This is a genomic window from Pseudomonas sp. M5A4_2d (assembly GCF_053345295.1).
In genome coordinates, this window is the sequence record NZ_JBKEZW010000003.1 from 229,245 (window position 1) to 459,930 (window position 230,686).

The 230,686-nt window shown below is 60.7% G+C and carries 190 protein-coding genes, 2 tRNA genes and 7 pseudogenes (2 of these 199 only partly in view); 97 read left to right on the plus strand and 102 right to left on the minus strand.

Annotation, left to right across the window (positions count from 1 at the left end; all coding sequences use genetic code 11):
- From ACLBW8_RS11585 to ACLBW8_RS11620, 8 genes are all read right to left on the minus strand, one after another.
- Positions 1 to 1,010, minus strand: the 5' portion of a protein-coding gene (locus ACLBW8_RS11585; RefSeq protein WP_447805400.1) for a glycosyltransferase family 4 protein. The gene continues 145 nt to the left of window position 1, outside the view; only the first 1,010 of its 1,155 coding nucleotides appear in the window; the start codon lies at positions 1,008 to 1,010; its stop codon lies beyond the left edge, outside the window.
- Complete coding sequence (locus ACLBW8_RS11590; protein WP_447805401.1) at positions 1,007 to 1,891, minus strand: DUF6625 family protein; 885 nt, start codon at positions 1,889 to 1,891, stop codon at positions 1,007 to 1,009. Before ACLBW8_RS11590 ends, ACLBW8_RS11585 begins: the two co-directional genes overlap by 4 nt.
- Positions 1,892 to 1,951: 60 nt before the next feature.
- Positions 1,952 to 3,367, minus strand: coding sequence for a PIG-L deacetylase family protein (locus ACLBW8_RS11595; RefSeq protein ID WP_447805402.1), 1,416 nt, complete (start codon positions 3,365 to 3,367; stop codon positions 1,952 to 1,954).
- Positions 3,364 to 4,260 (minus strand): antimicrobial resistance protein Mig-14, encoded by an 897-nt coding sequence (locus tag ACLBW8_RS11600; RefSeq protein WP_447805403.1) that lies wholly within the window; start codon positions 4,258 to 4,260, stop codon positions 3,364 to 3,366. The genes ACLBW8_RS11595 and ACLBW8_RS11600 overlap by 4 nt, the downstream gene beginning before the upstream one ends.
- Entirely contained in the window at positions 4,260 to 5,390 is a 1,131-nt protein-coding gene (locus ACLBW8_RS11605; RefSeq protein ID WP_447805404.1) for a glycosyltransferase, read from the minus strand. The genes ACLBW8_RS11600 and ACLBW8_RS11605 overlap by 1 nt, the downstream gene beginning before the upstream one ends.
- Entirely contained in the window at positions 5,374 to 7,131 is a 1,758-nt protein-coding gene (locus ACLBW8_RS11610) for a carbamoyltransferase family protein (protein ID WP_017138507.1), read from the minus strand. Before ACLBW8_RS11610 ends, ACLBW8_RS11605 begins: the two co-directional genes overlap by 17 nt.
- Positions 7,132 to 7,272: 141 nt before the next feature.
- Complete coding sequence (locus ACLBW8_RS11615) at positions 7,273 to 7,629, minus strand: YceK/YidQ family lipoprotein (protein ID WP_407015890.1); 357 nt, start codon at positions 7,627 to 7,629, stop codon at positions 7,273 to 7,275.
- A 65-nt stretch (positions 7,630 to 7,694) separates the two neighbouring features.
- Positions 7,695 to 8,030 (minus strand): YceK/YidQ family lipoprotein, encoded by a 336-nt coding sequence (locus ACLBW8_RS11620; protein WP_064454844.1) that lies wholly within the window; start codon positions 8,028 to 8,030, stop codon positions 7,695 to 7,697.
- A gap of 172 nt (positions 8,031 to 8,202) precedes the next feature.
- Between ACLBW8_RS11620 and ACLBW8_RS11625 the strand changes: the two genes are divergently transcribed.
- Positions 8,203 to 10,305, plus strand: a complete 2,103-nt coding sequence (locus ACLBW8_RS11625; protein WP_447805405.1) for a TonB-dependent receptor family protein — start codon at positions 8,203 to 8,205, stop codon at positions 10,303 to 10,305.
- Between the two features lie 96 nt (positions 10,306 to 10,401).
- Here ACLBW8_RS11625 and ACLBW8_RS11630 read toward each other — a convergent pair whose 3' ends face one another.
- The 8 genes from ACLBW8_RS11630 to glnE form a co-directional block, all read right to left on the minus strand.
- Positions 10,402 to 11,853, minus strand: coding sequence for a lipopolysaccharide kinase InaA family protein (locus ACLBW8_RS11630; RefSeq protein WP_447805406.1), 1,452 nt, complete (start codon positions 11,851 to 11,853; stop codon positions 10,402 to 10,404).
- Entirely contained in the window at positions 11,853 to 12,605 is a 753-nt protein-coding gene (locus ACLBW8_RS11635) for a lipopolysaccharide kinase InaA family protein (protein ID WP_064450362.1), read from the minus strand. The genes ACLBW8_RS11630 and ACLBW8_RS11635 overlap by 1 nt, the downstream gene beginning before the upstream one ends.
- A complete protein-coding gene (locus tag ACLBW8_RS11640) occupies positions 12,602 to 13,336 on the minus strand; it encodes a lipopolysaccharide kinase InaA family protein (protein ID WP_064450361.1) in 735 nt (244 codons plus the stop codon). The genes ACLBW8_RS11635 and ACLBW8_RS11640 overlap by 4 nt, the downstream gene beginning before the upstream one ends.
- A complete protein-coding gene (gene rfaP / locus ACLBW8_RS11645) occupies positions 13,336 to 14,142 on the minus strand; it encodes a lipopolysaccharide core heptose(I) kinase RfaP (RefSeq protein ID WP_447805407.1) in 807 nt (268 codons plus the stop codon). Before rfaP ends, ACLBW8_RS11640 begins: the two co-directional genes overlap by 1 nt.
- Positions 14,139 to 15,263, minus strand: a complete 1,125-nt coding sequence (locus ACLBW8_RS11650; protein ID WP_221293760.1) for a glycosyltransferase family 4 protein — start codon at positions 15,261 to 15,263, stop codon at positions 14,139 to 14,141. Before ACLBW8_RS11650 ends, rfaP begins: the two co-directional genes overlap by 4 nt.
- The gene (waaC, locus tag ACLBW8_RS11655) at positions 15,263 to 16,324 is read right to left on the minus strand and encodes a lipopolysaccharide heptosyltransferase I (protein WP_407015895.1); all 1,062 of its coding nucleotides are present in this window, start codon (positions 16,322 to 16,324) and stop codon (positions 15,263 to 15,265) included. The genes ACLBW8_RS11650 and waaC overlap by 1 nt, the downstream gene beginning before the upstream one ends.
- Before the next feature lies 1 nt (position 16,325).
- Positions 16,326 to 17,360 (minus strand): lipopolysaccharide heptosyltransferase II, encoded by a 1,035-nt coding sequence (waaF, locus tag ACLBW8_RS11660; protein ID WP_447805408.1) that lies wholly within the window; start codon positions 17,358 to 17,360, stop codon positions 16,326 to 16,328.
- Positions 17,361 to 17,546: 186 nt separating this feature from the next.
- Positions 17,547 to 20,486, minus strand: coding sequence for a bifunctional [glutamate--ammonia ligase]-adenylyl-L-tyrosine phosphorylase/[glutamate--ammonia-ligase] adenylyltransferase (gene glnE / locus ACLBW8_RS11665; RefSeq protein ID WP_407015897.1), 2,940 nt, complete (start codon positions 20,484 to 20,486; stop codon positions 17,547 to 17,549).
- 383 nt (positions 20,487 to 20,869) lie between these two features.
- Here glnE and aceE point away from each other — a divergent pair, with 383 nt between their 5' ends.
- From aceE to msrA, 4 genes are all read left to right on the plus strand, one after another.
- Positions 20,870 to 23,515 carry a pyruvate dehydrogenase (acetyl-transferring), homodimeric type gene (aceE, locus tag ACLBW8_RS11670; protein ID WP_064450355.1) on the plus strand — a complete coding sequence of 882 codons (2,646 nt, stop codon included), beginning with the start codon at positions 20,870 to 20,872 and terminating at the stop codon, positions 23,513 to 23,515.
- Positions 23,516 to 23,526: 11 nt separating this feature from the next.
- Positions 23,527 to 25,173: a dihydrolipoyllysine-residue acetyltransferase gene (gene aceF / locus ACLBW8_RS11675; RefSeq protein ID WP_064450354.1), complete on the plus strand. Its 1,647-nt coding sequence runs from the start codon at positions 23,527 to 23,529 to the stop codon at positions 25,171 to 25,173.
- 317 nt (positions 25,174 to 25,490) lie between these two features.
- Complete coding sequence (locus tag ACLBW8_RS11680) at positions 25,491 to 28,184, plus strand: putative bifunctional diguanylate cyclase/phosphodiesterase (protein WP_447805409.1); 2,694 nt, start codon at positions 25,491 to 25,493, stop codon at positions 28,182 to 28,184.
- Positions 28,185 to 28,256: 72 nt separating this feature from the next.
- Complete coding sequence (msrA, locus tag ACLBW8_RS11685) at positions 28,257 to 28,904, plus strand: peptide-methionine (S)-S-oxide reductase MsrA (RefSeq protein WP_069550869.1); 648 nt, start codon at positions 28,257 to 28,259, stop codon at positions 28,902 to 28,904.
- Positions 28,905 to 29,041: 137 nt separating this feature from the next.
- Here the strand turns inward: msrA and ACLBW8_RS11690 are convergent, their stop codons facing one another.
- Positions 29,042 to 29,878: a 23S rRNA (adenine(2030)-N(6))-methyltransferase RlmJ gene (locus tag ACLBW8_RS11690; RefSeq protein ID WP_017138523.1), complete on the minus strand. Its 837-nt coding sequence runs from the start codon at positions 29,876 to 29,878 to the stop codon at positions 29,042 to 29,044.
- 250 nt (positions 29,879 to 30,128) lie between these two features.
- Here ACLBW8_RS11690 and ACLBW8_RS11695 point away from each other — a divergent pair, with 250 nt between their 5' ends.
- Entirely contained in the window at positions 30,129 to 31,406 is a 1,278-nt protein-coding gene (locus ACLBW8_RS11695; protein ID WP_221293757.1) for an O-acetylhomoserine aminocarboxypropyltransferase/cysteine synthase family protein, read from the plus strand.
- Here the strand turns inward: ACLBW8_RS11695 and ACLBW8_RS11700 are convergent.
- The 3 genes from ACLBW8_RS11700 to putP all read right to left on the minus strand — a co-directional run bounded on the left by ACLBW8_RS11700 (position 31,392) and on the right by putP (position 35,840).
- On the minus strand, positions 31,392 to 32,117 hold the full coding sequence (locus ACLBW8_RS11700; RefSeq protein WP_447805410.1) for a DUF4123 domain-containing protein: 726 nt from the start codon (positions 32,115 to 32,117) through the stop codon (positions 31,392 to 31,394). The genes ACLBW8_RS11695 and ACLBW8_RS11700 overlap by 15 nt on opposite strands.
- Before the next feature lie 25 nt (positions 32,118 to 32,142).
- Entirely contained in the window at positions 32,143 to 34,152 is a 2,010-nt protein-coding gene (locus tag ACLBW8_RS11705; protein ID WP_447805411.1) for a type VI secretion system Vgr family protein, read from the minus strand.
- A 203-nt stretch (positions 34,153 to 34,355) separates the two neighbouring features.
- The gene (gene putP, locus ACLBW8_RS11710) at positions 34,356 to 35,840 is read right to left on the minus strand and encodes a sodium/proline symporter PutP (protein WP_262666845.1); all 1,485 of its coding nucleotides are present in this window, start codon (positions 35,838 to 35,840) and stop codon (positions 34,356 to 34,358) included.
- A 460-nt stretch (positions 35,841 to 36,300) separates the two neighbouring features.
- Between putP and putA the strand changes: the two genes are divergently transcribed.
- Both putA and ACLBW8_RS11720 read left to right on the plus strand, forming a co-directional pair.
- Positions 36,301 to 40,254 carry a trifunctional transcriptional regulator/proline dehydrogenase/L-glutamate gamma-semialdehyde dehydrogenase gene (gene putA / locus ACLBW8_RS11715; RefSeq protein WP_447805412.1) on the plus strand — a complete coding sequence of 1,318 codons (3,954 nt, stop codon included), beginning with the start codon at positions 36,301 to 36,303 and terminating at the stop codon, positions 40,252 to 40,254.
- Positions 40,255 to 40,467: 213 nt separating this feature from the next.
- Positions 40,468 to 42,270: an acyl-CoA dehydrogenase gene (locus ACLBW8_RS11720; protein WP_447805413.1), complete on the plus strand. Its 1,803-nt coding sequence runs from the start codon at positions 40,468 to 40,470 to the stop codon at positions 42,268 to 42,270.
- On the opposite strand, the gene ACLBW8_RS11725 is transcribed toward ACLBW8_RS11720, so the two are convergent.
- Both ACLBW8_RS11725 and ACLBW8_RS11730 read right to left on the minus strand, forming a co-directional pair.
- Positions 42,267 to 42,560, minus strand: a complete 294-nt coding sequence (locus ACLBW8_RS11725) for a cell division protein ZapA (RefSeq protein WP_447805414.1) — start codon at positions 42,558 to 42,560, stop codon at positions 42,267 to 42,269. The genes ACLBW8_RS11720 and ACLBW8_RS11725 overlap by 4 nt on opposite strands.
- On the minus strand, positions 42,557 to 42,787 hold the full coding sequence (locus tag ACLBW8_RS11730) for a hypothetical protein (protein ID WP_447805520.1): 231 nt from the start codon (positions 42,785 to 42,787) through the stop codon (positions 42,557 to 42,559). The genes ACLBW8_RS11725 and ACLBW8_RS11730 overlap by 4 nt, the downstream gene beginning before the upstream one ends.
- Positions 42,788 to 43,130: 343 nt before the next feature.
- Here ACLBW8_RS11730 and ACLBW8_RS11735 point away from each other — a divergent pair.
- The 5 genes and pseudogenes from ACLBW8_RS11735 to selO form a co-directional block, all read left to right on the plus strand.
- Positions 43,131 to 43,787 (plus strand): annotated as a pseudogene (locus ACLBW8_RS11735) (MCP four helix bundle domain-containing protein); the annotation flags it as partial.
- A gap of 303 nt (positions 43,788 to 44,090) precedes the next feature.
- Positions 44,091 to 44,690 (plus strand): annotated as a pseudogene (locus ACLBW8_RS11740) (methyl-accepting chemotaxis protein); the annotation flags it as partial.
- Positions 44,691 to 44,927: 237 nt separating this feature from the next.
- Positions 44,928 to 46,670: a potassium/proton antiporter gene (locus tag ACLBW8_RS11745; RefSeq protein ID WP_064450342.1), complete on the plus strand. Its 1,743-nt coding sequence runs from the start codon at positions 44,928 to 44,930 to the stop codon at positions 46,668 to 46,670.
- A 56-nt stretch (positions 46,671 to 46,726) separates the two neighbouring features.
- On the plus strand, positions 46,727 to 50,065 hold the full coding sequence (mscK, locus tag ACLBW8_RS11750; RefSeq protein WP_064450341.1) for a mechanosensitive channel MscK: 3,339 nt from the start codon (positions 46,727 to 46,729) through the stop codon (positions 50,063 to 50,065).
- Positions 50,066 to 50,113: 48 nt separating this feature from the next.
- Positions 50,114 to 51,577, plus strand: a complete 1,464-nt coding sequence (gene selO / locus ACLBW8_RS11755; RefSeq protein ID WP_447805415.1) for a protein adenylyltransferase SelO — start codon at positions 50,114 to 50,116, stop codon at positions 51,575 to 51,577.
- 5 nt (positions 51,578 to 51,582) lie between these two features.
- Here the strand turns inward: selO and ACLBW8_RS11760 are convergent, their stop codons facing one another.
- Both ACLBW8_RS11760 and ACLBW8_RS11765 read right to left on the minus strand, forming a co-directional pair.
- Positions 51,583 to 51,984 carry a helix-turn-helix domain-containing protein gene (locus tag ACLBW8_RS11760; protein ID WP_447805416.1) on the minus strand — a complete coding sequence of 134 codons (402 nt, stop codon included), beginning with the start codon at positions 51,982 to 51,984 and terminating at the stop codon, positions 51,583 to 51,585.
- Positions 51,981 to 52,277 (minus strand): type II toxin-antitoxin system HigB family toxin, encoded by a 297-nt coding sequence (locus ACLBW8_RS11765; RefSeq protein ID WP_221293749.1) that lies wholly within the window; start codon positions 52,275 to 52,277, stop codon positions 51,981 to 51,983. Before ACLBW8_RS11765 ends, ACLBW8_RS11760 begins: the two co-directional genes overlap by 4 nt.
- Before the next feature lie 235 nt (positions 52,278 to 52,512).
- Between ACLBW8_RS11765 and trxC the strand changes: the two genes are divergently transcribed.
- Positions 52,513 to 52,947, plus strand: a complete 435-nt coding sequence (gene trxC / locus ACLBW8_RS11770) for a thioredoxin TrxC (protein ID WP_447805417.1) — start codon at positions 52,513 to 52,515, stop codon at positions 52,945 to 52,947.
- Between the two features lie 131 nt (positions 52,948 to 53,078).
- On the opposite strand, the gene ACLBW8_RS11775 is transcribed toward trxC, so the two are convergent.
- Complete coding sequence (locus ACLBW8_RS11775; protein ID WP_447805418.1) at positions 53,079 to 53,306, minus strand: DUF6124 family protein; 228 nt, start codon at positions 53,304 to 53,306, stop codon at positions 53,079 to 53,081.
- Between the two features lie 476 nt (positions 53,307 to 53,782).
- Positions 53,783 to 54,553 carry a ParA family protein gene (locus ACLBW8_RS11780; RefSeq protein ID WP_012721840.1) on the minus strand — a complete coding sequence of 257 codons (771 nt, stop codon included), beginning with the start codon at positions 54,551 to 54,553 and terminating at the stop codon, positions 53,783 to 53,785.
- Positions 54,554 to 54,891: 338 nt separating this feature from the next.
- Between ACLBW8_RS11780 and ACLBW8_RS11785 the strand changes: the two genes are divergently transcribed.
- From ACLBW8_RS11785 to ACLBW8_RS11880, 20 genes are read left to right on the plus strand one after another with little or no spacing between them, the layout of a single operon-like run.
- Complete coding sequence (locus tag ACLBW8_RS11785) at positions 54,892 to 55,611, plus strand: beta-ketoacyl synthase chain length factor (RefSeq protein WP_447805419.1); 720 nt, start codon at positions 54,892 to 54,894, stop codon at positions 55,609 to 55,611.
- Positions 55,587 to 56,399, plus strand: a complete 813-nt coding sequence (locus tag ACLBW8_RS11790; protein WP_447805420.1) for a lysophospholipid acyltransferase family protein — start codon at positions 55,587 to 55,589, stop codon at positions 56,397 to 56,399. The genes ACLBW8_RS11785 and ACLBW8_RS11790 overlap by 25 nt, the downstream gene beginning before the upstream one ends.
- On the plus strand, positions 56,377 to 56,646 hold the full coding sequence (locus ACLBW8_RS11795) for a phosphopantetheine-binding protein (RefSeq protein WP_064450333.1): 270 nt from the start codon (positions 56,377 to 56,379) through the stop codon (positions 56,644 to 56,646). The genes ACLBW8_RS11790 and ACLBW8_RS11795 overlap by 23 nt, the downstream gene beginning before the upstream one ends.
- A 9-nt stretch (positions 56,647 to 56,655) precedes the next feature.
- Complete coding sequence (locus ACLBW8_RS11800) at positions 56,656 to 56,910, plus strand: acyl carrier protein (protein WP_064450332.1); 255 nt, start codon at positions 56,656 to 56,658, stop codon at positions 56,908 to 56,910.
- The gene (locus ACLBW8_RS11805) at positions 56,907 to 57,452 is read left to right on the plus strand and encodes a COG4648 family protein (RefSeq protein ID WP_407015907.1); all 546 of its coding nucleotides are present in this window, start codon (positions 56,907 to 56,909) and stop codon (positions 57,450 to 57,452) included. The genes ACLBW8_RS11800 and ACLBW8_RS11805 overlap by 4 nt, the downstream gene beginning before the upstream one ends.
- On the plus strand, positions 57,449 to 59,119 hold the full coding sequence (locus tag ACLBW8_RS11810; protein ID WP_447805421.1) for an ApeI family dehydratase: 1,671 nt from the start codon (positions 57,449 to 57,451) through the stop codon (positions 59,117 to 59,119). The genes ACLBW8_RS11805 and ACLBW8_RS11810 overlap by 4 nt, the downstream gene beginning before the upstream one ends.
- On the plus strand, positions 59,112 to 59,846 hold the full coding sequence (locus tag ACLBW8_RS11815) for a glycosyltransferase family 2 protein (RefSeq protein WP_447805422.1): 735 nt from the start codon (positions 59,112 to 59,114) through the stop codon (positions 59,844 to 59,846). The genes ACLBW8_RS11810 and ACLBW8_RS11815 overlap by 8 nt, the downstream gene beginning before the upstream one ends.
- Positions 59,843 to 60,778: an LpxL/LpxP family acyltransferase gene (locus tag ACLBW8_RS11820; RefSeq protein ID WP_447805423.1), complete on the plus strand. Its 936-nt coding sequence runs from the start codon at positions 59,843 to 59,845 to the stop codon at positions 60,776 to 60,778. The genes ACLBW8_RS11815 and ACLBW8_RS11820 overlap by 4 nt, the downstream gene beginning before the upstream one ends.
- The gene (locus tag ACLBW8_RS11825) at positions 60,762 to 62,303 is read left to right on the plus strand and encodes an HAL/PAL/TAL family ammonia-lyase (protein WP_447805424.1); all 1,542 of its coding nucleotides are present in this window, start codon (positions 60,762 to 60,764) and stop codon (positions 62,301 to 62,303) included. Before ACLBW8_RS11820 ends, ACLBW8_RS11825 begins: the two co-directional genes overlap by 17 nt.
- Positions 62,296 to 62,721, plus strand: a complete 426-nt coding sequence (locus tag ACLBW8_RS11830) for an acyl-CoA thioesterase (RefSeq protein ID WP_064450326.1) — start codon at positions 62,296 to 62,298, stop codon at positions 62,719 to 62,721. Before ACLBW8_RS11825 ends, ACLBW8_RS11830 begins: the two co-directional genes overlap by 8 nt.
- A 29-nt stretch (positions 62,722 to 62,750) precedes the next feature.
- Positions 62,751 to 63,401 (plus strand): outer membrane lipoprotein carrier protein LolA, encoded by a 651-nt coding sequence (locus ACLBW8_RS11835; protein ID WP_447805425.1) that lies wholly within the window; start codon positions 62,751 to 62,753, stop codon positions 63,399 to 63,401.
- The gene (locus tag ACLBW8_RS11840) at positions 63,391 to 65,703 is read left to right on the plus strand and encodes an MMPL family transporter (RefSeq protein ID WP_407015909.1); all 2,313 of its coding nucleotides are present in this window, start codon (positions 63,391 to 63,393) and stop codon (positions 65,701 to 65,703) included. The genes ACLBW8_RS11835 and ACLBW8_RS11840 overlap by 11 nt, the downstream gene beginning before the upstream one ends.
- A 33-nt stretch (positions 65,704 to 65,736) precedes the next feature.
- Positions 65,737 to 66,984: an NAD(P)/FAD-dependent oxidoreductase gene (locus tag ACLBW8_RS11845; RefSeq protein ID WP_447805426.1), complete on the plus strand. Its 1,248-nt coding sequence runs from the start codon at positions 65,737 to 65,739 to the stop codon at positions 66,982 to 66,984.
- On the plus strand, positions 66,981 to 67,715 hold the full coding sequence (locus tag ACLBW8_RS11850; RefSeq protein WP_447805427.1) for a class I SAM-dependent methyltransferase: 735 nt from the start codon (positions 66,981 to 66,983) through the stop codon (positions 67,713 to 67,715). Before ACLBW8_RS11845 ends, ACLBW8_RS11850 begins: the two co-directional genes overlap by 4 nt.
- A complete protein-coding gene (locus ACLBW8_RS11855) occupies positions 67,712 to 68,194 on the plus strand; it encodes a hypothetical protein (protein ID WP_064450321.1) in 483 nt (160 codons plus the stop codon). The genes ACLBW8_RS11850 and ACLBW8_RS11855 overlap by 4 nt, the downstream gene beginning before the upstream one ends.
- Positions 68,191 to 69,357: a beta-ketoacyl-[acyl-carrier-protein] synthase family protein gene (locus ACLBW8_RS11860; RefSeq protein WP_447805428.1), complete on the plus strand. Its 1,167-nt coding sequence runs from the start codon at positions 68,191 to 68,193 to the stop codon at positions 69,355 to 69,357. The genes ACLBW8_RS11855 and ACLBW8_RS11860 overlap by 4 nt, the downstream gene beginning before the upstream one ends.
- Positions 69,354 to 69,815, plus strand: coding sequence for an ApeP family dehydratase (locus tag ACLBW8_RS11865; protein WP_064450319.1), 462 nt, complete (start codon positions 69,354 to 69,356; stop codon positions 69,813 to 69,815). The genes ACLBW8_RS11860 and ACLBW8_RS11865 overlap by 4 nt, the downstream gene beginning before the upstream one ends.
- On the plus strand, positions 69,812 to 70,540 hold the full coding sequence (fabG, locus tag ACLBW8_RS11870) for a 3-oxoacyl-ACP reductase FabG (protein ID WP_447805429.1): 729 nt from the start codon (positions 69,812 to 69,814) through the stop codon (positions 70,538 to 70,540). Before ACLBW8_RS11865 ends, fabG begins: the two co-directional genes overlap by 4 nt.
- Positions 70,540 to 71,766 (plus strand): beta-ketoacyl-ACP synthase, encoded by a 1,227-nt coding sequence (locus ACLBW8_RS11875; protein WP_447805430.1) that lies wholly within the window; start codon positions 70,540 to 70,542, stop codon positions 71,764 to 71,766. Before fabG ends, ACLBW8_RS11875 begins: the two co-directional genes overlap by 1 nt.
- 27 nt (positions 71,767 to 71,793) lie before the next feature.
- Positions 71,794 to 72,243 (plus strand): hypothetical protein, encoded by a 450-nt coding sequence (locus ACLBW8_RS11880; protein WP_447805431.1) that lies wholly within the window; start codon positions 71,794 to 71,796, stop codon positions 72,241 to 72,243.
- 299 nt (positions 72,244 to 72,542) lie between these two features.
- Here the strand turns inward: ACLBW8_RS11880 and ACLBW8_RS11885 are convergent, their stop codons facing one another.
- Positions 72,543 to 73,436, minus strand: coding sequence for a LysR substrate-binding domain-containing protein (locus tag ACLBW8_RS11885; protein WP_447805432.1), 894 nt, complete (start codon positions 73,434 to 73,436; stop codon positions 72,543 to 72,545).
- A gap of 172 nt (positions 73,437 to 73,608) precedes the next feature.
- Here ACLBW8_RS11885 and ACLBW8_RS11890 point away from each other — a divergent pair, with 172 nt between their 5' ends.
- Entirely contained in the window at positions 73,609 to 74,835 is a 1,227-nt protein-coding gene (locus ACLBW8_RS11890) for an MFS transporter (protein WP_432751485.1), read from the plus strand.
- Between the two features lie 116 nt (positions 74,836 to 74,951).
- On the opposite strand, the gene hemE is transcribed toward ACLBW8_RS11890, so the two are convergent.
- From hemE to pilM, 10 genes are all read right to left on the minus strand, one after another.
- The gene (gene hemE / locus ACLBW8_RS11895; RefSeq protein WP_447805433.1) at positions 74,952 to 76,019 is read right to left on the minus strand and encodes a uroporphyrinogen decarboxylase; all 1,068 of its coding nucleotides are present in this window, start codon (positions 76,017 to 76,019) and stop codon (positions 74,952 to 74,954) included.
- Between the two features lie 242 nt (positions 76,020 to 76,261).
- Positions 76,262 to 77,680, minus strand: coding sequence for an FAD-dependent oxidoreductase (locus ACLBW8_RS11900; protein ID WP_003171228.1), 1,419 nt, complete (start codon positions 77,678 to 77,680; stop codon positions 76,262 to 76,264).
- A 32-nt stretch (positions 77,681 to 77,712) separates the two neighbouring features.
- Positions 77,713 to 82,158: a glutamate synthase large subunit gene (gene gltB, locus ACLBW8_RS11905; protein WP_447805434.1), complete on the minus strand. Its 4,446-nt coding sequence runs from the start codon at positions 82,156 to 82,158 to the stop codon at positions 77,713 to 77,715.
- A gap of 352 nt (positions 82,159 to 82,510) precedes the next feature.
- Entirely contained in the window at positions 82,511 to 84,079 is a 1,569-nt protein-coding gene (locus ACLBW8_RS11910) for an SPOR domain-containing protein (protein WP_053253956.1), read from the minus strand.
- A 10-nt stretch (positions 84,080 to 84,089) separates the two neighbouring features.
- Complete coding sequence (gene aroB, locus ACLBW8_RS11915) at positions 84,090 to 85,190, minus strand: 3-dehydroquinate synthase (RefSeq protein ID WP_053253955.1); 1,101 nt, start codon at positions 85,188 to 85,190, stop codon at positions 84,090 to 84,092.
- A 124-nt stretch (positions 85,191 to 85,314) separates the two neighbouring features.
- A complete protein-coding gene (gene aroK, locus ACLBW8_RS11920; protein WP_017138567.1) occupies positions 85,315 to 85,833 on the minus strand; it encodes a shikimate kinase AroK in 519 nt (172 codons plus the stop codon).
- A 4-nt stretch (positions 85,834 to 85,837) separates the two neighbouring features.
- On the minus strand, positions 85,838 to 87,166 hold the full coding sequence (locus ACLBW8_RS11925) for a type IV pilus secretin PilQ (protein WP_447805521.1): 1,329 nt from the start codon (positions 87,164 to 87,166) through the stop codon (positions 85,838 to 85,840).
- Between the two features lie 69 nt (positions 87,167 to 87,235).
- Entirely contained in the window at positions 87,236 to 88,207 is a 972-nt protein-coding gene (locus ACLBW8_RS11930; protein WP_447805435.1) for a pilus assembly protein PilP, read from the minus strand.
- Positions 88,204 to 88,755 carry a PilN domain-containing protein gene (locus tag ACLBW8_RS11935; RefSeq protein ID WP_064450306.1) on the minus strand — a complete coding sequence of 184 codons (552 nt, stop codon included), beginning with the start codon at positions 88,753 to 88,755 and terminating at the stop codon, positions 88,204 to 88,206. The genes ACLBW8_RS11930 and ACLBW8_RS11935 overlap by 4 nt, the downstream gene beginning before the upstream one ends.
- Positions 88,752 to 89,408, minus strand: coding sequence for a type IV pilus assembly protein PilM (gene pilM / locus ACLBW8_RS11940; protein ID WP_447805522.1), 657 nt, complete (start codon positions 89,406 to 89,408; stop codon positions 88,752 to 88,754). The genes ACLBW8_RS11935 and pilM overlap by 4 nt, the downstream gene beginning before the upstream one ends.
- A gap of 220 nt (positions 89,409 to 89,628) precedes the next feature.
- Between pilM and ACLBW8_RS11945 the strand changes: the two genes are divergently transcribed.
- The gene (locus ACLBW8_RS11945; protein WP_447805523.1) at positions 89,629 to 92,091 is read left to right on the plus strand and encodes a penicillin-binding protein 1A; all 2,463 of its coding nucleotides are present in this window, start codon (positions 89,629 to 89,631) and stop codon (positions 92,089 to 92,091) included.
- A 206-nt stretch (positions 92,092 to 92,297) separates the two neighbouring features.
- Here the strand turns inward: ACLBW8_RS11945 and ACLBW8_RS11950 are convergent, their stop codons facing one another.
- Positions 92,298 to 93,566 carry a malic enzyme-like NAD(P)-binding protein gene (locus tag ACLBW8_RS11950; RefSeq protein WP_064450304.1) on the minus strand — a complete coding sequence of 423 codons (1,269 nt, stop codon included), beginning with the start codon at positions 93,564 to 93,566 and terminating at the stop codon, positions 92,298 to 92,300.
- A gap of 288 nt (positions 93,567 to 93,854) precedes the next feature.
- Positions 93,855 to 94,088, minus strand: coding sequence for a 50S ribosomal protein L31 (gene rpmE / locus ACLBW8_RS11955; protein WP_064450303.1), 234 nt, complete (start codon positions 94,086 to 94,088; stop codon positions 93,855 to 93,857).
- A gap of 358 nt (positions 94,089 to 94,446) precedes the next feature.
- Here rpmE and ACLBW8_RS11960 point away from each other — a divergent pair, with 358 nt between their 5' ends.
- From ACLBW8_RS11960 to ACLBW8_RS12005, 10 genes are all read left to right on the plus strand, one after another.
- The gene (locus tag ACLBW8_RS11960; protein WP_447805436.1) at positions 94,447 to 96,666 is read left to right on the plus strand and encodes a primosomal protein N'; all 2,220 of its coding nucleotides are present in this window, start codon (positions 94,447 to 94,449) and stop codon (positions 96,664 to 96,666) included.
- Positions 96,667 to 96,870: 204 nt separating this feature from the next.
- Positions 96,871 to 98,607 carry an arginine--tRNA ligase gene (gene argS / locus ACLBW8_RS11965; RefSeq protein ID WP_221293736.1) on the plus strand — a complete coding sequence of 579 codons (1,737 nt, stop codon included), beginning with the start codon at positions 96,871 to 96,873 and terminating at the stop codon, positions 98,605 to 98,607.
- A gap of 1 nt (position 98,608) precedes the next feature.
- Complete coding sequence (locus tag ACLBW8_RS11970; protein WP_053253947.1) at positions 98,609 to 99,310, plus strand: SPOR domain-containing protein; 702 nt, start codon at positions 98,609 to 98,611, stop codon at positions 99,308 to 99,310.
- A gap of 257 nt (positions 99,311 to 99,567) precedes the next feature.
- Complete coding sequence (gene hslV / locus ACLBW8_RS11975) at positions 99,568 to 100,098, plus strand: ATP-dependent protease subunit HslV (protein ID WP_064450299.1); 531 nt, start codon at positions 99,568 to 99,570, stop codon at positions 100,096 to 100,098.
- A 37-nt stretch (positions 100,099 to 100,135) separates the two neighbouring features.
- Positions 100,136 to 101,473, plus strand: coding sequence for an ATP-dependent protease ATPase subunit HslU (gene hslU, locus ACLBW8_RS11980; protein WP_064450298.1), 1,338 nt, complete (start codon positions 100,136 to 100,138; stop codon positions 101,471 to 101,473).
- A gap of 147 nt (positions 101,474 to 101,620) precedes the next feature.
- Positions 101,621 to 101,998, plus strand: a complete 378-nt coding sequence (locus ACLBW8_RS11985) for a gamma-butyrobetaine hydroxylase-like domain-containing protein (protein ID WP_159953777.1) — start codon at positions 101,621 to 101,623, stop codon at positions 101,996 to 101,998.
- A gap of 249 nt (positions 101,999 to 102,247) precedes the next feature.
- The gene (gene phaC / locus ACLBW8_RS11990; protein WP_447805437.1) at positions 102,248 to 103,927 is read left to right on the plus strand and encodes a class II poly(R)-hydroxyalkanoic acid synthase; all 1,680 of its coding nucleotides are present in this window, start codon (positions 102,248 to 102,250) and stop codon (positions 103,925 to 103,927) included.
- A 163-nt stretch (positions 103,928 to 104,090) separates the two neighbouring features.
- Positions 104,091 to 104,936: a poly(3-hydroxyalkanoate) depolymerase gene (gene phaZ, locus ACLBW8_RS11995; RefSeq protein WP_053253943.1), complete on the plus strand. Its 846-nt coding sequence runs from the start codon at positions 104,091 to 104,093 to the stop codon at positions 104,934 to 104,936.
- Between the two features lie 88 nt (positions 104,937 to 105,024).
- Positions 105,025 to 106,707: a class II poly(R)-hydroxyalkanoic acid synthase gene (phaC, locus tag ACLBW8_RS12000; protein WP_447805438.1), complete on the plus strand. Its 1,683-nt coding sequence runs from the start codon at positions 105,025 to 105,027 to the stop codon at positions 106,705 to 106,707.
- Positions 106,708 to 106,734: 27 nt separating this feature from the next.
- On the plus strand, positions 106,735 to 107,355 hold the full coding sequence (locus ACLBW8_RS12005) for a TetR/AcrR family transcriptional regulator (RefSeq protein ID WP_064450294.1): 621 nt from the start codon (positions 106,735 to 106,737) through the stop codon (positions 107,353 to 107,355).
- 171 nt (positions 107,356 to 107,526) lie between these two features.
- On the opposite strand, the gene ACLBW8_RS12010 is transcribed toward ACLBW8_RS12005, so the two are convergent.
- From ACLBW8_RS12010 to ACLBW8_RS12020, 3 genes are all read right to left on the minus strand, one after another.
- Complete coding sequence (locus ACLBW8_RS12010; RefSeq protein ID WP_447805439.1) at positions 107,527 to 108,477, minus strand: phasin family protein; 951 nt, start codon at positions 108,475 to 108,477, stop codon at positions 107,527 to 107,529.
- 12 nt (positions 108,478 to 108,489) lie between these two features.
- Positions 108,490 to 108,912 (minus strand): phasin family protein, encoded by a 423-nt coding sequence (locus tag ACLBW8_RS12015; RefSeq protein ID WP_064450292.1) that lies wholly within the window; start codon positions 108,910 to 108,912, stop codon positions 108,490 to 108,492.
- Positions 108,913 to 109,017: 105 nt separating this feature from the next.
- Positions 109,018 to 109,293, minus strand: a complete 276-nt coding sequence (locus ACLBW8_RS12020; RefSeq protein ID WP_447805440.1) for a polyhydroxyalkanoic acid system family protein — start codon at positions 109,291 to 109,293, stop codon at positions 109,018 to 109,020.
- A 144-nt stretch (positions 109,294 to 109,437) separates the two neighbouring features.
- On the opposite strand from ACLBW8_RS12020, the gene ubiE reads away from it, so the two are divergent.
- The 12 genes and pseudogenes from ubiE (at position 109,438) to ACLBW8_RS12080 (ending at position 119,610) form a co-directional block, all read left to right on the plus strand.
- Positions 109,438 to 110,208 (plus strand): bifunctional demethylmenaquinone methyltransferase/2-methoxy-6-polyprenyl-1,4-benzoquinol methylase UbiE, encoded by a 771-nt coding sequence (gene ubiE, locus ACLBW8_RS12025; RefSeq protein WP_003171186.1) that lies wholly within the window; start codon positions 109,438 to 109,440, stop codon positions 110,206 to 110,208.
- A complete protein-coding gene (locus ACLBW8_RS12030) occupies positions 110,208 to 110,831 on the plus strand; it encodes a ubiquinone biosynthesis accessory factor UbiJ (protein WP_447805441.1) in 624 nt (207 codons plus the stop codon). The genes ubiE and ACLBW8_RS12030 overlap by 1 nt, the downstream gene beginning before the upstream one ends.
- Positions 110,828 to 112,432 carry a ubiquinone biosynthesis regulatory protein kinase UbiB gene (ubiB, locus tag ACLBW8_RS12035; protein ID WP_064450290.1) on the plus strand — a complete coding sequence of 535 codons (1,605 nt, stop codon included), beginning with the start codon at positions 110,828 to 110,830 and terminating at the stop codon, positions 112,430 to 112,432. Before ACLBW8_RS12030 ends, ubiB begins: the two co-directional genes overlap by 4 nt.
- A gap of 41 nt (positions 112,433 to 112,473) precedes the next feature.
- Positions 112,474 to 112,866: a phosphoribosyl-AMP cyclohydrolase gene (hisI, locus tag ACLBW8_RS12040; RefSeq protein WP_012721796.1), complete on the plus strand. Its 393-nt coding sequence runs from the start codon at positions 112,474 to 112,476 to the stop codon at positions 112,864 to 112,866.
- A gap of 2 nt (positions 112,867 to 112,868) precedes the next feature.
- Positions 112,869 to 113,201: a phosphoribosyl-ATP diphosphatase gene (locus tag ACLBW8_RS12045; protein ID WP_053253935.1), complete on the plus strand. Its 333-nt coding sequence runs from the start codon at positions 112,869 to 112,871 to the stop codon at positions 113,199 to 113,201.
- 25 nt (positions 113,202 to 113,226) lie between these two features.
- The gene (locus ACLBW8_RS12050) at positions 113,227 to 113,505 is read left to right on the plus strand and encodes a twin-arginine translocase TatA/TatE family subunit (protein WP_064450289.1); all 279 of its coding nucleotides are present in this window, start codon (positions 113,227 to 113,229) and stop codon (positions 113,503 to 113,505) included.
- A 10-nt stretch (positions 113,506 to 113,515) separates the two neighbouring features.
- Entirely contained in the window at positions 113,516 to 113,935 is a 420-nt protein-coding gene (gene tatB, locus ACLBW8_RS12055; protein WP_064450288.1) for a Sec-independent protein translocase protein TatB, read from the plus strand.
- Positions 113,932 to 114,723, plus strand: a complete 792-nt coding sequence (gene tatC / locus ACLBW8_RS12060) for a twin-arginine translocase subunit TatC (protein ID WP_064450287.1) — start codon at positions 113,932 to 113,934, stop codon at positions 114,721 to 114,723. The genes tatB and tatC overlap by 4 nt, the downstream gene beginning before the upstream one ends.
- Positions 114,720 to 115,427: a 16S rRNA (uracil(1498)-N(3))-methyltransferase gene (locus ACLBW8_RS12065; protein ID WP_447805442.1), complete on the plus strand. Its 708-nt coding sequence runs from the start codon at positions 114,720 to 114,722 to the stop codon at positions 115,425 to 115,427. The genes tatC and ACLBW8_RS12065 overlap by 4 nt, the downstream gene beginning before the upstream one ends.
- A 186-nt stretch (positions 115,428 to 115,613) precedes the next feature.
- Positions 115,614 to 116,672, plus strand: a pseudogene (locus ACLBW8_RS12070) (methyl-accepting chemotaxis protein); the annotation flags it as partial.
- A gap of 144 nt (positions 116,673 to 116,816) precedes the next feature.
- Positions 116,817 to 117,530: a methyl-accepting chemotaxis protein gene (locus ACLBW8_RS12075; protein WP_447805524.1), complete on the plus strand. Its 714-nt coding sequence runs from the start codon at positions 116,817 to 116,819 to the stop codon at positions 117,528 to 117,530.
- Between the two features lie 172 nt (positions 117,531 to 117,702).
- Positions 117,703 to 119,610 carry a methyl-accepting chemotaxis protein gene (locus ACLBW8_RS12080; RefSeq protein ID WP_447805443.1) on the plus strand — a complete coding sequence of 636 codons (1,908 nt, stop codon included), beginning with the start codon at positions 117,703 to 117,705 and terminating at the stop codon, positions 119,608 to 119,610.
- Between the two features lie 5 nt (positions 119,611 to 119,615).
- Here ACLBW8_RS12080 and ACLBW8_RS12085 read toward each other — a convergent pair whose 3' ends face one another.
- The 22 genes and pseudogenes from ACLBW8_RS12085 to hutC all read right to left on the minus strand — a co-directional run bounded on the left by ACLBW8_RS12085 (position 119,616) and on the right by hutC (position 146,565).
- Positions 119,616 to 120,350, minus strand: coding sequence for an amino acid ABC transporter ATP-binding protein (locus ACLBW8_RS12085; protein WP_064450283.1), 735 nt, complete (start codon positions 120,348 to 120,350; stop codon positions 119,616 to 119,618).
- Positions 120,343 to 121,302 (minus strand): amino acid ABC transporter permease, encoded by a 960-nt coding sequence (locus ACLBW8_RS12090; protein WP_064450282.1) that lies wholly within the window; start codon positions 121,300 to 121,302, stop codon positions 120,343 to 120,345. Before ACLBW8_RS12090 ends, ACLBW8_RS12085 begins: the two co-directional genes overlap by 8 nt.
- Before the next feature lie 146 nt (positions 121,303 to 121,448).
- On the minus strand, positions 121,449 to 122,246 hold the full coding sequence (locus ACLBW8_RS12095) for a transporter substrate-binding domain-containing protein (protein WP_064450281.1): 798 nt from the start codon (positions 122,244 to 122,246) through the stop codon (positions 121,449 to 121,451).
- 221 nt (positions 122,247 to 122,467) lie between these two features.
- A complete protein-coding gene (locus ACLBW8_RS12100; protein WP_447805525.1) occupies positions 122,468 to 123,268 on the minus strand; it encodes a transporter substrate-binding domain-containing protein in 801 nt (266 codons plus the stop codon).
- Between the two features lie 169 nt (positions 123,269 to 123,437).
- A pseudogene (gene mdoH, locus ACLBW8_RS12105) lies at positions 123,438 to 126,025 on the minus strand (glucans biosynthesis glucosyltransferase MdoH); the annotation flags it as partial.
- Positions 126,018 to 127,784 (minus strand): glucan biosynthesis protein, encoded by a 1,767-nt coding sequence (locus ACLBW8_RS12110; RefSeq protein ID WP_316963677.1) that lies wholly within the window; start codon positions 127,782 to 127,784, stop codon positions 126,018 to 126,020. The gene ACLBW8_RS12110 and the pseudogene mdoH, both read right to left, overlap by 8 nt.
- 266 nt (positions 127,785 to 128,050) lie before the next feature.
- Positions 128,051 to 128,488, minus strand: coding sequence for a D-aminoacyl-tRNA deacylase (gene dtd / locus ACLBW8_RS12115; RefSeq protein WP_043047266.1), 438 nt, complete (start codon positions 128,486 to 128,488; stop codon positions 128,051 to 128,053).
- Positions 128,485 to 129,456: a prolyl aminopeptidase gene (pip, locus tag ACLBW8_RS12120; RefSeq protein WP_447805444.1), complete on the minus strand. Its 972-nt coding sequence runs from the start codon at positions 129,454 to 129,456 to the stop codon at positions 128,485 to 128,487. The genes dtd and pip overlap by 4 nt, the downstream gene beginning before the upstream one ends.
- Positions 129,457 to 129,561: 105 nt before the next feature.
- Positions 129,562 to 130,491 carry an alpha/beta hydrolase gene (locus ACLBW8_RS12125; RefSeq protein WP_447805445.1) on the minus strand — a complete coding sequence of 310 codons (930 nt, stop codon included), beginning with the start codon at positions 130,489 to 130,491 and terminating at the stop codon, positions 129,562 to 129,564.
- Positions 130,492 to 130,735: 244 nt separating this feature from the next.
- Positions 130,736 to 131,683, minus strand: coding sequence for a choline ABC transporter substrate-binding protein (locus ACLBW8_RS12130; protein ID WP_447805446.1), 948 nt, complete (start codon positions 131,681 to 131,683; stop codon positions 130,736 to 130,738).
- A 258-nt stretch (positions 131,684 to 131,941) separates the two neighbouring features.
- Positions 131,942 to 132,742, minus strand: coding sequence for an N-formylglutamate deformylase (gene hutG, locus ACLBW8_RS12135; protein WP_447805447.1), 801 nt, complete (start codon positions 132,740 to 132,742; stop codon positions 131,942 to 131,944).
- Positions 132,743 to 132,771: 29 nt separating this feature from the next.
- Positions 132,772 to 133,977 carry an imidazolonepropionase gene (hutI, locus tag ACLBW8_RS12140; protein WP_447805448.1) on the minus strand — a complete coding sequence of 402 codons (1,206 nt, stop codon included), beginning with the start codon at positions 133,975 to 133,977 and terminating at the stop codon, positions 132,772 to 132,774.
- Positions 133,978 to 133,992: 15 nt separating this feature from the next.
- Complete coding sequence (locus ACLBW8_RS12145) at positions 133,993 to 135,402, minus strand: amino acid permease (protein ID WP_128589509.1); 1,410 nt, start codon at positions 135,400 to 135,402, stop codon at positions 133,993 to 133,995.
- A 181-nt stretch (positions 135,403 to 135,583) separates the two neighbouring features.
- Positions 135,584 to 137,122, minus strand: a complete 1,539-nt coding sequence (hutH, locus tag ACLBW8_RS12150; protein ID WP_221293726.1) for a histidine ammonia-lyase — start codon at positions 137,120 to 137,122, stop codon at positions 135,584 to 135,586.
- Between the two features lie 58 nt (positions 137,123 to 137,180).
- Positions 137,181 to 138,704, minus strand: coding sequence for an HAL/PAL/TAL family ammonia-lyase (locus ACLBW8_RS12155; protein ID WP_447805449.1), 1,524 nt, complete (start codon positions 138,702 to 138,704; stop codon positions 137,181 to 137,183).
- 136 nt (positions 138,705 to 138,840) lie between these two features.
- On the minus strand, positions 138,841 to 139,665 hold the full coding sequence (locus tag ACLBW8_RS12160; protein ID WP_046034013.1) for a quaternary amine ABC transporter ATP-binding protein: 825 nt from the start codon (positions 139,663 to 139,665) through the stop codon (positions 138,841 to 138,843).
- Entirely contained in the window at positions 139,662 to 140,513 is an 852-nt protein-coding gene (locus ACLBW8_RS12165) for an ABC transporter permease (protein WP_064450271.1), read from the minus strand. Before ACLBW8_RS12165 ends, ACLBW8_RS12160 begins: the two co-directional genes overlap by 4 nt.
- A 71-nt stretch (positions 140,514 to 140,584) precedes the next feature.
- A complete protein-coding gene (locus ACLBW8_RS12170; protein ID WP_064450270.1) occupies positions 140,585 to 141,550 on the minus strand; it encodes an ABC transporter substrate-binding protein in 966 nt (321 codons plus the stop codon).
- A 69-nt stretch (positions 141,551 to 141,619) separates the two neighbouring features.
- A complete protein-coding gene (locus ACLBW8_RS12175; protein ID WP_447805450.1) occupies positions 141,620 to 143,077 on the minus strand; it encodes a purine-cytosine permease family protein in 1,458 nt (485 codons plus the stop codon).
- Between the two features lie 143 nt (positions 143,078 to 143,220).
- Positions 143,221 to 144,891, minus strand: coding sequence for a urocanate hydratase (hutU, locus tag ACLBW8_RS12180; protein WP_447805451.1), 1,671 nt, complete (start codon positions 144,889 to 144,891; stop codon positions 143,221 to 143,223).
- Between the two features lie 406 nt (positions 144,892 to 145,297).
- Positions 145,298 to 145,858: a HutD/Ves family protein gene (locus ACLBW8_RS12185; RefSeq protein WP_447805452.1), complete on the minus strand. Its 561-nt coding sequence runs from the start codon at positions 145,856 to 145,858 to the stop codon at positions 145,298 to 145,300.
- Positions 145,855 to 146,565: a histidine utilization repressor gene (gene hutC, locus ACLBW8_RS12190; RefSeq protein WP_232000148.1), complete on the minus strand. Its 711-nt coding sequence runs from the start codon at positions 146,563 to 146,565 to the stop codon at positions 145,855 to 145,857. The genes ACLBW8_RS12185 and hutC overlap by 4 nt, the downstream gene beginning before the upstream one ends.
- Positions 146,566 to 146,712: 147 nt before the next feature.
- On the opposite strand from hutC, the gene ACLBW8_RS12195 reads away from it, so the two are divergent.
- A complete protein-coding gene (locus ACLBW8_RS12195; protein ID WP_447805453.1) occupies positions 146,713 to 148,077 on the plus strand; it encodes a formimidoylglutamate deiminase in 1,365 nt (454 codons plus the stop codon).
- 131 nt (positions 148,078 to 148,208) lie between these two features.
- Here the strand turns inward: ACLBW8_RS12195 and ACLBW8_RS12200 are convergent, their stop codons facing one another.
- From ACLBW8_RS12200 to ACLBW8_RS12225, 6 genes are all read right to left on the minus strand, one after another.
- Positions 148,209 to 148,778 carry a lipocalin family protein gene (locus ACLBW8_RS12200; RefSeq protein WP_221293722.1) on the minus strand — a complete coding sequence of 190 codons (570 nt, stop codon included), beginning with the start codon at positions 148,776 to 148,778 and terminating at the stop codon, positions 148,209 to 148,211.
- A 30-nt stretch (positions 148,779 to 148,808) separates the two neighbouring features.
- Positions 148,809 to 149,063 carry a hypothetical protein gene (locus ACLBW8_RS12205; protein ID WP_017849914.1) on the minus strand — a complete coding sequence of 85 codons (255 nt, stop codon included), beginning with the start codon at positions 149,061 to 149,063 and terminating at the stop codon, positions 148,809 to 148,811.
- A 144-nt stretch (positions 149,064 to 149,207) separates the two neighbouring features.
- The gene (locus ACLBW8_RS12210; protein ID WP_053253909.1) at positions 149,208 to 150,218 is read right to left on the minus strand and encodes a class 1 fructose-bisphosphatase; all 1,011 of its coding nucleotides are present in this window, start codon (positions 150,216 to 150,218) and stop codon (positions 149,208 to 149,210) included.
- Between the two features lie 96 nt (positions 150,219 to 150,314).
- Positions 150,315 to 151,658, minus strand: coding sequence for a DUF3999 domain-containing protein (locus tag ACLBW8_RS12215; RefSeq protein ID WP_447805526.1), 1,344 nt, complete (start codon positions 151,656 to 151,658; stop codon positions 150,315 to 150,317).
- Positions 151,658 to 155,200 (minus strand): DUF2339 domain-containing protein, encoded by a 3,543-nt coding sequence (locus tag ACLBW8_RS12220; RefSeq protein ID WP_447805454.1) that lies wholly within the window; start codon positions 155,198 to 155,200, stop codon positions 151,658 to 151,660. The genes ACLBW8_RS12215 and ACLBW8_RS12220 overlap by 1 nt, the downstream gene beginning before the upstream one ends.
- A 170-nt stretch (positions 155,201 to 155,370) precedes the next feature.
- Complete coding sequence (locus tag ACLBW8_RS12225; RefSeq protein WP_447805455.1) at positions 155,371 to 157,821, minus strand: glycogen/starch/alpha-glucan phosphorylase; 2,451 nt, start codon at positions 157,819 to 157,821, stop codon at positions 155,371 to 155,373.
- 236 nt (positions 157,822 to 158,057) lie between these two features.
- Between ACLBW8_RS12225 and ACLBW8_RS12230 the strand changes: the two genes are divergently transcribed.
- A complete protein-coding gene (locus tag ACLBW8_RS12230; RefSeq protein WP_064450261.1) occupies positions 158,058 to 158,492 on the plus strand; it encodes a YkgJ family cysteine cluster protein in 435 nt (144 codons plus the stop codon).
- Between the two features lie 204 nt (positions 158,493 to 158,696).
- On the opposite strand, the gene typA is transcribed toward ACLBW8_RS12230, so the two are convergent.
- On the minus strand, positions 158,697 to 160,517 hold the full coding sequence (typA, locus tag ACLBW8_RS12235) for a translational GTPase TypA (RefSeq protein ID WP_053140412.1): 1,821 nt from the start codon (positions 160,515 to 160,517) through the stop codon (positions 158,697 to 158,699).
- Positions 160,518 to 160,656: 139 nt separating this feature from the next.
- A complete protein-coding gene (gene thiI, locus ACLBW8_RS12240) occupies positions 160,657 to 162,111 on the minus strand; it encodes a tRNA uracil 4-sulfurtransferase ThiI (protein WP_447805456.1) in 1,455 nt (484 codons plus the stop codon).
- A 333-nt stretch (positions 162,112 to 162,444) separates the two neighbouring features.
- Here thiI and glnA point away from each other — a divergent pair, with 333 nt between their 5' ends.
- The gene (glnA, locus tag ACLBW8_RS12245) at positions 162,445 to 163,851 is read left to right on the plus strand and encodes a glutamate--ammonia ligase (protein WP_017138628.1); all 1,407 of its coding nucleotides are present in this window, start codon (positions 162,445 to 162,447) and stop codon (positions 163,849 to 163,851) included.
- Positions 163,852 to 163,920: 69 nt separating this feature from the next.
- On the opposite strand, the gene ACLBW8_RS12250 is transcribed toward glnA, so the two are convergent.
- A complete protein-coding gene (locus tag ACLBW8_RS12250; protein WP_128589494.1) occupies positions 163,921 to 164,160 on the minus strand; it encodes a DUF6124 family protein in 240 nt (79 codons plus the stop codon).
- Positions 164,161 to 164,610: 450 nt separating this feature from the next.
- Between ACLBW8_RS12250 and ACLBW8_RS12255 the strand changes: the two genes are divergently transcribed.
- The 3 genes from ACLBW8_RS12255 to ntrC all read left to right on the plus strand — a co-directional run bounded on the left by ACLBW8_RS12255 (position 164,611) and on the right by ntrC (position 168,052).
- The gene (locus tag ACLBW8_RS12255; protein WP_447805457.1) at positions 164,611 to 165,147 is read left to right on the plus strand and encodes a chorismate mutase; all 537 of its coding nucleotides are present in this window, start codon (positions 164,611 to 164,613) and stop codon (positions 165,145 to 165,147) included.
- A 386-nt stretch (positions 165,148 to 165,533) separates the two neighbouring features.
- Entirely contained in the window at positions 165,534 to 166,619 is a 1,086-nt protein-coding gene (gene glnL, locus ACLBW8_RS12260; RefSeq protein WP_056860661.1) for a nitrogen regulation protein NR(II), read from the plus strand.
- On the plus strand, positions 166,616 to 168,052 hold the full coding sequence (gene ntrC / locus ACLBW8_RS12265) for a nitrogen regulation protein NR(I) (RefSeq protein WP_003218003.1): 1,437 nt from the start codon (positions 166,616 to 166,618) through the stop codon (positions 168,050 to 168,052). Before glnL ends, ntrC begins: the two co-directional genes overlap by 4 nt.
- A gap of 621 nt (positions 168,053 to 168,673) precedes the next feature.
- Here ntrC and ACLBW8_RS12270 read toward each other — a convergent pair.
- Entirely contained in the window at positions 168,674 to 169,114 is a 441-nt protein-coding gene (locus ACLBW8_RS12270; protein ID WP_447805458.1) for a hypothetical protein, read from the minus strand.
- On the opposite strand from ACLBW8_RS12270, the gene ACLBW8_RS12275 reads away from it, so the two are divergent.
- A complete protein-coding gene (locus ACLBW8_RS12275) occupies positions 169,113 to 169,568 on the plus strand; it encodes a tRNA (cytidine(34)-2'-O)-methyltransferase (RefSeq protein ID WP_065930799.1) in 456 nt (151 codons plus the stop codon). The two genes, ACLBW8_RS12270 and ACLBW8_RS12275, sit on opposite strands and share 2 nt — an antisense overlap.
- Positions 169,569 to 169,687: 119 nt before the next feature.
- Here ACLBW8_RS12275 and secB read toward each other — a convergent pair whose 3' ends face one another.
- From secB to ACLBW8_RS12290, 3 genes are read right to left on the minus strand one after another with little or no spacing between them, the layout of a single operon-like run.
- Positions 169,688 to 170,167, minus strand: coding sequence for a protein-export chaperone SecB (secB, locus tag ACLBW8_RS12280; protein WP_064450254.1), 480 nt, complete (start codon positions 170,165 to 170,167; stop codon positions 169,688 to 169,690).
- 42 nt (positions 170,168 to 170,209) lie between these two features.
- The gene (grxC, locus tag ACLBW8_RS12285; RefSeq protein ID WP_447805459.1) at positions 170,210 to 170,464 is read right to left on the minus strand and encodes a glutaredoxin 3; all 255 of its coding nucleotides are present in this window, start codon (positions 170,462 to 170,464) and stop codon (positions 170,210 to 170,212) included.
- Between the two features lies 1 nt (position 170,465).
- Complete coding sequence (locus tag ACLBW8_RS12290) at positions 170,466 to 170,879, minus strand: rhodanese-like domain-containing protein (RefSeq protein WP_064450252.1); 414 nt, start codon at positions 170,877 to 170,879, stop codon at positions 170,466 to 170,468.
- Positions 170,880 to 171,030: 151 nt separating this feature from the next.
- Between ACLBW8_RS12290 and gpmI the strand changes: the two genes are divergently transcribed.
- The 4 genes from gpmI (at position 171,031) to ACLBW8_RS12310 (ending at position 176,234) form a co-directional block, all read left to right on the plus strand.
- On the plus strand, positions 171,031 to 172,557 hold the full coding sequence (gene gpmI / locus ACLBW8_RS12295; protein WP_221293719.1) for a 2,3-bisphosphoglycerate-independent phosphoglycerate mutase: 1,527 nt from the start codon (positions 171,031 to 171,033) through the stop codon (positions 172,555 to 172,557).
- A 259-nt stretch (positions 172,558 to 172,816) separates the two neighbouring features.
- Positions 172,817 to 174,112: a murein hydrolase activator EnvC family protein gene (locus ACLBW8_RS12300; protein WP_064450250.1), complete on the plus strand. Its 1,296-nt coding sequence runs from the start codon at positions 172,817 to 172,819 to the stop codon at positions 174,110 to 174,112.
- Between the two features lie 30 nt (positions 174,113 to 174,142).
- The gene (locus tag ACLBW8_RS12305; RefSeq protein WP_064450249.1) at positions 174,143 to 175,459 is read left to right on the plus strand and encodes a S41 family peptidase; all 1,317 of its coding nucleotides are present in this window, start codon (positions 174,143 to 174,145) and stop codon (positions 175,457 to 175,459) included.
- Position 175,460: 1 nt separating this feature from the next.
- Entirely contained in the window at positions 175,461 to 176,234 is a 774-nt protein-coding gene (locus ACLBW8_RS12310) for a divergent polysaccharide deacetylase family protein (RefSeq protein ID WP_064450248.1), read from the plus strand.
- Between the two features lie 1,050 nt (positions 176,235 to 177,284).
- Here the strand turns inward: ACLBW8_RS12310 and ACLBW8_RS12315 are convergent.
- The 6 genes from ACLBW8_RS12315 to hisB all read right to left on the minus strand — a co-directional run bounded on the left by ACLBW8_RS12315 (position 177,285) and on the right by hisB (position 181,153).
- Positions 177,285 to 178,040 (minus strand): substrate-binding periplasmic protein, encoded by a 756-nt coding sequence (locus ACLBW8_RS12315; RefSeq protein WP_064450247.1) that lies wholly within the window; start codon positions 178,038 to 178,040, stop codon positions 177,285 to 177,287.
- A gap of 66 nt (positions 178,041 to 178,106) precedes the next feature.
- Positions 178,107 to 178,877, minus strand: coding sequence for an imidazole glycerol phosphate synthase subunit HisF (gene hisF / locus ACLBW8_RS12320; RefSeq protein ID WP_447805460.1), 771 nt, complete (start codon positions 178,875 to 178,877; stop codon positions 178,107 to 178,109).
- A 9-nt stretch (positions 178,878 to 178,886) separates the two neighbouring features.
- Positions 178,887 to 179,624 (minus strand): 1-(5-phosphoribosyl)-5-[(5-phosphoribosylamino)methylideneamino]imidazole-4-carboxamide isomerase, encoded by a 738-nt coding sequence (gene hisA, locus ACLBW8_RS12325; protein ID WP_008435688.1) that lies wholly within the window; start codon positions 179,622 to 179,624, stop codon positions 178,887 to 178,889.
- Positions 179,625 to 179,663: 39 nt separating this feature from the next.
- Complete coding sequence (locus ACLBW8_RS12330; RefSeq protein WP_262666796.1) at positions 179,664 to 179,921, minus strand: DUF2164 domain-containing protein; 258 nt, start codon at positions 179,919 to 179,921, stop codon at positions 179,664 to 179,666.
- On the minus strand, positions 179,922 to 180,560 hold the full coding sequence (hisH, locus tag ACLBW8_RS12335) for an imidazole glycerol phosphate synthase subunit HisH (protein ID WP_064450244.1): 639 nt from the start codon (positions 180,558 to 180,560) through the stop codon (positions 179,922 to 179,924). It abuts the gene before it with no gap.
- On the minus strand, positions 180,560 to 181,153 hold the full coding sequence (hisB, locus tag ACLBW8_RS12340; RefSeq protein ID WP_003218037.1) for an imidazoleglycerol-phosphate dehydratase HisB: 594 nt from the start codon (positions 181,151 to 181,153) through the stop codon (positions 180,560 to 180,562). Before hisB ends, hisH begins: the two co-directional genes overlap by 1 nt.
- Positions 181,154 to 181,373: 220 nt before the next feature.
- On the opposite strand from hisB, the gene ACLBW8_RS12345 reads away from it, so the two are divergent.
- Both ACLBW8_RS12345 and ACLBW8_RS12350 read left to right on the plus strand, forming a co-directional pair.
- Positions 181,374 to 182,630, plus strand: coding sequence for an MASE1 domain-containing protein (locus tag ACLBW8_RS12345; RefSeq protein WP_447805461.1), 1,257 nt, complete (start codon positions 181,374 to 181,376; stop codon positions 182,628 to 182,630).
- Positions 182,631 to 182,673: 43 nt separating this feature from the next.
- Positions 182,674 to 184,014 (plus strand): HdeD family acid-resistance protein, encoded by a 1,341-nt coding sequence (locus ACLBW8_RS12350; RefSeq protein WP_447805462.1) that lies wholly within the window; start codon positions 182,674 to 182,676, stop codon positions 184,012 to 184,014.
- Positions 184,015 to 184,064: 50 nt separating this feature from the next.
- Here the strand turns inward: ACLBW8_RS12350 and ACLBW8_RS12355 are convergent, their stop codons facing one another.
- A complete protein-coding gene (locus ACLBW8_RS12355; protein ID WP_064450241.1) occupies positions 184,065 to 185,726 on the minus strand; it encodes an OFA family MFS transporter in 1,662 nt (553 codons plus the stop codon).
- Positions 185,727 to 186,052: 326 nt separating this feature from the next.
- Here ACLBW8_RS12355 and ACLBW8_RS12360 point away from each other — a divergent pair, with 326 nt between their 5' ends.
- The 5 genes from ACLBW8_RS12360 (at position 186,053) to ACLBW8_RS12380 (ending at position 190,622) form a co-directional block, all read left to right on the plus strand.
- Positions 186,053 to 188,269: an AsmA family protein gene (locus ACLBW8_RS12360; RefSeq protein ID WP_447805463.1), complete on the plus strand. Its 2,217-nt coding sequence runs from the start codon at positions 186,053 to 186,055 to the stop codon at positions 188,267 to 188,269.
- On the plus strand, positions 188,266 to 189,333 hold the full coding sequence (gene mutY, locus ACLBW8_RS12365; RefSeq protein ID WP_064450239.1) for an A/G-specific adenine glycosylase: 1,068 nt from the start codon (positions 188,266 to 188,268) through the stop codon (positions 189,331 to 189,333). The genes ACLBW8_RS12360 and mutY overlap by 4 nt, the downstream gene beginning before the upstream one ends.
- A complete protein-coding gene (locus ACLBW8_RS12370) occupies positions 189,330 to 189,602 on the plus strand; it encodes an oxidative damage protection protein (RefSeq protein ID WP_447805464.1) in 273 nt (90 codons plus the stop codon). The genes mutY and ACLBW8_RS12370 overlap by 4 nt, the downstream gene beginning before the upstream one ends.
- 103 nt (positions 189,603 to 189,705) lie before the next feature.
- Positions 189,706 to 189,781, plus strand: a tRNA-Phe gene (locus tag ACLBW8_RS12375).
- Between the two features lie 166 nt (positions 189,782 to 189,947).
- On the plus strand, positions 189,948 to 190,622 hold the full coding sequence (locus ACLBW8_RS12380) for a hypothetical protein (RefSeq protein ID WP_064450238.1): 675 nt from the start codon (positions 189,948 to 189,950) through the stop codon (positions 190,620 to 190,622).
- 20 nt (positions 190,623 to 190,642) lie between these two features.
- On the opposite strand, the gene ACLBW8_RS12385 is transcribed toward ACLBW8_RS12380, so the two are convergent.
- Together ACLBW8_RS12385 and ACLBW8_RS12390 are read right to left on the minus strand one after the other, a co-directional pair.
- On the minus strand, positions 190,643 to 192,250 hold the full coding sequence (locus ACLBW8_RS12385; protein ID WP_447805465.1) for an ArnT family glycosyltransferase: 1,608 nt from the start codon (positions 192,248 to 192,250) through the stop codon (positions 190,643 to 190,645).
- An 88-nt stretch (positions 192,251 to 192,338) separates the two neighbouring features.
- A complete protein-coding gene (locus ACLBW8_RS12390) occupies positions 192,339 to 193,304 on the minus strand; it encodes an arsenic resistance protein (RefSeq protein WP_447805466.1) in 966 nt (321 codons plus the stop codon).
- A 170-nt stretch (positions 193,305 to 193,474) separates the two neighbouring features.
- Here ACLBW8_RS12390 and ACLBW8_RS12395 point away from each other — a divergent pair, with 170 nt between their 5' ends.
- Both ACLBW8_RS12395 and ACLBW8_RS12400 read left to right on the plus strand, forming a co-directional pair.
- Complete coding sequence (locus ACLBW8_RS12395) at positions 193,475 to 194,383, plus strand: alpha/beta hydrolase family protein (protein ID WP_447805467.1); 909 nt, start codon at positions 193,475 to 193,477, stop codon at positions 194,381 to 194,383.
- Between the two features lie 72 nt (positions 194,384 to 194,455).
- On the plus strand, positions 194,456 to 194,869 hold the full coding sequence (locus ACLBW8_RS12400) for a hypothetical protein (RefSeq protein ID WP_053253871.1): 414 nt from the start codon (positions 194,456 to 194,458) through the stop codon (positions 194,867 to 194,869).
- Between the two features lie 141 nt (positions 194,870 to 195,010).
- On the opposite strand, the gene gabP is transcribed toward ACLBW8_RS12400, so the two are convergent.
- Positions 195,011 to 196,402: a GABA permease gene (gene gabP / locus ACLBW8_RS12405; protein WP_064450234.1), complete on the minus strand. Its 1,392-nt coding sequence runs from the start codon at positions 196,400 to 196,402 to the stop codon at positions 195,011 to 195,013.
- 555 nt (positions 196,403 to 196,957) lie between these two features.
- On the opposite strand from gabP, the gene ACLBW8_RS12410 reads away from it, so the two are divergent.
- The 5 genes from ACLBW8_RS12410 to ACLBW8_RS12430 all read left to right on the plus strand — a co-directional run bounded on the left by ACLBW8_RS12410 (position 196,958) and on the right by ACLBW8_RS12430 (position 201,163).
- Entirely contained in the window at positions 196,958 to 197,731 is a 774-nt protein-coding gene (locus tag ACLBW8_RS12410; RefSeq protein WP_053253869.1) for an ABC transporter ATP-binding protein, read from the plus strand.
- 13 nt (positions 197,732 to 197,744) lie between these two features.
- On the plus strand, positions 197,745 to 198,497 hold the full coding sequence (locus tag ACLBW8_RS12415; RefSeq protein ID WP_064450233.1) for an ABC transporter substrate-binding protein: 753 nt from the start codon (positions 197,745 to 197,747) through the stop codon (positions 198,495 to 198,497).
- 74 nt (positions 198,498 to 198,571) lie between these two features.
- Entirely contained in the window at positions 198,572 to 199,267 is a 696-nt protein-coding gene (locus tag ACLBW8_RS12420; RefSeq protein WP_053253867.1) for an ABC transporter permease, read from the plus strand.
- Between the two features lie 38 nt (positions 199,268 to 199,305).
- Positions 199,306 to 199,995, plus strand: coding sequence for an ABC transporter permease (locus tag ACLBW8_RS12425; protein WP_026013808.1), 690 nt, complete (start codon positions 199,306 to 199,308; stop codon positions 199,993 to 199,995).
- Positions 199,976 to 201,163: a methyltransferase gene (locus ACLBW8_RS12430; protein WP_447805468.1), complete on the plus strand. Its 1,188-nt coding sequence runs from the start codon at positions 199,976 to 199,978 to the stop codon at positions 201,161 to 201,163. Before ACLBW8_RS12425 ends, ACLBW8_RS12430 begins: the two co-directional genes overlap by 20 nt.
- A gap of 241 nt (positions 201,164 to 201,404) precedes the next feature.
- Here the strand turns inward: ACLBW8_RS12430 and bcsQ are convergent, their stop codons facing one another.
- Positions 201,405 to 202,310 carry a cellulose biosynthesis protein BcsQ gene (gene bcsQ, locus ACLBW8_RS12435; protein WP_447805469.1) on the minus strand — a complete coding sequence of 302 codons (906 nt, stop codon included), beginning with the start codon at positions 202,308 to 202,310 and terminating at the stop codon, positions 201,405 to 201,407.
- Positions 202,311 to 202,479: 169 nt separating this feature from the next.
- The gene (locus ACLBW8_RS12440) at positions 202,480 to 203,232 is read right to left on the minus strand and encodes a cellulose synthase operon protein YhjQ/BcsQ (protein ID WP_447805470.1); all 753 of its coding nucleotides are present in this window, start codon (positions 203,230 to 203,232) and stop codon (positions 202,480 to 202,482) included.
- A 654-nt stretch (positions 203,233 to 203,886) separates the two neighbouring features.
- On the opposite strand from ACLBW8_RS12440, the gene ACLBW8_RS12445 reads away from it, so the two are divergent.
- The 3 genes and pseudogenes from ACLBW8_RS12445 to ACLBW8_RS12455 all read left to right on the plus strand — a co-directional run.
- Positions 203,887 to 204,033, plus strand: coding sequence for a hypothetical protein (locus tag ACLBW8_RS12445; protein ID WP_447805471.1), 147 nt, complete (start codon positions 203,887 to 203,889; stop codon positions 204,031 to 204,033).
- Positions 204,034 to 204,048: 15 nt separating this feature from the next.
- Positions 204,049 to 204,124 (plus strand) — tRNA-Thr (locus ACLBW8_RS12450).
- Between the two features lie 187 nt (positions 204,125 to 204,311).
- Positions 204,312 to 204,518 (plus strand): annotated as a pseudogene (locus ACLBW8_RS12455) (IS66 family transposase); the annotation flags it as partial.
- Between the two features lie 102 nt (positions 204,519 to 204,620).
- On the opposite strand, the gene ACLBW8_RS12460 reads toward ACLBW8_RS12455, so the two are convergent.
- The 5 genes and pseudogenes from ACLBW8_RS12460 to ACLBW8_RS12480 all read right to left on the minus strand — a co-directional run bounded on the left by ACLBW8_RS12460 (position 204,621) and on the right by ACLBW8_RS12480 (position 209,050).
- Positions 204,621 to 205,310, minus strand: coding sequence for a potassium channel family protein (locus tag ACLBW8_RS12460; RefSeq protein ID WP_221293665.1), 690 nt, complete (start codon positions 205,308 to 205,310; stop codon positions 204,621 to 204,623).
- Positions 205,300 to 206,628 carry a TrkH family potassium uptake protein gene (locus ACLBW8_RS12465; protein ID WP_447805472.1) on the minus strand — a complete coding sequence of 443 codons (1,329 nt, stop codon included), beginning with the start codon at positions 206,626 to 206,628 and terminating at the stop codon, positions 205,300 to 205,302. Before ACLBW8_RS12465 ends, ACLBW8_RS12460 begins: the two co-directional genes overlap by 11 nt.
- Positions 206,629 to 206,832: 204 nt before the next feature.
- Positions 206,833 to 206,931: pseudogene (locus ACLBW8_RS12470) on the minus strand (IS5/IS1182 family transposase); the annotation flags it as partial.
- Positions 206,932 to 207,471: 540 nt separating this feature from the next.
- Positions 207,472 to 207,558 (minus strand): annotated as a pseudogene (locus ACLBW8_RS12475) (4-oxalocrotonate tautomerase); the annotation flags it as partial.
- Positions 207,559 to 207,763: 205 nt separating this feature from the next.
- Positions 207,764 to 209,050: an OprD family porin gene (locus tag ACLBW8_RS12480; RefSeq protein ID WP_447805473.1), complete on the minus strand. Its 1,287-nt coding sequence runs from the start codon at positions 209,048 to 209,050 to the stop codon at positions 207,764 to 207,766.
- Between the two features lie 409 nt (positions 209,051 to 209,459).
- Between ACLBW8_RS12480 and ACLBW8_RS12485 the strand changes: the two genes are divergently transcribed.
- The gene (locus ACLBW8_RS12485; RefSeq protein WP_447805474.1) at positions 209,460 to 211,547 is read left to right on the plus strand and encodes a TonB-dependent receptor; all 2,088 of its coding nucleotides are present in this window, start codon (positions 209,460 to 209,462) and stop codon (positions 211,545 to 211,547) included.
- A 122-nt stretch (positions 211,548 to 211,669) separates the two neighbouring features.
- On the opposite strand, the gene ACLBW8_RS12490 is transcribed toward ACLBW8_RS12485, so the two are convergent.
- The 3 genes from ACLBW8_RS12490 to ACLBW8_RS12500 form a co-directional block, all read right to left on the minus strand.
- Positions 211,670 to 211,882 (minus strand): hypothetical protein, encoded by a 213-nt coding sequence (locus ACLBW8_RS12490; protein ID WP_064450221.1) that lies wholly within the window; start codon positions 211,880 to 211,882, stop codon positions 211,670 to 211,672.
- A gap of 234 nt (positions 211,883 to 212,116) precedes the next feature.
- Positions 212,117 to 213,223, minus strand: a complete 1,107-nt coding sequence (aguA, locus tag ACLBW8_RS12495) for an agmatine deiminase (protein WP_447805475.1) — start codon at positions 213,221 to 213,223, stop codon at positions 212,117 to 212,119.
- Positions 213,224 to 213,344: 121 nt separating this feature from the next.
- Entirely contained in the window at positions 213,345 to 216,254 is a 2,910-nt protein-coding gene (locus tag ACLBW8_RS12500; protein ID WP_447805476.1) for an aminotransferase, read from the minus strand.
- 148 nt (positions 216,255 to 216,402) lie between these two features.
- Here ACLBW8_RS12500 and rfbB point away from each other — a divergent pair, with 148 nt between their 5' ends.
- The 5 genes from rfbB to ACLBW8_RS12525 all read left to right on the plus strand — a co-directional run bounded on the left by rfbB (position 216,403) and on the right by ACLBW8_RS12525 (position 221,812).
- On the plus strand, positions 216,403 to 217,485 hold the full coding sequence (gene rfbB / locus ACLBW8_RS12505; RefSeq protein ID WP_262666784.1) for a dTDP-glucose 4,6-dehydratase: 1,083 nt from the start codon (positions 216,403 to 216,405) through the stop codon (positions 217,483 to 217,485).
- A gap of 43 nt (positions 217,486 to 217,528) precedes the next feature.
- The gene (rfbC, locus tag ACLBW8_RS12510) at positions 217,529 to 218,074 is read left to right on the plus strand and encodes a dTDP-4-dehydrorhamnose 3,5-epimerase (RefSeq protein WP_447805477.1); all 546 of its coding nucleotides are present in this window, start codon (positions 217,529 to 217,531) and stop codon (positions 218,072 to 218,074) included.
- 65 nt (positions 218,075 to 218,139) lie between these two features.
- A complete protein-coding gene (locus ACLBW8_RS12515; RefSeq protein WP_064450216.1) occupies positions 218,140 to 219,948 on the plus strand; it encodes a sensor histidine kinase in 1,809 nt (602 codons plus the stop codon).
- Complete coding sequence (locus ACLBW8_RS12520; RefSeq protein ID WP_064450215.1) at positions 219,945 to 221,330, plus strand: sigma-54-dependent transcriptional regulator; 1,386 nt, start codon at positions 219,945 to 219,947, stop codon at positions 221,328 to 221,330. Before ACLBW8_RS12515 ends, ACLBW8_RS12520 begins: the two co-directional genes overlap by 4 nt.
- 26 nt (positions 221,331 to 221,356) lie before the next feature.
- Positions 221,357 to 221,812 carry a thioesterase domain-containing protein gene (locus tag ACLBW8_RS12525; protein WP_262666781.1) on the plus strand — a complete coding sequence of 152 codons (456 nt, stop codon included), beginning with the start codon at positions 221,357 to 221,359 and terminating at the stop codon, positions 221,810 to 221,812.
- A 127-nt stretch (positions 221,813 to 221,939) separates the two neighbouring features.
- Here the strand turns inward: ACLBW8_RS12525 and cysQ are convergent, their stop codons facing one another.
- Both cysQ and nudE read right to left on the minus strand, forming a co-directional pair.
- The gene (gene cysQ / locus ACLBW8_RS12530; RefSeq protein ID WP_053253812.1) at positions 221,940 to 222,776 is read right to left on the minus strand and encodes a 3'(2'),5'-bisphosphate nucleotidase CysQ; all 837 of its coding nucleotides are present in this window, start codon (positions 222,774 to 222,776) and stop codon (positions 221,940 to 221,942) included.
- Positions 222,773 to 223,339 carry an ADP compounds hydrolase NudE gene (gene nudE / locus ACLBW8_RS12535; protein ID WP_064450212.1) on the minus strand — a complete coding sequence of 189 codons (567 nt, stop codon included), beginning with the start codon at positions 223,337 to 223,339 and terminating at the stop codon, positions 222,773 to 222,775. The genes cysQ and nudE overlap by 4 nt, the downstream gene beginning before the upstream one ends.
- An 87-nt stretch (positions 223,340 to 223,426) precedes the next feature.
- Between nudE and yrfG the strand changes: the two genes are divergently transcribed.
- A complete protein-coding gene (gene yrfG, locus ACLBW8_RS12540) occupies positions 223,427 to 224,089 on the plus strand; it encodes a GMP/IMP nucleotidase (protein ID WP_128589447.1) in 663 nt (220 codons plus the stop codon).
- Positions 224,090 to 224,198: 109 nt separating this feature from the next.
- Here yrfG and lysM read toward each other — a convergent pair whose 3' ends face one another.
- Positions 224,199 to 224,639: a peptidoglycan-binding protein LysM gene (lysM, locus tag ACLBW8_RS12545; protein WP_053253809.1), complete on the minus strand. Its 441-nt coding sequence runs from the start codon at positions 224,637 to 224,639 to the stop codon at positions 224,199 to 224,201.
- A gap of 128 nt (positions 224,640 to 224,767) precedes the next feature.
- Between lysM and ACLBW8_RS12550 the strand changes: the two genes are divergently transcribed.
- From ACLBW8_RS12550 to ACLBW8_RS12565, 4 genes are all read left to right on the plus strand, one after another.
- Positions 224,768 to 225,655, plus strand: coding sequence for a LysR family transcriptional regulator (locus ACLBW8_RS12550; protein WP_432751249.1), 888 nt, complete (start codon positions 224,768 to 224,770; stop codon positions 225,653 to 225,655).
- 97 nt (positions 225,656 to 225,752) lie between these two features.
- Positions 225,753 to 226,592 carry a formate dehydrogenase accessory sulfurtransferase FdhD gene (gene fdhD, locus ACLBW8_RS12555; protein ID WP_447805478.1) on the plus strand — a complete coding sequence of 280 codons (840 nt, stop codon included), beginning with the start codon at positions 225,753 to 225,755 and terminating at the stop codon, positions 226,590 to 226,592.
- Positions 226,589 to 228,937: an FdhF/YdeP family oxidoreductase gene (locus ACLBW8_RS12560; protein ID WP_221293656.1), complete on the plus strand. Its 2,349-nt coding sequence runs from the start codon at positions 226,589 to 226,591 to the stop codon at positions 228,935 to 228,937. Before fdhD ends, ACLBW8_RS12560 begins: the two co-directional genes overlap by 4 nt.
- Before the next feature lie 274 nt (positions 228,938 to 229,211).
- Positions 229,212 to 229,691, plus strand: coding sequence for a glycine zipper domain-containing protein (locus ACLBW8_RS12565; RefSeq protein ID WP_064450207.1), 480 nt, complete (start codon positions 229,212 to 229,214; stop codon positions 229,689 to 229,691).
- Positions 229,692 to 229,839: 148 nt separating this feature from the next.
- Here ACLBW8_RS12565 and ACLBW8_RS12570 read toward each other — a convergent pair whose 3' ends face one another.
- Positions 229,840 to 230,271 (minus strand): acyl-CoA thioesterase, encoded by a 432-nt coding sequence (locus ACLBW8_RS12570; protein WP_447805479.1) that lies wholly within the window; start codon positions 230,269 to 230,271, stop codon positions 229,840 to 229,842.
- 59 nt (positions 230,272 to 230,330) lie between these two features.
- Positions 230,331 to 230,686 carry the final stretch of a M15 family metallopeptidase gene (locus tag ACLBW8_RS12575; protein WP_447805480.1) on the minus strand. Its footprint extends 448 nt past the window's final position, so only the last 356 of its 804 coding nucleotides appear in the window; its start codon lies beyond the right edge, outside the window — the gene reads right to left on this strand; the stop codon is at positions 230,331 to 230,333.

Sequence of the window (230,686 nt, forward strand, 5' to 3'; positions counted from 1 at the left end):
AGGTAGGTGTCCAGCGCCTGGGTCAGCTCGGGCACGTTGGCCGGCTCCACCGCCAGGCCACCCGCGCCTTGAATCAGCGGCAGCATGGCCGGTACGCTTGAGGCGATCACCGGCAGGCGACCGCTCATGCCTTCCAGCAGTGCCAGGCCCAAGCCTTCTGCCAGCGACGGCATCGCCCAGATATCAAAGGCGCGTACGTATTGCAGGGCATTTTCCTTGAAGCCCAGCAAATGCACACGACCCGCCAGACCGAGGCTGTTGATTTGCGCGGCCAGGTTGGACTCTTCGCGCCCGGCACCAATGATGGCGAGCTGCGCAGAAGGGTATCGGTCTTTAAGCGCCGCAAATGCCTGCAACAAATAGGTGTGGCCCTTCACCGGCACCAGGCGCCCCAAGGCGCCGATCAACCGCACCGAAGGGTCGATGCCCAGCAACTCGCGCGCGCGTTCACGCGAATGCTGCAAGCCTTCGGCCTGCTCGATGTCGATGGCATTGGTAATGGCGTAGGTATTGCGGTCGGTAAACCCGCACTTGCAGTCCAGCAGGTACTGCTTGACCGCTGGCGACACGCCGACAAAACGCCAGTGCTCGTCGATCCAGCGCTGGGCCTGCTTGCGTCGGTAAAGGCGGTCGTACTCGCCAAAGCCGTGGGAGATGCCGATGCACAACGGGATCTTCAACCAACGGTTCAGCTGCAACATCATGTTGACCGGCTTGAAGCGGTTGCACACCACGACGTCAAACTTTTCCTTGCGGCAAAACTGATACAGCCGCCACATGGCGCGCAGCCTCAAGCCCTTGAGCGACTTGTCGGAAAACTCGAAGTAAACGGACGTTGCAGCGCGACTGACCGGGTCCGCAGGCCCAGGCCGGCCACGCAAAAAGGCGGCGGTGACTTCATAGCGGTCCGCAGGCAATGCCTTGACGATCTGTTCGGCCAGGTCGGCAAAATCATGGGATTTAATATTGTAGTCAGGCTGCAATTGCAGGACCTTGAGACGCCGACTCATAACTCTCCTCGATGGAAACCTGTGGCATCAACAACCCAGGATTTTTCAGCGGCCAGCGTCGCGATGTACTCGGCGTCTGGCGCCGGCAGCAACGGCCACTGATTGCGTTTCCAGCAGACAAAATGGAAATACGGAAACTCGCGGTCGCCATCCCTGTCGTTGGTCAGGCGACCATTATTCCAGAACCATTGATGCGGAAAGCGATCAGTGCCGTCGTGCCATTTGATCGCACCACCCGGTGTACTGAACGCCTCGGTGAATTCACTGCGCCGACGCCACGGGTTGAGCTTGCCTACCAGCTCGAACAGTGGCTTCGGGAAATTCTTGCGCCATAGGAAGATCCTGCTGAACGCGCCTTCATCCAGCGCATGATGCTCCTGATCAGTGAAGCGCGCTTCCCAATCCTTGATCTGCATGAACACTTGGCGCTTTTTGGCGGTATTGCGCATCAGGCACAAATGGCCGGCCACCCGCCGCTCATGGGTCGAGAACAGGTCATAGCCGGCCAACCGATCGGCAGTGAAGTATTCGCGCAGGTTGCCATAGATCAGGTCGAGGTCGCCAAACGCCCAGAAATCGTAGCCTTTGAGGCGGTCAGCATGAATGTGCCCCAGCGCTGGCTTGATATCACACAGCTTATACGGCGCTTGAGGCGCAAAGTTGATGTACAACCGCTGTGACACCAAAGCGCAGTAATCGGCAAAGCTAATGCTTTCAATCCGGACGTTGTCCGGCACGTTGGCCGGTATCGGACAGTCGCTGAACAACAACCAGTCGATGTCCGCGTTGCGTCGGCAGCTTTCGAGAAAAAACGGCATCCAGAATGGCCAGTGACCAAAGTACGGGATAAGAAAAAGGATGCGGGGGCATGGATTAATCACTGGGGACTCACTGTCATTTTTTTTACTGGGACGTGCTGCACGCCACTTCGTTGCTTAACGTTACTTGTACTTGATGAACCAAAAAAGTTCATGCCGCCGCACGGCCTTGCGGAAAAACTCATTCTCACCCCACGGCGAAACGGCTCTTCCAGCCAGCAGGTGTTGTATGACACGCCGCACCCGCCGCTTGAACGGCATCCTAGGTTGCAGGTCATGCATCATGCCCAACGACATCGCCTTGTCACATTGCCGGTCTTTGGATAACGGCAGGCAATAAGGCGACAAAGTGTAAGTGGAATCAAAGGCTGGCGGCAAAGCAACACCGTTGCCCGAATCCCCCATAGGCCAGCGGTCGTTGTCATGCAGATGGTTGGCGTAGCCGAGCAAAGTGGTCGGCTGCCACTCCAGGCCCTGCAAGGCTTCCAATACCGCCTGCTGAGCGCAGATATGGTCAGGGTGTGGGTCAAGCACCGGATGGGGCAACACGATGACTTCAGGGCGTGCCATCAACAGCACGGCCCGCAGGTCAGCCAACAGATTGTTCCAGGTTGGCTGGCCGTCGGTGTCGGCAGGCAAGGGGAAAGGGTTGAATTGGCGAAACACACGAATATCGCTCAGCTCGGCCTCTCGAGAAGCCACTGCGCGATCCGGCTCGGCCTTCATCGCCGCCAACTGCAGGCAAAAATACCCAAGCTGAACGGAGTGTTCTTGCGGCACACCCGCCCAACGCGGCACGGCGATGCTGTCCCAGGCGCGCAAACGGCCCTTGAGCCTTGCCGCCTCAGGCTTGCCCAAGCCCATTTGCTGATAGCGCTCGGCTTCAATCTCGCCGGCCGTCAGCGTCACGATCCAGGGTTGCGCCGCCTGACTGTACAGGCCAAAAGCTGCAAGCTCGGCATCATCGGCATGGGGCGCAATCACCATCACCCGCTGCTGGCGCACATCAGGCTGGCGGAATACCGACAACACAGGCGCGCCCTGCACACGACAGAACCGACCACGCAGCTGCAACTGCCCATCGAGCAGCGCTTGCGTTTGGCCGGTCAGGTTCAGATAACGCAGGCCATTGACGCCGCGCTCGAATACTTGACGGTCACCGTCCGGCAGGGCGATGAACGGGTCGACAAAGCGGCCCAGCACACTGCTCTTGAGCCGCAGCGCGAGGATCAACGTCTCGTCGCCCGACAACTCAACGGTTTCGCCCAGCAGCAGCCGGCCCTCGCTCAGCACCACCTTGGGCTGCTCGGTATCCGCTGCAAACTGATACTGGTAGTCGTCCTTGGGCGAGTAAAACAGATGGTCGGCAAACCAGGCTTCATGGGCGACCCAAGCCAGCACTGCCAACAGCAGCGGCAGCCACCAGGCCACCAGCACACCCACGCCGACCAACACCAGCAAACTGACCAACAGACCCATGCGTTTATTGCGGCGATGGCGCTTGAGCAGCGCCTGCTTGCGGCTCGTAGACTCACTCATACCGTGAACACCGGCACGGGGTTGCACCAACGGTCCTTGTACTCGCGGTCCGCACGGCCAAACGAAAACCGCAATGGCTTACCGGCTTCGCGTGCTTGCTCCCAGGCACTTTGGGTATTGAGGAAGCTCAATACGCTGCCCGGGCTGAATGCGCGGGTTTCGGGGTCCACGCCGCCATTGATGTACTCGACACTGATCCACTGCGGCGCTTCGACGCGGTAGACCAACTGAATGGCGATCGGCGCATCGTTGAGGAAAATCACCGAACCGATCAGCCACTCACGCAGCAGCTCGATCACCTGTGCCATGCGTTCGGCGCCCGTGGCGGGAAAGCCCCAGCGGCGCTGAAACAGGTCGCAGTAGATCGCCGACAGCTCTGCGCTGGAGAACTCATGCACCGGCCGCACCACACCGCCCGCCTCTTCCAGCAGGCGCAACTCGCGGCGTTGGTTATAACGAAACTTCTTCGACAATTCTTCCGGCGTACGCGCCATGGCCAGTTGCTCGGCCTGCGGCTTGAGGCCCGCAAAGCGGCCCTCATTCAGGGCCGACAGGTAACGCGCGCGATGGCGCAGCGCGGCTTGGGCATCCTCGGCGGCGGGCAGGATCAACTCGGCGTTACCCAGGTCGAACAAGCCTTTCTTGCCATGCCGTTTGAGAACATCCTTGGACAACGCCAGGTCGCGTCCCCAGGTCGCAATGCAGGCCTTGAGCTCGCCGCCCTGCTCCCATGCCAGATAGCGCACGGGAATGTCAGCCAAGCCGGCGAGACGCTCGACCACCTGCGGATGCGTGGCGACACTGCCACCAAAACGCTGCCAGGCTTCGCTGTAGGTCGGCGCGTCAACGACGGACCAGCCGCGCTCGCGCCAGCCTTGGAATCGATTGAGCATCAAGCCCTCGCGGTCAATTCAAGTACGGGGGGCAACTGCCAGAAAGTATCGCGCACCGCCTGGTCAGAAAACCGTTGGTGCAGGCGTTCCAGCATCATCTCGGCACACAGCTGGTGCTGTTGACGATCCATCGCCGCCAGGTGCCGAAGGCCCTGGCCCAAGTGCTCGGCATCACCCAACGGAAACAGAATGCCCACACCCTCGACCACTTCCCGGGCGCCGCCGCAGGACGTTGCGAGCAACGGCACACCGGCGACCATGGCTTCCAGCAACACCATGCCGAACGGCTCATGATCGGAGCTCAGGGCAAAGGCGTCGAACGCGCGAAAATACCGGCGTGCGTCCGGCACCTGGCCGAGGAACAGCACTTGGTCGGCAATGCCCAGCTCGCGCGCCAGAGCCTTGAGGTCTTTCTCCAGGCGCCCGGTGCCGAGGATCGCCAGGCGACTCTGCGCCGGCAAATGTGGCAACGCCAAGGCAAAGCCCTTGAGCAAGGTAGCCTGGTCCTTGTCCGGATGCAGGCGACCGACGTTGCCGACCACCCATTCATCCGGTGACAGCCCCAGGGCATCCCGCGCCTCATCGGCCGGCACCTGCAGCGCTTGCATGGTCTCGACATCGATGCGGTTATACAACGTCTGAATACGCGCCGCAGGCCAGCCCGGCAGGCAGCGACGCATATCATCGCGCACCGCATCGGACACACCGAGCAGGCTCAGGCGCTTGCTGAAAATCGACGCGAAGAGCTTGCGGCTACGGCGCTGATAGTCACCAAACGCATGATGCACGCCGATCACCGGCAAGCGCGTGCCGAGCAAGGCGATATAGATCGGCTTGAACCGGTGGGCGATGCAGAAACTGAAGTTGCGCGACGCGGCGATCTTGCGCAACTCACGGATGGCGCCCAGCTTCAGGCCACGAATGGCCTTGGAACTGAACTCCATGAACAACACTTCATCGGATGCGCAACCTGCGGCTACCGCAGGGTCGGCGGCCCCGGTAAGAAACACCGTGGTCACCTTGTAGCCGGTGCCTGCGAACAAACTGGCGTACTGCCGCGCGCAGTCCAGAAACGGCCCGTCATAGCCGTGGCAGAACTGCAGGACGTGGCGCTCAGCCGACCGAGTCATAAGGGTCCACGCCGTCTTTGACGACCAGGATGTCTTCCATGATCAGGTATTGCAGGTCGGAGCCGAAGAACATGTTCAGCGCGTCGGTCGGCGAGCAGATCATCGCTTCGCCACGGCGGTTGAGCGAGGTGTTCAGCGACACGCCGTTACCGGTCAGCACTTCCAGCTCTTTCATCATGTCGTAGTAGCGCGGGTTGTATTCGCGCTTGAGCACCTGGGCGCGGGAGGTGCCATCTTCATGGACCACTTCCGGTACGCGGGTTTTCCACTCTTCCGACACTTCAAACGTGAAGGTCATGAACGGCGCCGGGTGATCGACCTTGATCATCTGCGGGGCCACGGTGTCGAGCATCGACGGGCAGAAAGGCCTCCAGCGCTCGCGGAACTTGATCTGGTGGTTGATGCGGTCGGCCACGCCGGTGGCGCTCGGGCAACCGATGATCGAACGACCGCCCAATGCACGCGGGCCAAACTCCATGCGGCCCTGGAACCAGGCCACCGGGTTACCGTCGACCATGATCTTGGCGATGCGCTTGGGCATGTTTTCGATCTTGCGCCACACCGGCTTGCTTTCGTGTTTGGCGCACGCAGCGATCACGTCTTCGTTGCTGTAGGACGGGCCGAGATAGACGTGTTCCATCTTCTCTACCGGTACACCACGGGCGTGGGACACATAGGCCGCCGCGCCAACCGCGGTGCCGGCATCGCCGGACGCCGGCTGCACGAACAGCTCTTTGACGTCGTCACGGGCAATGATTTTCTGGTTCAGCTTGACGTTCAGCGCGCAGCCGCCGGCGAACGCCAGCTTGCCGGTGTCCTTGAGGATGTCGCCCAGGTAGTGGTCGATCATCTGCAGGGCCAGCTTTTCGAACAGTGCTTGCATACTGGCCGCGTAGTGGATGTAAGGCTCGTCGGCGATGTCGCCTTCGCGCTTGGGACCCAGCCACTCAATCAGTTTTGGCGAGAAGTAGAAACCCTTGCCCTTCTCTTTATAACGGCGCAGACCGATGACGTTGGCGTAATCGGTGTTGATCACCAGCTCGCCGTTTTCAAACGAGGCCAGGCGCGAGAAATCATACTTGCTGGCATCGCCATATGGCGCCATGCCCATGACCTTGAACTCGCCGTCGAGCATCTCGAAACCGAGGAACTCGGTAATCGCGCCATACAGGCCACCCAGGGAGTCCGGGTCGTAGAATTCCTTGATCTTGTGGATCTTGCCGTTTTCGCCGTAGCCGAAGAACGTGGTGGCGTACTCACCCTTGCCGTCGATGCCCAGGATCGCGGTTTTTTCCTGGAAGCCCGAGCAGTGGTAGGCGCTGGAAGCGTGGGCCAGGTGGTGTTCAACCGGCTCGATCTTGATTTTTTTCGGATCGAAGCCCAGTTGCTCCAGGCACCAGACGATCTTGTTGCGATAGCGCTTGTAGCGACGGTTGCCCATCAGGATCGCGTCGAGCGCGCGGTCCGGGGCGTACCAGTAACGCTTGGCATAGTGCCAGCGCGCCTCGCCGAACAGGCTGATCGGCGCGAAGGGAATCGCCACCACGTCAACGTCGGAAGGCTTGATGCCGGCTTGTTCCAGGCAGAACTTCGCCGATTCGTAAGGCATGCGGTTCTTTGCATGTTTGTCGCGTACGAAGCGCTCTTCTTCGGCGGCCGCGATCAGCTTGCCGTCGATATACAACGCTGCGGAAGGATCATGGCTAAGGGCGCCGGACAGGCCAAGAATCGTCAATGCCACAGGGGTCTAGCCTCTTTTAGTCTGCATACAGGCGGGTTGCGCCTGAAAAAAGTGTGCCTCCCGCCTGGGCGAGAAACAGCTAAAGGGCGGGATTATAACTTAAAAGCAGTAGGAAGCTGTTAGCGGCAACCGGCAAGCGGGCTACTGGTAGATCTCGATGCTGCCGTCCTTGCTCTGGCGGTAGATCGTGTAGGGCAACACCAGCGTGTCCGCCACGCCGGAGGCGAGCGCCTCGATGGCAATGATCGGGAAGGCATTGCCCGCACGGTCCGAGAAGCTTTGGTCGTTCAGGCTTTTGTCAGGCTTGGGCTCGCCGTTGAGTGTGCAAAAGCCGTAGATAACTCCGCTGTATATACGCGGCACGTTTTCGCAGTGACTGCGTGATTCCTTGAGGTTCTGGCTGGCAACCGCGTCCGGGCGGAAGACGGTATTGATCGTTCCGCAGCCAGTGAGCAGTACGAGCGTTAGCGCCAATAGAATATTAGAAACACGGTTCACGGATGACTCCTTGTGTCTTGAACGGGCGAATGCGGACAACGCCGACGTGCTTATACCTCCCCCGCTCAAGAGCCGCCGGGGCGCCAATAGATACTGATATTGCCGTCACTCGCCTGTCGATAAATCGTATAGGGCAACACAACGGTGTCGGCAACGCCGGACACGGCAATGTCCAGCAACACGAAGGGTATCAATATACCGGTCGGGTCAGGTGCCGCATGCAGCGAGCAAAAATCAAAGGCCACCCCACTGTAAACGCGGGGTATGGATTGGCAATAGGTTTTTATGAGCCTGAGTTCACGCGCGGTGTCACCGTCTTTGCGAATAACGCTGTTCACGGTTCCACAACCGCTCAACAGCAGTGCAGCAACGCCCAGTGCAACCGTAATGTTTACTGTCATAGTGCGGCCCTCACAAACGGTCAGCCACACTATCACCGGGGTATCGGCCCACCCACCCCGGCGCGCCGACAACTTACGTGAGAAAAATCCGAAATGGTAAAAATTGACCAAGTCACTAAACTCGCGCCCTTTTGCGCGTTTATGTCCTATGCGCCACAGATATCGGCTGACCATGAAAACCTTTGCCCGCCTCACCTCGTTGCTGCCCTGCCTGCTTGCCCTGAGCGATACCACCCTGGCCGATGATGCACCACTGATCCTCGACCCCAGCGTCGTCACCGGCTCGCGCAGCGCCAACCCGACCTTTGACCTGCCCTACTCGGTCGACAGCATCAGCCGCGAACAGATCAGCGACGGTCAACTCGGCATCAACGCCTCCGAAGTCCTGTCCCGCGTGCCCGGGCTGGTGGTACAGAACCGTCAGAACTATGCGCAGGACCTGCAGATTTCCTCACGCGGCTTCGGCGCGCGCTCGGCGTTTGGCGTACGCGGCATCAAGCTGATTGCCGACGGCATCCCCGCCAGCACCCCGGACGGCCAGGGCCAGGCGGCCACGTTCAATCTCGATACCGCCGAGCGCATCGAAGTCCTGCGCGGCCCGGCAGCCACCTTGTATGGCAGCAATGCCGGCGGGGTCATCCAGATGTTTTCCCGCGACGGCGAAGGCCCGCCACGCATCGGCGCTGAAACCCTGGTGGGCAGCGACGGCCTGAACAAAAACCACCTGACCGCAGAAGGCGCGGCGAACGGCGCCGGTTTCGTGCTCGATGCCTCGCGCATGGACACCGACGGCTACCGCGACCACGGCAGCGCCCGCCGTGACCAGACGTTTGCCAAGCTTAACTTCCAGCCGGATGACGACAGCAAGCTGGCGCTGATCTACAGCAGCCTGGAGCAGAACGGCACGCAGGATCCGCTGGGGCAAACCTGGGCGGCGTACAAGGCCGACCCGCGTTCGGTAGCGCCGGCCGCGTTGCAATACAACACGCGAAAAAGCATCGACCATCAGCAATTAGGCATGAATTACGAGCGCTACATCGGTGATGCGACGCTGCAGGTGAATGCCTATACCGGGCAGCGCAGTGTGATTCAGTACTTGTCGATTCCGGACAAATTCGCTAGTGGCGCACTCAACCCGGCAAACGCTCGCGGCGGCGTAGTGGCTTTCGACCGCAAATTCTACGGCGGCTCGGTCCACTGGCTGCAACCCATCACCAGCGCCCCCGGCGACCTGACCCTGATCGCCGGCCTTGATTACGACCGCAGCCAGGATGATCGCCAAGGCTATTCCAACACCCTCGACGGCGTGCACGGCGTCAAAGGCGCGTTGGGCCGCGATGAAATCGACACCGCCACCAGCCTTGACCCGTTTGTGCAAGCCAACTGGCTGCTGGGCGACTGGACCCTGCAGGCAGGTCTGCGTCACAGCACCATGAAGATGGATGTGGACGACCGCTTCCTGAGTGACGGCAATGACAGCGGCAGCAAGACTTATCAGAAGAACACGCCATCGGTCAGCGTGATGTATGCCTTCACGCCCGACCTGCACGGTTACGTAAGCGCGGGCAAAGGTTTCGAAACTCCGACTCAGGCGGAGTCCGCGTATTCCAGCACTTCAAACGGCTTCAACTTCGCGCTCAGGCCGTCGGTCAGCAAGCAAATTGAAGTCGGCCTGAAGGCACGCATTGGCCAGGACACACGCCTGAATGCTGCCGTATTCCAGATCACGACTGACGACGAGTTGGTCGTGCAACAATCCAGCGGCGGTCGTACCACCTATCAAAACGCTGGCCGCACCCTGCGCCGCGGTTTCGAACTGGGCATCGAAAGCCAGCTGTCGGATCAGTGGAGCACGCACCTCGCCTACACCCGCCTGCAAGCCACTTACGACAGCGACTTCGTCAGCGGCGGCAACACGGCCATCAACAAAGGCAACTACCTCCCCGGCGTGCCGCAAACCACGCTGTTTGCCGAGCTGAACTGGAAACCCCGCGACTGGGTCAGCACCGCCCTTGAAGGCATGTACCGCAGCAAGGTCTACGTCGAAGACACCAACCAGCAACACGCCGCGCCGGGCTACAGCGTGTTCAATTGGCGCGCACGCTTCGAGCAGAAGGTGGAGCACTGGACCTTCCACCAGACGCTGCGCCTGGATAACTTGCTGGATCGCCAGTACGTCGGCTCGGTGATTGTCGGTGACGGCAACTTCCGTTATTACGAAGCGGCGCCGGGGCGGTCGTGGTATGCGGGCGCGGGGGCTGAATACCAGTTTTGATCAGGTCATGTAGCGCCTGAGCGGCCGCCTTCGCAGGCAAGCCCGCTCCCACACTTGACCGCGTTTACACATCAAAATGTGGGGGGCAGGCCGGCTTTAACCGGCGACGCCGATCTCTCGGGGCAAACGCTGGTCGATCAGCTGGTACAGGGCGCTGCTCTCAGGCCAGTTGCGCATAAACCGCGCGCGGTCCTTGGCAAATGCCGGGGCGAAGCTGGCGTTGCTGCGGTGCTGGCACATGGCATCGAGATCAATCAGCGCCCAGCGATCCTCGGCCCAGAACAGGTTATGGCCTTTGAAATCGCCATGGCTGATGCGCTCACGAATCAGCTCGGCAAACAGATGATCCAGGGCCAGCAGTTCGTTTTCGGGCGCATCACCGTTCTCAACATACGGGGCGAAGCGCTCGATGATGTCCGGCCCCGGCAAGTATTCGGTGACCAGATAAGCCCGGCTGCGCAGCCAGAAAAAACGCTTTTCCAGCACGGCCAGCGGCTTGGGTGTGGCGATCCCCAGAAAGGCCAGGCGGTTGCCTTCGCGCCAGGAGTGCCAGGCACGACTGGGGCGCCAGAAACGCTTGAGCCAATGGGCGAATCCCTTGATGTTGTAGCGCTTGATCACCAGCGGCCGACCGGCCACTTCAACCTTGGCGACAGTGGCCGCACCACCGGTTTTGTACAGGTGGCCCTGGTCAAGCAAGGCATCGGCCTGTTCCAGCACCGGCAGCATCGCAGGCTCTTCCTCGCGCCGAATCGCACGCAAGGCAAAGGCGCCACGCACCACGCTGAACAACGTGCATTCACGGCCGACCTTGTTCAGAAAGTCCTTCAAGCGCCAGGCACTGACCTTGCGCACCTGTTTCTCCAGGGCTTGCAGCGGCAACGCGTGCTCGCCGTTGCTCAGCAGGTAGTACACCAGCAACTCTTCGGTGAACGGCTCAAGGTTTTTCGGCAACTGGGCGAAAAACACCCCGAGGTTTTCCAGCACCCGAGTGCGCGACAGCGGCTTGCCCGCTTCTTCGACGCGAATCCCGGCACCGTCAATCAGGTACAGCTTGCCGTCCTGGCGCAGCAGGTTGTCCAGGTGCAGGTCTTCCTGCCACAAGCCTTTGCTGTGCATCTGCGCGATCGCCGCCAACGCCTCGGCGAGCACGGCGGTCTGTGCGTCCGCCAACGGCGGCAAACCTTCGACCGCCTGCCAGGCATCGGCCAGGCTTTCGGCGCCTTCAATAAAGTCGAACAAAAGCCAGCCGCCCTCACCTTCCTGCAAACCATCGGCCAGCAGCTGCGGCGTGGTCAGGCCTTGCTCAGCCAGCAGGCGGACGCCGCCGAGTTCGCGCTGAAAATGCCGTGCCGCCTTGTTGCCCACCAATAATTTGGCCAGCACCGTGCGACCGCGCCACACGCCTGCGCCCACATAGCGCTCGCCTGGCAATACGCGCAGCAGGCTGAGCAGTTGCAGTTGCCCGGGGCCGGCAGCATCCGCCAGCTCGATGGTCAGCGGAAGGTCAGGCGTGCGACCGGCTTTTTTCAGCTCGGACAAACGCATCAGCGCTTCTCCTTGTGACTGCGACGGGCCGTCAGGCGCTCGAACCAGGCGGTGGTCAGCGAGCTGTCTTCAGGTTGATCAAGATAGGCCGCCAGCAATTGCCGCACGTGGGCATCCGACCACTGCGGCGCGCGCCGCAACAGCGGTTCCAGGTCCTTGACCCGGTCGCGCCTGCCGAACAGCAACGGGCGGGTTTTTTCCAGGTCGATCAACTGCGCGGCATACCCTGTGCCTGTGGCCTGCAGGAAAATATGCTTGGGGTAAAAACAGCCATGCACCTGACCCACGCTGTGCAGGTGTCGCGCCAGCTGACCGCACGCCAGCAAGATCGCACGGTGCTGGGCGTCCGTCAGTTGCGGCCACTGTTCCAGCAATGAATCCAGGTCGTTCCAACCGTCCAGGGCACGGGTCAGCAACATCGCACGGTGCTCGCCATTGACCTTGCGCTCACCGAAAAACGCCGCCTGCAACGCCGGAATACCGCGCTCGCGATAACGGCTGATGTTACGGAATTCGCGGGCGAACGTCGGCTCGCCCAACGGCTTGCTGAGCGTGCGTGTCAGGTAATTGCTCTGGCGCTTGAGGTAGTAGCCCTGACCTTCAAGCTCCAGGCGAAACACGCTGCTCCATCCTCCGTCGCTGGTATTGGGCTCATCCACCGCGTCCAGTTGCCTGGCCCACAGGGCATCGAAGTCAGCCAGGCCGTTGCGCTCAAGCAGAGCGCGATCTTCGGCCGCCAGGAAATCACTCATTCGCGCCCCTCGAAAAACTTCACCACGTGGCGAATCCGCTGTTTGTCCGACGCCGTCAGGTGCGGGCGTTGGCGGTATTGCAGGTAGAAGCGCAGGCGCTGGGTAGCCGACAAGTGATACTTGGCGACTTTGTCCAGGCAGGCCAGGTCTTTGGTAATACGGTACTTGAGCCAGAACCCGCGCCAGAAATCACCGTTGGGGCAATCGATCAGGTACAGGGTCTGATGATCGTCGACCAACAGGTTGCGCCACTTCAAATCGTTATGGGTGAAGCGATGCTCGTGCATGGTGCGGGTGTATTCGGCAAGCTGGCGACTGACCACGCTGACCCACTTGGGGTCTTTCAAACAGGCATCGTTGCGATCAGCCAGCACCGACAAGTCTGCGGTTCTCGGCAGCTCGCGGGTGATCATCGCACCCCGGGCATAGGCCAGGCCCTTGCGCTCCAGGCCCCAGGCCACCACGTCGGCGGTAGGAATCCCCCACCTGGCGAAGCGCTTGAGGTTCTGCCATTCGGACTTCACTCGCGGCTTGCCGAGGTAGCGGCGCAGGCCTTTACCGGCACCGACGTAACGCTTGACGTAGAAATTCACCCCGCCGCGCTCTACACGGATCACTTCCGACAACGGGTCGCGTGTCAGCTGCTCGCCCTGCAGCGCAAACACCGCCTCAAGGCTGCCGAAATCATCCGCCAGTGCGGCGTAAGCAGGTTCCAGGTTCCAACCCGCCATCAGAGCGCGTCCCCGTAGCGTTGTTTTCGTGCATAAAGCTTGTCGGCCTTGGTTTGCAGCCACTGCAGCAAGGGGCTTTCTTCGGCCAGGATCTGGCGCAGCGGCTGCTGGAAGTAGCCCTTGAGGAAGCGCAACTTGTCGCGACGCGTGAGGCCGATGTCCAGCGCCGAAAAATACAGCGCGGCCAAGTCTTTGTCGCGCCAGCGATGGCTGATTTTGTCGCGGGTCTGGGCGCGGTGCAGGTCGATCACCGACAGTTTGAAGTGATCGAAGGTGACCGGCGTATCCGTGTGCAGCAGGAAGTGGCAGATGTAGCAGTCGCGATGGTTGACCCCACCGCGATGCATCATGCCGGTCATGCGCGCCACTTCAGCGATCAGCGCGCGCTTGAGGCGCGGCTCGGGCGGCTGTTTGGCCCAGTTGATGCTGAAATCTTCGAGGCTGACCGTAGGCGCCAACTCTTCGGTGATGATGAACGAGTGCTGGTCGGCCGGGTTGTTGCCGCGCTCGCCGTAGGCCACAGCGGTCATGGTGGGCACGCCGATTTCCTGCAGGCGCGCGATGGCCTGCCACTCCTGGCCCGCGCCCAGCACCGGCAGCTTGGCGGTGACCAGGTTCTTGACGATCTCGCCCCAGCCGATGCCACGGTGGATCTTCACAAAATAACCACGGCCATCTACTTCGGTACGCAAGGTGCGACGCGCTTCGAGCTCACGGTACACCTCGCCTTGCAGCCGCTCGACTTCGGCGAAGGCATCGCGCCCGGCCCAGAGGGTCTTGAACGGCTCGGCAAGCATCAACTTCATCGTTTTGGCTCCGCCAGAATCACATCCGCCGCGTGCTGCGGCATGCTGTAGAGGTCGGCCGTCTCGGCGAAGGCCAACCCATTGCGGCCCCAGGCCGCGCGCTGTGCAGTGTCGGTGAGCATTCGCGCCAGATACTGGTTGAGCTGCGCCTGTTCAAAAGGTTCATCCAGCACCAGGCCGCTGTCGGCTTCGGCGATGTAATGGGCATAACCACACACGGCCGAGACCAGCACCGGCAACCCGGCCACCAGGGCTTCGAGCAACACAGTGCCGGTGTTTTCGTTGTACGCCGGGTGGATCAACAGGTCGGCACCCAGCAGGAAACGCGGAATATCGCTGCGGCCCTTGAGGAACTGCACGTTGTCGCCCAGCCCCAATGTGGCGCTCTGCAGTTGGAATACTTTGGGGTCGTCCTGGCCAATTACAAACAGGCGCGTGCGTTTTTTTAGTTCTGCCGGCAAGGCGGCTACGGCCTTGAGGCTACGATCGACGCCCTTGGTCTTGAAGCCGGAGCCGATTTGCACCAACAGCAGGTCGTCCTCGCGCAGGTTGAATTCCTTGCGGAAACCTTCGCGAATCTCGGCGGCGTTCGGCGGTGCCCGGCGATCCTGGGCAATGCCCGGTGGCAACAGGTGGAAGCGCTCCAGCGGGGTGTCGTAATGCTTGATGAACAGCGGCTGCTGCACTTCGGAGATCATCAAGACTTCGGTCTTGGCATCCTTGGCGAACACCGCACGCTCGTACTCGGCAAAGTGCTTATAGCGGCCAAAGCTGCGGTACAGCGAGTGGCGCAGGTTTTGCGCCTTGTCTTCAAAACAGCCATCGGCGGCGTAGTAAACGTCCAGGCCAGGCATTTTGTTGAAACCGATCAGGCGATCCACCGGGCGCTTGGCCAGGTCGGCTTCCATCCAGGCGCTGAGTTTCTCATTGCGCCGATGATTGAAGATCGCCTTGACCGGCGCCACCAGCACTTCGAAACCCGGCGGAATGTCGCCTTCCCAGATCAGCGTGTAGACACGAATCTGGTGGCCGCGCTGCTGGCACTCCAGGGCGATACGCATGAAGTCGCGCTGCAGGCCACCGAAGGGGAAATATTTGTACAGAACAAAAGCCAGTTGCATCAGTGCAGCTCCTCAGCCAGTAACAACGTGCTCAGTCGGCTTGCCACACGCTCAGGGTTCAAGCGCGTGAAGCACAGGGGCGACTCACGCTTGATGTCGAACCGACGCAAATCGTCGGCCGTTGGTTGATAGGTACAGTGCTTTTGCAGGCATGGCGCACAGGGGAAGTCGCTGGCCAGATGAATCTGGCCCTTGCCATAAGCGCCGGTCAGGCCGGGGTTGGTGGGGCCGAACAGGGAAATGGTCGGCACGTCCAACGCGGCGGCCAAGTGGCCGAGCCCAGTGTCCACCGCCACGCAGGCGCGGGCGCCGGCGAGCACACGGGCGACGCCGGCCAGGTTCAGCTTGGGCAACACTTCGGCGTTTTGCAGGCCTTGCGCCAGGCGCTCGGCACGGGCTTTTTCGTCGGCATTGCCCCACGGCAACTTCACGTCCACACCCAAGCGACCCATGCGTTCGGCCAGTTCGCGCCAATAGGCTTCGGGCCAGTGCTTGGTGTCCCAGGTGGTGCCGTGCAGCAGCAGCACAAACGGTTTTTTCGGCGGCAGGCCGAGCAGCTTGTCGACGCTCAGGCCGTAATCGCCCAGACCTTTGGGCAAGTCATAGCCCAGCGCCACAGCGAACAACTGGCGCAAACGCTCCACCGCATGTTGCCCACGGGCCACGGCCAGGCGCCGCGAGTAGAAACGCGCGGCGATTGGCTCGCGGGCGGAGTGTTTATCGAAGCCCGCCACCGGGGCACGCACGTAGCGTGTCAGCCAGGCGCTTTTGAACAGGCCCTGGGCGTCGATCACCAAGTCGTATTTAGTCGACTGGACGCTCTGTTTGAAGCGTCGCCACTCACCGCTCTTGATGGTTTGCCAGATGTTTTTGCGCCAGCGGCGAATCGCCACCGGGATCACCTTGTCCACCGCCGGGTGCCAGGTAGGGATCTCGGCAAAGCCTTCTTCCACCACCCAATCAAAGCGAATGCCAGGGATTGCCCGCGCCGCGTCGGTCAGTGCCGGCAAGGCGTGGATCACGTCGCCCAGGGATGAGGTCTTGATTACCAGTACGCGCAAACTAACGGACCTCGACCACAGAGCCCTGCAACCGCTGCAAGGCATCGCTGACCGGTTGCGGCAGCAACTGGCGCAGGCAATTGTAGTGGCCGAAACGGCAGGTGCGGTCGAAACACGGGCTGCACTCCAGGCCCAGGCGCACCACTTCGACCTTATCGGCCAATGGTGGGGTGAAGCCTGGAGAGGTCGAGCCGTAAACGGCCACCAACGGGCGGTTCAACGCCGCCGCCACATGCATCAGGCCCGAGTCGTTGGACACCACCGCGTCGGCGCAGGACAACAGGTCGATGGCCTCGGCCAACGAGGTGTCGCCACTAAGGTTCACGGCTTCTTCGCGCAGACCGGGAATCAGGCGTTGGCGGATGTCTTCACCCACCGAGTGATCGTTTTTCGAACCAAACAACCACACCTGCCAGCCTTCACGAATCTTCATTTCGGCGACTTTGGCGTAATGCTCCGACGGCCAGCGCTTGGACTCGCCAAACTCGGCGCCAGGGCAAAGCGCCAGCACCGGACGGTCGAGCATCAAGCCGAACTTGGCCAGTGCCGCGTCGCGTGTAACCGGGTCGATCTGCAGGCTCGGGCGCGGGTAAGGTGTCAGCAACTCGGCACCGGGCTCGTAGGCCAGGGCCATGAAACGCTCGATCATCAGCGGGTAACGCGCCTTGTCGAGGGTGCGCACGTCATTGAGCAGCACGTAGCGAAACTCGCCGCGCCAGCCGGTACGTTTAGGGATGCCGGCAAAGTACGGCACCAGCGCCGATTTCAGCGAGTTGGGCAGCAGGATCGCTTGCTCGTACTGGCCGAGCATGGATTTGCCGATGCGCCGGCGCGTCGCCAGTTCGAGTGCGCCGTGACCGAGCGGGAAGCTCAAGGCCTTGCGCACCTCGGGCATGCGCTCGAGGATCGGCCGGCTCCACTCAGGGGCGAGCACGTCGATTTGGCAGTCGGGATGACGCTGTTTCAGGCACTGGAACAGTGTCTGCGCCATCACCATGTCACCGACCCAACTGGGCCCAACGATCAGAATATTCATGTAGTTTCCACAAACGATGCGGGGAGGCTTATGCCTCCCCGCCTCAATAATTACTGCCAGTCGCGGTGGGCCTGGGAACCGCTTTGTGCGGGAGCTGGCTTGCCTGCGATGGCATCGCCTCGGTAGGCCTGCTACACCGAGTCGCTTGCATCGCAGGCAAGCCAGCTCCCACATATCAGTCGAGTATCAGCTTAACCCCAGCGCTTGCCAGATTCGCATCACCTGGCGCCGTTCGTCGGCGAACTGATCCCCGGCCACTGTGCCCGCCTCGTTTTGCAAGGCCTGGCGGTGCGCGGCGGAACGGTAGGCCTTATACACCTCGCGCAGCAGATGGGCATCGGCGGCGGGCATCAGCCCAACCTGCTCCAGGCCTTCCAGAATGCGGATATTGTCGGTGTAGCGCAGCAACGATGGATGTTGCGCAGACCACGCCAAAGCGGCGTATTGCACCATAAATTCAATATCGACGATACCTCCGGCGTCCTGCTTGAGGTCGAACGCCGCCGTGGGCTCGAAGGCATTGGCACCGGTACCGGCCGCCGTGGTCCGGGTGCCCAGGTTATCGCGCATCTTGGCGCGCATCTCGCTGACCTCCTGGCGCAGCTTCGCCAAGTCCCGTTCACGCCCCAGCACTTTGGCGCGTACTTGTTCGAACGCATGGCCCACATCCTGGCTGCCCACCAGCACTCGAGCGCGGATCAGGGCCTGATGTTCCCAGGTCCAGGCTTCATTTTCCTGATAGCGCTCAAACGCCCCCAGCGAACTCACCAGCAAACCGGACGCGCCCGAAGGCCGCAGGCGCATGTCCACTTCATACAACTGGCCCGAGTTGGTCTGGGTGGTCAACAGGTGAATGATGCGCTGGCCTAAACGCGTAAAAAACTGCGCACCGTCAATCGGCTTGGCACCGTCGGTTTCCGCCTGCGGGTCACCGTCGTGGATAAACACCAGGTCCAGGTCCGAACCATGCCCCAATTCGATCCCGCCGACCTTGCCATAACCGACAATGATAAACCCAGGATTGCACAGGCTGCCGTCCACCCGCTGCGGCGAGCCGTGGCGCGCCACGGTCTGGCGCCAGGCCAGGGCCAGCACTTGTTCGAGGATGGCCTCGGCGAGCCAGGTCAGGTAATCGCTGACTTTCATCAGCGGCAGGCTGCCCGCGATTTCCGAAGCCGCGACACGCAGGCGGTGGGCCAGTTTGAAGTGGCGCAGGGCTTCCATTTGCTGCTCAAGGTCATCCTCGGGAATGCGCGTGAGGCGCTCGCGCAGCTCTGCGGCGAGTTCCGGCGCCAACGGCGGCTTGAACAGGCGGCCTTCGTTGAGCAGTTCGTCGAGCAGGAGCGGGAAGCGGGTGATTTGTTCGGCGATCCACGGGCTGGCGGCGCACAGGGTCAACAGCCGGCGCAGGGCGTCGGGGTTTTCGGTCAGCAGCACGAGGTAGGCCGAACGGCGGGCGACGGCCTCCACCAGCGGCAATACGCGCTCCAGTACCAAGTCCGGGTTGGCGTGCTCGACCGCCTGGGCCAGCAGGCGCGGAATAAAAGCATCCAGCCGTTCGCGGCCCAGGCGCTGCATGGCGCGCAATTGCGGGCTGCCACGCAGGCTGGCCAAGGCCTTAAGCGCTTTGGTCGCATCCGTAAAGCCACCTTCGGCTAATTGCCGGCACGCGGCCTCTTCGTCCTGGGACTCTTCCCACAGCGGCAACCACTCACCGCCCACAACCAATTCACTTTCTTCGCCCTCTTCCTCGTCGGGATCAGCGATCACCTGGCGGAAATGCCAGTCCACACGGCTACGCCAGTACATCAGGCGCTCATGGAATGCCGCCCAGTCGGCAAAGCCCAGCATAAAGGCAATACGCGCCTGGTCTTCCGGGCCGTCCGGGAGCATTTGCGTCTGCCGGTCGGCAATCGCCTGGATGGCGTGTTCGGTGTAACGCAAAAACTCGTAGCCATTGCGCAACTCGGCGATCACGGCTTGTGGCAGGTAGCCCTGGCCTTCCAGGGTTCCCAACACGTTGAGCAACGGCCTCTGTTGCAGGCTCAGGTCGCGGCCACCATGGATCAGTTGGAACGCCTGCGCGATAAACTCCACCTCGCGGATGCCGCCCGAGCCCAGCTTGATGTTGTCGGCCATGCCTTTGCGCCGCACTTCCTGCTGGATCAACTGCTTCATGGTGCGCAGCGCTTCAATGGCGGAAAAATCCAGGTAACGCCGATAGACGAAAGGTCGCAGCATGTCGAGCAACTGCGCACCGGCAACCTGGTCACCGGCCACTACCCGCGCCTTGATCATGGCGTAGCGCTCCCAGTCGCGGCCCTGATCCTGATAGTACTGTTCCAGCGCATTGAAACTGAGCACCAACGCGCCGGCCGAGCCGTATGGCCGCAGGCGCATGTCGACACGGAATACAAAACCGTCGACGGTCATCGGGTCAAGGGCCTTGATCAACTTTTGACCAAGGCGAATGAAAAACTCCTGGTTATCCAGCGCGCGCTTCACGCCCACCGTCTCGCCGCCTTCGGGGTAGGCGAAGATCAGGTCGATATCGGAAGACAGGTTCAGCTCCACCGCACCGAGCTTGCCCATGCCGAGGATGACCATGTGCTGAGCTTCGCCGCTGCGCCGGCCGGTAGGTGTGCCGAACTGTACGCAGTGGCGCTGATACAGCCACTGGTAGGCCTGGTCGATGCAAGCGTCAGCCATGTCGGAGAGGTCGCGACAGGTTTGCACCAAGTCCGCTTGTCGGGTCAGGTCGCGCCAGATGATGCGCACTTGTTGGCGCGTACGCTGGCGGCGCAATACACGGCCCAGTTCATCTTCTGTTTCGGCCTGTTGCGCAGCGCCAGCGATCTGGCCGCACAGCTCGCCGGGCGCGAAACCCCGGTCCAACTCGCCCCAGGCCACCAGCTCGAGCAACATCAAAGGGTCACGAACGCTCTGTTCAATGACGAAATCACTGGCGGCGCACACCCGGGCAAAGTCGGCCCACCGTTGCGGCGTCCACGCAGAAAGGCCATGATCGTCGTCCAGCGCGGCCACTGCGTCACGAAATGACTGCTCGGCCCGGCTGGCGTAAGGCAAGAGAATGGCCGGTAATTCGGCGAGTGTTGGAAGGCTCATGGTCTATCCTTGATCGGCGCGTAAATGGCTTGTTGCTGTGAACGCAAGAACCACGCTCGGTGAAGGACTGTCGAACAAAGGTTATAAATAGCTGAAATTAAATTAATCTTGGCAGGCAACATCAAACTTTCACCTTTTCTTGTTCGCAAAAGATCAACAATAACGATTATGCTCACCAGCCAGACCGAGCAATCCGCTCAGTCTTGTGTAGTTTTACTACTCGTATATACATTCGAAAGGCTGAAATGGCCGACGATTTGTAGTAAAACTACAGGACGCCGAAGCAACCTTCGGCCATCCAAGAATTTATGTCGTCTGCCCACAAGGCCAGTCGCAAACTTCAGGCAACCGATTCTGGTAGCCTTTCCGCCCTGGAGCAAGCCATGCAAGACCTCGATCCCGTCGAAACCCAGGAATGGCTGGACGCCCTGGAATCGGTTCTCGACAAAGAAGGCGAAGACCGTGCTCACTATTTGATGACCCGTATGGGCGAACTCGCGACCCGCAGCGGCTCGCAACTGCCTTACGCCATCACTACGCCATACCGCAACACCATCCCCGTTACCCACGAAGCACGCATGCCTGGCGACCTGTTCATGGAACGCCGCATTCGCTCGCTGGTACGTTGGAACGCCATGGCGATGGTAATGCGCACGAACTTGAAAGATTCTGACCTGGGCGGTCACATCTCCAGCTTCGCTTCCAGCGCAACCCTGTATGACATTGGCTTCAACTACTTCTTCCAGGCCCCGACCGACGAACACGGCGGCGACCTGATCTACTTCCAGGGCCACACCTCGCCAGGCGTTTACGCCCGTGCGTTCATGGAAGGCCGCATCACCGAAGAACACATGAACAACTTCCGCCAGGAAGTGGACGGTAACGGCCTGTCGTCGTACCCGCACCCTTGGCTGATGCCTGATTTCTGGCAGTTCCCGACCGTTTCCATGGGCCTTGGCCCGATCCAGGCGATCTACCAGGCACGCTTCATGAAGTACCTGGAAGCCCGTGGCTTCATCCCTGAAGGCAAGCAGAAAGTCTGGTGCTTCCTGGGCGACGGCGAGTGTGACGAGCCGGAATCCCTGGGCGCCATCTCCCTGGCCGGCCGCGAGAAGCTGGACAACCTGATCTTCGTCATCAACTGCAACCTGCAGCGCCTCGACGGCCCGGTTCGCGGCAACGGCAAGATCATCCAGGAACTCGAAGGCGTGTTCCGCGGTGCTCAGTGGAACGTGACCAAAGTCATCTGGGGCCGTTTCTGGGACCCACTGCTGGCCAAAGACGTCGACGGTATCCTGCAACGTCGCATGGACGAAGTCATCGACGGCGAGTACCAGAACTACAAAGCCAAAGACGGCGCGTTCGTGCGTGAACACTTCTTCAACACGCCTGAACTCAAGGCGATGGTTGCAGACCTGTCAGACGACGAGATCTGGAAACTCAACCGTGGCGGCCACGACCCGTACAAGGTCTACGCGGCGTACCACGAAGCGGTCAACCACAAAGAACAACCGACCGTCATCCTGGCCAAGACCATCAAGGGTTATGGCACCGGTGCCGGCGAAGCGAAAAACACTGCGCACAACACCAAGAAAGTTGATGTTGAAAGCCTGAAGCTGTTCCGCGACCGTTTCGACATCCCGGTCAAGGACGAAGAGCTGGAGAACCTGCCGTTCTTCAAGCCGGAGCCAAACAGCGCCGAAGCCCGCTACCTCAGCGAGCGTCGCACTGCACTGGGCGGTTTCGTGCCACAGCGCCGCGCCAAGAGTTTCGACATTCCTACACCGCCGCTGGATACCCTCAAGGCTATCCTGGACGGCTCGGGCGACCGTGAAATCTCCACCACCATGGCCTTCGTGCGAATCCTCGCGCAACTGGTCAAGGACAAGGAAATCGGCTCGCGTATCGTCCCGATCATCCCGGACGAAGCCCGTACCTTCGGTATGGAAGGCATGTTCCGTCAGTTGGGCATCTACTCCTCCGTCGGCCAGCTCTACGAGCCAGTCGATAAAGACCAGGTGATGTTCTACAAGGAAGACAAGAAGGGCCAGATCCTCGAAGAAGGCATCAACGAAGCGGGCGCCATGAGCTCCTTCATCGCTGCCGGTACTTCGTACTCCAGCCACAACCAGCCGATGCTGCCGTTCTACATCTTCTACTCGATGTTCGGTTTCCAGCGTATCGGCGACCTGGCATGGGCAGCAGGCGACAGCCGTACCCGTGGCTTCCTGATCGGCGGTACTGCCGGGCGGACCACGCTGAACGGCGAAGGCCTGCAACACGAAGACGGTCACAGCCACATCCTGGCTGCCACCATCCCGAACTGCCGCACCTTTGATCCAACCTACGGCTATGAGCTGGCGGTGATCATCCAGGACGGCATGAAGAAGATGACCGAACAGCAGCAGGACGTTTTCTACTACATCACCGTGATGAACGAGTCCTACCAACAGCCAGCCATGCCGGCCGGTGTCGAGGAAGGCATCATCAAGGGCATGTACCTGCTCGAAGAAGACACCAAGGAAGCGGCGCACCACGTGCAGCTGATGGGCTCCGGCACCATCCTGCGTGAAGTCCGTGAAGCGGCGAAGATCCTGCGTGAAGAGTTCAACGTCGGCGCTGACGTGTGGAGCGTTACCAGCTTCAACGAACTGCGTCGCGATGGCCTGGCGGTCGAGCGTAACAACCGCCTGCACCCAGGTCAGAAGCCTGCGAAGAGCTATGTCGAAGAGTGCCTGACTGGCCGTAAAGGTCCGGTGATCGCCTCTACCGACTACATGAAACTGTTTGCTGAACAAATTCGCCAGTGGGTCCCGTCCAAGGAATTCAAAGTCCTGGGCACCGACGGTTTCGGCCGCAGTGACAGCCGCAAGAAGCTGCGTCACTTCTTCGAAGTCGACCGTCATTTCGTGGTGTTGGCAGCCCTGGAAGCCTTGGCTGACCGTGGTGAGATCGAACCTAAGGTGGTGGCTGACGCTATCGTCAAGTTCGGGATCAACCCGGAAAAACGCAACCCACTGGACTGCTGAGGAGATTTTTTGTGAGCGAACTCATTCGCGTACCTGACATCGGCAGCGGTGAAGGTGAAGTAATCGAGCTGTTTGTGAAGGTCGGCGACACCGTCGAAGCCGACCAGAGCATCCTGACCCTCGAATCGGACAAGGCGAGCATGGAAATCCCTGCTCCCAAGGCCGGCGTGGTCAAGAGCCTGAAAGTGAAGCTGGGCGATCGCCTGAAAGAAGGCGACGAACTGCTGGAGCTGGAAATCGAAGGTGCCGCTGATGCGGCCCCTGCGGCAGCGCCTGCTGCCGCTGCTGCACCTGCACCGGCTGCTGAAAAGCCTGCCGCCGCCGAGGCTCCAGCCGCACCGGCTGCTGCACCGGCCGCTGCCACTGTTCAGGACATTCACGTGCCGGACATCGGTTCGTCGGGCAAGGCCAAGATCATCGAGCTGCTGGTCAAGGTCGGCGACACCGTCGAAGCCGACCAGTCGCTGATCACCCTGGAGTCCGACAAGGCCTCCATGGAAATCCCTTCGCCGGCTGCCGGCGTGGTGGAAAGCATTGCGGTCAAGCTGGAAGACGAAGTCGGCACTGGCGACTTCATCCTCAAGCTGAAAGTACAAGGCGCTGCTGCCCCGGCTGCTCCGGCACCGGCTGCCGCACCTGCGGCCAAAGCTGAAGCGGCTCCGGCCGCTGCCGCCCCTGCACCGGCTGCAAAAGCCGAGGCCGCACCGGCCCCTGCGGCTGCCGCACCTGCGCCAAGCGGTGCCAAAGTTCACGCCGGCCCTGCCGTGCGTCAACTGGCCCGTGAATTCGGCGTTGAGCTGAATGCCGTATCGGCCACTGGCCCTCACGGTCGTGTGCTGAAGGAAGACGTGCAGGTTTACGTCAAAGCCATGATGCAGAAGGCCAAGGAAGCTCCGGCTGCCGGCGGCGCTACTGGCGGTGCTGGCATTCCACCGATCCCGGTCGTGGACTTCAGCCGCTTCGGCGAAACCGAAGAAGTGCCGATGACCCGCCTGATGCAAATCGGCGCGTCGAGCCTGCACCGCAGCTGGCTGAACATTCCGCACGTGACCCAGTTCGACCAGGCCGACATCACCGACCTGGAAGCTTTCCGCGTTGCGCAGAAAGCCGTGGCCGAAAAAGCCGGCGTGAAACTGACCGTGCTGCCACTGCTGCTCAAGGCCTGTGCGCACCTGCTCAAGGAGCTGCCGGACTTCAACAGTTCGCTGGCGCCAAGCGGCAAGGCGATCATTCGCAAGAAATACGTGAACATTGGCTTTGCCGTCGACACCCCGGATGGCCTGCTGGTACCGGTCATCAAGAACGTCGACCAGAAGAGCCTGCTGCAACTCGCTGCCGAAGCGGCTGCGCTGGCAGCCAAGGCCCGCGACAAGAAGCTCACCGCAGACGACATGCAGGGCGCGTGCTTCACCATCTCCAGCCTCGGTCACATTGGCGGCACTGGCTTCACGCCAATCGTCAACGCGCCGGAAGTGGCGATCCTGGGTGTTTCCAAGGCCACTATCCAGCCTGTATGGGACGGTAAAGCGTTCCAGCCGAAGCTGATGTTGCCGCTGTCGTTGTCCTACGATCACCGTGTGATCAACGGCGCTGCCGCTGCACGTTTCACGCAGCGTTTGAGCCAACTGCTGAACGACATCCGCACCATCCTGCTGTAAGCATCAACGGGCCTCACTTTCACCGGGGAGGCCTGGCTGCACCGATTTCCGAGCGCCACGCTCGTACCTCAACCCCGCCAATTGGCGGGGCTTTTTTTCGCCTGCTTTTTTGTCGGCGCGAGAGGCGTCGCGCCTGCGTCAATACGCCACCCATCACCCCGATTGCAGAAACCGCCCTCGCGGCCGATAACAGCCTTATAGCACTTAGCCTTCATCCTCTCTTGTCAGTGCGTGCTGCATGATGCAACCTTGCCGCAGGCGACAGTAAAGAGGGCGTGAGCCCGGCGCAGTGCGCATTTTTCCAAGCGAGTTCCCCCATGAAAAGCCAACCCGATGTCGCCCGTATGGCGGCCGAGGTAGTGACGCAGTTACCGGTGCCTTCGCGCCTCGGTATGCTGCGTTTCGAGCGGCTTAATGAGGCAAGCTGGGCCTTGCTGTACCTCGACCCCAATTGCGAGCGCCAATTCGGCCTGCCGGCAGTCGAACTGTGCGCGCTGGTCGGCACCCCCTACGCCAGCCTGATGGAACCTCAGGCGCGCTATCAACTGCACGACGCGATCCAGCAGCAACTGACCCAGAGTCCGCATTACCTGGTGCGCTACACCCTGCACACCAGCGACGGCCCCCTGAGCCTGTTGGAGATGGGCGAGGCTTACAAACAACACAATCGTCACCTGGTGCGCGGCTACCTGATGGTGGTCGACGGGCTGTTCAGCGAAATCCCCGCCCCCGCGCCAACCGCCGACCTGGAAAACCAGAACAGCCGCCTGCAGATCGCACTGGAGCTCAATCAGCGCGCCCAACAGGAACAGTTGCAGCACCTGGAACGGGTGCGCGCTCAACAGGAGCTGATCCTGCTGCTGGCACGCCAGCGCTACACCACACCCAACTCGCTGCAAGAAGCCGCCGAGCTGATCACCCGCAGTGCGTGCGACATCTACCAGATCGACTGCGCGAGTATCTGGAACCTTGAGGGCCAGCGCCTGGTGCCGATCTCGGCCTACCACCGCGCCGACCAACAGCATCATCTGCCCGAAGCGATCGACGCCAGTGGTTTCCCGGACTATCTGGAAGCCCTGCATTCGAGCCGCGCGATCGACGCCACCCATGCGATGCGTGACCCACGCACCCGGGAAATGGCCGAGAGCCTGCGCGCCAAGGATATACACGCGATGCTCGACGCGAGCATCCGCGTTGATGGCCAAGTCATCGGCGTGCTGTGCCTGGAACAGAGCGGCAGCTCACGCGCCTGGCAAACCGATGAGATCGCCTTTGCCGGCGAGCTGGCAGACCAGTTCGCGCAAGTGATCAACAACCACAACCGCCGCACCGCCACCAGCGCGCTGCACCTGTTCCAGCGTGCGGTTGAGCAAAGCGCCAACGCCTTTTTGCTGGTCAACTGTGACGGCGTGGTGGAGTACGTCAACCCGAGCTTTACCGCAATCACCCAGTACAGCGCCGAAGAAGTCCATGGCCACCGCCTGGCGCAATTGCCGGCCCTGGAAAATCTCAGCGAACTGCTCTTCGACGCGCCGTCGAGCCTGGCCAAGAGCAACAGCTGGCAGGGTGAATTCAAGAGCCGGCGCAAAAACCTGGAACCCTACTGGGGCCAGCTGTCGATCTCCAAGGTGTATGGGGACAACCGTGAGCTGACCCACTACATCGGCATCTACGAAGACATCACCCAGACCAAGCTGGCCCAGCAACGCATCGAACGCCTGGCGTACACCGACAACCTGACCAACCTGGGCAACCGCCCGGCGTTTATCCGCAACCTTGATGAACGCTTTGCCCGCGACAGCGACAGCCCGATCAGCCTGCTGCTGGTGGACATCGATAACTTCAAGCGGATCAACGACAGCCTCGGCCACCAGACCGGCGACAAGCTGCTGATCAGCCTGGCCCGCCGCCTGCGCAACAGCCTGAGTGCCGGTGGCAGCCTGGCGCGGTTTGCCAGTAACGAGTTTGCGGTGTTGCTTGACGACGCTGATCTGGAGAGTGGCCAACTGGTCGCCAGCCAGTTGTTGGCAACCCTCGACAAGCCGATGTTCGTCGACAACCAGTTGATCAGTGTCACCGGCTCCGTGGGCCTGGCTTGCGCGCCATTACACGGCCGTGACCCGCAAACCCTGATGCGTAACGCCGGGCTCGCCCTGCACAAGGCCAAGGCCAACGGCAAGCACCAGGTGCAGGTGTTTACCGAGGCCCTGAATGCCGAGGCCAGTTACAAGCTGTTCGTCGAAAACAACCTGCGCCGCGCCCTGACCCAGAACGAGCTGGACGTGTTCTACCAGCCCAAGCTGTGCCTGCGCAGCGGCCGCTTGCTGGGCATGGAAGCGCTGTTACGCTGGAACCATCCGGAAAAGGGCATGATCCGCCCCGATCAATTTATCAGCGTGGCGGAAGAGACCGGCCTGATCATTCCTATCGGCAAATGGATCGCGCGCCAGGCCTGCCGTATGAGCAAGCAGTTGAGCGCCGCCGGCATGGGTAATTTGCAGGTGGCGATCAACTTGTCGCCCAAGCAATTCTCCGACCCGGACCTTGTGGCGTCGATCGCCACGATCCTCAAGGAGGAACAGCTGCCGGCCAATCTGCTGGAACTGGAGCTGACCGAAGGCTTGCTGCTGGAAGCCACCGAAGACACGCGCCTGCAGCTGGATCAATTGAAGAGCTTTGGCCTGACCCTGGCCATGGACGACTTCGGCACCGGCTACTCGTCGCTGAGTTATTTGAAAAAATTCCCCATCGACATCATCAAGATCGATCGCAGCTTTATCCACGAAATCCCGGACAACCAGGACGACATGGAAATCACCTCGGCGGTGATCGCCATGGCCCACAACCTCAAGCTCAAGGTGGTGGCCGAAGGCATCGAAACCAGCGAGCAACTGGCGTTCCTGCGCCGGCATCGCTGCGATGTGGGCCAGGGCTACCTGTTCGACCGGCCAATCCCCGGTGCAGAGCTGCTTGAGAAGCTTAAACGCTATCCTCGCGGGCCTATCGCCTGACAGCGCTGTAACACTCGGGCACACTGGCTGTCTGTCTTATTACATAACTCAATCTGACTGAGAGGACTGATCATGGTCTTGCGCTCGGAAATTCTGGTGAACAAAAACGTGCTGCCTACTCAAGAACAAGCTTTGCCTGGCCGTGAAACCCCGATGAAGCTGCCGGAAACGCATTTCGTCAACGGCAACCCGCTGCTGGGGCCATTTGTCGACAACGTAGAGTTCGCGATTTTCGGCCTCGGTTGCTTCTGGGGTGCGGAGCGCAAATTCTGGCAGCGCGACGGCGTGGTCAGCACCGTCGTCGGGTACGCCGGCGGCTACACGCCGAACCCGACGTACGAAGAAGTCTGCTCGGGCCTGACCGGCCACAGCGAAGTGGTACTGGTGGTGTTTGACCAAGACAAGATCAGCTATGAAGAACTGCTGAAAATGTTCTGGGAACTGCACAACCCCACCCAAGGGATGCGCCAGGGAAATGACATCGGCAGCCAATACCGTTCGGTGATCTACGCGGTCAAACCTGAACATCTGGAGGCGGCGAAAGCCAGTGCCCAGGCGTATCAGAGTGAACTGACCAAGGCCGGGCTGGGCACCATCACCACAGAAATCGACGAAGCGCCGACGGTGTATTTCGCCGAGGCGTATCACCAGCAGTACCTGGCGAAGAATCCGCAGGGCTATTGCGGCATCGGTGGCACGGGCGTGACCTGCCCGATCTAAGACTTGCGCAGTTCAAATGTGGGAGCGGGCTTGCTCGCGAATGCGGTGTATCAGTCGACATATCTGTTAACTGACGCTCCGTCTTCGCGAGCAAGCCCGCTCCCACATTTAGCTTTGTGTTTTGGCTTGAGATCTGATTACTCAGCAATGAGCCAATCCATCTGCCACCCACCCTGGGTCTGGCCAAGCTTCTTGGACAGCCACGGCAGCAACTCACGCAATTCCTCCTCCAACCCCCACGGCGGATTGGCAATCGCCAGGCCCGAACCGGTCAGGGTATTGGGCGTGTCCAGCGGATGCACCAGCAACTCCACCCGCAGCAACTTCGGCGCCCCGGTGCCGGCCAGGTCCTGATAGAAGCGGCGCAACATGCGCTGGTCCTTGACCGGATACCAGATCGCCGCAACGGTCTGGCGCATGCGGCTGACCGCCTCCTTGAGGGACGCCGCGCAGCGCTGCATTTCATCGAGTTGCTCAAACGGCGGGTCAATCAGCATCAGTGCGCGTTTCTCCGGCACCGGTAACAGCGCACGCGGTACATGCCAGCCCTCGCCCAGGTGCACTTTGACCCGGCGATCACCTTTCATGTTGTCCTTGAGCAGCACGCCGTCTTCCGGGTGCTTCTCATTGAGCAACACACGGTCCTGGGGCCGCGTGAGGCGGCGCGCCAGCTCCGGCGAGCCCGGGTAGTAACGCAACTGGCCATCCGGGTTCATTTCGTGCAGCACGCGCATGTAGTCGGCGGTCAGCGGCGGCAGATCGCTTTCGCCCCACAGACGCGCGATGCCTTCCAGGTATTCACCGGTGCGGTTGGCCTGGTCGCCCTGCAAGTCGTACAGACCTATCCCGGCGTGGGTGTCGAGGTAGGCGAACGGCTGTTCCTTGCGCGACATCAGGGCGATGAGGCGGGTCAAGGTCAGGTGTTTGAAGACATCGGCGTGGTTGCCGGCGTGAAAGGCGTGACGATAATTCATGGTTGCTCCTGCGCAGGGGGCGAAGTTTACCTTCAACAGGGGCAAAGGTGCAGGGCTGCGTGTCGGGCAGTGCTTATGTCACGAACACAGGCACACCGCAGAAAACAGTCTAATCCCACCTATGGCAGCGGGCTTGCCCGCAATGCAAGTGACGCGGTATTACCCGTACACCGCGGTGATGCTATCGCCAGCAAGCCAGTTCCCACAGTGTTCGGGGGCACCCATGAATCCAAGGAGGTCTATAACAATCATGAAAGACGCCACTATTGCACTGCATCACGGCTTCAAATCGGACCCGACCACCAAGGCTGTCGCTGTGCCGATCTACCAGAACGTCGCCTTCGAATTCGATAACGCCCAACATGGCGCCGACCTCTTTAACCTGGACGTACCCGGCAACATCTACACGCGCATCATGAACCCTACCAACGATGTGCTGGAACAGCGTCTCGCCGCGCTTGAAGGCGGCATTGCGGCCCTGGCCGTTTCGGCCGGCAGCGCGGCGATCCACTACGCGATCCAGACCCTGACCCGCGCCGGTGACAATATCGTCACCACCCCGCAACTCTATGGCGGCACCTACACCCTGTTCGCCCACCTGCTGCCGAGTTTTGGCGTCGATGTGCGTTTCGCCCGCAACGACTCTGCCGAAGCCATCGCCGAACTGATCGACGACAACACCAAGCTGGTGTACTGCGAAAGCATCGGTAACCCGGCCGGCAATATCATCGACATTGAAGCCCTGGCGGAAGTCGCCCACGCCCGGGGCGTCCCGTTGATGGTGGACAACACCGTGGCCACGCCAATCCTGTGCAAGCCGATCCAGTTCGGTGCCGACATCGTGGTGCACTCAGTGACGAAATACGTCGGCGGCCATGGCAACTCATTGGGCGGCGTAATCGTCGACAGCGGCACCTTCCCATGGTCCCAATACCCGGAGAAATTTCCCGGCCTCAACCAGCCCGAGCCGGCCTACCACGGCGTGGTCTACACCGAAAAATTCGGCCCTGCCGCCTTCATCGCCCGCGCCCGTACCGTGCCGTTGCGCAATACCGGCGCAGCCCTCGCACCGATGAACGCGTTCCTTTTGCTGCAAGGTCTGGAAACCCTGGCCCTGCGCATGGAGCGCCATACCGAGAACGCGCTGAAAGTCGCGCAATTCCTGCAAGGCCACACCGAGGTGGAATGGGTCAGCTACGCCGGGTTGCCGGAGCACCCGCACCACGCACTGGCGCAAAAATACATGCAGGGCAAACCCTCGGCGATCCTGTCATTTGGCTTAAAGGGCGGCTATGACGCTGGCGTGCGCTTCTACGACGCCCTGCAAATCTTCAAACGCCTGGTGAATATCGGCGACGCCAAATCACTGGCCTGCCACCCCGCGTCCACGACTCACCGACAGATGAACGAGCAGGAACAGGCCAAGGCAGGCGTGAAGCCGGAGATGATTCGCCTGTCAGTGGGCATCGAGGCGATTGAGGACCTGATCGAAGACCTGCAGCAGGCATTGGGTTCAACTCAACGCTGAGGCGAGGTCATCGGCCAGCGCTTCATGGCTGATGTCCGGCCTGCGCGCGAAGTAGGCGACCTTGTGCCGCAAGGTCGCCGGCTTAAAGGCGGTGTACAGGTCAGGGCGCTGTTCCTCGAGCCATTGCAGCAGGTTATCGATCAGCACGTGGGGCAATCGCGCTGCCAGTTGTTCCAGCAACGATTCCGGCACTCGCCACCAAGGGCTGGCTTTGGCGGCGGTGACGGGCCCAGTCGCAACGGTCAGCGGTTGGCCATTGATCAGATACCGCTGGAACACCGGCAATACGCTCCCCGTCTCGTTACCCAGGTTGCGCACAATCGGTAGAAACTGCGCAGCATCCCAGAAGCGCAAAAACACTGCCTGGTCATTGTGCGCAAACACCTTGGTCAAGCTTTGCAGGTGCGCGAGCACTGTTTCCGGCGGGCTGGATGAAACCGCCAGCCAGCCCCAATCCATTGATTCGGTGGTTGCGACCCAGTCGAGGAAGGGACTGCGGGGCTCGATGAGCCCAACATAAGGCATTACCTCGCTCCACTGCGCGTAGGCTGTGCCTGCCCAGATCGCCCGGGGCGGCACGCCGGCAGCCATGGTTTGCCAAGCGGCAAAGGGCTTGGCGTCGCTGGCTCCGCTCAGCACCACAAACATCTGCTCATTGGGTAGCAAAGGGCATTGAGCCAGCCAAGCGCGTGGCGCCAAAGCGTGACGCATAAGGGCAATTCCTTATAATTAAAGCTTAAAGGTGTCGGGTGATATCACACTGACCGTTCTTGCAGCGCTCACACTCTTCGCAAAACGGTGCGCTGCGTTTCAGACTGGCCACTTGCACGCGGCTCAACGGTGCGGGAATAACCGCCAGCAGTTTTTCTTTTATTCCCGCCATTAACGGCGCAGCGGCAGGACCGGGCGCACCGCCAATCTGAATCGGCACACTGCTGAAAATGCCGGCCGCCGACACCGTGATCGACTGCCCTCCGGCCTGGATCGTAACGGCGGCACCCGCGTCGATCACGATGCTTTGCCCTGCGCCTATCTGAATGCTGCGACCGGCCCGCACCTGCTGGGACCCGCCGACTACCAGGTGATCATCCTGCTTGAGCTCGGTCAGGCGGTTGCCATGGGTGATGCGTTGCTCTTCGCCTTGAAGCTCATGATGGGACTCGCCACCGACCCTCACACGGCGCAGGTTATCAACCTGTACCTGCTGGTCATGCAACACATGCTGGGTCCAATCACGCTGGGCACGCAGGTAGATTTCCTCGGCACCCTTGCGGTCCTCAATCCGCAGTTCGTTGTAGCCCCCACCACCCGGGCTGCTGTGACTGCGCAAAATGCTGCGGGTCTTGTCCGCCGGCAAGTCCAGAGGCACTGGTGTCGCAGCGTTGGGCAGACAACCCATCACCAGGGGCATATCCATGTCGCCATTGACGAAGCCCACCAGGACTTCCATGCCAACCCTGGGGATCAGCACCGAGCCATAACGGTCATGGGCCCAGGCACTGGCGACGCGCAGCCAGCAACTGGAATGGTCGTTGTGCGCCCCGTCGCGATCCCAGGCCATCTGCACTTTGACCCGACCGTATTCATCGCAATGGATTTCGCTGTCGGCAGGGCCGGTGACCACCGCGTTCTGATAACCCGCAAGGGTCGGACGCTGCTGCTCAGGCATGGGCGGACGAAAGATCACATCCCACGGCGCAGCGATAAACTCGTTGCGATAGCCCTGGCGAAAATCCCCGCCTTCGACCTCAGTCACGGCCTCCTCGAGCACTTGGGGTTGTTTACCTTCGTGGGTTACTTGCGTCACCAGCCACAAGTTGTTCCATTCTTCACGTGGGTGCCCGCTCAGCATGAGGAAACGCCCGCAGACCAACGCCGGCTCATCGCCTTCGCCGTGGGCGACGCGAGCGTCTCGGCGGTGGCGCTCCAAACCACGTTGCGCGAGGTATTTGCCATGGAGCCGGTCAGAAAATTGACCGGGGTAGGTTTGCTCCTCCAGCGTGGGAAACGCCTCGCCGGCGACTTCGCTCTCCAACGCCAGGCGTGGCTTGCGGAAATCGTAATCGCGCAGGCTCACTGACGTCGTGCGGGTTTCCAATTGCACCGCAAACCGTTTGATCGCCGGGGCGCCCGCCACCATTCCGGAACCGGGTGTATACGGGGTGGGCTGGTCAGCCTGGGCAAACACTGTCTGGTCATCGCCGAACACCAGCACGTGCCCCTCGGGCGAATGCTGGAAGTGATAGTGAATCCCCAGCTCGGCACACAGGCGCTGAATGAACGCCAGATCGGTCTCACCGAACTGCACACAATACTCACGCTCCGGGTAGTGACCGCTCAGCCGAAACTCGAAGCGGTCGCCCTGAATCCCCTGCCCCACCAGCACCAGCGCAACAATCTGCGGCACCGTCTTGTGCTGGAAAATACGCTGATGGCTGCTGTGCATCAGGTACGCCAATTGCGGCACAAGACTGATCTGGTAGCGCGTAAGACGTCGTCCGGAATCGCCCTGGGCCACCCGATAAACCAGGCCGTGAACGCCATGGCCCTGTTCATCAAAACCCAGATATATCTGGCGATGCAGCATGCTTTCCAGGTCGATATCGGGTTGCTCGCTGACCAACTCAAGCTCAAAACGATAGGGCTGGCTGAGCGCCTCCTGACCTTTGAAGCTAAAGACTTTAAGGTCGCACGCAACCCCACTCAGGGTTAGGTTAAAGGCACTTTGATTGGCAGGAGCGAACATCCGGTGTTTCTCTGCGAAGGGTAGGCGCCAGATTCTGCACCACTGCTGCGCCCGGCTGAGCACGTCCTGGGAAAATCAGTAAAGCCCTACACGCACACGTCCGAATGTTCTTGCGGCGGACGTAAATCGCACGCAAAAAAAGGCCCGCATCCTACGGATGGCGGGCCTTTTTTCAGCTCATCTGGCGCTAAACGCCCGAAAAATTACTTGTTGAGGTTGTAGTCTTTTTCCGCAGCATCAAAACGCTCAACCATACCCGCAGTCGGTGCGCCCAGCTTGCTCACGACGTAGATCGCCAAGCTGGCGAAGATAAAGCCCGGGATGATTTCGTACAGGCCCAGCAGGTTGAAATGCTTCCACACGATCACAGTGATCGCGCCCACCAGAATGCCCGCCAATGCGCCGTTGCGGGTCATGCCTTTCCAGATCACCGAAATCAGTACCACAGGACCAAACGCAGCGCCGAAACCGGCCCAGGCGTAGCTCACCAGACCCAGTACACGGTTGTCCGGGTTGGCGGCCATAACGATAGCAATCAGGGCAACCAACAGCACCATGGCACGGCCGACCCACACCAGTTCAACCTGGGAAGCGTTTTTGCGCAGGAAGGTTTTGTAGAAGTCTTCGGTCAAGGCGCTGGAGCACACCAGCAACTGGCAGCTCAGGGTACTCATGACGGCCGCCAGAATGGCCGACAACAGCACGCCAGCGATCCACGGGTTGAACAGCAGCTTGGCCAGTTCAATGAACACACGTTCGTGGTTCTCGTTGACCGGCCCCGCCACTTCAGGGTGCGCCGAGAAGTAAGCGATGCCGAAGAAGCCCACCGCCACGGTGCCGCCCAGGCACAGGATCATCCAGGTCATGGAAATACGGCGCGCCTTGGCAATCGACTTCACCGAATCCGCCGCCATGAAGCGCGCGAGGATGTGCGGCTGGCCGAAGTAACCCAAGCCCCAGCCCATCAGCGAGATGATGCCGATGAACGAGGTGTTTTTCAGCATGTTGAAGTTGTCCGGATTCTTGGCTTCGATCGCCAGGAACGTGGTGTCGATGCCGCCGGTAGCCAGCAGCACGATGATCGGCGTCAGGATCAGGGCGAAGATCATCAGCGTGGCTTGGACGGTATCGGTCCAGCTGACGGCAAGGAAACCACCCACGAAGGTGTAGGCAATCGTCGCCGCAGCGCCGGCCCACAGCGCCGTCTCGTAGGACATGCCGAACGTGCTTTCAAACAGGCGGGCACCGGCCACGATGCCGGAGGCACAATAGATGGTGAAGAACACCAGAATCACCACCGCAGAGATGATCCGCAGCAGGCCGCTTTTGTCTTCGAAGCGGCTGGAGAAGTAATCAGGCAGCGTCAGGGCGTCACCGTTGTGCTCGGTCTGCACTCGCAGGCGGCCGGCCACGAACAACCAGTTCAGGTAGGCACCAACGATCAGGCCGATGGCGATCCAGCTTTCCGACAGGCCGGACATGTAGATCGCGCCCGGCAGGCCCATCAACAACCAGCCGCTCATATCGGAAGCACCGGCCGACAAGGCTGTGACCACGCTACCGAGGCTGCGACCGCCGAGGATGTAATCGGAAAGGTTGTTGGTGGAGCGATAGGCCATGAAGCCGATCAGCACCATTGCTGCGATGTAGATCACGAACGTGATCAGGGTAGGATTACTAACGCTCATAAGAGTGACGCCCTGGCTTTGTTTTTATGTAGCGACGGTCTGTCAGACGCCACCCACTGGCTCAGTGAGTAAACGTAACTGGTTGCCGCGCATTTATGACTGACGTTTCCCCAGGAAAGCCGCCAGCCGATGAACCGAACCTTGAAGGTGGTTGCACCTTGGCCGCGAATGCTATTCAACAAAGCAAATAAGGTGCAACCAGTTTCTTGAGAATAAGTTGCACCTTAGCGTGATTCGTCGAAAACCCTCCTTTTTTGCTCCTTTTCGGAGCAAGAACAGCCGATCTCAGAAGCAAATGCACCAAGGTGAAGCCGATTCGGTTGAAGGCCGGATTTTTTCCTGTGAACCGTCGAAAATTTCCTGAACAAAAGGGTTGCACCCGGTTGCACCTCTTGTTGGGCAAAGCTAATCTTGCCGCCAGCAGATGCCACTCGGTAGTGGCACCCATGAGGATAAAAAGATGGCAACGACCACCCTTGGGGTCAAACTCGACGACCCGACCCGCGAACGCCTGAAGGCGGCCGCGACCTCCATTGATCGCACGCCGCACTGGCTGATCAAGCAGGCGATTTTCAATTACCTGGAGAAACTCGAGGGTGGTGCAACCCTGAACGAACTCAATGGTTTGGGCAGTAAGGACGCTGATGATGCTGGTGAAATCCAGCCCGACCACGCCCACCAGTGCTTCCTGGAGTTCGCCGAGAGCATCCTGCCGCAATCGGTACTACGCGCCTCGATCACCGCCGCTTACCGCCGCCCTGAGCCGGAAGTGGTGCCGATGCTGATCGAGCAGGCACGCCTGCCGCAGGCAATGGCCGAAGCCACCAACAAGCTGGCCGCCTCGATTGCCGAAAAACTGCGCAATCAGAAGAGTGCCGGCGGCCGTGCCGGTATTGTTCAGGGTCTGCTGCAAGAATTTTCCCTGTCGTCCCAGGAAGGCGTGGCCCTGATGTGCCTGGCCGAAGCGCTGCTGCGTATCCCGGACAAAGGCACCCGCGATGCGCTGATCCGCGACAAAATCAGCACCGGCAACTGGCAGCCGCACCTGGGCAACAGCCCGTCGCTGTTCGTCAATGCCGCCACCTGGGGCCTGCTGCTGACCGGTAAACTGGTCGCCACCCACAATGAAGCGGGTTTGACCTCGTCCCTGAGCCGTATTATCGGCAAGAGCGGCGAGCCGATGATCCGCAAGGGCGTCGACATGGCCATGCGCCTGATGGGCGAGCAGTTCGTCACCGGCGAAACCATCGCCGAAGCCCTGGCCAATGCGAGCAAGTTCGAAGCCAAGGGTTTTCGCTACTCCTACGACATGCTCGGTGAAGCCGCGCTGACCGAACACGATGCCCAGAAGTACCTGGCCTCGTACGAGCAAGCCATTCATTCCATCGGCAAAGCCTCACACGGCCGTGGGATTTATGAAGGCCCGGGCATCTCTATCAAGCTATCGGCACTGCACCCGCGTTACAGCCGTGCGCAATACGAGCGCGTGATGGATGAGCTGTACCCGCGCCTGCTGTCACTGACCTTGCTGGCCAAGCAATATGACATCGGCCTGAACATCGACGCCGAAGAAGCCGACCGCCTTGAGCTGTCGCTGGACCTGCTGGAACGCCTGTGCTTCGAGCCGCAACTGACCGGCTGGAACGGCATCGGTTTCGTGATCCAGGCTTACCAGAAGCGATGCCCGTATGTGATCGACTACGTCATCGACCTGGCGCGCCGCAGCCGCCATCGCCTGATGATCCGCCTGGTGAAAGGCGCGTACTGGGACAGCGAAATCAAGCGCGCCCAGGTTGAAGGCCTGGAGGGCTACCCGGTCTATACCCGCAAGGTGTACACCGACGTTTCCTACATCGCCTGTGCACGCAAACTGCTGTCGGTACCGGAAGTCATCTACCCGCAATTCGCTACGCACAACGCCCACACGCTGTCGGCCATCTACCATATCGCCGGTCAGAACTATTACCCCGGCCAGTACGAGTTCCAGTGCCTGCACGGCATGGGTGAACCGCTGTACGAGCAGGTTGTAGGCAAGGTTTCCGATGGCAAGCTGAACCGTCCGTGCCGCGTGTACGCACCGGTCGGCACCCACGAAACACTGCTGGCCTACCTGGTGCGGCGCCTGCTGGAAAACGGCGCCAACACCTCGTTCGTCAACCGGATTGCCGACCACACCATCTCGATTCAGGAGCTGGTGGCCGATCCAGTGGCCAACATCGAGCAAATGGCGACGCTGGAAGGCGGCTTCGGCCTGCCGCACCCGCGTATTCCATTGCCGCGCGACCTGTATGGCAGCGACCGCGCCAACTCGGCCGGTATCGACCTGGCCAACGAACACCGCTTGGCGTCGCTGTCTTGCGCCTTGCTGGCCACGGCCCACAACGACTGGAAGGCCGCGCCGATGCTCGGTTGCGCGTCCAGCAATGAAGCCGCCGCCCCTGTGCTGAACCCATCCGACTTGCGCGATGTGGTCGGCCATGTACAGGAAGCCACCGTCGAAGACGTCGACAACGCCATCCAGTGCGCCATCAACGCCGGTCCGATCTGGCAGGCCACCCCGCCCGCCGAACGCGCCGCGATCCTGGAGCGCGCCGCCGACTTGATGGAAGGCGAGATACAGCCGCTGATGGGCCTGCTGGCTCGCGAAGCCGGTAAGACCTTTGCCAACGCCATTGCCGAAGTGCGTGAAGCCGTGGACTTCCTGCGCTACTACGCGGTGCAGGCCCGTAACGATTTCACCAACGACGCCCACCGCCCATTGGGCCCGGTGGTCTGCATCAGTCCGTGGAACTTCCCGCTGGCGATTTTCAGTGGCCAAGTCGCTGCAGCACTGGCGGCCGGTAACCCGGTATTGGCCAAGCCTGCCGAGCAAACACCACTGGTGGCCGCCCAGGCCGTGCGTATTTTGCTCGAAGCCGGCATTCCGGAAGGCGTGCTGCAACTGCTGCCGGGCCAGGGCGAAACCGTCGGCGCGCGCCTGGTGGGTGATGATCGCGTCAAAGGCGTGATGTTCACCGGCTCCACCGAAGTGGCGCGCCTGCTGCAACGCAGCGTCGCCGGTCGCCTGGATACCCAGGGCCGTCCGATTCCGCTGATCGCCGAAACCGGTGGCCAGAACGCGATGATCGTCGACTCTTCGGCACTGACCGAACAAGTGGTGATCGACGTCGTGTCCTCGGCCTTCGACAGCGCCGGCCAGCGTTGCTCGGCCCTGCGTGTACTGTGTTTGCAGGAAGATTCGGCAGACCGTGTCATCGAAATGCTCAAGGGCGCCATGGCTGAATGCCGCCTGGGCAACCCGGAACGCCTGTCGGTGGACATCGGCCCGGTGATCGACGCCGAAGCCAAGGCCGGCATCGAGAAACACATCCAGGCCATGCGTGACAAAGGCCGCGCCGTGTACCAAGTGGCGATTGCCGACGGCGAAGAGATCAAGCGCGGCACTTTCGTGATGCCGACCCTGATCGAGCTGGAAAGCTTCGACGAACTGCAACGGGAGATCTTCGGCCCGGTGCTGCACGTGGTGCGTTACAAGCGCAAAGAGATCGACCAGCTCATCGCGCAGATCAACGCGTCCGGCTACGGCCTGACCCTGGGCGTGCACACTCGCATCGACGAGACCATCGCCAAGGTGATCGACAACGTACATGCCGGTAACGTCTACGTGAACCGCAACATTGTCGGCGCCGTGGTCGGCGTGCAGCCATTCGGCGGCGAAGGCCTGTCGGGCACTGGCCCGAAAGCCGGTGGGCCGTTGTACCTGTACCGCCTGCTGTCGACACGTCCTACCGATGCGATCGAGCAATCCTTCGTGCGTGGCGACAAGCTGGCCGCACCGGACGTGCGTCTGCGCGATGCCATGAGCCAACCGCTGACCGCCCTGAAAACCTGGGCCGACAGCAACCAGTTCAGCGACCTGAGCGCCCTGTGCAGCCAGTTCGCCGCGCAATCGCAAAGCGGTATCACCCGCCAACTGGCCGGCCCGACCGGCGAGCGCAACAGCTACGCCATCCTGCCCCGCGAGCACGTGTTGTGCCTGGCGGAAGTGGAAGGTGACCTGCTGACGCAACTGGCGGCGGTATTGGCCGTCGGCGGTTCGGCGGTATGGCCGGAAACCGACCTGACCAAGGCCTTGTTCACACGCCTGCCAAGGGAGATTCAGGCGAAGATCAAGCGCGTTGCTGATTGGACCAAGGACGAGGTGGTGTTCGATGCCGTCTTGCACCACGGCGATTCCGACCAACTGCGCGCTGTTTGCCAGCAAGTGGCCCAGCGTGGCGGGGCGATTGTCGGGGTGCATGGTTTGTCGCAGGGTGAAACCACGATAGGCCTTGAGCGCCTGGTGATCGAGCGCGCGTTGAGCGTTAACACCGCTGCAGCGGGTGGTAACGCCAGCCTGATGACCATCGGCTAACTAATGTGGGAGCGGGCTTGCTCGCGGATACGGTAAATCAGTCAGTACATTGGGTGACTGACACTCCGCATTCGCGAGCAAGCCCGCTCCCACATTGACCGCGCTCGCAATGCCCTTCTCTCGTTCTGCCCTTCCATCACGCAAATCAATCTTGCTATCCAGCCTCCATTCGCACACTTAGACTCAGGCCTATTCCCCTACAGGTAAGCCGCCATGTCCGAGACGCTGCTCAGTTCCCGCAATCTGGCTTTCGAGCTGTACGAAGTCCTCGATGCCGAGGGCCTGACTCAGCGCGAGCGGTTTGCCGAACACAACCGTGAAACCTTTGATGCCGCCATCAGCACCGCGCGCAGCATTGCCGAGAAGTTTTTCGCGCCGCACAACCGCAAGAACGACGAAAACGAGCCGCGCTATGAAGACGGCAAGGCGATCCTGATCCCGGAAGTGAAACCCGCCGTGGACGCGTTCCTTGAAGCCGGATTTCTGAACGCCGCCCGCAGTTTTGAAGCCGGTGGCATGCAACTGCCAACGTTGCTGTCCCAGGCCTGTTTCGCGCACTTCCAGTCTGCCAACGCCGCCTCCACGTCCTACCCGTTCCTGACCATGGGCGCCGCCAACCTGATCGAAAGCTTCGGCACCGAGGAACAGCATCAGCGCTTCCTGCAACCGATGATCGACGGCCGTTTCTTCGGCACCATGGCCCTCACCGAGCCGCATGCCGGCTCGTCGCTGTCGGATATTCGTACACGCGCCGAGCCCGCTGCTGACGGCAGTTATCGGCTCAAGGGCAATAAAATTTTCATCTCCGGTGGCGATCACCCGCTGTCGGAAAACATCGTGCACATGGTGCTGGCCAAGTTGCCGGATGCACCGGCCGGAGTGAAGGGCATTTCGCTGTTTATCGTGCCCAAATTCCTGGTCAACGACGATGGCAGTCTGGGCGCACGCAACGACGTGCTGCTGGCCGGGCTGTTCCACAAGATGGGCTGGCGCGGTACAACGTCCACGGCACTGAACTTCGGCGATAACGGCAACTGTGTCGGCTATCTGGTGGGCAAACCGCATCAGGGCCTGAGCTGTATGTTCCAAATGATGAACGAGGCGCGCATCGGCGTAGGCATGGGCGCGGTGATGCTGGGTTACGCCGGCTACCTCTACTCGCTGGAGTACGCTCGCGAACGTCCGCAAGGGCGCCTGCCCGACAGCAAAGACCCCAGCACCGCGCCGGTCTCGATCATTCAGCACGCCGATATCAAGCGCATGCTGCTGACCCAGAAGGCCTATGTGGAAGGCGCCTTCGACCTCGGCTTGTATGCAGCGCGCCTGTTCGACGATACCACCACGCTGGCCACCGATGCCGAGCGCAAGCACGCCCACGAATTGCTCGATTTGCTCACGCCCATCGTCAAGTCCTGGCCGTCGGAGTTCTGCCTCAAGGCCAATGAACTGGCGATCCAGATTCTCGGCGGCCATGGCTACACCCGCGAATACCCGGTGGAGCAATACTACCGCGACAACCGCCTGAACCCGATCCATGAAGGTACCCACGGCATTCAGTCGCTGGATTTGCTTGGGCGTAAACTCGCGCAAAACGGCGGTGCGGGGTTGAAACAACTGATCCGCCTGATCGCCGAAACCGCCGCGCGCGCTCAGGAACACTCATCACTGACGGCATTGCGAGAACCCCTGGAACACCTGGTGGCACGCCTGCAAAGCGTGACGATTGGCCTGCTGACCGATCTGGCCCAAGGCAAGGTCAACAGCAGCCTGGCGAATTCGGCGTTGTACTTGAAGGTATTCGGGCACACGGTGATTGGCTGGCGCTGGCTGGAGCAGGCGATTCGCGCCGAGGAAGGGTTGGCCAGGGGCAATGCGGCCGATGTCGCCTTCTATAAAGGCAAGCTCCAGGCCGCTCGGTACTTCCTGACCTGGGAAGTGCCGAGCTGCCATCATGAACTGGCGATTCTGGAGGCACGCGATGACACGTGCCTGGGGATGCAGGATGAGTGGTTCTAAGGCGTTCCGATCGCCTTGGAAATCACATCGACCGTGGCGCTGACTTGCTCTTGGTAACGGTCGAGTTCCTGCTGGTGGTGCTTTTTCATTTCGATCTGCTCGGCGCACAGGTTCAGTGCGGCCAGTACCAATAATTTGTCACCGATCAGGGTCGGGTACTTTTTCTTGGTGGTGGCCAGGGACGCCTTGAGCATGGTCACGGCGTGCATCAGGGTTTGATCTTCCCCGTCCGGCGCCTTGATCGAGTAATCCTCTCCGAGAATCGAAACGACCTTTATCCCTTCATTCATGCGCCGACAGGCCCTGCGCTAACACGCTCAACCAACGCTTGGATGCGAGCGGCGGTGGCGCCGTGCTTTTCTTCCTGCTCCATCAGGTTCAGTTGCAGGCTGTCATTTTCATCCTTGGCGCGGGCCAGTTCCGCTTTGAGGAATTCGTTGCTGCCCAGTAGGTCCTGATTCTGCTGTACTAGGTCGCTGACCAGTTGTTCCAATTGGCTGAGGGATGCTTCTAACATTTTGATTTCTCGGGCATTTTCAAAGGGCGGTGACGATAAAGAAAATTCACCTCGGATGCCAGGGTTATCCCCGGCGCGCAGCCCGTTTTTTAAGGGCCGGGCCGCACTTTCGAGCCTTAGTGACTGCATTTACCCGATCTGGTTCCTGAATCCGCGCAACTGCTCGTCAGATGCGACAAAAGCGCGCGCCCCCTTAAGACTTTAGTCGCATGGCCGATAGCTCATACACACCCCGTCTCACGGCCGCACGGATCGCGCTTCTCCCCAGGATTCCAGCATGTCTCTTCGTAATATGAATATCGCGCCGAGGGCCTTTCTTGGCTTCGCGTTTATTGGCGCACTCATGTTGTTTCTCGGTGTGTTCGCCCTGAACCAAATGAGCAAGATTCGCGCAGCCACCGAAGACATCACCCTGTCCAGCGTGCCAAGCATTCGCGCCCTCGACGAGTTCACCCAGCTGACTCTGCGCCTGCGGGTGTTGTCGTATCGCCTGCTGACCAACCGCGAGCCGGACGTGCAGCAAAAGACCCTTGAGGCGTTTGAACTGCGCAACCAGCAGATCCGCAGCGCCCAGGGCGTCTACGAAAAACTCATCGAAAGCGGCGAAGAGCGGGCCGCCTATGACGAATACGTGCGCTTGCTCAGCCAGTACCATCAGATCGAGGAGCGCATGAAGAGCTTGTCTCGCGCCAACCAGATCGACGAGCTGCGGGCCTTGCTCAACACCGAGTTGCTGAGCAACTCCGAGCAGGTCAACACGGTGCTGACGCGCCTGCTCGACATCAACAACAAGATGGCCAACGCCACCAACCAGCAAGCCAAAGACCAGTACGACATGGCCTTTGAGCTGGTGGTGGGACTGTTGATCATTGCCACGGCGCTGACCCTGTTGTTCGCGTGGCTGCTCACCCGCAGCATCACCCTGCCAATCGCCCAGGCCCTGGAAGCCGCCGAAGAAGTGGCCGAAGGCAACCTGACGCGCCCGATCAAGGTCGACGGCAACGACGAAGCCGGCCGCCTGCTGGCCGCCATGGCCAAGATGCAAGACAAGCTGCGCGACACCCTGCAACGCATCGCCGGTTCCGCCACCCAGCTTGCGTCGGCAGCGGAAGAGCTGAACGCCGTCACCGACGAAAGTGCACGCGGCCTGACCCAGCAAAACAATGAAATCGAACAAGCCGCCACCGCCGTCAACGAGATGACCAGCGCCGTCGAAGAAGTCGCACGCAATGCGGTGAGCACTTCCGAAGCGTCGCGCAATGCGACCACTTCTGCCGGTGATGGCCGTGATCTGGTGCAGGAAACTGTCAGCGCCATCGAGCGCATGAGCGGCGACGTGCAAGCCACGGCCACCTTGATTGGCGACCTGGCCAATGAATCGCGGGATATCGGCAAGGTGCTGGACGTGATTCGCGGCCTGGCTGACCAGACCAACCTGCTGGCGCTGAACGCTGCGATTGAAGCCGCGCGTGCCGGTGAAGCCGGCCGTGGGTTTGCCGTGGTGGCGGATGAGGTGCGGGCCTTGGCCCATCGCACCCAGCAGTCCACCAGCGAGATCGAGCGGATGATCGGCAGCATTCAAGCCGGCACCGAGCATGCGGTGGATTCGATGCGTAACAGCACCGAGCGCGCGGAATCGACGTTGAATATCGCCAAAGGCGCCGGGATGTCGCTGGACACCATCAACACCGCGATCGTCGAAATCAACGAGCGCAACCTGGTCATCGCCAGCGCGGCGGAAGAGCAGGCACAGGTAGCGCGGGAAGTGGACCGTAATCTGGTGAATATCCGCGATCTGTCGGTGCAGTCAGCGACCGGCGCCAGCCAGACGAGTGCGGCGAGCAGTGAGCTGTCGCGATTGGCGGTGGATTTGAATGGGATGGTGGGACGCTTCAGGCTGTAACCCATAACCTGCCTGGCGAAGTCGATTCCTGTGGGAGCTGGCTTGCCTGCGATAGCATCGGCTCGGTGAACCTGGCTTACCGGGTTGCCCGCATCGCAGGCAAGCCAGCTCCCACATTGGATGGGTGCAGGCCCGCGAAAGCTTTTTGACAGCACTGCAATTCAACAGGTTAGAATCGCTGGCACGCAGACTGCATGGTCAGTTCGCGCCCGTCTTCCCAGTTCTGGAGTACTGCCTTTGAATGCGACGACCATCAACAGCCTGTTCTTGATCGGCGCGTTGCTGGTGGGTGCGAGCATTCTGGTAAGTTCTCTTTCGTCACGCCTGGGCATCCCGATTCTGGTGATCATCCTGGCCGTAGGCATGGCCGCCGGCGTCGACGGCGGCGGCATCATTTTCGATAACTACCCGACCGCCTACCTGGTGGGCAACCTTGCGCTGGCAGTGATCCTGCTCGACGGCGGCTTGCGCACACGGGTGGCGAGTTTCCGCGTGGCACTCTGGCCGGCATTATCGCTGGCCACGGTGGGGGTGTTGATTACCACCGGCCTCACCGGGATGGCTGCGGCCTGGCTGTTCAACCTTAATATCATTCAAGGCTTGTTGATCGGCGCCATCGTCGGCTCGACGGACGCCGCGGCAGTGTTCTCGCTGCTGGGCGGCAAGGGCCTGAACGAACGGGTCAGCGCCAGCCTGGAAATCGAATCCGGCAGCAACGACCCAATGGCCGTGTTCCTCACCGTTACCCTGATCGACATGCTGGCCAGCGGCCAAACCGGCCTGCACTGGAGCCTGTTGGGCCACCTGATCCGTGAATTCGGCATCGGCGGTATTGTTGGCCTGGGCGGCGGCTGGCTGATGCTGCAAATGGTCAACCGCATCAACCTGGCCACCGGCCTGTACCCGATTCTGGTGATCGCCGGTGGCCTGCTGGTGTTTGCCTTGACCAACGCCCTGCACGGCAGCGGTTTCCTCGCCGTGTACCTGTGCGGCTTGGTCATCGGCAACCGCCCGGTGCGTAGCCGTCACGGCATTTTGCACATGCTCGACGGCATGGCCTGGCTGGCACAGATCGGCATGTTTTTGGTGCTGGGCCTGCTGGTCACGCCCCATGACTTGCTGCCGATTGCCCTGCCAGCATTGGGCCTGGCGCTGTGGATGATCCTGTTTGCGCGGCCGCTGTCGGTGATGGTCGGCCTGCTGCCGTTCAAAGCGTTCCACGGTCGCGAAAAAGCCTTTATCGCCTGGGTCGGCCTGCGCGGCGCGGTACCGATCATCCTGGCGGTGTTTCCGTTGATGGCCGGCCTGCCTCACGCGCAGCTGTATTTCAACCTGGCGTTCTTTATCGTGCTGGTGTCGTTGCTGGTGCAGGGCACAAGCCTGCCCTGGGTGGCCAAGCTGCTGAAAGTCACCGTGCCGCCGGAACCTGCGCCGATTTCCCGCGCGGCCCTCGAAGTGCACGTTACCAGCGAGTGGGAGCTGTTCGTCTACCGCCTGGGCGCGGAGAAGTGGTGCATCGGCGCGGCCCTGCGCGAGCTGAAAATGCCCGAGGGCACACGCATCGCCGCCCTGTTCCGCGGCCAGCAACTGCTCCACCCGTCGGGTAGTACGGTGCTGGAAGTCGACGATTTGCTCTGTGTGATCGGCCACGAACACAACCTCCCGGCCCTGGGCAAGTTGTTCAGCCAGGCACCGCAACGCGGCCTCGACCTGCGTTTCTTCGGCGATTTTGTGCTCGAAGGCGACGCCCAGTTGGGCGCGGTCTCCGCCCTGTACGGCCTCAAGCTCGAGGGCATCGACCCGGATATGCCATTGAGCCGCTTCATCACTCAGAAAGTCGGCGGCGCGCCGGTTGTGGGCGACCAAGTGGAATGGAACAACACCCTGTGGACCGTCGCAGTCATGGACGGGAACAAGATTGGAAAAGTCGGCGTCAAATTCCCCGAAGGAAGTCGTCCAGGCCCTGGACTCTTCCTCTAAACTGCGGGGCTATGGCGCCACGCCACCACCTTCTTTACCTTGCTCGACCGGTATCCATGACAACTCTGCGCACCTTTATAGCCACTGCCCTGCTGGGCCTGACCCTTTGTGTCGGCAGCGTTTACGCCGCCGACCCGCCCAGCGCCGACGCCATCCAGCAAACCCTGGACAAGCTGCCCGACCGCAAGCTGCCCGATGCCGACATGAAGGCGCTGCAAACAATCCTGCAACAGACCTTGACCTACCTGGGCAACAAGCAGGATTACGAGCAGCGCCTCGCCGACCTCAAACGCCAGCTGGAAGCCGCCCCGCGCCAGACCACCGACAACCAGCGTGAATTGGTGCGGCTCAAGGCCACCAAAATCATCCCGGTGGCCCAACGCTACGCCACCCTGCCGGTGCCGCAGCTCGAGCAATTGCTGGTGCAGCGCACCACCCAGCAAGGCGACCTGCAAAAAGAGCTGGCCGAGGCCAACAGCCTGACCATCGCCGCCCAGACCCGGCCCGAGCGCGCCCAGACTGAAATCAGCAGCAGCCAGACGCGCATCCAGCAGATCAACTCGATCCTCAAGGCCGGCAAAGACAACGGCAAGACGCTCAGCGGCGACCAGCGCAACCAGCTGAACGCCGAACTCGCGGCCCTCAATGCCCTGATCCCGCTGCGCCGCCAGGAACTGGCCGGCAACAGCCAACTGCAAGACCTGGGTAACAGCCAGCACGATCTGGTGGTGGAAAAAACCGCGCGCCTGGAACAAGAGATCCAGGACCTGCAAACCCTGATCAACCAGAAACGCCTGGCCCAGTCCCAGCAGACCGTTACCCAACAATCCATCGAAGCGCAGAAAGCCGGCGGCAGCAGCCTGTTGGCCACGGAGAGCGCAGCCAACCTGAAGCTCTCCGACTACCTGCTCAAAAGCACCGACCGCCTCAACGACCTGACCCAGAAAAACCTGCAGACCAAGCAGCAACTGGACACCGTGACCCAAAGCGACTCGGCGCTGGACGAACAGATCAACGTGCTCAAGGGCAGCCTGCTGCTCTCCAAGATTCTCTATAAACAAAAACAGGCGCTACCACGCCTCACCGTGGATCGCAACCTGGCAGACGATATCGCCAACATTCGCCTGTACCAGTTCGAGGTCAACCAGCAGCGCGAGCTGATCAGCACCCCCAGCACGTATGTGGATAACCTGCTCGCCAACCAGCCACCCGACGACGTAACGCCGCAACTGCGACGTACCCTGCTGGAGCTGGCAATCACCCGCAGCGACCTGCTGGAGCGCCTGAGCCGTGAGCTGAGCGCGCTGCTGAACGAATCGATCACCCTGCAACTGAACCAGAAACAACTGCTCAGCACCGCCACTAACCTGCGTGCGACCCTCGACGAGCAAATGTTCTGGATCCCCAGCAACAAGCCGCTGGACACCGAGTGGCTGGAAACCGTACCGGACCACCTGAGCAAGCAAGTCACCACCCTGCCCTGGGCTTCCAGCGTCAGCGAACTGTATGACGGCCTGACCCAGCGCCCACTGCTGTTCCTGCCGTTACTGCTATTGATCGGCGCGCTGTTGTGGCGGCGCAAAGCCTTGTACCAGCGCCTGAACAAGGTGCACCTGGACATCGGCCACTTCAAACGCGACAGCCAGTGGCACACACCGCAGGCGATTTTGATCAATATCCTGCTGGCGATGCCGGTGTCCCTGGGCCTGGCGCTGTGCGGCTACGCATTGCAAATTGACGCCCGTGGGCAAAACGCCAACCTGGGCGCTGCCTTGTTGCAGATCGCCCAGGCATGGCTGGTGTTCTACACCGCTTACCGAATCCTCGCCCCGGGCGGCGTGGCAGAGTTGCACTTCCGTTGGGAACGGCCTCAGGTCCACTTTCTGCAGGGATGGGTACGCAAGCTCGGGCTGGTGGTGCTGGCCCTGGTGGCGGTGGTGGCGATCGCCGAGCACCAGCCGGCAGCGCTGGCCGACGACGTGCTGGGCATCGGCGTGGTGCTGACCTGCTACGCGCTGATGGCCTGGCTGCTGGGCCGCCTGCTGTTGAACAGCCCGACCCACGAAAAAGCCTCGCTGTTTCGTAAAGCCGTAGGCTTGATGTTTACCGCCCTGCCCATCGCCCTGTTTATCGCGGTGTGCTTTGGCTACTACTACACCGCGCTCAAGCTCAGCGACCGCTTGATCAACACCTTGTACCTGCTGATGTTCTGGCTGGTCATAGAGGCCACCTTCGTGCGCGGCCTGGGAGTGGCCGCACGGCGCCTGGCCTATGCGCGCGCCCTGGCCAAACGCCAGGCCGCCAAGGAAGCCGGTGACGGCGAAGCGGTGATAGAAGAACCTACCCTGGACATCGAGCAAGTCAACGAACAGTCCATGCGCCTGATTCGCCTGGCCCTGCTCGGCGGTTTTATCGCTGCGCTGTATTGGGTGTGGAAAGACCTGATCACCGTGTTCTCCTACCTGGACAACGTCACCCTCTACGAATACACCAGCGGCACCGGCGCCAATATCAGCATGGTGCCGATCAGCATCGGCGACTTGCTCGGGGCGTCGATCATCATCAGCATCACCTTTGCCCTGGCGCGCAACCTGCCCGGTTTGCTCGAGGTGCTGGTGCTGTCCAAGCTGGATCTGGCCCAAGGCAGCGCCTACGCCACAACCACCTTGCTGTCGTATGTGATTGCAGGCGTGGGTTTCGTCTCCACGCTGTCTACCCTCGGCGTGAGCTGGGACAAGTTGCAATGGCTGGTGGCGGCACTGTCGGTGGGGTTGGGCTTCGGGATGCAGGAGATCTTCGCCAACTTTATCTCCGGCATCATGATCCTGTTCGAACGCCCAGTGCGCATCGGCGACACCATCACCATCGGCAACCTGTCGGGCACGGTCAGCAAGATCCGCATCCGTGCCACTACCATCACCGACTTCGACCGCAAAGACATCATTGTCCCGAACAAAACCTTCATCACCGGGCAACTGATCAACTGGTCGCTGACCGACACCATCACCCGCGTCACGCTGAAACTGGGCGTGGACTACGGTTCAGACCTGGATCTGGTGAAGGATCTGTTGCTCAAGGCCGCCAGGGAAAACCCCCGCGTGCTGAAAGAGCCGGAACCCCACGTGTACTTCCTCAACTTCGGCGAAAGCACCCTCGACCACGAACTGCGCATGCACGTGCGCGACCTGGGTGACCGCAACCCGGTAATCGACGAGGTAAACCGCTTTATCAACCGTGAGTTCAAGAACCACCACATCAACATCTCGTTCCGTCAGATGGAGGTCTACCTCAAAAATCTCCACGGCCAGGAATACAAACTGGTAGAAGTCGACACCCCGGCCAAGCCCGCCAACGACGGCGGTGCGCAAGAGCCGCCGCCGAGCAAACTCGACTAACGCGTCTATCCCCAGCAGAATGCTCGGACATTCTGCTGGAGATGGCCGGTGAAAGCCCTCGACGAACTGACCTTCGACAACCGCTTCGCACGCCTGGGCGACGCGTTCTCAACCCACGTACTGCCCGAACCCCTCGACGAGCCGCGCCTTGTCGTGGCGAGCAGTGCCGCCATGGCACTGCTTGACCTCGACCCGGCGGTGGCCGAAACGCCGGTGTTCGCTGAGCTTTTCAGCGGGCACAAGCTGTGGGCCGAAGCGGAACCACGGGCGATGGTCTATTCCGGGCATCAGTTCGGCGGCTACACACCGCAACTGGGTGATGGCCGTGGGTTGTTGCTGGGTGAGGTGTACAACGCGGCTGGCGAGCATTGGGACTTGCACCTCAAAGGCGCCGGGATGACGCCTTACTCGCGCATGGGCGATGGTCGCGCGGTGCTGCGTTCTTCGATTCGTGAATTTCTCGCTTCCGAAGCCCTGCACGCACTGGGCATCCCCAGCAGCCGCGCGTTGTGCGTGGTCGGCTCCAGCACCCCGGTATGGCGCGAGAAACAGGAACGTGGCGCCATGGTGTTGCGCCTGGCTCACAGCCATATTCGCTTCGGGCATTTCGAATATTTCTACTACACCAAAAAGCCCGAACAGCAGGCAGAACTGGCCGAACACGTGTTGAACCTGCACTACCCCGAGTGCCGCGAACAGCCCGAGCCCTACCTGGCAATGTTCCGCGAAATCGTCGAGCGCAATGCAGAGATGATCGCCAAATGGCAAGCCTATGGCTTCTGCCACGGCGTGATGAACACCGACAACATGTCGATCCTGGGCATCACCTTCGACTTCGGGCCGTTTGCGTTTCTCGACGACTTTGATGCGCACTTCATCTGCAACCATTCCGATCATGAAGGGCGTTACTCCTTCAGCAACCAGGTGCCGATCGGGCAGTGGAACCTGAGTGCGCTGGCCCAGGCACTCACGCCGTTTATCAGCGTCGACGCCTTGAAGGAAGCGCTTGGCCTGTACCTGCCGCTGTATCAGGCGCACTACCTGGACTTGATGCGCCGCCGGTTGGGGCTCACCACTGCCGAAGAGGATGACCAGAAGCTGGTGGAGCGCTTGCTGAAACTGATGCAGAACAGCGGCGTGGACTACACGCTGTTCTTCCGGCGCCTGGGCGATGAGTCGGCGGCGTTGGCTGTGGCGCGGCTGCGTGATGACTTTGTCGATTTGGCCGGGTTTGATGCGTGGGCAGAGCTGTACATGGCCCGTGTTGCACGCGACGGCGATGACAGTGAGGAGCGGCGCCGCGAGCGGATGCATGCAGTCAACCCGCTGTACATCCTGCGCAACTATCTGGCGCAGAACGCCATCACCGCCGCCGAGTCAGGCGATTACAGCGAAGTCAGGCGGCTGCATGAAGTGCTGAGCAAACCGTTCGAAGAACAGCCGGGGATGGAGCAATACGCCCAGCGGCCGCCGGATTGGGGCAAGCATTTGGAGATTAGTTGTTCGTCATAAAACCCCTAGATAAAGGTTTCCACTGACACCCCAAATCGGTCGGCCAGCCATCTAATCTGCCGCAGATTGAGCTTGCGCTTACCGCTCAGGACTTCCGAAACGACCGACTGCGTGCCTACACCTGGCAAATCACTCTGTTTCAAACCGTGCTCGCGCATCATTGCGCGCAGCACGTCCACACCACTGGCGACGGGCATCGGGCGATGCTCAAGGTCGTAGGCTTCAATCCAATCACCGAGAATATCCACCAAGCTCATCAGAGGATTTGATTCATCCTCACCGATCAGGTCCAGCAGTTCGTCGAGAGCAGTCACCAGTACGTCGTAATCCGCCTCATTTTTAGGCTTGCGCAGCAATGGTGAAACAAATTGCCAATGTTCAGCAGCGAGCCGAATGAGTGCGCTCATCTGATTTTCTCCTTCCAGTTGTCCTGTTCATAGGCGCGGTGATCTAGCAGATACTTGATGTAAATTCGTTGCTTTTGGTACCGCACGAAAGCGATTAGCCTCAGCTTGTTTCCCCCAATGTCGAACACATGGAGCTGCCCAACTTTATCTGTTGCGGGAAAAATGCCTTTCATAGAAGCGAAGTCAGCCGGGCTGTTGCGTTTAATCCGGCGGTACCACTCATCTAAAGCACTTGCTGAACGCGGCCATTTTTCCTTTGCCTCCCAAATCCTTTTCTCGCTGATCACTCGCATGCAACATCCTTATCGCATCGTGCCATGAAGGTTAAACCCGAATCCGAACTATCGCAATTTGCTATATTCGCAAACAGACAGATGGCGCAAAACAGAACAAGCTCCGACAGCGTAGACAGGCGGCCTCACATCAGCATCGGCAAACTGTGAGGGGATAAGTCATTTGCTCCACGCCTTGATAAACCCGGGCGCTGACTCCAAATTCACTCCATTGGCCATATCCAAGGAGCCCACCATGTCCGAACCTCTTGTCATCCCCTGCCCGCATTGCAACGGCCTCAACCGTATCCCCAGCGAACGCCTGAGCGATTCCCCTAAATGCGGGCGCTGTAAGCAACCCGTTTTGCTCAACAAGCCTTTTGAGCTGAAACAAGGTGACTACGCCAGCCAGATCAAGGGCGACCTGCCGCTGCTGGTGGACGTGTGGGCCGAGTGGTGTGGGCCGTGTAAGTCTTTTGCGCCGGTGTTTGAACAGGCAGCCGCTCAGTTGGAAGGTAAATGTCGCTTGGCCAAGCTGGACAGCGAAGCCAATCAGCAGCTCTCGGCGCAGTTGGGGATTCGTTCGATCCCCAGTTTGATTCTGTTCAAGAACGGCCGCGAAGTGGCGCGCCAGAGTGGGGCTTTTCCGTTGCCGCAGTTGATGAGCTGGTTGCGTAGCCAGGGCGTGTAATTCGGATTTTGCGAGCACCGCGACCAATGTGGGAGGGGGCTTGCTCCCGATGGCAGTGGGTCAGTCAATGTATGCAGTGACTGGCACACCGCTATCGGGAGCAAGCCCCCTCCCACATTTTTGTCCGCGTTTTACCTTAAGGCTACGGGGGATTCGCGGTCCATCATCTGGCCTACGAGTTGTACGCCGAGTTCGCTTAATTGATGGATAGCCAGGGCGACGTCGCGGTGTTCGCCGGTGAGATCGTTGGACAGGTTGAGCAATAGGGTTCGAACGGAAGAGAAGGTCTCGTAGCTGTTGAGCACGAGGGCTTCTGTGGAGAGGTTGGGGGTAATGCTGTAAAGATGACTGGTTTTCATCGTTATTCCCGGAGTGGGCCGCCCTTACCTCGCTACTAAACGAGGGTGGCAGCTGTGCGCAGGTTAGTAGACCGGGGAACAACGCAAAGCCGGCGCACCCGAAGATGCCCTACGCACAGCCACCATCAAACACAGACAAAAGTCTGCTAGATGAAGCTCGTGCACTTTACGCCGTTCTTCGGGCTACTAAACCCGACCACTGAACATTCAGCGGTCCGAGAACCTTAGAGACGCCCATCCAGACGCACAAGCCGGCGGATTCTGGCTTACCTGTAGGCAACGATACAAGGCACAACCCCGTTTGCCAGACCCTTCCTACAGCCTCTGTGGGCCCCATCCAAATCCCCTACAGGAATGCAAAAACAAATGTGGGAGCTGGCTTGCCTGCGATGGCATCGCCTCGGTGTGCCTGACAGACCGGGTCGCCTGTATCGCGGGCAAGCCAGCTCCCACAGGTTATGCGGTGACGGCAAGGATCAGGCGTTTTCCAGCAAGTTATGCAACTCCACAAACTGTTGCGTCAACTTGTGCCGTGGGTCGAGGTGGATCAGCGGCTTGTTCTCCTGGTGCGACTCGCGCATGCGCACGGAGCTGGCCAGGTACACCGGCAGCACCGGCAGGCCTTCGGCAATCAGCTCATCGAGCATCTGCTGCGGCAGGCTCGCACGGGCCTGGAACTGGTTGACCACGATGCCTTCCACTTCCAGGCCTTCATTGTGGTCTTCCTTCAATTCTTCGATTTCCGCCAGCAAGCCGTACAGCGCCTGGCGCGAGAAGCTGTCGCAATCAAAGGGGATTAGCACTCGATCAGCGGCAATCAGCGCCGAAACCGCATAAAAATTCAGGGCTGGCGGCGTATCGAGGTAAATCCGGTCGTAATCCTCGCTCAGCTCATCCAGCAGCTTTCGCAACTTATTGATCTTGTGCTTGGCCTCAAGCTTGGGCTGCAGGTCCGCCAGCTCGGCGGTCGCGGTGATGACATGCAGGTTATCGAACGGCGTTTCGTAGATATCCACCCGATTTTTCTTCGAAAACGGCCCGGAAGACAGGGTTTGCTTGAAGAATTCGGCAATGCCCATCGGGATATCGTCGCCGGTCAGCCCAGTGAGGTACTGGGTTGAGTTGGCCTGTGCATCGAGGTCCACCAACAGGGTTCGATAGCCTTCACTGGCGCTCACCGCCGCCAGGTTGCAGGCGATGCTGGACTTGCCAACGCCACCTTTCTGATTGAACACCACACGCCGCATGGAAAAACCTCCGTGTATCAATGAATGTCCGAGTGTAGAGGGCAAAAGCGCCTGTTAGCTACCTCGTTCATCCATGCACTGCCGCATCACGGCGGTCAGATTCTCCCGCCCCCCGACACATTAAAAGGAATAGTCCGACAATCCTGTTGGCCTGAGGTAAAGGACAATGTGTAAATCCTTTCCAGAAAATTGTAATAAGCCGTGAACAATTATTTACCAAAGTTTGCTAGAACCCCGCAGCACCGGGATAATGCGCGCCATTCGGTCATTGTTCCCTGTCCCGGTATTCGGGGCCAACGGCCGCACATGGAAGCCCGCAGGGGCGGGATAACTTCTCAGTGATCACTTTCAATATCGCCCAATGGCGCGCCTGGGCTCCTGGCCTGGAGACTGCGCACGACTGGCACGCCTGGTGCCAGGCGCCCGTGATGCTGCCCGCAAGCGATGCGTCCCCCGATGTGTCATTCCTGCCCGCCATGCAGCGCCGCCGCCTGAGCCGACTGGCGCGCATGGCGTTCAGCGTGGGCTGGCCGCTGGCCGAGGGCCTGCAAGACCTGCCGCTGGTGTTTATCTCCCGGCACGGCGAAACCCCGCGCACCCTCGACATCCTCAGCGACCTGGCCAACGAGCAGCCGCTGTCGCCCACCCAGTTCAGCCTGTCGGTGCATAACGCGGTGATTGGCCTGTGGTCGATCCTGCGCAATGAAACCAGCGAAATGACCGCCCTCGCCGCTGCCGGCGATGGACTGGAACACGGCATGCTCGAAGCGGCCGCGCTGCTCAACGAAGGCGCCCCCGCAGTATTGCTGGTGATTACCGAAGAACAACCGCCCGAGGCCTACGCCAGCTGGATCGTTGACGTGCCCTTCCCCTATGCACTCGGCCTGCTGCTGACACCGGGCGACGAGTGGCGATTGGAACTAAACAGCGGCGCTGTCCAACTCACTCAAAACCAGTGGCCTCATGCCCTGAACCTGCTGCGCACCCTGCTCACTGAACGGGCCGCCTGCCAACATGCCTGGAAGAACCGCGTATGGAACTGGCAACGCCAGCCATGACCGACAAGCCACGGGACGCCTATTACTGGCGCCTGTTCGCCACCGCCGCCAGCTTCTTCCTGTTCGGCGTCGGCGGGCTGTGCCTGCGTCTGCTGGTTTTTCCTTTGCTCGGCTGCCTGCCGGGCAGCGCTGAAAAACACCAGCGCCGTGCCCGTCACACCATCAGCAAGCTGTTCTGGTTCTTTATTCGCCTGATGCAACGCGCCGGCGTGCTGACGTACAGCGTCGAAGGCGCGGAAAAACTCGGGCGCCCCGGCCAGATGATCATTGCCAACCACCCGTCGCTGATCGACGTGGTGTTTTTGATCGGCCTGGTGCGCCAGGCCAACTGCGTGGTCAAGCAGAGCCTGTGGCAAAACCCCTTTACCCGTGGGCCGGTGCGTGATGCCAGCTATATCAGCAACGACGGCAGCGCCGAAATGCTTGATGCCGCCGCCGATGCCCTGCGCGAAGGCCAGACACTGATCATCTTTCCCGAAGGCACCCGCACTTCACCCGGCGCGGTGCCCGCCTTTCATCGCGGGGGCGCCGCCATTGCGCTGCGCGGTGCGACAATCATCACCCCCGTGGTGATCAAGGTCAGCCCCAGCACCCTGACCAAGGCCGAACCCTGGTATCGCATCCCCAAATGCCGCGTGCACTTCAGTTTGCGGGTGGGTGCCGATATAGAACCACAAGCGTTTGCCGCACTTGGGCCTGCGCCCCAGGCTTCACGCAAGCTCAACGATTACCTGCATGACTATTTCATTAAGGAGCTCGCCGAAGATGAGCGACCAACACAGCCTTGAGCACGACATAAAGACACTGATCATCGAGGCCCTGGGCCTGGAAGACATCAGCGTCGACGACATCGGCAGCGAACAAACCCTGTTCGGCGAAGGCCTGGGCCTGGATTCAGTCGACGCCCTGGAATTGGGCCTGGCGATTCAGAAAAAGTACGGCATCAAGATCGATGCCGACGCCAAGGACACCCGCAATCACTTCACCAACGTGGCCAGCCTTGCGGCGTTCGTCACGGCCAGACAGGCAGCTTGAGACCGGACCATGCAAACTCGTGACGATATTTTCAACACCCTGCGCAACGCCATGGTGGAACTGTTTGAATTGCCGCCGGAACGCGTCACCCTCGACGCGAACCTCTACCAGGACCTGGAAATCGACAGCATCGATGCCGTGGACCTGATCGACCATATCAAGCGCCAGACCGGCAAGAAGATCGCCGCCGAAGAATTCAAGGCGGTGCGCACCGTCGATGACGTGGTTGAGGCGGTGTACCGTCTGGTCAGTCCAGCCGCATGAGACGCCTGATCGGCCTTGGCCTGTTGCTGGCGGGGCTGCTGTACCCCTTTGCGGTGTATTACGGCACCGAACACTTTGCGCCGTGGCAATTCGGCCTGCTGCTGGGCAGCCTGTGGCTGTTGCGTGCGCTGACCGGAGCGCGCCGCCCCGGCAGCCGCTGGATGGCCGTGGCGGTGATCCTGTTCTGCCTGCTGCTGGCCTGGTTCGACAACCCGCGCCTGCTGCGCTGGTACCCGAGCCTGGTCAGCGCGTTCATGCTGGCGCTGTTTGGCCTGAGCCTGAAATATGGCCCGCCGATGGTCGAACGCCTGGCGCGCATGACCGAGCCGCAGCTGCCGCCTGAAGCGGTTGTGTATACCCGCCGGGTCACCGTGGTATGGAGTGTGTTTTTTCTGTGTAATGGCCTGCTCGCCGCCGCCCTCACCCTGTGGGCGCCGCTGAGCTGGTGGACGTTGTACAACGGGCTGATCGCCTACGGGCTGATGGGGCTGTTGTTTGCCGTGGAATGGCTGGTACGACAAAGGGTTCGAGGCCGCGTATGAATGGGTTGAAACTTGAGCACTTGCTGCTTGAGCCGCTGGAACAACGGTCGGTCACCACCGAACCTGCGATGAATCACGCCCAACTGTGGGCCCAATCCCTGAGCCTGGCGGCGGGCCTGCAAGCGCGGGGTATCCAGCGTTTGGCGGTGCACCTTGAAGATGCCGGCCATCTGGCGATTGCCCTGCTGGGCGCGTGGCGAGCCGGGGTCAGCGTGCTGCTGCCCGCCGACCTGCAACCCCAGACCCGCCAACGCTGGGACGGTGCCGTAGACGCCTGGCTGGTTGACGCCGCCGATCTCGATGCGTTGTATCAAGTGCCATTGAGCCCTGCCGCGCTCGACCTGGATACTTGCCAGCTCAGCCTGTGCACCTCTGGCTCAAGCGGCGAGCCCAAGCGTATCGACAAGACCCTGCGCCAGCTGGCCAATGAAGTCGAGGCCCTGGAAGACCTGTGGGGCGCGGACCTCAAAGACGCCTGCATCATCGGCAGCGTCGCCACCCAGCACATTTACGGCTTGCTGTTCCGCGTGCTGTGGCCGCTGTGCGCCGGTCGCACCTTTGTGCGCAAACAACTGGCCTTCCCCGAAGACATGCAGCGCGCCAGCCGTGAGCACCCACAGTTCGCCTGGGTCGCCAGCCCGGCGTTGCTCAAGCGCATGGGCGATAACCTCGACTGGCCCGCGCTGAGCCAGGTGTCGCGTGTCTTCTCTTCTGGCGGCGCGTTGCCCGTGGAGGCTGCCGGCAGTCTGTACGACCGCTTGCAGCAATGGCCGACGGAAATCCTCGGCAGCTCCGAAACCGGCGGCATCGCCTGGCGCCAGGGTGCACAACCCTGGCAGCCGTTTGCCGACGTGCAACTGAGCCAGGACGCCGACGGCGCCCTGCGCATCGCCTCACCGTACCTGCCCGCCGGGCATATCGAACAAACTGCCGACGCTGCGCGCATCCATTCCGATGGCCGTTTCGAGCTGCTGGGGCGTCTGGACCGTATCGTCAAACTGGAAGAAAAACGCATCTCGCTGCCCATGCTGGAACAGGCGCTGATGGCCCATGACTGGGTCGCCGACACCCGGCTGGGCGTGGTGCAGGAAAACCGCGCATCACTCGGCGCGCTGGTGGTGCTCAGTGCCGAAGGCTTGCATGCCCTGCGCAACCAGGGCCGCCGCACCGTCACTCAAACCTTGCGCCAGCACCTGAGCCAACATTGCGAAGCGCTGGCCCTGCCCCGCCGCTGGCGTTTGCTGCGCCAGTTGCCGCTCAATGCCCAAGGCAAACTGCCCCAGGCCGACGTCGCCGCGCTGCTGCTGGCGCCACGGCCAAAAGCGCCGGAAGTGCTGGAGCAAGTCCAAGCCAATGGCGAATGGACCGTGCATCTGAACATTCCGCCGGACCTGGCCTACTTCAGCGGCCACTTCCCCGTCACACCGGTGCTGCCAGGCGTGGTGCAAGTGGAGTGGGCGTTCAACCTCGGCCAGCAACTGCTCGACCTGCCCGCCACCTTTGCCGGCATGGAAGTGCTCAAGTTCCAGCAACTGGTGCGCCCCGGCGATCAAGTTGAGTTACACCTGCGCTTCGACCCGGAACGCGGCAAGCTGTACTTCGCCTACCGCAACGGCGTCGCAGCCTGCTCCAGCGGCCGGATTCAACTGGTGACCGCGCATGCATAACCCCTGCGCCCTGATCCCGGTCTACAACCATGAAGCCGCCGTACCCGCCGTGGTTCACAGCCTGTTGAACAGCGGCCTGCCGTGCCTGCTGATCGACGACGGCAGCAGCCCGGCCTGCGCAGCGGTATTGGCGCAATTGGCGACGCTTGAAAACGTCACCTTGCTGACCCTGCCGAACAATCAAGGCAAGGGCGGCGCGGTCATGGCCGGTTTCCGCGAAGCTGCGCGCCTGGGCTTCACGCACGCCCTGCAAGTGGATGCCGACGGCCAGCACGACCTGCGCGAAGTCGAGTGCTTCCTCGACACCTCCCGCATGCACCCGGACGCCGTGATCTGCGGCTATCCGGAATACGACGAGAGCGTGCCCAAGGGCCGCCTGTACGCACGTTACCTGACCCACGTATGGGTGTGGATCAATACCTTGTCGCTGCAGATTCGCGACTCGATGTGCGGCTTTCGCGTGTACCCGCTGGCGCCCACCCTGGCGTTGATGGACTCGGCCTACATCGGTACGCGCATGGATTTCGACTCGGACATCCTGGTGCGCCTGGCCTGGCGCAACCAGCCGATGCGCTGGCTGCCGACCAAAGTGCATTACCCCGCCGACGGCTTGTCGCACTTTCGCCTGTTCCGCGACAACGTACGTATCTCAGCCATGCACACGCGGCTGTTCTTCGGCATGCTGGTGCGCGCGCCGATGATCCTGTGGCGACGGTGGCAGGCATGAGCGACAGCAGCAAACACTGGGCCGACCGTGAAGAGCGTGGCAGCTTCTGGCTGATGAAACTCACCGCCGTCGCCGCCAAGGTGCTCGGCCGCCGCCTGTTAAGCCCGGTGCTGTACGGCATCGTGCTGTACTTCTTCCTGTTCGGCCGCACGGCACGTCAGAGTGCCTGGGAATACCAGCAGCGCCTGGCCGACTGGAGCGGGCGCGATGCGTTGCGGCCCACCCACAAACGTGTATTCGGGCAGTTCATGGCGTTCGCCGACTCCTTGCTCGACAAGCTCGACTTGTGGAATGGCAAGCTGCGCATCGAACAGATTGAAATCAACGACCCCGCGCAATTGCGTGGGCAACTGCGCGGCGAGCGCGGGCAGATGCTCGTGGGCGCGCACCTGGGCAACCTCGAAGTGTGCCGTGCGCTGGCCGAGATCGGTGAACAAGTCACCATGAACGTGCTGGTGCACACCAAGCACGCAGAACGCTTCAACCGTCTGCTGGGCGAAGCCGGGGCAACCCATTTGCGCCTGATCCAGGTCAGCGAGCTGGACCCCGCGACCATGCTGCTGCTCAGCCAGCGCCTGGACGACGGCGAGTGGCTGGCGATTGCCGGCGACCGCGTGCCGCTGCACGGTGGGCGCAAGGTCCGCGTGGATTTTCTCGGCCATGACGCCGCGTTCCCCCAAGGCCCGTGGCTGCTGGCCGGCCTGTTGAAATGCCCGGTCAACCTGCTGATGTGCCTGAAACACAACGGCCGCTATCGCCTGACCATCGAGCCGTTCACCCTATTGATCGAATGGAAGCGCAGCACCCGCGAGCAGGTGATTGCCCTGTGGACCGCGCGCTACGCCGCGCGCCTGGGCCAGTTCTGCCTGGAAGCGCCCCAACAGTGGTTCAACTTTTACCCTTTCTGGAAGACCGATGACGACGCATCTTGAGCCGGTAACCTTTGGCGAACACGCTTTGCGCATTGAAGACGTATTGGCCCTGGCTAACCGTCAGGTGCCCACGCAATTGCAGGATGATGCCGCCTATCGCCAGCGCATTGCCAAGGGCGCGCAGTTTCTCGACTCGTTGCTGGACAAGGAAGGCGTGATCTACGGCGTGACCACCGGCTACGGCGACTCCTGCGTGGTGGCGGTGCCGTTGCAGCATGTCGAGGCTTTGCCGCGTCACCTCTACACATTCCACGGTTGCGGGCTGGGCAAGTTACTGGACGCCCAAGCCACGCGAGCCGTGCTGGCGGCACGTTTACAGTCGTTATGCCACGGTGTTTCCGGTGTGCGTGTGGAGTTGCTGGAGCGTCTGCACGCATTCCTTGAACACGACGTACTGCCGCTGATCCCGGAAGAAGGCTCGGTGGGCGCCAGCGGTGATCTGACCCCGCTGTCCTACGTCGCCGCGACCCTGTCCGGCGAGCGCGAAGTGATGTTCCGAGGTGAACGTCGCCAGGCCGCTGACGTACACCGCGAATTGGGCTGGGAGCCGCTGGTATTGCGCCCCAAGGAAGCCCTGGCATTGATGAACGGCACCGCCGTAATGACCGGCCTCGCCTGCCTGGCCTTCGCCCGTGCCGACTACCTGCTGCAACTGGCCACACGCATCACCGCGTTGAACGTGGTGGCGCTGCAAGGCAACCCGGAACACTTCGACGAGCGCCTGTTCGCCGCCAAGCCGCACCCGGGGCAGATGCAAGTCGCCGCCTGGTTGCGCAAGGACCTGGCGATTGATGCGCCGACCGCGCCGCTGCACCGCCTGCAGGATCGTTATTCGTTGCGCTGCGCGCCCCACGTGCTTGGCGTGCTGGCCGACAGCCTGAACTGGCTGCGCTCGTTTATCGAAATCGAACTGAACAGCGCCAACGACAACCCGATCATCGACGCCGAAGAAGAACGCGTGCTGCACGGCGGGCACTTCTACGGCGGGCATATCGCCTTCGCCATGGACAGCCTCAAGACCCTGGTGGCCAACGTTGCCGACCTGCTCGACCGCCAGCTCGCACTGCTGGTGGACGTGCGTTACAACCACGGCCTGCCGAGCAACCTGTCCGGTGCCACGGCCGACCGCGCGATGATCAATCACGGTTTCAAGGCTGTGCAGATCGGCACCAGCGCCTGGACCGCCGAAGCGCTGAAAAACACTATGCCGGCCAGCGTGTTCTCGCGCTCTACCGAGTGCCATAACCAGGACAAGGTGAGCATGGGCACCATCGCCGCCCGCGATGCAATCCGCGTGCTGGAGCTGACCGAGCAGGTCGCCGCCGCGACGCTGCTTGCCGCCAATCAGGGCGTGTGGCTGCGCGCCCAGGCTGACGATGCACGCGCGCTGCCGCCTGCCTTGGCCGCCATGCATGAAGAACTGGCCAAGGACTTCCCGCCGGTCATCGAAGACCGTGCACTGGAAGGCGAACTGCGCCTGTGCCTTAAACGTATTGCCGAGCAACACTGGAGGCTGCATGCGTAGCCAGGGCGTGTTGCATTGCGACACCGAGATCCTCGTGCCGTTTTTCGATATCGACACCATGAATGTGGTGTGGCACGGGCATTACGTGAAGTACCTGGAAGTGGCGCGCTGCGCGCTGCTGGACATGATCGGCCACAACTACACGGCGATGCTCGAGTCGGGTTACGCCTGGCCGGTGATCGACATGCAGCTGCGCTACGTGCGCGGCGCCACCTTTGGCCAGACGATCAATGTGCGCGCCAGCCTGGTGGAATGGGAGAACCGTTTGAAGGTCAACTACCTGATCACCGACCTCGCCAGCGGCGAACGCCTGACCCGTGCAAGCACCGTGCAAGTCGCGGTGGAAATTGCCAGCCGCGAGATGCAATTGGCCTCGCCCAAACCATTCACCGACGCCGTCGAAAGGGCCCTGAAATGAGACCTCCTGTGGGAGCGGGCTTGCCCGCGATGGACGTTAACGATAACGCCGGGCGCCTGACACTGCGCAGCGCCCTCAGGTTCTTCGCGAGCAAGCTCGCTCCCACAGGGGCCGGATTGTTGCTCAGTCTCAGCGCCCACGCCTTCGACCTGCAGCAGCTAAGCGATCAGTTGGCAAAACCGTCCGTGATCCACGGCAGCTTTATCCAGGAAAAACACCTGCGCGCCCTGCCCCAGCCACTGGTCAGCAAGGGCTCCTTCGTGCTCGCCAAAGACCACGGCCTGCTCTGGTTGCTGAAAACCCCGCTGCAACAGGATTACCGCATCAGCGCCCAGGGCATTGCCCGACGTGACGCCAACGGCTGGCAACTGCTGCCGAACAAGAGCGCCGGCGCCGAGCAGAATCGCCTGTTCCTCGCCGTGCTCCAGGGCGACAGCAGCGGCTTGCAGCGCGACTTCGAACTGCAACTGCAAGGCGCAGCCAACCAGTGGAAGCTGACGCTGACCCCACGTTCACTGCTGCTCAAGCAGGTCTTCACCCAGATCAATATCGACGGTGGCGAGCTGGTTAACACCATCGAATTGCTGGAAACCCAAGGCGACAGCACCGTGCTGCGCATGCAGGACAGCTCAGCCAGCCAGCCGTTGAGCGAATCGGAGCAACACGACTTTGCCCAGTGAGCGCCTGCTGCCGCGCCTGTTCCTGATCCTGCTGGTGGCCGTGCTGGCCCTGGCCGGCTGGCAATGGCGGCATGGCGCGCCGCTGTCGGCCAACTTGATGGAGCTGGTGCCCGGCAACACGCCGGACGCCCTCGAGCTGAAAGCCGAGCAGCGCATGCAAGAGCCCTTGAACCGCGAAATGCTGGTGCTGGTGGGGCATACCGACCGCCAGCAAGCGGTGGCCGTGGCACAACAACTGGGCGAGCGTTGGCAAGCCAGCGGCCTGTTTGAAAAGGTGCAGTGGAACCTGCAAGCCGACTTGCCGGCGCTGCGTGAGCAATTGCTGCGCGGGCGACTGGCGATGCTCTCGGCCAAAGACCGCGAACAACTGATCGAGCACCCCGACGCGTTTATCCAGCAACGCGTGCAAGCGCTGTTCGACCCTTTCACCGGGTTCAGCCTGGTGCCGAGCCAGGACGACTGGCTTGGCCTCACCGGGCGCATCCAGAACAGCCAGCCGCAACACGGTTCGGTACAACTGGATATCGGCAGCGGCGCGTTGATTGCCGACGCCGATGGCAAAAGCTGGGTGCTGCTGCGTGCGCGCACCACCGGCAATGCCTTTGATATGAAACTGCCGCTGCAAGTGGCGGATTTGCTCAAGGCCAGCCGCGCGCAGGCCAGCGAGCAAGGCGCGCAATTGCTCGCCGCCAGCGGCTTGCTCTATGCGGCCAACGGGCAGCAGCAGGCCACCCGCGAAATTACCTGGGTCGGCGGTGGCGCGACCCTTGGCATTCTGCTGCTGTTGCTCTTGGCGTTCCGCCGCTGGCGCGTGCTGCTGGCCTTTGTGCCGGTGCTGGTCGGCATGCTGTTTGGCGCGGTGGCCTGTGTGGCGCTGTTCGGCCATATGCATGTAATGACACTGGTACTCGGCTCCAGCTTGATCGGCGTGGCGGTGGATTACCCGCTGCACTACCTGTCGAAAAGCTGGAGCCTGCAGCCGTGGCGCAGTTGGCCGGCCTTGCGCCTGACCCTGCCGGGGCTGAGCCTGAGCCTGGCGACCAGTTGCATCGGCTACCTGGCGCTGGCCTGGACGCCCTTTCCGGCGCTGACGCAAATCGCGGTGTTCTCGGCTGCCGGCTTAGTCGGTGCCTACCTCTCGGCCGTGTGCCTGTTGCCCGCGCTGCTCAAGGGCCTCGAACTGCGCCCGGCGCAATGGCCGCTGCGCATTGCCGAATGCCTGTGGCTGTTGCGCGCGTCCTTGATCAAGCGCATACCGAGCCCGTTTTTGCTGGCGTGGGTGCTGGTGTTTTGTGCCGGTGGCCTGTGGCAACTGAACAGCAAAAACGACATCCGCCAATGGATCGGTGCCCCGCCGCAACTGCTGCAAGAGGCCCAGGCCGTGGCGCGCATCACCGGGTTCCAGCCCACCAGCCAGTTCTTCCTGGTGCGTGCAGACAACCAGCAACAGTTGCTGGAACGCCAGGCCGGCTTGGGCAAACGCCTGGACCAACTGGTGAACATGAACAAGCTGCAAGGCTACCTGGCGCTCAACCAACTGGTCAGCCAGCCTGCCGAGCAGCAACAACTGCGTGATGCGCTGGACCAACTCCCGCAACACTGGCAGCCGCTGCTGGACCTCGGCGTTCCCGCCAGCGCCCTGCACGCTGAAGTCGCGCAACTGAAAGCACTGCCCACCGAAGACATCGACGCTGCGCTGGTGGGGCCGTTGGCAGAACCGTGGCGCACGCTGTGGCTCGGCCCGGTAGACGGCGGCGTGGCCGCGATGGTCAGCTTGCAAGGCTTGAACAACCCGGCGCTGCTGCGGGTGCAGGCGCTGGACTTGCCCGGCGTGCAACTGGTGGATCGCCTGGGGGATTTGAACCGGGTGTTCGCCGACACGCAGATCAGCGCGGCTGAACTGAAATTGATGTCATGCGTGCTGATCGTAGTGTTGCTGATCCTGCCGTTCGGCTTTGGTGGTGCCTTGCGCATCGTCGCCCTGCCACTGCTCGCGGCGCTGTGCAGCCTGGCGAGCCTGGGCTGGCTGGGCCAGCCGTTGACGCTGTTCAGCCTGTTCGGCCTGCTATTGGTCACCGCCATCAGTGTCGACTACGCGATCTTGATGCGTGAGCAGATCGGCGGCGCCGCCGTGAGTCTTTTAGGTACGCTGCTGGCGGCGCTGACGACCTGGTTGTCGTTTGGCCTGTTGGCCGTGTCGAGTACACCGGCCGTGAGTAATTTCGGCCTGTCGGTCAGCCTGGGCCTGGCTTTCAGCTTTATGCTGGCGCCTTGGGCCGGCCATCAGAAGCACGCCTTATGAATGTGATTATCGCCAAAGTGGCAAGGAGCCCTCGTGCCCACAGTTGAAATGGAACGTCGCCAGGTGGTGGTGATCGGTGCCGGCCCGTCCGGTGCTATCGCCGCTGCGCTGTTAAAGCGCAACGGGCATGATGTATTGATTATCGAGCGCCAGCATTTCCCACGCTTCTCGATTGGCGAAAGCCTGTTGTCGCACTGCATCGACTTTATCGAAGAAGCCGGCATGCTCGACGCCGTGCAGGCCGCGGGTTTCCAGGTAAAAACCGGGGCCGCATTCGCCTGGGGCGAGCGCTACAGCGCGTTTGATTTCGGTGACACGTTCAGCAACGGCAAGCCCACCACCTTCCAGGTGCAGCGGGGCGAATTCGACAAATTGCTGGCTGACCAGGCCGCCTTGCAAGGCGTGGAAATTCGCTACGGCGAAACCATCGTCGGCGTGGATTTCGCCGGCGAAAGCCGCTACCTGCATGTGCGCCGCGAGAACGGCAGCGAATACCACCTCAAGGCCAAGTTCGTGCTCGACGCCAGCGGTTACGGCCGTGTGCTGCCGCGCCTGCTGGACCTTGAAGCACCGTCGAATTTCCCGGTGCGCCAGGCGGTGTTCACCCACGTTGAAGACCACATCGCCCACCCTGGCTTCGACCGCAGCAAAATTCTTGTCACCACCCACCCAACCCAGCGTGATATCTGGTTCTGGACCATCCCGTTCAGCAACGGCCGTTGCTCGGTGGGTGTGGTCGCGGCCAAAACGCATTTCGACGGCCGCGACGGCGACCTCGACGCCTGCCTGCGCGGGTTTATCGACGAAACCCCAAGCCTGTCCGGCGTGCTGCAAAACGCCGTCTGGGACACGCCTGCGCGCACCATCGGCGGCTACTCGGCCAACGTCAAAACCCTGCACGGCCCGGGCTTTGCGCTGCTGGGCAATGCGGCGGAATTCCTCGACCCGGTGTTCTCCTCTGGCGTGACCATCGCCATGCGTTCGGCGAGCTTGGCCGCCGGGCTGCTGCATCGCCAACTCAAGGGCGAAACAGTGGACTGGCAAACCGAGTTTGCCGAACCGCTGAAACGCGGTGTCGACACCTTCCGCTGCTACGTCGAAGGCTGGTACGCCGGGACCTTCCAGGACGTCATTTTCCACCCGGGCAGTTCGCCGGAGATTCGCCGGATGATCAGCGCAATCCTCGCCGGTTACGCGTGGGATGAGCGCAACCCGTTTGTCAGCGAGCCCAAGCGGCGGTTGCGGATGCTGTCGGAGATTTGTGCGAGTGAGCCGGTATGAGCAGCCAGTATTTAAGTAAGAACTACGTCGAAGAAACCAAATTCGGCTTCTGGTTCCTGCGCAGCCATACGTGGCAGCACCACGTATTGCGCGTAGCGATCAACGACCTGCGCGGCCTGTTCAGCGAGCCGCTCCCCGTGGCGCCAGTGTTGCTGGACGCCGGGTGTGGCCAGGGCAAATCCTTCAAGCTGTTGCAGCACGCATTTGCGCCCAAGCGCCTGATCGGCCTGGATGCCGACCTCCACAGCCTGGAGCTGAGCAAGGCCGAAGCCGCACGCCAAGGCCTGGCCATCGAGTTGATCGGCAGCGACTGCGCCACCCTGGAGGTACCGGACGAAAGCGTCGATATCCTGTTCTGCCACCAGACGTTCCACCATCTGGTCGAACAGCATCGCGCGCTGAAGGAGTTCTACCGCGTGCTCAAGCCGGGCGGCTATTTGCTGTTTGCCGAATCCACCGAAGCGTATATCGACACCTGGGTAATTCGCTGGTTGTTCCGCCACCCGATGCACGTACAGAAAAGCGCCGAAGAATACCTGGAGATGCTCCGCGAGCAGGGCTTTGAATTTAGCCCGCAGAACGTTTCCTACCCGTATTTGTGGTGGAGCCGTTCGAGCGATTTTGGCCTGCTCGAGCGCTGGGGCCTGCGTAACCCGCCGCCGGTGGGCCAGCGCGAAGAAACCCTGGTCAACTGCGTCGCACGCAAACCTTTAGTGAGCGCCACAGCATGATCCGCATGCTGTTGATCGGTTGCCTGTTGCTGCTGAGCGCCTGCGCCAGCCAGCCCCCGCTTCCGGAGAGAACGCCGGTGTTGAGCTTGCCCATGCAATTGCACGTGCAGCGCCGGGCGGGCGGCCAGAGCCAGGACTGGCTGCTGGTGATCCAGCGCGAAGGCGCTGCCCTTCGCTGGTCGATGATGGACCCGCTGGGCATTCCCCAGGCCCGGCAAAAGCTGATCAATGGCGAGTGGCAGGCCGATGGCTTGCTGCCGCCCAATCCCCAGGCGCGCGAGCTGTTTGCCGCCTTGCTGTTTGCCCTGACCTCGGCGGATGACGTGCACACGCTTTACCCGAGTGCCCAGGCGAGGGACCTCACACGCACGCTGCCGGGCCACTGGCAAATCGTGTACCAGTCTTCCGAGGTGTTTAGCGTGAACATGACGGGCCAACCCTTGAGCTACCGCATCACGCCGCTTGGGGTCGCCCGATGACGGCTTATCTCAACGCGCTCGGCGTAATCTGCGCCCTGGGCCGCGACCCGTCCGAGGTCAGCCGCAGCTTGTTTGCCGGCGACTGTTCCGGCATGCGCGCCGAAAGTGGTTGGGTGCCGGAGCGTGTGGTGCCGGTGGCGGGTGTGCATGGCGAACTGGCGAGTATCCCGGCTGAGTTGAACCAGCAAAGCAGCCGCAATAACCAGTTGCTGCTGGAAGCGGCGTTGCAGATCGAGGTTGAGATCCGCCAGGCGATCCACACCTACGGTGCCTCCCGCGTCGGCGTGGTGCTTGGCACCAGCACCTCGGGCATCGACGAAGCCAGCCGTGGCATCGCGCACTACCTGCGCGACCAGCAGTTCCCCGGCGACTACGACTACCAGCAACAGGAACTCAGCGCCCCGGCGAACTTCCTGGCCGACTGGCTGCAATTGAGCGGCCCGGCTTATGTGATTTCCACCGCCTGCACTTCCAGCGCCCGCGCGCTGATGAGTGCCCAGCGCCTGCTGGACCTGGGCGCGTGCGACGCGGTGATCTGCGGCGGTGTCGACAGCCTGTGCAAGCTGACGCTTAACGGTTTTAGCTCACTTGAAGCCGTCTCCAGTGAACGCTGCAATCCATTTTCGGTGAACCGCAATGGCATCAATATCGGCGAAGCAGCGGTGCTGTTTCTGATGACCAAAGCGCCCGCGCCCATTGCCTTGCTGGGCAGCGGTGCCAGTTGCGACGCGCACCATATCTCCGCCCCCGAGCCCACCGGCAAAGGCGCACTGCTGGCCATGCGCAAGGCCTTGGCCAGCGCGAAACTGGCGCCCGAGCAGATCGGTTACCTGAACCTGCATGGCACCGCGACCCATCATAACGACGCTATGGAAAGCCTCGCTGTCGCCAGCCTGTTCCCCGATGGTGTTGCCTGCTCATCGACCAAACCCATGAGCGGCCACACCCTCGGTGCGGCCGGCGCGCTGGAAGCGGCGTTCTGCTGGCTGAGCCTGACCCATGGCCGGGTGCCGCCGCACGTGTGGGACGGCCAGGCCGACCCGGCGTTGCCCGCGTTGCAATGGGCGCACACTGGCGACACCTTGAAAAAACGCTGCCTGATGAGCAACTCGTTTGCCTTCGGTGGCAACAACGTCAGCCTGATTATCGGAGAGGCCCCATGATCGATTGGCCACTCGCCGAACTGCTGCCTCACGCGGGCGACATGATCCTGATCGACCAGGTGCTGTCGTTCGATGAAGAGCAAGTTCACACCCGCACCACCGTCAAGCCCGGTGGCCTGTTCAACCGCCCGGACGGCAGCCTGCCGGCCTGGGTCGGTATCGAGCTGATGGCGCAAAGTGTCGCCGCCTATGCCGGTTGCCGCGCCCGCCAAAAAGGCGAAGCCGTGGAACTGGGTTTCCTGTTGGGCACACGTAAGTTCGAGTGCAACGTGGAATGCTTCCCAGCCGGCGCCGAACTGCGCATCCATGGCCTGCGCTCCCTGGAAGACGACAACGGCATGGGTGTGTTCGAATGCCACCTCACCGGCGACGGTATCCAGGCCAGCGCGCGCTTGAACGTATTTCGACCGCCCCAGGCGGCCAACTATTTAGATGAATCGAAGGACGAAACGCCATGACTGAATCCGTACTGGTCACCGGCTCCAGCCGTGGCATCGGTCGCGCCATTGCCCTGCGCCTGGCCCAGGCCGGGCATGACATCGTGCTGCATTGCCGCAGTGGTCGCGTTGAAGCCGACGCGGTGAAGGTCGAGATCGAAGCCCTGGGCCGCAACGCGCGGGTGCTGCAATTTGATGTGGCGGACCGCGCCAGTTGCAAAGCCATCCTTGAAGCCGATGTGGAACAACAGGGCGCCTATTACGGCGTGGTGCTCAATGCCGGCCTGACCCGCGACGGCGCGTTCCCGGCCTTGTCCGAAGACGATTGGGACGTGGTGATGCGTACCAACCTGGATGGCTTCTATAACGTTTTGCACCCGGTGATGATGCCGATGATTCGTCGTCGCGCGGCGGGCCGTATCGTCTGCATTACCTCGGTTTCCGGGCTCATCGGCAACCGTGGCCAGGTCAACTACAGCGCCTCGAAAGCCGGCTTGATTGGTGCGGCCAAAGCCCTGGCCATCGAGCTGGGCAAGCGCAAGATCACCGTCAACTGTGTGGCTCCCGGCTTGATCGACACCGCTATGCTCGATGAAAACGTGCCGGTGGAAGAACTGATGAAGATGATCCCTGCGCAGCGCATGGGCACCCCGGAAGAAGTCGCCGGCGCAGTGAATTTCCTGATGTCGGCCGAAGCCGGCTATATCACCCGCCAGGTCCTGGCCGTGAATGGAGGCCTGTGCTGATGAAACGCGTCGTCGTCACCGGCATGGCCGGCATGACCTCCCTGGGCAGCGACTGGGACACCATCGCCGCCAACTTTCGCGCCAACCGCAGCGGCATTCGGCGCATGGACGAGTGGGACCGTTTCACCGAATTGAACACGCGCCTGGCCGGGCCGATCGACGATTTCGTGGTGCCCGCCCACTGGACACGCAAGCAACTGCGCAGCATGGGCCGTGTGTCGCGCCTGGCGGTGTGGGCGGCGGAGCAGGCATTGCAGGACGCCGGTTTGCTCGGCGACGAGTCGATCAAGGACGGGCGCATGGGCGTGGCCTGCGGCTCGTCCACCGGCAGCACCGACGAGATCAAGGCGTTCGGCAATATGCTGCTGAATTCGGTGGCCGAAGGGCTGAACGCCAACTCTTATGTGCGCATGATGCCGCACACTACGGCGGCGAATATCAGCATCTTTTTTGGCCTCACCGGGCGCTTGATTCCCACGTCCAGCGCCTGCACCAGCGGCAGCCAGGGCATCGGCTATGCCTATGAGGCCATCAAGTTCGGCCGCTTGCCGTTGATGCTCGCGGGCGGCGCCGAAGAGTTGTGCCCCACCGAAGCCATGGTGTTCGACGCGCTCTACGCTACCAGCCTGAAAAACGATGCCCCACAAACCAGCCCGCGCCCTTATGACAGCGGCCGTGATGGCCTGGTGATAGGCGAAGGCGGCGGCATGCTGGTGCTGGAAGAACTGGAACACGCCCTCGCGCGTGGCGCGCATATCCATGCCGAGATTGTCGGTTTCGGCAGCAACGCCGACGGCCAGCACACCACCCGCCCGGAGCAGAAAACCATGCGCCGCGCGATGGAGCTGGCCCTGGAAGATGCCGGGCTGGAGCCGTCCGCCATCGGCTACGTCAACGGCCATGGCACCGCGACCGATCAAGGCGATATCGCCGAGACGTTGGCAACAAGCAGCTTGTTCGGCAGCCGTATGCCGATCAGTTCGCAGAAAAGCTTCCTCGGCCACACCTTGGGCGCGTGCGGGGCGCTGGAGTCCTGGTTCAGCATCGAAATGATGAACCGCGACCAGTACGTACACACCTTCAACCTGGATACCGTCGACCCGCAATGCGGCCAGCTGGATTACCTGCAAGGTGGTTTTCGCGAGATGCACCACGACTACGTGATGAACAACAACTTTGCGTTTGGCGGCGTCAACACCTCGCTGATCTTCCGCCGCTGGTCCTGAATTTTTTAATCGATTGGAGAAAACGGAATGTCTTCCTTGCTACGCGCCACCCTGATCACCCTGGCCCTGCTGAGCACCGCCGGCTGCACCAGCAAGCCGGTACTGAACACACAGCACGACCTGCCAGCCGCGACCCAGGTCAGCGAAGAAACCATGAAACAGGTGATCGTCGCAGCCCTGCAAAAACGCGAGTGGACCGTGCAACGTTTCGGCCCGCAACTGGTGCAGGCCGAAATCACTGTGCGTAACCAGTATTACGCGGCCATCGACATTCGCTACACCCGCAACAGCTACGCCATCACCTACCGCGACAGCCGCGACCTGGGCTACAAGGACGGCAAGATCCATCGCAACTACAACCGCTGGGTGAGCATGCTCGACCGCGACATCATGGCGGGCTTGCAGAGCCGTGGTGCGAATGTGCCGGGGTCGGCGCCGCAAGTGCTTGAGCAGCCGGGGGCTTCGAAGCAGAACTGAAGTTTTCCGATTCTGCAGAAACGACAAAGGGCGCCTTTCGGCGCCCTCTTCACAAACAGGTTGGCTTGTCATCGCCGCGTCCTGCCTGGCTCTGCGATGGGTGGATGCCCAGGATCCTCAGAGTCTCACAAGCCCCTTTCGGGAACTCGGCCAGTCTGCCTGAAAACAGCTCGCCTGCAATCGGTGGCAAAGCGCCGCTCATCTCTGATCCACTTCATCGCAACCCCAGCGCACTGCGCACCGCCGCTTTATTCTTGCGAATGACTAAGCCGGTTGCGTTACCTGATAGGTGACAGTCCCTACATCGCCGCCTTGCGCGTCAGAAGTTCCACAAACGCCCTGGCCATAGGGGTTTGCGCGCCTTTGCGTTGCACCAGCCACACGGCCGTCACCGCTTCCTGATCGAGCAAGGTGCGATACACCACGCCATCAATGCGTATGCGCTGGTACGACGCCGGCAGCACCGACACCCCCAACCCCGCCGCCACCAGCCCAATGATGGTCATCGCCTCCCCCGCTTCCTGGGCGAAGTGCGGGCTGAAGCCAGCATCACGCGCCAGGTTGAGCAATTGTGCGTAGAGGCCGCTGCCGTAGCTGCGAGGGAAAAACACGAACGGTTCTTCAGCCAGCTGCGCCAGGTACAAGCCGCGCTCGCTGCCTTCCACCAAGGGATGGCCGGCGTTCAGTACGGCGACCAGGGGCTCACGCATCAGCTCGATGACACTCAACGAGTCCGGCAACGGCAACGGGCGCATCAGCCCCACCTGAATCGACTCATCCACCAGCGACTCGGCCACTTCGGTGCTGCTCATTTCCTGCAAACTCAGGTGCACCGCCGGGAAGGCCTGGCGAAATGCAAAAATCGCCTGCGGGATGCTGGCGTTGAACGGCGCCGACGAAGTGAAGCCGATCTTCAACTCCCCAAGCTCGCCCAACTGCGCGCGGCGCGCCACATCGGCGGCTTTATCGACCTGCGCCAGCACCAATCGCGCCTCGTGCAGGAACAACCGCCCCGCCTCGCTCAGCTCGACACGACGATTGGTCCGCTCAAACAAGCGCGCGCCCACCTCTTGTTCCAGCGCCTGAATCTGCTGGCTCAGCGGCGGTTGCGAGATGCCCAGCACCTGCGCGGCACGGCCGAAATGCAGTTCTTCGGCGACGGCGATGAAGTACCGCAGGTGACGCAATTCCATGCAAGCCTCATTAGGTCGTAAAAGCTATCAAACAGGTCGAACAATATATTGGAAAGAATCATTAGGCAGCTATATTCTTTTTCGCATTGCCAGTCCTGGCAGGCTTTCCCTCGCCGAGGTCCCCGTGAAATCTGCTGTCGCTCCCTTTGCTCAAGAAGTCCCGCCTACCGCCCTGGATGAGGTGGTGGCCCAGCTCAACGAGACGTTCATCGAAAAAGGCACGCCGATGTTCATGCGCACGGTGCTGGCGCTGTTCTCCGGCGGGTTTGCGACCTTTGCCCTGCTGTATTGCGTGCAGCCGATGATGCCGGCGCTGTCTCACGAGTTCTCCATCAATGCCGCGCAAAGCAGCCTGATTCTCTCTGTAGCAACGGCGATGCTCGCCTTGGGCTTACTGATCACCGGCCCGATTTCCGACACCTTGGGGCGCAAACCGGTGATGGTCGCCGCGCTGTTCTGCGCGGCACTGGCCACCATTGCCAGCGGCTTGATGCCAACGTGGGAAGGGATTCTGCTGATGCGTGCGCTGGTGGGCCTGTCATTGAGCGGCCTGGCCGCCGTGGCGATGACCTACCTGAGCGAAGAGATCCACCCGCAACACATCGGCCTCGCGATGGGCTTGTATATCGGCGGCAACGCGATTGGCGGCATGAGTGGGCGCTTGATCATCGGCGTGTTGATCGACTTCGTCAGCTGGCACACTGCAATGCTGATCATCGGCGCCCTGGCGCTGATCGCGGCCACCGTGTTCTGGAAAATCCTCCCCGAATCGCGCAACTTCCGCGCCAGCAGTCTCAAGCCGCGCAGCCTGGTCGACGGCTTCGTCATGCACTTCAAGGACGCGGGCCTGCCGTGGTTGTTCCTCGAAGCCTTCCTGCTGATGGGCGCGTTCGTGACGATGTTCAACTACATCGGCTATCGCCTGCTGGCCTCGCCCTATGAATTGAGCCAGGCCGTGGTTGGCCTGCTGTCGCTGGTGTATTTGTCGGGCATCTACAGCTCGGCGAAAATCGGCTCCCTGGCGGATCGCCTCGGCCGTCGCCGCGTGCTGTGGGGCACCATCGTGCTGATGCTCGCCGGCATGGCCCTGACCCTGTTCACCCCGCTGTGGCTGGTGGTGCCGGGCATGCTGATCTTCACCTTCGGCTTCTTCGGCGCCCACTCGGTGGCCAGCAGCTGGATCGGCCGGCGTGCAGTGAAAGCCAAGGGGCAGGCGTCGTCGTTGTACCTGTTCTGCTACTACGCAGGCTCGAGTATTGCCGGTACGGCGGGCGGGTTCTTCTGGCACTTTGCCGGGTGGAATGGGATTGGTGGCTTTATCGTGGCGCTGCTGGTTGGCGCGCTGTTGGTGGCGCTGAAGCTGGCGAAGTTGCCGCCGCTGGGGAATGTAAAGGCCTGACGCGGTCCTGCTTTATGTGGGAGCGGGCTTGCTCGCGAAGGCGGTGCTTCAGTGACGAATTTATCGACTGACACTCCGCATTCGCGAGCAAGCCCGCTCCCACATTTGTTTTGCGTTTACTCGTGGTACTGCGCCGACAGCTCATGCACCGCGCGCAGGAACGCGCCGGCGTGTTCCGGGTTCACTTCCGGCGTGATGCCATGGCCGAGGTTGAACACGTGCCCGCTGCCCTTGCCGTAGCTGGACAGGATGCGGCCGACTTCAGTGCGGATCGCTTCCGGCTTGGCGTACAGCACGGTGGGGTCCATGTTGCCTTGCAGCGCAACGCGGTTGCCCACGCGCTGACGGGCTTCGCCAATGTCGCAGGTCCAGTCCAGGCCCAGGGCATCGGCACCGGCCTCGGCGATGCTTTCCAGCCACAGGCCGCCACCTTTGGTGAACAGGATGACCGGCACTTTGCGGCCTTCGTGCTCGCGGATCAGGCCGCTGACGATCTTGCGCATGTAGGCCAGGGAGAATTCCTGGTACGCCGCCGCCGACAAGTTGCCGCCCCACGTGTCGAAGATCTGCACCGCTTGCGCACCGGCCATGATCTGGCCGTTGAGGTAGCTGGTGACCGACTGCGCCAGCTTGTCGAGCAGCAGGTGCATGGCTTGCGGGTTGTCGTAGAGCATGGCCTTGGTCTTGCGGAAGTCTTTCGACGAGCCGCCTTCGACCATGTAGGTGGCCAGGGTCCATGGGCTGCCGGAGAAGCCGATCAGCGGCACGCGGCCGTTGAGCTCACGGCGGATGGTGCTGACAGCATCCATCACATAGCCGAGGTCTTTGTGCGGATCAGGGATCGGCAGGGCTTCGATATCGGCCAGGGTGCTGACGACTTTCTTGAAACGCGGGCCTTCGCCGGTTTCGAAGTACAGGCCTTGGCCCATGGCGTCAGGGATGGTGAGGATATCGGAGAAGAGGATGGCCGCATCCAGTTGTGGGTAGCGGTCCAGCGGCTGCATCGTGACTTCGCAAGCGAACTCCGGGTTCATGCACAGGCTCATGAAGTCGCCGGCGTGGGCGCGACTGGCGCGGTATTCCGGCAGGTAGCGACCGGCTTGACGCATCATCCATACGGGCGTGACGTCTACGGGTTGCTTGAGCAGGGCACGAAGGAAACGGTCGTTCTTGAGGGCAGTCATGTCGGCATCCGCAAAAAAAGTGCGGGCATTTTCTCAGAGCGCGACGCAAAAGGCACGGAGTGAGCCGTGCCTTTTGTCTATCGGGTCAATTTGTCGCGGACATAAGAGCGCCGCAAAACAAATGTGGGAGCGGGCTTGCTCGCGAAAACGGTGGGTCAGCCAACACATCTGGTGACTGATACACCGCATTCGCGAGCAAGCCCGCTCCCACATTTTGATCCCATTTCAACTGGGGATCGGAGTCAGACTTGCAGGTAGTCCAGGATCCCTTCAGCGGCATTGCGGCCTTCGAAGATCGCCGTCACCACCAGGTCAGACCCGCGCACCATATCGCCACCGGCGAAGATTTTCGGGTTGCTGGTCTGGTGTTTGTACTGACCTTGTTCCGGGGCTACAACGCGGCCCTGGCTGTCGGTCTGGATCTCGAACTGCTCGAACCACGGCGCCGGGCTCGGGCGAAAGCCGAAAGCGATGACCACGGCGTCGGCCGGGATGATCTCTTCGGAACCCGGGATCGGCTCGGGGCTGCGACGGCCACGGGCATCCGGCTCGCCGAGACGGGTCTCGACCACCTTCACGCCTTCGACGCGGTCTTCACCGACGATAGCGATCGGCTGGCGGTTGTAGAGGAATTTCACGCCTTCTTCCTTAGCGTTCTTCACCTCTTTACGCGAGCCCGGCATGTTGGCTTCATCACGACGATACGCACAGGTCACCGATTTGGCGCCCTGGCGGATCGAGGTGCGGTTGCAGTCCATCGCGGTGTCGCCACCGCCGAGCACCACAACCTTCTTGCCTTTCATGTCGACGAAATCTTCCGGCGACTTTTCAAAGCCCAGGTTGCGATTGACGTTGGCGATCAGGAAATCCAAAGCATCGTAAACGCCCGGCAAGTCTTCACCGGCAAAGCCGCCCTTCATGTAGGTGTAGGTGCCCATGCCCATGAACACGGCATCGTATTCGGCGAGCAGTTGCTCCATGGTGATGTCTTTGCCGATCTCGGTGTTCAGGCGGAACTCGATGCCCATGCCGGTGAACACTTCACGACGGTTGCTCAGTACGGTTTTTTCCAGCTTGAACTCGGGGATGCCGAAGGTCAGCAGGCCGCCGATTTCCGGGTTCTTGTCGAACACCACCGGGGTCACGCCGCCACGCACCAGCACGTCGGCACAGCCCAGGCCCGCCGGGCCTGCGCCGATGATCGCGACGCGCTTGCCGGTCGGCTTGACCTTGGACATGTCCGGGCGCCAGCCCATGGCGAACGCGGTGTCGGTGATGTACTTCTCCACCGAACCGATGGTCACCGCGCCGAAGCCGTCGTTAAGGGTGCACGCACCCTCGCACAGACGGTCTTGCGGGCACACCCGGCCGCAGACTTCCGGCAAGGTGTTGGTCTGGTGCGACAGCTCGGCGGCGGCGAGGATGTTGCCCTCGGCCACCAACTTGAGCCAGTTGGGAATGAAGTTGTGCACCGGGCACTTCCATTCGCAATACGGGTTACCGCACCCCAGGCAGCGGTGGGCCTGGTCGGCCGAGTGCTGGGGTTTGAAGGGTTCGTAGATTTCCACGAACTCTTTCTTGCGTTGACGCAACAGTTTCTTCTTCGGATCTTTGCGCCCGACATCGATGAACTGGAAGTCGTTATTCAGACGTTCAGCCATGTTAAAACCTCATCAAACTCTTCAGGCGCATATCACTGCGGGTTGGCACGGATGCTGGAAAGCAACGATTTCAGGTTGGCAGCCTTGGGCTTGACCAGCCAGAAACGACGCAGGTAATCATCGAGGTTTTCGGCGAGGTTGCGGCCCCATTCGCTGCCGGTCTCCTCGACGTACTCGTCCAGCACGTGCTGCAAGTGGTTCCGGTAGGACTCCATGGCTTCGCCGCTGATCCGCTGGATCTCGACCAACTCGTGGTTGACCTTGTCGACGAAGGTGTTGTCCTGGTCCAGCACGTAGGCGAAACCGCCGGTCATGCCCGAACCGAAGTTGTAACCGGTCTTGCCCAATACCGCGACAAAACCACCGGTCATGTACTCACAGCAGTGATCGCCCGTGCCTTCCACCACGGTGTGGGCACCGGAGTTACGCACGGCGAAACGCTCACCGGCAGTACCCGCGGCGAACAGCTTGCCGCCGGTAGCGCCGTACAAGCAGGTGTTGCCGATGATGGCACTGTCCTGGGTCTTGTAGATGCTGCCTTTAGGCGGAACGATCACCAGCTTGCCGCCGGTCATGCCCTTACCCACGTAGTCGTTGGCGTCACCTTCCAGGTACATGTGCAGGCCACCGGCGTTCCACACGCCGAAGCTCTGGCCCGCAGTACCGTTGAAACGGAAGGTGATAGGCGCCTTGGCCATGCCCTGGTTGCCGTGCTTGCGCGCGATTTCACCGGAGATGCGTGCGCCGATGGAACGGTCGCAGTTGCAGATATCCAGGGCGAAGTCGCCACCGCTGGCGTCGTTGATCGAGGAGCTGGCCATTTCGACCATCTTCTCGGCCAGCAGGCCTTTGTCGAACGGCGGGTTGCGCTCCACCTGGCAGAATTGTGGCTTGTCTGCCGGGATATGGTCGCTGCCCAACAGCGGCGTCAGGTCCAGGTGTCGTTGCTTGGCGGTCTGGCCTTCGAGGATGTCGAGCAAATCGGTACGCCCGATCAACTCTTCCAGCGAACGCACACCCAGCTTGGCCAGCCACTCACGGGTTTCTTCGGCGACGTAGGTGAAGAAATTCACCACCATGTCGACGGTGCCGATGTAGTGGTCTTTGCGCAGCTTCTCGTTCTGGGTCGCGACGCCGGTGGCGCAGTTGTTCAGGTGGCAGATGCGCAGGTATTTGCAGCCCAGGGCGATCATTGGCGCAGTACCGAAGCCGAAGCTTTCGGCGCCGAGGATCGCGGCCTTGATCACGTCGAGGCCGGTTTTCAGGCCACCGTCGGTCTGCACCCGCACTTTGCCGCGCAGGTCGTTGCCGCGCAGGGTCTGGTGAGTTTCAGCCAGGCCCAGTTCCCACGGCGCGCCGGCGTACTTGATGGAGGTCAGCGGCGATGCGCCGGTGCCGCCGTCGTAGCCGGAGATAGTGATCAGGTCGGCATAAGCCTTGGCCACACCGGCGGCGATAGTGCCGACGCCAGCTTCTGCGACCAGCTTCACCGAGACCAGGGCCTGTGGGTTGACTTGTTTCAAGTCGAAAATCAGCTGCGACAAATCCTCGATGGAGTAGATGTCGTGGTGCGGCGGCGGCGAAATCAGCGTCACACCCGGCACTGCATAACGCAGCTTGGCGATCAGGCCGTTGACCTTGCCGCCTGGCAGCTGGCCGCCCTCACCGGGCTTGGCACCCTGGGCGACTTTGATCTGCAGCACTTCGGCGTTGACCAGGTATTCCGGGGTTACACCGAAACGGCCAGTCGCCACCTGCTTGATTTTCGAGCTCTTGATGGTGCCGTAGCGCGCCGGGTCTTCACCGCCTTCGCCGGAGTTGGAACGCGCACCCAGGCGGTTCATGGCTTCGGCCAGGGCTTCGTGGGCCTCAGGCGACAAGGCGCCCAGGGAGATACCGGCGGAGTCGAAACGCTTGAGGATCGATTCCAGTGGTTCGATTTCGCTGATTGCGAGCGGCGTGTCCAGGGTTTTCACCTTGAACATATCGCGGATCATCGACACCGGGCGGTTATCCACCAGCGCGGTGTATTGCTTGAACTTGGCGTAGTCGCCCTGCTGCACAGCAGCTTGCAGGGTGCTGACCACGTCGGGGTTGTACGCATGGTATTCGCCACCGTGGACGAACTTGAGCAGGCCGCCTTGCTGGATCGGCTTGCGCGCGCTCCAGGCTTCGGCCGCCAGGGCTTTCTGTTCGGCTTCGATGTCGACGAAACGCGCGCCCTTGATGCGGCTCGGCACACCCCGGAAACTCAGGTCGCAGACTTCTTCGGACAAGCCGATGGCTTCGAACAATTGAGCGCCACGGTACGAGGTGACGGTAGAGATGCCCATCTTCGACAGGATCTTCAACAGGCCCTTGGTGATGCCCTTGCGGTAGTTCTTGAAGACCTCATAGAGGTCGCCCAGCACTTCACCGGTGCGGATCAGGTCGCCCAACACTTCGTACGCAAGGAACGGGTACACCGCCGAGGCGCCGAAACCGATCAACACCGCAAAGTGATGCGGGTCGCGGGCAGTGGCGGTTTCGACGAGGATGTTGGAGTCGCAGCGCAGGCCTTTTTCGGTCAAGCGGTGGTGCACCGCGCCAGTGGCCAGCGACGCGTGGATCGGCAGTTTGCCTGGCGCGATGTGGCGGTCGGTCAGCACGATCTGGGTACGACCGGCGCGCACAGCTTCTTCGGCCTGATCGGCGACGTTGCGCACAGCGGCTTCAAGGCCGAGGCTCTCGTCGTAGTTCAGGTCGATGATCTGGCGGTCGAAGCCTGGGCGCTCCAGGGTCATCAACGAGCGCCATTTAGCCGGGGAAACAACCGGCGAACTGAGAATCACGCGGGAAGCGTGCTCAGGCGATTCCTGGAAGATGTTGCGCTCGGCACCGAGGCACACTTCCAGCGACATCACGATGGCTTCGCGCAGCGGGTCGATCGGTGGGTTGGTCACCTGGGCGAACTGCTGGCGGAAATAGTCGTACGGAGTGCGCACGCGCTGGGACAGCACGGCCATTGGCGTGTCATCGCCCATGGAGCCGACGGCCTCGTAGCCTTGCTCGCCGAGCGGACGCAGCACCTGGTCACGCTCCTCGAACGTGACCTGATACATCTTCATGTACTGCTTGAGCTGGTCGACGTCATAGAAAGCCGAACCGTGGTCGTTGTCTTCCATGGTCGCCTGGATGCGCAGGGCGTTCTTGCGCAGCCATTGCTTGTACGGGTGACGCGACTTCAAGCGGTTGTCGATGGCATCGGTGTCGAGGATCTGCCCGGTTTCGGTGTCCACGGCCAGGATCTGGCCAGGGCCGACACGGCCTTTGGCGATGACATCTTCAGGCTTGTAGTCCCATACGCCGATTTCCGACGCGAGGGTGATGAAACCGTTGGTCGTGGTGACCCAACGCGCCGGGCGCAGACCGTTACGGTCGAGCAGGCACACCGCGTAGCGGCCGTCGGTCATGACCACGCCGGCCGGGCCGTCCCACGGCTCCATGTGCATCGAGTTGTACTCGTAGAACGCACGCAGATCCGGGTCCATGGTTTCGACGTTCTGCCACGCTGGCGGAATGATCATGCGCACGCCACGGAACAGGTCGATGCCGCCGGTGACCATCAGCTCGAGCATGTTGTCCATGCTGGAGGAGTCGGAACCCACGCGGTTGACCAGCGGGCCGAGCTCTTCGAGGTCCATCAAGTCGTTGGCGAACTTGGTGCGACGGGCCACAGCCCAGTTGCGGTTGCCGGTGATGGTGTTGATCTCGCCGTTGTGGGCGAGGAAGCGGAATGGCTGAGCCAGCGGCCATTTCGGCAGGGTGTTGGTGGAGAAGCGCTGGTGGAACACGCAGATTGCGGTTTGCAGGCGCTCATCGCTCAGGTCTGGATAGAAGGCGGTCAAATCCGCCGGCATCATCAGGCCTTTATAAATGATGGTCTTGTGCGAAAAGCTGCAGATGTAGTGGTCAGTATCGGCGGCGTTGGACACCGACGAGCGACGACGCGAGGTGAACAGCTTGATCGCCATGTCCTGATCGCTCAGGCCATCGCCGGCGATGAACACTTGCTCGATCTGAGGCAGGCGCTCCAGGGCCAGGCGGCCGAGCACACTGGTGTCGATCGGCACTTTGCGCCAGCCGACCAGCTGCAGGCCGGCAGCGACGATCTCGCGGTTCATGTTCTCGCGCGCGGCTTCGGCTTTGACCGGGTCCTGGTTGAAGAACACCATGCCCACGGCGTACTGCTTGGGCAGGTCGACAGCAAATTGTTCTTTTGCGACAGCGCGCAGGAACTGGTCGGGCTTTTGAATCAGCAAGCCGCAACCGTCACCGGTTTTGCCGTCGGCGTTGATCCCACCGCGGTGGGTCATGCAGGTCAGGGCCTCGATGGCCGTTTGCAAAAGGGTATGACTGGGCTCGCCCTGCATGTGGGCTATCAGGCCGAAACCGCAGTTATCCTTGAATTCATCGGGTTGGTACAGACCTGCTTTCATAGACACTTTCTCACCAGGCTGCCTCTGTTACCGAGGCAAATTTCTTTTCAATTCAACCCGTTACCTTCCACGCCGAACGTACGCCAGCTTTGCGGGGGCAAAAGGGAGGTCATTGTACACACCGACACGAACGCTCACAAATTTAGCGACGAAATGTCGCAAATCTATGTCGCATTTATGAAAGGTTTAAAGCGATATGCTGTGCTAGTCAAAACTTTTTTAATTCTGACCGCTACGACTCAAAAGCCACTGTGACGCAGACACCACAAAGCGCGCGGCCTTGAGGGCAGCACGCACTTGCGGATTTTTTTGAGGTGCCGGGAGAGGCGGCCTGGGTAAGGCCGCCGAATCTTCAGCGAGTTGTTGCGAGTTCTTGTTGAACGCTGGCAACAGTGCGAGGCCAAGGTTTACCAGCCTGAACCTTCGCTGGCAAGGCTTTGATAGCGGAATCAGCTGCTGCACGGCTTGGGAAGCTGCCGTAAGTGATCACGTAGAGAGGCTTGCCGTTGAGCACTTTCTTGAAATAACGGTACTCGCCGCCCTGCTCCTTCACGAAGGCCTGAGCATTGGCTTCGGAACTGGTGCCGAGGATCTGCACCACGAAGTGGCCGGCCGGCTGACTGGTGTACCAACTGCTACCGGCGGCGGCAGGGGCAGCTGCTTTGGCAACGGCGGCAGGTTTTTCCGCAGGTTTGGCGGCGGGTGCCGGTTTAGCCACTGGCGCAGGCGCGACAGGCTTGGCAACCGGAGCTGGCTTGGCAGTGGCGACGGTCGGTGCCGGGGTCGGCTTGGCCGCTGGAGTGGCTGCCGGGCCGGCGGGTACGCCCGCAGGCGGCGCGGTAGTGGTCACGGTTGGCGGCGTGGCGCTGGAGCCTTCCACCGGCACACCGTCGTCGCCTTCGGAGATGCCACCGGCTGCTTCGGCCAGCGGGCCGCGCATTACCGGCTGACCCACCATCGGCAGGTTGGTCGGCTGGCCGGAGTTGGCGAATTCAACATTTGGCGTGGGTTTGCCCAGTGGCAACTGCGCCTGTTCGGTTGGCGCACCGGCGGTGGCGGGTGCCTTGCTGCGGCCCGGAATCAACCAGGCGGCGGCAACAGCGACCACGACAACGGCGGAAATAGCCAATACGTGCTTCTTAGGCATAGTAAACCCCATCTTTGGACGCTTAACCGCAGAGCGGCTTGCAATCATGGCTTCGATCAAGGCATCCCGGGCAACCTGGTTGATGGTGCCAGGCCAGCCGTCGGAGCTTTCGTGAATATCAGAGATCTGCGAAGCGGAGAAAAGTTCGATACCGGCCCCGGCGCCTTCGAGGCGTTGAGCCAGGTATTCGCGGGTTTCTTCCTCTTCGTACGGTTGCAATTCGATGACGTGAAACAGCTCCTGGTCGCCACTGATCTGCTCCAGATCGGCGATCAACGACGACTCGCCAAACAGGAATACGTGCGGGCGACCTTCGGGCGTGCCCGCCGCCAGCGCCAACAGCGCTTCCAGGGCGGACTCGTCGAGTTGCTCGGCGTCATCCACCAGCAGGTAGACTTCTTGCCCGGTGAGGCCCAGTTGCACCACTTGCTTGAGAATCGCGTTTGGCTCGGCATTGGAAACGTTCAGCGCCTGGGCCACCTGGCGCAGCACGCCAGCCGCATCACCGGCACCACGGGCCGATACCACCACGCTCTGTACCGACTGCTTGTTGGTACTGGCAACCAGCGCCTGGCGCAGCAGGGTCTTGCCACTGCCCAACGGGCCGGTCACAACCAGCAGCAATTGGCTGTAGCGCGCCAGATGGTGCAACTGACCGAGCACCGGCTTGCGCTGGGCAGGGAAAAATTTGAAACCAGGCACCCGCGGAGCAAAAGGGTCATGGCTTAACTGGTAATGGCCGAGGAACGCCTCGTCGGCATGCAAACTAGTCATCGGGATCTTATTAACCTTTAAGCTGGGCCAGGGCGCGGTAATCCGCTCCCAGCGTGGCCTGTAAAATCTCTTTCGGATAATCGTCGGTCACTACCGCTTCGCCCATGTGGCGCAGCAACACCAGTCGCAGGCGACCGTCGATCACTTTCTTGTCTATTGCCATATGTTCGAGGAAATCCGCCTCGGTCATCTCCAACGGTGGAACGACCGGCAAGCCGGCGCGCTGGAACAGGCGTATACCCCGATCCCGCTCCTGAGCACTGATCCAGCCCAGGCGTTGCGACATCTCCAATGCCATCACTGTGCCAGCCGCGACGGCTTCCCCATGCAACCACACACCATAGCCCATGTGCGTTTCGATCGCATGGCCGAAGGTGTGGCCCAGGTTCAAAGTGGCCCGCACACCGGACTCCCGTTCGTCGGCATTCACCACCAGCGCCTTGGCCGCGCAGGAGCGGGAAATAGCTTCCGTCAGCGCCACTTGGTCCAGCGCGCGCAGGGCATCCATATGTTCTTCGAGCCAGGTCAGGAACGGTTCGTCGCAGATCAGCCCGTACTTGATGACTTCCGCCAACCCCGCCGACAACTCGCGCGGCGGCAGGGTGTTGAGGGTCGCGGTGTCGATCAGCACCACGTTGGGCTGATAGAACGCGCCGACCATGTTCTTGCCCAGCGGGTGGTTGATGCCGGTCTTGCCGCCCACCGACGAATCGACCTGGGAAAGCAGGGTGGTCGGCACCTGGATAAAGTCCACGCCGCGCTGGTAACAGGCTGCCGCAAAACCGGCCATGTCGCCAATCACACCGCCGCCCAAGGCGACCACGGTGGTACGACGGTCATGGCGCGCAGTCAGCAGGCCATCAAAGATCAGTTGCAGGGTTTCCCAGTTCTTGTGGGCTTCGCCGTCAGGCAAGATCACTGAGATCACCGAATACGCCGCGAGGCTGCGGCTCAGACGCTCAAGATACAGCGGCGCGACCGTTTCGTTGGAGATGATCGCCACTTGCCGCCCGGCAATATGCGGAGCGAGCAATTCGGGCAGGTCCAACAAACCTTCGCCAATATGGATTGGGTAGCTGCGCTCGCCTAGATCGACCTTAAGTGTCTGCATGTGTCCCCGCGTGAAGATATATGTACGATCGGCAACGCTCAGATCTGACGTCGCCCGATGGCTCTACGCCACACCTGGAAGGGTAATGACGTGCCGCCGAGAATAGCGCATTTCGGACCTGCCTTTAACGGGGCGGCAACTGCTGCAAGCGCTCAAGAATGTCGAGAACGACCATTCGTGGCGGCCGCTCATCGGTTTCCACCACCAGATCGGCGATTTCCCGATAAAGCGGATCGCGCAACGTCAGCAAATCCCGCAACGTTTTTGCCGGGTCGGCCGTGCGCAACAATGGGCGGTTGCGATCGCGAGCGGTGCGGCCCACCTGCTGCTCGACCGATGCATGCAGATAGACCACGCGACCACCGGCATGCAGTGCCCGGCGGTTTTCATCGCGCATGACGGCGCCGCCGCCGGTGGCCAATACCACGCCATCGCAGCCGCACAGTTCGGCAATCATCGCCTGCTCGCGGTCGCGAAAGCCCAGCTCGCCTTCCTTATCGAAGATCCATGGGATATTGGCACCCGTGCGCAATTCAATTTCCTTGTCGGAATCTTTGAACGGCAGGCGCAGCTCTTTGGCCAGCAAACGGCCGATGGTGCTTTTTCCAGCCCCCATCGGTCCTACAAGAATCAAATTTCGCACAGAATCAACGACTCACAGCAATCGCCTGGTTATTCATAATACGCGGAGTCAGGAATACCAGCAGCTCGGATTTTCTTTCCGCCAGCACATCGCGCCGGAAAAGGCGGCCAAGATACGGCACATCGCCCAAAAATGGCACTTTATCTACCACTTTGCTTTGGGTATTGGAGAAAACGCCACCGATGACGATGGTCTCGCCATCCTTGACCAGCACCTTGGCATTGACTTCGTTTTTCTTGATCGGCGGTACGTCATTGAGCTTGTTCAGATAGTCGGGCTCGTCCTTGGTGACCTTGACCTCCATGACCACCCAGCCATCCGGGGTGATTTGCGGCGTCACCTCCAGCGACAGCGAGGCTTCCTTGAACGACACCGATGTAGCACCGCGCGAGGTGGATTCCTGATAGGGGATCTCGGTGCCCTTGAGGATGCGCGCGGTTTCCTTGTCGGAGGTGACCACCTTGGGCTGCGAGACGATTTCACCGTTGCCGGTTTTCTCCATGGCCGTCAGCTCAAGATCCAGCAACAGGTTGTCGGTGATATAAGCGATCCCCAGGCCTGAAGTACCCGTGAGCGAACCCATGTCGACAAACGGCGAGCTGGGTGGGTTTTCCGGCGGTTCAGCACCCTCGGCCGAAGGTTTGTTGATACCGCCCGCCCCCCACTTGCCACGGTTCAGGCGCCCACCCCAGCGCACGCCAAGGCTTTTGTCGTAATCGACATTGGCTTCAACGATCCGCGCCTCGATCATCACCTGGCGCACCGGGACATCCAGCTGCGCCACGATCCGCCGCAGCTCTTCGAGCCGTTCGCCGGTCTGGTAGGCAATAATGTTATTGGTGCGATCATCCACGGCTACCGAACCGCGTTCATCGGGGATGCCTTCAAGGCTGGTGACCGATTGGAACAATTTGGCCAGGTCCGCCGCCTTGGCGTAATTGACCTGCAACAGTTCCCGGCGCAGGGGCGCCAACTCGGCCATTTGCTTGCGCGACTCCAGGGTCAGCAGTTCGCGGGCGGCCAACTCTTCGGCCGGCGCCACCAGTAACACACCGGCCTTCACCCGCTTGTCCAACCCCTTGGCTTGCAACACCAGGTCCAGTGCCTGATCCCAGGGCACCTCCTTGAGCCGCAGGGTGATGGAGCCTTGCACATCGTCGCTGGCCACCAGATTAAGCCCGGCGACATCCGCAATCTGCTGCAATACAGCGCGCAAATCGATGTTCTGGAAGTTGAGGTTCAGCTTGTCACCGGAATAGGGGGTACTCACCGCAGAGCTGCCGGGAGGTGGCAGCTGGATCAGGTCCAGGCGATTGGGCACAGCAAATGCCATCGGTGCCGTGAACGCTATCCATAGCGCCACACCGAAGGACGAGAAAGTCCTTTTCATTGTTGGATTCCGTTATGAGTTGATAGTTAACACGAGGGTTCGGGAGCGCTCCAGCCATGCGCCCTGCTCATCCGGGAACAGCTCGGCCAGTTCAATGTGACCTGCATGAATGGCCGTGACCCGGCCGTGGTTGGGCCCCAGGTAATCGCCAACCGCCAGCCGGTGCACTGCCGATGCTGCGCGCAGCAGGACGAAGGTTTGCATGCCGCGGGACAAGGTGCCGACCATTTCGACTTGATCGAGGGCCAGACCTTCCAACACTCCACGTTTACGGGCCAAGTCCGGGGCACGTGCCGGCTGGCCTGCCGCGTGATAGGCCTGCGAGGTGGGCGGCTGGAACGGATCACGCAGAGAGGTCGCATCGTAGACAAATCGCGCCACCGGCTCGACAACGCGCTCAGGCTTGCCGCCAGGCAACCTGCCGCGATAAGCCTTGGCCAGCAGCTCAAGGCGCAGTAACGGCCCATCAGACCGAAGCGCAACATCGTGCACCGTGACCATCTGCGACAGCCCGCCCAAGGCACTCACGAACATCGCCAGGTCGTGATAGGCGCCAAACACCCCAACCTGCACAGGCTCCTCGATGTAGAGCGGCAGAGACAGTTCGTCCAAGACCGTGACGCCCTCGACCACCACACCGTTGGCCGCCGCCAGCCGAGCAATGGCTTCGAGTAGACCAGGCATATCCGACTCGCCGGGCAATTGGCGTAAAAGCCCGCCAACCGCCTCCTGCATCACCTGCCCCTGACGGGCACGTTCCTCAAGACTGTCTGCCAAGCCAGCCTTTTGCGTGAGCTCCTGTTGCAGCGCCACTGCCTGCGCTTCCAACGTGTGCAGCCGCTCGCTTGCCGGGGCCAGCAGCCAACCATTGCCCACCACCCACACCAGACCTGCCAGCGCGCAGCCCAGCAGAACCTTGCCCGGCAGGGGCCATTTAGCAGCGTTGTAAGCGAGCGTGGAAAAGTCGAGCCTGGGCAGGCTCATGGCTGGGCCTCGGTGGATTCCCCCTGGCGCACCATCAATTGAAAGGCGTTGCCACCACCTTGCGCCTCCGCACGCACATGTTGCAGGCGAGTGGCGTGAGCACCTTCAGACGCCTCCAGGCGGCGCATCAGTTGGGCGATATCCTGGCTGGATTCGGCACTGCCGCTGACACTCACGGTGTTGCCCTTGGCTACAACCTCGTGAAGATGCACCCCATCCGGCACCGCACGGGCCAACTGGTCCAATAGCTGGGCGCTGGCCGAGCGGGATTCGTGCAGGTCCTGCACGACCTTCATGCGCGCAGCCAGTTGCTGGCTTTGCTCCTGTAAGTCGTCGATGGTCTTGATGCGGGAGTCCTGAACGGCGACTTCTTTGGTCAGGTGATTGTTGCGCGTCACCTGACGGTCTATAGCCTGATCGATGACCTGGTCCGCCAGCCAAACCGCCGCGAGCGCCACACCGGCGAACGCCAGCAGAAATATCAGGAAGTATTTGCGCCGCCGCTCCGCCAGCGCCTGGCGCCAAGGCAAAAGATTGATTCGTGTCATCCAGCGAAACTCCTCAGGGCCAACCCGCAAGCAACTCCCATCCCATGCGCATCCACGGCCCACTGTGCGCCATCAACGCGATAGCCCGGCGTGAAGCTGGCGAAATCCTGACTGCAAGCGCGCTCCAATGCAAACCCTTCGACATCCACCACCCGTGCCGCCAACCCGGCCAGGGCCAAAACCGCTTTGCGGGCCTCGACCTGCTCCTTGAGGCAGGCTGCCAGAAACACTTCGACCCGCGCCGAGCCCTGGGGCGAAGGGCCACGGACCTGAAAATCAATGGCGACATCGTCCAACGGGTAAGGAATGTACTGGTCGGCCTCCATTTGGATCTTCCAGACCATTTCCTCGTCACTGAGCCCCGCGTCCATTTCAATCACCCGTGTGATGACCGATGGGCCCGAGACTGCCACAGCTGCCTGCCGGGCGGACGTATGCAACCGAGATAACGCCTGCTGCAACGTCCGCGCTATCGCCTCGAGGTCCAACAACGTGCCATCGACTACGGCATTGGCAGGCAGCCCCTGCGTAACATAAGACTGAACACTGTAACCACCGACTGAATAGCCCAGCTCAATCAGCTTGATGCCTGTGTCATTGATGTCGACGCCCAGCAGGGTGCTGGCTTTTCGCCTGAAAAATCCCTTTCTCATAAAACTCCCCAAAACTTTGCCTGTCATACCGCCTGATTGCGGCCGGGTATCATGCATTCGGTCGACTTGTTTAACGGGTACGAATGACGCCCCAAGCCGAAAATGCTTTAATGCCCAGCGTTTTTTCCCGCTTTTTATTTGCAGCTCGGGTCGATCCATCGTTTGCCATGCATGCCCCGACGCCTAACTCATTCTTTTCTCTGGAAATCCAAAAGCCTTGATTCGTCTGCTGAAGTTTTTCGGGTACTCCATTGTCGCGATCGTCTGCGGGCTGCTGCTCGTACTCAGCGGTGCCTACCTCTACCTTAGTCCGGGTTTGCCTTCCGTAGAGGCGCTCAGAAGTATCCAGTTGCAGATTCCTTTGCGGGTTTACAGCAGCGATGAAAAACTGATCGCGGAGTTCGGCGAAATGCGCCGCACACCGATCCGTTTCGCCGACATTCCACCCAATTTCATCAACGCGCTGCTGTCGGCTGAAGACGATAATTTCGCCAATCACTACGGCGTCGACCCCAGCAGCCTGGTGCGTGCAGCCACACAACTGGTAAAAAGCGGACACATTCAGTCCGGCGGCAGCACCATCACCATGCAGGTGGCGAAGAACTTCTTCCTCACCAGCGAGCGCAGCTTTTCGCGTAAAGCCACTGAAATCCTGCTGGCATTGCAGATCGAACGTCAGCTGACCAAGGACGAAATCCTTGAGCTGTACGTCAACAAGATCTACCTGGGCAACCGCGCCTACGGGATCGAGGCGGCGTCCCAGGTTTACTATGGCAAGTCGATTCGTGACGCCAGCCTGGCGCAGATGGCAATGATTGCCGGCCTGCCCAAGGCCCCGTCACGCTTTAACCCACTGGCCAACCCTGCGCGCAGCAAAGAGCGTCGCGACTGGATCCTGGGGCGTATGTACAAGCTGGGCAAGATCGACCAGGCCGCCTATGAAAGCGCCGTAGCCGAGCCGTTGAATGCCAGCTACCACGTGCCGACACCGGAAGTGAATGCACCGTACATTGCTGAAATGGCGCGCGCCGAAATGGTCGGTCGTTATGGCAGCGAGGCCTACACCGAAGGCTTCCGCGTGACCACGACCGTTCCGAGCAACCTGCAGGACATCGCCAACAACTCAGTCCATGACGGCCTCGTCACCTATGACCAGCGCCACGGCTATCGCGGCCCCGAATCACGCCTGCCCGGCAAAACCCTGAGCGCCTGGACCACCGAACTGAGCAAACAGCGCCCAATCAGCGGCCTGGAACCGGCCATCGTCACCCAAGTGACGAAAGATGGCGTGCAAGTACTGACCCGCACCGGTGAAGGCCATGTGTCGTGGGACAGCATGAAGTGGGCGCGCCCCTTCCTGAACACCAACAGCATGGGCCCGATGCCCAAGCAGCCGGCGGATGTCGCGCAGGTGGGTGACCTGATCCGCGTAAAACGCCAGAAAGACGACAGCCTGAAATTCAGCCAAGTCCCTGTGGCTCAAGGCGCCCTGGTGTCTCTTGACCCACAGAACGGTGCGATCCGCGCCCTGGTCGGTGGCTTTGCCTTCGAACAAAGCAACTACAACCGCGCCACCCAGGCCAAGCGCCAGCCGGGCTCGAGTTTCAAGCCGTTCGTCTACAGCGCCGCACTGGACAATGGCTACACCGCCGCCAGCCTGGTCAACGACGCGCCGATCGTGTTTGTCGACGAGTACCTGGACAAGGTCTGGCGCCCGAAGAACGACACCAACACGTTCCTCGGCCCTATCCGTATTCGCGAGGCGCTGTACAAGTCGCGTAACCTGGTGTCGATCCGCCTGCTGCAGGCGATGGGCGTTGGCAAGACTATCGACTACATGACGCGCTTCGGCTTCAACAAGTCGGACCTGCCACCCAACCTGTCCCTGGCCCTCGGCACCGCGACCCTCACGCCGATGGAAATCGCCACAGGCTGGAGCACGTTTGCCAACGGCGGCTACAAGATCACGCCGTACCTGATCGACAAGATCGAGAGTCGCAATGGCGACACACTGTTCACCGCCAACCCGCCACGCGTGCCAGGTGATGTGGTCAACGGTGTTGCAGCACCCGATGGCATCGCCGCACCCAGCAACGGCGGCATCACCATTGAGCCAACACCCGGTGCAGCGCCAGCCGCAAACGCCCCTGCGCCAACCGAGCCACAAACACCTGCGGTTGCTGAACGTGTCGTGGATGGCCGTACCACCTATATCCTCAACAGCATCCTGGAAGACGTCATCAAGAAGGGTACCGGCCGTCGCGCCCTGGCCTTGGGCCGTGCAGACATCGCCGGCAAGACCGGTACCACCAACGAGTCCAAGGACGCCTGGTTCTCCGGCTACAACGGTGATTACGTGACCACCGTATGGACTGGTTATGACCAACCGGAAAGCCTCGGTCGTCGCGAGTTTGGCGGCACCGTCGCCCTGCCGATCTGGATGAGTTACATGGGCGCGGCCTTGAAAGACAAGCCGCTGCACACCCAGCCTGAGCCGGAAGGCATTCTCAGCCTGCGGATTGATCCGGTGAGTGGCCGTGCGGCTTCGCCAAGCACGCCAAATGCGTACTTCGAGTTGTTCAAGAGTGAAGACACGCCGCCGTCGGTCAACGAGCTGGGTAACGGCACCGCACCGGGCAGCCCGCTGCCGGCGGATGAGGCGGCGCCGATCGATCTCTTCTAACTCGGTCTGCGCCTGAACGCAGATCCAATGCAGGAGCGGGCTTACTCGAGAAAGCGGAGTGTCAGTCAATGAACCTGGCGACTGACCCACCGCGTTCGCGAGCAAGCCCGCTCCCACCCTTGGAGCGCCACTAGGCCCAAGCGAATCGCCACAAAAAAGCCCCGACTCGTGAGAGCCGGGGCTTTTTGTTGTAGCGTTACAACAGCTTAGCCGTTGAACACATCATCCACGCTTTGCAGTGGGTAGTGCTTCGGATACGGCAGGGTGGCCACACCAGTCTCGATGGCAGCTTTAGCCACGGCATCGGAGATCAGGGTGATCAGGCGCTTATCCATTGGTTTCGGAATGATGTACTCACGGCCGAACGCCAGCGGGGCACCACCGTAGGCATCGCATACGTCCTGAGGTACCGGCAGCTTGGCCAGTTCACGCAGGGCGTTGGCGGCAGCTACTTTCATCTCTTCGTTGATGCGCTTGGCGCGAACGTCCAGGGCACCACGGAAGATGAACGGGAAACCCAGTACGTTATTGACCTGGTTCGGGTAGTCCGAACGGCCGGTGGCCATGATCACGTCGTTACGGGTAGCGTGCGCCAGTTCCGGGGAGATTTCCGGGTCTGGGTTGGAGCAGGCGAACACGATCGGGTTGGCCGCCATGGACTTCAGGCCTTCAGCGCTCAGCAGGTTCGGGCCGGACAGGCCAACGAACACGTCTGCACCGTTCAAGGCGTCAGCCAGGGTGCGCTTGTCAGTGGCGTGGGCAAACATCGCCTTGTACTGGTTCAGGTCGGTACGCTCGGACTGAACAACGCCCTTGCTGTCGACCATGAAGATGTTTTCCAGCTTGGCGCCCATGCTCACCAGCAACTTCATGCAGGAGATGGCCGCAGCACCAGCGCCCAGGCAGACGATCTGAGCGTCAGCCAGAGTTTTGCCAGCGATTTCCAGGGCGTTGATCATGCCGGCCGCAGTAACGATCGCGGTGCCGTGCTGGTCATCGTGGAATACCGGAATGTCGCACTGTTCGATCAGGGCCTTTTCGATCTCGAAGCACTCAGGTGCCTTGATGTCTTCCAGGTTGATGCCACCGAAGGTGATGGAAATGCGCTTAACGGTGTCGATGAAAGCCTGCGGGCTCTCGGAATCGACTTCGATGTCGAAAACGTCGATGCCGGCAAAGCGCTTGAACAGCACGCCCTTACCTTCCATGACTGGCTTGGAAGCCAATGGGCCGAGGTTACCCAGGCCGAGAATCGCGGTGCCATCGGAAATCACTGCAACCAGGTTGCCTTTGCCGGTGTACTTGTACGCCAGTTCGGGGTCGCGGGCGATTTCACGTACGGGCTCGGCAACGCCAGGGCTGTAGGCCAGCGACAGGTCGCGGGCGGTGGCAGTGGCTTTGGTGAGCTCTACACTCAGCTTTCCTGGACGAGGATGGGCATGATATTCGAGAGCGGCAGTTTTCAAATCAGACATATCGGCATTCCGCTTTTACTGTTGGTCGACGGACCGCCGAGGATACGCGTGTCGCAAAGTCCCTACAAGACTGGGCAGTCACAGGTGTCAAGGGCCCTGCGCTACGACTTTCGGCCAAGAGCCACGGGATACAAGGGCTCAACTGTTCACAATTGACATAAAAAATGTCTACAATTTTTTATTCGAGCGTCGTTTTTTAGCGGCACTGTCAAATCACAGGCACAAAAAAGGCGTCCACAAGGGACGCCTTTTTCAACAGCTGGCAAAAACCCAGAGGGCTTTTGAGCCTTACTCTGCTGGAGTAGCAGCAGGCTTCTTGCCGAAAGTACCAAAGCGATCTGCGAAGCGCTGTACACGGCCGCCGGTGTCCAGAGTTTTCTGCTTACCGGTGTAGAACGGGTGGCACTCGTTGCATACGTCAGTACCCAGTGGCTTGCACAGGTTCGAACGCGTTTCGAACTTGTTGCCGCAGCTGCAGGTTACTTCGATGGTTTCGTACGCTGGATGGATATCGGCTTTCATGGTGACTTCCTCGGGCTAGCGTGCCGCCACTCGACACTATTGTCGAATACCGCACGTAATTAGGCCGCGGATTCTACCAGACCTTTTTAAACGCGCAAGCAGCGCTTCCCGTGGTTTACCCACATAAAAGCCCCTTTCATCAGAAAAACCCAACACACCAGCGTCCATGTGGGAGCTGGGCTTGCCCGCGATAGCGATATCTCAGGCACCCCATCTAGCGACTGACAAGCCACCATCGCGGGCAAGCCCGGCCCCCACAGTTGAGCTGCCGTATTCCGAACAACGCGGGACACCCCCACAGCAGGTCTGCTAGGCTCCCGCCCCTGCGCCACCGCCTGCCTTTATATGAGACCCCCGCGTGCCCGACGCCATTTTGCGCCTAGCCCTGCCCTCGCCCCTGCGCCGCCTGTTCGACTACCGGGCCCCGGCTGGCGTGCTGCGGGCACAGTTGCAGCCAGGCATGCGCGTGCGCGTGCCGTTTGGTCGTCGGGAAATGATCGGCATCCTGATCGAAGTCGCCGATCACAGCGAAGTGCCCGCCGACAAGCTCAAGCCGGCACTGGCTATTCTCGACGCCACACCACCGCTGCCGCCCGCCTTGTTCAAACTGTGCTTGTGGACAGCCCAGTATTACCAGCACAGCCTGGGCGACACGCTGAGCTGGGCGCTGCCGGTGCTGTTGCGCCAGGGCGAACTGGCCGAAGCGCGCCAGGAACGCTTTTGGTCGATGGTGCCCGGTGCGCGCCTCGATGACCCACGCATCGCCCGCGCGCCGCGCCAACGTGAGGCCCTGGCGACCCTCGCCCAACACCCACACGGCGTGGCCCATCAGCTGTTAAGCAAACTGATGCTGAGCAAGGACAGCCTCGACCTGCTGTTGGCCAAGGGTCTGGTGCAGGTGGAAATCCGCAAGCACGCGCCGGACCCGCGCCACGAACACTGGCTGGCCCAGCCCGAACTGCCGCTGAACCCCGAGCAGCGCGCGGCGTATGAAGCCATTCGCGCCGGTTTCGACTGCTTTCATGCGTTTCTGTTGGCCGGCGTCACCGGCAGCGGCAAGACCGAAGTGTATTTGCAACTGATCCGCGAAACCCTGCAGGCCGGTAAACAGGCGTTGGTGTTGATCCCCGAGATCAACCTGGGCCCGCAAACCCTGGCGCGCTTCGAACAACGCTTTAACGCACGCATCGCCCTGGTGCACTCGGCGGTCAACGACCGTGAGCGTTTGGAGTCATGGCTGGCGGCGCGGGACGGCGAGGCCGACATTATTATCGGCACCCGCTCGGCCCTGTTCACGCCCATGAAAAACCCCGGGCTGATCATCATCGACGAGGAGCACGACGGCTCCTATAAACAGCAGGAAGGCCTGCGCTACCACGCCCGTGACCTGGCGCTGGTGCGCGCACGCCAGGAAAACATCCCGATTGTGCTGGGCTCCGCCACGCCCTCGCTGGAAAGCCTGCACAACGCCTACACCGGCCGCTATGGGCTCCTGCGCTTGAATGAGCGGGCAGGTGGCGCCAAGCAACCACGCTTCCTGCGCCTGGATGTAAAAAGTCGCCCGCTGGACAGTGGGATTTCCGGGCCGATGCAACAAGCCATCGGCCAGACCCTTGCCGCCGGCCAGCAAGTGCTGGTGTTTCTCAACCGCCGGGGTTTTGCGCCGACGCTGTTGTGCCACGACTGCGGCTGGATGTCAGAGTGCGAGCGCTGCGATGCGCGCATGACCGTGCACCAACGCTACGGCGAGTTGCGCTGCCACCACTGCGGCCATGTAGAGCGTGTGCCGCGCCACTGCCCGCAATGCGGCAAAGTCGACCTGCGCCCGGTAGGCGCGGGCACCGAGCGCGCCGAAGAGCGCTTGGGCATCCTGTTCCCGGATTACCCGGTGCTGCGGGTCGACCGCGACAGCACCTCGCGCAAAGACGCGATGAACCAGCTGTTTGCCACCATCCAGAAAGGCCAGCCGTGCATTCTGGTCGGCACGCAGATGCTTGCCAAAGGGCATCACTTTCCACGCGTCACGCTGGTGTCGATCCTGGATGCCGACGGTGGCTTGTTCTCCGGGGACTTCCGCGCCAGCGAGCGCATGGCGCAGTTGATCGTGCAGGTCGCAGGCCGTGCCGGGCGCGCCGAAGAGCCGGGCAAAGTCATTATCCAAACTCACCTGGCCGACCACCCGCTACTGATACAGCTGACCGAACAAGGCTACTTTGCCTTTGCCGAACAAGCGCTGAGCGAACGCCGCTCCGCCGGCCTGCCGCCCTTCTCTCATCTGGCCCTGCTGCGGGCTGAAGCACATAAACCGGGGCAGGCGGAAAGTTTTCTGGATGAGGCGTGCAGTGCCGCCGAACGTTTGCTGGGCGAACTGGGTCTGACCGGCATCGAATTGCTCGGCCCGGTGCCCGCCCCCATGGAACGTCGTGCCGGGCGCTACCGTGCTCAGCTACTCTTGCAGGCATCGTCCCGCGCACCGCTGCATCGGTTGTTAAGTAGCTGGTTGCTTGCCCTGGAGCAAATGCCCAGTGGCCGCCAAGTGCGATGGTCGTTGGATGTGGACCCGGTAGATTTGTATTGACTGCAAAATCGCTATCGCAGGCAAGCCAGCTCCCACATTTTGAAATGTGAATACCCTTAAATGTGGGCGCGGGCTTGCCCGCGATGAGGCCCGCAGGTCTACCAACCCGTCTGAACGGTTGGCAAGCCCGCCCTCGCCACGGATAATGCCCAGTTTTTCCACCTGCGCATCGCGCGCCGCCGCTTGCGGTCGAAAGAGAACACCATGAAAGACACCATTCGCCAGCTGATCCAACAAGCCCTCACCCAACTCGTCAACGAAGGTGTGTTGCCTGAAGGCCTGACGCCGGCGATCCAGGTGGAAAACACCCGCGACAAGACCCACGGCGACTTCGCCAGCAACATCGCGATGATGCTGTCCAAGCCTGCCGGCATGAAGCCACGCGACCTGGCGGAAAAAATCATCGCCGCGCTGCCGGTTGACGAGAGTGTCACCAAGGCTGAAATCGCCGGCCCTGGCTTCATCAACTTCTTCCAGAACACCCAGGCCCTGGCTTCGCGCCTGGACGCGGCCCTGGCCGACGCCAGCATTGGCGTGCGCAAGGCCGGCCCGTTGCAGCGCGTGGCCATCGACCTGTCGGCACCGAACCTGGCCAAAGAGATGCACGTCGGCCATTTGCGCTCGACCATCATTGGCGACGGCGTGGCGCGCGTGCTGGAGTTCCTGGGCGACGACGTGATCCGCCAGAACCACGTGGGCGACTGGGGCACGCAGTTCGGCATGCTGATGGCGTACCTGCAGGAAAACCCGATTACCAGCAACGAGCTGTCGGACCTGGAAAACTTCTACCGCGCCGCAAAGAAGCGCTTCGACGAATCCGAAGAGTTCGCCGACCGCGCCCGTGGCCTGGTGGTCAAGCTGCAAGCCGGTGACAAGGAATGCCTGGAACTGTGGGGCCGCTTCCGTGAGATCTCGCTGTCGCACTGCCAGGAAATCTACGAACTGCTCAACGTGAAACTGACCATGGCCGACGTGATGGGCGAAAGCGCCTACAACGATGACCTGATCAACGTGGTCAACGACCTCAAGGCCAAGGGCCTGCTGGTTGAGAGCAACGGCGCGCAGTGCGTGTTCCTCGAAGAATTCAAGACGGCCGACGGCGAGCCGCTGCCGGTGATCATCGTCAAGGCCGATGGCGGCTACCTCTACGCCACCACTGACCTGGCGGCCGTGCGCTACCGCAGCGGCGTGCTGAAAGCCGACCGCGCCCTGTATTTTGTCGACCAGCGCCAGGCCCTGCACTTCCAGCAGGTGTTTGAAGTGGCACGTCGCGCGGGCTTCGTCACCCACCCGATGCACATGGAGCATATGGGTTTCGGCACCATGAACGGCGCCGACGGCCGCCCGTTCAAGACCCGTGACGGCGGCACCGTGAAGCTGATCGACCTGCTGAACGAAGCCCAGGAGCGTGCCTACAACCTGGTGAAAGAAAAGAACCCGGAGCTGGCCGAAGCCGAGTTGCGCAACATCGCCCGTGTGGTGGGCATTGGCGCGGTGAAATACGCCGACCTGTCCAAGCACCGCACCAGCGACTACAGCTTCAACTTCGAGCTGATGCTGAACTTCGAAGGCAATACCGCGCCGTACCTGCTGTATGCCTACACCCGCGTGGCCGGTGTGTTCCGCAAGTTGGGCAAGGACTTCAGCGAAGTTGAAGGCCAGATCAATCTTGAAGCGCCGCATGAACAGGAACTGGCTGCCAAACTGGCGCAATTCGGCGAAGTGCTGAACAGCGTCGGCGAGAAAGGCACGCCGCATATCCTCTGCACCTATTTGTACGAAGTCGCCGGCCTGTTCTCCAGCTTCTACGAGAACTGCCCGATTCTCACTGCCGACGACGAAGCCCAAAAGCAAAGTCGCCTGCGCCTCGCCGCATTGGCTGGACGGACCCTCAAGCAAGGCCTGGAACTGTTAGGCCTGGAAACTCTGGAGCGTATGTAAGTTGGCTGCCAAGAAAAAACCTGCACCCAAGCGCGGCGCCAGCCGCTATCAGGCACCGGCGAAGAAACCTATTCCGGGCTGGCTATGGATGGCTATCGGCCTGGCGGTCGGCGCGTTTGTGGTGATTCTGATGAAGCTGGAGCCCGGCAAGGGCGACGACGTCAAACGCGTCAAGCAAGAGCAGCAGAAGGCCACAAAAATGGCCGAAGCCAACAAAACTGCGCCTAGCCCTACAGCACCGGTGAAGCCGAAATACGACTTCTATACGCTGCTGCCGGAATCGGAAGTGATCGTGCCGCCCGACGCCGTGCCGGAGAAAACCCTGCCGACGCCGCAAGTGCCGACCACGCCGGTGACCCCAGCGGAAGCCGCGAAAATCGACACGGCGCGTGCCCAGGCCGCGCTGGCCGGCATCACCCCGCCACCGCCGCCGCCCGTCGCGACCACCAAGGCTGCGCCGGTGACCAAGTTCTTCCTGCAAGCGGGCTCGTTCCCGAAACAGGCGGATGCGGATCGCGTGCGGGCTCAGATCATTCTGTTGGGCCAAGCGGTGACGGTGGAGTCCGGCACAGTGAAGGACGCGACCTGGTATCGCGTACTGGTCGGGCCGTTCAGCAACCGCGAACAGCTGACCGTGGCGCAGAAACAATTGGCGGGAGCCGGCTTTAGTAACCTGTTGTTACAACAACGCCAGAGCCGCTGATTCTGAGAACACAGTAGGCCCCATGTGGGAGCGGGCTTGCTCGCGAATGCGGTAGATCAGTCACTATTTCCGGCGACTGACATACCGTATTCGCGAGCAAGCCCGCTCCCACATTTGGTTTTTGGGCGCGCTCAAACGTGTGTCGGACCCATAAACACCACTCGTCCGCCATAACCCCCTACGGTTGAAATCCCTCCCTCCACCCCCATATGAGTTTCCATCAGGGCATTTTCGCCCCGCTGCGTGGAGACTCCCCCTTGACCACCATCGTTTCAGTACGTCGCCACGGCAAAGTCGTCATGGGCGGCGACGGCCAGGTTTCCCTTGGCAACACCGTGATGAAAGGCAACGCCAAAAAAGTGCGTCGCCTGTACCACGGCCAAGTGCTCGCAGGCTTTGCCGGCGCCACCGCCGACGCCTTCACCCTTTTCGAGCGTTTTGAAGGGCAACTGGAAAAACACCAGGGCCACCTCGTTCGCGCCGCTGTCGAACTCGCCAAAGAATGGCGCACCGACCGTACCCTCAGCCGCCTGGAAGCCATGCTGGCAGTCGCCAACAAAGACGCGTCCTTGATCATCACCGGTAACGGCGATGTGGTTGAGCCTGAACATGGCCTGATCGCCATGGGTTCCGGCGGTGGCTACGCCCAAGCGGCAGCCAGCGCCTTGCTGAAGAAAACCGACCTGTCGGCCCGTGAAATCGTCGAGACCGCCTTGGGCATCGCCGGCGATATCTGCGTGTTCACCAACCACAACTTCACCATTGAGGAGCAGGACCTCGCCGAATAAGCCGTAGGCTTATTCCCGCTTGAGGCCGCCAAACACTATGTCCATGACTCCCCGCGAAATCGTCCATGAACTTAATCGCCATATCATCGGCCAGGACGATGCCAAGCGCGCCGTTGCCATTGCGCTGCGTAACCGCTGGCGCCGGATGCAACTGCCCGAAGAACTGCGCGTTGAAGTAACGCCGAAGAACATCCTGATGATCGGGCCGACCGGCGTCGGTAAAACCGAAATCGCCCGGCGCCTGGCCAAACTGGCCAACGCCCCGTTCATCAAGGTCGAAGCCACCAAGTTCACCGAAGTGGGCTATGTGGGCCGCGACGTTGAGTCGATCATTCGTGACCTGGCCGACGCCGCGCTGAAATTGCTGCGCGAACAGGAAATGACCAAGGTCAGCCATCGCGCCGAAGACGCCGCCGAAGAACGCATCCTCGATGCCTTGCTGCCGCCGGCACGCATGGGTTTCAACGAAGACGCCGCACCGGCCTCGGATTCCAATACCCGCCAGCTGTTCCGCAAGCGCCTGCGTGAAGGCCAACTGGACGACAAGGAAATCGAGATCGAAGTCGCCGAAGTGTCCGGCGTCGATATCTCCGCACCGCCTGGCATGGAAGAAATGACCAGCCAGTTGCAGAACCTTTTCGCCAACATGGGCAAGGGCAAGAAGAAAAGCCGCAAGCTCAAGGTGAAGGAAGCGCTGAAGCTGGTGCGCGACGAAGAAGCCGGGCGCCTGGTCAATGAGGAAGAACTCAAGGCCAAGGCCCTGGAAGCGGTCGAGCAACACGGCATCGTGTTTATCGACGAGATCGACAAAGTGGCCAAGCGCGGCAACTCCGGTGGCGTCGATGTCTCGCGCGAAGGCGTACAACGCGACCTGTTGCCGCTGATCGAAGGCTGCACCGTGAACACCAAGCTGGGCATGGTCAAGACCGACCACATCCTGTTCATCGCCTCGGGTGCATTCCACCTGAGCAAGCCAAGCGACCTGGTGCCGGAGCTGCAAGGCCGCCTGCCGATTCGCGTGGAACTCAAGGCGCTGACCCCGGGCGACTTCGAACGTATCCTCAGCGAGCCACACGCTTCGCTCACCGAGCAATACCGTGAGCTGCTGAAAACCGAAGGCCTGGCCATCGAGTTCCTGCCGGACGGCATCAAGCGCCTGGCGGAGATCGCCTGGCAGGTCAACGAGAAGACCGAGAACATCGGTGCCCGTCGCCTGCATACCCTGCTTGAGCGCTTGCTGGAGGAAGTGTCCTTCAGCGCCGGCGACATGGCAGGCTTGCAGAATGGCGAAGCGATCAAGATCGACGCTGAGTACGTCAACAGCCACCTGGGCGAATTGGCGCAGAACGAAGACCTGTCTCGTTATATCCTGTAAGCCTCACTCAGGACCGCTTTGCTTTACTGTGGGAGCGGGCCTGCTCGCGAATACGGTGTCTCAGTATCAGATCTGCTGACTGACACTCCGTATTCGCGAGCAAGCCCGCTCCCACATTTTGAGCCGGTTCCTTCAGGATCATCGCTAATGTCGAAATTCCCTACCGCTGTAAACCTGCACAAAACCTCCAACACCCTCGGCCTCACCTACGGGCCCGACGAGGTCTACCAGCTCCCCGCCGAACTGCTGCGCACCCACTCGCCTTCCGCCGAGGTCCAGGGCCACGGCAAACCCATCCTGCAATTCGGCAAACTCAACGTCCGGTTGATCAAGATAGAACCGGCCGGTCAGTACGCACTGAAATTGACCTTCGACGACGGACATGACAGCGGACTGTTCACCTGGGACTACCTCTACCAACTGGCCGTACGCCAGGAAGCGCTGTGGGCCGACTATCTTGCTGAACTCAAAGCCGCCGGTAAAACCCGCGATCCGAGTGAGTCGGTCGTGCGGCTGATGCTCTAGCCCAGGCTTCTTGCTCTTTAGAGGGCATTTTCTAATTTCATCTGCTTGAATGCCCTGTCGCGTGGCCAACGATTGGCCCGCTTGCGAAAAAAATTAAACTCGGGTAACCAATGGAACTGGCAAGTTCCCTGCATTTAACGATGCGGTATTTACGGTCACCCGAGTCGCAGTACCAGGCTGGTGTCGTGTATCGAAATTGGGTGCGCAGCAATCGCCGGTACTCGTCTTTCGGACAATGGAGCGTCGTAGATGAGTAACAAGAATAACGATGACTTGAAACGCCAGGCCTCGGAAAACACCCTGGGGCTGAACCCGATCATCGCGTTACGCAAAAAGGACTTATTAGCCTCGGCGAAGATGGTGCTGACCCAAGCCATCAAGCAACCGCTGCACAGCGTCAAGCACGTCGCCCACTTTGGCATCGAATTGAAGAATGTGATGTTCGGCAAATCCGCGCTGGTGCCCGAAAGCGACGACCGCCGCTTCCACGACCCGGCCTGGAGCCAGAACCCGCTCTATAAACGTTACCTGCAAACCTACCTGGCGTGGCGCAAGGAACTGCACGACTGGATCGGCGACAGCAACCTGTCGGAACAGGACATCAGCCGCGGCCACTTCGTGATCAACCTGATGACCGAAGCCATGGCCCCCACCAACAGTGCGGCCAACCCGGCGGCGGTCAAACGCTTCTTTGAAACCGGCGGTAAAAGCCTGCTCGATGGCCTGTCCCATCTGGCCAAGGACATGGTGCACAACGGCGGCATGCCGAGCCAGGTCAACATGGGTGCCTTTGAAGTGGGCAAGACCCTGGGCACCACCGAAGGCGCGGTAGTCTTTCGCAACGATGTACTGGAGCTGATCCAGTACAAGCCCATCACCGAACAGGTACACGAGCGCCCACTGCTGGTGGTGCCGCCGCAGATCAACAAATTCTATGTGTTCGACCTGAGCCCGGAGAAGAGCCTGGCGCGCTTCTGCCTGCGTAATGGCCTGCAGACGTTTATCGTCAGTTGGCGCAACCCGACCAAGGCCCAGCGCGAGTGGGGCCTGTCGACCTATATCGAGGCGCTCAAGGAAGCGGTCGATGTGGTCACGGCGATTACCGGCAGCAAAGACATCAACATGCTCGGCGCCTGCTCCGGCGGCATCACCTGCACTGCGCTGCTGGGCCACTACGCCGCGCTGGGAGAAAAGAAGGTCAACGCCCTCACCCTGCTGGTGAGCGTGCTGGACACGACCCTCGACACCCAGGTGGCGCTGTTCGTCGACGAACAGACCCTGGAGGCGGCCAAGCGCCACTCCTACCAGGCCGGAGTGCTGGAAGGCCGCGACATGGCCAAAGTGTTTGCCTGGATGCGCCCCAACGACCTGATCTGGAACTACTGGGTCAATAACTACCTGCTGGGCAACGAGCCGCCGGTGTTCGATATCCTGTTCTGGAACAACGACACCACGCGCTTGCCGGCTGCCTTCCATGGCGACTTGATCGAGCTGTTCAAGAACAACCCGCTGGTGCGCGCCAACGCCCTGGAAGTGTGCGGCACGCCGATCGACCTCAAGCAGGTCACCGCCGACATCTACTCCCTGGCCGGCACCAACGACCACATCACGCCATGGCAGTCCTGCTACAAGTCGGCGCAACTGTTTGGTGGCAAGGTCGAGTTTGTGTTGTCCAGCAGCGGGCATATCCAGAGCATCCTCAACCCGCCTGGCAACCCCAAGGCGCGTTATCAGACCAGCGATGGGCTGGCGGGCAAGGCGCTGGAGTGGCAGGAAAATGCGACCAAGCACACCGATTCCTGGTGGCTGCACTGGCAGGCATGGCAGGCAGAGCGGGCGGGAAAAATGAAGAAAGCACCTGCAAGTTTGGGTAACAAAGCCTATGCCGCAGCTGAGGCTGCGCCGGGTACTTATGTGCATGAAAGATAACAACACACATATTTGGGATTGAAATGGGATCAAACGTGGGAGCGGGCTTGCTCGCGAATGCGGTGTGCCAGCCAGCACATCTGATACTGATACACCGCTTTCGCGAGCAAGCCCGCTCCCACAATGACTGCATTCCAGCTGTAACACTCCACAGGGCTTGAGCATGCCGCAACCGTTCATCTTCCGTACCATCGACCTGGATGGCCAGACCATCCGCACGGCGGTGCGCCCGGGCAAGCCTCACTTGACGCCGCTGCTGATCTTCAACGGCATCGGCGCCAACCTTGAGCTGGTGTTTCCATTTGTCCAGGCGCTGGACCCGGACCTGGAAGTGATCGCCTTCGATGTGCCGGGCGTGGGCGGCTCCTCGACGCCCAAACGGCCCTATCGATTTCCCGGATTAGCCAAACTTACCGCGCGCATGCTCGATTACCTGGACTATGGCCAGGTGAATGCGGTGGGTGTTTCCTGGGGCGGGGCACTGGCGCAACAGTTTGCGTATGACTACCCGGAGCGCTGCAAAAAACTGATCCTCGCGGCCACCGCTGCCGGTGCATTCATGGTGCCGGGCAAGCCGAAGGTACTGTGGCTCATGGCCAGCCCCCGGCGTTATATCCAGCCGTCCCATGTGGTGCGCATTGCGCCAATGATTTATGGCGGTTCGTTCCGCCGCGATTCAAAACTGGCCGCCGAGCACGCCAGCAAAGTGCGCTCGGCCGGCAAGCTGGGTTACTACTGGCAGCTGTTCGCGGGGCTGGGCTGGACCAGCATTCACTGGCTGCACAAAATCCGCCAACCCACCCTGGTACTGGCGGGGGACGACGACCCGCTGATCCCGCTGATCAACATGCGCATGCTCGCCTGGCGCATTCCCAACGCACAGTTGCACATCATCGATGACGGCCACTTGTTCCTGATCACCCGGGCCGAAGCCGTGGCGCCGATCATCATGAAGTTTCTCGAGGAGGAGCGCCTGCGGGCTGTGATTCACCCGCGACCGGCGGTGTAAGGACTGCACCGCCGCGCAACTTGCCGAGAACCGACTATGGTTCTGAATTGGCGTGCCTGTTGTTGCCTTGACGAAGGAGTGTTGGCTCATGCGAGAAAGACCCGTGACGAACCCGGCGCCCATCCCTGCCGCGTTCATCAATGCGCAAAATGCGATTACCGGCCTCAGGGGACGGGATCTGCTGGCGACTCTGCGCAGCGTTGCAGCTCACGGCTTGCGCAACCCGGTGCATACCGCGCGTCATGCGCTGGCACTGGGCGGTCAGCTGGGCCGCGTCTTACTGGGCGAAACCGTGCACGAGCCCAACCCTAACGACGCGCGCTTTATCGACCCCACCTGGAAGCTCAACCCGCTGTATCGACGCAGCCTGCAAGCCTATTTGAGCTGGCAGAAACAGACCCGCCACTGGATCGATGACAGCGCCTTGAGCGCGGATGACCGAGCCCGCGCGCACTTCGCCTTCGCCTTGCTCAACGATGCTGTCTCGCCCTCCAATACGCTGCTCAACCCACTGGCCATCAAGGAGTTGCTCAACTCAGGCGGCAACAGTGTGGTGCGCGGCGCGAGCAATCTGTTTAACGACTTGCTGCACAACAATGGCCTGCCAAGTCAGGTCAGCAAACACGCGTTTGAAGTGGGCAAGACCGTCGCCACCACCCCGGGCTCAGTGGTGTTTCGCAACGAGCTCTTGGAGCTGATCCAATACAAGCCGATGAGCGAAAAACAGTACGCCAAGCCCCTGCTGATCGTGCCGCCGCAAATCAACAAGTACTACATTTTCGACCTCAGCCCGGCCAACAGCTTTGTGCAGTACGCCCTGAAAAACGGCCTGCAGACCTTTATGGTCAGCTGGCGCAACCCGGATGTGCGTCACCGCGAATGGGGCCTGTCCACCTACGTAGCGGCGCTGGAAGAAGCATTGAATGTGTGCCGGGCGATCACTGGCGCCCGCGAGGTCAACCTGATGGGGGCTTGCGCCGGCGGCCTGACCATCGCCGCGCTGCAGGGCCACCTGCAAGCCAAGCGCCAGCTGCGGCGCATTTCCAGCGCCAGTTACCTGGTGAGCCTGCTGGACAGCCAGATCGACAGCCCCGCCACGCTGTTCGCCGATGAACAAACCCTGGAAGCCGCCAAGCGCCGCTCCTACCAGCAAGGTGTGCTGGACGGTCGCGACATGGCCAAGGTGTTTGCCTGGATGCGCCCCAACGACTTGATCTGGAACTACTGGATCAACAACTACCTGCTGGGCAAGGAACCGCCAGCGTTCGACATCCTGTACTGGAACAACGACAACACGCGGCTGCCCGCCGCGCTGCATGGCGATTTGCTGGACTTCTTCAAGCACAACCCGTTAAGCCATCCAGGCGGCCTGGAAGTGTGCGGCACACCTATCGATTTGCAGAAGGTCACGGTGGACAGCTTCAGCGTGGCCGGGATCAACGACCACATCACACCGTGGGACGCGGTGTATCGCTCCACACAATTGCTGGGCGGCGAGCGACGCTTCGTACTGTCCAACAGCGGGCATATCCAGAGCATCCTCAACCCACCGGGCAACCCCAAGGCCAACTACGTCGAAAACCCCAAGCTGAGCAGCGACCCACGCGCCTGGTACTACGACGCCAACCACGTCGAAGGCAGCTGGTGGCCGCAGTGGCTGGAGTGGATTCAACAACGCTCCGGCGTACAACGCGAAACCCTGACCGCCCTGGGCAACCAGAATTACCCACCGATGGAAGCGGCGCCCGGCACTTATGTGCGAGTGCGCTGAGCTCAACGATCACATTAAGAAGACTGGATGAAGACCCGCGACCGTATCCTTGAATGTGCCCTGCTGTTGTTCAACCACAAGGGCGAACCGAACGTGTCGACCATGGAGGTGGCCAATGAAATGGGGATCAGCCCCGGCAACCTCTACTACCATTTCCATGGCAAGGAACCGTTGGTGCTCGGGCTGTTCGAGCGTTTTCAGAACGAACTGGCACCGCTGCTCGACCCACCGGCAGATGCGCAGTTGAGGGCCGAGGACTATTGGTTATTCCTGCACCTGATCGTCGAGCGCATGGCCCATTACCGGTTTCTGTTTCAGGACCTGTCGAACCTTGCAGGGCGCCTGCCGAAGCTGGCCAAGGGCATTCGTAATTTGCTGACGGCGCTCAAGCGAACATTGGCTTCATTACTGGCGCGACTCAAGGCGGCGGGGCAGTTGGTCAGTGATACCCAGGCGCTGGGGCAACTGGTGGAGCAAATCACCATGACCTTGCTGTTTTCGCTGGATTACCAGCGGATTCTGGACCGTGAGGGCGAGGTGCGGGTGGTGGTGTACCAGATCATGATGCTGGTGGCGCCGCATCTGTTGTTGCCGGCGCGACAGGCGACCGAGAAGTTCGCACTGAAATACTTGGATGATCTGGATTGAACATGTGGGAGCGGGCTTGCCCGCGATAGCGGTGGATCAGCCAATTTCAATGTGACTGACACTGCGCCATCGCGGGCAAGCCCGCTCCCACACTGGATTTGAGGTGTTCATAAAGTCGCAAAAAAACGCCCGACCTTCGCAGGCCGGGCGTTTTTTTGTGCCCTGAAAAAATCAGGACTGACTGGATGGCGTCGGGGTTGCCGGCGTTACAGTCGGGGCAGTAGCAGCGTGCGTCGGCGCGGAGACCGAGTTGGCTGTCGAAGCGGTTGGTGCTGGCGTTGCAGGCTTGGCCGCGACGGCAGGCTTTGGCGCTGCTGGCTTTTTCGCTACAGCGGGCTTCTTGGCGGCGGCTGGTTTTGCCGCTGGCTTGGCAGCCACAGGCTTTGCCGTTGCAGCTTTTGCTGCAGCAGGCTTGGCAGCTGGTTTTGCCGCTGCGGTTTTAGCTGCTGGCTTCGCGGCGGGTTTTGCGACCGCCTTGGCTGCAGGATTAGCCGCTGGCTTGGCAGCTGCTTTAGCGGCCACTGGCTTAGCCGCAGACTTGGCGGCCGGTTTGGCAGCAGCGGTTTTCGCCGCGGGCTTGGCAGCCGCTTTAGCCGCAGGTTTGGCAGCCGGCTTGGCAGCCGCTTTAACCAGAGGCTTGGCCGCTGTTTTCACAGCCGGTTTGGCGGCGGCGGTTTTGGCGGCAGGCTTGGCAGCGGGTTTAGCCGCGGCGGTTTTAGCCGGGGCTACTTTAGCGCCGGTGAGCTTTTCGATTTGCTTGGTCAGGGTATCGACCTTGCCGTGCAGCGTTTTCAACTCCGCTTTGCTGGGCACGCCCAATCGCGAAATAGCACTGTTGAGACGCTTGTCGAAAGTCTCTTCCAACTTGCCCCATGTATCCGAAATACTTGATTTGGCAGAACCGGCGCTCGCTTTTGCCGCCTCTACTTTTTTACCGACTGTGCTCTTGGTCAACTTCTCGGCCTTCTCGCCGTCCTTGACCAAAGTCTCGAAGTATTTGCCGCCGTCACTGCTAACCTTCGAGTACACGCCTAAACCAGCAAGCCAGATTTTACGGGAATATTTTTCAACTTCCCCGATCCACGAGCTGCCTTCTTTCTGAGTCGTCTTTTTAACAGCCATCCCGATGTCTCCTTAGTGTTTACGCGCGACACGTTCTAGCAATGCCGTCAGCTCTTCGAGCTTAGCAGAGAGTGTCTCAACGTCATGTTTAGACGCAATGCCGATCCGATTCAAGGCACTTGCAACACGCGTGTCAAAAGCTTTTTCAACTTTATCCAGTTGAACTTCAACCAGGCCTTTGACGCTTGAGACATTACTCTTTACTTGGTCAATCTGACTGTTGGCGGCATCAAGTTGTTCAACCACAACTTTTTTGCCTTTGCTTTCAACATGTTGACCGGTCTTAACCAGCTCTTTGAAGTACTCGGTACCCTCGCTGCCGACCTTGGCATAGGCACCAAGGCCCGCCAGCCAGATCTTGCGGGCATAGCTTTTAACGTCACTCAGGGCGGTAGACTGAACGTCGATTTTTTTCTTCAAAATAACTTTGGCCATGGTGCACCTCACGCAGATTAGGGTCGAGGAACGGCCCGCAGGAGTTGAGGGCTTGGGCACAAAGTAGGGTGAAAAATTAGAATCGGCACCCTAAGAACGCAGCGCTCAGGCCAATGCCTTATCCAGGGCTTTCTCGATTTCAGACTTGATAGTGCCACTCATGGCCGACATCAACAGTCCCAGTTCCACATCAATGCGCAACGAATCCTCCGCAACCAGCACGGTGCCTTTAACCCCCGAACGCTTGAGGTTCAAGGTATCGCCGGACCACGACGGCTCCAGGCCGTATTGCTCCTTGAGTTTGTTCGCCAACTTCTCGGCCTTCGCGCGCGCGCCGTCCTTACCCAGGGTGTGTGCACGTTCAACGGTAATACGGGCCATTGCTATGACTCCTCTTTATAGCGACTGGAACACCTGCCATGCGGCAAAAGGTCTCGGTGACCGTCTATCTTACCTTCAGCCTTGCCAAGACAAAGCAGGCCTTGGGGATTATCATGTCCCGCATTCTCTTTTGGTGACAGCGATATGACTGATCAGCGCAAAGGCAGCGATGCCGAACCCACCACTCACTTCGGCTTCAAGAACGTCCCGGAAAGCCAGAAAGCGGAAAAAGTCGCTGAGGTGTTCCACTCTGTAGCCGCCAAGTACGACCTGATGAACGACGTGCTGTCGGGCGGCATGCACCGCCTGTGGAAACGCTTCACCATCGAACTGTCGGGCGTACGCACCGGCAACCGCGTGCTGGATATCGCCGGCGGTACGGGTGACCTGGCGGCCAAGTTCTCCAAGCTCGTCGGCCCTACCGGCCAGGTCGTGCTGGCGGACATCAATGGCTCGATGCTCAAGGTTGGCCGTGATCGCCTGCTGGATAAAGGTGTGGCCGGCAATATCGAGTTCGTCCAGGCCGATGCGGAAAAACTGCCGTTCCCGGACAACCATTTCGACTGCGTGACCATCGCCTTCGGCCTGCGCAACGTGACCCATAAAGAGGACGCGATCCGCTCGATGCTGCGCGTACTCAAGCCGGGCGGCCGCCTGCTGGTGCTGGAGTTCTCCAAGCCGACCAACGCGCTGATGTCCAAGGTCTACGACACTTACTCGTTCGCCTTCATGCCGCTGATGGGTAAGCTGATCACCAATGACGCCGAAAGCTACCGCTACCTGGCCGAATCGATCCGCATGCACCCCGACCAGGAAACCCTGAAGTCGATGATGGTGGAGGCCGGTTTCGACCGCGTGACTTACCACAACATGACCTCGGGTATCGTCGCCCTGCACCGCGGTATCAAGCCCTGATGCTGTTCGCCGGTCTTCTCGCCAGCGTTGAACACGGCCTTAACCGTGTACTGCGCCTGGACAGCACCGCCCTGGCGCGGCTCGCGCACTTGAACGGCAAAATCATTGCCGTAGATTGCCGCAGCCCTGCCGTGCAGCTGTTTATCCTGCCCAGCGATGAAGGCCTGCTGCTCGCCAGTGATTGGGCCGCCGAAGCCGACTGCACCCTGCGTGCGCCGGCGTCGAGCCTGTTGCACCTGGTGCTGAGCCGCAATAAAACCGCCATCCTGCACAGCCCTGAAGTGGAGCTGGAAGGCGACAGCGCGGTGCTGATGGACCTGGCCGCCGTACTGCAAGACCTGGAACTGGATTGGGAATACGAGCTGTCGCGCTGGATCGGCCCCGTCGCCACCCAACTGATCAGCGGGCACCTGCGCAGCCGCGCGCGCTGGTACCAGCAGGGGTTCGCCAGCCTCAACCAGAACCTCGCCGAATACCTGAGCGAAGAATCGCGCACCCTGGTCGGAGAACGCGAAGCGCAAGCGCGCTTTCGCGAACTCGACAAGGCCAAAATCGACCTGGAACGCCTTGAGGCGCGCTTCGAGCGCCTGAGCCGGTCCCTTGATCCAAGCGATAACGCATGAAGCTGCTCGCCGTCCGCCGTTTGTTTCGTATCCAGCGCGTCGTAATCCGCTACCGCCTCGATGACCTGCTGTTCGCCCTGCCATTGCCATGGTTTCTGCTGGCGGTGCGCTACGTACTGCCGTGGCGCTGGTTCCCGCGCAAACCGCTGGAGCTGAGCCGTGGCGCGCGCCTGCGCCTGGCGTTGCAGGACCTGGGGCCGATCTTTATCAAATTCGGGCAGATCCTCTCCACCCGGCGCGACCTGCTACCGGAAGATATCGCCGACGAACTGATGCTGTTGCAGGACCGCGTACCGCCCTTCGACTCCCAGCAATCGATGAAGCTGATCGAAGAACAGCTGGGCAAGAAAATCAGCGAAGTGTTCAGCCGCTTCGACGTCGAGCCGCTGGCCTCGGCCTCGGTCGCACAAGTGCACGCAGCGCAGCTCAAGACCGGCGAAGAAGTGGTGGTGAAGGTGATTCGCCCAGGCCTCAAGCCGATCATCGGTCAGGACCTGGCGTGGCTGTTCATCTTGGCCCGGGCCGCCGAACGCTTCTCTGCCGATGCGCGCCTGCTGCACCCGGTGGACGTGGTCGCCGACTACGAAAAAACCATCTACGACGAACTCGACCTGCTACGCGAAGCCGCCAACGCCAGCCAGCTCAAGCGCAACTTCGAAGGCTCATCGCTGCTGTACGTGCCTCAGGTGTATTGGGACTGGTGCCGCCCTAAAGTGCTGGTGATGGAGCGCATCTACGGCGTGCAGGTCACCGACCTCGCCACCCTGGCCGACCAGCGCACCGACATGAAGATGCTCGCCGAACGCGGTGTAGAGATCTTCTTCACCCAGGTGTTCCGCGACAGTTTCTTCCACGCCGACATGCACCCGGGCAACATCTTCGTCAGCACCGTGAACCCGTGGAGCCCGCAGTACATTGCGATCGACTGCGGCATCGTCGGCAGCCTAACCCCGGAAGACCAGGATTACCTGGCGCGTAACCTGTTCGCCTTCTTCAAGCGTGACTATCGCCGCGTGGCGCAATTGCACATTGATTCGGGCTGGGTGCCGGCGGAAACCAAGCTCAACGAATTCGAAGCAGCGATCCGCACGGTGTGCGAGCCAATCTTTGAAAAACCGTTAAAAGATATTTCATTCGGCCAGGTGCTGATGCGCCTGTTCCAGACCGCGCGCCGCTTCAATATGGAAGTGCAGCCGCAGCTGGTCTTGCTGCAAAAAACCCTGCTCAACATCGAAGGCCTGGGCCGTCAGTTGTACCCGGACCTCGACCTGTGGAATACCGCGCAGCCGTTCCTCGAACGCTGGATGCGCGAGCGCGTCAGCCCGAAAACCCTGCTGGGCAACCTGCAAAGCCAAGTGGAGCAACTGCCGCACCTGGCCAACATGACCCGCGACCTGCTGGAACGGATGTCTCAGCCCCATGCCAAAGACCCCGCACCGCCATGGCAAACGCGCAAGGACGACTGGTTCCTGCGCCTGCTGGGTGCCGCGCACCTGGTCGGCGGCGTGATGCTGGCCATTGGCGGGCCGCTGAACCAACTGGGGCATTGGCCGGCGGGCATCATGGTCGCCGTGGGTGTTTATCTGATCGTGCGTCGATAACCCATCCGGTTATACACTGTCGCAAATTGCCGGAGCCGAACATGAAAGACTGGCTGGACGAGATCAAGTGGGACAGTGACGGCCTGGTGCCGGCCATTGCCCAGGACTACAAGACCGGGCGCGTACTGATGATGGCCTGGATGAACCGCGAGGCCCTGAGCCTCACCGCCACTGAGCAGCGCGCCATTTACTGGTCACGTTCGCGTGGCAAACTGTGGCGCAAGGGCGAAGAGTCCGGGCACGTGCAGACCCTGCACGAGATGCGCATCGACTGCGACGCCGACGTGGTGATCCTCAAGGTCGAGCAAATCGGCGACATCGCCTGCCACACCGGCCGGCACAGCTGCTTCTATCGCGTGTTCGAGAATGGCGAATGGAAGGTTGTGGAACCGGTGCTCAAAGACCCGCACGCCATTTACTCGGCAGGACACTGAACATGAGCGATACCCTGAACCGTGTGGCCCAGGTGCTGGAAGACCGCAAAGGCGCGGATGCCGACAGCTCCTATGTCGCCAGCCTGTACCACAAGGGCCTGAACAAGATTCTGGAAAAACTTGGCGAAGAATCCATCGAGACGATCATCGCCGCCAAAGACGCGCAGATCAGCGGTGATTGCAGCGATGTGATCTACGAAACCGCTGACTTATGGTTCCACAGTCTGGTCATGCTCGCCCAACTGGGGCAGCATCCGCAGGCCGTGCTGGATGAACTGGACCGTCGCTTCGGCTTGTCCGGGCACGTCGAAAAGGCCTCGCGCCCGTCCGCCTGAATAACTTTTACAGAGGAATTGCAGCATGGGCATTTTTGACTGGAAACACTGGATCGTCATTCTCGTGGTGGTCGTTCTGGTATTCGGCACCAAGAAACTCAAGAACCTGGGCACCGACGTGGGCGAGTCGATCAAGGGCTTTCGCAAAGCCATGAACGATGATGAAAAGCCCGTCGACCCGGTGGTCAACCCGGTACCTCCGGCCCAGCCTGTGCACCCGCAGGCGACCCAGCCGATCACCGAGCGTCGTACCTTCGACGTGCAGGCTGAAAAAGTCGAAGAGCCGACCCGCAAAGACTCGTGAGCACTGACTAATGTTTGGTATCAGCTTCTCTGAACTGCTCCTCGTCGGCCTCGTGGCCCTGCTGGTACTGGGGCCGGAACGCCTGCCCGGTGCCGCACGCACGGCCGGCCTTTGGATCGGGCGCCTGAAACGCAGTTTCAACGCCATCAAACAGGAAGTTGAACGGGAAATCGGCGCCGACGAGATCCGCCGCCAACTGCACAACGAACATATTCTGTCGTTGGAGCAGGAAGCGCGGAAGATTTTGTCGCCGGTGCAAGAGCCGCCCAAACCGGCCGAGCACAGCATCGCACCACCGCCCGTGGCCGACGTTGCACCGGTGGTGGAACACACCCCCGCGCCGCCCGCTCACACCCCGACCGAGCCAGCGCCGACGCCCGTTGCGTCGCCCGCTCCCCATGACCCTACATTGCCGCCGCGAGCCCCATGAGCGCTGATAAACCGGAAGACGACCATCACATGCCGCTGGTCTCGCACCTCACCGAGCTGCGTACCCGCCTGCTGCGTTGCGTAGCGGCCATCTTCATCATCTTTGCCGGGCTGTTCGCCTTCACCCAGCAAATCTATACCTTCGTCTCCACGCCGCTGCGCCAGTACCTGCCGGCCGGCGCGACGATGATCGCCACCGACGTGTCGTCGCCGTTCCTGACGCCGTTGAAGCTGACCATGATGGTCTCGCTGTTCCTGGCGATCCCGGTGATCCTGCATCAGATCTGGGGCTTTATCGCACCGGGCCTGTACAAGCACGAGAAGCGCATCGCGGTGCCGTTGCTGGTGTCGAGCATCCTGCTGTTCTACACCGGCATGGCCTTCGCCTACTTCCTGGTGTTCCCGCTGATCTTCAAATTCTTCGCCGCCGCCACCCCGGCCGGCGTGGAGATGATGACCGACATCACCAGCTACCTCGACTTTGTGATGACGCTGTTCTTCGCCTTCGGCGTGGCCTTCGAAATCCCGGTGGCCGTGGTGCTGCTGGTGTGGATTGGTGTGGTCGACGTCAAATACCTGAAGAAAGTCCGCCCGTACGTCATCATCGGCTGCTTCGTGGTCGGCATGATCCTCACGCCGCCGGACATCTTCTCGCAGACCCTGCTGGCTGTGCCGATGTGGATGTTGTTCGAAATCGGCATCCTGTTTGGCAGCCTGATCAGCAAGCGTGGCGACCACCCGGATGACCAACCCGCCGACGACGACCAGCCGCCAGCGACGCAGCCGTGAACCTGCTGCTGCTTGAAGAGGCCGACTTTATAGCGGCCGACCGGGTGATATTGCGTGATCGGCGCCTGGTGCACATGCAGGAAGTCCACCGCGCTGCGGTGGGCGACAACCTGCGCGTGGGCCGTATCGGCGGGCTGATGGGCAATGCGCAACTGCTGCGCCTGGAAGCCCTGGAAGCAGAGCTGCAAGTCAGCTTCGACCAACCGCCGCCGACCAAACTGCCCCTGACCCTGCTGCTCGCCCTGCCACGCCCCAAGATGCTGCGCCGGGTGCTGCAAACCGTGGCGGCGATGGGCGTACCGAAGGTGGTATTGGTCAACAGTTACCGGGTTGAAAAGAGCTTCTGGCAAACCCCGTTTCTGGAGCCTGAGGCGATTCGCGAGCAACTGATCCTCGGCCTGGAACAGGCACGGGACACCGTCCTGCCCGAAATCGTTATCGAAAAACGCTTCAAACCGTTTGTCGAAGATCGCCTGCCGGCCATGACCGAAGGCACCCTCGGCCTGATCGGCCATCCCGGCGATTACCCGGCCTGCCCCCGTGGGCTGAATACGCCTGTGACCCTGGCCATCGGCCCGGAAGGTGGCTGGATTCCTTACGAAGTGGACCTGCTGGCCAAGGCTGGCTTGCAACCGGTGCAACTAGGCGCACGAATCCTGCGCGTAGAAACCGCCGTCACCGCCCTGCTCGCCCGCCTGTTCTAACAACGCCAAACCCTGTGGGCGCGGGCTTGCCCGCGATAACGGTGGATCAGTCAGCCTATCTGCCACTGGTACACCGCTATCGCGAGCAAGCCCGCTCCCACAGTGGATTGGCGTCGCTACAGAATCTTCCTACACGGCCGATAGCCTCTGAATAAGTCCAAGCCTTGTTCAAAGGGAGTTCGCCGTATGTATCGTTGGTTAGCCGAAAAACTGGGGAATGTGAGCGTCAATCGCAAGCTGAGCATTGGCTTTGGCCTGGTGTTGGTCCTGACGCTGTTGACCACCTTCACCGGTTGGACCGGCCTGGGTGATGTGATCAGTCGCGGCGACAAACTGGGCTTCATTTCCAGCCTCAACGGCCTGACCAAAGACCTGCGCCTGGCGCGCCTGGACTTTGAAATGCGTCGCGGCGAACAGGGCACGGATGCGGTCAACGGCCTGCTCACACAGCTGGACAACGGCCTGAAAACCGCGCAAGCCCTGATCGAGCAACCCGATGACAAGGCCCTGGTAGAACAACAGCTGGACGCCTTGAACCAATACAAAAAGGCCTTCACCACCATGGTGCAGGCGGGACTGAAGCGTGAAGGCGCCCGCAGCAAGCTCGGCGACACCGCCGACAACGCCGTGGCCAAGATCAACGAGATCGAAGCCGCCTTGCTGCAAGGCGATAGCGTCACGCAGTTCAACAGCGTGGTCGACCTGAGCAAGCTGATCCAGCAATCACGCTTCCAGGTTCGCGGCTACACCTACAGCGGTAAGACGGAGGCCGAACAGCCTGCCCTGGACGCTATCGACAACGCCCTGAAGAAAATCACCGAACTCCAAGGCCAATTGCCGGCCCAGTTTCAGGCCAATCTGCAAGAGGCCGGCGTCTCGCTGCAAGCCTACCGCGCCGCCGTCAGCCAATACCGCGACTCCCAGGTCGCCAGCGCTGCTGCCCTGAAAATCATGACCGCCCAAGGCGATATTCTGCTGGGCCACAGTGAGAAACTCACCACCTCGCAAACCGCCGTGCGCGATGCCGACGCCGCACACGCCAAACAACTGCTGCTGCTGGCCACCGTGCTGGCGCTGATCTTCGGCATGGTCGCCGCCTGGGCCATCACCCGTCAGATCGTCATTCCGCTGAACCAGACCCTCAATGTCGCTGAACGCGTAGCCTCCGGCGACCTGAGCCACAACCTGAACTCCGCGCGTCAGGACGAACTGGGCCAACTGCAACGCGCCATGCAAAGCATGACGGTCGGCCTGCGCGAATTGATCGGCGGCATCAGCGACGGCGTCACCCAGATCGCCAGCGCCGCCGAGCAACTGTCCGCCGTGACCGAGCAGACCAGCGCCGGGGTCAACAGCCAGAAGATCGAGACCGACCAGGTCGCCACCGCCATGAATGAAATGGCTGCGACCGTGCAGGAAGTGGCGCGCAACGCCGAGGAAGCCTCGGAAGCCGCTGTCGCCGCTGATCAGCAGGCCCGCGAGGGTGACAAGGTGGTCGGTGAAGCCATCGCCCAGATCGAGCGTTTGGCCACCGAGGTCGGCAATTCCACCGAGGCCATGGGCCATCTGAAACGCGAAAGCGACAAGATCGGCAGCGTGCTCGACGTGATCAAATCGGTGGCCCAGCAAACCAACTTGTTGGCACTCAACGCCGCGATTGAAGCGGCGCGTGCCGGTGAAGCCGGCCGCGGCTTCGCGGTGGTGGCCGATGAGGTGCGCAGCCTGGCCCAGCGCACCCAGAAGTCCACCGAAGAGATCGAAGAGCTGATCGTCGGCCTGCAAAGCGGCACCCAGCAGGTAGCCACCATCATGGACAACAGCCGTGGCCTCACCGACAGCAGCGTCGAACTGACTCGTCGAGCCGGCAACGCACTGGGCAATATCACCCGCACGGTCTCGACCATTCAGGCGATGAACTCGCAGATTGCCACCGCCGCCGAGCAACAAAGCGCCGTGGCCGAAGAGATCAACCGCAGCGTGCTGAATGTGCGTGATGTCTCTGAACAAACCTCTTCGGCCAGTGAGGAAACAGCTGCATCCAGTGCGGAACTGGCGCGCCTGGGGATTTACCTGCAAACCCTGGTCGGCCGCTTCAAGGTTTGATCCCGTCGCGACGGCCATCATGGCCGTCGCCCTCACAGCTTGTGAAATTTCCTACGCGTTTTTCAGGTCGTGGATTACACACCTGGCGCCGAATAAAAGTAGCGTTTCAACTTCCCTGGCCCATGTCAGCCGGACCGTCGAAACGCTCCTTTTGATTCGTTGGAGGTTTACCATGATTCGTCCACTGATCCGCCTGTTAGGCAATCTCGGCATCACACTCAAACTTGCCCTGGGCTTTGGCCTGGTGCTCTGTCTTAGCCTGGTTATCGCGTCCACGGGCTGGCAGGCGTTGAACGCCTCGCTCGCACGCTCTCAGAAGCTGACCATCCTCTCGCAACTGGCTGTCGTCGGCGAAGAGCTGCGCGCCGATCGTATCGTTTACCGAACCCTCAGCGACCCGGCGAGCCTGGTCAAGATTGGTTTTCACATCGAAAAAATCGACGGTCTGCTGACGACGGTGTCACCGCTTTTTTCCGATCCGGTCAATCAACAGCAGGTGCAACAAAGCCGCCGCTTTGCGACCAGTTTCAAAACAGCCTTGGGTGGCCTGGAAAACTTGATCAAGCTGCGCGAAACCGCGCTGGAACAGCTCAAACTTGGCGCAGTACAGGCCAGCGATGCCCTGGCGCAGTTGTCCAGTGACCTGCCCAATCAGGACGACGAAAAAGCCCTCGATGCCGTAGAACAACTGCGTCAAGCCATGGAGCAAGCCGAAGATCGCGCGCGCAATCCTGCCTGGGCTTCGGCTTCGTTGGACAGTTACGCCAAAGGCGTCGATGAATCGATCCAGGCGCTTGACCGTGCAGAGGCCGCCGTGATGACACTGCCCGTTAACAACGTCGCGCTAAAGAGCACGTTGCTCGACTATCGCACGCAACTGGCGCGGCTCAAGGACGCACAGCTCAACACCGAGACCACCCAGAACCAGCTTGAGCAATGGCTGGATCAGTTGCTCTCGGAAAGCGACCAGTTGAGCCAGGACCAAACCGCCAAACGCGACCAAGAAGCTGGTATCGCTCGCACCTTACTGCTCAATGTCACCGTAGCGGCGCTGTTAGTGGGTGCACTGGCCGCTTGGCTGATCGCCGTGCAGATCGTCAAACCGTTGCAACACGCGCTGTTGGCGGCCAATCGAGTCGCCCAGGGCGATCTGAGCCAGGACATCACAACCACTCGCCGGGATGAACTGGGGCAGCTGCAACGCAGCATCGGACAAATGACGGTCAACCTGCGCGGCTTGGTCGGCGGCATCGGCGATAGCGCGCGACAGATCGCCAGCGCTGCCGAGCAGTTGTCCAGCGTGACCGAACACTCGCGCGTCGGCGTCGAAGAGCAGAAACAGGAAACCGAACAGGTGGCCACGGCCATGAATGAAATGCTCGCCACCTCCCAGGAAGTTGCACGCCACGCCGAGCAAGCCTCGAACGCCGCCATCGAAGCCGATCAACAGGCAAGCGCGGGCGACCAGGTGGTGGCCGAGGCGATTGCTCAGATCGAGCACCTGGCCCAAGAGATGGCTCACTCAAGCCAGGCCATGCAAGGGCTGCGGCAGGAAAGCCAGAAGATCGGCAGTGTGCTGGAGGTGATCAAGTCGGTCTCGGAACAAACCAACTTGCTGGCCCTCAACGCCGCCATCGAAGCCGCTCGCGCCGGTGAAGCCGGTAGAGGTTTTGCGGTAGTTGCCGATGAGGTACGCAGCCTGGCGCAACGCACCCAGCAGTCGGCCGAGGAAATTGAAGAGCTGATCGGCAGCCTGCAACGGGGCACACAGCGGGTCGCCGACATCATGGACAACAGTCGCAGCCTCACCGATAACAGCGTGCAACTAACCCGCCGCGCGGGGGACGCCCTGGCCAATATCACCCGCACGGTCTCCGTGATCCAGGAGATGAACCCCCAGATTGCCGCCGCTGCCGAGGAGCAAACGGCGGTTGCGGAAGAGATCAATCGCAGCGTGCTGAAGGTCAAGGATGTGTCGGAACAGACCTCGACCGCCAGTCAGGAGACCGCAGCGGCCAGTGTCGAACTGGCGCGCCTGGGCTCGGATTTGCAAGGCTGGGTGGGCAAGTTCACGGTGTAGAACCGTTATAGCACCTGACGCAGGAAGGCCTGGGCCCGTGGGTCTTTCGGCGCATCGAAGAACTCGGCCGGGGCCGCATCTTCCAGCAACTTGCCGTGGTCGAAGAACAGCACCCGGTCCGCCACTTCGCGGGCAAAACCCATCTCGTGGGTGACGCAGACCATGGTCATGCCTTCCAGCGCCAGAGTCTTCATCACGTCCAGCACTTCGCCGACCATTTCCGGGTCCAGCGCCGAGGTGGGTTCATCAAACAGCATCACCTTGGGCTCCATGGCCAACGCGCGGGCGATCGCCACCCGCTGTTGCTGGCCACCGGACAACCGTGAGGGGAACTCGTTGGCCTTTTGCGCAATGCCGACTTTTTCCAGCAGCGCCAACGCCTTGGCTTCACGCTCTTGCTTGCCGCGCTTGCGCACGACTTTTTGCGCCAGGCACAGGTTTTCCAGCACGGTCATGTGGGGGAACAGGTTGAAGTGCTGGAACACCATGCCGACTTCGCGGCGATAGGCGTTCACGTCAGTCTTCGGGTCGGCCAGTTGCAGGCCGTCGATGCTCACCGAGCCTGCGTCAAACTCCTCCAACCCGTTAAGACAGCGCAGAAAGGTGGATTTGCCCGAACCCGAAGGGCCGATCACCACCAGCACTTCACCCTTGGCGACTTGGGTGGTGACGTGGTCCACCGCGCGCACCACCTGACCACGGGTGTCGAAGACTTTTACCAGATCGCGGACTTCAATCACTTTGCGCGAGCCTCCGCTCAAGCCGGCTGGCCATTTTCGACAGCGGCAGGTTGATCAGCAGGTACAGGCCTGCCACACAGAACAGGATTTCAAACGGCGAAAACGACGTGGTGATGACTTCACGACCACTTTTGAGCAACTCGGTAATCGCGATCACCGACACCAGGGACGTGTCTTTCACCAGGCTGATAAATTGCCCGGCCAGCGGCGGCAACACGCGCTTGAACGCTTGCGGCAACACCACGTGGCGCATCGACTGGCTGGCACTCAACCCCAGGGACCGTGCGGCTTCGTTCTGGCCACGGGTGATGGACTGCACGCCGGCGCGGACAATTTCCGCCACATACGCGCCGGTGAACAGCGACAACGCGGCGATCCCGGCGAATTCCCGGGACAGGTTGAGCACCGTTCCGATGAAGAAATAGAAAATAAAGATTTGCACCAATAGCGGCGTGCCGCGCACCAGTTCGACGTAGATCGTCGATAGATCGCGCAAGGTCGGGTTGCTGGACAGACGGCACAAGCCGGTTGCCAGGCCAATCACCAGCCCCAGAATTCCGGAGATGACCGACAGCCACAAGGTGGTCCACAAGCCCCACATCAGCGGGCCAAGCGCCCAATGCCGGGTTACGCCGATAACATCGCCTTCGGCCACGTCGTCGCCGCGCGCCACTTGCAGGCTATTGTCGGCAACCGTCAGCTTTTGTTCGGCACCGGCATCATTGCGCAGGGTCACTTCGGCTACGTCGCCTTTGCGCACCAGTTCAATGACGGTGGAGATGTCGGCTGCACGCTGGGAGGTTTCGGCCTGATAGGCGAAGTACTGCGGTACGCGGTTCCAGCGCCATTCGTAGGACATCAGCGAGGTGGCGTAGTACAACGCGCCAGCCAGGCCAACCAGCACGACCACGGTCAGCAGGTGCCAGGGCCATTGGGCTTTTTTCTGTTTCATTTCAGCTTCCGGGATTGATGTCGCCTGTCAGGCCGCTTTCGCGAGCAAGCCCGCTTCCACATTTTGACCGCATTCTCATGTTGGAACTCGGTCAAGTGTGGGAGCGGGCTTGCTCGCGAAAGGCGCGACTCGGTATTCAGACTGGCTTATTCCATGTCCTTGAGCCACTCGGAGCTCTTGAACCACTTGTCATGGATACGATCGTAGGTGCCATCGTTACGGATCTGGTGCAGGAAGTTGTTGATGTAGTTGAGGCTGTCGTAATCGCCTTTTTTCAGGCCGAATGCCAACGGTTCGAAGGTGAAGGGCTCGTCCAGGAACACCAGCTTGCCGTTGCCGACTTTTTTCTCGGCAACCACGTTGTACGGAGCGTCATACACGAAGGCATCGGCCTTGCCGTTGACGACGTCCAGCACGCCTTCCTGCTCATTGTCATAGCCGTGGTACTTGGCTTTGGAAATCATCTTTTTGGCGATCATCTCACCCGTGGTGCCGAGCTTGGAGGTCAGGCGGTATTTCTCGTCGTTCAGGTCTTTGTAGGACTTGATGGTGCCTTCCAGGTCTTTGCGAATCAGCAACGTCTGGCCAACCACGATGAAGGGTTCGCTGAAGTTCAGGCGCAGGTTACGTTCCTGGGTCAGGGTCATGCCGCTGCCGATCATGTCGAACTTGCCGGTCAGGAACGCAGGGATGATGCCGTCATAACCGGTGGACACCAGCTCCAGTTTGACGCCCATGGACTTGGCCATGGCCTTGAGGATGTCGACTTCGAAACCGATGATTTCACCGCGCTTGTCTGTCATTTCGAACGGCATGTAGGTCGGGTCCATGCCGACCTTCAGCGTGCCGCGCTTGACCGCATCGTCGATGGCGCCAGCGTGCGCTGCAGTGACGGCGACCAGCGCGGTGACGCCGAGCATCAGCCTCGAAAGATACTTTTTCATCATCAAGTCCCCTGAACGATTTCTTGTAAGGTCGGCGCGCAAAAGGGCTGCACCATTTCGGGGTGCGATCCTAACCCACTCGCTCCCCGTCACAAAGGTTTCACGGGTAAATGTTATCGGCGTATGTCGGAAAAGCCCCACAACGGTGCAGCGAAACACGGGGGATAGACACGTCTGCAGAGAGGATCGGCAACTGATTGATGTGTAAGCAGTTATGACGATCAGTCCATCTCCCCGACCCAGGCGGTGTCCTTGAACCACTTGTCATGGAGCCGATCGTAGGTGCCATCCTGCGCTATTTGATTGAGGAAATGATTGATCCAGTTAAGGCTGTCGTAATCACCTTTCTTCAGGCCGAATGCCAGGGGCTCAAAGGTAAACGGCTGCTCAAGTGCAAAAAGTGTGTGGTTTTCCGGCCTGGCCATCGCAATCAGGTTGTAGGGTGCGTCATGAATGAAAGCATCGGCCTTGCCCTCCACCACCTGCCGCACGCCTTCTTCCGGGGTGGCGAAACTGCGCAGGCGAGCGGCGCCCAGAAAACGTTGCGCCGCGGCTTCCCCCGTGGTTCCTTCAATGGCGACGATCCGATAACCCGCCTCATCCAGGTCTTCTATGCTGGAAACCTTGCCGGCAAGGCTCGGATGCAGCAGTACGGTCTGGCCCACCACGATAAAGGAGTCGCTGAAATTCAGCTTGAGGTTGCGCTCCTGGGTCACCGTCATACCGCTGCCAATCAGATCAAACTTTTTCGCCATCAGCCCCGGCAACAACTCGGTATAGGGCACCGCCACCAGTTCCAGCTCGACGCCCAAGGCATGGCTCATCGCCTGGAGCAGGTCGATCTCAAAGCCTACGATGCGCCCCTGCTTGTCCATCATTTGAAAGGGCACGTAGGTGGGCGTGGTGCCGACTTTAAGCACTCCACGCCGAACGGCATCATCTAGGATGCCGGCATTCACCCAGCCGGCATAAGCCAATGCGACAACGCCGATCAGCCACGCCGAACAATACCTTTTGATCATGAATCCCCCTGCGGCCTCGTCAATGTGGGGGGCGATGCTACCCCAGCAAAAGGCACGACAATACGTCTCGAACAAAGGTCTTTTGTTTCGAAATAACAAGGGGTTAGGGCTAAGAGGAAGAAGCGTGAAACGCTGTAGGACCAGCGCTTCGAACACCCCCGAGGTGAGCCCTCGGGGGCGTCTGAATCAGGCCAGTTGGGCCTGGGACGACAGCGGTTGCAGCGGCAGCAATGGCGCGTGCGGATCAGCCTTGATCGATTCACGCCAAGCGCCGAGCCACTCGGCGTGGCCTTCGCTCCACACCTGCTGGTGCAGACGAGCCAGGGCCACCGGGTCACTGAGCAGCGCCAGGCGCTCGCCGTTGTTGAGGCCGGCAGGGCCGACTTTCAACGCGTGGCGGACACGCTCCTGACGCAGGTGCTCGATCGGCTCCGCCTCACGGTGACGCGAGGTCGCCAGGGCGCAGGCCAAGGCGTTTTGCTGCGGGTCGACCACCGAACGCACAAACCCGTCATTGAGGGCGTGCCAACGGTTTTCGTGGGTGTACTTCTCGGTCGACAACAGGGCTTGCGGCGGATTGTATTCCTCGGGGATCAGGAACAGGCTCTCGTCGCGGGACTTGAGGCCCAGCTTGACCCGGCTGGAAATCACCGACACTGGAATCGACAGCATCAGCGAACCCACGATCGGGATCAGCCACCACAAGAAGCTTGGGTTCAACCACACCACCAACAGCGCCCACAGGAAGCCGAGCAGGGTTTGTGGACCGTGGCGCTTGACGGCCTCGCTCCATGGCGTGGAATCGTCGTCACGCTGCGGCGAGTTCCAGGTTGCAGCCCAGCCGAGGAACGCGGCGAGCACGAAACGGGTGTGGAAGATCATCCGCACCGGCGCCAGCAGCATGGAGAACAGCATCTCCAGAAGCATCGACAAGGTCACCTTGAACTTGCCACCGAACTCTTTCGCGCCCTTGGCCCAGATCAGGATGATGCTCAGCAATTTAGGCAGGAACAGCAGCACAATGGTGGTGGAGAACAGCGCCACCGCCTTGTCCGGATGCCATTGCGGCCACAGCGGGTACAACTGGCGTGGCGCCATGAAGTACTGCGGCTCCATCAGGGTGTTCACCGCCAGCAACGCCGTCGACAACACCAGGAAGAAGAACCACAGCGGCGCCGACAGGTAGGACATCACGCCGGTCAGGAACACCGCGCGGTGCACCGGGTGCATGCCTTTTACCAGGAACAGGCGGAAGTTCATCAGGTTACCGTGGCACCAGCGACGGTCACGCTTGAGTTCATCCAGCAGGTTCGGCGGCAGCTCTTCATAGCTGCCCGGCAGGTCGTAGGCAATCCACACGCCCCAACCGGCACGGCGCATCAGCGCTGCTTCAACGAAGTCGTGGGAAAGAATCGCACCGGCAAACGCACCTTTACCAGGCAACGGCGCGAGGGCGCAGTGCTCGATAAAGGGTTTCATGCGGATAATGGCGTTGTGGCCCCAGTAGTGCGACTCACCCAACTGCCAGAAGTGCAGGCCTGCCGTAAACAGCGGGCCGTACACGCGAGTGGCGAATTGCTGCATGCGCGCATACAGGGTGTCCATGCCCGACGCACGTGGCGCGGTCTGGATAATCCCGGCATCCGGCGTGGCTTCCATCAGCCGCACCAGGCTGGTCAGGCATTCTCCGCTCATCACGCTGTCGGCGTCGAGCACCACCATGTATTTATAGTCACCGCCCCAGCGACGGCAGAAGTCGTCGAGGTTGCCGCTCTTGCGCTTTACGCGACGGCGACGACGGCGATAGAAGATCTTGCCGAAACCACCCGCTTCGCGGCACACGTCGAGCCAGGCTTGCTGTTCGGCGATGCAGATGTCGGCTTCGTTACTGTCACTGAGGACGAAGAAATCGAAGCGATCCAGGTCGCCCGTGGCGGCTACCGATTCAAACGTCGCGCGCAGACCGGCAAATACCCGGGGCACGTCTTCGTTGCAGATCGGCATCACCAACGCTGTACGGGCATCTTTCGGAATCGGCTCGTCCCCGGCACTTTTACCGGAGATCCGGTATTTATCGTGACCGGTGAGCAATTCGAGAAAGCCCATCAGCGCGGTCCAGAAACCGGCCGAAACCCAGCAGAACAAAATCCCGAACATGATCAGGATGCTGGTTTGCAGGGCGTAAGGCAGGACCTGGGTGGCGGTTTGCAGCAGGGTCTGATTGCGAACCTCGTCGAAGTCGACCAGCGACCAGCCCTGGTACGGCATGATGCCTTTCATGTACCAGCCGGCGACGATGGTCTGGCCGAGCATCAGCACCAGCAAGATATAGCGACGGATCGAACCCACGGTACGCCAGCGAGCCGCTGGCAATACACGCTCGTCCTTCGGCGGGGCCGGAGGGTTGGTGCGACCGGTCATCCGGCGCCAACCGCGCACCAGGATGTTGGTACGCCAAGGCTCGGGCACCACTTTGGTCCGACGGATCGGCGGCGTGGCTTTCAGGCAAACACGGCCACTGGCGTCGAGCGCCAGCATTTCCGCATCTTGCAGCTCTTCAGCGGTGTTGAGGGTCAGCCGACGGCCAACCGACGCTTGGGCAGCGTCGGAAGGTGCGTCAAAAGTTGCGGACGACAAACGTTGGTGCAGCTCGCTGAAGGAAGTGCAGCCCGCCAGTTCGGCGCGCTGCTCTGCGGTCATCGGGAGGTGCGCCAGGTACTCGGACAGAGTCTCGGGCGTAACTTGAGAATTACTCATCGGCAGGCAACTGATAGCTCCAGGTCTCGGTCAGGACATGTTCTGTCTTGGCCTGATCTGGGTTAGAGAGTGGAGTGGCTGAGGCAGCGTCTGGCTGCTTAGCTTCCTTGTCTTTCGCGTCTTTAGCTTCTTTAGCTTCTTTCTTGGCCTGTTTCTCGTGTTGCTTGGCCAAAAGCTTGTCGGCTTTGAGCACTTGGGTCGAGACCTTCTCAGGCTCAGGTTTCACGATGTCCTCAACCAGTGCGGCACGCATTTCGGTCGGCTTGCCTGCGTCCTTGATCTTCATGCGCAGGGTCAGGCGCCAGCCTTTGGTGTGCTCGTTGTAGCGCACACTGTTTTCAACGATTTCGGCGTTGTCGCCAACACTCACCTGGCTGCGAACCGGGGCATCCGCAGGCAGGTTCTTCAGGGCCGGGCCCTCGAAGTCCACCAGGTAAGCCACGCTGCCGTCAGGCTGACGGATCAGGTTGGATTGCTTCACGTCACCCGTGGAACGCAGGGTTTGCTTGACCCAGGCGCTGTCGGCCGGGTGCAGGGCTTTTTCGTCCATGGTCCAGTGCAGGCGGTAGCTGACGTCCAGCGGCTCGCCGACTTTCGGCAGCTCGGCCGGGCTCCAGAACGCAACGATGTTGTCGTTGGTTTCGTCGGCGGTCGGAATCTCTACCAGGTCGACGGAACCCTTGCCCCAGTCGCCTTCAGGCTCGATCCAGGCGCTTGGGCGCTTGTCGTAGTTGTCGTCCAGGTCTTCGTAGTGGCTGAAGTCGCGGCCACGTTGCAGCAAGCCGAAGCCGCGCGGGTTCTCGACGCTGAAGTTACTGACAGACAGGTGTTTAGGGTTGTTCAGTGGGCGCCAGATCCACTCGCCGTTGCCGGCATGGATCGACAGACCGCTGGAGTCGTGCAGTTCACGACGGTAATTAAGCACTTTCGACGGCTGGTTGGCGCCGAACAGGTACATGCTGGTCAACGGGGCAATGCCCAGTTTGGTGACCTTGTCGCGCAGGAACATCTGCGATTTGACGTCGACAACAGTGTCGGTGCCAGGGCGCAGGGTCAGGCGATAGGCGCCGGTCGCGCGTGGCGAATCCAGCAGGGCGAAGATCACCAGCTGTTTTTCACCCGGTTTTGGACGCTCGATCCAGAACTCGGTGAAACGCGGGAACTCTTCACCGGACGGCAACGCAGTGTCGATCGCCATGCCACGGGCGGAAAGGCCATAGGACTGGCCTTTGCCGACGACGCGGAAGTAGCTGGCGCCGAGCATGGTCATGATTTCGTCTTGCTTGTCGTCTTTGTTGATCGGGTAAAGCACACGGAAACCGGCGTAACCCAGTTGTTCGGTGGACTTTGGATCATATTTCACGTCGCCGAAATCGAAACGAGTCGGGTCGTATTTGATTTCATGAACGCTGTCGGTGGTCACTTCGTTGATTTTCACCGGCGTGTCGAAGTGCATGCCCTGGTGATAGAAGGACAGTTTGAACGGCGTGTTCTGGTCGGCCCATTCGGCTTTTTCGTTACGGAAACGAATCTTCTGATAGTCGGCGAATTTCATTTCGCGAAATTCGTTCGGCAGATTGCTGCGCGGAGCTTCGTATTTCTGCCCGGCCAGCTCTTTTGCCTTGGCCGACACATCATCCAGACTGAATGCCCACAGTTGACCCGCGCCGAACAGGCAAAACAGGGCAGAGCCCGTTACCAGTGCGTTTCGTAACCGTTTGGCAGACAATTTTGGTGCATTACAGGGACTAACAATCACGAGCAACCCTCGCCGAAAACAGATCAAAAAACCAACGGCCAGCTATCTATATGCCAGGTTGGCGAGCATTGTTCCGACTCCCCTGGGTCAAAATGATTCCCCAATGGTCGCCGGACAAGTCTCTACCTAAGTCAAAAATGGACCAAACAACGCTGATCCCCGTAGCGCGCGATTATCTAGTAGCCCGCGAAACAACGCATCAGGGACAACGAAGTATTTGTAGCGAAACCCTGCGTTTTTAGGCATTAAAGTCGTTTTTAATACATTCATGTCTGTAAGAGGAAGGTCACAGGGCCATCATTGACCAAATGCACCTGCATATCCGCACCAAAACGCCCTGACGCCACCTTGCCATGCAATTGTTGCGCTTGTAACAACAAGTGTTCAAAAAGCGCTGCTCCGAGTGCCGGAGGGGCCGCCGTGGAGAAGCTCGGCCGCAGCCCGCTTTTGGTATCCGCCGCCAGGGTGAACTGCGACACCAGCAACAAACCGCCACCGATATCCTTCAAGGACAAGTTCATTTTGCCCTCGTCATCGCTGAATACCCGGTAGTTAAGCAGCTTGTGCAACAGTTTGTCGGCGCTCTCGGGCGTATCTGAAGGTTCGACGGCTACCAGCACCAACAAACCCTGGTCAATTGCCCCTACGACTTCGCCCGCAACCTCGACCCGGGCGCCACGCACCCGCTGCAACAGGCCCTTCATGCTTCTTCTGGCGGCAGATCAAGCAGGCGACGTGCCATCTCGCCGGTCGCGCGCACCAACGCATCGGTAATGCCGGGTTCGGACGCGGCATGGCCCGCTTCGCGGATCACTTGCAGCTCACTGTTGGGCCACGCCTGATGCAGCTCCCAGGCATTGTCCAGCGGGCAGATCATATCGTAGCGGCCATGAATGATTACGCCAGGCAGATGGGCGATCTTGTGCATGTCGCGAATCAGCTGGTTCGGCTCCAGGAAGGAGTCGTTAGTGAAGTAGTGGCACTCGATACGCGCAATGGACAGCGCGCGCTGCGGCTCGGAAAAACGCTCGACATGCTGCGGGCTCGGGCACAGGCCCAGCATACGGCCTTCCCAGCCGGACCAGGCTTTGGCGGCGTGCATCTGGGCGATCTGGTCGTTGCCGGTCAGACGCTTATGGTAGGCCGCAACCATGTTGTGGCGCTCATCCGCCGGGATCGGTGCAAGGTAGTCCTGCCAGTAATCGGGGAACATGCGGCTCGCACCTTCCTGGTAGAACCAGTGGATGTCTTGCGGGCGAGCCAGGAAGATGCCGCGCAGGATCAAGCCATGCACACGCTCAGGATGGGTTTGTGCGTAGGCCAGGGAAAGGGTCGAACCCCAGGAGCCGCCGAACAGCACCCATTTTTCGATGCCCAGGTGCTCGCGGATGCGCTCAAGGTCGGCGACCAAGTCCCAGGTGGTGTTGTTTTCCAGGCTCGCGCGAGGGGTGGAGCGCCCGCAGCCACGCTGGTCAAAGGTAACGATGCGGTAAAGGTTCGGATCAAAGTAGCAGCGGCTCTGGGCGTCGCAACCGGAGCCAGGACCTCCATGAATGAAGACGACGGGCAAGCCTTCGGGGGAGCCACTTTCATCGACATACAGCGTGTGGGTGTCATCGACTGCCAGATCGTGCCGGGCGTAGGGTTTGATCTGCGGGTACCAAGTCTGCATTGCGCGCTCCGTAGGGTGTCGGGTTCATCCCTGGGGGGACGTCTATTATTTTTTGCCGTCTGGCATCATAAACCCGAATTGTGCAATGAGCATGTCCTTGAGCGCTTAGACCTGTGTCAGCCCTTCGCTCCTCAGGTAATGCAGCAGATAGTCGTACAGTTGATCCACCTCCGGCACTTGGCCGCGCGCGCGCAAGCAGCCGTGGACCAGACCCTTGCCCGGATACAGCACGGCGGACACGCCCGCCGCTTGCAGGCGTTCGGCGTAGAGCACGCCGTCATCGCGCAGCGGGTCGAACTGGGCCACGGCGATCAATGCCTTGGGCAAACCGCTGAAATTCTCGGCCAGCAGTGGCATGGCATAGGCCGACAGATTGCCGGCGCCCAGCAGGTAGAGCGCCAGGTAGCAGTCGGTGTCGGCGGTGCTGAGCAAAGGCGCGTCCATGCAATCACGGCGCGACGGCAAATCAGACGCGCCGCCCAACCCCGGATAAATCAGCACTTGAGCCAGAGGCAGCGGCTGGCCGTCATCGCGCAAGCCCAGGCACAACGCCGCAGCCAGGTTGCCACCCGCGCTGTCGCCCACCACTACCAGGCGCTGCAGGTTAATGGCGTGCGGCCCCTCGCCTGCCTGGATCGCCTGCCACACCGCGCGGCAATCCTCGTAAGCCGCCGGGAACGGGTGTTCGGGGGCCAGGCGATAATCGATGGCGATCACCAGCACCTGCAACGCATCTGCCAGCTCGAAGCTAATGAAGTCATGGGAATCCAGCCCACCGACCACCCAGCCGCCGCCGTGCATATAGAGCAGGCACGGCCAGCCCTCTGGCGGGGTGGGTGTGGTGGGAAGATAGCTGCGCACGCTCACACCGCCGAGAGAATAGTCCCAGACTTGCAGCCCTTCCGGCTTCGGCGGGGTGAATGCCTGGCACATCCGGTCGTAATTCCGGCGCAACCCCACCAGCGATGAGTCGTCGCTGCTGAAGGATTCGGTCTGTGTGACGAAGGCTGCAAGCTGCGGAGAAATCGGATACATGCGCAAATATCCCAAACGATGGTGATCCAAATGTGGGAGCGGGCTTGCTCGCGAAAGCGGTGGGTCAGTCGCCAGGTAAGCTGCCTGGCGCACGCAAATATCCCTGGCGATGAAATCAAATGTGGGAGCTGGCTTACCTGCGATAGCGGTGTGTCAGCCACCCGTTCACTGCCTGAGACTCCGCCATCGCGGGCAAGCCCGGCTCCCACATTTGCGCTCTATTATTAGGTCTGGCGCGTAAGGTTCAGGGTTTGAGGCTGTCGTGTACGGCCGCCACGCCATCGCTGCCATCAAACGCCGTAACCCCGGCCAACCAGCGCTGCAAATCCTCGGGGTGATCACGCAGCCATTGCCTGGCCACATCCTGCGGCGACTGGCGCTCCATGATCGGCACCATCAACTGGCTTTCCTGGGCCGCGGTGAAGGTCAAGTTCCCCAACAAGCGGTTGGCGTTGGGGCAGCGCTCGGCGAAGTCCGGCGCGGTGACGGTAGAGACGGTCGCGCGACCTTCATCAGCGCCAAACACATCTTCACTGCCGGTGAGGTAGGCCATTTTCATATTGATGTTCATCGGGTGCGGGGTCCAGCCGACGAACACCACGAACTCCTTGCGATTCACCGCACGCTGCACCGCCGCCAGCATGCCCGCCTCACCAGAGGCGACCAGCTTGAAGTCGCCGAGGCCGAAGTGGTTGGTGTCGATCATTTTCTGGATATCGGTATTGGCACCGCTGCCGGGCTCGATACCGTAGATCTTGCCGCCCAATTTATCCTTGAAGCGGGCAATGTCGGCAAAGGTTTTCAACCCGGCATCGGCCACGTATTGCGGCACGGCCAGGGTGGCCTGGGCGTCAGAGAGGCTGGGCGTGTCGAAGACCTTGACCTGCTTGGCGGCCAGGAACGGCGCGATATTGTTGTCCATCGCCGGTTTCCAGTAGCCGAGGAAGATATCCAGGCGCTTGTCGCGGATGCCGGCAAAGATGATCTGCTGCACTGCACTGGTCTGCTTGCTGTCGTAGCCCAGGCCGTTGAGCAGCACGTCGGCCATGCCCGAGGTCGCGATCACGTCGGTCCAACTGACCACGCCCATGCGCACGGCTTTGCAGGAGGCCGGTTCAGCGGCCATGGCTTGTGCACTCAGGAGTGCGGCGCCGATGAGGGTCAACAGGTAACGGTTGAACGGTCTTTTCATGAAAGAGGTCTCACTCGGCAGGTTTTATTGTAGGGAGTGGCGTCTGGCGCGCCCTACTCACAACCTTACCCAGCGGGACCTCTGTTAACACGACCTGTGGCGACCGGCAGTTGCACTGAGGCGACCGTGAGGCCGCCATCGCGGGCAAGCCCGCTCCCACACTTGATTGAGTTCCAACATGAGAATGCGATCAAAATGTGGGAGCGGCGGTGCGACGGTTCGACTTGCTCGCGAACGCTATTTCAGCAGCACCGAAAATTACCGGTAGTGCTTTTGCCCCCAGTTCAGGAACCCTTCCAGCAATTGCTTCAACACCACCCGCGTCGGCTCGGCCAGATCAGGCCGATAACGAAACGGCTCGAACTCTTCCATATACGCGCTCTGGCACAACTCCAATTGCACAGCATGGATATCCTGCGCCGGGTCGCCGTAGTGCCGGGTGATATGCCCACCCTTGAAGCGCCCGTTCAGCACGTGGGTGTACTGCGGATGATCGGCACAGATGGCTTCCAACTGGCTCGCCAGTTCAGGGTCACAGGCAGCGCCATTGAAGGTGCCAAGGTTGAAGTCCGGCAGCTTGCCGTCGAACAGGTGCGGGATCACCGAACGAATCGAGTGCGCATCAAACAGCAATGCATAGCCAAACTCAGCCTTGAGCCGCGCCAGTTCTTCTTGCAGGGCGCGGTGGTACGGGCCCCAGATCTTTTGCAGGTAGGTGGCGCGTTCCTCTGGGGACGGCTCCAGGCCTTCGCGGAACAACGGCACCCCGTCGAACAACGTCGCCGGGTACAGCCCGGTGGTGGCACCGGCGTACAACGGCTTGTCGTCCGAAGGCCGGTTCAGGTCGATGACAAACCGCGAGTACTCGGCCGACAAGGTGCTGGCGCCCAGCTCCTCGGCAAAGTCATACAACGTGGGGATGTGCCAGTCAGTGTCCGGCAGGCTTTGCGCCTCGGGGATCAACCCGGCCTCCACCGCGGGCGTCAGGCGCAGGCCGGCGTGAGGCATGCTGATCAGCAGCGGCACGCGGCCTTGTTTGAAGTTCAGAACCTTATCCACAGCGGTACTCCTCGTTCACAAAGGCAGCCTTAAACAGTGACATCGACGCCGTGGCGCACGACGCGTTTATCCAGCTCCCCGCCCAGCCAATAGGCCAGGTCGGCGGGACGATCAATCTGCCAGGCGACAAAGTCGGCGACCTTGCCCACCTCCAGCGAACCATGGGTCTCGCCCATGCCCAGCGCGGTGGCCGCATGTTGCGTGGCGCCTGCCAGGGCTTCTTCCGGGGTCATACGGAACAGGGTGCAGGCCATGTTCAGCATCAGGCGCACCGACAACGCCGGTGAGGTGCCGGGGTTGAGGTCGCTGGCGATGGCGATCTTCACGCCGTGTTTGCGCAAGGCCTCCATCGGCGGCAACTGGGTTTCGCGCAGGAAGTAGAACGCGCCCGGCAACAGCACCGCGACGGTGCCGGAAGCGGCCATGGCGATGGCATCTTCTTCGGTCATGAATTCCAGATGGTCCGCCGACAACGCGTGGTAACGCGCGGCCAGGCTGGAGCCGTGCAGCGACGACAGTTGTTCGGCGTGCAGCTTCACCGGCAGGCCAAGTTGCTGGGCGACTTTAAACACCCGCTCCACCTGTTCCGGGGAAAACGCCAGGTATTCGCAGAACGCATCCACCGCGTCCACCAGTCCCTCCGCTGCCAGGGCCGGCAGCATCTCGGTGCAGATGTGGTCGATGTAATCATCCGCGCGATCCTTGTACTCCGGCGGCATCGCATGGGCCGCCAGGCACGTGGCACGCACGCTGACCGGCAGCGCTTCGCCGAGGCGACGAATCACCCGCAGCAATTTGCGCTCGCTGGCCAGGTCCAGGCCGTAGCCGGATTTGATCTCCACCGTGGTCACGCCGTCGCGCAGCAGACTGCGCAGGCGCTTATGAGCGCTGGTGAACAGTTCATCTTCAGTGGCGGCACGGGTGGCGCGCACGGTGCTGGCAATACCGCCACCCTTGGCGGCGATTTCGGCGTAGCTCACGCCTTCCAGGCGCTGCTCGAATTCGCCGCTGCGATTGCCACCGAACACCGTGTGGGTGTGGCAGTCGATCAGCCCGGGGGTGACCCACGCGCCTTGCAGGTCATGCACCTGGGCGTAATCCGCCGCTGGCGCCTGGCTGCGGGGGCCGATCCACTCAATGAGCGAACCCGCTGTGACCATGGCGGCATCCTCGATGATCGAGTATTTGCCATGGGCCATGGTTGCGACGTGGCAGTGTTGCCAAAGCGTTTTCATCAACGCCTCCCTAAGTTATCGATGAGACAAAGCCGAGTCGTAATGGACCTTGGCCGCTTGCCCTGCGGCGGGCTTGACCCACAGCAGGTAGGCGAGCACCAGCAGCACGATCCAGACGGCGCCGACCAGCAAAGCGGCCTGGGTGTCCGGGAAGTAACCCAGCACGCCAAACACGAACAGCATGAACACAATGGCGGCCGCTGGCGCGTAGGGCCAGAACGGTACCGGGAATTTCAGCTCGGCGACCTGCGCCTTGGTCATCGAACGGCGCATCGCGACCTGAGTGAACAAAATCATCAACCACACCCACACCGTGGCGAAGGTGGCAATCGAGGCGATCAGCAGGAACACGTTTTCCGGGATCAGATAGTTGAGCACTACGCCGCCAAGCAGCGCCGCGCCCATCACCACCACGGTCATCCAGGGCACGCCTTGCTTGGACAACTGAGCAAAGCCCTTGGGCGCGTGGCCTTGCTGGGCCAGGCCGTACATCATGCGGCCGGCGCCGAAGATGTCACTGTTGATGGCCGAGACCGCCGCCGAGATCACCACGATGTTGAGGATGGTCGCTGCCGAGCCTATCCCTAAGTTGCTGAAGATCTGTACGAACGGGCTGCCCTGGCTGCCGATCTGCGGCCACGGGTAAATCGCCATCAGCACAAACAGGGTCAGCACGTAGAACAACAGGATGCGCAGCGGCACCGCGTTGATCGCCTTGGGGATAACGCGTTGCGGGTCCTTGGCTTCACCGGCGGTGATGCCGATGATTTCGATGCCGCCGAAGGCAAACATCACCACCGCAAACGAGGCGATCAAGCCGCCGATGCCATTAGGCATGAAGCCGCCGTGGGCCCAAAGGTTGCTGAGGCCACTGGCTTGAGTCTCACCCGCCGAGTGGATGCCGAACAGCATGATGCCGAAGCCGCCGAGAATCATCGCCACGATGGCGCCAACCTTGAGCAGCGACAGCCAGAACTCCATCTCGCCAAACACTTTGACGCTGCACAGGTTCAGGCCGCCGATCAAAAACACGATGCCGAGCACCCACACCCAACGCGCGACTTCAGGAAACCAGAAGCCCATGTAAATGCCGAAGGCGGTGACGTCGGCGAGGCAGACGATGATCATTTCAAACGCGTAGGTCCAGCCGAGGATAAACCCGGCCATGGGACCCAGGTAGGTACTGGCGTATTGGCCGAAAGAGCCGGACACCGGATTATGCACGGCCATTTCGCCGAGGGCGCGCATCACCATGAAGACGGCGGCACCGCCAATCAGGTAGGCCAGCAGGACGGCGGGGCCCGCCATCTGGATGGCCGAGGCGGAGCCATAGAACAACCCGGTGCCGATCGCAGAACCGAGTGCCATGAAGCGAATATGTCGGGCGCTGAGCCCGCGTTTCAAACCCTTTTCTTGCTGGTGCATTTCTCTTCCCTAGTTATTTTTATCCCGAGAAAATTCAAAGCTATCGCAAATTAAATGTGGGAGCTGTCGAGCTTTAGCGAGGCTGCGAAGGCGGTGTGTCAGGCAACAAAAATGTTGCCTGTGCCGACGCCTTCGCAGCCTCGCTGGGGCTCGACAGCTCCCACATTGGACAGCGGCGAGCTTAGAGGCTTGGCAGCAACTTGACCGGCACCAGCTCATTCAGGCAGCGGCTGGCGAGCAGCTCCGTGGCGGCGATGATGTCCGGGGCAAAGAAGCGGTCCTTGTCATAGAACCCGACTTTGGCGCGCAGGATGTCACGGGCTTTTTCCAGCTTCGGCGAAGTCTTCAGGCCGTCGCGCAGGTCCAGGCCCTGGCAGGCAGCCAGCCATTCAACGGCGAGGATGCCACGGGTGTTCTCAGCCATTTCCCACAGACGCTTGCCCGCAGCCGGGGCCATGGACACGTGGTCTTCCTGGTTGGCCGATGTCGGCAAGCTGTCGACGCTATGCGGATGGGACAGCGCCTTGTTCTCGCTGGCCAGTGCTGCCGCCGTCACCTGGGCGATCATGAAGCCGGAGTTCACCCCGCCATTGCCCACCAGGAACGGCGGCAGTTGCGACATGTGCTTGTCCATCATCAGCGAGATACGACGCTCGCTCAGGGAGCCGATTTCAGCGATGGCCAGCGCCATGTTATCCGCGGCCATGGCCACCGGTTCGGCGTGGAAGTTACCGCCGGAGATCACGTCGCCTTCGGCTGCGAACACCAGCGGGTTATCCGACACGGCGTTGGCTTCCACCACCAGCACTTCGGCGGCCTGGCGGAATTGAGTCAGACAGGCGCCCATCACTTGCGGCTGGCAGCGCAGGGAGTACGGGTCTTGCACCTTGTCGCAGTTCTGGTGCGACTGGGAGACCTGGCTGCTTTCGCCCAGCAGGTCGCGATAGGCCGCAGCCGAATCGATCTGCCCACGTTGGCCACGCGCCGCGTGAATACGTGCGTCGAACGGCGAGCGCGAGCCCAGCACGGCTTCCACGGTCAGGCCACCACACGCGAGTGCGCCGGCGAACAAATCTTCGCCTTCGAACAGGCCACGCAGGGCGTACGCGGTGGACACCTGGGTGCCATTGAGCAGCGCCAGGCCTTCCTTGGCGGCAAGGGTCAGCGGCGCCAGGCCGGCGACTTTCAGCGCTTCGGTAGCTTCCAGCCATTCGCCTTTGTAGCGCGCCTTGCCTTCGCCCAGCAGCACCAGCGACATGTGCGCCAATGGCGCCAGGTCACCGGATGCACCGACCGAACCTTTGAGCGGGATATGTGGGTACACCTCGGCGTTGATCAACGCGATCAGCGCGTCGATCACCTGGCGGCGAATCCCGGAGAAGCCACGGCTCAGGCTGTTGACCTTGAGCACCATGACCAGCCGCACCAGCGCATCGCTGATCGGCTCACCGACGCCGGCGGCGTGGGACAGCACCAGCGAACGCTGGAGGTTTTCCAGGTCTTCGCTGGCGATGCGGGTCGAGGCCAGCAGGCCGAAACCGGTGTTGATGCCGTAGGCGGTGCGATTCTCGGCGAGAATCTGCTCCACGCAGGCAACACTCGCTTCGATCTGCGCCGTGGCGCTGTCATCCAGACTGAGGGTTACCGGCTGCTGGTAGATGGCCCGCAGTTGGGCGAGACTCAGTTGGCCTGGAATCAGATTTAGCGCAGTCACATTCATACTCCTTGTGAATTGTTCTTGTGAATACTTCTGTTGAATACTTCTTTTAAATAAGTGTTCAGTGCAAATTCGGTAATACGTGGTGCAGCAAAGCGGTGTCGTTGAGCAGCGCGGCGGCGCTCGCGATGTCCGGCGCCAGCCAGCGGTCCTGTTCGTACGGCGGGACCTTTTCACGCAGCAGGCGCCAGGCGCTGTCAGTGCCTGCGCCGAAACGCTGGTCCTTGAGAAACTCGAACGCCTGGGCCGCCAGCAGGTACTCGATAGCGAGGATCTGGGTGACGTTGGCCAACAGCTGATGCAGCTTGAGCGCGGCATTGGTGCCCATGCTCAGATGGTCTTCCTGCAGGCCCGAGGTAACGAAGTTGTCGAGCACCGCCGGTTGCGCCAGTTGGCGGTTTTGCCCACACAAGGACGCCGCGACGTACTGCACGATCATCATCCCGGAGTTGACCCCGGGGTTGCTGACCAGGAACGCCGGCAAGCCGCTGACATGCGGGTTGATCAGGCGGTCCAGGCGGCGTTCGGCCACGGAGCCGATTTCGGCCATGGCGATGGCGAGCATGTCGGCCGCCAACGCCACGGACTGCCCATGCGGGTTGGCCTGGGACACCACGCGGTAGTTGTCCGGGGTGCCGAGCACCAGCGGGTTGTCGGTGGCGCTGTTGAGTTCGGTCTCGATCTGGCGCGTGGCGTGTTCAACCTGGTCACGCGCCGCGCCGTGAATCTGAGGGATCGAGCGGATGCTCAAGGCATCCTGAGTGCGAATACCCTTGCTGCTGGCGATCACTTCACTGCCGTCGAGCAAGGCGCGCAGGTTGATACCCACGTGTTGCATGCCCGGGTGCGGCTTGAGGGCGATGATGGCTTCGTCAAACGCGTCGATCTGGCCACGCTGGGCCTCGAAGCTCATGGCGCCGATTACGTCGGCCCATTGCAGCAAATGATGCGCATCGGCCAGGGCCAGGCAGCTGAGGCCGGTCATGCACGGCGTGCCGTTGACCAGGCACAGGCCGTCCTTGGCGCCGAGTACCACCGGCTGCAAACCTTCTGCGCTCAGGGCCTGTTGCGCCGGGACGACGCGGCCCTGGTAGCTCACATTACCAACGCCGAGCAAGGCCACGCCGACGTGGGCCATGTGGGTCAGGTAACCCACCGAACCCTGGGACGGCACTTGCGGTGTGATGCCGTGGTTAAGCAGTGCCAGCAACGAATGCACCACCTGCGGATGCAGGCCGGATTTGCCGTGGCTGTAGTTGATGATGGCCGCGCAAATAATCGCGCGGGTCTGCTCGTCGCTGAGCACCGGGCCAACGCCACAAGCGTGGCTCAGCAAGGTATTGCGCGACAGCTGGCTGAGTTGCTCGCCCTTGAGCGACACATTGCACAGCGCGCCCAGGCCGGTGTTCACGCCATAGGCGCGTTCACCGCTGGTGACGATGCGCTGCACGATGGCCTGGGCATTGTCGATGCGCGCCCAGGCGTGGCCCGAGAGTTCGAGCACTGCGCCGTGACGAGCCACGGCGACCACGTCCTGCCAGCGCATCGGGGCGTCGGCGATGATGATTTTTGCTGCCTGGGACATCTTCATACCTTCTTCAATTCTTGTGCAGCCTTACCGGCCTCTTCGCGGGCAAGCCCGCTCCCACAGGGGAACGCATTCCAAATGTGGGAGCGGGCTTGCTCGCGAAGAGGCCAGCCGGCTCACCTCAAAATCCGGATCAGACCACCGCCGCCCGCCGCTGAACAAACCGGTCCACATACTCATCCGCCGGCGAATGCAGAATCTCGCGCGGCGTGCCGACCTGGATCAGCTTGCCGTCCTTGAGGATCGCAATGCGGTTGCCGATACGCACGGCTTCGTCGAGGTCGTGGGTAATGAACACGATGGTCTTGTGCAAAGTCTTTTGCAGCTCCAGCAACTGGTCCTGCATCTCGGCGCGGATCAGCGGGTCGAGCGCACTGAAGGCTTCGTCCATCAGGATGATGTCGGTGTCAGCCGCCAAGGCGCGGGCCAGGCCCACACGCTGGCGCATGCCGCCGGAAAGCTGGTGCGGGTATTTGTTTTCGTAGCCTTTGAGGCCCACGGTTTCGATCCAGTGCAGCGCGCGTTCGGCGCAGACCTGCTTGGTTTCGCCACGCACTTTCAAGCCGTAGGCGACGTTGTCGAGCACACTCTTGTGGGGCAGCAGGCCGAAGCTCTGGAACACCATGCTGATCTTGTGCCGACGGAATTGGCGCAGGGCTTCCATGTCCAGTTGCAGGATGTCTTCGCCGTCCACCAGGATCGCGCCGCTGGTGGGGTCGATCAGGCGGTTGAAGTGGCGCACCAGTGTGGATTTGCCGGAGCCCGACAAGCCCATGATCACAAAGATCTCGCCGGTGCCGATGCTCAGGGACAGGTCGTTCACGCCGACCACGCAGCCGGTCTCGGCCAGCACCTGGTCCTTGGTCTTGCCCTGGCCAACCAGCGCCAGTGCTTCCTTGGAGCGGTTGCCGAAGATCTTGAAGACGTTCTTGACTTCAATTTTGCTGACAGTAGTCATTTGTTCGCCTCATGCCGTGGACGACCATAGGCCTGGGTAATGCGGTCGATGACCACTGCAAGAATCACGATAGCCAGCCCGGCTTCGAGGCCACGGCCAACGTTAAGGGTCTGGATGCCGACGAGGACGTCTTCACCCAGGCCACGGGCACCGATCATCGAGGCGATCACCACCATCGACAGCGCCATCATGGTGGTCTGGTTGATCCCGGCCATGATGCTCGGCAGCGCCAGCGGCAGTTGCACGCCGAACAGTTGCTGCCAGCGGTTGGCACCGAAGGCATTGATGGCTTCCATGACTTCGCCATCGACTTGGCGAATGCCCAAATCCGTCAGGCGAATCAGCGGTGGCGCGGCGTAGATCACCGTGGCGAAAATCGCCGGCACCTTGCCGAGGCCGAACAGCATCAGCACCGGAATCAGGTACACGAAGCTGGGCATGGTTTGCATGATGTCGAGCAGCGGCATCAGCACCGAACGCAGGCGATTGCTGCGTGCCGACAAAATGCCCAGCGGAATGCCGATCAGCACCGAGATCACCGTGGCGACCATCATCAGTGCGAGCGTTTGCATCAGCTTGTCCCACAGGCCCACCGCGCCCACCAGGAACAGCAACCCGACGATGACCGCCGTGGTCACCACCTTGCGAGTGGCGTGCCAGGCGATCCCGCCGACGATGGCCAGCATCAGCCACCAGGGCGCAGCGCGCAGCAACCCTTCCAGGTTGACGATGGCCCACAGCAGGGTATCGGAGATGTGCCGGAACACATCGCCGTAGTTGGTGACCAGCGAGTCCACCCAACCGTTGACCCAGTCGGCGATGGAAAACGTAAAACTCTCAGGAAACATAGCGTGCTCTCGATCCAGTGGGTTGTGGCCGGGCGCCCGGTTGCCTGTGAGGGCAACCGGGAACGCTCAACCTACAAGGCCGCGTCGATTTTCTTGGCTGCGTCGTCGCTCACCCATGCGTGCCAGACTTCAGGATGTTCCTTGAGGAAAATTTTCGCCAGTTTTGGCGACTCAATTCGCTCTTTGGCCATGCGGCCCAGGTTCTGGTTCAGCAGCTCGATGGGCAGGTTGACCTTCTCCAGCACGGCCACCAGCTCCGGCGCTTGCTCGTGGAAGGTCTTGGACAAGCCCACCTTGATGCTCACGGTTTTATCCACACCGGGTTTTTCTTCCAGCTTGACCAGATCAACCTGGCCCATCAGCGGGGTGGGTGACCAGTAGTAGAACAGGATCGGCTCGCCACGCTTGTAGCTCGACAGCACCGCCGCATCCAGCGCCGGGCCGGTGCCTGGGCGGAAGTTGGTGTAGGTGCTTTCCAGGCCATAGCTCTTGAGCATTTCGCTGTTGTCCAGCTCACAGGTCCAGCCGGCCGGGCAGTTGTAGAAGCGGCCCTTGGATGGCTCTTCCTGGTCCTTGAACACCGAGGCGTATTTGGCCAGGTCGGCGATGTTTTTCAGGTCCGGCGCCTTGGGTTCCAGCTTGCGCTTGGCGTCGCCTTCAATCACGTAACGCGGCACGTACCAGCCTTCGACAGCACCGACAACCGGGGCACCGACGCCGACGACTTTGCCGGCCTTCTCGGCCTTGTTCCAGACTTCGCTGCGGCCGACCCACTCTTCGGCAAACACCTGGATGTCGTTGCTGCTCAGGGCGTTTTCCATGGTGATGGAGTTGCCCGGCAGGCTGTCGGTTTTGCAGTCGTAGCCTTTTTCCAGCACGGTTTGCAGGATGTCGGTGAGCAACATGCCGCTTTCCCAGTTCAGGCCGGCGAATTTCACCGGTTTGCCGGATTCGCACCAGCCGGCCGCCTGGGCGCCGGCGCTAGCCAGCAAGCCTGCAGAAAACAGTGATGCCAGCAGGGTTTTATTCATCTTCATTGTTGTGACGCTCCCAATCTTGAAATGGATTACGGCAGTCAGTAGGCGTCCTGCCCTGTCCACGTCCCATCAGGCTTGTGCGGCCAGCCCGTTTATCGTTGGTGCAGCGCCCTGCTCTCGCGGCAGGATCAGTCGTTCAGGGATTGCGCTGTGCCACTTTTTCGCACAGACGTAATAGAGGGCAGCGGGAAGTACCAGACCGATGATCCAGGAAATATCCACATCACCCAGCGCGGCCACCAGCGGGCCGGTGTAGAACTTGGTGGAGATGAATGGCAATTGCACCAGCACGCCGAAGACATAGACGCTGATACCGAGCAGGTTCCAGCGACCGTAGCGACCGTTCGGGTCGGCCAGCGCCGGCACGTCATAGCGCTCGCGGGTGATGCAGTAGTAATCCACCAGGTTGATCGCACTCCAGGGCGTAAAGAACGCCAGCAGGAACAGGATGAAAGACTTGAAAGCACCGAGGAACGAGTGCTGGCCGAGCAACGCGATCAGGGTCGCAGTACCGACAATGACCAGCACGAAGACCAGGCGTTGCAGACGCGTGACCTCCAGGCGACCCCGAAAGCCGCTGATGATGGTCGCGATGCACATGAAACTGCCGTAGGAGTTCAGCGTAGAGATGGTGACCTTGCCGAAAGCGATGCTGAAGTACAGCAGCGCAGCCGTGGCACCCGTACCACTCAAACCAACGATGTAAGCCACTTCGTGACCTGCGAATTGCCCGTTGGACATGGCCGCGGCAAACACGCCGAGGATCATCGCTACCTGTGCACCAATGACCGAACCCGCGCCAGCGGCGAGAAAGGTTTTCAGCGAAGACGTCTTGCTCGGCAAGTAACGTGAATAGTCCGCCACGTAAGGGCCGAAAGCGATCTGCCAGGAGGCCGCGAGCGACACCGCCAGCAAAAAACTGCTCCAACTGAAGTGACGGATTTGCAGGAGTGCGCCAACGTCGGTCTGGCTGATCAGGCGGCTGAACAGGTAGACGAAGGCAACCACACCGATGACGCTGGCGACGCGACCGATCCAATGGATCACCCGGTAACCGAGCACCGTGACCAGCACAATGACACTGGCGAAAATAAGGATACCGACGCTGTCGCTGACGCCAAACAACTGGCCCAGCGCTTGGCCGGACAGTACGGTGCCGGTCGCGGTAAAGCCGAGGTACATCAAACAGACCAGCACGATCGGGATGGCCGCGCCATAAACACCGAACTGTACCCGGCTGGAAATCATCTGCGGCAGGCCAAGCTTCGGCCCTTGCGCCGCATGCAACGCCATGACACCGCCACCGATCAATTGGCCGATCAACAGACCGATCAACGACCAGAACACATCACCGCCCAGCACCACGGCCAGGGCCCCGGTGACAATCGCGGTGATTTGCAGGTTGGCACCCATCCATAGGGTGAACTGACTGAACAGACGACCGTGTCTTTCCGCTTCCGGGATGTAGTCGATCGAACGCCTTTCGATCAACGGGGTGGTGCTTGCACGTGCGTCATTTGCAGCCATGTGTGTTCAACCTCTGATGGATTGTTTTTGTTTGCAACACAGATCAAATGTGGGAGCGGGCTTGCTCGCGAAAGCGGAGGGTCAGCTAACGATTACGGTGACTGGCACACCGCATTCGCGAGCAAGCCCGCTCCCACCTTGCATTACTTGATCATCGGAAGATCGAGGCCCTGCTCTTTGGCGCAGTCGATTGCGATCTGGTAACCGGCGTCTGCGTGACGCATCACTCCGGTGGCCGGGTCGTTGTGCAGTACGCGGGCGATCCGCTCGGCGGCTTCATCGGTACCGTCGCAGACGATTACCATGCCGGAGTGCTGGGAGAAGCCCATGCCCACGCCGCCGCCGTGGTGCAGCGAAACCCAGGTCGCGCCGCTGGCGGTGTTGAGCAAGGCGTTGAGCAGTGGCCAGTCGGACACAGCGTCGGAACCGTCCTGCATGGCTTCGGTTTCGCGGTTCGGGCTGGCGACCGAGCCGGAGTCGAGGTGGTCACGGCCGATCACGACCGGTGCCGACAGCTCGCCGCTGCGCACCATTTCGTTGAACGCCAGGCCCAGCTTGGCGCGCTGGCCCAGGCCTACCCAGCAGATACGTGCCGGCAGGCCCTGGAAGCTGATGCGCTCGCGCGCCATGTCCAGCCAGTTGTGCAGGTGCGCGTCGTCGGGGATCAGCTCTTTGACTTTGGCGTCGGTCTTGTAGATGTCCTGCGGGTCGCCGGACAGCGCCGCCCAGCGGAACGGGCCGATGCCACGGCAGAACAGTGGGCGGATGTAGGCCGGTACGAAGCCTGGGAAGGCGAAGGCGTCTTGCACGCCTTCTTCTTGCGCCATCTGGCGGATGTTGTTGCCGTAGTCGAAGGTCGGGATGCCTTGCTTCTGGAATTCCAGCATGGCTTTGACGTGCACGGCCATCGACTGCTTGGCGGCCTTGATCACGGCAGCCGGTTCGGTTTTGGCGCGGGCGCGGTATTCGTCCCATGTCCAGCCGGCCGGCAGGTAGCCGTTGAGTGGGTCGTGAGCGCTGGTCTGGTCGGTGACCATGTCCGGGCGCACGCCACGCTTGACCAGCTCCGGCAGAATTTCCGCCGCGTTACCCAGCAGGGCGATGGAGATGGCCTTGCCTTCCTGGGTGTATTTGGCGATGCGGGCCAGGGCGTCGTCGAGGTCGGTGGCTTGTTCGTCGACATAACGGCTGCTCAAGCGGAAATCGATGCTGACCTGCTGGCACTCGATGTTCAGCGAGCACGCCCCGGCCAGGGTTGCAGCCAGCGGCTGGGCGCCGCCCATGCCGCCGAGGCCGGCGGTGAGTACCCAGCGGCCGGTCAGGTCGCTGTTGTAATGCTGGCGACCGGCTTCGACGAAGGTTTCGTAGGTACCCTGGACGATGCCCTGGCTGCCGATGTAGATCCAGCTGCCTGCAGTCATCTGGCCGTACATGGCCAGGCCCTTGGCATCCAGCTCGTTAAAGTGTTCCCAGCTGGCCCAGTGCGGTACCAGGTTGGAGTTGGCGATCAGTACGCGCGGAGCGTTGCTGTGGGTCTTGAACACGCCGACCGGCTTGCCGGATTGCACCAGCAGGGTCTCGTCGTCATTCAAATTGGTGAGGCTCTCGACGATCTGGTCGTAGCACTCCCAGTTACGCGCCGCACGGCCGATACCGCCGTATACCACCAGTTCTTTCGGGTTCTCGGCCACTTGCGGGTCGAGGTTGTTCATCAGCATGCGCAGCGGCGCTTCAGTCAGCCAGCTTTTGGCGGTGAGCTTGTTACCGCGGGCGGCGCGGATTTCGACGTCACGGTATTTTGTAGGCTTGGTCACTGCTAAGACTCCTCGGCGATCGATGCGCGAACATTGATGGTGCGAAGGAGAGTCTTACGCACACATCTTTACTTGTACATACAAGCATATGCAATCAAGCGGCCAACTTTCTTAGCGAAGGCGTGAGATTTTTTGGGAAGGTGCGTGAAAGCCTTGGAAATTAAGGCCTGGAGGCTTGGTGAAATTTCTTGCGGAGGAGTTTTGCAGCGAGGGAGATTGTTCATAACAGCGTGGCTTTGCGCCACGCTGGGGCATTCGGTAACAAATTGGTGCGCTGGCCGGAAACAGATCCCTTGAACAACACAGAAACAAATGTGGGAGCGGGCTTGTCTGCGATGACGGTGTGTCAGCCAGCACATCCAGTACTGATACACCGCCATCGCAGGCAAGCCAGCTCCCACAGTTTTTAACCGAGTGCGGTCAGTTCGATGACGCAGCAGCGGCCGGTAACCGAGAGGTCCAGCAGGTCGGTGTTACCGTCGATTTGCAGGCAGTCGTGATGACCCAGCTTTTGATCCAGCACCTTCACTTCATCCGCGACGCTGAACACCAGCACGGTCTGCGCCGTACTGAAAAAACGCTGCACACCATCCATCCACTGCAAGCGTGCGTGGTAACGCTGCGGCGAATAAATCAGGTTGAAATCCCGGATCGGCCCGGTGATCAACCGGCAGGAAACCTCGCTTTCACCACTGAACGCAAAGGGCTGTAGCGGTAACAGGCCGCGCTGTTCCTCGCCATCCACGGTCAGCACCATGCCCGCACCCTTGATCACGGTGATGATGCGCTGGTAGCCAGCGAAGGTGGAAAACCCACCCGACTCACCGATATCGGCAATCGACAGGCGCCAGCCAAAGCCATCCAGGCCTGTGCCTGCGTCACGGGTAATTTCTTCGGTACTGCCGCCGCCGTTTTTCCATGGCATGCGGATGTAATCGGTGGCGCGCCAGACTTTCACTGCACTCATTTACTGAAACGTCCTTCCAGGCTATGACGGGAACCGGGGTGGATCAAACGCGCGGCGGTCACCGGCTGGCGACCGGACCAGGTGCGTCGGCGGATCAACAGGCACGGCTCGCTGGGCTCGATCTGCAGCAACTTGCACTCTTCGGCATCGGCAAGGATCGCTTCGACCACGTGCTCGCCTTCGGTCAGCGGCGCAACCTGGTTCAAATAGGCGTAAGGCGTTTGCTGGGTGAAATCCTGCTGCAAGTAGTCCGGCGCCACCAGGGCGTTGACGAAACGGTCTTCGATTTGCACAGGAATGTCGTTCTCGAAGTGCACGATCAACGAGTGGAACACCCGCCCGCCTTCGCGCATTTCCAGGGCGACGGCGCGCTCGGAGCCTGCGGCCTCTTCGCACAGGTGAATGACCTGGCAGGTATGCCGATGACCGCGGGAGGCGATCTCATCGGCAATGTTGTGCACTTCAAACAGCGCCGACTGGCTCTTGGGTTCGGCGACGAAGGTACCGACGCCTTGCATGCGCACCAGCAACCCTTCAGCGGTGAGTTCGCGCAGCGCGCGGTTGATGGTCATGCGGCTGAAGCCCAGTTGGCTGACCAGCTCGCTCTCCGACGGCACGCGGTAATGGGGCGGCCAGTTGCCGTTGAGGATTTGCTGGCTGATCATCTGTTTGACGCGGGCATACAAGGGCGCCGGACTTTCGTCCATGTGGGCAGCCAGCGAAGACTTGGCGGGCGGAGTCGGCACAGGGAATCCTTGCAGGGGGAAAAGATGCATAGATTGCCGGAGTTTACCGAGCAGGCAAACGTCTGTATATGTATATACAAATAAACACACGACCGGGGTGCCTTGATCATGTCCGCTTTCTTTGCCGAACGCGCGCTGCTGCCTAATGGATGGGCCAACGATGTACGCTTTGAAGTCAGTGCCGATGGCTTGCTGACCCACGTTGAGCCCAACGCCAGTGCAGACGGCGCCGAACGGCTTAGAGGTCCGGTGTTGGCGGGCATGCCAAACCTGCATTCCCACGCCTTCCAGCGTGCAATGGCAGGTTTGGCCGAAGTGGCCGGCAACCCGAATGACAGCTTCTGGACCTGGCGCGATTTGATGTACCGCATGGTCGGCAAGATCAGCCCGGAGCAACTGCAGGTCATCGCCCGCCAGTTGTATATCGAGATGCTCAAGGCCGGTTACACCTCGGTGGCGGAATTTCACTACGTGCATCACGACGTCAGCGGCCAGCCGTATGCCGACCGTGCGGAGCTGTCGCGGCAAATCAGCCAGGCGGCCGCCAGCAGTGGGATTGGCTTGACCTTGCTGCCCGTGCTCTACACCCACGCCGGGTTTGGTGGCCAGGCGCCGAACGAAGGCCAGCGACGCTTTATCAACAGCACCGAAAATTATCTGGACCTGCAAGCACGCCTCAAGCCGATGCTTGCCGCACAACCGGCGCAGCAGTTGGGCCTGTGCTTCCACTCATTGCGCGCCGTCACGCCGCAGCAAATCAATGAAGTGCTGGCCGCCAGTGACAAGGCTTGCCCGGTGCACATCCACATCGCCGAGCAACAAAAAGAAGTCGATGACTGCCTGGCCTGGAGTGGCAAACGCCCGCTGCAATGGCTGTATGACAACGTTGCAGTCGATGAGCGCTGGTGCCTGGTGCACGCCACCCACGCTGATCCTGACGAAGTCACGCGCATGGCCAAGAGCCGCGCAATTGCTGGCCTGTGCCTGACCACCGAAGCCAACCTGGGCGACGGGATTTTCCCGGCGGTGGATTTCCTCGCCCAAGGCGGACGCATGGGCATTGGCTCCGACAGCCATGTGTCACTCAGCGTGGTGGAAGAGTTGCGCTGGCTGGAATACGGCCAGCGCCTGCGCGACCAGCGGCGTAACCGCTTGTACCGCAGTGATCAGCCAATGGTCGGTCGCACACTGTTTGATGCTGCATTGGACGGTGGCGCCCAGGCGCTGGGCCAGACGATTGGCCGCTTGGAAGTGGGCAAACGCGCGGACTGGCTGGTGTTGGATGGCAACGACCCGTACCTGGCAACGGCGACGGAGGACGGCATTCTCAATCGCTGGCTGTTCGCCGGTGGTGATCGGCAAGTGCGCGATGTGCTGGTGAACGGGAAGTGGGTCGTAAGGGACGGGCATCATGCCGGTGAAGAGGAAAGCAGCCGCGCCTTCACGCAAGTGCTGAGGGATATGCTGGGCTAACAAACAATGCAAAACAAATGTGGGAGCGGGCTTGCTCGCGAATGCGGTGTATCAGTCATTACATCTGTCGACTGACACTCCGTATTCGCGAGCAAGCCCGCTCCCACATTTTGATTGGCGATGGTCCAGGTTTACTGCGAAGTCTTCGCCATCTGCTTGTCCGACGTACGCCAGATCAACCGCGTGGTGTCATACCCTTGCTGCCGCGCCCTGCTCAGCAGGTCTTCGCGGGTGTCGGCGCTGACCGTCGGCGTACGCGACAAGATCCACATGTAGCGCCGGCTAGGGCTGCCGACGATGGCGGTCTTGTAGTCATCACTGACGTACAGCACCCAGTAATCGCCCTTGGCGACGCCCGGCAGCAGCGCCGTGAACCAGTTATTGAATTCCACCCAGAGCTTGTCGGTCTTGCCGGGCACTTGCGGCGTGGCCGTGCCCTTGGCTTCTTCCCACTTCCACTCAGGCGTCAGGCAGCGGTTGAACACCGACATGTCGCCATCCGGCAGCAGGCTGTAGCGGGCTTCGGACTGCGCACAGTTACGCTGGAAATACATCGGCAATCGGGCCAATTCGTACCAGGTCCCCTGGTAACGCTTCAGGTTGACGTTGCTCGCTGTCTTGGGTTGCAGATCATCGCCAGAATGGCTGGCGCAGCCCGCCAAAAACAGGCTGGCGCAAAGAAACAAAACAAAACGGATCATTCTTCTTCTCCCGCAGGCTCGCGCCCCGGTTTACTTCAGGCCTTGCCCGGAAAACATCAGAACTTTGTCACCGGCGTACTGCACGCTGATAAAGCTGTTTTTATCGCCCCACGTGCAACTGGACATACCCAGTGCGCCGGAACAATCGGTCGGCTTGCCCAGCAACGACTCAACCTCGGCCTTGGCCATGCCAGCCGACAGCTTCGCGTAATTTTCTTGATTGACCTTGCTGCAAGCGGCTAACAGCACGCAAAAAGCCAGCAAGGCGAGACGGCGTAAAGACATGGAAAAGCTCCTGAAGAGACGAAGCAGCTGGGGTATCTGCCAGAAGCTTAGAAGGGAAAAGGGGTGTCTGGTTCCCGACGAGCGAAAACAAAAAAGCCCCGAAAACGCTGAAACGTTTCGGGGCTTTTTAATTACCGCAAGGTTTTACTTCTTGTGGTAACCGGTCACACGCTCAACCTCTTCCTTCGAACCCAGGAACACCGCCACACGCTGGTGCAGGCCTTCAGGCTGGATGTCGAGGATGCGCTGGTGGCCGTCGGTGGACGCGCCGCCCGCTTGCTCAACCAGGAACGACATCGGGTTGGCTTCGTACATCAAGCGCAGTTTGCCAGGCTTGGAGGGCTCGCGGCTGTCACGTGGGTACATGAACAGGCCGCCACGGGTCAGGATACGGTGCACGTCGGCCACCATCGCGGCGACCCAGCGCATGTTGAAGTTCTTCTTCAACGGGCCTTCCTCACCTGCCATCAACTCGCCGACGTAGCGAGTCACCGGCTCTTCCCAGTGGCGCTGGTTGGACATGTTGATCGCAAATTCCTGGGTGGAGGCAGGAATAGTGATGTCTTCGTGGGTCAGCACGAAGCTGCCCATTTCACGGTCCAGGGTAAAGCCTTTGACGCCGTCGCCCAGGGTCAGCACCAGCATGGTCTGTGGGCCGTAGATCGCATAACCGGCAGCGACCTGCTCGGTGCCTGGCTGCAGGAAGGCCTTTTCGTTCAGGGCTTCGTTCTGGCTCAGGTATTCGTTCGGGCAACGCAGTACCGAGAAGATGGTGCCGACCGGCGCGTTGATGTCGATGTTGGACGAACCGTCCAGTGGGTCGAATACCAGCAGGTACGCGCCTTTCGGGTACTTGCCCGGGATCTGGTAGGCATTGTCCATTTCTTCGGACGCCATGCCGGCCAGGTGACCGCCCCATTCGTTGGCTTCGAGCAGGATCTCGTTGGAGATGACGTCGAGCTTCTTCTGCACTTCGCCTTGAACGTTTTCAGTGCCCATGCTGCCCAGGACACCACCCAGTGCGCCTTTGGACACGGCGTGGCTGATTTCCTTGCAAGCACGCGCCACCACTTCGATAAGGAAGCGCAGATCGGCAGGCGTGTTGTTGCTGCGGGTCTGCTCGATCAAATAGCGACTCAGGGTAACGCGGGACATGTAAGGCTCCGGAGAATGGGGGGCTTATAAACCCGCGCAGTTTAACGCGAGTCGAGGCGTATTTCCTCTAATCAGAGGATTTAACTCCAATAGAGTTCACGGTTTGCCCGCTGGCGTGCGCAACAAACTGTAGGCCATCGCCCCCAGTGCCGCCACACCCAGCAGGAGCACGGCCCACAGGCCAAGTTTCTTCCAGTCGGTGCCCATTTCGGGCAATGGGGCAACGGCGAGGGGTTTGACCACCACCTCTCCTGTGACCGTGGCCTGACCCAACGTCTTGAGGCGCTCGGCGCTGTAGTCGGGGATCAGGGTCGACAACGGCAGGTTCGCTGCCTTGACTGAGCCATTACCCAACGCCAGGGTGAACGGCGGTTCACCCCGCGCCAGGAATACCAACTGGGTGGCGCGCACAGCAAAGCGCAAAGCCGGGGCTTCGATGCCCAAGCCGCCGCCGCGCTCATCCACCTGCAGTTTTAGCTCGGCCACGGCCTGGCCAGGCAGCTGCAATTCGTCCTGCACCACGTCCTGGCCGTTTTGGGTCAGGCGGTACAACAAACCATTGCTCAGCGGCTGCCAGGCTTGATTGGCGTCACGGCGCCCCGCCAACGTTACCGGCGCCAGCGTATTGGGCTGCTTCAACTCAATGCGCAAGCGCTCGACATGCAGCCCCGTCGGCAGCTGCCAGCTGTATTCGCCCGCCTTGAGCCGCGTCCCCGACAAGGGCTGTGACCACACCAACGGCAGCGGCAAGCTGCTGCTTGTGGCGCTCACAAGCTTGGCCGAGGTCAGCGTCGGCGCGACCTGGCCCTGCCACACCAAACGCAGGTAACGCGCCGACTGCCCCGGCAGGCTGACGTCATGCTGTTCGACGCGCTCATCGGCAAACGACAGGCGTGCCACCTGCCCATCGCCCCACGACTGCCAGTGCTGCAAGTCATCACTGGCTTCAATGCTGAAACGCTGGAAGCCATCCTGCTCGCGGCTCCAGTCCAGGCTCAGTTGCTGCAACGGCGCCTTGATCGCGCTGGCATCCAGCACCCAGCCACGCAGCACTTCTTTGCCCGCCTTGGCTGGGCGGACTTCCAACAACGTGCCTTCGGCGGTGGATTTCATCACCACGTCCGGCACGTTCTCACGGGTGTCGGCGGCGTACAGCGGGAACCACTTCACGTCAGCCACATCGCGGCTTTCAGTACGCTGCGCCGATTGACGCGACAGCGCATAGGCTTGGGGCTCACCGGCGGCATTGAACACCCGCACATCACTGAGATCAGCCTGGCGCGCGCTCAATTGCACCGCCAATGGCAGCTCCAGGCGATACCAGGGGCCGTTGCCGCTCACAGCCAGCGGCACGTGCGTGGTGAAGTCGGCGGGCGTTTCCTGGGCCCACACCGACAACGTCGTACACACGCCCACCGCGATTACGCTCAACTTACCGATCAAGAGGATGCTCCTTCAGTTTCCAACACCGGTTCGGCGCGCTTGGGCGGCAGCGGCGCAAAGTAGCCCACCACCAGCAACAATCCGCCCACACCGATAAACGACACGATCCGCGCCAGCCCGCCACGGTTGCTCAGTTCGACAAAGAACAGCTTGGCGACCACCACCGCAATCAGCGCCGCGCCGATCAGCCACACTTCGCGACGATGGCGCAGATGGCCGCCGATCATCAGGCCGAGAGCGACCAAGGTCCAGACGATCGACAGACCGGCCTGGACCAACATCGATTCCAGCAATGCATCCAGCTGGAAGGGCACGCCAGCCCAATGGTGGGCAGTACGCATCACCAATGCCGTAAAGAAGGCAAACAGCGAAATACCCGCGACACCTTGGGCGATCAGCTCAGTACGCGGCCCGCGTTGCGGCGCCACGCTGCGCGACCATAAATACACACCCAGCAGTGCAAACAGCAGGCCCAGATCCAGCGGGTTGAGCAGCGGTACATACGGCAGCGGTCTGGCCGTACCGTCACTGAAGATATTTGCCAGCCAGAACCAGCCGAGCATCAATCCCGCCAGCGGCAACGCGGCCAGCACGCGGTATTCACGCGGATACGCCGACACCGGCCACGGCCAGCTGCGCGGCGCAGCCGCCAGCACCAGGTACAGGCTCGGCAGAATCGCCCAACCCAACCAGCGCCAGGCGTTGTACTCGCTCGACAGCAACAGCAGGCCGTAACGCAGCTCCAGCGCCAACACGCCGATCAACATCCAGCAGCCGAGCACGTGAGCGATGCTCAACACGTTGCCCGGCACCCGTGCAGCCAAACGGCGCAGCGCGATGAAATGCACAACGAACACCGCCAACCAAGCCAGCCAGCCGTACTGCGCCGCCGGGTGGTAGTAGTCATGGGCAGACACCAGCAACACCACGCCCGCCGCCGGCATCAGCAAGGCGCACAGCATGCCCAGCGACGCCCAGCGCAAACGTTCGGCCAGCACTGCCCAGATCGCCACGCTCACCGCCGCGATGCCGAGCAAAAATGGCCCCTGCAGCTCCTGCGGGATAAACCGCAACACTTCACCGATCAGCGCCAGCGTCCACCAGGCCGCGCCCCACACCAGCAGCAGGTCGGACAGGCGTTGCAGCTTCAACACAGCAAACACCGGCGCATGCGGCTCACGCTGCAAGCGCCAGGCGCCCACCATCGCGGCCAAGCCCAGCACCATCGGCGTCCAGAAACCGCTGTGCGCCAAGGGGCGCAAGCCCTCGCTGCTCAACGGCCCGAGCAACTGCGGCGCCGCCAACAGGAACGAGCCGCCGCCGATCAATTGCAGCAGCAATCCAAACACAAAGCTGACACGCTGTTGCAGGTACAGGCTCAGCCAGATGATCAACAAGCCACTGGCCGCCCATACGCCGCTGGCACTTTCCCAAGGCAGTACAAACAGCACGGCGAGATTGATCAGCACCAAACCTGCGAGCAACACCACTGACAGGCCACGCAGCAGCCGCACATCGCTGCGCACCATGTCGTCGCGCGCCGCCAGCAGCATGCCGCCGATCAAGGCGAGGCCGATCAGCGAGGCCGTCAACAAGCCGGCCCAACCCGCACTGAAGACCGCCGCCCCGTCGCCGCCTTGCAAGCGCAGCAGGAACAACGCCCCGCCAAGCAATTGCACGGCGAAGGCGGTAAACAGGAAGGTACGCGAGCCGATGCGCAGGCCGATAAACAGAGTGACCAGACCGGCTATTGCCCAACTGATGGCGGTGCCTTGGGTCAGTAACAGCAACGGCGCGAGCAGGTACAAAAAGGTCAGGCCCAGGCTTGCCAGCACGGGCAGGCCTTTGCGCTCCCAATCCGCAGCCTGTTCAGTCGGCGCCTTGCGCAACTGAGCGAAGCTGAACAGCAATGCCCCGCCCAGCAGCAGCGCACCCAACGGCGCACCGTCGAGCAAGGTCTGTGCGCCAACGCGCAGCTCGCTGAGGAACGCCAGCGCCGACCCCAACTGCAACAACAGCCCAAATGCCCGCGCCAACGGCCGCTGCTGACGCAAGCCAAGCCAGAAGATCCCGGCGCCCTCCACCGCCCACGCGGCAGCCGTCCAGCGCGCATCGAGGCCCAGGGGAATCGCCAGGCTGGCAAAGATCACACCCAGCGCCAGGCAGGTTTCCGCCAGCAACAAGGCGCGCCCACCACTCAACAACCGGGCCAGGCCCATGTAGATAATTCCCAGGCCCAACGCACTGAACGCGGCGGCAAAGTCCAGGTGCTGCACCAGCGCGAACTGCAAGCCAAAGCCCACCAGCGGCGGGCCGAACAGCATGCTGCCGTCGACATAATCGCCCTTGGCCGCCGACCAGCGCAGCAGTGCGTCACGGCTGTCGTCCTCAGGCGCGTCGCTCATCTCCTGCAATTTTCGCCGAGCGAACAACAAGCCGATGGCCAGGTACATCAGGAAAAACACAATCAGAAACGGCTCGGTGCTCCACAGCAGTTCCGGTGTGTAGGAACGCATGCCCCAGGCGAAACCGATGCCGAAGGTGCCGACAAAGCCGATCAGGTTGAGCAAGCGCCAGGCCTTGAACCAGGCGATGGCGAGGATGCCGGCGTTGAGCAGTGCGAAGTAGCTGAACAGCGCCACATGGTTACCGGCGCCGGTAGAGGTCAGGATCGGCGCGGCAAAACCACCCAACGCTGCCGCGCAGGCCAGGCCGAGGGCGTCCTGGGTGATCGCCAGGATCGCCGAGAACACCGTGACCGCCACCAGCAGGCCAAGTGCCGCGCCTGGGTCGATCAACGGGTGCAGGCGCATCGCCGCGAACACGGTCAGGTACAACACGGCAATGCCGGTGCCTTGCAGCATCAAGCCGTAATTGCTGTTACGCAGCCGCAGCCACCAGCCCAGGCCAAGCAGGCCGATGGCGGCGGCGGCAACGCCGGCGTAACGCAGCTCGATCGGCACCACCACGCCTTCGGTGGCGTAGCGCAACAGAAAGGCCAGGCCGAGAAATAGAAGCACGACGCCGACGCGCAGCACGGTGTTACCGCCAAACAGCCAATCGCGCGCGCCACTGATGGCCCGTTCGATCAGGTTGGGGCCTCGGGGAATGGCAGGTGCTTCAGGTTGCGGCGTCGGCGCTGGGGCCCAGACGTCAGCCGGCAGTGGCTGGCTGGCCTCGGCCATCACGGCGACAGGCGCCAGTTCGGCGGGCAACTCCCAGACGAGATCGGGCGCCTTGGCCGCGACCTTCGGCTCAGGGATAGGCGATTCGGGAATGGGGGTTTCGACAAACACACTGCGCGCCAGTGGCGCAGGTTCGGGCGTTTCCAGCTGCGCCAGGCGCTGCTCCAGCGCGTTCAACGCCTTCGACGTGGTCTCTAACTGACGCGCTTGCTGGTCTGCTTGGGCGGACAGCCTCGACAGACGAATCGCCTGGCCAATGCCCAACCCCAGCAGCGCACCGAAGCCGGCATCGGTGAACGACTCATCGAGTGTCCAGCCGAGCACCAGGCCAATCAGCATGAAAATCCATTGCATGGTCGATATCCCTAAGCAGCCCGAGGCGGGCAAACCGGGGCCTAGTATATCGACGCGGGGCTAATGTGGGAGCGGGCTTGCTCGCGAAAGCGGGGTGCCAGTCGACATATTTGTTAACTGACCCTCCGCATTCGCGAGCAAGCCCGCTCCCACACTTTTTACTGCGTTACTTAGTCGAGCGCTTTCCAGATCTCGGTGGCGTATTCGCGGATCGTCCGGTCCGACGAGAACCAGCCCATGCGCGCCGTATTGAGCACCGCCGAACGCCACCACGCCTTCGAGTCGTGCCAATGCGCCTCGACACGCGCCTGGGCGTCCCAGTAGGAGTCGAAGTCGGCACACACCAGGAAGCGGTCGTAGTCGATCAGGCCGTCAATCAAGCCCACATAACGGCCCGGATCATCCGGCGAGAACACCCCGCCGCGGATCGCTTGCAACACATCGTTGAGACGATGGGAGGCTGCCACTTCCGGCCCGGCGTGGAATTCACCGGCGTACTTGCGGGCTTCCACTTGTTCGGCGCTGAGGCCGAAGATAAACATATGCTCGGCGCCCACGCGCTCGTGCATCTCCACGTTAGCGCCGTCCATGGTGCCGATGGTCAGCGCGCCATTGAGGCCGAACTTCATGTTACTGGTGCCCGAGGCTTCAAAACCGGCGGTGGAAATCTGCTCCGACAAGTCCGCCGCCGGAATGATGCTTTCCGCCAGGCTGACGTTGTAGTTGGGCAAGAACACTACCTTGAGCAAACCGCGCACGGTGGGGTCGTTGTTCACGGTGCGGGCGATGTCATTGGTCAGCTTGATGATCAACTTGGCCTGGTGATAACTCGCGGCCGCCTTGCCCGCGAAGATTTTCACGCGGGGCACCCAATCGGTGCCCGGCTCGGCGCGGATTGCCTGGTACAAGGCCACGGTGTGCAGCAGGTTCAGCAGTTGGCGTTTGTACTCGTGGATCCGCTTGACCTGCACATCGAACATCGCCGCCGGGTTCACCGAAATGCCCAGGCGCTCGTGGATGATCTCGGCCAGTGCGCGCTTGCTGTGCAGGCGTTGTTCGGCGAAGGCTTTGCGGAAAACCTGCTTCTCGGCGAAGGTTTCCAGCTCCGTCAGGCGTGTTTCCATGGTGTCGAGAATGTCCGGGCCCAAGGCTTCCACCAGCATCTCGGTAAGCTTGGGGTTGGCCTGGTACAGCCAGCGGCGGAAGGTGATGCCGTTGGTTTTGTTATTGATGCGCTCCGGGTACAGCTTGTGCAGTTCGGAGAACACCGTGCTGCGCATCAGTTGGGTATGCAAACCGGACACGCCGTTGACGCTATGTGAGCCGAGGAACGCCAGGTTACCCATGCGCACGCGGCGGCCGTTGTCTTCTTCGATCAGCGACACCGCGCGCAGCACGTCGAAATCGTGGATGCCCTTGGCCCGCAGCGAGTCAATATGCTGGGCGTTGATCAGGTAGATGATTTGCATGTGCCGCGGCAGCATGCGTTCCATCAGGCCGACAGGCCAGGTTTCCAACGCCTCCGGCAATAAGGTGTGGTTGGTGTAGGAAAGCGTTTCAACCGTCACGTCCCACGCGGCTTCCCACGGGATGTCGTGCAGGTCCACCAACTGGCGCATCAGCTCGGCCACGGCGATGGATGGGTGGGTGTCATTGAGCTGGATGGCAGCGTGCTCGCCCAGGCTGAGCACCGAGCCGTGCATGTTTTTGTGGCGGCGCAACAAGTCTTGCAGCGATGCGGAAACGAAGAAGTATTCCTGGCGCAGGCGCAGTTCCTGCCCTGCTTCGGTGCTGTCGGCCGGGTAAAGCACACGCGAGATGCTTTCGGCGCGGGCCACTTCGGCGACGGCGCCCAAGTGGTCACCGGCGTTGAAACGCTCCAGGTGCAGGTCCTCCACGGCCCGTGCACGCCACAGACGCAGGGTGTTCACGCTGGCGCCGCGCCAGCCGACCACCGGGGTGTCATAAGCAACGGCGCGCACGGTTTCGTTGGGCGTCCACACCTGGATGAGCTTGCCGGAGGCGTCCGGCAGGGTTTCGACGCTGCCGCCAAAACCGATCGGGTAAATCACTTCGGCCCGCTCAAACTCCCACGGGTTGCCGAAGTCCAGCCAGCGCTCGGTCTGCTCCTGTTGCCAGCCATCCACAATCGCCTGGCGGAATAAGCCGTGCTCATAGCGAATGCCGTAACCGTGGCCGGCAATGCCCAAGGTGGACATGCTTTCCATAAAGCAGGCCGCCAAGCGGCCAAGGCCGCCGTTGCCGAGCGCCGCATCGGGCTCCAGCAGGCGGATGCGTTCCAGGTCGACGCCCAGTTCGGACAGGGCTTCGCGCGCAATCTCCAACACGCCGAGGTTGCTCAGGCTGTCATAGAGCAAGCGGCCGATGAGGAATTCCAGGGAGAGGTAATAAACCCGCTTCTGGCCTTTGCGGTAAATACGTCGCGTATGGTCCATCCAGTGGTCGACCATCTGGTCGCGGGCGGCCAGGGCAATGGCTTCAAACCAGTCGTGGTCGAAGGCGTGGTCGGGGTCTTTACCCACCGCGTAAGTGAGTTTGGTCAAGACAGCATCGCGGAATGCGGCTACCTCTGCTTCTCGTGCAAGCGGTTCCTGAGACATCGGTGCGACCTCGGGCGAGATTGAAGGAGTTGCTAGAGCCTAGTCGGTCTGACAGACGGTGAACGTGCTCGTTCGGCAGTTTTTTAACTCATTCACCTTTGCGGGAAATTGATGCAGGGGTCGTGCCCGATCGGTGGTTGAGCAGCCTTCGGGCTGAAAACCGCAAAATACTGTTCAAAAAATCATCAATCCCGGTATTATCGCGCGCCCAGATAGCGCCCCACCTTGGAACCCTGATGAAGCCTCAACTGATCGCCGCCGCGGAACTCGACCGTCTCGAGACTTGGCAGAAATATTCCGCCCACATGTGCGGTGGCTGCGTGTCCAGCTGTTGCACGCTGCCGGTTGAGGTGAAGATCAAGGACCTGATCCGCATTGGCATCGTCGATGAGTTCGAACGCGGCGACCCGCCGAAGAACATCGCCAAGCGTTTGCAGAAAGAAGGCATCGTCGAGCGCTACAACTCCAAATCCGAGATTTTTACCCTGCAGCGCATGAGCAACAACGATTGCCTGTACCTGGATCGTAAGACGCGCTTCTGCACTATTTATGACAAGCGCCCGGATACCTGCCGCAACCACCCGAAAATCGGCCCGCGCCCGGGGTATTGTGCGTACAAGCCGAAGGAAGTGGTGCGCGAAACCACGTTCAAGACGCTCGACAAGTTCTGATCCGACATTTGTATTGCTTGAGCGACCGCTTTCGCGAGCAAGCCCGCTCCCACACTTGACCCCATTCTTCCTGAGAAAACGCGGTCGAATGTGGGAGCGGGCTTGCTCGCGAAGGGGCCGGCACAATCACTGCACATTCTGCAGGCATAAAAAAACGCCCCCGGCCTTTCAACCGGGGGCGTTTTTCATTCAGCCTGAGTTAACTCAGTTCTTGGCTTTCTTGGCAGCGCGGGTACGCTCGCCTTCGTCCAGGATCTTCTTACGCAGGCGGATCGACTTAGGTGTCACTTCGCACAGCTCGTCGTCCTGGATGAATTCCAGAGCCTGTTCCAAAGTGAAGCGAACAGGTGGAACCAGAGCGATGGTTTCGTCTTTACCCGAAGCACGCATGTTGTCGAGCTTCTTGCCTTTGGTTGGGTTGACGCCCATGTCGTTGTCACGGCTGTTCAGACCAACGATCTGACCGTTGTAGATCTCTTGACCGTGTTCAACGAACAGCTTGCCACGCGCCTGGAGAGTTTCCAGGGAGTAGGTCAGCGCCTTGCCGGTTTCTACCGATACCAGAACACCGTTCTGACGGCCGGACATGTCGCCGGACTTCATGGTGTCGTAGCGATCGAAGATCGAGGTCAGGATGCCAGCACCGTTGGTCAGGGTCAGGAACTGGTTACGGAAACCGATCAGACCACGAGCAGGGATGTTGTATTCCAGACGCACACGGCCTTTGCCATCCGGCACCATGTTGGTCAGGTCGCCCTTACGCAGGCCCATCTCTTCCATGACCTTGCCCTGGGATTCTTCAGGGGTGTCGATGGTGACGTTTTCGAACGGTTCCTGCTTCACGCCGTCAACAGTACGGATGATCACTTCTGGACGACCAACGCCCATTTCGAAGCCTTCGCGACGCATGGTTTCGATCAGTACCGAGAGGTGCAGCTCACCACGGCCGGAAACCTTGAACTTGTCAGCCGAGTCGCCTTCTTCAACGCGCAGAGCAACGTTGTACAGCAGCTCTTTGTCCAGACGTTCCTTGATGTTACGGGAAGTCACGAACTTGCCTTCTTTACCGCAGAAAGGCGAGTCGTTTACCTGGAAGGTCATGGAAACGGTTGGCTCGTCAACGGTCAGAGGCTTCATCGCCTCGACAGTGTCCGGCTGGCACAGGGTGTCGGAGATGAACAGCGAGTCCATACCGCTTACGCACACGATGTCGCCTGCGAAAGCTTCTTCAACGTCAATACGGTGCAGACCGTGGTGACCCATCAGCTTCAGGATACGACCGTTACGCTTCTTGCCGTCAGCACCGATAGCCACAACCGGGGTGTTCGGCTTGACGCTACCACGAGCGATACGGCCAACGCCGATAACACCCAGGAAGCTGTTGTAGTCCAGTGCCGAGATTTGCATCTGGAACGGGCCTTCACGGTCAACCTTCGGTGGTGGAACGTGGTCAACGATCGCTTGGTACAGCGGGGTCATGTCTTCCGCCATGGCGGTGTGTTCCAGACCGGCAATACCGTTCAGGGCAGAGGCGTAGATCACTTGGAAATCAAGCTGCTCTTCGGTTGCACCCAGGTTGTCGAACAGGTCGAAAATCTGGTCCAGAACCCAGTCCGGACGTGCGCCTGGACGGTCAACCTTGTTGATGCACACGATCGGACGCAGGCCGGCTTCGAAAGCCTTCTTGGTCACGAAACGGGTTTGCGGCATAGGGCCGTCTTGAGCGTCAACCAGCAGCAGAACGGAGTCAACCATCGACATTACGCGTTCAACTTCGCCGCCGAAGTCGGCGTGGCCCGGGGTGTCCACGATGTTGATGTGGTAGCCGTTCCAGTTGATGGCGGTGTTTTTCGCCAGAATGGTAATACCGCGCTCTTTCTCCTGGTCGTTGGAGTCCATCACGCGCTCGTCGTTGAGCTCGTTGCGCTCCAGGGTGCCGGATTGACGCAAGAGTTTGTCTACCAGGGTGGTTTTACCATGGTCAACGTGAGCAATGATGGCGATGTTACGTAGATTTTCGATCACTTGTGTATCTCGATCAGAGGATTCGGTGTGCTGACAGGTCGTGGCAGCGATTAACAGTAGAGTCAGGCCTTGCCGTTACAGCTTGACGGCAGAGTCGGGGGGCCGGTGACGCAGGCCACAGGCAAACAGCCCCGGGCTCTTAGCTCGGTCGATAAACGCGCACATTGGCATGCCCCTCACTGAGCAAATGGTGGGCATGCAGGCGACTCATCACGCCTTTGTCGCAATACAGCAGGTACTGACGGCTGTTATCCAGTTCCTTGAAACGCGCGTTCAATGCGTAGAACGGCAGCGTTTGCACGTCGATGCCAGCGATTTCCAGCGGCTCATCTTCGGCGGCATCCGGGTGACGGATGTCGACGATAATCTGGCCGGCCAGGGCTTCGCTGACTTCTTCGATTTGCACGTCTTGGCCCAATTCTTCGATTACGCGATCGATCGGGACCATTTTAGCGTTCTCGAGCGCACGCTCCAGAATCGCTATGTCAAACTGTTGTTCTTCGTACTCCACGCGGTTGCGCTTGGCGTGGGTCTTGGGGTTCACCGAGATGACCCCGCAATATTCAGGCATGTGCTTGGCGAAATCCGCCGTGCCGATTTCTTCGGCCAGGTCGATGATGTCCTGCTTGTGACTGGCAATCAGCGGGCGCAGCACCAGCTTCTCGGTCACGCAGTCGATCAGCGACAGGTTCGGCAGCGTCTGGCTGGAGACCTGGGAGATCGCTTCACCGGTCACCAACGCGTCGATCTGCAACTGATCGGCGATTCGGGACGCAGCGCGCAACATCATACGCTTCAATACTACGCCCATATGACTGTTATCGACTTTGCCGAGAATTTCGCCCAGCACTTCCTCGAACGGCACGCTTACAAATAGCACGCGTTGGGAGCTGCCGTACTTCTTCCAGATAAAGTGCGCGACTTCCATCACGCCCAATTCATGTGCACGCCCGCCCAGATTAAAGAAGCAGAAGTGGCTCATCAGGCCGCGGCGCATGATCTGGTAGGCCGCTACCGTGGAATCGAAACCGCCGGACATGAGCACCAGGGTCTGTTCCAGGGCACCCAGCGGGTAGCCGCCGATGCTGTTGTGCTGGCTGTGAATCACAAACAACCGTTGGTCGCGAATTTCCATGCGCACTTCAATTTGCGGCGCTTTCAGGGAAATTCCGGCGGCGCCACACTCGCGACGCAGCTTGCTGCCGACGTATTTCTCGACGTCCATGGAGCTGAAGGTGTGCTTGCCAGCGCGCTTGCAGCGCACCGAAAAAATCTTGCCTTCAAGCTCATTGCCAAAGTGCTGTTTGCACTTCTCGGTGATGTCGTCGAAGTCGCCCAGCGGGTACTCATCCACCTGCAGGAAATGCGCGATGCCCGGCATGCAGCTCAGGCGCTCGGTCATGTCCTTCAAGGCTTTGGCATCGGTGATACGGGTTTCCAGCTCGAGGTTGTCCCACACGCCATTCACCACCACAGCCGGGTCCAGGTCACGGAGCACGGCACGGATGTTCTTGGCCAACTGACGGATGAAACGCATCCGTACCGGTCGGCTTTTGATGGTGATTTCAGGGAACACTTTAACGATTAATTTCATGGAAACAGCGCGCGCCGGGCCTGCTGAAAAAGGGGGGCGCGGATTATAGCGGAAATCGCTCAAGGTTTAACCAGTTAATATGCATCACACGCAGCACGCACCAAAACGGGTCATTTATGTGAATTAGCGCTACATTGCAGTGCGTGATTTATTCCGTTTCAGCGGATTGCACCGTTATAGGGGCGATTTTGAGGCAAAAAGGCCATGTTGGCGCACTGGCATGCAATTTGCTCTCTTGTGAGACAGGTTGCCTTGGTCGAGTATTCGCGCCGGCATCACCCACATTCTAAGGGCTAACTCCACTATCCAGCCCGAAGCCACCCGGAGGACACCATGTCGAAGTCGGTTCAACTCATCAAAGATCATGACGTTAAATGGATTGATCTGCGCTTCACGGACACTAAAGGTACTCAGCACCACGTGACCATGCCGGCTCGCGACGCGCTGGATGATGCTTTCTTCGAAGAAGGCAAAATGTTCGACGGTTCCTCCATTGCCGGCTGGAAAGGCATCGAAGCTTCCGACATGATCCTGATGCCGGACGACAGCACTGCCGTTCTCGACCCGTTCACCGAAGACCCAACCCTGATCATCGTCTGCGACGTGATCGAGCCTTCGACCATGCAAGGCTACGACCGCGACCCACGTGCGATCGCCAAGCGCGCCGAGGAATACCTGAAGTCGACCGGTATCGGCGACACCGTATTCGTAGGCCCGGAGCCAGAATTCTTCATCTTTGATTCGGTCAAGTTCAAGTCCGACATCTCCGGCTCCATGTTCAAAATCTTCTCCGAACAGGGTTCGTGGATGTCCGACCAGGACATCGAAGGCGGCAACAAAGGCCACCGTCCAGGTATCAAAGGTGGCTACTTCCCGGTTCCGCCGTTCGACCACGACCACGAAATCCGTACCTCCATGTGCAACGCCATGGAAGAAATGGGCCTGGTCATCGAAGTTCACCACCACGAAGTGGCGACTGCCGGCCAGAACGAAATCGGTGTGAAGTTCAACACCCTGGTTGCCAAGGCTGACGAAGTTCAGACCCTGAAGTACTGCGTACACAACGTGGCTGATGCCTACGGCCGTACCGCTACTTTCATGCCTAAGCCGCTGTATGGCGATAACGGTTCGGGTATGCACGTTCACCTGTCCATCGCTAAAGATGGCAAGAACACCTTCGCTGGCGAAGGTTATGCCGGCCTGTCCGACACTGCCCTGTACTTCATCGGCGGTATCATCAAGCACGGTAAGGCCCTGAACGGCTTCACCAACCCGTCGACCAACTCCTACAAGCGTCTGGTCCCAGGTTTCGAAGCACCGGTAATGCTGGCCTACTCGGCTCGTAACCGCTCCGCCTCGATCCGTATTCCTTACGTGTCCAGCCCGCGCGCTCGCCGTATCGAAGCTCGCTTCCCGGACCCGGCAGCCAACCCGTACCTGGCCTTCGCGGCCCTGGTCATGGCTGGCCTGGACGGTATCCAGAACAAGATCCACCCTGGCGACGCCGCCGACAAAAACTTGTACGACCTGCCGCCTGAAGAGGCCAAAGAGATCCCACAAGTGTGCGGCAGCCTGAAAGAAGCCCTGGAAGAGCTGGACAAGGGCCGTGCGTTCCTGACCAAAGGCGGCGTATTCAGCGACGACTTCATCGATGCCTACATCGAGCTGAAAAGCGAAGAAGAAATCAAAGTACGCACCTTCGTACACCCACTGGAATACGAGCTGTACTACAGCTGCTGATCCGGCAGCGCCGCTTAACGTGGCGTGACGAAAAGACCTCCTTCGGGAGGTCTTTTTTTTGCCTGGCGTTTAGCGAGCCGGGGCGTGGCGGTCGAGCATTTTTCCAACCATCAAGGTGCCGAGAGCACTGAGCTGATGAATCGCCAGTACGGTATCGCGGTGTTTGCCTTCCAGCGCCTCTGACAAATCAAGCAACAAGGTGCTGACTGAGGAGAAGGCTTCGAAGCTGTTGACCAGCAGGGACTCGTCGTCGCTGCCGGGATCGACGGTGAAGACGGATGGAGGTGGATTTGGAGTTGGTTTGAACATTTTCTACATTCCTCAAATGAGGCCGCCTTCGCTTCGCTACTAAACGAAAGGGTGGCGGCTGCGCGCAGGTTAGTAGACCGGTGAATGTAGAAGCCCGGCGCATCCGAGGATGCCCTGCGCACAGCCACCATCAAGCACAGATTCGGGAAATCTGATTGATGGAGAATGCACGACCTACAATTCGAATCCAGGCTACTAAACCTGATCGCTGATGAGCAGCGACCGAGCAACCTTAGAGACGACAAGCCAGCCGTACAAGCCGGCGGATTCTGGCTCACCTGTAGGCAAGCACGCAAGCTAAGGTAGCCTCTGGCTGACACTGCCAGAAATCTGCAAACCCAATCAAAATGTGGGAGCGGGCTTGCTCGCGAAGGCGGTGTATCAGTTAATGCATCGGGTGACTGACACACCGCCTTCGCGAGCAAGCCCGCTCCCACAAGGAGATCTACGTTGAAACATAAACTTGCATTCGCCCTGTTGTTCGCCTGCGCCACAGCCAGCGCCGCGCCGCCCACCCTGGAGCCTCTGCTCAACAGCATCGCCGAACGCCTGGAGATCGCCGACCAGGTTGCCCTGAGCAAATGGGACAGCCACAAGCCCGTAGAGGACAAGAAGCGCGAACAGGAAGTGATCGCCAGCGTCGTCGCCCAGGCGCCTACTTACAAACTGGACCCCGCCGCCGCCGAGCAATTTTTCTCGGCACAGATCGAAGCCAATAAGTTGGTGCAATACACCCATCTATCCGACTGGCAGTTCCAAGGCAAAGCGCCCGACGACCCGCGCCCAGACCTGGTAAAGCAAATTCGCCCGCAACTGGACCAACTGCAAAAACGCCTGCTCCAGCAACTGGCTGACTTTACCCCCCAGCGCACCGACCCACAGTGCCCGCAGTGGCTGACCACAGCCATCCATGAGCCGTTGAATGACCCGACGCGCCAGCTGGCGATGATTCGCGCCACGGCCGAGCTGTGCATCTACAAAGGTTGAGGCCTGAAACCCAATCAAAATTGTGGGAGCGGGCTTGCTCGCGAAGGCGGTGTGTCAGTCATCTGATGCATTAACTGAAACACCGCCTTCGCGAGCAAGCCCGCTCCCACATTTGGACTCGGTGCATTCAGTTGCGCCTTCCAAGCCTTCCTGAACAACTTTCACAAAACCGCACTATATTGGTGCGATAGCCTGCACGCTTCCCACCTGGCCAGCCCATTTTGGTTCGATTCTTCCCGAACAAGCTGGCAGAACGCCACAGTTTCGCGCCTTAAACGCCTATTTCAGGGCTTTAACGCTTCTTTTCGGAGCCTTGGTTTGGTTTTTGCATTTTCCTTGTATCAGCGTGTGCCTCAAGCCCGCGCCTTGCTCCAAAAGAGGTCCTGATGACCATTAGCGATGCACTGCACCGTTTGTTACTCGACAACCTGACCACCGCGACCATTCTGCTCAATGACGACCTGCGTCTTGAGTACATGAACCCGGCGGCGGAGATGCTCCTGGCCATCAGTGGCCAGCGCAGCCATGGGCAGTTCATCAGCGAATTGTTCACCGAGTCGGCCGAAGCCTTGAGCTCGTTGCGCCAGGCGGTGGAACAGGCACACCCGTTCACCAAGCGTGAAGCGATGCTCACCGCCCTCACCGGCCAGACGCTGACCGTCGACTACGCCGTGACCCCGATCCTGAGCAACGGCGCGACGTTGCTGTTGCTCGAAGTGCACCCCCGCGACCGCTTGCTGCGCATCACCAAAGAAGAAGCGCAGCTGTCCAAGCAGGAAACCAGCAAGATGCTGGTGCGCGGCCTGGCCCATGAAATCAAGAACCCGCTGGGCGGGATTCGCGGCGCGGCGCAACTGCTCGCGCGCGAACTGCCGGAGGAGCACCTCAAGGACTACACCAACGTCATCATCGAGGAAGCCGACCGCCTGCGTAACCTGGTGGACCGCATGCTCGGCTCCAACAAGTTGCCATCGTTGGCCATGACCAACGTGCACGAGGTGCTGGAGCGCGTTTGCCAGTTGGTGGAAGCCGAAAGCCAGGGCTGCATCACCCTCGTACGCGACTACGACCCGAGCATTCCCGATGTATTGATCGACCGCGAGCAGATGATCCAGGCGGTGCTCAATATCGTGCGCAACGCCATGCAGGCCATCAGCAGCCAGAACGAGCTGCGCCTGGGCCGCATCAGCCTGCGCACCCGCGCCCTGCGCCAGTTCACGATCGGCCATGTGCGCCATCGCCTGGTGACCAAAGTCGAGATCATCGACAACGGCCCGGGCATACCTGCGGAATTGCAGGAAACCATCTTCTTTCCCATGGTCAGCGGCCGCCCGGACGGTACCGGGCTGGGCCTGGCCATTACCCAGAACATCATCAGCCAGCACCAGGGTTTGATCGAATGTGAAAGCCATCCTGGCCACACCACGTTCTCGATCTTTCTGCCTCTGGAACAAGGAGCCCCATCGACATGAGCCGTAGTGAAACCGTCTGGATCGTCGATGACGACCGTTCTATCCGCTGGGTCCTCGAGAAAGCCTTGCAACAGGAAGGCATGACCACCCAAAGCTTCGACAGCGCCGACGGGGTGATGAGCCGCCTGGCGCGTCAACAGCCGGACGTGATCATCTCCGACATCCGCATGCCCGGCGCCAGTGGCCTGGACTTGCTGGCGCGCATCCGCGAGCAGCACCCGCGCCTGCCGGTGATCATCATGACCGCCCACTCGGACCTGGACAGCGCTGTCGCGTCTTATCAGGGCGGCGCCTTTGAGTACCTGCCCAAGCCTTTCGACGTGGACGAGGCGGTGGCGCTGGTCAAGCGCGCCAACCAGCACGCCCAGGAACAGCAGAACCAGGAAGCCCCACCCGCCCTGACCCGCACCCCGGAAATCATCGGCGAAGCGCCGGCGATGCAGGAAGTGTTTCGCGCTATCGGGCGCTTGAGCCACTCCAACATCACCGTGTTGATCAACGGCGAGTCGGGTACCGGTAAAGAGCTTGTGGCTCATGCACTGCACCGTCACAGCCCGCGGGCGGCCTCGCCGTTTATCGCGCTGAACATGGCGGCGATTCCCAAGGACTTGATGGAGTCCGAGCTGTTCGGCCATGAGAAAGGCGCGTTCACCGGCGCCGCCAACCTGCGGCGTGGCCGCTTTGAACAGGCGGACGGCGGCACGCTGTTCCTCGATGAAATCGGTGATATGCCGGCCGACACCCAAACCCGCTTGCTGCGCGTATTGGCCGACGGCGAGTTCTACCGCGTTGGCGGGCACACGCCGGTCAAGGTCGACGTGCGCATCATCGCGGCGACGCACCAGAACCTCGAAACCCTGGTGCACGCGGGCAAATTCCGTGAGGACTTGTTCCACCGTCTGAACGTGATCCGTATTCATATCCCACGCATGTCGGACCGCCGCGAAGACATCCCGACCCTCGCCCGCCACTTCCTCAGCCGCGCCGCCCAAGAGTTGGCCGTCGAGCCGAAGCTGCTCAAAAGCGAGACCGAGGAATACCTGAAGAACCTGCCATGGCCGGGCAACGTGCGCCAGCTGGAGAACACCTGCCGCTGGATCACGGTAATGGCGTCCGGGCGTGAGGTGCATATCAGCGACCTGCCGCCGGAGCTGTTGAGTTTGCCGCAGGACTCCGCACCGGTGACCAACTGGGAGCAGGCGCTGCGCCAATGGGCCGACCAGGCCCTGGCACGCGGCCAGTCGAACCTGCTGGACAGCGCCGTACCGGCCTTCGAGCGAATCATGATCGAAACCGCCTTGAAGCACACCGCCGGCCGCCGCCGCGACGCCGCTGTGCTGCTCGGCTGGGGCCGCAATACCCTGACGCGCAAGATCAAGGAGCTGGGGATGAAGGTGGATGGCGGGGATGATGATGAGGGTGATGAGGGCTGAATCCCGAATCCACTGAAGAACCCATGTGGGAGCGGGCTTGCTCGCGAAGGCGGTGGATCAGTCAACTTATTCGGTGGCTGACACAACGCCTTCGCGAGCAAGCCCGCTCCCACATTTGGATCTCCACAAAGTTCCAGGACTGTGCACCGCTTCAATGCACCATGAACTAGCATCGCGCACATCCAGCCAACCTGAAACACCCGCCGAATCAAGAAAAAATCAAATCGCAAAAACACCAAAGCCCCGTATCCCGGGGCTTTGCGCATTCTGGCAATTTTTTTTGGCACACATTGCAAACTCTGGCACGCGCCCTGCAACAACCCTTACATAACCCAGTTTCGGGGACCTTGGTACAGGCAGGCCGAGAATCCCCTCTTTACACCCGGGGTGCTTGATGCGAACTGCGTCGTGCCCCACACCCGTTTCGGGAACCTCGGTACAGGCAGGCCGGGGATTCCCTCTTTAACACCGAAGCCCTTTGCGGCCTCACCCCGTTTTGGGAGCCCTGGTACAGGCAGGCCGGGAACTCCCTTCTTTACACCCGGGGCTTATGCGGCGCAGCGCCCATAGCCCCAGCCCGTTTTGGGAACCTTGGTACAGGCAGGCCGGGAATTCCCTCTTTTATTGCTCTCGGAGAAGGATCTCCAACCGCCAGCGGCCCTCGGCCTTCTCGCCTTTCCACTCCCCGCGCAACGGCCGAGCCGCCACCAGGTTCAGCAGCAAGCCGCCATCGGTCTTGCGGATGCGCCAATTCACATCGTTGTCATTGACCTTGAGTTGCCCGCTGGCGGCCTTGCCTTGCGCGTCGAACAGCAGCGCCACGGTGCCTTCGATATGTTCGCCGTGCAGCTTGGGCTCGCTGTTGAACCACACCACCACGCTGTCCGCAGCTGTCTCTACCTGCTGCAACTCAACCGGGTCCGGGGTGGTCAGGCGGCCGATCATCAGGCCGATCATCAAACCGACAATCACCAATGAGCCCATGACCTTCGGCAATAGCTTCGGTCTTGGGTCATCTTCGGGGGTAGAATGCAGCGCATCTTTGCCTTCGGAGCCGTGCATGTTTCACGTCATCCTTTTTCAACCAGAAATTCCGCCGAATACCGGCAACGTTATCAGGCTGTGCGCCAACAGTGGCTGCCACCTGCATTTGATCGAGCCCCTGGGCTTCGACATGGACGACAAGCGCCTGCGCCGCGCCGGGCTGGACTACCACGAGTACGCCACTCTCAAGCGCCACGCCGACCTCGCAAGCTGCCTGGAAAGCCTGGGCCACCCACGGCTGTTCGCGTTCACCACCAAGGGTTCGCGGCCATTTCACGATGCCAGCTTTGCCGAAGGCGACGCCTTCCTGTTCGGCCCGGAAAGCCGAGGCCTGCCGGCCGAGGTGCTCGACGCACTGCCCGAGGGCCATCGCCTGCGCTTGCCGATGCGCGAGGGCTGCCGCAGCTTGAACCTGTCCAACACCGTGGCTGTTGCCGTCTACGAAGGCTGGCGCCAGCTCGGTTTCAAATAACACCGCATAACAAATGTGGGAGGGGGCTTGCCCCCGATAGCAGTGGGTCAGCCAACACCTATTCAGCTGACACACCGCAATCGGGGGCAAGCCCCCTCCCACATTTTTAGCGCATCGACTTATTGAACGGTCGACGAACCTTCCTGTTGCATGCGCTGCAGCTCTTGAGCGTACAGGGCATCGAAGTTCACCGGAGCCAGCATCAGCGCAGGGAACGAGCCACGGGTGACCAGGCTGTCCAGGGTCTCACGGGCATACGGGAACAGGATGTTCGGGCAGAACGCACCCAGGGTGTGGCTCATGGACGCTTCGTCCAGGCCCTGGATCAGGAAGATACCGGCCTGTTGCACTTCAGCGATGAAAGCGACTTCTTCGCCGTTCTTGACGGTGACCGACAGGGTCAGCACGACTTCGTGGAAGTCGCCTTCCAGTGCCTTTTGACGGGTGTTCAGGTCCAGCGCAACGCTTGGCGTCCATTCCTGACGGAAGATGGCCGGGCTTTTCGGCGCTTCGAACGACAGGTCACGCACGTAGATCCGCTGCAGCGAGAATTGTGGGCCTTGCTCTTGCGCTGCTTCGGTGTTCTGTTGGTCAGTCATCGCAGATCCTTCTTGATCTTGGGGTCTTTTAGGGTTTTGGAGTCAGACGAGCAGCAGCGCATCGAGTTTACCGGCGCGCTCCAGAGCGAACAGGTCATCGCACCCACCGACATGCTTGTCGCCGATCCAGATCTGCGGCACGGACGTGCGTCCCGCTTTTTTGGTCATCTCGGCGCGCACCTGCGGCTTGCCGTCGACCTTGATCTCTTCGAAGGCAATGCCCTTTTTCTCAAGCAGGGCCTTGGCCCGAATGCAGTAGGGGCAATAATCGCTGGAATACACGACAACCTGGCTCATATCACTTCACCAGCGGCAGGTTATCGGCCTTCCAGCTGCCGATACCGCCGGACAGTTTGGCGGCGGTGAAACCGGCCTTGAGCATCTCGCGGGCGTGGGTGCCGGCGTGCTGGCCTTGGGCGTCGACCAGGATAATGGTCTTGGCTTTGTATTTTTCCAGCTCGGCCAGGCGTGCGATCAGCTTGTCCTGTGGAATGTTCAGTGCGCCGACGATATGACCGGCAGCGAAATCCTTGACCGGGCGAATATCCACGACAACGGCCTCATCCTTGTTGACCAGCGCGGTCAGCTCCGACGTGCTCAGGCTGCGGCCACCGCGGCTCATTTCATGAGCGATCAGCAGCGCCAGCAGGATGACGAAGGCACCCGCGAGCAGGTAGTGGGCAGTGGCAAATGCAATCAGGTGATCAACCATCAAGGAGGTTCCAGGGCGTTAAAATGGCGGTAAGTATACACAGCCGTCAGGGGCGGCCAACCCCCGTAAAGCGGTGACGTGGTCGGAACTTCGCTTTAAACTGCTACTCCCTTTTAGATTGCCTTCCTTTATTACCGCCGCGAGAGGATCTATGACTACTACGCCTAAACCTTTGGTCCTGATAATTCTCGATGGCTTCGGACACAGTGAAAGCCACCACGACAACGCCGTGTACTCGGCCAACAAGCCGGTACTGGACCGCCTGACCGCCACTGTACCCAACGGCCTGATCTCCGGTTCCGGCATGGACGTGGGTCTGCCGGACGGCCAGATGGGTAACTCGGAAGTCGGCCACATGAACCTCGGCGCCGGACGAGTGGTATACCAAGACTTCACACGCGTGACCAAATCGATCCGCGACGGCGAGTTCTTCGAGAACCCGACCATCTGCGCGGCGGTGGATAAGGCAGTCGCAGCCGGCAAGGCCGTGCACTTCATGGGCCTGTTGTCCGACGGCGGCGTTCACAGCCACCAGGACCACCTGGTCGCCATGGCCGAGCTGGCCTTCAAGCGCGGCGCCGACAAGATTTACCTGCACGCCTTCCTCGACGGCCGCGACACCCCGCCCAAAAGCGCGCAATCGTCCATCGAACTGCTCGACGCCACCTTCGCCGCACTCGGCAAGGGCCGTATCGCCAGCCTGGTGGGCCGTTACTTCGCCATGGACCGCGACAACCGTTGGGACCGCGTCTCCCAGGCTTACAACCTGATCGTCGACGGCCAGGCCGAATTCAACGCCGCCACCGCCCAGGAAGGCCTGGAAGCCGCCTACGCGCGTGGCGAGAGCGATGAGTTCGTCAAAGCCACCACCCTCGGCGAGCCGGTCAAGGTCGAAGACGGCGATGCCGTGGTGTTCATGAACTTCCGCGCCGACCGCGCCCGCGAACTGAGCCACGTGTTCGTCGATGCCGGCTTCAAAGACTTCGAGCGCGCCCGCCAGCCGAAGGTCGAGTTCGTCATGCTCACCCAATACGCCGCCAATATCCCGGCCCCGGCGGCTTTTGCCCCGGGCAGCCTGGAAAACGTGCTGGGCGATTACCTGGCGAAAAACGGCAAGACCCAGCTGCGCATCGCCGAAACCGAGAAATACGCCCACGTGACCTTCTTCTTCTCCGGCGGCCGTGAAGAACCGTTCCCGGGCGAAGAGCGCATCCTGATCCCATCGCCAAAAGTCGCCACCTACGACCTGCAGCCGGAAATGAGCGCGCCGGAAGTCACCGACAAGATCGTCGATGCCATCGAACACCAGCGTTACGACGTGATCGTGGTCAACTACGCCAACGGCGACATGGTCGGCCACAGTGGCAATCTGCAAGCGGCTGTAAAAGCAGTGGAATGCCTGGACCTGTGCGTCGGCCGTATCGTCGACGCCCTGGAGAAAGTCGGCGGCGAGGCACTGATCACCGCCGACCACGGCAACTGCGAGCAGATGTCCGACGAATCCACCGGCCAGGCCCATACCGCCCACACCACCGAGCCGGTGCCGTTCATCTACGTTGGCAAGCGCGACTTCAACGTGCGGCACGGCGGCGTGCTGGCAGATGTGGCGCCAACCATGTTGATGCTCATGGGGCTGGAGAAGCCGAAAGAGATGACCGGCACCTCAATCCTGGTCTGACTTTAAAACACATCGCAAAACCTTGTGGGAGGGGGGTTGCTCCCGAAAGCGGTGGATCAGTCGATCATCTAATTGACTGACTCACCGCCTTCGGGAGCAAGCCCCCTCCCACATTTGATCTCCAGCGTTTGGCAGATGTCTTTTTGCCATACGCCCGCCACTCGGCACCTATCTTGCCTTCCAGCCCGAATTGGGCGTTTTTTTTGCGGCGCTTGGCGGGCATACTAGGCCGTCCCTTTGCCTGGTGTCGCCCGCCTCTATGCTTCGCGCCTTGATTACCCTCGCTCTAGTCTGCCTGCTCCAACCGGCGTTTGCCGATGAGCGCGCACAAACCCAACAACAGTTGGACGCTACGCGTCAGGACATTACCGAGCTTAAAAAGCTGCTCGGCAAGCTCCAGGAAGAGAAATCCGGGGTGCAGAAAGACCTGCGCGGCACGGAAACCGAGATGGGCAAGCTGGAGAAGCAGGTCCAGGAGCTACAAAAAGAATTAAAGAAGAGCGAGTCGGAACTGGAGCGACTCGACGCTGAGAAAAAAAAACTCCAGAGCGCACGCGTTGAACAGCAACGCCTGATCGCGATCCAGGCCCGCGCCGCTTACCAGAGCGGCCGCCAGGAATACCTCAAGCTGCTGCTCAACCAGCAGAACCCGGAAAAATTCGCGCGCACACTCACCTATTACGACTACCTGAGCAAGGCACGCCTGGCGCAATTGAAGGGTTTTAACGAAACCCTACGGCAACTGGCCAACGTCGAGCAGGAAATAGCCGACCAGCAGTCGCAATTGCTCGACCAGAAGACCGCCCTCGATACCCAGCGCGATCAGTTGGACAAAGTGCGCAAGGAACGCCAGCAGGCACTGGCCAAGCTCAATGACGACGTAAAAGCCCGCGACGCCAAGCTGCAAGCCCGCGAGCAAGACCAGGCCGACCTGGGCAAAGTCCTCAAAACCATCGAAGAAACCCTGGCCCGTCAGGCACGTGAGGCCGAAGAAGCGCGGCAAAAAGCGCTGATTGCCCAGCAGGAAGCGGAAAAAAAGCGCCAGCGTGAGGCCGAGCTGGCCGCCACGAGCGACGCGCCAGCGCCGCGTAAACCGGCGCATGCAGCCCCTGGCCCAGTGGTTTCCAGCAGCGGCGAGTCTTTCGGCGGACCTTTTGCTTCAGCCCGTGGAAAACTTCCATGGCCTGTTGATGGTCGACTACTGGCACGCTTCGGTGAAACCCGTGGCGATGACACCCGCGCCAAGTGGGATGGCGTGATGATCAGCGCTGCCGCCGGTAGCCAGGTCCACGCCGTCCACGGTGGGCGTGTGGTGTTTGCCGATTGGTTGCGAGGCGCCGGTTTGCTGGTGATTCTTGACCACGGTAATGGCTATTTGAGCCTTTACGGCCACAATCAGACTTTACTCAAGTCGGCAGGTGATGTTGTAAAAGCCGGTGAATCCATCTCCACTGTCGGTAACAGTGGCGGCCAGGACACTCCGGCGCTGTACTTCGCTATTCGTCAGCAGGGCCGCCCGAGCGACCCTGCACAATGGTGCCGTTCCCAAGGATAGGGCCGCATCTACATTAGGAGTTCGTTCGACATGCTGCATTTGTCCCGCCTCACTTCGCTGGCCCTGACGATCGCCCTGGTGATCGGCGCGCCTCTGGCTTTTGCCGACCAGGCTGCACCGGCTGCACAAGCTGCCACAGCCGCGACCACCAAGGCGCCGCTGCCGCTGGACGAGCTGCGCACCTTTGCCGAGGTCATGGACCGGATCAAGGCAGCCTATGTCGAACCCGTAGACGACAAGACCCTGCTGGAAAATGCCATCAAGGGCATGCTCAGCAACCTCGACCCGCACTCCGCTTACCTGGGCCCGGAAGATTTCGCCGAGCTGCAGGAAAGCACCAGCGGTGAGTTCGGTGGCCTGGGCATCGAAGTCGGCTCTGAAGACGGCCAGATCAAAGTGGTCTCGCCGATCGACGATACTCCGGCGTCCAAGGCCGGCATCCAGGCCGGCGACTTGATCGTGAAGATCAACGGTCAGCCGACCCGTGGCCAGAGCATGACCGAAGCCGTTGACAAGATGCGCGGCAAGCTCGGCCAGAAAATCACCCTGACCCTGGTGCGCGATGGCGGCAACCCGTTTGACGTGACCCTGGCCCGCGCGACCATCACGGTCAAAAGCGTGAAGAGCCAGCTGCTGGAGTCGGGCTACGGCTACATCCGTATCACCCAGTTTCAGGTCAAGACCGGCGACGAAGTGGCCAAGGCCCTGGCCAAGCTGCGTAAAGACAACGGCAAGAAGCTCAACGGCATCGTGCTCGACCTGCGTAACAACCCGGGCGGCGTGCTGCAGTCTGCGGTGGAAGTGGTCGACCACTTCATCACCAAAGGCCTGATCGTCTACACCAAGGGCCGTATCGCCAACTCCGAACTGCGCTTCTCGGCCACCGGCAATGACCTCAGCGAAAACGTGCCGCTGGCTGTGCTGATCAACGGCGGCAGCGCCTCGGCGTCGGAAATCGTCGCCGGCGCCCTGCAAGACCAGAAGCGCGGCGTGCTGATGGGCACCACCAGTTTCGGCAAAGGCTCGGTGCAAACCGTATTGCCGCTGAACAACGATCGCGCATTGAAGATCACCACGGCGCTGTACTACACGCCGAACGGTCGCTCGATCCAGGCCCAGGGCATTGTGCCGGACATCGAAGTACGCAAAGCCAAGATCACCAACGAGATCGACAGCGAGTACTACAAAGAGGCGGACCTGCAAGGTCACCTGGGCAATGGCAACGGCGGCGCCGATCAGCCGACCGGCAGCGGCGCCAAAGCCAAGCCGATGCCACAGGACGATGATTACCAACTGGCCCAGGCACTGAGCCTGCTTAAAGGCCTGAGCATTACGCGCAGCCGTTGATATGCGTTTTGCCCTGATCATCGCTGTGCTGTGCAGCCTGGCCGGAGTCGCCCATGCGACTCCGGCCGAAGAGCCTCGCAAAGCCTACCTGACCCTCATCATCGACGACCTGGGGCAAAACCTGCCCCGGGATCGTCGCGTGCTCGCCCTGCCCGGGCCGGTGACCACGGCGATCATGCCCGACACCCCCCACGCCGCCGAATTCGCTCGCGAGGCGCACAAGGCCGGCAAAATCGTGATCCTGCACATGCCGATGGACCCGGCCACCGGCCCGTTCGCATGGCACCCCGACCTGCCCATCGAAGAACTCGGCAAACGCCTGGACGCCGCCTTCAAGGCCGTGCCTTACACCGCCGGCATCAACAACCACATGGGCAGCCGCATGACCGCCCAGCCGGCCGCCATGGCCTGGCTGATGGCCGAGCTGCAACGGCGTAACAAGTTCTTTGTCGACAGCCGCACCAGCGCACAAACCGTCGCGGCCGCCGAAGCCCAGAAGATCGGCCTGGCCCATGTCTCGCGGGACGTATTCCTTGATGACGAACGCACTGAAGCGGCGATTACCACACAGCTGCAAACCGCGATCAAGCTGGCGCATAAACAGGGTTCAGCGGTGATGATCGGCCATCCTTATCCACAGACCCTGGCCGTGCTTGAGCGCGAGTTGCCCAAGCTCAAGGCCCAAGGCGTCGACTGGATTGATATCAAGTTGATGATCAGCGTACGCAGCAACCAGGCCATGAGTGCCCACGGCAAAAACGGCATCTACCGCTAGATACGACGGCGAAGAACCAAAGTGGGAGCGGGCTTGCTCGCGAAAGCGGTGCATCAGTCAGCAGATTTAGTGACTGACACAGCGCTTTCGCGAGCAAGCCCGCTCCCACATTTTTACCTTGTGCATCCAGAGGCTGACGACCGTCGCATGGCCATCCTGCTGATTGCTGTGCACGACAGGGCTGTATTTGAAATGCAGTCAAACCTGTGGGAGCTGGCTTGCCTGCGATGGCGGTGGGTCAGCCGGCATATTTGTCACTGAAAGACCGCTATCGCTGGCAAGCCAGCTCCCACATTTTTGACCCGTGTGTATCCAGAGGCGACGACCGTCGCATGGCCATCCTGCTGATTGCTGTGCACGACAGGGCTGTATTTGGAATGCAGTCAAACCTGTGGGAGCGGGCTTGCTCGCGAAAGCGGTGGGTCAGCTGGCATATTTATCACTGAAAGACCGCTATCGCAGGCAAGCCAGCTCCCACATTTTTGACCCGTGTGTATCCAGAGGCGACGACCGTCGCATGGCCATCCTGCTGATTGCCGTACACGACAGGGCTGTATTTGGAATGCGGTCAAACCTGTGGGAGCTGGCTTGCCTGCGATGGCGGTGGGTCAGTTGGCATATTTGTCACTGAAAGACCGCTATCGCAGGCAAGCCAGCTTCCACATTTTTGACCGTGTGTATCCAGCTGCCGACGACCGTCGCATGGCCATCCTGCTGATTGCTGTGCACGACAGGACTGTATTTGAAATGCAGTCAAACCTGTGGGAGCTGGCTTGCCTGCGATGGCGGTGGGTCAGCTGGCATATTTGTCACTGAAAGACCGCTATCGCAGGCAAGCCAGCTCCCACATTTTTTGACCGTGTGTATCCAGAGGCCGACGACCGTCGCATGGCCATCCTGCTGATTGCCGTGCACGACAGGGCTGTATTTGGAATGCAGTCAAACCTGTGGGAGCGGGCTTGCTCGCGAAAGCGGTGGGTCAGCTGGCATATTTGTCACTGAAAGACCGCTATCGCAGGCAAGCCAGCTCCCACAGTTGCCTCCTGCCAGTTACAGGTAACGGGCCATGATCTCATCCACCACGCCGTCTTTACGCAGTTGGTCCAGCGCGGCCTGAAGCTTGGCCACCAACTCGTCCGGTACGTCCTTGTTCAATGCGAGGTAGAGCTGGGCGCTGTTGAAGCGCAGGACCGTCTTCAACCCCGTCACACCCACCTGGCGCGCCAAATAACGCCCGGCCGGGTCGCCGGTGGCCCACAGGTCGATCTGGCCGTCCATGAGCTTTTTCGCGTTGTCCTGGTCGCGTAACACCACCAGTGGGTTGAGGCCCTGCTTTTCCAGGGACTCGGCAATGGCATCGCCCTTGTATGCGCCGATCTTGTAGCGGCGCGCGTGCTCGAGGTCGTCCAGTTGAATCTTGCTGTCGGCTTTGGCCAGCATCACCCAATCGTCCGGGCCGATAGGGCCGACCCATTTGAACAGGGCTTCCCGGTCCGGTAGGCGGGCCATGACGAAGACGCCGTAGCCAGGCTTTTCCAGGGCGAGTTTGTAGATTCGCTCCCAAGGAAAGCGCAGGGTGAGGTTGTAGGAAATGCCGGCACGCTTGAAGGTCTCCCGCACCACGTCCACAGCGATGCCTTCGATGTTCTCGTCTTTGGCGAAGTTCTTGCCGTTTTTCGCCATGTTGTAAGGCGGGAAATTTTCCGTCAGCAACACCAGGGAGGCGTCGGACGGTTCTTCGGCGTGGGCAGCACCGGCGATGAGCACGGAGGTACTGGCGAGAGCGAGCAGCAGGGTCTTGAACATGAAGGCTACCGGAATCCATGGCAAGCTCAGAGAGTGCCGCGCGCCTGCCATGGTGTCCAGCAGCGTTTAGCGAACGACGATACCGCGCGCCGCCATGTAGGCCTTGGCCTCGGGAACGGTGTATTCGCCAAAGTGGAAAATGCTCGCTGCCAGCACCGCGCTGGCGTGACCTTCGATCACGCCGTCGGCCAGGTGCTGCAGGTTGCCGACGCCGCCGGACGCGATCACCGGGATACTCAGTGCATCACTGATGGCGCGGGTCACACCCAGGTCGAAGCCGTTTTTCATGCCGTCCTGGTCCATGCTGGTCAGCAGGATCTCACCCGCGCCCAGACCTTCCATCTTCATCGCCCATTCCACCGCGTCCAGGCCGGTCGGCTTGCGACCGCCATGGGTGAAAATCTCCCAGCGCGGGGTTTCGCCCGGGCCAGAGACTTTCTTGGCGTCGATAGCGACCACGATGCACTGCGAGCCGAAGTGCTGCGCGGCCTCGCCGACGAACTCCGGGTTGAACACGGCAGCGGTGTTGATCGAGACCTTGTCCGCGCCGGCGTTGAGCAGGTTGCGGATGTCTTGCACGGTGCGCACGCCACCGCCGACGGTCAGTGGGATAAACACCTGGCTGGCCATGCGCTCGACGGTATGCAGCGTGGTGTCGCGACCGTCGACGCTGGCGGTGATGTCGAGAAAGGTAATCTCGTCGGCACCTTGCTCATCATAACGACGGGCGATTTCCACCGGGTCGCCTGCATCGCGGATGTTCTCGAACTTGACGCCCTTGACCACGCGACCGTTGTCGACGTCAAGGCAAGGGATGATTCGTTTGGCCAGCGCCATGGTCAGTCCTCAGCCGTTGTAGGCGTCGCAGTAGGCCTGGGCTTCGGCGACGTCCAGGGTGCCTTCGTAGATTGCTCGGCCGGTGATGGCGCCGATGATGCCGGGGGCCTTGGCGTCCAGCAACGACTTGATGTCGCCCAGGTTGTGAATGCCACCGGAAGCGATAACCGGAATCCTGGTGGCCGCAGCCAACGCAGCCGTGAACGGTACGTTGCAGCCCTGCATCATGCCGTCTTTGGCGATATCGGTATAAACGATGGCGGACACGCCGTCAGCTTCGAACTGCTTGGCCAGGTCGATCACCTGGACAGTGCTGATTTCAGCCCAGCCGTCGGTGGCGACGAAACCGTCTTTAGCGTCCAGGCCCACGATCACTTTACCCGGGAACGCGCGGCAGGCCTCAGCGACGAACGCCGGGTCTTTCACGGCCTTGGTGCCGATGATCACGTAGCTCACGCCGGCCTTGACGTAGTGCTCGATGGTTTCCAGGGAGCGGATACCGCCACCGATCTGGATTGGCAGGTTCGGGTAGCGCTTGGCGATGGCAGTGACCACTTCGCCATTGACCGGCTGGCCTTCGAAGGCGCCGTTCAAGTCCACCAGATGCAGACGACGGCAGCCCCCTTCCACCCATTTGGCAGCCATGCTCACCGGGTCATCGGAGAACACGGTGGAATCTTCCATGCGGCCTTGGCGCAGGCGGACACAAGCGCCGTCCTTGAGATCGATAGCGGGGATAATCAGCATCTGGCAAACCTTATTCGATATTCAGCAATGCTTGGGAAATCAGGGTTTCTCAAGCGACCACAGGTCGCTTTCGATGCTTTCGAACCTTTCTTTAAGGAGCGTCTGCGTGTCGAAAATCGCCCTGTTGTAATAGTGCGGCGCAACTTCGGTGGTGAACAGTTCAAGAAGCTCGGCGACCTCGAACGAGCCCAGCTTGAGCTCGAAACGGTCCTCCATGAAACGCTTGATCTTGAAGGTAGCCTCACGCTCCTGCTCGGGCGTGAGGTTCAAGATCGGCACCTTGGGCTGCTTGGCCATTTACCAGCGGCCATCCCACGCGGCGAAGTTCTGCAGCAATTGCAGGCCATGGGTATGGCTCTTCTCCGGGTGGAACTGCACGGCAAAGCGCGAACCTTCGGCCAGCGCCGCGGCGAAGTCGACGCCGTAGTGCCCGCCACCCACCACCTGGCGCGGGTTACCGGCGGCGATGTAGTAACTGTGCACAAAGTAAAAACGCGCCATGTCCGGGATTTCGTGCCACAGCGGGTGGTCCACGGTGCGGCGCACTTCGTTCCAGCCCATGTGCGGGACTTTCAAATGCTCGCCGTCTTCATGCAGGTCCTTGCCGAAGAACTTCACCTGGCCGGGAAACAGGCCGATGCAGTCAACGCCGCCGTTCTCTTCACTGCTGTCGAGCAGGGCTTGCATGCCTACGCAGATGCCGAGGAACGGCCGGTCCTGGCTGACTTCGCGCACCAGGCTGTCAAAGCCCAAGCGGCGGATCTCGGCCATGCAATCGCGAATCGCGCCGACGCCCGGAAACACCACCCGGTCGGCTTCGCGAATCACGCTGGCATCGCTGGTGATCAGCACCTTGCCGGCACCTACGTGCTCGAGGGCCTTGGCCACCGAGTGCAGGTTACCCATGCCGTAGTCGATAACCGCGACCGTCTGCATTACAGAACGCCTTTGGTCGAGGGCATCTGACCGGCCATGCGGTCATCGAGCTCTACAGCCATGCGCAGCGCGCGGCCGAAAGCCTTGAACACGGTTTCGATCTGGTGGTGGGTGTTGGTGCCGCGCAGGTTGTCGATGTGCAGGCTGACCAGTGCGTGGTTGACGAAGCCCTGGAAGAATTCCTGGAACAGGTCGACGTCGAAGCCGCCCACGGTGGCGCGGGTGTAGGGTACGTGCATCTGCAGGCCTGGGCGGCCGGAGAAGTCGATGACCACACGCGACAGCGCTTCGTCCAGCGGGACATAGGCGTGGCCGTAGCGACGGATGCCTTTTTTGTCGCCGATGGCCTTGGCAAACGCCTGGCCGAGGGTGATGCCTACGTCTTCCACCGTGTGGTGGTCGTCGATATGCAGGTCGCCCTTGCTGACGATATCCAGGTCGATCAGCCCATGACGGGCGATCTGGTCCAGCATGTGCTCAAGAAAAGGTACACCGATATCAAATCGGGCCTTTCCGGTGCCATCCAGGTTAATCGAGGCTTTGATCTGGGTTTCCAGAGTGTCGCGCTCGACGGACGCCTTACGTTCGGCCATCACCAGCTCCGCAAAATCATTGGGCGAAAAAGGCAGCCATTATAGGGGCGCGGGCGCCAAACAGAAACATCGAAGGGCATAAGACTGATGGAGTGTCGAGGATAGACATGTGCATACAAGTGGCCGCCCCAGGATGGTGCGCTCAGCGCATTTACCCGATGCCCCCGGCGGCTTCGCGGTAATATGAGCGCAATGTTTAAAACCTAATGAATATTCAACAATGACGATACCGACAGTCTTACAGCGCAGCGGCGTCCTCCTCCTGTGGGCGGTGACCTACTACGTGACCGGCGTCATGTCGCTGGCCTTCGAAGATCCCGTCTCGCAGATGGCGATTATCTGGTTCCCGGCGGGTATTTCCGTGTCGGCGTTCCTCAGCTCGCGACGCGCTCACTGGCCGATGTTGTTTGCGGTGTTTCTGGTCGCACGGGTGCTGCTGGATGAGCATGGCTGGCAACATCTGCCGGCCGCCGTGGCGCTTTCAGCGATGGCACTGGCAGGCTCTGTTGCGATTGCCTGGCTGGTTCGGCGCTTCGCTCGGCGCGGCGACGAACTGCATGCCATTTTGCTGTGGTTGCTGGCCACCGTGGGCGTTTGCTGCGTCCTGGCATTGATCAGGAAAGGCTGGCTGATGCTGGCCGGGGAAGTATCACCGCACACGTTCATGACCAACTGGATGTCCGGCATGAGCGGCGTGTTCTTCTCAACCGTCGTGGTGATGAATGTACTGAACAGCAACCTGCGCGACTTTCCTGCTCGCACGCGCACGAGACTGGCCGGCGGGGTATGGTTGCTGCTGCTGGCATTGAACACCTGGTACGTTTTCGGGGCGACCCCGCTCTGGCTCATCAACAGGCTGGGCTCCGACGCGGGCGCAGCGGCGTATTTCATCCTGGCCTGCCTGCCCATCGCCCTTACCCTCGCCGTTTGCATAACGTGGCGCAGCCCTGGCGGCTCGATCGCGCTACTGGTGCTGGGCGGTATCGTGGTCAATTTCACCGACCAGAAGACCGGGCCGTTTTATGTGCACGGCCTGCTGGAAGGCGAGCCCTTGCTGCTTGCGCAAAGCTACCTGTCCATCACGGCATTACTGGTGTTGGTAATACGCTTGATGAGGCAATCCGCTCAACCTTACGACCTGGAAACCGGGCGCTTGGCGGGCAGCGGTGTGATGTACCAACTGCACCCGGGAACCGGGGAAATTCTCTGGGACGACAACCTCGAAACGCTGCTGGACGTGAGTGCCCAGCCCCTGCGCACCGTGCAGCAGGTCCTGGAGCGTGTACACCCAGAGGACCGCGACAGACTCAAACGCCACTGGTCGCCGGAAACCCATACCCGCGCCGCGTCATTGGCCTTTCGCATCGACAAGGGCAATGGTGAATGGCTGACCCTGTATGACCAAAGCCCCGGCGCCCTGCGTGATGCCCATGGCCAAGTGATTGTCGGCAACTGGCAAAGCGGCCGCTACTCCTGAACCTTCGCCTGTGACAGCCTGCTTTTCCCTGTAGGGGTACTTAATGATTCAGATTGCTTTACTGCTGTTCGGCGTTGAGTTCGTGCGATCCAAATTCTGGATTCTCGGCCTGGTGGGTATCCTGTGGGGCTCGCTGGGCCTGGGCGTGATGTACGACGGCCTGGACGGTGCACTGTACTTTCCGATGCGCGCATTCGGTTTGATGTTGCTGCTGGAAAGCATTGTCACCCTCAGCGTGGCTGCCAGCGGCGTAGGCGCTCAGCGGGCCGTGCTGTATTTCAAGGGTGGCATTTTCTTCTTCGTCGCCGTGTTGATTCTCGCGAACAATGTCTATAGCCACCTGTTGCTGGCGATCATCTTTGGCCTGACCTACTTCGTGATCGGCTTGCTGACCATTAGCTCGGCCTGGGTCGTCAGGTTCCCGCACTGGCGATCGTCGTTGATCAGCGGCGGCGCTCAGTTGGCGTTCGCGGGGTTGCTGGTCAGTCCTTATCCCATCGCCCTCAGTGCAACGGTGTCGTTTTTCCTCGGTGCATTGATGATCGTCAGCGGTTTCAACACGGTGCGCATTGCGCATCGCGTGAGGCGATTGCGCAACGGCACTTCAACGTTTGAGCTGCTTGTACCAAGGGATTTACTGTCAGACTTCAAGAAGCTGCCACCGCAAAAACCAATGGAGCCGCGCCTGGAGCAAGAGCCTGACTTGCAGGACCCATTGATCGTGCATATCTGGACGCCGGAAGGCACCGCCGGCGCAACGACGATCCCTCGCCCGATCATCAATCGCTACATTGCGGCGGTGGATGCACAAGGCGTGATTTCAACCGGGCACGCAGCGCTTGAGCTGTCGCCCTCGGTGTACCTGAGCCTGTACCCGGTGGCGGACATCGATCGCTCACCGGCCGAGTTCTTCCGCATCCTCAAGGCCACGCGCAATAACGACGTGCCAGGCACATTCCAGCCGGACTACGCCACTGAAGTGGCCAACTGGTGCGACTCGGACCGCAAGATTATTTTTCACCAGTACAGCCGCAAAGCGCTGATCGAGTTCTCGAATAACTATCGCCAACAGGCCACCTACAACCTGACCTACCGCAACTGTTCCAGCAGCGTGGCCTTTGCGTTGGAAGCATCGATGGATGGCGTGTTGTCGGAACGGTCCCGGCGCTGGCGCTCGGTCCTGCAGACCTTGCTCATGCCTGAGTTGTGGATTGCCGCGCAAGTGCGCAAGCGCGCCATGACCATGGCGTGGACACCCGGCCTGGTCATGGACTATGCACGTGCCTTGCGGGTGATTGTTCATCCGGTGCCGCGCCCATGGTTTCAACGCATTCCATGGCGCGGTGCTTCAGCCAGGACCTTGCCTGACAAGAAGCAGGACTAGTTGCCCGACGCCCACTCACCTTGCATGAGAGGGCACCGGGAAACCGGCTATCAGTGGAACAGTACCGCCGTCTTTTGCAGGGTCACCCACACACCCCACGCCAACGGAACACCCACGACCAACCACGCCGCAACTGCTAGCGGCACGCTGCCAGACGACGCTTTCCACTCCAGCGAAGTGCTGGCGTCAGCCCCTTTGTCATGGCCCAGCGCCTGTTCGGCCGCCAGCTCTGCGTCAGTCATGAAGTACTTGTCGGCCACCGGGCGCACCAGCAGGTTGCAGATGAAACCCAGCACCAACAGGCCCGCGAGGATGTACAAGGTGATGTCGTAGGCAGCAGCGCGTTCAACGCCGATGCTCAGCTGATACTCACGCAGGTAGTTCACCAGCACCGGGCCCAACACGCCCGCCGCAGCCCATGCGGTCAGCAGACGACCGTGGATCGCACCGACCATCTGGGTGCCGAACAGGTCGGCCAGGTAAGCCGGGACGGTCGCAAAACCACCGCCGTACATCGAGAGGATGATGCAGAACGCCGCCACGAACAGCGCTACGTTGCCCAGGTGACCGAGGTTCGGAATCAGCGCGTACAGGGCAAAGCCCAGGGCGAAGAACACGAAGTAGGTATTTTTACGGCCCAGGTAGTCGGAGAACGACGCCCAGAAGAACCGGCCACCAATGTTGAACAGGCTCAACAACCCCGTAAAACCCGCAGCGATGGCGGCGATCGACGCCAACTGCCCGGCATCCAGCTGACCGAACGTCAGCCCATTGCCCAACAACTTGCCACCGAACACTTCCTGAAGCAGTGGCGAAGCCATGCCGAGAATACCGATACCGGCGGACACGTTCAGGCACAGCACCAGCCATACCAAACGGAATTGCGGGGTTTTCCACGCCACACTCACGTGAACGTGACGATGGGTAATCATCGCATTGCTGGCCTTTTTCGCCGGGGCAGTCCAGCCCTCAGGCTTCCAGCCAGTTGGCGGAACGCGATACGACAATGCGCCGCCGATCATGAACACGAAGTAGATCGCAGCCATGACCACGAAGCTCTGCCACACGCCCACGCTGGTTGGCGAGGCGAAGTGGCCCATCAGCGCTGCGGCCAACGGTGCACCCACCATCGCGCCGCCGCCAAAGCCCATGATCGCCATGCCGGTGGCCATGCCGCGCTTGTCCGGGAACCACTTGATCAGGGTCGATACAGGCGAGATATAGCCCAGGCCCAGACCGATACCGCCAATCACGCCGGAGCCGATCCACATCAGCCAGATCTGGTGGGTGTAGACACCCAACGCCGAGATCAGCAGGCCGCCGCACCAGCACAGCGCCGAAACAACGCCGGCCTTGCGTGGCCCGGCATGCTCAAGCCAACCGCCCCAGATCGCTGCCGAGCAGCCCAGGAAGATGAAGAACAGGGTGTAGATCCAGCCCAGCATGGAGATGGGCCAGTCGCATTGGGAAGAGAAGACTTGCGCGATGAAACTCATGTCCGGCGCACAGGCGACCGGTGCGGTGATACCCAGCGCCTTGGACAGTGGCAGCCAGAACACCGAGAACCCGTAGGCCATGCCGATGCACAGGTGGATGGCCAGGGCGGCCGGTGGAACCAGCCAGCGGTTGAACCCCGGCTTGGCGATAATGCGTTCCTTGGACAGGAACGCAGGCTGTGCGGCATGACTGCTCGCCGCAGTGCTAGTGCTCATTGGTGTTTCCCCCAGTTATTAGTATGTGTCCGTCAGGCGCTCTCTCCCTCGGCCTTGCACGCAGAGCGTTGGCCGTTGTTGTTGAGTAAAGCTCCTTTTGAGCGCGACGCTGTGTCGCAGACGACAGACGAACCTACGAAGATTAGCACCAGTGGGTGACAGAAAAACCAAACTGACATCACCTTTTTCACGCGATCTGGTCTGTTCAGCGACAAAATCCGATTTTGCCGACGCCAGATACAATGTAACGATGCGTGAACTGACGTAAGCCTTCGGGCGTTATACTCTGCGGCTAAATTTTGAAATCGACATACAAGGACTCGCCCATGAAAGCGTTCGGCAAAATCCTGGGTCTGGTACTTCTCGGGCTGTTGCTGATCATTGTGGCCCTGGGCTTTGCCCTGACCCACCTCTTCGATCCCAACGATTACAAAGACGAGATTCGCCAGATTGCCCGCGACAAGGCCCACATCGAGCTGACGCTCAATGGCGATATCGGCTGGAGCCTGTTCCCCTGGCTAGGCCTGGAACTGCACGAAGCCAGCGTGGCGACCCTGACCAACCCCACCCAACCGTTCGCCGACCTGCAAATGCTCGGCCTGTCGGTGCGCGTGCTGCCGCTGCTGCGCCGCGAAGTGCAGATGAGCGATGTGCGTGTCGAAGGCCTGAACCTGCGCCTCAACCGCGACAAGCAGGGTCATGGCAACTGGGAAGACATCGGCAAGAACGTGCCTGTCGCCAGCGCCGATGCGCCAGCTCCCGCCCCCGTGCAAACGCCGGCCGAACCGGAACCGGAAAAACCGCCAAAGCCGATCCGCCTGGACATCGACAGCCTGACCATCAACAACGCCCGCGTTGAATACAACGATGAGCAGACCGGCAAACAGTACAGCGCCGAAAGTATCCAGCTGAGCGCCGGCGCCGTGCACGAAGGTGCGAGCATTCCGCTCAAACTCACCGCCTTCCTGGGCAGCAACCAGCCGCTGTTGCGCGTCAAGACCGAGCTCAACGGTAACTTGCGCATCCAGAACGCCCTCAAGCGCTACCAGTTCGAAGACATGAAGCTCAGCGGCGAAGCCACCGGCGAGCCGCTGCAAGGCAAGACCGTGACCTTCTCCACCCAGGGCCAATTACTGGTGGACCTGGCGGCCAACGTCGCCGAATGGACCAACCTGAAACTCTCCGCCAACCAGCTGCGCGCCCTGGGCGAACTGAAGGTCAACAACCTGGACAAAACCCCGCAACTCAGCGGCGCCTTGTCCATTGCCCAGTTTGACCTGGCCAAGTTCCTCGACAGCGTCGGCCATCCGCTGCCGGCCATGGCCGAGGGCAGCCTGAGCAAGGTCGAATTGGTCAGCCGTCTCAAGGGCTCGCCCACCAGCGTGGCCCTGGAAGACTTGAACCTGAAACTCGACGCCAGCACCTTCACCGGTCGCATTGCGGTAGATGACTTCGCCAAGCAATCCCTGCGCGTACAGCTCAAGGGCGACACGTTCAACGCCGACAACTACTTGCCGGCCAAGTCCGAATCCGCCAAAGGGGCGACCGCAGCACGCCAGGCCGAAGTACAGAACAGCGAAGTCGGCGCCATGGCCGCCGGCGGTACCACACCGCTGCCGGAAGCACCGACCAAAGGCGCGTGGAGCACCGACAAGCTGCTGCCATTGACCCGCCTGCGCACCCTGGACGTGAACGCCGACCTGGCCTTTGGCCAACTGACCCTGAGCAAGCTGCCGATCCAGAATGCAGGGCTCAAAGCCTCCGGCATCGATGGTCAGCTCAAGCTCGACACCCTGAGTGGTGGCCTCTACAACGGCACCTTCCAGGCCAACGGCACACTCGATGTGCGCCAGGACATCCCGGTGTTGGCGCTGCAAACCCACATCAAACAGGTACCGGTTGAGCGCATCCTGCAAGCCCAGGGGCAAAACCCGCCGGTGAAAGGCCAAATCACCCTCGACAGCAACCTCACCGGCCGTGGCAACAGCCAAAAGGCGCTGATCGACAGCCTCAATGGCACCGCCAGTTTTGTGATCAATAACGGCGCGCTGCTCAACGCCAACATTGAACAACAGCTGTGCACCGGCATTGCCCTGCTCAACCGCAAGACCTTGAGCACCACGCCACAGGGCAAGGACACGCCGTTCCAGGAACTGCGCGGCAACCTGATCTTCCGTAACGGCGTGGCCAGTAACCCCGACCTCAAAGTGCGCATCCCCGGCCTGACCGTCAACGGCAACGGTGACGTCGACCTGCGCGTGCTGGGCATGGACTACCGCGTCGGCATCATCGTCGAAGGCGACCAGCGCGACGTGCCGGACCCGGCCTGCCAGGTCGGCAGCAACTTCCAGGGCATCGAAGTGCCGCTGCGCTGCCGCGGCCCGCTGGAACTGGGCGCCAAGGCCTGCCGCCTGGACAAGGATGGCTTGACGCAGGTCGCCATAAAAGCGGCTGGCAACAAGCTAAGCGAAAAGCTTGAAGAGAAGCTCGACAAGGTCAACCCACAGTTGAAAGACGCTCTGAAGGGCCTGTTCAAACGATGAGAAACGAGCAGTTTTCACAGGCGGTGCTGGATTGGTACGACCGCCACGGTCGCCATGACCTGCCCTGGCAACAGGGCATCACGCCTTACCGGGTGTGGGTCTCGGAGATCATGCTGCAACAGACTCAGGTCAGCACTGTGCTCAACTACTTCGACCGCTTCATGGCCTCGTTGCCGACGGTCGAAGCGCTGGCTGCCGCGCCGGAAGACGAAGTGCTGCACCTGTGGACCGGCCTGGGTTACTACACCCGCGCACGCAACCTGCAGAAGACCGCCAGGATTGTCGTCGCCGAGTACGGTGGCGAGTTTCCAAGGGATGTCGAGAAGCTCACCGAATTGCCCGGGATCGGCCTGTCCACTGCCGGAGCGATCGCCAGCCTGAGCATGGGCCTGCGTGCGCCGATCCTCGATGGCAACGTCAAGCGCGTGCTCGCGCGCTTTACCGCGCAAGAGGGCTACCCAGGCGAACCCAAGGTCGCCAAGCAGCTCTGGGCGACCGCTGAGCGCTTCACGCCACACGATCGCGTCAACGCCTACACCCAGGCGATGATGGACATGGGCGCCACGCTCTGCACCCGCAGCAAGCCGAGCTGCCTGCTGTGCCCACTGGAAAAGGGCTGTGAAGCCCACATGCTCGGCCTGGAGACGCGCTACCCGATCCCCAAACCGCGCAAAACCATCCCGCAGAAGCGCACGCTGATGCCGATGCTGGCCAATGCCGAGGGTGCAATTCTGCTTTACCGCCGCCCGTCCACGGGCCTCTGGGGCGGTTTGTGGAGTTTGCCGGAACTGGATGACCTCGAAGACCTGGAACACCTGGCCAACCAGCACTCACTGGCGCTGGGCAACCCACAGGCACTGCCGGGGCTGATCCACACCTTCAGCCACTTCCAGCTGGCCATTGAACCCTGGCTGGTGCAGGTCGAGGAATCCGCCCATCACGTGGCCGAGGCCGACTGGCTCTGGTATAACCTCGCCACCCCGCCGCGCCTGGGCCTTGCCGCCCCGGTTAAAAAACTGCTGAAGCGCGCGGCTGAAGTATTGAACGCAGGAGTTCTGTCATGACCCGCACCATCATGTGCCGCAAGTACAAAGAAGAATTGCCAGGCCTCGAACGCCCTCCGTACCCGGGTGCCAAGGGTCAGGACATTTTCGACCACGTCTCCGCCCAAGCCTGGGGCGACTGGCTGAAACACCAGACTCTGCTGATCAACGAAAAACGCCTGAACATGATGAACGGCGAAGATCGCAAATACCTGGCTGGCGAAATGGATAAGTTCTTTTCCGGCGAGGATTACGCCAAGGCCGACGGTTACGTGCCGCCTGCTCAATAATTGATCAAAACCCGGGGTCGGCACGTAAGCGACGGTAATAATTAAATATTTTTTGAAAACTTGCTTGACGACCCCCTGAAAAACCAGTTTAATGCGCCCCGTTGCCCAGATAGCTCAGTCGGTAGAGCAGGGGATTGAAAATCCCCGTGTCGGCGGTTCGATTCCGTCTCTGGGCACCACTAATACCGAAAAACCCCAAGCGAAGATGATTCCTTGGGGTTTTTTATTGCCTGCGATTTAGTGGTTGCCGGGCGACGCTCACCCCTATCCCTGCCTGGGGGTTATTTATCGCAAGGCTCATTCGTTTAGCTGTTACTGAATTTTCTGTTGCAAGGTAGTTATTTGATGACCCGGTACTTGTTCTGCGCGCTTTTGCTGCTGACGGCGCTGCTCAGTGGATGCGCCACCCAAATGGACGTCTCGATCGACGCGACACCTGATCCGGACTATCACTTTGATCGACAGGCAACGGTACTGGTGACGACGTCCGTGGGCGGCAGTGCGCAAAGCACGCTGAATGCCCGCTACTACTTGCGGGACATGGTCAATGCCATGAAGGACCAGGGCTTTCGGGAGGTGTTTACCGACACGACCCTACCCAAGAACCATGCACCGATCAAAATGACCATCACCCTTGATGTCGACAGCCGGCAGGTCACTTACCGTTACACCGCCACCGACTACGGTCAGGTGCCAACCACCACGACCACCCAGTGCAAGAAAAACAAGAAAAAAGAAGACCAGTTGACCTGCACCAGCAAGCCCAACACCACCTATGGCCCGGTAGGGACCTCCGAGCGAACCGGCTACACCACGCTCACCACGTTCACCGCCACTGCGCGGGATGAAGTGAGCAGGCGCGCGGTGTACCTGCTCCGGGCGATGTCCTACAACGAAGACTGCCAGGCCGCCAAGATCGAAACCTTCCTGGTGGAGCAAGGCTTGCAGAACCTGAATTTCCAGGACCGCGTGCACCGCAACTACACCGTCACGATGCCTGAGGGGTACCAGTGCAAATAGCCTGCACTGGATCACCTGCCTTACTTCAGTAAAAACACCATCAGCGGGTTGTCGTTCAAGCGCCCTTCGAAATCTGGCGTCTGCTGCTGCATCGGCGTGCCCTTGAGCAGCACAGCCTCTTTGCGCGGCACGATCACCCAGGATGGCCGGGGCAAGGTCAGCAGCTTCTCAGGCTCGTTGCCTGCCACGAACAACGGCTGCTCGTCGTGCGTAAGGTTCATCATGTAGCGTATCGCCCACGTGTCGCGGCCGAGGTCGACAAACACCAAAGGCCCCGGCTGCGACGCACGAAGCGTCTCCACTTGGCTGACGAAATTGTGAGTGTCGAACTGCAGGTCCTTGGACGGCTCTATCACCACCACCAGCAGCAACCACTGCGCTACCAGTGCAATCAGGCTGAGCCAGACCAAGCGCACTGACCGACGCCAGGCAACCAACGCCGCCACTTGCAGCATCACCAACCCGCCAATCAACAGCGGCAACGAAACGTCAGGCCAGTAACCGCGTTTTTGCCAACTGTACCGACACACAAACAGCACAACCACGCACAACGCCGGCAGCGCCGCGACAAGCCCTTCGTAGCAGCGGCGCACGCCGACAAGCCAGCCTTGCGCCTGGAGCAGCCCATAGGCGGCGACAGCGGCAAACATCGGTACCATCGGCAGAATGTAGTAAGCGCGCTTGAAGTGCGGCACCGACAGCCCGAGCAAAATCATCAAGCCGCACGCCCCCAGCCGCACCACCAACTGTACGTCGTCATTGACCCACCGCTCAGACCAACGATGGCGCAGCGCAATCAAGGCAGCCAGCGCCAGCGGCACCACCGGGAAGTAACGGTACAGACTCAGCTTGAAGTAGAAATAGAACGGCTCACCACTCTCATCGAGCCGCCCGCTGACTTGCATCCTGAACACGTCATCGGCAAAAGCATCGCCACCACTGAACCGCGCCAGCTTCATCAACACCCACCAACAGGCCACGAGCAGCGCCAACCCCACAAAACCGTGGATCAGCACCTGCTTGACCCGCTCCCCCGGCCGGCCCAGCGCCCAATACACGCATACCACACCACAGACCTCGATCAGCCCCAATGGCCCGCGAATCGCAAAGGCCAGGACAAACAATGGGAATACGGCCAACTGCCTGACGCGCGACCCCAGGCGTTCACCTGTGTGCAGCAGGTAGAAACTGCCCACGCATAGCAGCGCAACCATCAGGTCCAGGCACACCGAACGCGACTTATCGAGCAGTTGGGTGGTGAGCAACGTGAGCAACACCGTCAGCAACGCCCAGGGCCGGCTGGACGGCGCCAACAGGCGATAGATCAGGGCGATCACGCCCGCCGAAGCCAGCGCCGTCGGCAGCACATTAGCGAGATGGTTCGGCGCACCGAATATTCGAGCAAATACGAAACTGAAGAAGGTGGCGGTACCCGGGTAGTCGGGATACGGCTGGCCATAGGTGGTAGGGAAAAGACTCGCGCCATGGCGAAACATTTCCTGCATGAACAGCGCCCAGCGCCCGTCAAATCCTTGGGGTTGTTCGTCCCAGACACCCAACGTAAACAGCAATAAAGCGATCAGAAAAATGCCCAGGGACTCCAGGCGAAAACGACTGCGGTGATCCATTGAATGTCCTTTCAGGTAGGGTGCGCCAACTCCATGGTGCCGACTCTGCCCCTGAATAGCGCCTGAACAAACCCGAATATTTATGGATCTATCGACCGGCGCGCCATACCAGCGCGGGAATCAGCCGGATGTAGAGTAGCTCGCCCACCAGCTCAAGCAGGGTTTGCAGAATCACCGCCGTCGCGGCCAGCCCGCGCACGTCTTCGGGCAAGGCCAGCGCCAGCGGCAATACCACCAGGGAGTTGCGGGTCGACGCACTGAACGTGACCGCCCGCGCCGTGACGGCGGGCAAGGCGAACAGCCGCGCAGCCAACGCGCCCATCAATGGCGCCAGCAACAGGAAGCCTACGTAGACCGGAATCACCGGCAACAACAACGCGATATCGCGCACCACCGAGGTGATCTGCGAGCCGATGACCACAAACAGCACCAGCGCCATCGCCGGCACCGGCAGCCAGGCCCAGGCATTGCTCCACAGGTTGATGGCGCTTGAACGCCGCGCCAGAGAAGTCGTCAGCACCGCCAGGACCATCGGCAGCACGATCAACCACAAGAACGCCTCGACAAACGGCCCGGTCGCCACCACCACGGCGGACTGCGCGCCCAGCATGAAACTCAGGTACACCGGCAACAACACCAACTGCAGCAACAACAGCACTGGCGTCGCCGCCAGCATCAGCCGCGAATCGCCCTTGCCGATATGGGTAAACACCACCACGTAGTCGATACATGGCGTCAGCAACACCAGTAACGCGCCCACCAGCAACGCCGGGCGCTCTACCAGACCACGGGTCAACGCCCACACCAGCAACGGCACCAGAATGAAATTGGCCAACAGCAAGGCCGATATAAAGCGCTTGTTGCCCAGGCCCTGGCGCAGATCCAGAAATGGAATTTGCAGAAACATGGCGTACATCAGCACAGCGATGGCGGGCGTGACCAGCACGCCGAGTCCCTGGGCCGACAAAGGCGCGAGCACACCGAATGCAGCCGCCAGCAAGACGGCGGCAAAGTAGACAGGGATCTGGTTGTGCTCGAGGGTGTCGCGGGTCATGGGCTGACTCTGGCTGATCAATAGACCGCAAGCCTAAGCACACAGGGCGCCAAGGTCGAGCATCGAAAATTTCCTGCGCTCATGCCGCGCTAAATTTGTTAGTTTCAAATGCTTATAAAAGCGCGTGGCTCCCAAGCCCACACCCAAAAGCGCAAGGATCGAGCCGACCGATGAACCTGCCCACCCGAGCTGCCCCAGAAGCCTTCCGCGAGTCGGCTGCCGACGGCTACCCTCTCAGCGGCTTCACCTGGCGCCCTAGCAGACCCGACCCGACACGCCCGGTCGTCATCATCAACGCCGCCACCTCGGTACGCTGCCGCCACTACTCACGCTTCGCCGACTATCTGTTCGCCAACGGCTTCGACGTCATTACGTACGACTACCGTGGCATCGGCGAATCCCGCAATGGCTCGTTGCGCGGTTTCAAGGCGTCGTGGTCGGATTGGGGCGCGCTGGATTTCGAAGCGATGTTGCAGCGCGCACAACGGGAGTTTCCGGGGCAGCCGATTGATGTGATCGGCCACAGTTTTGGTGGCTGCGCGGCGGGGCTGGGGGCGTCAGGCGCGGTGATTCGGCGAGTCGTGACGGTCGGCGCGCAGTTTGCGTACTGGCGCGATTACGCGGCGGGCGGGCGCTGGCGCATGTTTGGCAAGTGGCATGTGGTAATGCCCTTGGTGACGGCGCTGTGCGGGTACTTCCCCGGCAAACGCCTGGGCTGGCTGGAAGATACGCCGGCCGGTGTGGTGCGCGACTGGGGCACGCCAACGCCCAGGTACGAGACGCGTCCCAGCGGGCGCACCTTGGGTGAGTTGCCCTTCACCCGGGTGAAGGCGCAACTGCTGGCCATCAGCATCACCGACGACCCGTTTGGCACGGTAGAGGCCATCGAGCGGTTGCTGCGCTATTTCGATAGCAGCGAGCGCACTCATCTGCGGATTGCTCCCGAAGATATTGGCGAAACAGCTGTCGGGCATTTCGCCTTCTTCCGCAGCGACTATCAGGACCGGCTGTGGCCAATTGCGCTGAAGTGGCTGCAACACGGCGCGCTGGCGCAAGGCACACCCGGACAGCGCGTCTAGAAACCCTTGGGATTTGCACCAACCTGCGCTTCAATACGCCACCCAGATCCAGACCCCAAGGACGTTGAGCCCATGGCCTCGCCGAACAAGCAGCAAAAACGTGCCCACCGGGCCAAGGCCAAGGCCAAGCAAAACCGTACGCAGCGCGCCGTTGCGACCAAGCCGGATGCGTTCGCAGGCGACGACAGCCGTATTGACCTTGAGTCAGTGGATTTAACCGAGTTGTTTGTCGAAATGCGCACCGCAGGCGAGACCAGCCAGCAGGCACTGTGTGCGGTGTTCCTGGCGCACCCGTTGTTGGCGGTGGTGCTGGAGCAGGAAGGTGAGGAAGAGGCGACCGACTTTATTCTGGCGGCGCTGATCGAGTATCGGCAATGGGCGACGGATACCGAGGATGAAGCCGCGGCACTGGCGTGGGTCGAGTCGCCGCAATTCCAGGCCGATTATGTTGCCGCGTCCCAAGCGCTGATTGGCGCCCAGGACTGATACAAAACCAAATGTGGGAGCGGGCTTGCCCGCGATTGCGGCGTGTCAGTCGAAGAAGATCTCAATTGTCAGTCCGTCATCGCGGGCAAGCCCCGCTCCCACATGGTTGATGGCGTGCTCCGGAAGCAGCACGCCGTCACGTCAATTGAGTACCGCAGCGCCTGCCCTTTGAGCCTTGCGACGGCTCGACACATACAACCCCGCCAACACCACCAGCAAGCTCAGGATCCCGGTCGCAATGATCTCGACCCGGTGTGCTTCCTGGAACAGCATGATAGTCAGCGTACCCACGATGAACACCATCACCGCGTAGGTCAGGCCGGGGAACAGCCACATCTTGAAGACAATCTTCTCGCCCGCTGCCGTGCGCTTCTGGCGCATGCGCAGTTGCGACACGGCAATCACCAGGTACACCAGCAACGCAATAGCGCCGGAACTGGCCAACAGGAATTCGAACACCGCCGCCGGGGCCACGTAGTTGGCGAATACCGCCAGGAACGCCGCGCCAGTCGACAACATCACCGCCCAGTAAGGCGTGCCGCTCTTGTTGGTGCGCTTGGCCACAGCCGGTGCATCACCGCGACGACCCAGGGAGAACAACATGCGCGACGCGGTGTACAGCGCCGAGTTGAGGCAACTGGTCACGGCAACCAACACCACCAGGTCAACGATCAACTTGGCGTTTGGAATGCCCATGCGTTCCAGCACGGTCTGGTAGGAACCTACGGCCGCCAGGGTCGGATCATTCCATGGCACCAGGGACACAACGATGAAGATCGACAGCAGGTAGAACAAACCGATCCGCCAGATCACCGAGTTGGTGGCCTTGGTGATTTGCTGGCCCGGGTTCTTCGATTCCGCTGCTGCGATGGTGACGATCTCGGTGCCCATGAAGGAGAACATGGTGGTCAGGATTGCCGCCAACACCGCGCCCATGCCGTTCGGCATGAAGCCCTGGGTGTCAAACAGGTGCGAAACGCCGCTGACCTGGCTGGTCGGCAGGAAGCCGAAAATGGCAGCCAGACCAAGGATCACAAAGCCAACAATCGCCACGACTTTGATCAGGGCAAACCAGAACTCGAACTCACCATAATGTTTCACGCTGAACAGGTTAGTCGCCGTCAGCAGCAAGGTGATGATCAAGGTAAACGCCCAGATCGCCACATTGGGGAACCAGGCATGGAGGATGGTCGCCGCCGCGTTGGCTTCCAACGGAATCACCAGCACCCAGAACCACCAGTACAACCAGCCGATGGTGAAGCCGGCCCAGTGACCGATCGCGCGGTCAGCGTAGGTGGAGAACGAACCGGTGTCCGGCGAGGCCACGGCCATTTCGGCGAGCATGCGCATCACCAACACCACCAGCGTACCGGCAGCCGCGTAGGCCAGCAGCACTGCAGGGCCGGCGGCAGCAATCGCGTGGCCGGAGCCGACAAACAAACCGGCACCAATAACGCCGGCAATCGACAGCATGGTGACGTGACGCGGTTTGAGCCCCTGTTCGAGGTCATTGGAGCTTTGCGTACTACTCATTGACACACCTTTGCGAGGAATTGCGAAAACGGTCCGCCCGACCTGCGATCTTTCTCGTGAAAAGAAACCAACGGGGCGTTCTTTATTTTTTACGCAAGATTTGCGCCAAAATGTTACAAGGTCGCGATTGACGCGGGCTGTAGGACAATTGATCAGCCGTCGCAAGTCATTGAGAACAATGGCATTCCGCTATAGCGTTACCGAGCGACTCACTTTCAAGACGCCTGCGCGCACCAAAAACACACACGAAAAGTGCGTGACGCCCCATTAGGGGGCTGATATGGACCGTTTGCCCGGTTAACCCTTCCAACACCCGGCCAAAGCTGGCACCATCGCGCCCTTTTTTACGCGAAGCCTGTGGATTTATCGGGTTCAAACGTCTGTTAGGTTGTTGATGGCGCGACACGCTGCTGTGCCGATGCGACACCCTGCCGCACACCACCCGTTAACCGTCCGTAGCGCTGTTGGCTGCCATCCGAACGCTATGCTAGCTTGGCGCCTCGCCAGGAAGGCGGCCCAACAGCAAGAACGCAATGAACACAATGAGGACCGCACATGGCCCAGGCCGCGCCCGCGCTTGAAATCCGCAACTTGCACAAACGCTATGGTGAGCTGGAGGTACTTAAAGGTATCTCGCTGACCGCTCGCGACGGCGACGTGATCTCGATCCTGGGTTCCTCCGGTTCCGGCAAGTCCACATTCCTGCGCTGCATCAACCTGCTGGAAAACCCGCACCAGGGTCAGATCCTGGTCGCCGGTGAGGAGCTCAAGCTCAAGGCTGCAAAGAACGGCGAGCTGATGGCCGCCGACGGCAAGCAGATCAACCGCCTGCGTAGCGAAATCGGTTTTGTGTTTCAAAACTTTAACCTGTGGCCGCACATGAGCATCCTCGACAACATCATCGAGGCGCCCCGCCGTGTGCTTGGCCAGAGCAAGGCCGAAGCGATAGAAGTGGCCGAAGCCCTGCTGGCCAAGGTCGGCATCAGCGATAAACGCCACGCGTACCCTGCGCAACTGTCCGGCGGCCAGCAGCAACGGGCGGCCATTGCACGCACCCTGGCGATGCAGCCCAAGGTCATCCTGTTCGATGAGCCGACATCGGCGCTTGACCCGGAAATGGTCCAGGAAGTACTTAATGTGATCCGCGCGCTGGCCGAAGAAGGCCGCACCATGCTGCTGGTCACCCATGAAATGGGCTTCGCCCGTCAGGTTTCCAGTGAAGTGGTGTTCCTGCACCAGGGCCTGGTCGAAGAGCAAGGATCGCCACAGCAGGTGTTTGAAAACCCGCTTTCGGCGCGCTGCAAACAATTCATGTCCAGCAACCGCTAACGGAGCAACATGCATGCAGAACTATAAAAAATTCCTTCTGGCCGCGGCCGTTTCGATGGCGTTCAGCGCCACGGCCATGGCAGAAACCTTGAAAATGGGGATCGAGGCGGCCTACCCGCCCTTCAACAATAAAGACGCCAGCGGTAACGTCGTCGGCTTCGACAAAGACATCGGTGACGCCCTGTGCGCCAAGATGAAAGTCGAAAAGTGCGAAGTGTATGTGTCTGACTGGGACGGCATCATCCCAGCCCTGAACGCCAAGAAGTTCGACTTCCTGGTGTCCTCGCTGTCCATCACCGATGAACGCAAGCAGGCTGTCGACTTCACCGACCCGTACTACTCCAACAAGCTGCAATTCATCGCACCTAAAGCCACTGCGGACTTCAAGACCGACGCGGCTTACCTGAAGGGCAAGATCATCGGCGCCCAGCGCGCGACGTTGGCCGGTACTTACCTGGAAGACAAGCTGCCGGACACCGAGGCCAAGCTCTACGACACCCAGGAAAACGCCTACCTCGACCTGACGTCCGGCCGCCTCGACGGTATCCTCGCCGACAAGTACGTGCAGTACGAATGGCTCAAGAGCAAAGACGGTTCGGCCTATGAATTCAAAGGCGACCCGGTTGTAGAAAGCGACAAGATCGGTATCGCCGTACGCAAGGGCGACCCACTGCGCGAGCGCCTGAACAAAGCCCTGGCAGAGATCAAGGCAGACGGCACCTACAAGAAGATCAACGACAAGTACTTCCCGTTCAGCATCGAATGATCTGAACGGCCTGACCGACGCGCTCGCTTGAGCGCGCCGGCTTTTAGCAATGCCTGCCGCGATATGAAAACACCATGAATTTCGATCTCTACGGATTCGGCCCGGCCCTCGCCGCCGGCGCGCTGATGACCGTCAAACTGGCGCTCACGGCCTTGTGCCTGGGGCTGGTGCTGGGCCTTGCCGGCGCCTTGGCCAAGACGTCCCCCTACAAGCCGTTGCAATGGCTTGGCGGTGCTTACTCGACCATCGTTCGTGGCATTCCCGAGCTGCTGTGGGTGCTGCTGATTTACTTCGGCACGGTCAACCTGATGCGTGCCCTCGGCGAGTTTTTCGGTAACCCCGACCTTTCGCTCAGTGCCTTTGCTGCCGGGGTTATCGCCCTGGGGCTGTGCTTTGGCGCCTACGCCACCGAAGTGTTTCGTGGCGCGATCCTCGCCATCCCCAAAGGCCACCGCGAAGCCGGTGTGGCGCTGGGGCTGTCGAAGTTTCGGATTTTCACCCGGTTGATCATGCCGCAGATGTGGCGCATCGCCCTGCCGGGGTTGGGCAACCTGTTTATGATTTTGATGAAAGATACCGCACTGGTGTCGGTGATCGGGCTGGAAGAAATCATGCGCCATGCGCAGATCGGCGTGACCGTGACCAAGCAGCCGTTCACCTTCTTTATGGTCGCGGCGTTCATGTACCTGGGCCTGACCGTGCTGGCCATGACCGGCATGCACTTCCTGGAAAAACGTGCCGCCCGCGGCTTTGCAAGGAGCACCCAATGAGCGGTGACTACAGCTGGCTGTCGCACTTCGACCTGGGCCTGAACTGGGCCGTGATCATCAAGTGGCTGCCCAAACTGGCCCAGGGTGCGACCCTGACTCTGGAGCTGGTCGCCATCGCGGTAATCGCCGGCCTGCTGCTGGCTATCCCGCTCGGTATCGCCCGCTCCTCGCGCCGCTGGTACGTGAGCGCCCTGCCCTACGCCTACATTTTCTTCTTCCGTGGCACGCCGCTGCTGGTGCAGTTGTTCCTGGTCTATTACGGCCTGGCGCAGTTCGATGCCGTGCGTGAGAGCTTCATGTGGCCCTACCTGCGCGATCCGTTCTGGTGCGCCACCGCCACCATGACCCTGCACACGGCCGCCTATATCGCCGAGATTCTGCGCGGCGCGATCCAGGCCATTCCACCGGGTGAAATCGAAGCGGCGCGTGCCCTGGGCATGTCCAAGCCCAAAACGCTGTTCTACATCATCCTGCCGCGTGCTTCGCGTATCGGCCTGCCGGCGTACAGCAATGAAGTGATCCTGATGCTTAAGGCCAGCGCCCTGGCCAGTACGGTGACCTTGCTGGAACTGACCGGCATGGCGCGGACCATCATCGCGCGCACCTACCTGCCGGTGGAGATCTTCTTCGCCGCCGGGCTGTTCTATCTGCTGATGGCCTACATCCTGGTGCGCGGCTTTAAACTGCTCGAACGCTGGCTGCGCGTCGATGCCTGCCAGGGACGCTGAAGCGCGCTTTGAAGCGCTGGATGCGTTTCTGATCGAGCACCAAGGGCTGTGGCGACCACGGCCCTTTACGCACCTGCAGTTACCCTGGGAAACCCAACATCCCGAGCTGGCCCAGTGGCTGCGCCAACGCTCTTTGGCCGAGGCTGAAAGCTGTCACAACCACCCCCATGACCTGCCGGCGCCCGCCCCCTTTGCACAATTGGCTGCGCAGGCGTTGCAGCTCAGTGCTGTGGACAGGTTACCGACACACGCGCTTGCACCCGCTCGCCATCGCCTGAACGTCGACGTACCTGGCCGCAAGTGGCAGCAAATTGAAGCCTTCGGCACCGCACTTAATTTCGCCGAAACACCCACCCATTGGCTGGACTGGTGCGCCGGCAAAGGCCACCTCGGCCGCCGCTTGCTGCAAGCCGGCCAACACCTGACCTGCCTCGAATACGACCCGGCCCTGATCGCCTCGGGCCAGGCCTTGAGCGACCATCACGGCCTGCCCGCTACCCATCGCCTGCAAGACGTGATGGCGCCTGTGTCGATCAGCGCCGACCACACACCCGTCGCCCTGCATGCCTGCGGCGACCTGCACGTGCGCCTGCTGCAACTGGCCAGCGCAGCGGGCTGCAAGCAACTGGCGCTGGCGCCTTGCTGTTACAACCGCATCAGCGCTGACCACTATCAAGCGTTATCGAGGGTTGGGCGTGCGTCACGGCTGCAACTATCGGTCGATGATCTGGGGCTGCCGCTGAGCGAAACCGTCACCGCCGGCAACCGTGTACGCCAGCAACGCGACACCTCCATGGCCCGGCGCCTGGGCTTTGATCAGTTGCAAAGGCAGTTACGCGGCCGTGACGAATACCTGGCCACGCCCTCCCTGCCCGCCCACTGGCTGGACAAACCCTTTGCCGACTATTGCCGGGAGCTGGCAGGCCTCAAGGGTTTTGCCACAGGCGAACAGGATTGGGTAACGCTTGAGGCGCACGGCTGGCGCCGCTTGGCGCACGTGCGAAACCTGGAGTTGGTACGAGCGCTGTTTCGGCGGCCCCTGGAAATGTGGCTGGTGCTGGACCGGGCACTTTTCCTGGCGGACCAAGGCTACAAAGTCGAGGTAGGCAGCTTCTGCGAACCCACACTGACCCCGCGCAACTTGATGGTGCTGGCTGAGCGCGATTAGGGAGCAATTTTTCCTACACGCGACCTGTGGATAACTCTGTTGATAGTTTATTCACAGAGGCTGTAGCTATCAGTGCTACAGACCAAAAGCCACCCTGGTCATTTTTTGTTCACAAAATAAAACGCACACAAAACAGGCAGTTGCAGCGCATTGAGAACAGCGCCACAAAATCGCTGTTTCGTGGCAGCAGCAACCAACCGATTGTGCATAAGCATTTAGCGTCAAGCGAATAAACAGCACTTTAGGCCGTTTTTTTCGGGGCCTTCAACAACCGGCAAATCTCATTCAGATCGTCAGTGAACAGCCTTTTTGCCACGGTATCCAACGGGTCAGTTGCAAACGCCAAGGCTTCATTGATGGCCATGTCGCGATGAATCTCCAGCGGCGCTTTCCCCAACCGCTGCTTGAACGCTTCAACCATATCCAGACTGAATGCACTGCTCTCATCCACTTGGTTGACCACCACATGCACAACTGGCGGGCGCTCACCCTCAAGGTGCGGCGCGAGCAGTACGTCGAAATGGTCGAGCGTACCAAGGCATGCGGCGTCGGCTTGCGTGATCACCAACACCACATCGGCAACGTTCAGCGCTTGATGGAAGTAGACGTTATTGCCGGCGGGCGTATCGATAATCACCGTCTGCCGCTCGCTCAGGCCCAGCGACGCGAGCCGCTGCGCCAGCCAGGCAGGCTCGTGCTTGAGCCAACGCTCGAGGTTTTCCTGCTGCTCAATGTCGATATCGCCAAAGGTAATCACCTGGCAACCGGCGAAGCCAATCTGCTGTAACGGGCTCCATTGCCCATGCTCCAGGCTGGTGCGGCCGATACCGGGCAATGTGGCACTGACGCCGAAGTGATGGTGCAAGGCGTTTTGCGGGTCAAGATCCAGCGCCACCACCGACTCGCCGTGGCGCTGTAAACCACTGCTCAAGGCCGTGGCCAGGGTGCTACGGCCGACACCGCCATTCATCGACACCAACGCCACCACTTTGGGGCGCAGCGCTGCAATATCAGTCAATTGGGATTGGGCAGAGGTGGTTTCATTAGCAGGCACGCTGCCAAAGAAGTGCATGCGCGCATTAATGCCTTGGGCATCATGGGTCACGTTTTTGCCGAACAATGCCAACAGTTCTTCGCTAAGGCTCATAGCCTGCTCCTCACGACGCAGCTTAAAGACGTGAAAGGTCGGCAAGCAGCACTTACCGCAGGTCTTCTTGTAGGCGTCCCAGTTGTCGCATTCTGTGACAGGAGCAACAAAGTGTCATTATTTTGATGTTTTCAGTGATTGTTTTTTAGACAGACGGTAAATAGTCAATTTAATGGCCGGCACTTGCTAACTGCATGCGCGCACTCAAGGCACGGCACAACGCATTTACATCCTGGCAACCGACGCTGTTGATCGCAGGGTCGAGCGGGTCTCGCCCATAGGCCTGCGCCTCACTGAACGCTAAGTCACGCCGCACGGTTCCCAACACGGCATCGCCCAGGTGTAACGTGAAGACACCTGCCATGTCCTGGCTGAAAGCATGGTCGCCGTCGACCTGGTTGATCACGTAAAACCGTTGAAGTGACGATGCGTTCGCAAGATACGGCGCGAGCACCTCGTCCATCCTGGCCAAACCACGAAACGAAACCGCATCCGGCTGAACCACCACCAGCACCGTATCCGCCACGGACATCGCCTGGGTCAGATACACCGTGTTGCCAGCAGGGACGTCGATGACCACCGTGTCCTCGCCATTCAGCCCAAGCCCAGCCAAGCGCTTGCCAAGAAACTCGAGGTCCTGCCCCAGCCAGCGGTTCAGGCTCTGTTGCTGCACAGCATTGGTCTTCCCGAAGGTCACCAGACGGCACCCGGCAAAACCTCGTTTGGGCAAGGCTTGCCAGGTCTGGTTAAGCAGGCTGGTTGCGCCAAGGCCCGGCAGATCAAACCCTGGGCACAAGTGATGAAGCAGCGCGTTCTGCGGGTCCAGATCCAACGCCAGCGCCGGGTGCCCCTGGCGTTGCAGACCATTGGCAAGTGCAGCAGCCAGCGTGCTGCGGCCCACGCCGCCTGTCGCAGAAACCACCACCACCACCTTCGGCGCAGACCCATCTGAATAAACAGCGGCAGGTGAACCGTCCAACACCTCAGTCGGGTGAAGAGACTCTGCTCCTCCTCGGTTCAAGTGATCCAGCAAACGCTGCAGGGGCTCAGCCAACCGCGGCTCGCGCAAATCGGGCACAGCGGGCGCGGTGTATGGTTTTGAAAGGTGATCTGCACGCCCCACTGACTGCTCCCCTTTTGAACTGCTGATCAAACAAGGGCGGCATTGTGTGATATCACAATGATAGTGTCAGTGTTTTGGTGCTTGTATCAGAATCCTTTCAGATAAGCGGCATGGCGTCATTTTTATGGCTTGTCGTTTTTTTTGAATATTCACTTCTACAACAATACGCTAGCCTACTCATAAGCCTTTTTTAGACAAACCTTGCTGATTTTTTCGTGATCGAGAGACAGGTGGGTATCGCTCAAACCGACTTCGTATCAGCACACACATATATCTACACGCTTACACAACGAGCCAAAACACCCACCTCACGACACTAACCCTGCGGACGTAAGCCACAAGCCGGATACGCAACGCGTATTCTCCAACCCTGTGGACCCCGCCGGGATGCGGCGTGGTGAATGCGCGGTGACGTATCCGGACTCGAAGGGTCCGACGCAGGTGTTGGCGTACATGGAATTTACCGACCGTTACGGGGAGGGAATTGAAGCTGATTTGCAGCTCCAGAGACGACGAAAACGCAGCCATCGCAAAAAAACCTTGGTTTCTGCAAAAATAGTCAGAATTCAGGGGTTTACAGAAGCTTGCCAATCGCTATAATCGTCGCCCTAACACGCCGGTATAGCTCAGTTGGTAGAGCAACTGACTTGTAATCAGTAGGTCCCGGGTTCGACTCCTGGTGCCGGCACCATATAAGACGAAGCCCTCACAGCAATGTGAGGGCTTTGTTGTTTCTGGGCGCCTGTAATCTTCTGCAGTGCTTCGACACATCCCTCCCGCGTCCCCTATCCGCTATTGACCCCTCTCCCTCTGGAGCCTGACGGCTGCAGATCTTGTACACAGCGTATACCGTGGAAATAGTGGTATGAGCCCGATTTCATTCTCATAACTTCCCGCAAGGCTGGAAAGGTAAGTTGGTCTGCGACGATTTTAGCGGTTACAAGGCCAGCTTCGAACTCGGCGCGACCGAGCTTGGCTGCCTGGCCCAGGCCCGGCGCAAATTCTTCGAATTGCGCGCTACTAATAAGAGCCAGCTCGCCGAGCAGGCCCTGCGTTGCGTCCAGTGGCTGTACGAAATTGAGAGTGTTGGGGGGCAGTTTTCAATCAGCGCCAACAGCCTGAACCCAAGCCCACTGAGAATCCGACTTTTTCAGCAGAATCGGCCAATTGTTGCTCACTGGCTATGTCTAGCCTCCCGCAAATTTCTGGATCAGATGGGTCGGCCCGGACACGATTAGCAGATCACCAGGCCGGATCAGGGTGCTAGGGGTGGCATGCTGGAAGTCTTGATTGGTGCGCTTCAACCCCACGACGGTCACCCCAAATTTTTCGCGGATTTGCCCGTCGGCCAGCGTGCTGTTGTGGCACGACAGTGGAGAATGAATCTTGGCGATGGCAAAACCGTCGTCGAACTCAATAAAATCAATCATCCGCCCGGTTATGAGGTGAGCGACACGTTCGCCCATTTCCTTCTCCGGATAGACGACGTGATGGGCGCCGATGCGCTGGGCTATCTGCCCGTGCTCGCCTGTCCGGGCCTTTATCCAGATATCCGGGATCCCCAGTTCGGTCAGCGTCATGATGGTCAGCAAACTCGCGGCCAAGTCGGTGCCGATTCCCACAATGGCGTGGGCGAAGTCAGCAACTCCCAATTGGCGCAACACCTGCAGGTTCGTGGAATCTGCCTGCACCGCATGAGTCAGGAGGTCGGCCCACTCATGGACAGGTGCGGCGTCACGGTCGATGCCCATCACGTCGTGGCCCAACCGCATCAGCGATTGGGCCACCGAGCCGCCGAAGCGACCCAGGCCGATCACCACCACGCTGTCGCCCTTGGCAAATGAAAACTTCTCTGAAAATAGAAAATTAGCCAACAATTGGATGTTCCTCCGGGTAACGATAAGGCATGCGGTGCTCGCCCAAGGCCAGTGAAGCCGCCAACGTGATAGTGCCCACCCGTCCGGCGTACATCAGCAGCGTCAACACCAGTTGGCCCGATGTGGGCAAATCGGCGGTGATACCGGTGGACAGGCCAACGGTGCCGAACGCCGAGATGACTTCGAATATGACCTTGTCGGTGGGCAACGTTGTTTCACGCAGGATAAAGAGAGTCGCCAGTACGATCATGGCGCTGCTCAGAACGAGCACGGTGATGGCTTGACGCTGGGCCGGGGCGCCGACTCGCCGGCCAAATGCCTCGCAGTCACTGTGCCCACGAATTTCGGCAATCACCAGTAAGGCGAGGATCGCGACAGTACCGACTTTAACCCCGCCCGCAGTGCCTGCACTGCCGCCGCCGACGAACATCAGAAAGTAATGCACAGCCCAGCTTTCGGGGGTCAGAGCCCCAATATCGATCGAATTGAACCCGGCGGTACGCGCGGAAACTGAAGCAAATGCCGCCGACAAGGCTTTATCGGTCATGGCCATTGGGCCGAGTGTGGTGGAATTGTCCCACTCGAACAGCAGCAGCGTGAAAAAACCGACCACTAACAGGATCGCCGTACCAGACAACGTAAGCTTGGTATGCAGCGACCAACGACGGGGATGGTTGAACCTGCTGCGTAGGTCATACAGAACGGGGAAGCCAATGCCACCGATAATGATCGCAGCCATGATGGGCGACAGAATCCAGGCATCCGTGGCGAAGTGCATCAGGCTGTCGGGATAAATCGAGAAACCTGCGTTATTGAATGCCGATACAGCATGAAATAGACCACTCCACGCAGCATCGGCCCAGGGCTGGCCATAGGCGCCATGCAATCTGAGGGTGAGCCACAAGGCGATGATGAGCTCCAGGGTAAACGTCACCACCAGCACCAACTTGGCCACGCTGGCAATGTCACCTACTCCCAATGAGCGCGACTCCAACTGTGCAGCCATTTTGGTACGCAGGCGCAATCGACTGTTAACCATCAAGCCGAGCAAGGTCGCCACCGTCATGATGCCGAAGCCGCCGAGCTGGAACAGAAGCAGAATCACCGACTGGCCGAAGGTCGACCAGTACGTGCCGGTATCCACCACCACCAATCCGGTCACGCAGACGGCCGATACCGCCGTAAAGAAGGCCGTCACCCAAGGGGCGGCGACCCCCTCGGCCTGGGAGATCGGCTGCATCAGAATGAAGGTTCCGGCGAATATCGCTGCTAGGAACACCAGGGCGACAGCTCTGGCGGGATGAAGCAGTAATTTCATTTGGCATCAAAGCTCATATTGTAAAACGGAAATTCACAGCACTCGGGAAACACGCCAGAGGTTTTTCGACTCTAGCGACGGGATATTTTCAATGCTGCCGTAACCGAATAGATAGGGTAGCCAGGGTTGCTTTTCTTGTCTCGCCATAGCTTTGAAGCAAAGAGTAGAGGCCGCTTCAATACTAGGCTCTGTACGCAATGAATGTCGCAAATACAGCATGACACAGGCCAATAAGACCATCGCCGCAAAACTTTTCTCGAGCTTGTCGAAGCGCGTAACGATACGGCGGTTTTCCTTCAGCCACCTGCGCTCATGAAATGCCCGCAGACACCGGCGTCGGCACCTGCAAGATAACGAATGGCACAGCTCTGAAAATGAAGTTTGAATAACACGTATCGCTTGAGAAAGTGGTTACTGATTCCAGTCGAAGGATACGTCCCCGCCCCATCCCGCGATCTTTCGACTGAGCACAAAGCAAATCCCCGAAAGCGTATGTGCCCAGGCATTACTCCTTGCATGATTAGGCCGGTTGCCACCTATGCGGCAGAATCTGCTCGAAGATCCCCCGATTGCGCCAATCACGAAACCGCGGATAGGTGACTTCGCTGGACGGTTACTGTGCACCCACGTCACCTTATGAAATAGACGGCAGCAGCCCCCTCAGCTGACTCCTTCCACCAGCACCTCAGCTTTTATGCAAAATTATGGCTGGCCAATAATTATGGCGCGTCCATAAAAATAATAATTTCAACAGCAGCCTATCTGTACCGCTTGAACGGGCTAAAAAACAACCAATCCATTTTCCTGACTCCTCCCCTCGGGACGTTTGTTGAGGACCCGTTAGAGGGTTTCGGTGAATTCGGCGATGACCTGAGCTTTTTGTTCCGGGGTAACGCCGTCACGGGTGATGCGCAGGCTGACAAAGGGCATGCCAGTGGCTCCAGTGGTCGGCCATCGGGATGATGGGCTGGCGAGTGGGGCTAATTTAGGCGTGCGACTGAAGGAGATAGAGGTGGCACGGAGTAATTCATTAATACTGCGATGTAACACGTTAGAGGCCTGCAGGCGCGCATAAAAAAACCCCGAACCAGTCGGGGTTTTTTATCGCCTGGCATCAGGCGCGACGTGCGATCAATTAGAAAACGTTGATCGGGTAGTCGGCGAACAGACGGATTTCGTTACCGCCTACGTTGTAGTTGCTGGCGTTGCTGGAGACGCGCAACCAGGACGCACGAGCGCGCAGGCTCAGGTCTTTGGCCGGGCCGCTCTGAACGACGTATTTGAACTGGTTGAAGATTTCACGCTCGGTGCCACTGCCGCGGTTGGAACCGTCGTCAATGTTGGTGCCGCGCACGTAAGCGATGTTGTAGGTCAGGCCAGGTACGCCGAAGGCACTGAAGTCCAGGCCGTAGCCTGCTTGCCAGGAGCGCTCGTCTTTACCGTTGAAGTCGGACCAGTAGGAGTTGGCCAGCAGGATGGTGTTGCCGCCATCGCCAATGCCGCCAGCGTTGCGGTAGCCGCCGTACAGGTAGCCGGTGTCGCCGGTGCTGCGCTGGTGAGCGACGGTGAAGCTGTGCGGGCCAACAGCCCAGGTAGCGCCCAGGCTCCAGATTTTGTTGTCGCGAGCGTCCGCGTCACCTTGGTTTTCCAGGGCGAAGCTGCGGTCCAGCTTGGTTTTGTAGCCGTTGAAGTCAAAGGTCAACGATTGCTTCTCTGGCAGCGCCAGCACGTAGTTGACGTTGACGTATTGCTTCTTCAGCACGTCTTGCATGTCGGACGCATACAGCGCGGCGGACAGGCTTTCGGTGAATTTGTAGCTACCACCGATGTAGTCGATGCTTTTCAGGCGGCCGCTGTCGCCGCCTTCGGCGCTCTTGCGAGCTTCCTTGGTGAAGTGACCCGCGTCCAGTTGCAGACCGGCAATTTCTTTGGACACGATCGAGGTGCCCTCGAAGGTTTCCGACAGCAAACGCGAGTTGTCGTATTCCAGGACCGGAACAGCTGGCATCTGCTGACCGTATTTGATCACGGTGTTGGAGATGCGCGCCTTGACGGCTGCGCCGCCCTTGGCCAGGTCGTTGGCGGCTTCGCCGCTGTCACCTTGCTTGAAGAAGTCGATACCGCCCGCGCCGCTGCGGCCTTTGCCACCGTCCAGGCGCAGCGCGTATTGGCCGATCACGTCCACACCCACGCCGACAGTGCCTTGGGTGAAGCCGGACTCGAACTTGCCGATGAAGCCCTGGCCCCATTCGGCTTTGTCTTGCTTGCCGTTTTTGTAGTCACGGCTGATGTAAGCGTTGCGTACTGCGATGTTCAGGTGGCTGTCGTCTACAAAACCCTTGGATTGCTCCTGGTCGCTAGCCATTGCCTGAGATGCGCTCAAAATCCCCAGAGCGATCAGACCCATCCGTTGCTTCAACATTTCTTATATTCCTTATTACTGGTTGAGTACGCGCTGAGACACCAGGCTCCGTGTTGCTTTTCTGGTGTCGACTTTCTCCAGAAAAAAGAAGGCCCGCGGACGACTGAACTGCCGCGGGCCTTTTTTTATTGGATGAGTTATGGCGGTTAGCCACAGGCGTTGGGCGCAATCGTATGCGCGCGTTGAACTATGTGTCAATTTCGTGAATCGTCTGTATTTAGGCGAAAAAAGTCTAAGCGGCGCATTCCAGAGCCTTCACCCAAGCCCGAAAAACCATCCGACTCGTCAACAAAACATATCGTGTAACACTTTTAGCAGCCTGAATCTTTGGGAATACATAACGCGCGCAAATGCAAAGCATTACCATTTGCGCACATTTTTCTCCCGCCCTTTTTGGATGCATTTCTCCATGCCTGCCTCTCGCCTGACGCCCATCACCCTTGGGCTCTCTGTCCTGCTGTCTGCCGGTTTTGCCTGTGCTGCCACCGTCTTGCCCGAAACTTCGGTCAGCGCCGAAGCTGACGAAGACGACCCACGCGTCAAGGAGACCAACACCGCCACCCGCACCGCCACCTCGGTGCGCTACGTGCCCCAGGCAATCGATTCGGTCAAAACCGAAAGCCTGCGCGCCTACGGCACCAACGACCTGGGCCAGGCATTGAGCGGCATGCCCAACGTGAGCAGCGGTGCCGACACACGGTTCGACAGCCTGCGTATCCGCGGTTTCGACTCGAGCAATGACTTCTACCTGGACGGCATACGCGACGACAGCCAGTACGTGCGCGACCTGCATAACATCGAGCGCATCGAAGTGCTCAAAGGCCCGGCAGCCGTGCTTTACGGGCGAGGCGGCCAGGGCGGGATCGTCAACCGCGTGAGCAAACTGCCCCAAGCCGGGCAGAAGTCCAGCATCGAAGCCCAAGGCGGCAGCCATGATTTGCGCAGCCTGTACGCCGACCTCAGCACCGACCCTAGCGACGACATCAGCCTGCGCCTGAACATGGGCAACCAGGACAACAACAGCTTCCGCGACGGCGTGAGTGGCAACCGCCAGCTGTTTGCGCCGTCCATGAGCTGGCAACTGACGCCTGACTTGAATTGGTTGGTGCAATACGAATACAGCCGCTACAACCGTACGCCGGATCGCGGCATTCCAGGGGTTGGCGGGCGCCCGGCGCAGGTGAGCCGCAGCACCACTTACTTTGACAGCCGCGACTACATCGACGACAAATCCCAGTCCCTGCGCTCCAAGCTGGCCTACGAACTCAACAGCAACTGGCAACTGCGCCATACCCTCGGCGTGTTCAAGCTCGACAGCGATTTCGACAACACCTACCAGACCGGCTATGACGCCAAAACCAACAACGTCACGCGCCAGCGCTGGCAGCAGGACCTGACCACCCGCAACGTTTTCAATAACCTTGAGCTGGAAGGCGGTTTCGACACCTTTGGCCTGGAACATCGCCTGCTCACCGGCCTTGAGTTGGGCAGCCAGCGCCGCAACCCGAAGTTGTACAGCGCCACTGCCGTCAACCGCGGCGGCCAGGCCGTACCCAGCCTGGACCTCGACCAGCCCGACCGCCACCTCAGCCACACCGGGCGGATGAGTCTTTCAAGTAACAACCACACCGAAGTCGAAAGTCGCGCGCTGTACGTGCAGGATCAACTGCGCCTCAACGATCAATGGCAAGTGCTGGCCGGCCTGCGTTACGACCACTTCGAAGTGGACACTACCAATAAGCTGCTCAACGTCCGGCAAGACGTCGAGAGCCACAGCACCAGCCCGCGAATCGGTCTGGTGTGGACGCCACTGGAACATCACTCGTTCTACGCCTCGTGGAGCAAGACCTTCTCGCCGGCGGGTGGCGGCTTGATCGGTATCACCCCGAATGCCGCAGGCAGCGTCAACGACCTGAGCCCCGAGCTGACCAAGCAAAAGGAAATCGGCGTAAAAAGCGACTGGCTCGACGACCGCCTGAGCACCACCCTGGCCCTGTACGAACTGGAACTCTACAACCGCCGCACCAGCGACCCGCTGGACCGCACTATCACCCTGCTCACCGGCGAGCAACGTTCACGCGGCGTGGAGTTGACGGCCACCGGCAAGGTCGTCGGCAATTGGTATGTGCGCGGTGGCGTGGGCTTGCAGGACGCCAAGGTCGAGAAGGACAACAACGGCTTTGAAGGCAAGCGCATCAGCGATGTGGCCAAGCGCAATGCCAGCCTGTTTATCACCTGGAAACCGGAAATGGGCTGGTACGCAGAAACCGGTCTGACCCTCGTAGGCGACCGTTATGCCGACAACCTCAACACCGTGGTGCTGCCCGGCTATGGCCGGTGGGACGCGTTGGCCGGGTTCCGTCAGAAGGAATGGGATGTGCGGGCGGCGCTGAACAACATTGCCGACAAAAACTACTACGCCTCGGCCACCAGTGCGGCGCAGATTCAACCGGGCGAGCCGCGTAGCCTGGTAGTAACAGGCACCTACAGTTTTTAAGACGTTCTCGATGCAAATGTGGGAGCGGGCTTGCTCGCGAAAGCGCAGTGTCAGTCACCGAATGTGTTGCTGATACACCGCTTTCGCGAGCAAGCCCGCTCCCACACTGATCTGCGGGCACTTCAGTTTTGCATCAGCTCGCATAACGCGCGCACTTCATCCTCACTGAACAACCCCACCGGGTAACGTTCACTCATCACGCTGCGCAAGTCAGGTTGCCTCACCTGTCGCGAGCCGTTTGCCTTCAACCAGAGCGCCAACGCATGGATCGCCTTACCGTCGACCCGCGTGGGGTGGAACGGGCGCGTGTAGATCAGGTTCATATCGGCATTCATTTCAGCGCTCTCTCCTACTGCGTGAGCGGCTAACTTACTCAAGGTTTATGACAGAACTGCGCAGTCATCCCCTTGGTTCACCGTGACAACACCGATACAAGAGCTATGCCAATGTCCCGTGTTTATAGGCATTCGGAAACAAAAAAGCCCGCAACCTAACGGGGCCGCGGGCTTGCTGTGAGCGCTATAAACAGGCAGCGCCGTGTTATCACTCAGACACTGTTACAACTGCACTCAGTTTTTGTGCGGCGCTGGCTGTTGTTGGGTCAGGCAATGAATATTTCCGCCGCCCAGTAACAGTTCGCGGCCCGGCACCATCACCACTTCGTGCTGCGGGAACAGGTTTTGCAGAATGTCCTTGGCCTGGCTGTCCAGCGGGTCGTCGAAGCTCGGCGCGATGATGCCGCCGTTGACGATCAGGAAGTTCACGTAGGAACCCGCCAACCGCACGGTCGGATTTCGTTCCTGGCTGCCGTCAACCGGGTCCACACCCGCGCATTCTTCCTCGGTGGCATACAGCGGCCCCGGAATCGGCATTTTATGCACTGTGAACGAGCGGCCCTGGGCATCGGTGCTGCTTTGCAGCACGTCCATGGCTGCGTGGCAGCGCGCGTAGTTCGGGTCTTGCGGGTCATCGGTCCAGGCCAGCAGCACTTCGCCCGGGCGCACGTAGCAGCAGAAGTTATCCACATGGCCGTCGGTTTCGTCGTTGAACAGGCCGTCCGGCAACCAGATGATCTTATCCACAGCCAGGTTGTCGCTCAGCACCGCTTCGATCGCCGCACGATCCAGGTGTGGGTTGCGATTGCGGTTCAGCAGGCATTCTTCGGTGGTGATCAGCGTGCCTTCACCGTCGACATGGATCGAACCACCTTCCAGCACGAAACCTTCGGTGCGGTAACGCGGCGCGCGCTCGATCTCGAGGATCTTGCCGCCCACCTGCGCATCGCGATTCCACGGCGCATACAGGCCGCCGTCGAAGCCGCCCCAGGCATTGAAATCCCAGTTCACACCGCGCACTTCGCCGCTGTGGTTGATGACGAACGTAGGGCCGGTGTCGCGTACCCACGCATCGTCGTTGGACATTTCCACCACGCGGATATTGGGCACATCCAAACGCGCGCGAGCGTTTTCATACTGGTCGGCAGAAACGGCGACCGTCACCGGCTCAAAGCGCGCGATAGCCTTGGCCACCGCCACATGAGCTGCCTGCGCCGGCTTGCCACCCAGGCGCCAGTTGTCCGGACGCTGCGGCCAAATCATCCAGGTTTGGGTTTGCGGCGCCCATTCGGCGGGCATGTAGAAGCCATCGGCGCGAGGTGTGCTGTGCAGGGTGGTCATGGCGATCAGGACTCCGAATGGGGTGAAGGCCGACTTTATAACGGATAAAAATCGGCTTTAGAAGCAACAAAAAATCATAGACGACAAACATTACAATAATTAGCCGATAACAATCGATTAATTACAATTGCTCGTCCAGCGCCTTCGACAGCATGTCGACAAAGAAGTCCACGCTGCGTTTAGAAGTCACCATCGGCGGCTTGATCTTCAGAATGTTGAGATAATCGCCCGTCGGCTGCATGAAAATACCCAACACGCGCAGACGCTCACACAACAACGCGGTTTCTTCTGTGGCGGGTTCCAGGGTGTGCCGATCACGCACCAACTCCAGGCCCAGGTAAAAGCCGGAACCGTGAACGGCCCCCACCAAAGGATGACGATCAATCAAGGCTTGCAGGCGCGCCTTGAAATGCCCACCTACCACTTGGGCGTTTTCCCACAGTTTTTCCTCCTCCATCACGTCCAACACGGCCATGCCGATCCGGCAACTGACCGGGCTGCCGCCCGACGATGAGAAGAAATACCCTTCGGCCTCCAGCGCCTCGGCGATGTCCCGCCGGGTAATCACCGCGCCCAGCGGCTGGCCGTTCCCCATGCCCTTGGCCATGGTGATGATGTCCGGCACCACGCCTTGCTCTTCAAAGCCCCAGAAGAAATGCCCCATGCGGCCGTAGCCCACCTGCACTTCATCGGCGATGCACACGCCGCCTTGGGCACGCACCAACGCGTACACCTGCTGCAGATAGCCCGGCGGCAACGAGATGCCACCGGCGTTGCCATACACCGGCTCGCAGATAAAGCCTGCCAATTGGCGTTTGCTCGCGGCGATTTTCGCCAAGTTGTGTTCCACACTTCTTACGTAATCCGGCGCACTGTCCTGCCCACGGAACTCGCCGCGATAGGTATTGGGCGCGGTCACCGGGTGCACCCAGTCAGGACGGCTACTGAGTGCCTGAGGGTTATCGGCAATCGACGTGGACACCGCGTCCGCCGCCACCGACCAACCGTGGTAGGCCTCCAGCACGCTGAGCATGTCGCGCCCGCCGCTGTAGGCCCAGGCCAGGCGTATCGCCAGGTCATTGGCCTCGGTGCCGCTGTTGACCAGAAACACCCGGTCCATGCCCTCCGGCGCCAACGCCAGCAACCGTTCGGAAAACTCGGCAATTGCCGCATAGTGGAAACGCGAGTTGGTGTTGAGCAATGACCATTGCCGCGCCGCCTCCGCCGCCATGCGTGGGTGGCCATGGCCCAACACCGCGACGTTGTTGAGCATGTCCAGGTAAGAGCGGCCCTGCATGTCGATCAGATGGTTGCGCCAGCCACGTTCGATGCGCGGCGGGTCAACGTAATAGTGCTTCTGCGAGCGGGCGAAACTGGCGTCACGTCGAGCCAGCAAGGCCTCGGCGTCCAACTCGGGTTCCGCATCACAGGCCAGCCCCAGCAGCGTGGCCGGCGACGGGCAGATTGCCTGCCAAGCCAGGGCTCGGGACGGCGTGCAGAACAACGGCGGCTCAAGGTCGGCGCGGCATAACTGCACGGTGAGCGGCGCGTGGACCTCGCCGAGGATTTGCCCTTTTACCACTGCTGAACCCGGTTTCAACGCGGTCTCCACACCCCCTAAGCGCAAGCTCAACGGAGCGCTATGCAAACACAGCACACCGTCATCGCCCTGGCGCAACGTCCCACCAAAGGGCGCTTCCAACACGCAACCATGGGGAAGGTGCAGCTCCACGTGGAGGGGGAAAGTGTCCGGTTCGACGGCACTGTCGGCACGGGTACGTGACAGCCGATATTGCCCGTACCGACTGGCGGCCAACCCATGCACCGCCGCCGCTTCATCCAACAGCCGACGGTCGACGCCGGGCAATTCCCAATTGCCGGCCTCGAAATGCGGGCTGAGCACGCCCAGGTCGATCAGCGCGAACTCACGCCCCACGAGGCCCGGCAATAACGGTGCGAAGTCCTGACTGGCCAACGGCATCAACGCCTCACCGACGCAACGCAGAATGGCGGCTTCCATCAACTCAAACGGCACCGACGTCGCCACATGGAAGATTTCCCACTCGTGTTCGGCGTTTTTCAATAAGTACGTGTTGTCCGGGTCCAGACGCTGCTGTTGTTCGCTGCTGAGCACCAGCACCGCCGCGCGGGCGACAATCAACGGCCACAACGCCTGCAATTCCTCACGCTGCAACGGCGTCACCGCGTAATACGCCTGGATCGCCGGCAGGATGGCAAAAGGATCGCCTTCGGCATGGTGCAGCAAGGCCGCGCAGGTCACGGACAGGTCGGCTATGCGCCAGGTGTGCACCAGATCGCCGAAATCAATGACCCCCTGGACCTGCCACTGCCGCTGGGCATCGCGCTGCCAGACGACATTGTCATCGGTGATGTCCATGTGCACCGCTTGCCATGGCAAATGATCCACCAAGGGCAGCATGCGGTGTTCCACCTCCACGGCCACCTGTTCCAACGTCATGCGGTGGGGCAGGTTTTCCAGTGTCGCCAGCAGGTGGGCGATCAGTCCCCGTGCGTGGCGTGGGTCCCATTGCAGGGTGCGATCAAGGCCCGGATGTGTGAACGGGGCCAGCGCCAGGCTCATCCGCCCGCACAGGGCGCCGAAGCCTGCGATCACCTCGCGCCCCAGATGAGGCAGATGGGTCAAGGGTTGGCCGTCGATGTAATCCAACAGCCGCACGTGCAGGGTTTGCCCCGCTATCGCCAGGGTGAGCAACTCATCACCGGTGAGCGCCTTGATAACGTTGGGCACCTGCACGTACGCATTGGCCTGCAGCTCATTGAGCGCCGCGTGCTGTGCCTGCAACTCAACCGCAGCGTAATCGCCCCGGCAGATCTTGAGCACAAACCGGCCGCGATCACTGTCGACCCTGTAGTTGAGGTCTTGCTGGCTGCCCAGTGCGTGCAACGTGCCGGTGAGGCCGTAATGGTGCTCGAGCAACTGTGCTGCTTGATCAGGACCCACTTGCGGGCAGGGCAAATTGGCGCGATGGATCAACGTGGCGAGCAACATGTGACGACCTCGGTTTTTTTGAGCGTCTATATCGCCATTAACCCGGTCAGTATGGCAACCCCCAGCACACACCACGCTTGCGCCGCCCGGTCTCACAACTCAAGCTATGCTCTCGCTTAATGACCGTCTAAGGAAAAGGCTCTCTGACATGCGCATTCTCATCACCGGCGGTGCCGGGTTTATCGGTTCTGCACTGATTCGCCACCTGATTCAACACACTGAGCACGAAGTGCTCAACCTGGACAAACTCACCTATGCCGGCAACCTGGAGTCGCTGACCAGCATCGCGTCCAACAGCCGCTATGAGTTCGTGCAAGCCGATATCATCGACCAGGCCACCGTCAGCGCCGTGCTGGCACGCTTTGAGCCCCAGGCGATCATGCACCTGGCAGCCGAGTCGCACGTCGACCGTTCCATTGACGGCCCGTCGGACTTTATCCAGACCAACATCGTCGGCACCTACAGCCTGCTGGAAGCCACGCGCGCCTATTGGCAAACGCTGGCCGAACCGGCCAAGAGCGCGTTCCGCTTCCACCACATCTCCACCGACGAAGTGTATGGCGACCTCCACGGTGTGGACGACCTGTTCACCGAAACCACTCCTTACGCGCCAAGCTCCCCGTATTCGGCCAGCAAAGCGGCCTCCGACCACCTGGTCCGCGCCTGGCAGCGCACCTATGGCCTGCCGGTGCTGCTGACCAACTGCTCGAATAACTACGGGCCGTTCCACTTCCCCGAGAAGTTGATCCCGCTGGTCATCCTCAATGCCCTCGCAGGCAAGCCACTGCCGGTCTATGGCGACGGTTTGCAGGTGCGCGACTGGCTGTTCGTCGAAGATCACGCGCGTGCACTGCTCAAAGTCGTGACCGAGGGTGAAGTCGGCGAAACCTACAACATCGGCGGTCACAACGAGCAGAAGAACATCGACGTGGTACGCGGCATCTGTGGCCTGCTGGAAGAACTGGCGCCACACCGCCCCGCCGGCGTAGAAAAATTCACCGACCTGATCACCTTCGTCAAGGACCGTCCGGGCCACGACCAGCGCTACGCGATCGATGCGAGCAAGATCGAAGCCGACTTGGGCTGGGTCCCTGAAGAAACCTTTGAAACCGGCCTGCGCAAGACCGTGCAGTGGTATCTCGATAACCTCGACTGGTGCCGCAGGGTCCAGGACGGTAGTTATCAAGGTGAGCGACTCGGCAATACCGACGCAAAAGATCTGATCGCATAAGGATCTGATCACACGACCTGTTCACCTCGGCGAGGCAAACCCAATGAATGTAATCGCGACTGAGCTGCCCGATGTGTTGATCCTCGAACCGAAGGTGTTTGGCGATGAGCGCGGCTTTTTTTATGAGAGCTTCAACGCCAAGGCTTTTGCTCAAGCCACAGGCCTGCAGTTGGAGTTTGTGCAGGACAACCACTCCCGTTCGCAAAAGGGCGTGCTGCGCGGCTTGCACTATCAGATCGAAAATACGCAGGGGAAACTGGTACGTGTGACTGCCGGTGAGGTCCTGGATGTGGCGGTGGATATCCGCCGCAGCTCGCCTGATTTCGGCAAATGGACCAGCGTGCGCTTGTCCGCCGAAAACAACCGCCAGCTGTGGATTCCACCCGGGTTTGCCCACGGTTTTGTAGTGCTCAGCGACCACGCCGAGTTCCTCTACAAAACCACGGATTACTACACGCCCTCTGCAGAGCGTTGTATCCGTTGGGACGACCCGCAGCTCAATATCGACTGGCTGCTGGACGGGGCTCCGACCTTGTCCGCCAAGGATCAAAACGGCAAACGCCTGGCAGAGGCCGACGTGTTTCCTTGACCGGCGAGTGTCTTGCACGACAGCCCTAGGCATAATGCGCCTGTACCCACAGGCGCATGACTCCCATGACACCACCCCTTCCGCGAAGACCCCGCTGGCGCAGCCTTGCGTTGTTGGCGTTGTGCCTCGCGCCGCTGCTGTGGCCGCTGGAACATTTGGCCGAGCGGTATTACCGCAGTGAACTGGCCGGGCAAAACCGCCAGACCCTCGATCTGTACGTCGCCAACCTGCTCGGCACCCTGCACCGCTATGAGGTGCTGCCGCAAATCCTCGGTGACCTGCCCGCCCTGCGTACCGTGCTGGATGCGCCCCACGTCAGCACCAACTTGACCAACGCCAACCGGCTGCTCAAGGACGTCGCCGCCCAGGCCGGTGTGGAAGTGATGTACCTGATGGACACCACCGGCAAAACCCTCGCCGCCTCTAACTGGGATAAACAGGACAGCTTTGTCGGCCGCAACTTCTCGTTTCGTCCCTATTTCAGCGAAGCCATGGCCGGGCACCTGGGGCGGTTTTTCGGCCTGGGCACCACCTCGGCCAAGCGCGGCTACTTCTTCGCTGCCGCCGTTCACGATGGCGATAAAATCATCGGCGTGCTGGTGGTCAAGGTTGACCTGGACCACACCGAAAGCCTGTGGGGCAACACGCCAGAACAACTGCTGGTGACCGACCACAACGGCGTGGTGATCCTCACTTCGCGCCCGCAATGGCGATTCCGCGCCACCCGTCCGCTGACCGCCGAGGAACGCCAGGCGATCATTGCGATCCAGCCCTACCCGACGCGCGACCCGCAGCCGCTGGCGCTGAGTCCCACAGCGTGGCTGCGCCAATCCACGGCCATCGCCGAAACCGGATGGACCGTGGAAATTCTCGCGCCGCGCTCATTGATCAATCGCCCGGTGCGCACCGTGGTGGCCGTCGGTGGCGCCGCGTTACTGGTGCTAATGCTGTTGCTGGGTTTGATGATGCAGCGCCGTCGGCATTACCTGGAGCGCATCGCGTTCGAAGCCAAGGCCCGACGCGAGTTGGAAGCCCGTGTGGTGGAGCGCACCAGCGACCTGGAAGGTCTGAACCGGCGCCTCAAACAGGAAGTGCTCGAGCGTGAGCACGCCCAGCAGGAACTGGTTCGCGCCCAGGATGACCTGGTGCAGGCCGGTAAACTGTCGGCGCTGGGGACCATGTCGGCGAGTATCAGCCACGAACTCAATCAGCCCCTCGCGGCGATTCGCAGCTACGCGGAAAACGCCGAGATCCTGCTCGACCATGAACGCACCAACGACGCACGGGGCAACCTCAAACTGATCAGCGAACTGACGGGGCGCATGGCCTCGATCATCGCCCACCTGCGCGCATTCGCCCGACGCGACCGCCACGCCCCGGAAAGCGTGGCCTTGCAACCGGCACTGGATGACGCGCTGGCGTTACTGGCCAAGCGGCGGCGGTCGATGGAGGTCGAGCTGATCCGTGACTTGCCGGAAGCCACCCTATGGGTGCAAGCCGGGGAAACGCGTCTGCGCCAGGTACTCGGCAACCTGCTGGCCAACGCCCTTGACGCCCTGACCGAAAAAGGCCCGCCGCGCAAACTCTGGTTGAGTGCCCAAACCACCGAACAGGGCGTCAACCTGTACATTCGCGACAATGGCCCGGGCTTTTGCATGGAAGCCCTGGGCCGGGCCAGTGAACCGTTCTACACCACCAAGACCCGCACCCAGGGCCTGGGGTTGGGCCTGGCGATCTGTGACACCTTGATGCGTGCCTTTGGCGGTGAACTGCTGTTCGCCAACCACAAGGAAGGCGGCGCACTGTTAACCTTGAAATTGCGTGCCGGCTCGCCGGGCGTCAGTCTGCAACCGTCCGAGGACCGCAGTGTATGAGTATCGATAACCAGATTCAGGTGGTGCTGATCGACGACGATCCCCACCTGCGTCAGGCCCTGTGCCAGACCCTGGACCTGGCCGGGCTGAAGGTCCTGACCCTGGGCGAAGCCACCGGCCTCACCGCGCGCCTGTCCCGCGACTGGCCGGGCGTGGTGGTCAGCGATATCCGCATGCCCGGCATGGACGGCCTGGAGCTGCTCGCCGAACTGCATGGCCAGGACCCTGAACTGCCGGTGTTGTTGATTACCGGCCACGGTGATGTGCCGTTGGCGGTGCAAGCCATGCGCGCCGGCGCGTATGACTTTCTCGAAAAACCGTTCGCCAGCGACGCCCTGCTCGACAGCGTCCGCCGCGCCCTGGCCCTGCGCCGTCTGGTGCTGGACAACCGCAGCCTGCGCCTGGCTCTCAGTGATCGCCAGCAACTGAGTACGCGCCTGGTCGGGCACTCACCGCAGATGCTGCGTCTGCGCGAGCAGATCGGCGCCCTCGCAGCGACCCGTGCCGACGTGCTGATCCTCGGCGAAACCGGGGCCGGCAAAGAAGTAGTGGCCCGCGCGCTGCACGACCTGTCGAGCCGGCGTAGCGGACCGTTTGTGGCGATCAACGCCGGTGCCCTGGCCGAATCAGTAGTCGAAAGCGAGCTGTTCGGCCATGAGCCCGGCGCTTTTACGGGCGCGCAGAAACGCCGTATCGGCAAGTTTGAATTCGCCAACGGCGGCACACTGTTCCTCGATGAAATCGAAAGCATGAGCCTGGATGTACAGGTCAAACTGCTGCGCCTGTTGCAGGAGCGCGTGGTTGAGCGCCTGGGTGGCAATCAGCTGATCCCGCTGGATATCCGCATTATCGCGGCCACCAAGGAAGACCTGCGCCAGGCCGCCGACCAGGGCCGCTTCCGGGCCGACTTGTATTACCGCCTCAACGTCGCGCCGCTGCGCATTCCGCCGCTGCGCGAGCGCGGTGAAGATGCACTGATGTTGTTCCAGCACTTTGCCGACGAAGCCAGCAGCCGCCACGGCCTGCCGCTGCACGAGCTGCAACCGGGCCAACGGGCGCTGCTGTTGCGTCACAGCTGGCCGGGCAATGTGCGCGAACTGCAAAATGCGGCGGAGCGCTTCGCCTTGGGGCTGGAGTTGGCACTCGATGCCACGGCGGACAATCCCGCCACCGGCGTCCTGACGTCCACACCCGGCGGCTTGAGCGAACAGGTCGAACAGTTCGAAAAAAGCCTGATCGCCGCCGAACTGACCCGCCCCCACAGTTCGGTCCGCAGCCTCGCCGAAGCCCTCGGCGTGCCGCGCAAGACCCTGCACGACAAACTGCGCAAACACGGCCTGAACTTCGCCGACAGCGCCAGCCACAACGCTGACGACGAATAACCCTGCCCACTCGCCAAGAGGCCATCATGAGCCGCGACAGCCGTTACCTGGAATCCATCCTTCATCACGACATCCCCCTCACCCGGGAGATGGGCCTCAAGGTGCTCGATTGGCAACACGACCAACTGCAGCTGCACCTGCCCTTGCAGGCCAATATCAACCACAAGAGCACGATGTTCGGCGGCAGCCTTTATTGCGGCGCCGTGCTGGCGGGTTGGGGCTGGCTGCACTTGAAACTGCGCGAAGAAGGCATTGAAGACGGGCATATCGTGATTCAGGAAGGGCAGATCAGTTACCCGCTGCCGGTCACGCGGGATGCAACGGTGGTGTGCCCGGCACCGGAAGAAAAGGTGTGGAAGCGGTTTTTGGCGACGTACAAGCGCTATGGCCGGGCGCGGTTGACGCTGGAGACGTGGATCGTCAACGAAGGCAGTGCAGAACAGGCCGTGTCCTTCACCGGCCAATACGTCCTGCACCGCTAGAAGCCACAACACAAAACAACTGTGGGAGCTGGCTTGCCTGCGATAGCGGTAGATCAGTCACTGAAGCGGTGACTGTCAGACCCTTATCGCAGGCAAGCCAGCTCCCACATTTTGATTTTTTGAGGCCTTAAGAACGCGCCAGGGTCAGCAATCGCTCGCGCCACGCAGCCTTCGCCGGCAACGCCAAAAAGAACGGGTTCAACAACGAGGCCCGTGCCGGATAACTGAACGGCTCGCCGCTCAATTCCAGCACCTCGCCCCCTGCGCCTTCCAGTACGCCCTGGGCCGCAGCGGTGTCCCATTGCGATGTTGGCGCCAGGCGCGGGTAGCAATCGGCGCTGCCCTCGGCCAGCAGACAGAACTTCAGCGAGCTGCCGATATTCGCCAGTTTCAATGCCCCAAGCCCTTCACTCAAACCGTCGAGCAGGCGTTCCTGTTCAGGGCTGGAATGGCGCCGGCTGGCGACCACGGTAAATGATTCGCCCGCCGCCGGTGCCTCACGCACCTGAATCTGCTTGGGCGCGTCATTCACATCGGAGCGCCACGCCCCCAGCCCGGCACCACCGAAGTAGCAACGGCCACTGGTCGGCATCGACACCACACCGAATACCACACGGCCTTGCTCAATCAACGCAATATTGACGGTGAACTCTTCGCTGCCGGAAATAAATTCCTTGGTGCCATCCAACGGGTCCACCAACCACCAGCGCTGCCAGCCGGCACGCACGCTCTGGTCGATATCAGCATCTTCTTCGGACAGCACCGGAATGCTCGGGTCGAGCGCGGTAAGGCCCGCCAGGATCAGGTGGTGAGCCGCCAGGTCCGCCGCCGTCACCGGCGAATCGTCCGACTTGGCGGTAACGGCCACATCGGCGCGCCAAAACGGCAGAATCACTTCACCCGCCTGGCGAGCCAGCTCAATCACAGGGGCAATATACGGGTGGCCTAAAAACAGTTCGCTCATGCGGTAAACGCTCCACGCTGGGTCAACAGGTCTCGTACCAGATACAGTGCGGCCAGGGCGCGGCCTTCGCTGAACTGCTCGTTTTGCGCCAGTTGCGACAACTCGCGCAGGTTGACCCTGTCCACACGCATCGGCTCAGGCTCATCGCCTTCCAGGCGCTCTTCATACAGTTCAGTGGCCAGCACCACCTGGATTTTCTGGCTCATATAGCCAGGCGACAACGACAGCTCGGTAATGTGCTCCAACTGTCGCGCGCCATAGCCAGCTTCTTCCTTGAGTTCACGGTCGGCTGCCGCCAGCACGTCTTCGCCGGGTTCGATCAACCCTTTGGGTAACGACAACTCATATTCGTCGGTGCCACCGCAGTATTCTTCCACCAGTAACGCATGGTCCTCGTCGATCATCGCCACGATCATCACCGCGCCGTAGCCGGCACCGCGGCCTACCAGGCGCTCGTAGGTTCGTTCAACGCCATTGGAAAAGCGCAGTTGCACTTCCTCCACGCGGAACAAACGGCTACTGGCGACTATTTCGCGGGCGAGTACGGTGGGTTTCTGGCGCATAAGCGGCTCCTTGGCGTGATCGGGTTACTATACCGTGGCTTTTCCGATTGTCTGTGTCGGATATCTTTACTTACATGAGAACGCCCCATGCCCTCTTTGCCCTGGCACGCCATCGACACCGTCCTGCTGGACATGGACGGCACCTTGCTTGACCTGCATTACGACAACCACTTCTGGATGGAGCACCTGCCCCAGCGCTATGCCGAGCTGCACGGCGTGACCCGGGCCATGGCCGAGATGGAGTTGCAGCCACTGTTCGAGCGTAACGCCGGACAGTTGCAATGGTATTGCCTGGATTTCTGGAGCACGGAGCTGAAGATCCCGGTGCGCGAGCTCAAGCTGGAAACCGCCCACCTGATCGCCCTGCGCGCGGATGCGGATACGTTTCTGGCAGCGGTCAAACGGGCCGGCAAACGCGTCATCCTGATCACCAATGCGCATCGTGACTCGCTGTCATTGAAACTGGAACGCATTGAGCTGGCGCCGTATTTCGAGCGGTTGATCAGCTCTCACGACTACGGTTTCCCCAAGGAAAACCTGCAGTTCTGGGATGCCCTGCAAGCCGATATCCACTTTGACCCGGCCCGCAGCCTGTTTATCGATGACACCTTGCCGATCCTGCGCAGTGCCCGGGATTTTGGCGTGGGGCATCTGCTGGCGGTGAAAGAGCCGGACAGTCAGAAAGGGCCGAAGGATACTGCGGAGTTTGCGGCGGTAGAAGATTACCGGGACCTCATTGTCGGACTGTAATCAATGTGGGAGCGGGCTTGCTCGCGAAAGCAGTGTGCCAGCCACTGGATGTGTTGACTGATCCACCGCATTCGCGAGCAAGCCCGCTCCCACATTTTTGTGCCGAGTGTTACTCAGGAATACGCAGCGTCTGCCCTGGGTAAATTTTGTTCACATCTTTGAGCAGCGGCTTGTTGGCCTCGAAGATTTTGTTGTACTGGTTGGCGTTGCCATACACCGCCAGGGAAATCGCACTCAGGGTGTCGCCCTTTTTCACCACCACAAAACGGGCGGCGGCGACGACAGGGCCGGAGACGGTAATCTGGTCATCTACAGTGGCTACACCGGCAATATTGCCCGCCGCCAGAAGGATTTTTTCTTTCTCTTCCTGGCTGGCGACTTCACCCGTGATCGTCACCTTGTCACCGTCCACGGTGGCATGAACGTTAGGGTTACCCAGCCCTACTGCTTCGATATGTTTTTTCAACTCATCGCTGGCGTTAGCGTTACCCGGCGTCAACAGATCGATCAGCTTTTCGCCTGCTTCTTTCACGAAACTAAAAAGACTCATGGTGTGCTCTCCTTGGGTTTGATTTCCAGATGCCAAAGACTAGACCAATCCCGCAGACTTGGGTTCCAGCCGACCAAAGACCCAAACGCGCTAGAATCCCACGCCATTGGTATAAGCCCGGAGCGAAGATGGACATCAAACAGTTGAAATTCCTCATCGCCCTCGACGAGACCCGGCACTTTGGCCAGGCGGCCGCGCGTTGCCATATCACCCAGCCGACCCTGTCGATGCGCCTGCGCAACCTCGAAGAAGAACTGGACTTGCAACTGGTCAACCGTGGCCAGCGCTTCGAAGGCTTCACCGCGCCGGGCGAGCGCGTCCTGGCATGGGCACGCACCGTGCTGGCGGCCTATGACGGCTTGCAGGCGGAAGCGGCGGCCTGTCGCGGCAATCTCGTGGGTACGTTGCGCCTGGGTGTGGTGCCGCTGTCGAGCTTCGATCCCCTGGCGTTGATGCAGCAACTGCACAAAGAACACCCGAACCTGCGCTTTGAGCTCTCGGCATTAAGCTCCGAACAAATCCTCGAACAGCTGGCGAGCAATCGCCTGGACCTCGGTGTGTCGTATCTGGAGCGCCTCGACAACGAGCGCTTCGACTCGCTGGCACTGGGCGAAACCCGCATGGGCCTGCTCTACGACCAACGGTTTTTCAGCTTCGGCGACAGGCCGTTGAGTTGGGAAGCACTGATTGAATTGCCGTTGGGCATGCTCACCAGCGGCATGCACTTTCGTCAGTCAATCGACCACAACTTCCACAGCCGTGGGCTTAACCCGCAGCCTTTGTTACAAACCGATGCGGTGCACCAATTGTTACAAGCCGTGCACGGCGGCCTGTGTTGCGCCGTGATGCCGCTGGACGGTGGCCTCGACGCCCTGACCGAACACCTGCGCCTGCAACCGATTGAAGATGCTCACACCCTGGCGCGACTGGGGCTGATCATGCGCCGTAGCGCACCCCGCTCCGCACTGGCCGAAGCCTGTTTCGCGCTGTTTCAAAAATCGCAAATCGAACCTTGATCGACGCCATCTATCGGTAGATCAGTACTGGCAATTAGACGCGACCCTTTGTCGCGCCTAGTCTAAACACTGATCAATCCCCCGGTGGTACTGCCCCATGGAAGCCAAGCGCCCAGTCTGCGCGGCGCCCGCCCCTGAAACGCCCGCGCCCGCCGCCAGTCAGAGCTACCAGTTTTGCAACCTGGAACACACTGAAGTCGCCAGCACTGCATTGGCGGAAGAAGTGGCGTTAGCGATTGTCTATAACGACATCAGCCAAGCCGTGATGCTGGTGACGCCGACGGATCTGGAAGACTTCATCGTCGGCTTCAGTATTGGTAGCGGCATTATTGCCGACGTTAGCGACATTTATGACCTGAAACTCAGCGGTTCGGGTTCTGCCCAATACGCCCAGGTTCAGATCTCCAGCCGTGCCTTCTGGAATCTCAAGCAGCAACGCCGCCAGTTGGCAGGCACCAGTGGCTGTGGTTTGTGCGGTGTGGAGGCGGTGGAACAAGCGTTGCCAGACCTTCAGGTGCTGCCCGGCGCACCGTTGCCGCCCGCCGCATGGCTCGACGGCCTGCGCCAGCGCATCAGCGCGTTCCAGCCCTTGGGCCAGTACAGCGGCGCGGTGCATGCGGCGGTATTTATGAACAACCAGGGCGAGTTGCTGATAGGCCGCGAAGACATCGGCCGGCATAACGCCCTCGACAAGTTGATCGGCGCACTGATCCGCCAAAAGATTCCGACCGACGGCAGCCTGGCAATCGTTACCAGCCGCTGCAGCCTCGAACTGATCCAGAAAGTTTTGCGCGCAGGCATCCAGACCCTGGTCAGCCTGTCGTCGCCTACCGGCCTGGCCGTGCAATGGGCCCGCCGCCACAACCTCAATCTCATCCACCTGCCGCAGAAAAGTGCGCCGCGGGTCTACAGCCCTGCGATGGAGAACCAGCCATGAGCCTGCACCACCAAGCCGACGAAACCCCGAAGCCACGCTACAAGCCCTACAAAGGCCCGGCCGGCGGCTGGGGCGCACTGATCAGCGTGGCGCAGGCCTGGCTGACCAGCGACAACGCGCTGAAAAACCTGCGCATGATGCTCAAGACCAACCAGAACGGCGGCTTTGACTGCCCGGGCTGCGCGTGGGGCGACTCGCCAGAAAGCGGGGTGGTCAAATTCTGCGAAAACGGCGCCAAGGCGGTCAACTGGGAAGCCACCAAACGCCGTGTGGATGCTGCCTTCTTCGCCAAGCACAGCGTCACTGCGCTGCTGGAGCAGAGCGACTATTGGCTGGAGTACCAGGGCCGCCTGACCGAACCGATGCGCTATGACGCCGAGACCGATCGCTATACGCCGATCAGTTGGGAAGCGGCATTCGACCTGGTCGGCAAACATCTCAACGCCTTGCCCAGCCCGGACATGGCCGAGTTCTACACCTCGGGCCGCGCCAGCAACGAAGCGGCGTACCTGTATCAGCTGTTTGTGCGCGCCTACGGCACCAACAACTTCCCGGATTGTTCGAACATGTGTCACGAGGCCAGCGGCGTGGCCCTGGCGCAAAGCGTGGGCGTCGGCAAAGGCACCGTGACCTTTGATGACTTCGAACATGCCGATGCGATTTTCGTCTGGGGCCAGAACCCCGGGACTAACCACCCGCGCATGCTCGAGCCGCTGCGTGAAGCGGTGAAACGTGGGGCCCAGGTGGTGTGCATCAACCCACTCAAAGAGCGCGGGCTGGAACGCTTCCAACACCCACAACACCCGCTGGAAATGCTCACCAACGGCGACAAGCCGACCAACACCGCTTACTTCCGCCCAGCCCTGGGTGGCGACATGGCCATCCTGCGCGGCATGGCCAAGTTCCTGCTGCTGTGGGAGCGCCAGGCCCAGGCCGAAGGCAAAGAAGCTGTGTTCGACCACGACTTCCTCAACGAACACACGGCCAATGTGCTGGATTACCTCGGCCAGATCGACGACACCTCGTGGGATGAGATCGTCGCGCAGTCCGGCCTGACCCTGGTTGAGCTTGAGCAAGCGGCGCGCATGTACGCCAAAGGCAAGAACGTGATCATGTGCTGGGCGATGGGCATCACCCAGCACCGCCACTCGGTGCCGACCATCCAGGAAATCGCCAACCTGATGCTGCTGCGCGGCAACATCGGCCGCCCAGGCGCAGGCCTGTGCCCGGTGCGCGGCCACAGTAACGTGCAGGGCGACCGCACCATGGGCATCAACGAACGCCCACCTGTGGCATTCCTTGATTCGCTGGAGCGTCGCTTCCAGTTCCAGGTGCCCCGCCACAATGGCCACAACGTGGTGGAAGCGATCCACGCCATGCTCGAAGGCCGCTCCAAGGTGTTTATCGGCCTGGGCGGCAATTTTGCCCAAGCCACGCCGGACAGCCCGCGCACCTTCGAAGCGCTGCGCAGCTGCGACCTGACCGTGCAGATCAGCACCAAGCTCAACCGCAGCCACCTGATGCACGGCAAAGACGCGCTGATCCTGCCGTGCCTGGGCCGTACCGACATTGATATCCAGGCCGATGGCCCGCAAGCCGTCACCGTGGAAGACTCGTTCAGCATGGTTCACGGCTCAAATGGCCAACTGCAACCCCTGTCGAAGCTGATGAAGTCCGAGCCTGCCATCCTCGCGGGCATCGCCGCCGCGACCCTGGGCAGCAAACCGGTGGACTGGAACTGGCTGGTGGCCGACTACGGGCGCATCCGCGACCTGATCGCCGACACCATCCCAGGCTTCAAAGACTTTAACGAGAAGATCAAACACCCGGGCGGCTTCTACCTGGGCAACTCCGCCGGCGCACGCCGCTGGAACACACCTTCGGGCCGCGCCAACTTCCGCCCGAACGTGCTGCCCAAAGACCTGATCCACGAACGCACCCACGCCACGGGCCGGGTGCCGGACCTGATCATGCAATCGATGCGCTCCCACGATCAGTACAACACCACCATTTATGGCCTGGACGACCGCTACCGTGGGGTCAAGGGCCAGCGTGACGTGTTGTTCGTCAACGAGGCCGACATCATCCGCCTCGGCTTCAAGCCGGGGCAGAAGGCCGACATCGTGTCGCTTTGGGAGGACGGCCGTGAGCGCCGCGTGAAAGGCTTCACCTTGCTGGCATTCGATATCCCGGCAGGCCAGGCTGCCGCCTACTACCCGGAAGTGAACCCGCTGGTGCCACTGGAAAGCACCGGGGATGGCAGCCATACACCGACGTCGAAATTCGTGGCGATTCGATTGGAAGCGGCGAGTGCGACCGGTTTGATCATGGCGCGCTCGGCCTGATTGGGATTGTTGTGCTGTGCTGGCTGGTTGTGGCGAGCGGGTTCGCCACAACCAGCAAGCCGTCACACATACTTTTTGCGAGGCACAAAAAAGGCCGCTCTTGCATAAAAGCGGCCGTTCCGAAGTAGTTAAAGACTCGCGAAAACCACTTAAGTTCCCCATACAAAACAGCAACTTAGCAAATTGTATACAACCTGTACCACTGGTCGGTTTTCGATTGTCAGCGTCTCGATACAACCTCAGGATCGCGCCGTCATCCTCCTGAGGTTTCTCTATGAAGTTCTCCTCGATTCTCTTGTTGTCCCTTGGCCTGGTCAGTGGCGCAGCCATGGCCGGTGGCACCACCGAAGCCGGTGTGGGCGGCGCATTGGGCGGGGTTTTAGGTTCAGTTGTCGGCCAGCAGATGGGTGGTAACACCGGCTCGGCCATCGGCGCAGCCCTGGGTGGCGCGGGTGGCAGTGCAGTGGGTGCCGACAAACGCAGCCGTGGCGAAGCCGCTATCGGTGGTGCCTTGGGCGCTGCCGGTGGCAACGTGGTGGGCCGCAGCATGGGCGGCAGCACGGGCAGCCTGATCGGCGCAGCCGCCGGCGGTGGTGCGGGCGGCGCGCTGGGCAACTACATGGGCAACAAGAGCGATGACGAAGACCGTCGTTATCGCGGGCGGGACAACCGTCGTTATGACCGTGACGACCATCGCGGCCGCGGCCATGCTTATGGGCATCGCAAGAACAAACATCATTACCGTGATCGGTAAGCCCGCAGTCTAAAGACAACTGCAGGCCCATGTGGGAGCGGGCTTGCCCGCGATAGCACAGCGTCAGGCGACACATCTCAACCTGACCCGCCGCCATCGCTGGCAAGCCCGCTCCCACATTTAATCACCATTGAGCACAATGGCGGTGTCAGGCCACCAACCGCTGCAACGCCTCGCGCAACATCCCCGGAATCGCCACCGGCTGGTTCGACGCCCGATCCACAAACACATGCACAAAGCGCCCTGCCGCACAGGCTTCCTCTTCGCCTGCCTTGAACACCGCCAACTCATACTGCACCGAGCTGTTACCCAGCTTGCCCACCCGCAGGCCAATCTCTATGCGGTCTGGAAAGGCGATCGACGCGAAATAATCACACGCCGAACTCACCACAAAACCCACCACCTCACCGTCATGAATGTCCAACCCACCGTGTTCGATCAAGTAGGTATTCACCGCCGTGTCGAAGAAGCTGTAGTAGGTGACGTTATTCACATGGCCATACACGTCGTTGTCGTGCCAACGCGTGATGATCGGCTGGAAGTGACGGTAATCGGCGCGTTGCGGCATGGCGTTGATCATCGGTAAGGCCCGTGCAAGAAGAGGCTCCTTGATAATCGGTTCGGGCCTTACACGCAAGCCTACCTTGGACTTTGCTCCACCGTTTCCTGGACGCACACCATACGCTTGAGCGCGTTATCCGCCTCGACCGACTGCTGCAGGCACTCGCGATAGGTATTGATATACGTCTCGATTGCAGCGCTGGCCTGCTGCGGTGTGACGCGCGCCAGATACTCCACAAATGACCGTCGACCGATCTGGAAGTGTTGGTAGTCCAACGGAAAATCCCAATAACCGCCCCACGTCAAAAACCCGTGTTCGGCGAACAGGTCAATCACCTCTTCTGCACGACCAGGGCGCGCAGCCTTGCCAGGGCGAGCCTCCATACGATTGACGGCCGTCACAGCGCTCGCCTTGGGTTCAATAGTGGCCTTCC

Coding starts and splice junctions, on each gene's coding strand:
- ACLBW8_RS11600 (WP_447805403.1), bottom strand. CDS start 4,260: ATGCTCAATCGATTCCAAGGCTGGCGCGAGCGCGGCTGGTCCGTCGTT.
- ACLBW8_RS11680 (WP_447805409.1), top strand. CDS start 25,491: ATGAAAAGCCAACCCGATGTCGCCCGTATGGCGGCCGAGGTAGTGACG.
- ACLBW8_RS12380 (WP_064450238.1), top strand. CDS start 189,948: ATGACCCGGTACTTGTTCTGCGCGCTTTTGCTGCTGACGGCGCTGCTC.
- ACLBW8_RS11730 (WP_447805520.1), bottom strand. CDS start 42,787: ATGTTAGAAGCATCCCTCAGCCAATTGGAACAACTGGTCAGCGACCTA.
- secB (WP_064450254.1), bottom strand. CDS start 170,167: ATGACTGACCAACAGAACACCGAAGCAGCGCAAGAGCAAGGCCCACAA.
- ACLBW8_RS11910 (WP_053253956.1), bottom strand. CDS start 84,079: ATGACTAGTTTGCATGCCGACGAGGCGTTCCTCGGCCATTACCAGTTA.
- ACLBW8_RS11725 (WP_447805414.1), bottom strand. CDS start 42,560: ATGAATGAAGGGATAAAGGTCGTTTCGATTCTCGGAGAGGATTACTCG.
- glnL (WP_056860661.1), top strand. CDS start 165,534: ATGACCATTAGCGATGCACTGCACCGTTTGTTACTCGACAACCTGACC.
- aguA (WP_447805475.1), bottom strand. CDS start 213,223: ATGACCACCCTGCACAGCACACCTCGCGCCGATGGCTTCTACATGCCC.
- hslU (WP_064450298.1), top strand. CDS start 100,136: ATGTCCATGACTCCCCGCGAAATCGTCCATGAACTTAATCGCCATATC.
- ACLBW8_RS11875 (WP_447805430.1), top strand. CDS start 70,540: ATGAAACGCGTCGTCGTCACCGGCATGGCCGGCATGACCTCCCTGGGC.
- ACLBW8_RS11805 (WP_407015907.1), top strand. CDS start 56,907: ATGAGACGCCTGATCGGCCTTGGCCTGTTGCTGGCGGGGCTGCTGTAC.
- glnA (WP_017138628.1), top strand. CDS start 162,445: ATGTCGAAGTCGGTTCAACTCATCAAAGATCATGACGTTAAATGGATT.
- tatC (WP_064450287.1), top strand. CDS start 113,932: ATGAGCGCTGATAAACCGGAAGACGACCATCACATGCCGCTGGTCTCG.
- ACLBW8_RS12415 (WP_064450233.1), top strand. CDS start 197,745: ATGCAGAACTATAAAAAATTCCTTCTGGCCGCGGCCGTTTCGATGGCG.
- ACLBW8_RS12485 (WP_447805474.1), top strand. CDS start 209,460: ATGCCTGCCTCTCGCCTGACGCCCATCACCCTTGGGCTCTCTGTCCTG.
- hutC (WP_232000148.1), bottom strand. CDS start 146,565: ATGGACGAAAGTCCGGCGCCCTTGTATGCCCGCGTCAAACAGATGATC.
- nudE (WP_064450212.1), bottom strand. CDS start 223,339: ATGCGCCAGAAACCCACCGTACTCGCCCGCGAAATAGTCGCCAGTAGC.
- thiI (WP_447805456.1), bottom strand. CDS start 162,111: ATGAAATTAATCGTTAAAGTGTTCCCTGAAATCACCATCAAAAGCCGA.
- ACLBW8_RS12465 (WP_447805472.1), bottom strand. CDS start 206,628: ATGAAATTACTGCTTCATCCCGCCAGAGCTGTCGCCCTGGTGTTCCTA.
- ACLBW8_RS12005 (WP_064450294.1), top strand. CDS start 106,735: ATGAAGACCCGCGACCGTATCCTTGAATGTGCCCTGCTGTTGTTCAAC.
- hutH (WP_221293726.1), bottom strand. CDS start 137,122: ATGAATGTGACTGCGCTAAATCTGATTCCAGGCCAACTGAGTCTCGCC.
- ACLBW8_RS11815 (WP_447805422.1), top strand. CDS start 59,112: ATGCATAACCCCTGCGCCCTGATCCCGGTCTACAACCATGAAGCCGCC.
- aroB (WP_053253955.1), bottom strand. CDS start 85,190: ATGCAGACACTTAAGGTCGATCTAGGCGAGCGCAGCTACCCAATCCAT.
- dtd (WP_043047266.1), bottom strand. CDS start 128,488: ATGAAGGGCCTGTTGCAGCGGGTGCGTGGCGCCCGGGTCGAGGTTGCG.
- ACLBW8_RS12225 (WP_447805455.1), bottom strand. CDS start 157,821: ATGTCTCAGGAACCGCTTGCACGAGAAGCAGAGGTAGCCGCATTCCGC.
- ACLBW8_RS11935 (WP_064450306.1), bottom strand. CDS start 88,755: ATGACACGAATCAATCTTTTGCCTTGGCGCCAGGCGCTGGCGGAGCGG.
- ACLBW8_RS12560 (WP_221293656.1), top strand. CDS start 226,589: ATGAGCCTGCACCACCAAGCCGACGAAACCCCGAAGCCACGCTACAAG.
- ACLBW8_RS12315 (WP_064450247.1), bottom strand. CDS start 178,040: ATGTTCAAGACCCTGCTGCTCGCTCTCGCCAGTACCTCCGTGCTCATC.
- ACLBW8_RS11695 (WP_221293757.1), top strand. CDS start 30,129: ATGAAAGACGCCACTATTGCACTGCATCACGGCTTCAAATCGGACCCG.
- ACLBW8_RS12210 (WP_053253909.1), bottom strand. CDS start 150,218: ATGTCCCGCGTTACCCTGAGTCGCTATTTGATCGAGCAGACCCGCAGC.
- ACLBW8_RS12445 (WP_447805471.1), top strand. CDS start 203,887: ATGGAATTTACCGACCGTTACGGGGAGGGAATTGAAGCTGATTTGCAG.
- ACLBW8_RS12155 (WP_447805449.1), bottom strand. CDS start 138,704: ATGTCCCAGGCAGCAAAAATCATCATCGCCGACGCCCCGATGCGCTGG.
- ACLBW8_RS11950 (WP_064450304.1), bottom strand. CDS start 93,566: ATGTCTGATTTGAAAACTGCCGCTCTCGAATATCATGCCCATCCTCGT.
- ACLBW8_RS11705 (WP_447805411.1), bottom strand. CDS start 34,152: ATGTTCGCTCCTGCCAATCAAAGTGCCTTTAACCTAACCCTGAGTGGG.
- ACLBW8_RS12230 (WP_064450261.1), top strand. CDS start 158,058: ATGAAGCCTCAACTGATCGCCGCCGCGGAACTCGACCGTCTCGAGACT.
- ACLBW8_RS12520 (WP_064450215.1), top strand. CDS start 219,945: ATGAGTATCGATAACCAGATTCAGGTGGTGCTGATCGACGACGATCCC.
- ACLBW8_RS11900 (WP_003171228.1), bottom strand. CDS start 77,680: ATGGCTGAACGTCTGAATAACGACTTCCAGTTCATCGATGTCGGGCGC.
- ACLBW8_RS11880 (WP_447805431.1), top strand. CDS start 71,794: ATGTCTTCCTTGCTACGCGCCACCCTGATCACCCTGGCCCTGCTGAGC.
- ubiB (WP_064450290.1), top strand. CDS start 110,828: ATGAAGCTGCTCGCCGTCCGCCGTTTGTTTCGTATCCAGCGCGTCGTA.
- hisA (WP_008435688.1), bottom strand. CDS start 179,624: ATGCTGATTATCCCCGCTATCGATCTCAAGGACGGCGCTTGTGTCCGC.
- ACLBW8_RS12395 (WP_447805467.1), top strand. CDS start 193,475: ATGAACCTGCCCACCCGAGCTGCCCCAGAAGCCTTCCGCGAGTCGGCT.
- yrfG (WP_128589447.1), top strand. CDS start 223,427: ATGCCCTCTTTGCCCTGGCACGCCATCGACACCGTCCTGCTGGACATG.
- ACLBW8_RS12015 (WP_064450292.1), bottom strand. CDS start 108,912: ATGGCCAAAGTTATTTTGAAGAAAAAAATCGACGTTCAGTCTACCGCC.
- ACLBW8_RS12250 (WP_128589494.1), bottom strand. CDS start 164,160: ATGTTCAAACCAACTCCAAATCCACCTCCATCCGTCTTCACCGTCGAT.
- ACLBW8_RS11625 (WP_447805405.1), top strand. CDS start 8,203: ATGAAAACCTTTGCCCGCCTCACCTCGTTGCTGCCCTGCCTGCTTGCC.
- ACLBW8_RS12275 (WP_065930799.1), top strand. CDS start 169,113: ATGTTTCACGTCATCCTTTTTCAACCAGAAATTCCGCCGAATACCGGC.
- ACLBW8_RS12045 (WP_053253935.1), top strand. CDS start 112,869: ATGAGCGATACCCTGAACCGTGTGGCCCAGGTGCTGGAAGACCGCAAA.
- ACLBW8_RS12100 (WP_447805525.1), bottom strand. CDS start 123,268: ATGATCAAAAGGTATTGTTCGGCGTGGCTGATCGGCGTTGTCGCATTG.
- ACLBW8_RS12310 (WP_064450248.1), top strand. CDS start 175,461: ATGCGTTTTGCCCTGATCATCGCTGTGCTGTGCAGCCTGGCCGGAGTC.
- ACLBW8_RS11795 (WP_064450333.1), top strand. CDS start 56,377: ATGAGCGACCAACACAGCCTTGAGCACGACATAAAGACACTGATCATC.
- ACLBW8_RS12350 (WP_447805462.1), top strand. CDS start 182,674: ATGATTCAGATTGCTTTACTGCTGTTCGGCGTTGAGTTCGTGCGATCC.
- ACLBW8_RS11930 (WP_447805435.1), bottom strand. CDS start 88,207: ATGAGCCTGCCCAGGCTCGACTTTTCCACGCTCGCTTACAACGCTGCT.
- ACLBW8_RS12165 (WP_064450271.1), bottom strand. CDS start 140,513: ATGTTTCCTGAGAGTTTTACGTTTTCCATCGCCGACTGGGTCAACGGT.
- argS (WP_221293736.1), top strand. CDS start 96,871: ATGAAAGACACCATTCGCCAGCTGATCCAACAAGCCCTCACCCAACTC.
- cysQ (WP_053253812.1), bottom strand. CDS start 222,776: ATGAGCGAACTGTTTTTAGGCCACCCGTATATTGCCCCTGTGATTGAG.
- ACLBW8_RS11925 (WP_447805521.1), bottom strand. CDS start 87,166: ATGGCATTTGCTGTGCCCAATCGCCTGGACCTGATCCAGCTGCCACCT.
- hisB (WP_003218037.1), bottom strand. CDS start 181,153: ATGGCCGAACGTAAGGCGTCCGTCGAGCGCGACACTCTGGAAACCCAG.
- ACLBW8_RS12500 (WP_447805476.1), bottom strand. CDS start 216,254: ATGTTGCTCGCCACGTTGATCCATCGCGCCAATTTGCCCTGCCCGCAA.
- ACLBW8_RS12305 (WP_064450249.1), top strand. CDS start 174,143: ATGCTGCATTTGTCCCGCCTCACTTCGCTGGCCCTGACGATCGCCCTG.
- ACLBW8_RS12330 (WP_262666796.1), bottom strand. CDS start 179,921: ATGGCCAAGCAGCCCAAGGTGCCGATCTTGAACCTCACGCCCGAGCAG.
- ACLBW8_RS12410 (WP_053253869.1), top strand. CDS start 196,958: ATGGCCCAGGCCGCGCCCGCGCTTGAAATCCGCAACTTGCACAAACGC.
- tatB (WP_064450288.1), top strand. CDS start 113,516: ATGTTTGGTATCAGCTTCTCTGAACTGCTCCTCGTCGGCCTCGTGGCC.
- gabP (WP_064450234.1), bottom strand. CDS start 196,402: ATGAGTAGTACGCAAAGCTCCAATGACCTCGAACAGGGGCTCAAACCG.
- ACLBW8_RS11640 (WP_064450361.1), bottom strand. CDS start 13,336: ATGGCGGGTTGGAACCTGGAACCTGCTTACGCCGCACTGGCGGATGAT.
- ACLBW8_RS12030 (WP_447805441.1), top strand. CDS start 110,208: ATGCTGTTCGCCGGTCTTCTCGCCAGCGTTGAACACGGCCTTAACCGT.
- ACLBW8_RS12175 (WP_447805450.1), bottom strand. CDS start 143,077: ATGGCTGCAAATGACGCACGTGCAAGCACCACCCCGTTGATCGAAAGG.
- ACLBW8_RS11635 (WP_064450362.1), bottom strand. CDS start 12,605: ATGAGTGATTTCCTGGCGGCCGAAGATCGCGCTCTGCTTGAGCGCAAC.
- pilM (WP_447805522.1), bottom strand. CDS start 89,408: ATGAGAAAGGGATTTTTCAGGCGAAAAGCCAGCACCCTGCTGGGCGTC.
- ACLBW8_RS11720 (WP_447805413.1), top strand. CDS start 40,468: ATGTCCGAGACGCTGCTCAGTTCCCGCAATCTGGCTTTCGAGCTGTAC.
- ACLBW8_RS12565 (WP_064450207.1), top strand. CDS start 229,212: ATGAAGTTCTCCTCGATTCTCTTGTTGTCCCTTGGCCTGGTCAGTGGC.
- ACLBW8_RS12490 (WP_064450221.1), bottom strand. CDS start 211,882: ATGAATGCCGATATGAACCTGATCTACACGCGCCCGTTCCACCCCACG.
- ACLBW8_RS12075 (WP_447805524.1), top strand. CDS start 116,817: ATGAATGAAATGGCTGCGACCGTGCAGGAAGTGGCGCGCAACGCCGAG.
- ACLBW8_RS12385 (WP_447805465.1), bottom strand. CDS start 192,250: ATGGATCACCGCAGTCGTTTTCGCCTGGAGTCCCTGGGCATTTTTCTG.
- grxC (WP_447805459.1), bottom strand. CDS start 170,464: ATGAGCCAGGTTGTCGTGTATTCCAGCGATTATTGCCCCTACTGCATT.
- gpmI (WP_221293719.1), top strand. CDS start 171,031: ATGACTACTACGCCTAAACCTTTGGTCCTGATAATTCTCGATGGCTTC.
- ACLBW8_RS12090 (WP_064450282.1), bottom strand. CDS start 121,302: ATGAAACAGAAAAAAGCCCAATGGCCCTGGCACCTGCTGACCGTGGTC.
- ACLBW8_RS11865 (WP_064450319.1), top strand. CDS start 69,354: ATGATCGATTGGCCACTCGCCGAACTGCTGCCTCACGCGGGCGACATG.
- ACLBW8_RS12130 (WP_447805446.1), bottom strand. CDS start 131,683: ATGAAAAGACCGTTCAACCGTTACCTGTTGACCCTCATCGGCGCCGCA.
- ACLBW8_RS11800 (WP_064450332.1), top strand. CDS start 56,656: ATGCAAACTCGTGACGATATTTTCAACACCCTGCGCAACGCCATGGTG.
- rfbC (WP_447805477.1), top strand. CDS start 217,529: ATGAATGTAATCGCGACTGAGCTGCCCGATGTGTTGATCCTCGAACCG.
- ACLBW8_RS12480 (WP_447805473.1), bottom strand. CDS start 209,050: ATGTTGAAGCAACGGATGGGTCTGATCGCTCTGGGGATTTTGAGCGCA.
- ACLBW8_RS12095 (WP_064450281.1), bottom strand. CDS start 122,246: ATGAAAAAGTATCTTTCGAGGCTGATGCTCGGCGTCACCGCGCTGGTC.
- ACLBW8_RS12185 (WP_447805452.1), bottom strand. CDS start 145,858: ATGAGTGCAGTGAAAGTCTGGCGCGCCACCGATTACATCCGCATGCCA.
- ACLBW8_RS11690 (WP_017138523.1), bottom strand. CDS start 29,878: ATGAATTATCGTCACGCCTTTCACGCCGGCAACCACGCCGATGTCTTC.
- ACLBW8_RS11630 (WP_447805406.1), bottom strand. CDS start 11,853: ATGCGTTTGTCCGAGCTGAAAAAAGCCGGTCGCACGCCTGACCTTCCG.
- ACLBW8_RS11825 (WP_447805424.1), top strand. CDS start 60,762: ATGACGACGCATCTTGAGCCGGTAACCTTTGGCGAACACGCTTTGCGC.
- ACLBW8_RS11765 (WP_221293749.1), bottom strand. CDS start 52,277: ATGCGAGTGATCAGCGAGAAAAGGATTTGGGAGGCAAAGGAAAAATGG.
- rfaP (WP_447805407.1), bottom strand. CDS start 14,142: ATGAAGTTGATGCTTGCCGAGCCGTTCAAGACCCTCTGGGCCGGGCGC.
- ACLBW8_RS12220 (WP_447805454.1), bottom strand. CDS start 155,200: ATGCAATGGATTTTCATGCTGATTGGCCTGGTGCTCGGCTGGACACTC.
- ntrC (WP_003218003.1), top strand. CDS start 166,616: ATGAGCCGTAGTGAAACCGTCTGGATCGTCGATGACGACCGTTCTATC.
- ACLBW8_RS12570 (WP_447805479.1), bottom strand. CDS start 230,271: ATGATCAACGCCATGCCGCAACGCGCCGATTACCGTCACTTCCAGCCG.
- rfbB (WP_262666784.1), top strand. CDS start 216,403: ATGCGCATTCTCATCACCGGCGGTGCCGGGTTTATCGGTTCTGCACTG.
- ACLBW8_RS12355 (WP_064450241.1), bottom strand. CDS start 185,726: ATGAGCACTAGCACTGCGGCGAGCAGTCATGCCGCACAGCCTGCGTTC.
- hisF (WP_447805460.1), bottom strand. CDS start 178,877: ATGGCGCTGGCCAAACGAATCATCCCTTGCCTTGACGTCGACAACGGT.
- ACLBW8_RS12400 (WP_053253871.1), top strand. CDS start 194,456: ATGGCCTCGCCGAACAAGCAGCAAAAACGTGCCCACCGGGCCAAGGCC.
- ACLBW8_RS12290 (WP_064450252.1), bottom strand. CDS start 170,879: ATGGTTGATCACCTGATTGCATTTGCCACTGCCCACTACCTGCTCGCG.
- ACLBW8_RS11985 (WP_159953777.1), top strand. CDS start 101,621: ATGTCGAAATTCCCTACCGCTGTAAACCTGCACAAAACCTCCAACACC.
- ACLBW8_RS12370 (WP_447805464.1), top strand. CDS start 189,330: ATGACCCGCACCATCATGTGCCGCAAGTACAAAGAAGAATTGCCAGGC.
- waaF (WP_447805408.1), bottom strand. CDS start 17,360: ATGAATATTCTGATCGTTGGGCCCAGTTGGGTCGGTGACATGGTGATG.
- ACLBW8_RS12010 (WP_447805439.1), bottom strand. CDS start 108,477: ATGGCTGTTAAAAAGACGACTCAGAAAGAAGGCAGCTCGTGGATCGGG.
- msrA (WP_069550869.1), top strand. CDS start 28,257: ATGGTCTTGCGCTCGGAAATTCTGGTGAACAAAAACGTGCTGCCTACT.
- ubiE (WP_003171186.1), top strand. CDS start 109,438: ATGACTGATCAGCGCAAAGGCAGCGATGCCGAACCCACCACTCACTTC.
- putP (WP_262666845.1), bottom strand. CDS start 35,840: ATGAGCGTTAGTAATCCTACCCTGATCACGTTCGTGATCTACATCGCA.
- ACLBW8_RS12160 (WP_046034013.1), bottom strand. CDS start 139,665: ATGACTACTGTCAGCAAAATTGAAGTCAAGAACGTCTTCAAGATCTTC.
- ACLBW8_RS12200 (WP_221293722.1), bottom strand. CDS start 148,778: ATGATCCGTTTTGTTTTGTTTCTTTGCGCCAGCCTGTTTTTGGCGGGC.
- lysM (WP_053253809.1), bottom strand. CDS start 224,639: ATGAGTCTTTTTAGTTTCGTGAAAGAAGCAGGCGAAAAGCTGATCGAT.
- mutY (WP_064450239.1), top strand. CDS start 188,266: ATGAGAAACGAGCAGTTTTCACAGGCGGTGCTGGATTGGTACGACCGC.
- phaC (WP_447805437.1), top strand. CDS start 102,248: ATGAGTAACAAGAATAACGATGACTTGAAACGCCAGGCCTCGGAAAAC.
- ACLBW8_RS11650 (WP_221293760.1), bottom strand. CDS start 15,263: ATGCAACTGGCTTTTGTTCTGTACAAATATTTCCCCTTCGGTGGCCTG.
- fdhD (WP_447805478.1), top strand. CDS start 225,753: ATGGAAGCCAAGCGCCCAGTCTGCGCGGCGCCCGCCCCTGAAACGCCC.
- ACLBW8_RS11595 (WP_447805402.1), bottom strand. CDS start 3,367: ATGAGTGAGTCTACGAGCCGCAAGCAGGCGCTGCTCAAGCGCCATCGC.
- ACLBW8_RS12300 (WP_064450250.1), top strand. CDS start 172,817: ATGCTTCGCGCCTTGATTACCCTCGCTCTAGTCTGCCTGCTCCAACCG.
- glnE (WP_407015897.1), bottom strand. CDS start 20,486: ATGAGCCTTCCAACACTCGCCGAATTACCGGCCATTCTCTTGCCTTAC.
- phaC (WP_447805438.1), top strand. CDS start 105,025: ATGCGAGAAAGACCCGTGACGAACCCGGCGCCCATCCCTGCCGCGTTC.
- putA (WP_447805412.1), top strand. CDS start 36,301: ATGGCAACGACCACCCTTGGGGTCAAACTCGACGACCCGACCCGCGAA.
- ACLBW8_RS11850 (WP_447805427.1), top strand. CDS start 66,981: ATGAGCAGCCAGTATTTAAGTAAGAACTACGTCGAAGAAACCAAATTC.
- ACLBW8_RS11830 (WP_064450326.1), top strand. CDS start 62,296: ATGCGTAGCCAGGGCGTGTTGCATTGCGACACCGAGATCCTCGTGCCG.
- mscK (WP_064450341.1), top strand. CDS start 46,727: ATGACAACTCTGCGCACCTTTATAGCCACTGCCCTGCTGGGCCTGACC.
- ACLBW8_RS12145 (WP_128589509.1), bottom strand. CDS start 135,402: ATGCACCAGCAAGAAAAGGGTTTGAAACGCGGGCTCAGCGCCCGACAT.
- ACLBW8_RS12345 (WP_447805461.1), top strand. CDS start 181,374: ATGACGATACCGACAGTCTTACAGCGCAGCGGCGTCCTCCTCCTGTGG.
- ACLBW8_RS11780 (WP_012721840.1), bottom strand. CDS start 54,553: ATGCGGCGTGTGGTGTTCAATCAGAAAGGTGGCGTTGGCAAGTCCAGC.
- ACLBW8_RS12195 (WP_447805453.1), top strand. CDS start 146,713: ATGTCCGCTTTCTTTGCCGAACGCGCGCTGCTGCCTAATGGATGGGCC.
- ACLBW8_RS11835 (WP_447805425.1), top strand. CDS start 62,751: ATGGACGTTAACGATAACGCCGGGCGCCTGACACTGCGCAGCGCCCTC.
- ACLBW8_RS11775 (WP_447805418.1), bottom strand. CDS start 53,306: ATGAAAACCAGTCATCTTTACAGCATTACCCCCAACCTCTCCACAGAA.
- ACLBW8_RS12430 (WP_447805468.1), top strand. CDS start 199,976: ATGCCTGCCAGGGACGCTGAAGCGCGCTTTGAAGCGCTGGATGCGTTT.
- ACLBW8_RS11810 (WP_447805421.1), top strand. CDS start 57,449: ATGAATGGGTTGAAACTTGAGCACTTGCTGCTTGAGCCGCTGGAACAA.
- ACLBW8_RS12550 (WP_432751249.1), top strand. CDS start 224,768: ATGGACATCAAACAGTTGAAATTCCTCATCGCCCTCGACGAGACCCGG.
- ACLBW8_RS11700 (WP_447805410.1), bottom strand. CDS start 32,117: ATGCGTCACGCTTTGGCGCCACGCGCTTGGCTGGCTCAATGCCCTTTG.
- pip (WP_447805444.1), bottom strand. CDS start 129,456: ATGCAGACTTGGTACCCGCAGATCAAACCCTACGCCCGGCACGATCTG.
- ACLBW8_RS12515 (WP_064450216.1), top strand. CDS start 218,140: ATGACACCACCCCTTCCGCGAAGACCCCGCTGGCGCAGCCTTGCGTTG.
- ACLBW8_RS12125 (WP_447805445.1), bottom strand. CDS start 130,491: ATGTATCCGATTTCTCCGCAGCTTGCAGCCTTCGTCACACAGACCGAA.
- aceE (WP_064450355.1), top strand. CDS start 20,870: ATGCAAGACCTCGATCCCGTCGAAACCCAGGAATGGCTGGACGCCCTG.
- ACLBW8_RS11760 (WP_447805416.1), bottom strand. CDS start 51,984: ATGAGCGCACTCATTCGGCTCGCTGCTGAACATTGGCAATTTGTTTCA.
- ACLBW8_RS12080 (WP_447805443.1), top strand. CDS start 117,703: ATGATTCGTCCACTGATCCGCCTGTTAGGCAATCTCGGCATCACACTC.
- fabG (WP_447805429.1), top strand. CDS start 69,812: ATGACTGAATCCGTACTGGTCACCGGCTCCAGCCGTGGCATCGGTCGC.
- rpmE (WP_064450303.1), bottom strand. CDS start 94,088: ATGAAAGCCGATATCCATCCAGCGTACGAAACCATCGAAGTAACCTGC.
- ACLBW8_RS11885 (WP_447805432.1), bottom strand. CDS start 73,436: ATGGAATTGCGTCACCTGCGGTACTTCATCGCCGTCGCCGAAGAACTG.
- ACLBW8_RS12270 (WP_447805458.1), bottom strand. CDS start 169,114: ATGCACGGCTCCGAAGGCAAAGATGCGCTGCATTCTACCCCCGAAGAT.
- ACLBW8_RS12020 (WP_447805440.1), bottom strand. CDS start 109,293: ATGGCCCGTATTACCGTTGAACGTGCACACACCCTGGGTAAGGACGGC.
- phaZ (WP_053253943.1), top strand. CDS start 104,091: ATGCCGCAACCGTTCATCTTCCGTACCATCGACCTGGATGGCCAGACC.
- hutI (WP_447805448.1), bottom strand. CDS start 133,977: ATGAAAACGCTTTGGCAACACTGCCACGTCGCAACCATGGCCCATGGC.
- ACLBW8_RS11860 (WP_447805428.1), top strand. CDS start 68,191: ATGACGGCTTATCTCAACGCGCTCGGCGTAATCTGCGCCCTGGGCCGC.
- ACLBW8_RS11855 (WP_064450321.1), top strand. CDS start 67,712: ATGATCCGCATGCTGTTGATCGGTTGCCTGTTGCTGCTGAGCGCCTGC.
- bcsQ (WP_447805469.1), bottom strand. CDS start 202,310: ATGAGCCTTAGCGAAGAACTGTTGGCATTGTTCGGCAAAAACGTGACC.
- ACLBW8_RS12170 (WP_064450270.1), bottom strand. CDS start 141,550: ATGAAGATGAATAAAACCCTGCTGGCATCACTGTTTTCTGCAGGCTTG.
- ACLBW8_RS11620 (WP_064454844.1), bottom strand. CDS start 8,030: ATGACAGTAAACATTACGGTTGCACTGGGCGTTGCTGCACTGCTGTTG.
- ACLBW8_RS12360 (WP_447805463.1), top strand. CDS start 186,053: ATGAAAGCGTTCGGCAAAATCCTGGGTCTGGTACTTCTCGGGCTGTTG.
- ACLBW8_RS12050 (WP_064450289.1), top strand. CDS start 113,227: ATGGGCATTTTTGACTGGAAACACTGGATCGTCATTCTCGTGGTGGTC.
- gltB (WP_447805434.1), bottom strand. CDS start 82,158: ATGAAAGCAGGTCTGTACCAACCCGATGAATTCAAGGATAACTGCGGT.
- hisI (WP_012721796.1), top strand. CDS start 112,474: ATGAAAGACTGGCTGGACGAGATCAAGTGGGACAGTGACGGCCTGGTG.
- hemE (WP_447805433.1), bottom strand. CDS start 76,019: ATGACTGCCCTCAAGAACGACCGTTTCCTTCGTGCCCTGCTCAAGCAA.
- ACLBW8_RS12420 (WP_053253867.1), top strand. CDS start 198,572: ATGAATTTCGATCTCTACGGATTCGGCCCGGCCCTCGCCGCCGGCGCG.
- ACLBW8_RS11820 (WP_447805423.1), top strand. CDS start 59,843: ATGAGCGACAGCAGCAAACACTGGGCCGACCGTGAAGAGCGTGGCAGC.
- hisH (WP_064450244.1), bottom strand. CDS start 180,560: ATGCAGACGGTCGCGGTTATCGACTACGGCATGGGTAACCTGCACTCG.
- trxC (WP_447805417.1), top strand. CDS start 52,513: ATGTCCGAACCTCTTGTCATCCCCTGCCCGCATTGCAACGGCCTCAAC.
- ACLBW8_RS11790 (WP_447805420.1), top strand. CDS start 55,587: ATGGAACTGGCAACGCCAGCCATGACCGACAAGCCACGGGACGCCTAT.
- ACLBW8_RS11605 (WP_447805404.1), bottom strand. CDS start 5,390: ATGACTCGGTCGGCTGAGCGCCACGTCCTGCAGTTCTGCCACGGCTAT.
- ACLBW8_RS12205 (WP_017849914.1), bottom strand. CDS start 149,063: ATGTCTTTACGCCGTCTCGCCTTGCTGGCTTTTTGCGTGCTGTTAGCC.
- ACLBW8_RS12525 (WP_262666781.1), top strand. CDS start 221,357: ATGAGCCGCGACAGCCGTTACCTGGAATCCATCCTTCATCACGACATC.
- ACLBW8_RS12390 (WP_447805466.1), bottom strand. CDS start 193,304: ATGACCCGCGACACCCTCGAGCACAACCAGATCCCTGTCTACTTTGCC.